The organism is Flavobacterium sp. U410 (genome assembly GCF_053570605.1).
Window position 1 is genome coordinate 1 of sequence record NZ_JBSEFI010000004.1, and the last position, 226,860, is coordinate 226,860.

Annotated in this window: 186 protein-coding genes, 7 tRNA genes, 1 other RNA gene and 3 pseudogenes; 95 read left to right on the forward strand and 102 right to left on the reverse strand. The window is 31.9% G+C overall.

Annotation, left to right across the window (positions count from 1 at the left end; translation table 11 throughout):
- From ACUSJC_RS03985 to ACUSJC_RS04100, 24 genes are all read right to left on the reverse strand, one after another.
- Nucleotides 1-460: hypothetical protein (locus ACUSJC_RS03985; protein WP_449268263.1), on the reverse strand; the 460-nt coding region annotated here is incomplete at its 3' end.
- Nucleotides 461-481: 21 nt separating this feature from the next.
- Nucleotides 482-883 (reverse strand): hypothetical protein, encoded by a 402-nt coding sequence (locus ACUSJC_RS03990; protein ID WP_449268264.1) that lies wholly within the window; start codon nucleotides 881-883, stop codon nucleotides 482-484.
- Nucleotides 884-1,185: 302 nt separating this feature from the next.
- Nucleotides 1,186-1,785: a CHAP domain-containing protein gene (locus ACUSJC_RS03995; RefSeq protein WP_449268265.1), complete on the reverse strand. Its 600-nt coding sequence runs from the start codon at nucleotides 1,783-1,785 to the stop codon at nucleotides 1,186-1,188.
- A gap of 4 nt (nucleotides 1,786-1,789) precedes the next feature.
- Nucleotides 1,790-2,290, reverse strand: coding sequence for a hypothetical protein (locus ACUSJC_RS04000; RefSeq protein WP_449268266.1), 501 nt, complete (start codon nucleotides 2,288-2,290; stop codon nucleotides 1,790-1,792).
- 18 nt (nucleotides 2,291-2,308) lie between these two features.
- Nucleotides 2,309-3,115: a hypothetical protein gene (locus ACUSJC_RS04005; RefSeq protein ID WP_449268267.1), complete on the reverse strand. Its 807-nt coding sequence runs from the start codon at nucleotides 3,113-3,115 to the stop codon at nucleotides 2,309-2,311.
- 2 nt (nucleotides 3,116-3,117) lie between these two features.
- Complete coding sequence (locus tag ACUSJC_RS04010; RefSeq protein ID WP_449268268.1) at nucleotides 3,118-3,501, reverse strand: hypothetical protein; 384 nt, start codon at nucleotides 3,499-3,501, stop codon at nucleotides 3,118-3,120.
- 15 nt (nucleotides 3,502-3,516) lie between these two features.
- Nucleotides 3,517-4,326: a hypothetical protein gene (locus ACUSJC_RS04015; RefSeq protein WP_449268269.1), complete on the reverse strand. Its 810-nt coding sequence runs from the start codon at nucleotides 4,324-4,326 to the stop codon at nucleotides 3,517-3,519.
- Complete coding sequence (locus ACUSJC_RS04020) at nucleotides 4,313-4,603, reverse strand: hypothetical protein (protein ID WP_449268270.1); 291 nt, start codon at nucleotides 4,601-4,603, stop codon at nucleotides 4,313-4,315. The genes ACUSJC_RS04015 and ACUSJC_RS04020 overlap by 14 nt, the downstream gene beginning before the upstream one ends.
- A 193-nt stretch (nucleotides 4,604-4,796) precedes the next feature.
- The gene (locus tag ACUSJC_RS04025) at nucleotides 4,797-5,141 is read right to left on the reverse strand and encodes a hypothetical protein (RefSeq protein ID WP_449268271.1); all 345 of its coding nucleotides are present in this window, start codon (nucleotides 5,139-5,141) and stop codon (nucleotides 4,797-4,799) included.
- A 68-nt stretch (nucleotides 5,142-5,209) separates the two neighbouring features.
- Entirely contained in the window at nucleotides 5,210-8,662 is a 3,453-nt protein-coding gene (locus ACUSJC_RS04030; protein ID WP_449268272.1) for a DEAD/DEAH box helicase family protein, read from the reverse strand.
- A gap of 33 nt (nucleotides 8,663-8,695) precedes the next feature.
- A complete protein-coding gene (locus tag ACUSJC_RS04035; protein WP_449268273.1) occupies nucleotides 8,696-10,357 on the reverse strand; it encodes a Fic family protein in 1,662 nt (553 codons plus the stop codon).
- 163 nt (nucleotides 10,358-10,520) lie between these two features.
- Entirely contained in the window at nucleotides 10,521-11,858 is a 1,338-nt protein-coding gene (locus ACUSJC_RS04040) for a hypothetical protein (protein WP_449268274.1), read from the reverse strand.
- Nucleotides 11,859-11,878: 20 nt separating this feature from the next.
- Complete coding sequence (locus ACUSJC_RS04045) at nucleotides 11,879-12,973, reverse strand: restriction endonuclease subunit S (RefSeq protein WP_449268275.1); 1,095 nt, start codon at nucleotides 12,971-12,973, stop codon at nucleotides 11,879-11,881.
- Entirely contained in the window at nucleotides 12,973-14,526 is a 1,554-nt protein-coding gene (locus tag ACUSJC_RS04050; protein WP_449268276.1) for a type I restriction-modification system subunit M, read from the reverse strand. The genes ACUSJC_RS04045 and ACUSJC_RS04050 overlap by 1 nt, the downstream gene beginning before the upstream one ends.
- 53 nt (nucleotides 14,527-14,579) lie before the next feature.
- Nucleotides 14,580-15,743, reverse strand: coding sequence for a hypothetical protein (locus ACUSJC_RS04055; RefSeq protein WP_449268277.1), 1,164 nt, complete (start codon nucleotides 15,741-15,743; stop codon nucleotides 14,580-14,582).
- Between the two features lie 6 nt (nucleotides 15,744-15,749).
- A complete protein-coding gene (locus ACUSJC_RS04060; protein ID WP_449268278.1) occupies nucleotides 15,750-18,167 on the reverse strand; it encodes an N-6 DNA methylase in 2,418 nt (805 codons plus the stop codon).
- A gap of 61 nt (nucleotides 18,168-18,228) precedes the next feature.
- Nucleotides 18,229-19,257 carry a helix-turn-helix transcriptional regulator gene (locus ACUSJC_RS04065; RefSeq protein WP_449268279.1) on the reverse strand — a complete coding sequence of 343 codons (1,029 nt, stop codon included), beginning with the start codon at nucleotides 19,255-19,257 and terminating at the stop codon, nucleotides 18,229-18,231.
- A gap of 341 nt (nucleotides 19,258-19,598) precedes the next feature.
- Nucleotides 19,599-20,264: a hypothetical protein gene (locus ACUSJC_RS04070; protein WP_449268280.1), complete on the reverse strand. Its 666-nt coding sequence runs from the start codon at nucleotides 20,262-20,264 to the stop codon at nucleotides 19,599-19,601.
- A gap of 22 nt (nucleotides 20,265-20,286) precedes the next feature.
- Nucleotides 20,287-20,913, reverse strand: coding sequence for an ATPase (locus ACUSJC_RS04075; protein ID WP_449268281.1), 627 nt, complete (start codon nucleotides 20,911-20,913; stop codon nucleotides 20,287-20,289).
- A gap of 39 nt (nucleotides 20,914-20,952) precedes the next feature.
- Nucleotides 20,953-21,828, reverse strand: coding sequence for a transcriptional regulator (locus ACUSJC_RS04080; protein ID WP_449268282.1), 876 nt, complete (start codon nucleotides 21,826-21,828; stop codon nucleotides 20,953-20,955).
- Between the two features lie 49 nt (nucleotides 21,829-21,877).
- Nucleotides 21,878-22,189, reverse strand: coding sequence for a helix-turn-helix domain-containing protein (locus tag ACUSJC_RS04085; protein WP_449268283.1), 312 nt, complete (start codon nucleotides 22,187-22,189; stop codon nucleotides 21,878-21,880).
- Between the two features lie 568 nt (nucleotides 22,190-22,757).
- On the reverse strand, nucleotides 22,758-24,236 hold the full coding sequence (locus tag ACUSJC_RS04090; protein ID WP_449268284.1) for a hypothetical protein: 1,479 nt from the start codon (nucleotides 24,234-24,236) through the stop codon (nucleotides 22,758-22,760).
- A 240-nt stretch (nucleotides 24,237-24,476) separates the two neighbouring features.
- Nucleotides 24,477-25,724, reverse strand: a complete 1,248-nt coding sequence (locus tag ACUSJC_RS04095; RefSeq protein WP_449268285.1) for a site-specific integrase — start codon at nucleotides 25,722-25,724, stop codon at nucleotides 24,477-24,479.
- 252 nt (nucleotides 25,725-25,976) lie between these two features.
- Nucleotides 25,977-26,061 (reverse strand) — tRNA-Ser (locus ACUSJC_RS04100).
- A gap of 211 nt (nucleotides 26,062-26,272) precedes the next feature.
- Here ACUSJC_RS04100 and ACUSJC_RS04105 point away from each other — a divergent pair.
- Entirely contained in the window at nucleotides 26,273-27,025 is a 753-nt protein-coding gene (locus ACUSJC_RS04105; RefSeq protein ID WP_449268286.1) for a sulfite exporter TauE/SafE family protein, read from the forward strand.
- Nucleotides 27,026-27,029: 4 nt separating this feature from the next.
- Here ACUSJC_RS04105 and ribB read toward each other — a convergent pair whose 3' ends face one another.
- From ribB to ACUSJC_RS04160, 11 genes are all read right to left on the reverse strand, one after another.
- The gene (gene ribB / locus ACUSJC_RS04110; protein WP_449268287.1) at nucleotides 27,030-28,163 is read right to left on the reverse strand and encodes a 3,4-dihydroxy-2-butanone-4-phosphate synthase; all 1,134 of its coding nucleotides are present in this window, start codon (nucleotides 28,161-28,163) and stop codon (nucleotides 27,030-27,032) included.
- Nucleotides 28,164-28,168: 5 nt separating this feature from the next.
- Nucleotides 28,169-29,605 carry an LptF/LptG family permease gene (locus tag ACUSJC_RS04115; RefSeq protein ID WP_449268288.1) on the reverse strand — a complete coding sequence of 479 codons (1,437 nt, stop codon included), beginning with the start codon at nucleotides 29,603-29,605 and terminating at the stop codon, nucleotides 28,169-28,171.
- 9 nt (nucleotides 29,606-29,614) lie between these two features.
- On the reverse strand, nucleotides 29,615-30,283 hold the full coding sequence (locus ACUSJC_RS04120) for a LolA family protein (protein WP_449268289.1): 669 nt from the start codon (nucleotides 30,281-30,283) through the stop codon (nucleotides 29,615-29,617).
- Nucleotides 30,264-32,744 (reverse strand): DNA translocase FtsK, encoded by a 2,481-nt coding sequence (locus tag ACUSJC_RS04125; protein WP_449268290.1) that lies wholly within the window; start codon nucleotides 32,742-32,744, stop codon nucleotides 30,264-30,266. The genes ACUSJC_RS04120 and ACUSJC_RS04125 overlap by 20 nt, the downstream gene beginning before the upstream one ends.
- Before the next feature lie 34 nt (nucleotides 32,745-32,778).
- Nucleotides 32,779-33,153, reverse strand: coding sequence for a diacylglycerol kinase family protein (locus ACUSJC_RS04130; RefSeq protein ID WP_449268291.1), 375 nt, complete (start codon nucleotides 33,151-33,153; stop codon nucleotides 32,779-32,781).
- A 1-nt stretch (nucleotide 33,154) separates the two neighbouring features.
- On the reverse strand, nucleotides 33,155-33,652 hold the full coding sequence (tpx, locus tag ACUSJC_RS04135; protein ID WP_449268292.1) for a thiol peroxidase: 498 nt from the start codon (nucleotides 33,650-33,652) through the stop codon (nucleotides 33,155-33,157).
- A gap of 92 nt (nucleotides 33,653-33,744) precedes the next feature.
- Nucleotides 33,745-34,392 (reverse strand): alpha/beta hydrolase, encoded by a 648-nt coding sequence (locus ACUSJC_RS04140; RefSeq protein ID WP_449268293.1) that lies wholly within the window; start codon nucleotides 34,390-34,392, stop codon nucleotides 33,745-33,747.
- Nucleotides 34,393-34,541: 149 nt separating this feature from the next.
- Nucleotides 34,542-35,123, reverse strand: a complete 582-nt coding sequence (locus ACUSJC_RS04145; protein WP_449268294.1) for a PAS domain-containing protein — start codon at nucleotides 35,121-35,123, stop codon at nucleotides 34,542-34,544.
- A 24-nt stretch (nucleotides 35,124-35,147) separates the two neighbouring features.
- Nucleotides 35,148-35,957: a formylglycine-generating enzyme family protein gene (locus ACUSJC_RS04150; protein WP_449268295.1), complete on the reverse strand. Its 810-nt coding sequence runs from the start codon at nucleotides 35,955-35,957 to the stop codon at nucleotides 35,148-35,150.
- A gap of 37 nt (nucleotides 35,958-35,994) precedes the next feature.
- Entirely contained in the window at nucleotides 35,995-36,369 is a 375-nt protein-coding gene (locus tag ACUSJC_RS04155; RefSeq protein ID WP_449268296.1) for a hypothetical protein, read from the reverse strand.
- Between the two features lie 35 nt (nucleotides 36,370-36,404).
- The gene (locus ACUSJC_RS04160; protein WP_449268297.1) at nucleotides 36,405-36,614 is read right to left on the reverse strand and encodes a hypothetical protein; all 210 of its coding nucleotides are present in this window, start codon (nucleotides 36,612-36,614) and stop codon (nucleotides 36,405-36,407) included.
- Nucleotides 36,615-36,727: 113 nt separating this feature from the next.
- Between ACUSJC_RS04160 and ACUSJC_RS04165 the strand changes: the two genes are divergently transcribed.
- Nucleotides 36,728-37,354 carry a hypothetical protein gene (locus tag ACUSJC_RS04165; protein ID WP_449268298.1) on the forward strand — a complete coding sequence of 209 codons (627 nt, stop codon included), beginning with the start codon at nucleotides 36,728-36,730 and terminating at the stop codon, nucleotides 37,352-37,354.
- Nucleotides 37,355-37,369: 15 nt separating this feature from the next.
- On the opposite strand, the gene ACUSJC_RS04170 is transcribed toward ACUSJC_RS04165, so the two are convergent.
- The 6 genes from ACUSJC_RS04170 to ACUSJC_RS04195 all read right to left on the reverse strand — a co-directional run bounded on the left by ACUSJC_RS04170 (nucleotide 37,370) and on the right by ACUSJC_RS04195 (nucleotide 43,291).
- The gene (locus ACUSJC_RS04170) at nucleotides 37,370-37,693 is read right to left on the reverse strand and encodes a DUF4870 domain-containing protein (RefSeq protein WP_449268299.1); all 324 of its coding nucleotides are present in this window, start codon (nucleotides 37,691-37,693) and stop codon (nucleotides 37,370-37,372) included.
- Nucleotides 37,694-37,704: 11 nt separating this feature from the next.
- The gene (locus ACUSJC_RS04175) at nucleotides 37,705-38,964 is read right to left on the reverse strand and encodes a dihydroorotase (protein WP_449268300.1); all 1,260 of its coding nucleotides are present in this window, start codon (nucleotides 38,962-38,964) and stop codon (nucleotides 37,705-37,707) included.
- Nucleotides 38,961-40,898: a BatA domain-containing protein gene (locus tag ACUSJC_RS04180; protein ID WP_449268301.1), complete on the reverse strand. Its 1,938-nt coding sequence runs from the start codon at nucleotides 40,896-40,898 to the stop codon at nucleotides 38,961-38,963. The genes ACUSJC_RS04175 and ACUSJC_RS04180 overlap by 4 nt, the downstream gene beginning before the upstream one ends.
- Before the next feature lie 105 nt (nucleotides 40,899-41,003).
- Nucleotides 41,004-41,213, reverse strand: a complete 210-nt coding sequence (locus tag ACUSJC_RS04185) for a YgaP family membrane protein (RefSeq protein WP_449268302.1) — start codon at nucleotides 41,211-41,213, stop codon at nucleotides 41,004-41,006.
- A 61-nt stretch (nucleotides 41,214-41,274) separates the two neighbouring features.
- Nucleotides 41,275-41,661, reverse strand: a complete 387-nt coding sequence (locus ACUSJC_RS04190; RefSeq protein WP_449268303.1) for a DUF1456 family protein — start codon at nucleotides 41,659-41,661, stop codon at nucleotides 41,275-41,277.
- 163 nt (nucleotides 41,662-41,824) lie between these two features.
- Entirely contained in the window at nucleotides 41,825-43,291 is a 1,467-nt protein-coding gene (locus ACUSJC_RS04195) for a hypothetical protein (protein WP_449268304.1), read from the reverse strand.
- Between the two features lie 157 nt (nucleotides 43,292-43,448).
- Between ACUSJC_RS04195 and ACUSJC_RS04200 the strand changes: the two genes are divergently transcribed.
- Nucleotides 43,449-43,853, forward strand: coding sequence for an excinuclease ABC subunit B (locus ACUSJC_RS04200; protein ID WP_449268305.1), 405 nt, complete (start codon nucleotides 43,449-43,451; stop codon nucleotides 43,851-43,853).
- Between the two features lie 18 nt (nucleotides 43,854-43,871).
- Here the strand turns inward: ACUSJC_RS04200 and uvrB are convergent, their stop codons facing one another.
- Nucleotides 43,872-45,860, reverse strand: a complete 1,989-nt coding sequence (gene uvrB / locus ACUSJC_RS04205; protein ID WP_449268306.1) for an excinuclease ABC subunit UvrB — start codon at nucleotides 45,858-45,860, stop codon at nucleotides 43,872-43,874.
- Nucleotides 45,861-45,969: 109 nt separating this feature from the next.
- Between uvrB and ACUSJC_RS04210 the strand changes: the two genes are divergently transcribed.
- Nucleotides 45,970-46,359 carry a hypothetical protein gene (locus tag ACUSJC_RS04210; RefSeq protein ID WP_449268307.1) on the forward strand — a complete coding sequence of 130 codons (390 nt, stop codon included), beginning with the start codon at nucleotides 45,970-45,972 and terminating at the stop codon, nucleotides 46,357-46,359.
- Nucleotides 46,360-46,436: 77 nt separating this feature from the next.
- Entirely contained in the window at nucleotides 46,437-47,606 is a 1,170-nt protein-coding gene (locus ACUSJC_RS04215) for a M28 family peptidase (RefSeq protein WP_449268308.1), read from the forward strand.
- Here ACUSJC_RS04215 and ACUSJC_RS04220 read toward each other — a convergent pair.
- Genes ACUSJC_RS04220 through ACUSJC_RS04230 form a run of 3 tightly spaced genes read right to left on the reverse strand, consistent with a single transcriptional unit; the run spans nucleotide 47,603 to nucleotide 51,533 of the window.
- Nucleotides 47,603-48,265 carry a thiamine diphosphokinase gene (locus ACUSJC_RS04220; protein WP_449268309.1) on the reverse strand — a complete coding sequence of 221 codons (663 nt, stop codon included), beginning with the start codon at nucleotides 48,263-48,265 and terminating at the stop codon, nucleotides 47,603-47,605. The genes ACUSJC_RS04215 and ACUSJC_RS04220 overlap by 4 nt on opposite strands.
- A 47-nt stretch (nucleotides 48,266-48,312) precedes the next feature.
- Complete coding sequence (locus tag ACUSJC_RS04225) at nucleotides 48,313-49,152, reverse strand: DUF4249 domain-containing protein (RefSeq protein WP_449268310.1); 840 nt, start codon at nucleotides 49,150-49,152, stop codon at nucleotides 48,313-48,315.
- Between the two features lie 2 nt (nucleotides 49,153-49,154).
- The gene (locus ACUSJC_RS04230; RefSeq protein WP_449268311.1) at nucleotides 49,155-51,533 is read right to left on the reverse strand and encodes a TonB-dependent receptor; all 2,379 of its coding nucleotides are present in this window, start codon (nucleotides 51,531-51,533) and stop codon (nucleotides 49,155-49,157) included.
- Between the two features lie 128 nt (nucleotides 51,534-51,661).
- Here ACUSJC_RS04230 and ACUSJC_RS04235 point away from each other — a divergent pair, with 128 nt between their 5' ends.
- Nucleotides 51,662-52,336: a hypothetical protein gene (locus ACUSJC_RS04235; protein WP_449268312.1), complete on the forward strand. Its 675-nt coding sequence runs from the start codon at nucleotides 51,662-51,664 to the stop codon at nucleotides 52,334-52,336.
- A gap of 146 nt (nucleotides 52,337-52,482) precedes the next feature.
- Here the strand turns inward: ACUSJC_RS04235 and ACUSJC_RS04240 are convergent, their stop codons facing one another.
- A complete protein-coding gene (locus ACUSJC_RS04240) occupies nucleotides 52,483-53,685 on the reverse strand; it encodes an aminotransferase class I/II-fold pyridoxal phosphate-dependent enzyme (protein WP_449268313.1) in 1,203 nt (400 codons plus the stop codon).
- A 157-nt stretch (nucleotides 53,686-53,842) separates the two neighbouring features.
- On the opposite strand from ACUSJC_RS04240, the gene ACUSJC_RS04245 reads away from it, so the two are divergent.
- From ACUSJC_RS04245 to ACUSJC_RS04265, 5 genes are all read left to right on the forward strand, one after another.
- On the forward strand, nucleotides 53,843-54,301 hold the full coding sequence (locus tag ACUSJC_RS04245; protein WP_449268314.1) for an Lrp/AsnC family transcriptional regulator: 459 nt from the start codon (nucleotides 53,843-53,845) through the stop codon (nucleotides 54,299-54,301).
- Between the two features lie 104 nt (nucleotides 54,302-54,405).
- Complete coding sequence (gene lpdA, locus ACUSJC_RS04250) at nucleotides 54,406-55,809, forward strand: dihydrolipoyl dehydrogenase (RefSeq protein ID WP_449268315.1); 1,404 nt, start codon at nucleotides 54,406-54,408, stop codon at nucleotides 55,807-55,809.
- Nucleotides 55,810-56,036: 227 nt separating this feature from the next.
- The gene (locus tag ACUSJC_RS04255) at nucleotides 56,037-57,380 is read left to right on the forward strand and encodes an anthranilate synthase component I family protein (protein ID WP_449268316.1); all 1,344 of its coding nucleotides are present in this window, start codon (nucleotides 56,037-56,039) and stop codon (nucleotides 57,378-57,380) included.
- A gap of 96 nt (nucleotides 57,381-57,476) precedes the next feature.
- Nucleotides 57,477-58,790: a tRNA lysidine(34) synthetase TilS gene (tilS, locus tag ACUSJC_RS04260; protein WP_449268317.1), complete on the forward strand. Its 1,314-nt coding sequence runs from the start codon at nucleotides 57,477-57,479 to the stop codon at nucleotides 58,788-58,790.
- 37 nt (nucleotides 58,791-58,827) lie between these two features.
- Nucleotides 58,828-60,867, forward strand: coding sequence for a protein-disulfide reductase DsbD family protein (locus tag ACUSJC_RS04265; RefSeq protein ID WP_449268318.1), 2,040 nt, complete (start codon nucleotides 58,828-58,830; stop codon nucleotides 60,865-60,867).
- Nucleotides 60,868-60,915: 48 nt separating this feature from the next.
- Here the strand turns inward: ACUSJC_RS04265 and ACUSJC_RS04270 are convergent, their stop codons facing one another.
- The 5 genes from ACUSJC_RS04270 to ACUSJC_RS04290 all read right to left on the reverse strand — a co-directional run bounded on the left by ACUSJC_RS04270 (nucleotide 60,916) and on the right by ACUSJC_RS04290 (nucleotide 64,815).
- Nucleotides 60,916-61,989: an alanine/ornithine racemase family PLP-dependent enzyme gene (locus ACUSJC_RS04270; protein ID WP_449268319.1), complete on the reverse strand. Its 1,074-nt coding sequence runs from the start codon at nucleotides 61,987-61,989 to the stop codon at nucleotides 60,916-60,918.
- Nucleotides 61,990-61,995: 6 nt separating this feature from the next.
- Nucleotides 61,996-62,430, reverse strand: coding sequence for a GNAT family N-acetyltransferase (locus ACUSJC_RS04275; protein WP_449268320.1), 435 nt, complete (start codon nucleotides 62,428-62,430; stop codon nucleotides 61,996-61,998).
- Nucleotides 62,411-63,877, reverse strand: a complete 1,467-nt coding sequence (locus ACUSJC_RS04280; protein ID WP_449268321.1) for a sodium:solute symporter family protein — start codon at nucleotides 63,875-63,877, stop codon at nucleotides 62,411-62,413. Before ACUSJC_RS04280 ends, ACUSJC_RS04275 begins: the two co-directional genes overlap by 20 nt.
- A 250-nt stretch (nucleotides 63,878-64,127) precedes the next feature.
- Complete coding sequence (locus ACUSJC_RS04285) at nucleotides 64,128-64,343, reverse strand: helix-turn-helix transcriptional regulator (protein WP_449268322.1); 216 nt, start codon at nucleotides 64,341-64,343, stop codon at nucleotides 64,128-64,130.
- Complete coding sequence (locus tag ACUSJC_RS04290) at nucleotides 64,333-64,815, reverse strand: hypothetical protein (protein ID WP_449268323.1); 483 nt, start codon at nucleotides 64,813-64,815, stop codon at nucleotides 64,333-64,335. Before ACUSJC_RS04290 ends, ACUSJC_RS04285 begins: the two co-directional genes overlap by 11 nt.
- 179 nt (nucleotides 64,816-64,994) lie before the next feature.
- Between ACUSJC_RS04290 and ACUSJC_RS04295 the strand changes: the two genes are divergently transcribed.
- The gene (locus tag ACUSJC_RS04295) at nucleotides 64,995-66,530 is read left to right on the forward strand and encodes a YifB family Mg chelatase-like AAA ATPase (protein ID WP_449268324.1); all 1,536 of its coding nucleotides are present in this window, start codon (nucleotides 64,995-64,997) and stop codon (nucleotides 66,528-66,530) included.
- 63 nt (nucleotides 66,531-66,593) lie between these two features.
- On the opposite strand, the gene ACUSJC_RS04300 is transcribed toward ACUSJC_RS04295, so the two are convergent.
- The 6 genes from ACUSJC_RS04300 to panB all read right to left on the reverse strand — a co-directional run bounded on the left by ACUSJC_RS04300 (nucleotide 66,594) and on the right by panB (nucleotide 72,696).
- A complete protein-coding gene (locus tag ACUSJC_RS04300) occupies nucleotides 66,594-67,946 on the reverse strand; it encodes a hydroxymethylglutaryl-CoA synthase family protein (RefSeq protein WP_449268325.1) in 1,353 nt (450 codons plus the stop codon).
- A 159-nt stretch (nucleotides 67,947-68,105) separates the two neighbouring features.
- The gene (ypfJ, locus tag ACUSJC_RS04305) at nucleotides 68,106-68,963 is read right to left on the reverse strand and encodes a KPN_02809 family neutral zinc metallopeptidase (protein ID WP_449268326.1); all 858 of its coding nucleotides are present in this window, start codon (nucleotides 68,961-68,963) and stop codon (nucleotides 68,106-68,108) included.
- A 29-nt stretch (nucleotides 68,964-68,992) separates the two neighbouring features.
- On the reverse strand, nucleotides 68,993-70,351 hold the full coding sequence (locus ACUSJC_RS04310) for a hypothetical protein (RefSeq protein WP_449268327.1): 1,359 nt from the start codon (nucleotides 70,349-70,351) through the stop codon (nucleotides 68,993-68,995).
- Between the two features lie 12 nt (nucleotides 70,352-70,363).
- Nucleotides 70,364-71,134, reverse strand: coding sequence for a hypothetical protein (locus ACUSJC_RS04315; RefSeq protein ID WP_449268328.1), 771 nt, complete (start codon nucleotides 71,132-71,134; stop codon nucleotides 70,364-70,366).
- A gap of 11 nt (nucleotides 71,135-71,145) precedes the next feature.
- Nucleotides 71,146-71,844 carry an RluA family pseudouridine synthase gene (locus ACUSJC_RS04320; RefSeq protein ID WP_449268329.1) on the reverse strand — a complete coding sequence of 233 codons (699 nt, stop codon included), beginning with the start codon at nucleotides 71,842-71,844 and terminating at the stop codon, nucleotides 71,146-71,148.
- Between the two features lie 33 nt (nucleotides 71,845-71,877).
- The gene (gene panB / locus ACUSJC_RS04325; RefSeq protein WP_449268330.1) at nucleotides 71,878-72,696 is read right to left on the reverse strand and encodes a 3-methyl-2-oxobutanoate hydroxymethyltransferase; all 819 of its coding nucleotides are present in this window, start codon (nucleotides 72,694-72,696) and stop codon (nucleotides 71,878-71,880) included.
- A gap of 99 nt (nucleotides 72,697-72,795) precedes the next feature.
- Here panB and ACUSJC_RS04330 point away from each other — a divergent pair, with 99 nt between their 5' ends.
- A complete protein-coding gene (locus ACUSJC_RS04330; protein ID WP_449268331.1) occupies nucleotides 72,796-73,233 on the forward strand; it encodes a nuclear transport factor 2 family protein in 438 nt (145 codons plus the stop codon).
- Between the two features lie 12 nt (nucleotides 73,234-73,245).
- Nucleotides 73,246-73,581, forward strand: a pseudogene (locus ACUSJC_RS04335) (zinc-binding dehydrogenase); the annotation flags it as partial.
- Between the two features lie 187 nt (nucleotides 73,582-73,768).
- Here the strand turns inward: ACUSJC_RS04335 and ACUSJC_RS04340 are convergent.
- Nucleotides 73,769-74,146, reverse strand: coding sequence for a winged helix-turn-helix transcriptional regulator (locus ACUSJC_RS04340; RefSeq protein ID WP_449268332.1), 378 nt, complete (start codon nucleotides 74,144-74,146; stop codon nucleotides 73,769-73,771).
- Between the two features lie 89 nt (nucleotides 74,147-74,235).
- Between ACUSJC_RS04340 and ACUSJC_RS04345 the strand changes: the two genes are divergently transcribed.
- From ACUSJC_RS04345 to ACUSJC_RS04455, 23 genes are all read left to right on the forward strand, one after another.
- Nucleotides 74,236-75,063 (forward strand): alpha/beta hydrolase, encoded by an 828-nt coding sequence (locus tag ACUSJC_RS04345; RefSeq protein ID WP_449268333.1) that lies wholly within the window; start codon nucleotides 74,236-74,238, stop codon nucleotides 75,061-75,063.
- A 463-nt stretch (nucleotides 75,064-75,526) separates the two neighbouring features.
- Entirely contained in the window at nucleotides 75,527-77,035 is a 1,509-nt protein-coding gene (locus ACUSJC_RS04350; RefSeq protein ID WP_449268334.1) for a serine hydrolase, read from the forward strand.
- A 349-nt stretch (nucleotides 77,036-77,384) separates the two neighbouring features.
- Complete coding sequence (locus ACUSJC_RS04355; RefSeq protein ID WP_449268335.1) at nucleotides 77,385-78,158, forward strand: class I SAM-dependent methyltransferase; 774 nt, start codon at nucleotides 77,385-77,387, stop codon at nucleotides 78,156-78,158.
- A gap of 103 nt (nucleotides 78,159-78,261) precedes the next feature.
- On the forward strand, nucleotides 78,262-78,630 hold the full coding sequence (locus ACUSJC_RS04360) for a hypothetical protein (protein ID WP_449268336.1): 369 nt from the start codon (nucleotides 78,262-78,264) through the stop codon (nucleotides 78,628-78,630).
- 172 nt (nucleotides 78,631-78,802) lie between these two features.
- The gene (gene bla / locus ACUSJC_RS04365; protein WP_449268337.1) at nucleotides 78,803-79,561 is read left to right on the forward strand and encodes a subclass B1 metallo-beta-lactamase; all 759 of its coding nucleotides are present in this window, start codon (nucleotides 78,803-78,805) and stop codon (nucleotides 79,559-79,561) included.
- Between the two features lie 2 nt (nucleotides 79,562-79,563).
- Nucleotides 79,564-79,896 (forward strand): cyclic-phosphate processing receiver domain-containing protein, encoded by a 333-nt coding sequence (locus ACUSJC_RS04370; protein ID WP_449268338.1) that lies wholly within the window; start codon nucleotides 79,564-79,566, stop codon nucleotides 79,894-79,896.
- Nucleotides 79,897-80,062: 166 nt separating this feature from the next.
- Complete coding sequence (locus ACUSJC_RS04375; RefSeq protein WP_449268339.1) at nucleotides 80,063-80,953, forward strand: NmrA family NAD(P)-binding protein; 891 nt, start codon at nucleotides 80,063-80,065, stop codon at nucleotides 80,951-80,953.
- Between the two features lie 16 nt (nucleotides 80,954-80,969).
- Nucleotides 80,970-81,734 (forward strand): SDR family oxidoreductase, encoded by a 765-nt coding sequence (locus ACUSJC_RS04380; RefSeq protein ID WP_449268340.1) that lies wholly within the window; start codon nucleotides 80,970-80,972, stop codon nucleotides 81,732-81,734.
- 18 nt (nucleotides 81,735-81,752) lie between these two features.
- Nucleotides 81,753-82,670, forward strand: coding sequence for a helix-turn-helix domain-containing protein (locus tag ACUSJC_RS04385; RefSeq protein WP_449268341.1), 918 nt, complete (start codon nucleotides 81,753-81,755; stop codon nucleotides 82,668-82,670).
- A gap of 430 nt (nucleotides 82,671-83,100) precedes the next feature.
- The gene (locus ACUSJC_RS04390) at nucleotides 83,101-83,382 is read left to right on the forward strand and encodes a helix-turn-helix domain-containing protein (RefSeq protein WP_449268342.1); all 282 of its coding nucleotides are present in this window, start codon (nucleotides 83,101-83,103) and stop codon (nucleotides 83,380-83,382) included.
- 236 nt (nucleotides 83,383-83,618) lie between these two features.
- Nucleotides 83,619-86,000, forward strand: a complete 2,382-nt coding sequence (locus tag ACUSJC_RS04395; protein ID WP_449268343.1) for a TonB-dependent receptor domain-containing protein — start codon at nucleotides 83,619-83,621, stop codon at nucleotides 85,998-86,000.
- Between the two features lie 143 nt (nucleotides 86,001-86,143).
- On the forward strand, nucleotides 86,144-86,335 hold the full coding sequence (locus ACUSJC_RS04400; RefSeq protein ID WP_449268344.1) for a hypothetical protein: 192 nt from the start codon (nucleotides 86,144-86,146) through the stop codon (nucleotides 86,333-86,335).
- A 191-nt stretch (nucleotides 86,336-86,526) separates the two neighbouring features.
- Nucleotides 86,527-86,745, forward strand: coding sequence for a hypothetical protein (locus tag ACUSJC_RS04405; RefSeq protein WP_449268345.1), 219 nt, complete (start codon nucleotides 86,527-86,529; stop codon nucleotides 86,743-86,745).
- A gap of 61 nt (nucleotides 86,746-86,806) precedes the next feature.
- Nucleotides 86,807-88,096 (forward strand): radical SAM protein, encoded by a 1,290-nt coding sequence (locus tag ACUSJC_RS04410; RefSeq protein ID WP_449268346.1) that lies wholly within the window; start codon nucleotides 86,807-86,809, stop codon nucleotides 88,094-88,096.
- Nucleotides 88,097-90,304 carry a peptidase domain-containing ABC transporter gene (locus ACUSJC_RS04415; RefSeq protein ID WP_449268347.1) on the forward strand — a complete coding sequence of 736 codons (2,208 nt, stop codon included), beginning with the start codon at nucleotides 88,097-88,099 and terminating at the stop codon, nucleotides 90,302-90,304.
- A 434-nt stretch (nucleotides 90,305-90,738) separates the two neighbouring features.
- Nucleotides 90,739-91,656: a hypothetical protein gene (locus ACUSJC_RS04420; RefSeq protein WP_449268348.1), complete on the forward strand. Its 918-nt coding sequence runs from the start codon at nucleotides 90,739-90,741 to the stop codon at nucleotides 91,654-91,656.
- A gap of 186 nt (nucleotides 91,657-91,842) precedes the next feature.
- Nucleotides 91,843-92,514, forward strand: a complete 672-nt coding sequence (locus ACUSJC_RS04425) for a hypothetical protein (protein WP_449268349.1) — start codon at nucleotides 91,843-91,845, stop codon at nucleotides 92,512-92,514.
- Nucleotides 92,515-92,847: 333 nt separating this feature from the next.
- The gene (locus ACUSJC_RS04430; protein ID WP_449268350.1) at nucleotides 92,848-92,985 is read left to right on the forward strand and encodes a hypothetical protein; all 138 of its coding nucleotides are present in this window, start codon (nucleotides 92,848-92,850) and stop codon (nucleotides 92,983-92,985) included.
- A gap of 18 nt (nucleotides 92,986-93,003) precedes the next feature.
- Nucleotides 93,004-93,810, forward strand: a complete 807-nt coding sequence (locus tag ACUSJC_RS04435) for a hypothetical protein (RefSeq protein WP_449268351.1) — start codon at nucleotides 93,004-93,006, stop codon at nucleotides 93,808-93,810.
- A gap of 239 nt (nucleotides 93,811-94,049) precedes the next feature.
- Nucleotides 94,050-94,928, forward strand: coding sequence for a helix-turn-helix domain-containing protein (locus ACUSJC_RS04440; protein ID WP_449268352.1), 879 nt, complete (start codon nucleotides 94,050-94,052; stop codon nucleotides 94,926-94,928).
- Between the two features lie 109 nt (nucleotides 94,929-95,037).
- Complete coding sequence (locus tag ACUSJC_RS04445; RefSeq protein WP_449268353.1) at nucleotides 95,038-95,712, forward strand: hypothetical protein; 675 nt, start codon at nucleotides 95,038-95,040, stop codon at nucleotides 95,710-95,712.
- Between the two features lie 817 nt (nucleotides 95,713-96,529).
- Complete coding sequence (locus ACUSJC_RS04450; RefSeq protein WP_449268354.1) at nucleotides 96,530-97,003, forward strand: hypothetical protein; 474 nt, start codon at nucleotides 96,530-96,532, stop codon at nucleotides 97,001-97,003.
- A gap of 357 nt (nucleotides 97,004-97,360) precedes the next feature.
- The gene (locus ACUSJC_RS04455) at nucleotides 97,361-100,348 is read left to right on the forward strand and encodes a DEAD/DEAH box helicase (protein WP_449268355.1); all 2,988 of its coding nucleotides are present in this window, start codon (nucleotides 97,361-97,363) and stop codon (nucleotides 100,346-100,348) included.
- A 116-nt stretch (nucleotides 100,349-100,464) separates the two neighbouring features.
- On the opposite strand, the gene ACUSJC_RS04460 is transcribed toward ACUSJC_RS04455, so the two are convergent.
- The 5 genes from ACUSJC_RS04460 to ACUSJC_RS04480 all read right to left on the reverse strand — a co-directional run bounded on the left by ACUSJC_RS04460 (nucleotide 100,465) and on the right by ACUSJC_RS04480 (nucleotide 103,371).
- Nucleotides 100,465-100,974 carry a hypothetical protein gene (locus ACUSJC_RS04460; protein WP_449268356.1) on the reverse strand — a complete coding sequence of 170 codons (510 nt, stop codon included), beginning with the start codon at nucleotides 100,972-100,974 and terminating at the stop codon, nucleotides 100,465-100,467.
- Nucleotides 100,974-101,654, reverse strand: a complete 681-nt coding sequence (locus ACUSJC_RS04465; RefSeq protein WP_449268357.1) for a hypothetical protein — start codon at nucleotides 101,652-101,654, stop codon at nucleotides 100,974-100,976. Before ACUSJC_RS04465 ends, ACUSJC_RS04460 begins: the two co-directional genes overlap by 1 nt.
- 21 nt (nucleotides 101,655-101,675) lie before the next feature.
- The gene (locus tag ACUSJC_RS04470; RefSeq protein ID WP_449268358.1) at nucleotides 101,676-101,918 is read right to left on the reverse strand and encodes a hypothetical protein; all 243 of its coding nucleotides are present in this window, start codon (nucleotides 101,916-101,918) and stop codon (nucleotides 101,676-101,678) included.
- Between the two features lie 5 nt (nucleotides 101,919-101,923).
- Nucleotides 101,924-102,196, reverse strand: a complete 273-nt coding sequence (locus tag ACUSJC_RS04475) for a hypothetical protein (protein ID WP_449268359.1) — start codon at nucleotides 102,194-102,196, stop codon at nucleotides 101,924-101,926.
- 122 nt (nucleotides 102,197-102,318) lie between these two features.
- Nucleotides 102,319-103,371: a putative phage abortive infection protein gene (locus tag ACUSJC_RS04480; RefSeq protein ID WP_449268360.1), complete on the reverse strand. Its 1,053-nt coding sequence runs from the start codon at nucleotides 103,369-103,371 to the stop codon at nucleotides 102,319-102,321.
- Between the two features lie 1,014 nt (nucleotides 103,372-104,385).
- Between ACUSJC_RS04480 and ACUSJC_RS04485 the strand changes: the two genes are divergently transcribed.
- Together ACUSJC_RS04485 and ACUSJC_RS04490 are read left to right on the forward strand one after the other, a co-directional pair.
- A complete protein-coding gene (locus tag ACUSJC_RS04485) occupies nucleotides 104,386-105,027 on the forward strand; it encodes a DUF6266 family protein (RefSeq protein ID WP_449268361.1) in 642 nt (213 codons plus the stop codon).
- 183 nt (nucleotides 105,028-105,210) lie between these two features.
- Nucleotides 105,211-105,456: a helix-turn-helix domain-containing protein gene (locus tag ACUSJC_RS04490; RefSeq protein ID WP_449268362.1), complete on the forward strand. Its 246-nt coding sequence runs from the start codon at nucleotides 105,211-105,213 to the stop codon at nucleotides 105,454-105,456.
- Nucleotides 105,457-105,511: 55 nt separating this feature from the next.
- Here the strand turns inward: ACUSJC_RS04490 and ACUSJC_RS04495 are convergent, their stop codons facing one another.
- The 21 genes and pseudogenes from ACUSJC_RS04495 to ACUSJC_RS04595 all read right to left on the reverse strand — a co-directional run bounded on the left by ACUSJC_RS04495 (nucleotide 105,512) and on the right by ACUSJC_RS04595 (nucleotide 126,859).
- The gene (locus ACUSJC_RS04495; RefSeq protein WP_449268363.1) at nucleotides 105,512-105,904 is read right to left on the reverse strand and encodes a hypothetical protein; all 393 of its coding nucleotides are present in this window, start codon (nucleotides 105,902-105,904) and stop codon (nucleotides 105,512-105,514) included.
- Between the two features lie 2 nt (nucleotides 105,905-105,906).
- The gene (locus ACUSJC_RS04500; protein ID WP_449268364.1) at nucleotides 105,907-106,950 is read right to left on the reverse strand and encodes a hypothetical protein; all 1,044 of its coding nucleotides are present in this window, start codon (nucleotides 106,948-106,950) and stop codon (nucleotides 105,907-105,909) included.
- 5 nt (nucleotides 106,951-106,955) lie between these two features.
- Entirely contained in the window at nucleotides 106,956-107,555 is a 600-nt protein-coding gene (locus ACUSJC_RS04505) for a hypothetical protein (RefSeq protein ID WP_449268365.1), read from the reverse strand.
- A gap of 784 nt (nucleotides 107,556-108,339) precedes the next feature.
- The gene (locus ACUSJC_RS04510; protein ID WP_449268366.1) at nucleotides 108,340-108,567 is read right to left on the reverse strand and encodes a hypothetical protein; all 228 of its coding nucleotides are present in this window, start codon (nucleotides 108,565-108,567) and stop codon (nucleotides 108,340-108,342) included.
- Between the two features lie 239 nt (nucleotides 108,568-108,806).
- Nucleotides 108,807-109,304, reverse strand: a complete 498-nt coding sequence (locus tag ACUSJC_RS04515) for a hypothetical protein (protein ID WP_449268367.1) — start codon at nucleotides 109,302-109,304, stop codon at nucleotides 108,807-108,809.
- A 121-nt stretch (nucleotides 109,305-109,425) separates the two neighbouring features.
- Entirely contained in the window at nucleotides 109,426-110,043 is a 618-nt protein-coding gene (locus ACUSJC_RS04520; protein ID WP_449268368.1) for a hypothetical protein, read from the reverse strand.
- On the reverse strand, nucleotides 110,006-110,416 hold the full coding sequence (locus ACUSJC_RS04525) for a hypothetical protein (RefSeq protein WP_449268369.1): 411 nt from the start codon (nucleotides 110,414-110,416) through the stop codon (nucleotides 110,006-110,008). The genes ACUSJC_RS04520 and ACUSJC_RS04525 overlap by 38 nt, the downstream gene beginning before the upstream one ends.
- A 2-nt stretch (nucleotides 110,417-110,418) precedes the next feature.
- Nucleotides 110,419-111,111 carry a hypothetical protein gene (locus ACUSJC_RS04530; protein WP_449268370.1) on the reverse strand — a complete coding sequence of 231 codons (693 nt, stop codon included), beginning with the start codon at nucleotides 111,109-111,111 and terminating at the stop codon, nucleotides 110,419-110,421.
- Between the two features lie 605 nt (nucleotides 111,112-111,716).
- Nucleotides 111,717-112,805 (reverse strand): hypothetical protein, encoded by a 1,089-nt coding sequence (locus ACUSJC_RS04535; RefSeq protein ID WP_449268371.1) that lies wholly within the window; start codon nucleotides 112,803-112,805, stop codon nucleotides 111,717-111,719.
- Entirely contained in the window at nucleotides 112,805-113,851 is a 1,047-nt protein-coding gene (locus tag ACUSJC_RS04540; protein ID WP_449268372.1) for a hypothetical protein, read from the reverse strand. The genes ACUSJC_RS04535 and ACUSJC_RS04540 overlap by 1 nt, the downstream gene beginning before the upstream one ends.
- The gene (locus ACUSJC_RS04545; protein ID WP_449268373.1) at nucleotides 113,852-115,156 is read right to left on the reverse strand and encodes a hypothetical protein; all 1,305 of its coding nucleotides are present in this window, start codon (nucleotides 115,154-115,156) and stop codon (nucleotides 113,852-113,854) included.
- A gap of 141 nt (nucleotides 115,157-115,297) precedes the next feature.
- Nucleotides 115,298-115,420: pseudogene (locus ACUSJC_RS04550) on the reverse strand (hypothetical protein); the annotation flags it as partial.
- Nucleotides 115,421-115,624: 204 nt separating this feature from the next.
- Entirely contained in the window at nucleotides 115,625-116,113 is a 489-nt protein-coding gene (locus tag ACUSJC_RS04555) for a helix-turn-helix transcriptional regulator (protein WP_449268374.1), read from the reverse strand.
- A gap of 272 nt (nucleotides 116,114-116,385) precedes the next feature.
- Nucleotides 116,386-117,336, reverse strand: coding sequence for a hypothetical protein (locus ACUSJC_RS04560; RefSeq protein ID WP_449268375.1), 951 nt, complete (start codon nucleotides 117,334-117,336; stop codon nucleotides 116,386-116,388).
- The gene (locus ACUSJC_RS04565; RefSeq protein WP_449268376.1) at nucleotides 117,320-119,461 is read right to left on the reverse strand and encodes a hypothetical protein; all 2,142 of its coding nucleotides are present in this window, start codon (nucleotides 119,459-119,461) and stop codon (nucleotides 117,320-117,322) included. The genes ACUSJC_RS04560 and ACUSJC_RS04565 overlap by 17 nt, the downstream gene beginning before the upstream one ends.
- 15 nt (nucleotides 119,462-119,476) lie before the next feature.
- The gene (locus tag ACUSJC_RS04570) at nucleotides 119,477-120,331 is read right to left on the reverse strand and encodes an abortive infection system antitoxin AbiGi family protein (RefSeq protein WP_449268377.1); all 855 of its coding nucleotides are present in this window, start codon (nucleotides 120,329-120,331) and stop codon (nucleotides 119,477-119,479) included.
- A 5-nt stretch (nucleotides 120,332-120,336) separates the two neighbouring features.
- Nucleotides 120,337-122,100 carry an ATP-binding protein gene (locus ACUSJC_RS04575; protein ID WP_449268378.1) on the reverse strand — a complete coding sequence of 588 codons (1,764 nt, stop codon included), beginning with the start codon at nucleotides 122,098-122,100 and terminating at the stop codon, nucleotides 120,337-120,339.
- Nucleotides 122,093-123,370: an SIR2 family protein gene (locus tag ACUSJC_RS04580; RefSeq protein WP_449268379.1), complete on the reverse strand. Its 1,278-nt coding sequence runs from the start codon at nucleotides 123,368-123,370 to the stop codon at nucleotides 122,093-122,095. Before ACUSJC_RS04580 ends, ACUSJC_RS04575 begins: the two co-directional genes overlap by 8 nt.
- A gap of 55 nt (nucleotides 123,371-123,425) precedes the next feature.
- Nucleotides 123,426-124,910 (reverse strand): hypothetical protein, encoded by a 1,485-nt coding sequence (locus ACUSJC_RS04585; protein ID WP_449268380.1) that lies wholly within the window; start codon nucleotides 124,908-124,910, stop codon nucleotides 123,426-123,428.
- A gap of 315 nt (nucleotides 124,911-125,225) precedes the next feature.
- Nucleotides 125,226-125,774, reverse strand: a complete 549-nt coding sequence (locus ACUSJC_RS04590) for a hypothetical protein (RefSeq protein WP_449268381.1) — start codon at nucleotides 125,772-125,774, stop codon at nucleotides 125,226-125,228.
- 5 nt (nucleotides 125,775-125,779) lie between these two features.
- Nucleotides 125,780-126,859: an FRG domain-containing protein gene (locus ACUSJC_RS04595; RefSeq protein ID WP_449268382.1), complete on the reverse strand. Its 1,080-nt coding sequence runs from the start codon at nucleotides 126,857-126,859 to the stop codon at nucleotides 125,780-125,782.
- Nucleotides 126,860-127,377: 518 nt separating this feature from the next.
- Here ACUSJC_RS04595 and ACUSJC_RS04600 point away from each other — a divergent pair.
- Nucleotides 127,378-127,884, forward strand: coding sequence for a hypothetical protein (locus ACUSJC_RS04600; RefSeq protein WP_449268383.1), 507 nt, complete (start codon nucleotides 127,378-127,380; stop codon nucleotides 127,882-127,884).
- On the opposite strand, the gene ACUSJC_RS04605 is transcribed toward ACUSJC_RS04600, so the two are convergent.
- The 12 genes from ACUSJC_RS04605 to ACUSJC_RS04660 all read right to left on the reverse strand — a co-directional run bounded on the left by ACUSJC_RS04605 (nucleotide 127,881) and on the right by ACUSJC_RS04660 (nucleotide 139,959).
- The gene (locus ACUSJC_RS04605; RefSeq protein ID WP_449268384.1) at nucleotides 127,881-128,492 is read right to left on the reverse strand and encodes a BfmA/BtgA family mobilization protein; all 612 of its coding nucleotides are present in this window, start codon (nucleotides 128,490-128,492) and stop codon (nucleotides 127,881-127,883) included. The two genes, ACUSJC_RS04600 and ACUSJC_RS04605, sit on opposite strands and share 4 nt — an antisense overlap.
- 134 nt (nucleotides 128,493-128,626) lie before the next feature.
- Nucleotides 128,627-129,493 carry a toprim domain-containing protein gene (locus ACUSJC_RS04610; RefSeq protein WP_449268385.1) on the reverse strand — a complete coding sequence of 289 codons (867 nt, stop codon included), beginning with the start codon at nucleotides 129,491-129,493 and terminating at the stop codon, nucleotides 128,627-128,629.
- Nucleotides 129,494-129,690: 197 nt separating this feature from the next.
- A complete protein-coding gene (locus ACUSJC_RS04615) occupies nucleotides 129,691-130,659 on the reverse strand; it encodes a replication initiation protein (protein ID WP_449268386.1) in 969 nt (322 codons plus the stop codon).
- A gap of 62 nt (nucleotides 130,660-130,721) precedes the next feature.
- The gene (locus ACUSJC_RS04620) at nucleotides 130,722-131,015 is read right to left on the reverse strand and encodes a helix-turn-helix transcriptional regulator (RefSeq protein WP_449268387.1); all 294 of its coding nucleotides are present in this window, start codon (nucleotides 131,013-131,015) and stop codon (nucleotides 130,722-130,724) included.
- Between the two features lie 103 nt (nucleotides 131,016-131,118).
- Nucleotides 131,119-131,685 (reverse strand): hypothetical protein, encoded by a 567-nt coding sequence (locus ACUSJC_RS04625; protein ID WP_449268388.1) that lies wholly within the window; start codon nucleotides 131,683-131,685, stop codon nucleotides 131,119-131,121.
- Nucleotides 131,686-131,837: 152 nt separating this feature from the next.
- Entirely contained in the window at nucleotides 131,838-132,968 is a 1,131-nt protein-coding gene (locus tag ACUSJC_RS04630; RefSeq protein ID WP_449268389.1) for a tyrosine-type recombinase/integrase, read from the reverse strand.
- A gap of 148 nt (nucleotides 132,969-133,116) precedes the next feature.
- On the reverse strand, nucleotides 133,117-134,508 hold the full coding sequence (gene mnmE, locus ACUSJC_RS04635) for a tRNA uridine-5-carboxymethylaminomethyl(34) synthesis GTPase MnmE (protein ID WP_449268390.1): 1,392 nt from the start codon (nucleotides 134,506-134,508) through the stop codon (nucleotides 133,117-133,119).
- Nucleotides 134,509-135,133: 625 nt separating this feature from the next.
- Nucleotides 135,134-136,252: a DNA polymerase III subunit beta gene (gene dnaN / locus ACUSJC_RS04640; RefSeq protein WP_449268447.1), complete on the reverse strand. Its 1,119-nt coding sequence runs from the start codon at nucleotides 136,250-136,252 to the stop codon at nucleotides 135,134-135,136.
- Nucleotides 136,253-136,340: 88 nt separating this feature from the next.
- Nucleotides 136,341-138,023, reverse strand: a complete 1,683-nt coding sequence (gene gldG / locus ACUSJC_RS04645) for a gliding motility-associated ABC transporter substrate-binding protein GldG (protein WP_449268391.1) — start codon at nucleotides 138,021-138,023, stop codon at nucleotides 136,341-136,343.
- Nucleotides 138,023-138,748 (reverse strand): gliding motility-associated ABC transporter permease subunit GldF, encoded by a 726-nt coding sequence (gene gldF, locus ACUSJC_RS04650; protein ID WP_449268392.1) that lies wholly within the window; start codon nucleotides 138,746-138,748, stop codon nucleotides 138,023-138,025. Before gldF ends, gldG begins: the two co-directional genes overlap by 1 nt.
- A 73-nt stretch (nucleotides 138,749-138,821) precedes the next feature.
- On the reverse strand, nucleotides 138,822-139,118 hold the full coding sequence (locus tag ACUSJC_RS04655) for a putative quinol monooxygenase (protein ID WP_449268393.1): 297 nt from the start codon (nucleotides 139,116-139,118) through the stop codon (nucleotides 138,822-138,824).
- 13 nt (nucleotides 139,119-139,131) lie between these two features.
- Nucleotides 139,132-139,959 carry an SAM hydrolase/SAM-dependent halogenase family protein gene (locus tag ACUSJC_RS04660; protein WP_449268394.1) on the reverse strand — a complete coding sequence of 276 codons (828 nt, stop codon included), beginning with the start codon at nucleotides 139,957-139,959 and terminating at the stop codon, nucleotides 139,132-139,134.
- A gap of 106 nt (nucleotides 139,960-140,065) precedes the next feature.
- Here ACUSJC_RS04660 and ACUSJC_RS04665 point away from each other — a divergent pair, with 106 nt between their 5' ends.
- The 3 genes from ACUSJC_RS04665 (at nucleotide 140,066) to ACUSJC_RS04675 (ending at nucleotide 143,759) form a co-directional block, all read left to right on the forward strand.
- Entirely contained in the window at nucleotides 140,066-141,016 is a 951-nt protein-coding gene (locus ACUSJC_RS04665) for a PhoH family protein (RefSeq protein ID WP_449268395.1), read from the forward strand.
- 183 nt (nucleotides 141,017-141,199) lie between these two features.
- A complete protein-coding gene (locus ACUSJC_RS04670) occupies nucleotides 141,200-142,654 on the forward strand; it encodes an alpha-amylase (protein WP_449268396.1) in 1,455 nt (484 codons plus the stop codon).
- Between the two features lie 148 nt (nucleotides 142,655-142,802).
- On the forward strand, nucleotides 142,803-143,759 hold the full coding sequence (locus ACUSJC_RS04675) for a phosphoribosylaminoimidazolesuccinocarboxamide synthase (protein WP_449268397.1): 957 nt from the start codon (nucleotides 142,803-142,805) through the stop codon (nucleotides 143,757-143,759).
- 282 nt (nucleotides 143,760-144,041) lie between these two features.
- On the opposite strand, the gene ACUSJC_RS04680 is transcribed toward ACUSJC_RS04675, so the two are convergent.
- A complete protein-coding gene (locus ACUSJC_RS04680; protein WP_449268398.1) occupies nucleotides 144,042-144,902 on the reverse strand; it encodes an AraC family transcriptional regulator in 861 nt (286 codons plus the stop codon).
- 109 nt (nucleotides 144,903-145,011) lie between these two features.
- On the opposite strand from ACUSJC_RS04680, the gene ACUSJC_RS04685 reads away from it, so the two are divergent.
- Nucleotides 145,012-146,142, forward strand: coding sequence for an acyltransferase family protein (locus tag ACUSJC_RS04685; protein WP_449268399.1), 1,131 nt, complete (start codon nucleotides 145,012-145,014; stop codon nucleotides 146,140-146,142).
- 592 nt (nucleotides 146,143-146,734) lie between these two features.
- Here ACUSJC_RS04685 and ACUSJC_RS04690 read toward each other — a convergent pair.
- Nucleotides 146,735-147,355, reverse strand: a complete 621-nt coding sequence (locus ACUSJC_RS04690) for an RNA polymerase sigma factor (RefSeq protein WP_449268400.1) — start codon at nucleotides 147,353-147,355, stop codon at nucleotides 146,735-146,737.
- A gap of 254 nt (nucleotides 147,356-147,609) precedes the next feature.
- Between ACUSJC_RS04690 and ACUSJC_RS04695 the strand changes: the two genes are divergently transcribed.
- The 8 genes and pseudogenes from ACUSJC_RS04695 to ACUSJC_RS04730 all read left to right on the forward strand — a co-directional run bounded on the left by ACUSJC_RS04695 (nucleotide 147,610) and on the right by ACUSJC_RS04730 (nucleotide 157,393).
- Nucleotides 147,610-148,767, forward strand: coding sequence for a FecR family protein (locus ACUSJC_RS04695; protein ID WP_449268401.1), 1,158 nt, complete (start codon nucleotides 147,610-147,612; stop codon nucleotides 148,765-148,767).
- 146 nt (nucleotides 148,768-148,913) lie between these two features.
- Nucleotides 148,914-149,558 (forward strand): annotated as a pseudogene (locus tag ACUSJC_RS04700) (carboxypeptidase regulatory-like domain-containing protein); the annotation flags it as partial.
- Nucleotides 149,556-152,141: a TonB-dependent receptor domain-containing protein gene (locus ACUSJC_RS04705; RefSeq protein ID WP_449268448.1), complete on the forward strand. Its 2,586-nt coding sequence runs from the start codon at nucleotides 149,556-149,558 to the stop codon at nucleotides 152,139-152,141. The pseudogene ACUSJC_RS04700 and the gene ACUSJC_RS04705, both read left to right, overlap by 3 nt.
- Before the next feature lie 198 nt (nucleotides 152,142-152,339).
- Nucleotides 152,340-153,665, forward strand: coding sequence for a hypothetical protein (locus ACUSJC_RS04710; protein ID WP_449268402.1), 1,326 nt, complete (start codon nucleotides 152,340-152,342; stop codon nucleotides 153,663-153,665).
- Between the two features lie 65 nt (nucleotides 153,666-153,730).
- Nucleotides 153,731-154,612, forward strand: a complete 882-nt coding sequence (locus ACUSJC_RS04715; protein ID WP_449268403.1) for a T9SS type A sorting domain-containing protein — start codon at nucleotides 153,731-153,733, stop codon at nucleotides 154,610-154,612.
- A 248-nt stretch (nucleotides 154,613-154,860) separates the two neighbouring features.
- On the forward strand, nucleotides 154,861-155,640 hold the full coding sequence (locus ACUSJC_RS04720) for a hypothetical protein (RefSeq protein WP_449268404.1): 780 nt from the start codon (nucleotides 154,861-154,863) through the stop codon (nucleotides 155,638-155,640).
- Nucleotides 155,641-155,752: 112 nt separating this feature from the next.
- Nucleotides 155,753-157,102, forward strand: a complete 1,350-nt coding sequence (locus ACUSJC_RS04725; RefSeq protein ID WP_449268405.1) for a S41 family peptidase — start codon at nucleotides 155,753-155,755, stop codon at nucleotides 157,100-157,102.
- Nucleotides 157,103-157,114: 12 nt separating this feature from the next.
- Nucleotides 157,115-157,393, forward strand: a complete 279-nt coding sequence (locus ACUSJC_RS04730) for a hypothetical protein (protein ID WP_449268406.1) — start codon at nucleotides 157,115-157,117, stop codon at nucleotides 157,391-157,393.
- 28 nt (nucleotides 157,394-157,421) lie between these two features.
- On the opposite strand, the gene ACUSJC_RS04735 is transcribed toward ACUSJC_RS04730, so the two are convergent.
- Both ACUSJC_RS04735 and ACUSJC_RS04740 read right to left on the reverse strand, forming a co-directional pair.
- Nucleotides 157,422-158,447, reverse strand: a complete 1,026-nt coding sequence (locus tag ACUSJC_RS04735) for a helix-turn-helix transcriptional regulator (protein WP_449268407.1) — start codon at nucleotides 158,445-158,447, stop codon at nucleotides 157,422-157,424.
- Between the two features lie 2 nt (nucleotides 158,448-158,449).
- Entirely contained in the window at nucleotides 158,450-159,061 is a 612-nt protein-coding gene (locus tag ACUSJC_RS04740; protein WP_449268408.1) for an HD domain-containing protein, read from the reverse strand.
- A gap of 185 nt (nucleotides 159,062-159,246) precedes the next feature.
- Between ACUSJC_RS04740 and ACUSJC_RS04745 the strand changes: the two genes are divergently transcribed.
- From ACUSJC_RS04745 to ACUSJC_RS04845, 21 genes are all read left to right on the forward strand, one after another.
- A tRNA-OTHER gene (locus ACUSJC_RS04745) sits at nucleotides 159,247-159,368 on the forward strand.
- A 171-nt stretch (nucleotides 159,369-159,539) separates the two neighbouring features.
- Entirely contained in the window at nucleotides 159,540-161,777 is a 2,238-nt protein-coding gene (locus ACUSJC_RS04750) for a hypothetical protein (RefSeq protein ID WP_449268409.1), read from the forward strand.
- Nucleotides 161,778-161,928: 151 nt separating this feature from the next.
- A complete protein-coding gene (locus ACUSJC_RS04755) occupies nucleotides 161,929-163,350 on the forward strand; it encodes an RtcB family protein (RefSeq protein ID WP_449268410.1) in 1,422 nt (473 codons plus the stop codon).
- Between the two features lie 72 nt (nucleotides 163,351-163,422).
- Nucleotides 163,423-164,169 (forward strand): nucleotidyltransferase domain-containing protein, encoded by a 747-nt coding sequence (locus tag ACUSJC_RS04760; protein ID WP_449268411.1) that lies wholly within the window; start codon nucleotides 163,423-163,425, stop codon nucleotides 164,167-164,169.
- Between the two features lie 12 nt (nucleotides 164,170-164,181).
- On the forward strand, nucleotides 164,182-165,120 hold the full coding sequence (locus ACUSJC_RS04765) for a HamA C-terminal domain-containing protein (protein WP_449268412.1): 939 nt from the start codon (nucleotides 164,182-164,184) through the stop codon (nucleotides 165,118-165,120).
- Entirely contained in the window at nucleotides 165,120-167,786 is a 2,667-nt protein-coding gene (locus ACUSJC_RS04770; RefSeq protein ID WP_449268413.1) for a DEAD/DEAH box helicase, read from the forward strand. Before ACUSJC_RS04765 ends, ACUSJC_RS04770 begins: the two co-directional genes overlap by 1 nt.
- 138 nt (nucleotides 167,787-167,924) lie before the next feature.
- A complete protein-coding gene (locus ACUSJC_RS04775) occupies nucleotides 167,925-168,230 on the forward strand; it encodes a hypothetical protein (RefSeq protein WP_449268414.1) in 306 nt (101 codons plus the stop codon).
- On the forward strand, nucleotides 168,227-169,285 hold the full coding sequence (locus tag ACUSJC_RS04780) for a DNA polymerase beta superfamily protein (protein ID WP_449268415.1): 1,059 nt from the start codon (nucleotides 168,227-168,229) through the stop codon (nucleotides 169,283-169,285). Before ACUSJC_RS04775 ends, ACUSJC_RS04780 begins: the two co-directional genes overlap by 4 nt.
- A gap of 11 nt (nucleotides 169,286-169,296) precedes the next feature.
- Nucleotides 169,297-170,184: a hypothetical protein gene (locus tag ACUSJC_RS04785; protein WP_449268416.1), complete on the forward strand. Its 888-nt coding sequence runs from the start codon at nucleotides 169,297-169,299 to the stop codon at nucleotides 170,182-170,184.
- Nucleotides 170,185-171,000: 816 nt separating this feature from the next.
- The gene (locus ACUSJC_RS04790) at nucleotides 171,001-171,342 is read left to right on the forward strand and encodes a hypothetical protein (RefSeq protein ID WP_449268417.1); all 342 of its coding nucleotides are present in this window, start codon (nucleotides 171,001-171,003) and stop codon (nucleotides 171,340-171,342) included.
- A gap of 34 nt (nucleotides 171,343-171,376) precedes the next feature.
- Complete coding sequence (locus ACUSJC_RS04795; protein WP_449268418.1) at nucleotides 171,377-172,042, forward strand: hypothetical protein; 666 nt, start codon at nucleotides 171,377-171,379, stop codon at nucleotides 172,040-172,042.
- A gap of 12 nt (nucleotides 172,043-172,054) precedes the next feature.
- Nucleotides 172,055-173,077, forward strand: a complete 1,023-nt coding sequence (locus ACUSJC_RS04800; protein WP_449268419.1) for a hypothetical protein — start codon at nucleotides 172,055-172,057, stop codon at nucleotides 173,075-173,077.
- Between the two features lie 127 nt (nucleotides 173,078-173,204).
- A complete protein-coding gene (locus ACUSJC_RS04805; protein WP_449268420.1) occupies nucleotides 173,205-173,510 on the forward strand; it encodes a hypothetical protein in 306 nt (101 codons plus the stop codon).
- 28 nt (nucleotides 173,511-173,538) lie between these two features.
- A complete protein-coding gene (locus tag ACUSJC_RS04810; protein WP_449268421.1) occupies nucleotides 173,539-174,393 on the forward strand; it encodes a phytanoyl-CoA dioxygenase family protein in 855 nt (284 codons plus the stop codon).
- A 2-nt stretch (nucleotides 174,394-174,395) separates the two neighbouring features.
- Nucleotides 174,396-175,274 (forward strand): phytanoyl-CoA dioxygenase family protein, encoded by an 879-nt coding sequence (locus ACUSJC_RS04815; RefSeq protein WP_449268422.1) that lies wholly within the window; start codon nucleotides 174,396-174,398, stop codon nucleotides 175,272-175,274.
- On the forward strand, nucleotides 175,258-176,376 hold the full coding sequence (locus ACUSJC_RS04820; RefSeq protein WP_449268423.1) for a prenyltransferase/squalene oxidase repeat-containing protein: 1,119 nt from the start codon (nucleotides 175,258-175,260) through the stop codon (nucleotides 176,374-176,376). The genes ACUSJC_RS04815 and ACUSJC_RS04820 overlap by 17 nt, the downstream gene beginning before the upstream one ends.
- Before the next feature lie 41 nt (nucleotides 176,377-176,417).
- The gene (locus ACUSJC_RS04825; RefSeq protein ID WP_449268424.1) at nucleotides 176,418-184,664 is read left to right on the forward strand and encodes an RHS repeat domain-containing protein; all 8,247 of its coding nucleotides are present in this window, start codon (nucleotides 176,418-176,420) and stop codon (nucleotides 184,662-184,664) included.
- Nucleotides 184,665-184,679: 15 nt separating this feature from the next.
- Entirely contained in the window at nucleotides 184,680-185,267 is a 588-nt protein-coding gene (locus tag ACUSJC_RS04830; protein ID WP_449268425.1) for a 2OG-Fe(II) oxygenase, read from the forward strand.
- A 105-nt stretch (nucleotides 185,268-185,372) separates the two neighbouring features.
- On the forward strand, nucleotides 185,373-185,651 hold the full coding sequence (locus ACUSJC_RS04835) for a hypothetical protein (protein ID WP_449268426.1): 279 nt from the start codon (nucleotides 185,373-185,375) through the stop codon (nucleotides 185,649-185,651).
- Nucleotides 185,652-186,360: 709 nt separating this feature from the next.
- Nucleotides 186,361-189,057, forward strand: coding sequence for a COR domain-containing protein (locus tag ACUSJC_RS04840; RefSeq protein ID WP_449268427.1), 2,697 nt, complete (start codon nucleotides 186,361-186,363; stop codon nucleotides 189,055-189,057).
- A 235-nt stretch (nucleotides 189,058-189,292) separates the two neighbouring features.
- Nucleotides 189,293-189,823, forward strand: coding sequence for a helix-turn-helix domain-containing protein (locus ACUSJC_RS04845; protein WP_449268428.1), 531 nt, complete (start codon nucleotides 189,293-189,295; stop codon nucleotides 189,821-189,823).
- A gap of 109 nt (nucleotides 189,824-189,932) precedes the next feature.
- Here the strand turns inward: ACUSJC_RS04845 and ACUSJC_RS04850 are convergent, their stop codons facing one another.
- Nucleotides 189,933-190,322, reverse strand: a complete 390-nt coding sequence (locus tag ACUSJC_RS04850) for a hypothetical protein (protein ID WP_449268429.1) — start codon at nucleotides 190,320-190,322, stop codon at nucleotides 189,933-189,935.
- Between the two features lie 384 nt (nucleotides 190,323-190,706).
- Here ACUSJC_RS04850 and ACUSJC_RS04855 point away from each other — a divergent pair, with 384 nt between their 5' ends.
- The 15 genes from ACUSJC_RS04855 (at nucleotide 190,707) to ACUSJC_RS04925 (ending at nucleotide 201,884) form a co-directional block, all read left to right on the forward strand.
- Nucleotides 190,707-193,220 (forward strand): LamG-like jellyroll fold domain-containing protein, encoded by a 2,514-nt coding sequence (locus ACUSJC_RS04855; RefSeq protein ID WP_449268430.1) that lies wholly within the window; start codon nucleotides 190,707-190,709, stop codon nucleotides 193,218-193,220.
- A 72-nt stretch (nucleotides 193,221-193,292) separates the two neighbouring features.
- A complete protein-coding gene (locus ACUSJC_RS04860) occupies nucleotides 193,293-193,721 on the forward strand; it encodes a hypothetical protein (protein WP_449268431.1) in 429 nt (142 codons plus the stop codon).
- A 310-nt stretch (nucleotides 193,722-194,031) separates the two neighbouring features.
- Nucleotides 194,032-194,454: a hypothetical protein gene (locus ACUSJC_RS04865; RefSeq protein ID WP_449268432.1), complete on the forward strand. Its 423-nt coding sequence runs from the start codon at nucleotides 194,032-194,034 to the stop codon at nucleotides 194,452-194,454.
- A 192-nt stretch (nucleotides 194,455-194,646) separates the two neighbouring features.
- A complete protein-coding gene (locus ACUSJC_RS04870; RefSeq protein ID WP_449268433.1) occupies nucleotides 194,647-194,769 on the forward strand; it encodes a hypothetical protein in 123 nt (40 codons plus the stop codon).
- Between the two features lie 16 nt (nucleotides 194,770-194,785).
- Nucleotides 194,786-196,525: a tetratricopeptide repeat-containing sensor histidine kinase gene (locus ACUSJC_RS04875; protein ID WP_449268434.1), complete on the forward strand. Its 1,740-nt coding sequence runs from the start codon at nucleotides 194,786-194,788 to the stop codon at nucleotides 196,523-196,525.
- Nucleotides 196,525-197,271, forward strand: coding sequence for a LytR/AlgR family response regulator transcription factor (locus ACUSJC_RS04880; protein ID WP_449268435.1), 747 nt, complete (start codon nucleotides 196,525-196,527; stop codon nucleotides 197,269-197,271). The genes ACUSJC_RS04875 and ACUSJC_RS04880 overlap by 1 nt, the downstream gene beginning before the upstream one ends.
- 868 nt (nucleotides 197,272-198,139) lie before the next feature.
- Nucleotides 198,140-198,213 (forward strand) — tRNA-Arg (locus ACUSJC_RS04885).
- Nucleotides 198,214-198,393: 180 nt separating this feature from the next.
- Nucleotides 198,394-198,466 (forward strand) — tRNA-Pro (locus tag ACUSJC_RS04890).
- A 5-nt stretch (nucleotides 198,467-198,471) separates the two neighbouring features.
- A tRNA-Tyr gene (locus ACUSJC_RS04895) sits at nucleotides 198,472-198,555 on the forward strand.
- Between the two features lie 7 nt (nucleotides 198,556-198,562).
- Nucleotides 198,563-198,638: transfer RNA gene (locus ACUSJC_RS04900), tRNA-Leu, on the forward strand.
- A gap of 213 nt (nucleotides 198,639-198,851) precedes the next feature.
- Complete coding sequence (locus ACUSJC_RS04905) at nucleotides 198,852-199,169, forward strand: hypothetical protein (RefSeq protein ID WP_449268436.1); 318 nt, start codon at nucleotides 198,852-198,854, stop codon at nucleotides 199,167-199,169.
- Nucleotides 199,170-199,493: 324 nt separating this feature from the next.
- A tRNA-Leu gene (locus tag ACUSJC_RS04910) sits at nucleotides 199,494-199,583 on the forward strand.
- A 352-nt stretch (nucleotides 199,584-199,935) separates the two neighbouring features.
- Nucleotides 199,936-201,033 carry a slipin family protein gene (locus tag ACUSJC_RS04915; protein ID WP_449268437.1) on the forward strand — a complete coding sequence of 366 codons (1,098 nt, stop codon included), beginning with the start codon at nucleotides 199,936-199,938 and terminating at the stop codon, nucleotides 201,031-201,033.
- 48 nt (nucleotides 201,034-201,081) lie between these two features.
- A complete protein-coding gene (locus ACUSJC_RS04920; protein ID WP_449268438.1) occupies nucleotides 201,082-201,336 on the forward strand; it encodes a hypothetical protein in 255 nt (84 codons plus the stop codon).
- Complete coding sequence (locus ACUSJC_RS04925; protein ID WP_449268439.1) at nucleotides 201,333-201,884, forward strand: exonuclease domain-containing protein; 552 nt, start codon at nucleotides 201,333-201,335, stop codon at nucleotides 201,882-201,884. Before ACUSJC_RS04920 ends, ACUSJC_RS04925 begins: the two co-directional genes overlap by 4 nt.
- 200 nt (nucleotides 201,885-202,084) lie before the next feature.
- Here ACUSJC_RS04925 and ssrA read toward each other — a convergent pair.
- Nucleotides 202,085-202,482, reverse strand: a transfer-messenger RNA (tmRNA) gene (ssrA, locus tag ACUSJC_RS04930).
- A gap of 157 nt (nucleotides 202,483-202,639) precedes the next feature.
- Between ssrA and ACUSJC_RS04935 the strand changes: the two genes are divergently transcribed.
- The 7 genes from ACUSJC_RS04935 to ACUSJC_RS04965 form a co-directional block, all read left to right on the forward strand.
- Nucleotides 202,640-203,842, forward strand: a complete 1,203-nt coding sequence (locus tag ACUSJC_RS04935) for an NAD(P)-dependent oxidoreductase (protein WP_449268440.1) — start codon at nucleotides 202,640-202,642, stop codon at nucleotides 203,840-203,842.
- A gap of 329 nt (nucleotides 203,843-204,171) precedes the next feature.
- Nucleotides 204,172-204,675, forward strand: a complete 504-nt coding sequence (locus ACUSJC_RS04940) for an OmpH family outer membrane protein (RefSeq protein ID WP_449268441.1) — start codon at nucleotides 204,172-204,174, stop codon at nucleotides 204,673-204,675.
- A 7-nt stretch (nucleotides 204,676-204,682) separates the two neighbouring features.
- Nucleotides 204,683-205,276 carry a hypothetical protein gene (locus tag ACUSJC_RS04945; RefSeq protein ID WP_449268442.1) on the forward strand — a complete coding sequence of 198 codons (594 nt, stop codon included), beginning with the start codon at nucleotides 204,683-204,685 and terminating at the stop codon, nucleotides 205,274-205,276.
- The gene (locus tag ACUSJC_RS04950; protein ID WP_449268443.1) at nucleotides 205,273-211,038 is read left to right on the forward strand and encodes a hypothetical protein; all 5,766 of its coding nucleotides are present in this window, start codon (nucleotides 205,273-205,275) and stop codon (nucleotides 211,036-211,038) included. Before ACUSJC_RS04945 ends, ACUSJC_RS04950 begins: the two co-directional genes overlap by 4 nt.
- A gap of 110 nt (nucleotides 211,039-211,148) precedes the next feature.
- The gene (locus tag ACUSJC_RS04955; protein ID WP_449268444.1) at nucleotides 211,149-215,492 is read left to right on the forward strand and encodes a hypothetical protein; all 4,344 of its coding nucleotides are present in this window, start codon (nucleotides 211,149-211,151) and stop codon (nucleotides 215,490-215,492) included.
- Nucleotides 215,485-216,189, forward strand: a complete 705-nt coding sequence (locus tag ACUSJC_RS04960; RefSeq protein ID WP_449268445.1) for a hypothetical protein — start codon at nucleotides 215,485-215,487, stop codon at nucleotides 216,187-216,189. Before ACUSJC_RS04955 ends, ACUSJC_RS04960 begins: the two co-directional genes overlap by 8 nt.
- 19 nt (nucleotides 216,190-216,208) lie before the next feature.
- Nucleotides 216,209-226,860: thrombospondin type 3 repeat-containing protein (locus ACUSJC_RS04965; protein WP_449268446.1), on the forward strand; the 10,652-nt coding region annotated here is incomplete at its 3' end.

The window sequence follows — 226,860 nt, forward strand, 5'->3', positions numbered from 1 at the left end:
TTAAAATATTAAATTTATGGATAAACTTATCATCATTAAAAATATTTTCTAATTTTAAAAAAAACACAAAACAAATATCTTCTATGTATAGGTTATTAAACCTTTTAAAAGCAATCAATTTATTGCTATAAAAATAAAAATCAGAATATCGAACACCACGATAAATTTTAAACCTATCATAAGCTTTAATATTTAATCCCTTATATTTATTTAAAAATATTGATTCAAAAATACTTCCAGCAAAATAATTAAAAATATTGTAGCAAAAATGATTTAGATTATTTAATGTCGATAATTCTTCATTTGATAAATTATATTTAACATCAACAGAACCTAGCCAAATTGAATCGTTTTCTCTATAAATTTTTAGATAATTAATTTCTAACTCTGCCAATAAACAAATTGAAATGTGACCAAATTCATGCCAAAACACTTTCTCTTTAAAATTATAATTTATCATCTTTTTATTTAAAATATGTTACTAATCATTTAAAATAAAGTCTAAATATTCACTAAACAACTTAATTTCGTTCTTATATTTTTCTGGAAGTTTTTTGACGTCATTATTTACAAGATATAATACTAAAAAAGAAATATGTTTTCTAAAAAACAAAAACTTATTGTTTGTTTCTTGAAAATCTGGATTGTAATAATCCTTTAAATTATTGCTTTTTAAAACTAAAATATCAAATAATTCATCTATTGTTTTATTTTCAGTTTCAATCCCAATTTTATTTAGTTCTTGGAAAATTGTTTTAGAATCTGTTTTTAAATTAATTATTTCTCCTTTGTCATTTTCAAAACAAATATCATTTAACTGTTTTTTTATATGGTATTCAAACTGCTCTCTTCTAGTAAGCTTATTATACTGTGCAATTGTCATTATTAATTATTTTTAAAATTAGAAATAAGTAAAATAAAAATTCATCTACTAACAGACTAACCATAACTTCAGTTATATCTTCAGTATTAAATAAATTAATTCCTTCTACCCTATCAAGATCTGTTTTGGTGTAAACGGATTGTGCATTCGAAGGAACCGATAAAACCAAAAAAAACGAATTGAAATACCATCCTAGATTTTCAAGAAACCATTGACATTAACAAATGGACTAATTACACTTTCTTGATAAATTGCAGCGCTAGTTAAAAAAACAATATGGGGTTTGTGTTAGTTCTTTTTTTTTAATTTTTTCGTAACCAACCTAAAATAGACGCCTTGTCTAATTCCCATTTGTTATTTACTTGTATCAAATCAATGGTTTCTCTTGAACTTCCAAAACGTCCTGGATTCTGTTGGATGATTTCGATTTCATCTTCCGATACTTTGGAAACAATGGCTACGTGACCGTAAGGATTAAAACTATTAGCGTCAAAAATGAGAATGTCATTGATTTTTGGTTTAGTAATACCTGGATTGGAAAACTGAACCAAATTCCTGTCGAGATTGGGTTCATTGTCCTTCAGATTTGGATTATAAAAATCTTTTGCGTGACCGAACGTATTTGGCATTTTGTGATTCAAGTGGTCGTAATAGTACCGTTTCACAAATTCTACGCATTGGTATTTAAGTCCGTAATTATAGCCATCTGCGCTACGATTTCTTCCTAAATTGGTAGCTGTACTGCCGTTGTAATAGACTGGAATGTTATTGAAACTGTCTATTTTTTTTCCAACTTTAGGTTGGTTTAAAATGTATTTTTTTGTAATACATTTTAACATTAATACTATAGCTAAACACATCACAGCAATGACTGCAGCACTTAAAATTCTATTTATTTTCATATTATTATTTTTGATTATCAATTGCCTTTTTAAAATTATAATGGAATATGAATTCATTTTTGTAATACACTAAATTTCCTTTGTACAAAGTGTTTAATCCCTTTGAGTCTGTAATAGCAACAACAGCTTGGTCATATTCTTCCACTCCTTTTTTTTTATGTATTTCAAATTTAACATTAGCCACTCCTTTTACTTCATTATAGCTATTAGAATAGTTCCAATCAAAATAATAAATCGTATAGAATTGGTTTACCATATCAACTTTAATATTCGTTACACTGCCCATACTGTGTGAGTTTTGAACTAAAATTACATTAGCAAAATCAATATTCCCATTGGACTCTTCCCAAAGTAAATACCTCTCATTCTCATAAGAATAATAACTATCTTCTTTGTTGTTATGACTGCTGTAGGTTACTTGAACCGCTCCAAAAATAGGATTGTCGTCTTGTGCAAAAGTTATTACATGAATTACTAGTGCTATTAAAATGTAAATAGTTTTCATTATAAAATGTTTGTTTTTTTATTTGATGAGTAGGTTTGTTTTATTATCAACGAAATATTGAATATTACCATTTTTATAAATTACTTTTCTGTTCCAATTCCCATCATCGTCATATTCATGTATGAAATTGATATTCTCAACTAATCTTTTTGAAGTACCGAACACCATTTGTTCTTTGATACAGTTGTTGTATTCGTCGAAAAAATACATCCAACAATGCTCTGGTTCTTTTTTATAATTAAAACGTTGCATCTCGATACAATTTCCATTACTATCGTATTTGTGTTCCCAAAATTGTTTAATTCGTTTAGATGGTAATTCAACCTCAACCAAAGTCATTAGTTTGTCATTATCATAATAGTATTCATATCTTTGGTAAGGGCGTTTGTCTTCTTTCCAATATTCCACTATTTTTTTGTCTTTTAGAAGCGTTGTTTTATCATAATATGAAGGTTTGTCAAATGCATAATGTAAACAAATGGTGCTGTTATTTTCATAGAAGTATTCTTCTTTTATGTGTTCTACTTCAAAATTGTCTGAATATGAAATGTAAGTTCGTCTTTTCAAAACACCTCCAACTTCATAATGATAGGATGTTTTTTCTACCAAATTACTGAACATGTTATGTTTGTACAATGCTATTGGCAATAAATCCATAAAGGTTGTTTTTTCTTCATAACCATTTTTAATTTCATAAAATAGTAACCCTTCTGGGTTGTATTTTTTTACAGAAGTGTATTTTGAATGATAATCAATACCATCTTCAGGTAACCAAATACCTGGTGTGACTTCTTTTGGTTTATATGCTAAATACTCGCAGTTCATACTTAAAATGTTACATGATACACATCAGATTCGTTTCTTGGCATGTTTCTGTACTCAAATGCTCCTTCTTCATCAATAATTTCTACAATATCAAAAGTGGTACAATCGGCAGGTAAGCCTTCAAACAATAAGGTAAAACTATGTTGGCCTGTTGGTCCAATAGGTTGCCATTTGGGATACATTACGATATTGAAGTGATGTAGTAATTTGCATTTATGCGAAGTCCCTTTCGGAATCAAGTAAATGGTTGGCCATACACGAATGGTATGAAAGTTTGGTATTCCTATTGCTGTTGCATGCACAATTACTTGTTTCTCCTCTTGGGTGTTGATTTGCTCCAGAAGTTCTGGAGCCATATCAATTTTTTCTTCTATTCCTGTTGCCATATGTTTATATGCTTTTTACAGTTGGTTGTAATGCTCAGTATTTTTTGCTATAATATTTCCTTCTACATCCAAGAGAACACCACCCGAAGGAATACTATTTAGTGTTGGTTCTTTATCTTGTTCAAAATAGTAGGCTTTGTTTGCATTAATGACTAAAGCCACTTTTACGTTTCTATTTTGTTTTTCACTTTCTTTTTGTTGTACCAAAGTGACATGCTCTACCATGATTTGTTCTATTTCCTCAGCTGTCATTTCTACTTCTGCATTTATAACAATCGAAATACCTGGTAATGCAATGGAAACGGGATTGATATGCACTGGAATTTGTGAAAAACAAGGTGAATTTTCCTGTTTGATAATCACATAAGGAAATCTACCATAATGGGTGGGAAAATTTTGACTAGTGAATTGGTGTTCGGCGGTTTCTTGCCATTCGAAATACGAGCAACGGAAATTGGCTAAATACTCACTTGTTTTGGTATTTAGTTCCGTATTCCATAGCAAAATATATTTTGCTTGTGTTTGGATGATAAAACTACCTGAAGCCTCTCCGATACTGAAAGCTTTTCCTGTAAATTCCAACTTTTCGTTGAAATACCAGATTTCGTATGGTTTACAATTGGTCCAATCTAAAAGTGTGGTGAGTTGGTCGTGTTGTATTTCTAAAAATACAGGATGTGTTTTGTCAAACGCAATATCGCTAAGACTTACGTTTGTTTTTTGGATGATGACGTGTTGCGCACCAAAGATTTTATATTCTTTGTACGTATTGTTATGAACTGGATTGTGATGTAAGCTGATGAAGTGGATATTAGTTGTTTTCATTTTGATGCGATTTTAAGATAACGGTTTGATTTACTAATTGAATTGGATTTTGTAATGATACGGATTTTAATGTGCCGTTTTGGTTGAATTCAACGAATGAATTGAGGTTCCATTTCCGTTCCAACATTTCCGAAATACACGATTTCAACAAATAAGTTCTAGCTGTTGTCCAGCCTTTTTTTTGGGTTTCCTGATTGAATACTTCGATGAGTTCTTCATCAGAAAGGGAATGGAAATTTGTTTTCCATTGGCTTTGTACTACTGCATAATTTAGCATAACATAACAAATTAAAAATTAAACAAAAGTTGTTATGTCGCATCAAAACGGTAAAAGAATTGTGGTTTCTCAACACATTTGAACGACTGTTCCGCATACTAAGCCACCGTGTCGTGAGTTGATCGGTTGGCTAGCCCGAAGGCTATCTGGATGCTGGGTACATAATTAAAGAAAAAAAATGAGATATGCAAATTTATTTAAGTACGTGTGTTAACTCTCCGAAAGCTGGAGGATACAAAGGTACTTTAGCTTCATCGTTAGTTGTAATGTAAATTTCTAATCTTTCGGCTAGGATTTTACATCCCTCATTGAAAATTTTAATATTTTCCTCTGTTGGTTCAAAAACTTTCACATAGTCACCTATGTATTTACCATCGACATGCCATGTTAATAGGTACTTGTAATAGCCTTGTTCCTTTATTAACTGAGCAAAACAAGTTCCTTCATCATTGGCAATCATACGTACTTTTAAAAGTTTAAAACTTACGTAATCGTTGACATCGTAAAGAAATGATTTTATTAGATTGAAGTTTGACATACTGATTAGTTTAAAATTCTTTTACAAATTTAAAACCGATGTGTGCAACAGAGCTGCATTAGTTTTCTTTAACCTATACCTGCATTATGATTTATCTCTTCAATTAATTGAATAACTTTAACTAGTTTATCTTCTTCTGGAAAAATACCAATAATACCATTGTCATCTTGGTCATTAAAAGGTGCTTGTGTCAACATGGTTTTATCAAGAACTCCGTTTTTGTTCAAATAATCGATGATTTTTTGAATGAAAGTAATTTGATTTGCGTTTAGATTTGCTTTTTGAATAAAGGTTGCAAAATGCTTTTGAGCTGCTTCAATGTCTAATCCAATTATCTTTCTAACAAACTTACCTAAAGGTTGTTCCTCATATTCCGTGAATAGACGGTCTTTACTTTCCGCTTCTTGCATAAGAAATTCTTCTAAAAGCTCAAGTTCTTTAGTTGTTACTGGAACATTTTTATACAGTTTGTCTATTACCAAATGGTTTTTATTTTTTCTAATGAAAGATTCTACACGGTCTTTATAGCTTTGTAAATTTGTGTATCCTATAAGAATATCTTTTTCTTGCACTTCGCCATGTGGCAGATCATCAGTGAAATCAGAATAAATCGGCTTCTCCTTGTTTTCGTCTTTTAGAAACTGAATTAAATTGCGAAGTTCCTCTCTTGTTTTTTCTAATTGATGTAATGAAATATTTTGCCAAAATTCATCTGCTATAACCGCATTAATCGTTGTCATTTTGCTGGCTACTGCGGGAATATTTCTTTTGGTAAACAACAAATTCGCAATATTATGAATATTCTCAATATAACGTACCTGTTTTTTACTTTGCTGTAAAATTGCCAATTCTAATTGATACACAATTAAATCAAAACGCTTGGCTAATTCATCAGTATCTTCTGTATAAGCAACTAAATGTGATAAATTTTGCTGTATGTCTAATACATCACTTTGGTTTATTGTATTCCAATTTTCTAAATTCTTATACTTATTTACATAGCGTAAATGTTTTTTTACTTCGAAACGATTCGTATCTAATTGATTGATTTTTTCAAATAGACTTTGTTTGTATCCTTCAGCTACCTCATCATCTTTTTCAGAAGCTTCTGGATTGTTCTGAATACTTACTATAATATCTAATTGCGCTTCAAACAATAATTGGTGTAATGGCTTTGCAACGGTAGGGTTATATCCATCAGGGAAATCTTCAAAAAACTCAAAGTTTCCACAAATGTCAAAGATTAAAAAGAATTCTTTGTCCTTACCTGGACCAAATATATTTGGACATAAACGTGTTCCTCTTCCAATCATTTGCCAATATTTAGCATATGATTTTACTTCTTTGAAGAATACCAAGTTTAATACTCTAGGCGCATCCACACCGGTATCCATCATATCTACTGAAACGGCAATTTGAGGATCTTTTTCATCACCTTTATCAAAACAAAAACGCTCTAGTAAATCTTGTGCTTTATCTTCGTAATTATCAATTACTCTAAGAAATTTGCCTCCGTATTCTGGATAATTTTTATTAAAACGTTCTTCTATAAAAATAGCATGTTGATGATTTTTTGCAAAAATGATGGTCTTTCCTAATTTATCACCGCTTTCAATTTTTTGACCATTTTGCATTAGGTAATCTAACACTTTATCAACAGTGTCTTCGTTAAACAAGAAGGAATTCACTTTACTTTTAGCAATTTCAGGAATACCTGTATCAGAATCATCTCCTTTTATTCCAAAGAGTTCTTCAAAGCGTACTTTATCACGCTCACTTAGTTCGGAATATTTTACACCTTTGCGTGGAAATTTTAGAGGAATTTTGAACGCTTTAGGTGGTACTAAAAATTTAGCTTCCACTGCTTGGTTTAGCTCATAAGCAAATGTTGGGTTATCGTCTTCAATTTGAAATAAATGATATGTATTTCGGTCTAAATCTTTTTTTGGTGTTGCCGTTAAGCCTATTAAAATGGCATCGAAATAATCGAAAATGGCTTGGTATTTTTGATATACTGAGCGGTGTGCTTCATCAATAATTATCACATCAAAATGACCTATGCCATAAAAACGTTCCTCTTTAGTTTTTAGGTTGTCAATTTTGTTCATTATGGTTGGATAAGTAGAAAAAACTAATCTAGTATTGTTATCTTCTTTTTCCCTGGTTAAATCGATTGCGCTAAGATGAGGTAAATGCTCTTTGAAGGCGTTTTTAGCTTGCGTTACTAATGCATTTCTATCTGCTAAAAATAAGACTCTCTTAGCCCAATTGCATTTGGTAAACATCTCCACCATAGCTGCAGCGGTTCTTGTTTTACCACTACCTGTTGCCATAACTAATAACGCTTTTCGATTTCTGCCTTTTAGTTTATTATCTTTTGTGATTACTAGAGTTTCTGCTACCCGTTTGATAGCTTCTAGTTGATACGCTCTACCTGCTATGTTTGTATTAACCGAAAAGTTTCTTACATCTAAACGTTCAAAACGTCTCTTCATTTGTACTTGTAATTCCTCTTTGGTGTAGAAACCTTGTACTTGACGTTCAGGATAAAAAGTATCATCCCATAAATACGTTTCATATCCATTTGTATAGAAAATAATAGGGCGTTGACCTGTTTTTTGTTCTAGACAATCGGCATATAAAGTAGCTTGATGCTTTCCTTTTTTGGCATCGTGTATGGTACTTTTTGCTTCAATGACCGCTAAAGGTTTACCATTATCATCCCATAAGACATAATCTACATAACCTATACCTGTTCGGTTAGTCGATACTGGCATACCTGAAACTTCGTATTCAATTTCAACACCTTGCCTAAGTTTTTTCCAACCTGCCTCTTTTAACAATAAATCTATTAGGACTATACGTGTTTCGTATTCAGATGTTAATTCTGGAACGACTTCTTGATTTTTATATGAAGTACTTCTTTCTTCTTTTCGGGAAGCTATAATTTGTAATTGGGCTTCGAGTTGTTGTTTTAACTTTTCATTTTCCTCTGCTAATACTGCTTGCTTTTTAGCTAACTTATTCGCCTGCTCGCGTTCTTTATCAAACTGTTCTGTTAGTACTTGTAATTCTTTTTTAGTCTTATCAGCCACATCACCGTAAGGTATATGGCGTTCATCAAAATCAGCAATTTCAGGATTTTCTTGGCTGTAGTATTTACTTAACCAAGATAGGAAGCGAAAGGAGTTTTTTAATGATTGAAGTGCTTCTAATGCTCTAATATTTTTTCCATGTGCTGCATTGTTACCATACAAACGAACAATATCCAACTCCATAAGCATACTTGGTTTGAGTATGGATTTGAAACTATCGTTATGCAATAAGGCCCCTAATTTGGTATCATAAGGCAATTCCAAATCTTCATCGTTTTGATACAACCAAAAAATGGCTTTTTCTAATGTACTTCTGCACAACAAAGCCGCATAACGCGGTGCTGTGAAGGTATGCTTTTCTGCTTCTACAATTTCTTTGTAGATATCAGAAAATTCTTTTTGAAGAAAATGAAAGTTACTATTCATAACAACTGAACTATTTGAATCAAAAATACTGTATTATTTTGTACCAGATAGCAATTTGTAAAGTATTTCTGCTTGGTTACTGCGTTTGTATTTTTGATCTTTATGTGTTGGTTTATCGGGAATCGTCATTTCTACCCATCCTAAATTAAGTAATGGGTCTAAGTATTTTTCTCTATTTTTGGTTTGGTTAGTTAAACCTAAACTTTCTAATATTTCTGCTCTCTTCTTTGGTTCACTTAGGATGTTAAAAATAACTATTACTTTGTCATGGAGCTCTTTCTCCATAATTTCTATAGCTTGGTTACTAGCTTGGTTACTCCATTGACTAAAAATATTAAAATCCTTATCATTATTGGACTGAGCTTGGTTACTAGCTTGGTTACTTAAGGTATTAAAAAAGGAACTAAGCTCCGCTAAATTGGAAAAAGGAACTGCACCTGTGTTGGTCGTTTTTTCTTCATTTGCAGATAAAAGCGTTAAGAAATACGTACTTTGGTCATCTGTTTCAAAAATGGGTTCAGGAGAATTGTTTTCCTTCATGGCGTTTCTAATAGTTGGAAAACCTGTACCGCGACCTTCTGTAAGATGTAACTCTTTGAGTAAATCGCCAATTCTACGGTTTCGGTAATCGCGAGCTACTATCCGTTTATTTTGTTTTAATATTTGTGCATCTACTGGAGGAACGGGACCTGGAAAACTAAGAATTTCGATTTTATTTGGCCAAATTTGAATTTCGATTGGCTTATCCATTTCATAACTTTTATGATACACTGCATTAGACAAAGCTTCTTCAATTGCCTCATATGGAAAATTGAAATAGCGATTTGCTTCGGCTTTGTATGTTACTTTTTCAATCTTTTCCTCTATTACATTGTTTTTAAAAAAATCTAAAACCGCTCTTAATTGGTGATGAATAGGTCCTTTGAAATATTTTTCGGAAAAATTTTTACCTGATTCGTCTTTATGAATTACCAATTCTATCCATGCACGGTCTATGAACATTTCAGGATTACGAGAAAAAAACAACACGCCAACATTTAAAGGGCGTAAAGCTTCTTTAGGGCCATTGACAATTTTCATATTGAGGCATAAATCTGTAAATGGAATCCTTTTGCTTTCTTCGTATAAGTCACTTTTTACTTCCTGAAGAAATGCTTGGATTAATCCTAAATCTAAATCTTCTATTTTCGCTTTTCCGTTTATTCTGTCATCAAAAGGAATTCGTGCTGTGAGTTCTTGTAAACGACGTAAGTTATCATCCTTTGCGATAATACTTCGAGAACCGAAACGGATGTATGGAAAGCGTTGTGCTCCTTTTCCTTGCGTACTAGGAGCAGTATATGGGCGATTATCACCAGCTGGACACCACAAGACTAAAATATGCTTTTCTTGTAATACATAAGGCTGCATTAGTGGAAAATAATTGGGTAACATTTGGTAAGCTAAACCTAAAACTTCACCTTGAATTTTATCTAAGTTTTCTGGAGCCAAACCAGTGGGCGGTAATACCGGTCTGCCCTCGTTTTCAGTAATACCCACAATAATATAACCACCACCCCAATTGTTAATATCATTAGCAAAAGCGCACATAGTATGAACGATTTCTTCAGGGTTCCAACCTTGTTTGAACTCTAATCTTTCCCATTCTATTGATTGACCGTTTACTAAATCGTTTATGTTTATTGGTAATGCCATTGTTATTTAAATTAATGAAAACCAAGTTTTATTCATTTTTCCTTTTTGAGTCATTATCTTGTTATCAGTGCTTTGATCTCTTACAAAGCTACATTAATTAACAAATCTAATATCTACATTTTTATAAACATTTTCAGCTTTATTTCACGAAAAAATGTTGTAATTATTCTTTACCTAATTTTACAATACGTTCTGCAACCTCGAGCACATCTTTGACTCCTAGATTTTCAATTTTGGAATTATTGGAATCTGTTTTAATTACTCTCTTTCTTAATGGGTCTTTATGGATTTCTTCTAATGCAACTTTAATGTAATGTATATATTCTCCTTTGTCCTCTGAAGGATCCTTTTTAAGTTGCTCAGAGAAACCTACTATAGACTTTGCTAAAACCATTTTATAGGCATAATCTTCAATAATATTTTTTTGTTTTACATATTGATTAGCGCAAAATACTGCTGCAACAATTGGTAAAGGTATTAATGCTATTCTTCCAATTATTAAATGAATTTTATCAGTTTCATCTGATGCTATCCAAATACCTAATCCAATTGCTATTAAAATAAACACAACGGCACCTGATATCCAAAAAATGCTTTTCCACCATTTACCAGCTTCTAAATGTTGAGTTTGGAAAGATTCACTTAGTCCTGAAGCTGTAGAATAGTTTAATGCTTTTTTTGCATCTTCAATAAGATTGTTAGCTTCTTCTAGAATTTTACTTCTTTCTTGTTCATATTCTAAAAGTTTCAGTTTATTTTCCTCTGTTAATTGTTCTAATTGACTTAAACGTTTATCTCTTTCCTGAACTTTAAGAGCGAAATTATCAATGACTTTTTCATTTGACATCACAGAATTATAACTTTCAACTATTGTTTCTAATTTATCATTCGCATCTTCTTTTATTTTTTCTAGAGAAGTATTTATTCCTTTTAGCTTTTCGGAATTTTCCTCAATATCGATTTTTACCTCATCTACTTCCTCTATTTTTTCTTCAAGCTCTTCGAATTTTTTATTTATGGCATCTAATTTTTCAGAAACTATGGTATTTGAATTTGTTGCCTTTTCTTTGATTTTGTTTATAAAGTCCAATGCTTCATTGAATTCATCACATTGTTCTAAGAGTTGTTTATTAACATCATGAAATAATTCCCACCTTTCGATGCTGTTACGAATATTAAATTTTCTCAGTTTAACTTTTAAATTATCAATATAATGTACCAAATTTGATGGTGTTTCCAAATAAGAAAATATATGATTTAAATCTTTTATAATCTCATTTCTTTCATCTAATGTTGAAACTTGTATAAAAATATTATGAGCTTTAATAAAATAGGAAATATCAACTAATAAAGCATCAAGACCTAAGTAAATACTTTTGCCAGTATATTCATTTTCGTTACCGTAATTTTTATTAGAAAATTGAGACGTGTTGATTGTTGCTAACTTCTCTTTAATCTTATCCCTGTATTCTTTAATGCTTTTGATAGATTGTGTTTCCATATTGATGCCTTAAATTACGATTAAACTAACTCCCCTTTAAACGCTCTTTGTAACAAACTAGCAAACAACTCCTCACTTTTTGCCAACTCCAACTGCGCTTGTTGTTTTTGGGCTTCTATAAGCGCTACGCGTTCTGCGAATTGGTTTTGGAGGGTAATATTTACATTAATAATATTTTCTTTATGAACAAGCTTTCTATCCAAAGTAGGAACACCGGCACCATGAGAAAATCTTTCTATTTTGAAATTTCTTAGCAAATATTCCAAATAAACTATATTATTATTGTTTGTTAAATATGAATATAAAGTTGTATTTAATGGCCAACATGGAACATCAACTTTATGAACAAATCCAATAGAACCTGAACGTCCTGTAATTAAACATGGTTCATTTCTTTTAGAAATATTATGAAAACCTAAAATACCATTCGAACCAAAAACTGGAATATTCCCATTTTCATTTCTTTCTTTAATTGGCAAATCATATCCTCTTTTTAAACTCAAAACTTGTTCAAAATTAACAACTTCCCACCCCTTCTCATTCTTCACCGGATCACCAAACATATCCAAAAACAAGCTTTGTGTTAGGGCATCGTATTTTTGTACAATGGCACGGTTGTTTTGTATGAGGGCATCGGCTTGGTCTAAAATAGTGGCTATTTTTTGTTGGGTGGCGAGGGGAGGGAGGGGGATTAAAGATTTTTTTAAATATTTATAATGTCTATTGTATCCAGTTTCAGGAATATTTAATGTTTTGAAAAAATAATAAATATACTTTTCAACTGCTTTCTTGTCTGATTTAGCTTTTAAAACTTTTGTTCCATCAGCACCCATCGCAAATTTAAAATCGATATATTTGATGATTCTTGTATGGTCACCAAAAACTATATAAGGATTGTTAGACTTTACAATTGTGTTTTCATTATTTGTATATCCAGCTATTAATTCTTTTCCTTGATCTACAACGGCAATTTTTCCAGAATTTAAGAAATCACTTTTTTGAGTTTTCATATTTCCAGCCGAAACATCAATAATAACATCATCATAATCTAAAACTTCCCAATCTTTTGGTAAATTTCTAAGATTATTAATATTTTGAATCAAACTATTTTCCATTACCCTAACATTTTTTCTAAGTCCAACAATTTTTTGGCATTATCCGCTTGTAAGGCTTTAATGTCTTGAATTAAAGTACTTGGTTTTTCGTATTGAACTTCTTCATATACCACTTCTTTGTAGCGGTTAATGCTGAGGTCGTAGTCGTTGGCTACGATGACGGCTTTAGGTACTAGGAAGGATTTTTTTGTTCTGTCTTTAAAGTGTTCAGTGTTCAGTTCTGAGTGTGCAGTTTTCCAATCGTTGAGTATAAACGGAATATCGCATTTGCCTGCTACTTCGTTGGCTACTTGTTCCGGATTGTGAAACATTTCTTCTAATTGTTCTTCTGAAATTAACGCGTTGCGTTTGTCGTCTAAGCTAAAACCATCGGCTTGCATGTCGTAGAACCAAACGTTATCGGTGCCTCCTGAGTTGGTTTTAGTGAATAATAAAATGGCCGTACTTACTCCAGCATACGGTTTAAATACGCCACTTGGTAACGAAATTACCCCTTGTAATTGTTGGTTTTCTACCAATTCTTTACGAATGTTTTTGTGTGCGCCTGAGCTTCCGAATAATACACCATCGGGTACAATTACAGCTGCTCTACCGCCTAATTTTAACATGCGTAAAATCAGTGATAAGAACAATAATTCTGTTTTTTTGGTTTTGGTAATTTGCAGTAAACTACTTTCTACCTCATCATAATCTAAAGCCCCTTTAAAAGGAGGATTAGCTAATACTAACGAATATTTTCCGTTAATGGTGTTGCTTTCCGCTAAGGCAGAACCGCCTACTAATTGCGGTGATTCGATACCGTGCAATTGCAAGTTCATGGAAGCAATACGCATCATGGAAGGGTCAATTTCCAGTCCGTTAAACATGTTTGTATTGTAATGCTCACGGAAGTCTTTATCCAGGAACAAATCGTTTTGTTTGTCGTGAAAGTATTGTCCAGCCGCTACTAGGAAACCTGCTGTACCTAATGATGGGTCGCAAATGGTATCGTCTGCTTTGGGTTGGGTTAGTTCCACCATCATGCGGATGATATGGCGCGGTGTACGGAATTGTCCGTTAGTACCTGCTTCCGCAATTTTACCCAACATGTATTCGTATAAATCCCCTTTCGTATCACGATTGTTCAAAGGTAATTTGTCAATTTGTTGCACGACTTTGTCTAACAACTTAGGGGTGTCAATCATAAAAGTTGCTCCTTTGATGTATTCGGTAAACTTACCTCCATCGGCACCTAATGTTTTCATAAAATCGAAAGCGGTTAAGTCGTTCAAATGACGTTGTGGTTTACGGAATAAATCAAACATTACTTCCGGATCTTTGTCTTTGAAGTAACTCCAACGTAGTTCTTTTTGGCTTTCGGTGTAAATAGGCTTTTTAATTGTGCCTCCAAGCATTGCAATTTCTTTCTCAATCAGGATTTGTTTATCGTCTAATTGTTTTAAGAAGATAAGGTATGTAAATTGTTCGATTACGGTTAATGGGTTTGAAATTCCACCAGTCCAGAAATCGTTCCAGATTTTGTCTATTTGAGATTTTAATTCGCCTGTTATCATGGGATGTAAATTTGTTTTGTAAAGTTATGGTTTATGTGTGCAGTGGAGGTGCGTTAATCTACCTTAATTATCGATTTGATGTGCGTTTTTGTTCCATCTGGACTTGGTTGAGTGATAATTTTAAGTTTACAACCAATAGGATATTTATTTTTTTCCATTTCAATTGGATGAATCCCTAAGGTTTTTGAGCCATCATTTGGTTGAAATGTTCCATAACCATTTGGTTGAATTTCTTTTAAGACACCCTCAATCCATTTTTCAGAATCTTCTGTAAAATTTCCAACTTTTTCCCAAAGATTCAAGTTTTCTTCAGGATTTTGATTTTTCTCTATAAAGTTTTTAAACCAAACAATGATATCAAAAAACGAGTAAATACAACTTTTGTATAAATAATCGTTTTTTAATCCTTTTAAATATTGAACGGTTTTTAATTTCAAGTTATCATCATCATGAGAGGCATCTTGAAGGACTTGTAGCAAATGATATAGATTAAATGCGACCAATGGATCGATAAAAATAGCGAGATGTTGAAAATCTTTATGCTTATTTGAAAGAAATAAACTACACCCATTTATCCAGCCTTTATTATCTTTTATTTCTTTCGGTATAATGTTTAGATCTGTCAATTTACTAAACATTCTCTCTAGCATTTGCCTGATTGAATTAATTCTATCTTCTGCATTATCTTCAGTTTTATTAGTATCCAAATAGGTTAATAAATTAATCATTCTTTCATAATTATCATTACCTAAAAAGCTATCATCAAAACAGGCTACAATATCTTTGTATTTATGTTTTAATGACTCAATATACTTGGTATCACATGCCTTTTTTAGAGCTTGAATTAATTTAGCTTCATCATTAGTTTTAATGAAAATTAATTCTTCACCTATCATACTTCTAACATTATTGTGTTCTTCATTACCTAAATAACCTGAAAGAACAAAAAATGGTAAAACTTCTTTTTCTCGATGATATGCTAGATATAAAATAGCATTGTAAAGTACATTCAACGAAGCTGCTTCGTTTTTTGATTCATTGACACCAAGAGCGTCCAAAATAACCGCATCATAATGGTATTTTGGTTTGCTTTCAATTTTATGTTTGAATTCTGTAAGAGTTTCTACATGATCCAATTCAATACCTTCTGCATAAGCAACATCAAAAAAAGCTTCAACTTTTTCAATTTCATCTTCTAACCAAAGTACTCTATACATCGAAAACTAATTATTTATGTTAAACTTAAAAATCCAACCTGCTGGAAATTCAGCATTTGGTTCATCAATTACAGAATATTCATGACCAAAATGCAATACAGTTTGAATAATTTTCCAAACCCCAATTCCTTTGTTACCTGTTTTACCAGCTTTAAATCCTTTAATCCCAAATGATTTTGAAACATCTTTTGGAAATGGAAGCCCATTATTCACCATTTGGAGTACAATTTTATCATCTTCCACTCGTAAGTATATCGATAACTTATATTGCTTTGCTTTATCAATAAATCCATGATTTACTGCATTTTCAATTACATTATTGATTAGCTCTTTGAAATCTCTTTTTGAGAATTCAATTTCATATTTAAAGTTTTTAATCTCTTGAAATATCAACTCATCTGGTTTAAAATCAATTTCGTAATTAGAAGTTACGTGTTCTTCAATAGTTTCATTAATGATTTGAATTAAATCAATCTTTTCTGTATTACTAAAATTACTTTCATTAGTTAGGTTATTAACCTCAAATATCACATTGCTTAAACTTGCTTGAAGACTTTCAATCCTTTTTAAAACAGTTATACCTCTCAAAGGATTAATAATATCATCTTTTTTAAGAACGCCATTATTCTTGTCCATGAAGGTAACTAATACATCCAAGGAATCTTTGACATTTTTTAAATGTTGTCTTATGTTATGCTGTTTAGAACCTAATTCCTCATTAAATTGTTTTCTAATTAAAGAGACTTTATCCTTTTCAAAATCTAATGATTTTAAAAACTTTTTATTTACCCAATCCTTTTGCTCTACCAGAGAAGGTAAACTAATTTCCAATTTAAGAATATCATCTACATTGATTAAAGGCATAACACTACCCATCGTAAATGCATTCAATTGTTTTTTCACATAATCTTCATTCAATTGTTGAATTAAATAAGTGATATCAATTTTATTTTGATCAACTTTAAAAGCCTTAATGTTGTGCTTTACAATGATAGGCTCACCAGTATATTCAAACCATGAAGCTTTTAAATAATTTGAGCTTGGCGCTATAAGTAAGCACGACATTTCAATCTTTCTGAAGAATGTTTTATTGTATTCTTTTTTAATTTCTAGTTCATCAATATTAACATTAATACCCTTAATGTCTTTTATATTAACTACTCTAGATTCAAAAACATCTGAAATTTTGATTCCATTATGAGAAATTAAAATCTCATTTAACTTTACACCGTTTTGAATCTGTTCTAAGAAATAACGATTAACATTCAATAAATTATCGTTTATAATAATTTCTGAATTGCTTATTGTTTTAACTGATGAAGATTCAAATTTGTTTAGTTCATTCACTAAACCTTCCCAATCTAAAATTTTAGTTCTGTTTTGAGATTTTATGAAATTATCAGATTTTACAAACCTTACAAATCCGTTATGAATTTTAGCTTTGTTAAGAACTAAAATAGAGGTTCTTATAGCCGTGTTTTTGAAGATACCACTAGGTAATGAAATAACCATTTCTAATAAATCATTTTGCACCAGCTCACTTCTTAAATTTGAAAAAGTATTAGATTTATTAGTTAAAAAACCTTCTGGAATAATCATAACAACTTTTCCGTTATTATTAATTGATTCTAAAGATTTTTCAATAAAGAAACTTTCAACTTTTACATGAGTTCCCCATTTACCTAGAATTTTTTCAGGTAAAGACATGTTAAAAGGTGGAGATGAAATAATTAAATCAAATTTTTCGTTAGTTGGATTCCATTTAAAAATGGAATCACCAACCATTAATGATTTTAAATTGTTGGAATTTGTTGCTAATAACCTAAGCATTCCAATAATTTGAATTTTAATATTTATTTCTTGTCCAATATATCGATTTTCTACACTAGATAAAATTCCAAAAGTAGCTGGTCCAGCAAATGGATTGTAAATAGTTGCATTATCATTTAATTTGGCAATATTTAACATTAGCTTTGAGATTTCATCCGGAAATAAAAACTCCCCTGAGTATTTGCCTATTGAATCAAAAAATTTATGTAAAATTGAATCAAATAACCCACTGAAATTATTAATTAGATCTTTTCTATCCAATTGAAAAAACAGGAAAGAAAAATAATTTAAGGGTTGACTAAATAGCATAGCCAGTGAAGAGCTAAGTGCTTCGACTATTTTAATATATCCTTCCTTAGTTTGTAAATTTAAACTTGAATTATGAATAAGTGATTTTAATTCTTGAACATCAAAATCATTAGTAAATGAACTTTCATTAATTACACCATCTTTGTATAATGATATTAAAAGAAGAACTATTTGAAATGAATCATCAATAGTGTTCAATTTGGAATTACTTCTAAAAGCATCAAAAATACCATAGACTTTTGATGATATTACATCCAATGGATTTGAATATATTATTTCTGGCATAAAAAATTTGTTTAACTAATTACTTTGCAAATGTATTTTTAATTAGTGCACTACATCTGCATTAATAATTATTGTTCATTTTTTCAATTCTACTTTTCATTTTTTCAACAAACGAAGCAGGTTCTAAAACCTGTAAACTTTCACCATAGGAAAGTAATAATGATTCTAATTCATAATTAGGTATTACTTTTATAATTACTCGATGTACATTATCTTCAAACTTATAAGCTTGAGATGGATGTAATGGTTTTGTTTTGATATAAGGTACTAAAGATTCTGCAATTTTAATTTTTATAGTTTCAACTTTAGCATCTGGAATTGTTACACCCACAATATCTTCAAAATACTCATTGAAATCTATATTACTGTTTTCGTAGTTTTTATCGGTTTCCATTATGGAAATAATTCTATCTAAAGCCAAGTTGGTAAGACTTTCAAAGTTGGGAGATTTACCAAATAAAAACCAACGCTTGTTGAATTGCTTCAAATGATAAGGGCTCAACTCATAGGTTATACTGTTTTCATTTTTAAAGGTTTTGTATTCAATTGCGACTACTTTTTTGTAAATGATAGCGTTGTATAACTCGGAGATAAAGGGTTTTCCTTCTAAGTACTCATTTTCTTCAAAACTCATTACTTTTTCTGAGTTTTTATTCAGTTTGAATTCAGCATCTAATCGTGTGCCTAATTCCTCAATCCAATCGTATTGTGGCATTCCTTTGAACCTACTTAAAGTAAGTAAAGCTTCTTTTAATTGAAAAGCTTCTGTTTCGTTTAAAGGTTTATTAGATATAGAAAAGTTTGGATCTTCATAGCGATAATATACTTTTCTGCCATCTTTTGTTTTCTCCAGTTCGATAGACCAGCCTTGTTCGCTTTCCATGAATCGAATATCGTCATACAATTGTCTTTTCTTAATGCCTTCTTCTTTTCCTGTAAACTCGTAAATAGCTTCATTACAAGCAGCTACTAAATCCTCAATAGCAAATCTTTTACCTGGATTCCTAAAACACTTATCAAGTGTGTTATATCGAATTTGTGCATGTTTGTTGGTTGCCAATGGAATAGTATTAGAGAGATTTACAAACATACAAAATTCCATTTTCTTGTAAATGTGGAAAACCGTACAAATCGAATTAATTATCAACAAAATATATTAAATATCTTATTTGTTCGTAGTATTTGGTGGTTTTTGTTTAAGGTTTAAGGTTGGAGTTTAAGCTGCGCTTAAAAGTAAGCCTACGATGTAGGAGATTCCTAATAGGCGGAATGACAAAAGTGGGGAGCCTACTGGGTAGGAGATTCCTAGCAAGCTGTGAATGACAAAGATGATAGTTAACTTCGCAGTAGATTTCTAAAAGCGGAAAGACAATTTGCATACGAAGTAATACGGAAAACCGTACAGAATTTCATGAATCTGTACGGTTTTCCTCATTCGAAGAAGATTTTTAGTTTTCTGCTGTAGTTGATTTTGGCTAGGTAGTCAATGAATTCTGGGAGTTCGTAGAGGGAAAGTAAGCCGTTTGTGTTTCTTGGTAGTGGTTTGAAGTGGACTTCTTTTATGTGTTTTTTGAAAATTATTTCGCCCAGAGTGAAACGCAATAATGATTTTACATATTTTTTTGAATATACTTTGTTTTCATCTGTTATGTTATCAGGTATATAAAGCGTTACTATGATTTTTTTACTTGCTGTATTGTAGTCTTCTAACTTGATTAAAATTGATTTTATCATTTCTATTAATTTATCCGAAAATTGGTTTTTGTTTTCGGCACATAACGGTTTTAGAAATGTGTGAGCTGTGAAGTAATCTAATCTTGGTGCATTTTCACCTAAGGCTATGATTTTAGGGAAAAGTTTACGGTAGCCGTGAGCTGAAAATAAGATGCAAAATTTGTTAGGTTGATTGTTTTGCATGTAAATGTAAATGACGATTCTTCTTGAAACATAGTTGAGGTTTCGATGTAGGTTTTCTATTACCTCATCGGAATTTATTCCTAGTTTGTAGGCGTGGTAAATGGCTTGTTCGTTTTGTTGAAACCATGTCCAGAAGTTTTGGATGGTTTTTATTTGGCGAGTGTTTAGTTGTTTGTTCATGCTCAGCTCTTTTAAATTTATGTTATTTTCTTTTATCAGGAGTTGCTTTATCAAATGCAATTAGATTACATAATTCTCTTAACCTACTTCTAATTCTGTTTCCATAATTTTTTTCTATTTCTGATGCTGAAAGGTTTGTTGTAATATGGGTTTTTAGTTTTTTGTTTATGAATAAATCGTAACGACAAAGTATAATTTCTGCAATAACATTACATTCGTTACCAAAATACTTGAGGTTGTTTTCTGTTCCTAAGTCGTCAAAACAATAGGTTCTTGTATCTGATTGGTATAATTTTCCTTTTGAATACCGATGAATTACTTCGTAGCCATCCTGAATAAATTCAAAGCTTATTTCTCTGCAAGGTTTAACAGAAAACTTATTATCTGGTTTTGCAATTAATTTCATTAAATTCATTAATGTTGTTTTGCCGCTACCAATAGGTCCAGAAAGTAGTAAGCCTTTGTTGAGGTCAATACCGTATTGATAACATGAAATTTCATCTTGAAGGAAATAAGCAATTAGCCTGCAAATAATGGGATAATCGGCTTCTAAAATTTTGAAATGATTGCCGTATAATTCTATCCCTTTTTTTTCTAAACTAGCAATTATTTGCTTGTAGTTATAGTGGTTGTTTGTATTTTCTGTCATGGTTTATATTTTTAAAAAATATTTTACACTAGGAATCGTTTACAGCGGTTCATCATAATTTTTATCTGTTACCGAGTTTAATTGTTTTGCCCTGTTGTTTAGGTTTTGATTTTGGTTAGATTTATCCTGGTTAAATACTGCTGCATTAAGCATCCAATTTTGAGCTGCAGCTTCCCAGTTTGTCATTGGAGATTTACCTCCAACTAACCACCCAATGCTAGAGAAGTAATTGAAAAATTTAAGCGCTTCTATTTCTGGAAAATTTTGAAGGACAAAATATTCTTTTACTGTTGGAAGGTCTGGCTCACTGAAACCTTTATTTTTTTCGCGCAACTTTTTTTGTTTGGAAGCATCTTCAATTTCGTTTGGTATGATACTTTTTTCAATTGAATATTTTTTTTCAATTTTATTTTCAAAATTTTGCTCGCTTGCGTTTATGTTTAAATCGTTTTTTATGTTTAAATTGTTTGTATTGTTTATATAGTTTATTGAAGGTACTAATGCTTGTTCAGTACTAGGTTCACTACTTGTCTCATTACTTGTTTGATACTTGTTTACTACTTGTTCATTAACATGGTAATTTTTTTTACTAGGTGTGTCTTTTTTTTTGCTTCTTTTTGGAACTTCTGAAAAATCAAATAACACCACCAAACTACCCCTATATGGATTATATGAAGGCTCGTATTTTATTAATTGTTTTTCATTTAAATCTCTCATGCATTTATGATATGTTGCTTTAGAGCTTATTTTGCTTATTCGCATCATTTCATCTCGAGTAATACTTATTGGATTTTTGAAACGATTTATGTTCCAAGCTTGAAAGAGTGCTATGTACAAACTTATATGAGTTGGGTTAAGATCCTGGTCTGGAATTATTTTATCAAAGAATGCAGTAAGGTGCTTTATATAGTTCATTGCTTTAATGTTTTGTATTTTTCGATATGTTTTATGCGTTTGTAGAAAATTATTGGTTTAACATTTTAGAAATTTCTTCCATGTTATAGTAAACTAGACGTCCAATCTTTTTTGGTTTAAGACTTCCATTTATTCTAAATTTATTAAGCGTATTGGGAGAAATTCCTAATAGTTTGCAAACTTCATTTGATTTTAACCATTGTTTAGATTGATTTAGGTTATTAGGATTAGAGTTGAGAAGATTTCTAATATCATTTAGTAATTGTGTTCTAAATTGATTCAAATCTTCAACTGTTAGTAATTGATCTCTGTAAATTCTATTGGGATTAGAATTAAACTGATTTTGATTTTGAATAGCCATTGTATGTATCTTTTAAATTTATACAAATAGAAATATTTACAAGTTATCAAACCAGTTACAAGGGTTGTATAACCCCGAAAAAACACCTATAAACAAAGGGATTGTAGTGATAAAAAAAGTTGTTGAAAATAATAAAATAGAATATATTCCATTTTTATTTCTAACTTTGTGAAGTTAAAATAATTGAGGTATAACCTCCTAAGATATATAAAGCGAAAGTTATTCAGAGTAACAGAAAACCGGCAAATTTTCAAAAAACAGCTCTAACGAATAAACTATTCGCCCTTGCAATGCGTGGGCTTGGTTTATTGTGTGCTGTGGGTGCTTGCCGGTTCCTCTGTTACCGATATTCTGATGACCCACGCAGTTGTTTTATAATGTTATGTTTTAATATAAATAGTATAGATGAAACAAGTTAATGCCAGTAAGGAATTAATTCACTTTATGATACTTAATTCGATATTAACATTCGAAGAATTATTACTTATTCCAAATGAGGGATTTTATAAAATGGAGGGATTTACCTATCATCTGTTGACCGAAATTCTAGAAATAAAAAAAACACAAACTACTTAGTTCTGTTTAATAAATCAATTAATTTTAATTTCATTGTTTCTTTAGTACTAGATTCTACATTGTAATATTTAGAATACAAACTTGTAGGTGAAATTTCTTTTTGGTTATCTGTCTGAAAATTATCAGCAACAAATCGAATAATGTCTTTTTGATTTTTAGTTTTGATTATATTAGATTGTACCAATAAATTGACAAACCAAGATAATTGGGCAACAGATAAACCTACATGGATTTTTTCTTTGTTATTGATAATATTGGGAATATTTTCGTTTGTTGAATTGTAAAGTACTTTTTTTGTACGGTATTCAATTTCTTCTTCAATCCATTGTGTAATTTGTTGCTTTATATCTGGAATCTTATTGTTATATCGGTTAGATATTAGAATTTGGTTTTGATTCACAAATTTTAAACATTTATACAGGGCGTTAATCTTTTTTGATTCTGTATCTTCGGCTTTAACTTCGGCTTTAATCTTTTTAGTTAGCCAATAGAAGAAATTTACATCATTGTAGTTTAATTTAAGCAGCCACCAGTGTAGTTTTTTTTCAATTTCATTAATTGAATTGTTATTACAAAATACTTCTAATTCATTGATATATTCACAACAATAATTAAACTCTTGGTATGTTATTTTATCTTGAATACTAAGAGTTGAAAATCTTAATATAGGGAGATACGCTGTTTTTAATAACTCCTGATCTATATTCAATTTCAGTAAAATAGACTTGACTTTTTCTAATTTCGGAGCCATTTTATTCTCATGAAACAAAATGGTTCTGTATGGTACTTTGATATTTACATTAAGGAATTCCTGATATTCAACCTCAATAAATTGAAGTAATTTTTCAACATAAATATAGGCAATCTTCAGACATTCAGTATTATTTAAATTGTTTGATAATTCTAAAAAGTCATTATTAGATGTTGGATTAACTTCATTAATTAATTTTGCTGATAAACTTTCTAGAGCATATTGCGATTTTTGGATAAAATGCTCTGATTGCTCTTTAGATTTAGAACTAAATACTTTCTGTTTTATGTAAAATTTAATGTTTTTATATTCTTTAAATAAGTTGTGACTGCAATATAAGTAGAAAGCCTCTTCTTTATTTAATTGATTATGTTCCTCGAAGAATAAATAATATTTTTTTTGTTTTTCATCTTTAAACAACTGAATATTTGAAACAGCCTCTTTTTTATTTTTATAAAAATGTTCTATAATCTCCTGTGCCTCATTTTCATTTATAGAATCTTTTAATTTCCTCGAATGAATAAACGGATGCAAAGCATGGTATATTTTTGGAGATTCGAAATATTTTCTTTTTGGATTAAAATCGTACTCATATACCCAAGTAAAACTTAGTTTATGATTTTTAAAGTATTTTTCAGTTTTATACTCATTTCGTCTTAATTGGTTTTCAATTTCAGAAATAATTAATTCTAGCTTTTTAAGAAAATATTTATGCTTCATAAATTGTAAAATGCTGATATTTAATTTTTTTAAATTAAAAATGCTCTCCCAAATATTAATCTAACTTCACACAATATTTAAACCCTACTTATCTTACAAAAATGAAAAAAAAATCAAACTTTTATAACTTTTTGTCCTAATTTTTTTAAATAATTTTTAATAAAAATGCTAAAAGGGTAATAATCATTAAATTACTTAATCATTATTACCCTTAAATAAATTTATTGTTTTGGTTACATATTAACCTGTTTTAGAATTAGAATGTTCGGTATCATTTAATGAAAATTTGTTTTTTAATATTTTCATATCCTCACTTACTTTTCTATCCAGGACTTTAGCATAATGTTGTGTTGTTCTTAGATTTTTATGTCCTAGCATTTTACTAACACTTTCAATAGGCACACCATTAGTTAAAGTTACTGTTGTTGCAAAGGTGTGTCGGGCAATATGAAAAGTTAGTTCTTTATTTATTTTGCAAATTGCAGCAATTTCTTTTAGATAGGCATTCATTTTTTGATTTGATAAAATAGGAAGAAGTCTACCTTGAATCAGACATTGATCATGATTCTCATATTTATCAATTATCATTTGTGTTACCGGAAGAATTGGAATTTTTGAAGCTGATTCTGTTTTTTGTCTGTGGGTAAAAATCCATTTTTCTCCATCAATACCAATGCTTATATGCTCTTTAGTAAGGTTTTTGACATCTATATAAGCTAAACCAGTAAAGCAGCTAAAAAGGAATATATCGCGAACTAATGAAAGTCGTTCTGATTTTAAATCTTTTTCAATAATAGATTGAATTTCTTTTTCTGTTAAAAAAACTCTTTCTACTTCTTTAACTTTCGATTTATAGTTAGCAAATGGGTTTTTATCAATCCAGTCATTGGCCAAACATATTTTAATTATCTTATTAAAATTTTTGATGTATTTAACGGCAGTATTGTTATTACAATTTCTTACACTTCTAAGCCAAAACTCATAATCAGATATAAAAGCATGGTCTATTTTGGTTATATCGATATCAGAAATTTTATACTTCCATTGCATGAATTCAATTGTATGACTTAAAGATGTTGTATATCTTTCTAATGTACCTGGAGCATATTCTTTCCCAATAAGCTCTTTAATTCTATTGTTGTGGTCCTTGAAAATAGGGACTAATGTTCTAACATTTCTATCAGTTCCTTGCAGTTTTGCTTTAATTACAGATGAGGTTGCCTGTTCTTTATCTTTTAAGACTTCATGATGAGCCTCATAAACTTGTTGTTCTAAAGTTTTTAAATAAGCATTTAGTGATTTAGTTTCAATACTATTCCCAGAAACTTTTTGAAGTTTGTTATCCCATTTATCAGGATGAATGCTTCTTTTAGCAGAAATTTCTTTGGGTACACCGTCAATTGTTATTCTTAAATAAATTGGAGCAGTTCCGTCGGATTTGATTTTGTTTTTCTTGATAAAGAAAAGCAAGTTGAATGTTCTGTTCATAATTGGTAACTTTTAAGGTTATAAAATTATCTTTAAAAATTACTTGAATCAAGATGTTCAAAAGTTGAACTCCTTATTAAACAAGTATTTCAGCTTGTTTTTAGTGACCCTTTTTAATAAAAAAAAGTAAGGTCACTAAATAGGTCACTGATAGAATACTTTTAAATGCATTTAAATGATATTGTTACCAAAGCAAAAACGCTGTAAAACATTAGTTTTACAGCGTTTTGATGTTTAATGGGACTTGCCCAGCGGAGAAAGAGGGATTCGAACCCCCGGACCTGTTACAGTCAACAGTTTTCAAGACTGCCGCATTCGACCACTCTGCCATTTCTCCAGTAAGTCGCTCTACTTCCGTATTGCGAGTGCAAATATAGTAAGCTTTTTTTAGTTTCAAAATGTTTTTAGATAAAAAAAGTAACTTTTTTTTAAACTTTTTTTTAACCTTTTGAAAATCAGAATTTATAGTGGTTGAAAAAAATATTTATTTTTTATGATTAGAAAATTATACTTGAATAAGTACCTTTGATATTCTTTAAAAAAATATCATGGATTTTGATTTTTCATATCTAATTCTAATTCCTATCGGTTTTATAGCCGGATTTTTAAATACTATTGCCGGAGGAGGAACACTCTTAACTTTACCCACTTTAATTTTTTTAGGGTTGCCCGCTTCAATTGCTAATGGAACGAATAGAATTGCGATATTGACACAGACTATAGCTGCTGTAAGTGGATTTAAGAGTAAAGGCGTTTCTATGTATCCTTTTAGTTTATATTTGGGGATATCGGCTTTTTTAGGAGCTTTTATAGGTGCTAAATTAGCTGTAGATATTGATGGAACTACATTTAATAAAATTTTAGCCGTGATTATGATTATGGTGTTGTTCACCACGATTTTTAATCCTGTGAAGTATAATCAAAATTATGAAGCTAAAGTAACGGGTAAGCCTTTGTGGATTACTATTGTGATTTTTTTCTTTTTGGGAATTTATGGAGGTTTTATTAATGCAGGTATTGGTTTTTTGATGCTTGTAATTTTACCTTATATTAATGGTTTAACTTTGCTTCAAGCTAATGTAACTAAAGTTTTTGTTGTTGCTTTTTATACAGTAAGTGCAGTATTAGTTTTTGCTCTTGAACATAAAATTAACTATCTGGTTGCTGGTGTTTTAGCTATAGGAAATACAACAGGAGCTTGGGTAGGAAGTCGGTGGTCTGTAAAAAAAGACGATAGAGTTATCAAAATATTTTTAGTGATAACCGTATCGTCTTTAGCTATTAAATTGTGGTTCTTTTAAAGAACTAATAATTTACATATTCTGTGATTTCTAAACCATAACCAATCATTCCAACACGTTTTTGATGACCTTCGCTATTCGTCATAAAGCGTAGTTTGGAAATGTCTAGATCGTGTAAAATCTGTGCTCCGATTCCAAAATCTTTAGCATCCATTTTTACTTGCGGAGCCTTCATTTGTCCTTTTTCCTGTAAAGCTTTTAGTTCTGTTAAACGAGGTAATAAATCGCTTGATTTTAGTTCTTGATTAATGAAAATGATAGCGCCTTTTCCTTCTTCATTAATTTTATTAAACATATTGTCTAATTTTTTATCAGCGTCACCGGTTAATGTTCCTAAAATATCATTATTAACCAGAGTAGAATTAATTCTCGTTAATACTTCTTCTCCTTTTGACCAATTTCCTTTAGTCAAAGCCAAATGAACTTGTTTGTTTGTAGTTTGTAGATAAGCTCTTAATCTGAAGCTGCCAAAACGGGTCTCAATTTCGAAATCTTCTTTCTTTTGGATCAAACTATCATGTTGCATGCGGTAGGCAACCAAAGCTTCTATAGAAACTAATTTTAAATCAAACTTTTTGGCCACTTCAACAAGTTGAGGTAAGCGAGCCATGCTACCATCTTCATTCAGGATTTCAACTAAAATTCCGGCAGGTTTTAGTCCTGCTAAACGAGCAAAATCAACTGCGGCTTCTGTGTGACCTGTTCTTCTAAGCACTCCGCCTTGTTTGGCTATTAAAGGAAAAATATGTCCGGGTCTTCCTAAGTCTTCAGGTTTGGTGTCTTCATTAACTAAAGCACTTATCGTTTTAGATCTGTCATGTACTGAAATTCCTGTTGTACATCCATGACCTATCAAGTCAATAGAAACAGTAAATGCTGTTTGGTGTAAAACTGTATTATTGGTTACCATTGGATGCAGATCAAGTTCTTTACATCTGCTTTCTGTTAAAGGTGCGCAAATTAACCCACGTCCGTTAGTTGCCATGAAATTAATCATTTCAGGAGTAACCATTTCTGCTGCTGCAATAAAATCGCCTTCATTTTCTCGGTCTTCATCATCAACTACGATAATTACTTTTCCTTTGCGAATGTCTTCAATCGCTTCTTCTATAGTGTTTAGTTGTATGTTGTGTGACATAATGTTTAGTTGTTGTCGTTATTAATTTTTTTAAATAATTTTTTGAAAGGATCTGTTAGCCAATCAAAGCTAATCATGATGCCAATATCGTTAGTAGCTCTGTAAGTTAAAACAATAGCCAGAGGAGTTAATACGATAGAAGCCATCCAAACGCCTAAAAATACAGGAATAGAGTCTTCCTGAGCCAATTTTCTTCCAAATGTATTGGTGAAGTGAAAAGTAATAAATATAGTTATGGCAAAAACTATTGGTAAACCAATGCCTCCCTTTCTAATGATAGCTCCTAAAGGTGCTCCTATGAAAAACATCAATAGACAAGAATAAGCAATCATAAATTTTTCATGAATAACAATCCAATGACTATTAATGTTTTTCTTTTTACCTTCTAAATCAGTTTTATTAGTTTGAATGCTGAAATCAGTACTTGATACATTACTTTTTGCCGTTTCCAATATTCTTTTTTTATCTTCTTTAACAAAAAGATTTAAAAGATTGGTTGTTGTGTCGTTTTTTTGAGTAACAGGACTTCTTTTCTTATTGAATAAAAACTCCTGTCTTTGCGTAATATTATCGGCCATAGAAACAACATCATTATCAAAATTCCTTTGAAGAGAATCAACGGTGTAGACTAATTCGCTTAAATTTAACATTTTTTCAGAGGTAATGTCTCCATCATCACTGTTTGTTTCGTTAAGCTTTGTTAAATCTATATTGATAATATATTTCTGGAAACTACTTTTCGCAAAAGGAAGTTTTTTGCGTTCTTCATATTTTTTAGGAAGAATGTTTTCATAATAATTCCCGTCAAAAAGCTGAAGCTGCAAATAATTAGAGCCTTCTTGGCTTAACAGTAGCCCGTTTTTAGCTCTAATAACAGTATTGGCTCCCAAACCTTGCTGCGAATTTTTAATGTGCATGATAACACCTTCTAATTGTTCGTTGTTATCTCCGGTCTTCTTATCTACTTTAATATTAATATTCCCGACAGCGTTAAACTGACCTTCGGCAATTGCCATAGCAGGACTTTGTTGTACAATATCTTTTCTAAGATTAATGAAACGATATTGAGCTTCAGGAATTACATTATTGGCAAACACAAAGGAAACAATGCTCAATAAGAATATGGTAATGGTTAACATTTTCATTGACCGTTGTAACGAAATACCGGAAGATTTCATGGCTGCAAACTCATAATTTTCGGCAAAGCTACCAAAAGTCATAATGGAAGCCAGCAAAACCGATAACGGTAAAACTAACGGAACGATAGTAGGAGCGTAAAAAGATAAGAACTTTACAATAGTAAAAGTATCCAAATCTTTACCGGCAAGTTCAGAAATGAAAAGCCAGATTCCTTGTAAAACGAATATAAAAAACAAGATTACAAACACTGAGGTGAATGTAATCATGAAAGATTTGATAATGTATTTGTCTAAAATTTTCACCGAAAGTAATTAATCCAATCTGTTAATATAGTAATTAGGGTATTTCGATTCGGTAAAGGTAAAATGATTTTTTGACAAAGGTTGGTTTGTTTTAAAAGAATTAACAGTTAAAGTCGTTCTTGTGCCATTTTTACCAGTTTCAATCAAATTATAAATGTTTTTAGTCTGGGTGTCAATACCAATTAAAATTTCTTTGCGTTGATCTTTAGAACTAATAGGCGTTAATTTGATGTATTGAATTTGTCTTCCTTTGATATTTTGAGTGATATCCCAAGCATATTTAAATCCTGAGTTAAAGAAAGTCAACATTTTGTTGGGCGTAACGGCATCTTTATCATTTTCATCGTACTTAGAAATAGTGATTTCTTCGTCTTCAGGAACAATAGTATACACTTTTTTACCATCAAAAATTTTAGTTACTCCCATAAAATTCAAAACATATAAATTTCCTTTTAAAGCAACATTTCCTTTGCTTTCCTGATTGATATTTTCTTTAGAGTTATTTAAAGAATATTTGAAGTCAATGGTGATGTTTTCGTATGTTTTAATTTTAGCAGAAACTTCGTCCAATAAAGCTTTTGCTTTTTGCGAATTTTGTGCTTGTAAGGTGCTTAAACTTAATAGAAAAAGTAAAGTTACTTTTAAAAACTTAGTCATTTTAGTTATTGTTTTGTTCATTATTAAAAAACTGTTCTAATGCTACTAAATCCGGAATCAAAACGGAACGCGCTTTACTACCTTCAAACGGACCTACAATTCCTGCAGCTTCCAATTGATCGATAATTCTTCCGGCTCTGTTGTAGCCTAATTTCAATTTTCTTTGAATTAAAGAAGCACTTCCTTGCTGAGCAGTTACAATCACTTCAGCTGCTTCTCTAAATAAAGAATCTCTGTCTGCAATATCTATATCAAGATTGATGCCACTTTCTTCACCAACGTATTCAGGAAGTAAATAAGCGTCCGGATATGCTTTTTGGTTGCCAATAAATTCACATATTTTTTCAACTTCTGGCGTATCAACAAAAGCACATTGCACACGAGTTAAGTCGTTTCCTTGTGTATACAATAAATCTCCGCGACCAATTAATTGATCAGCTCCTTGGTTGTCCAAAATAGTTCGTGAGTCAATTTTTGAAGTTACACGGAAGGCAATACGTGCCGGGAAATTGGCTTTAATAATACCTGTAATTACATTAACTGAGGGTCTTTGTGTAGCAATAATCAAGTGAATACCGATAGCACGTGCCAATTGAGCCAAACGAGCAATAGGTGTTTCTACTTCTTTACCGGCAGTCATAATTAAATCGGCAAACTCGTCGACCACTAAAACGATATAAGGTAAAAAGCGGTGACCGTTTTCCGGATTCAATTTACGTTGTTTAAACTTATCGTTGTATTCTTTAATGTTACGAACCATAGCATCTTTTAATAAAGAATAACGGTTGTCCATTTCAATACACAACGAGTTTAAAGTGTTGATTACTTTAGTGTTATCGGTTATGATAGCTTCTTCCGTATCAGGAAGTTTAGCTAAGTAATGACGTTCAATTTTATTGAAAAGCGTCAATTCTACTTTTTTCGGGTCAACCAAAACAAATTTCACTTCTGCCGGATGTTTTTTGTATAATAGCGAAGCTAAAATAGCATTTAGGCCAACTGATTTTCCTTGTCCGGTAGCACCTGCCATCAATAAGTGAGGCATTTTAGCCAAGTCAACAACAAAGGTTTCGTTTGATATATTTTTACCCAAAGCAATAGGAAGTTCCATTTCGGCTTGCTGGAATTTTGGCGAAGCAATAACCGATTTCATAGCAACCATTGTGGGTTTATTATTCGGAACTTCAATACCAATAGTTCCTTTTCCGGGAATAGGAGCAATGATACGAATTCCTAATGCGGCAAGCGAAAGTGCAATATCGTCTTCCAAGTTTTTAATTTTGGAAATACGAATTCCGGCATCGGGTACAATTTCATATAAAGTTACGGTTGGACCGACAGTTGCTTTAATTTGTGAAATACCGATGTTATAATTTTTAAGCGTATCAACGATACGGTTTTTATTTTCTTCTAATTCGTTTTGATCGATAGTAATTCCTCCGCTGGAATATTCCTTCAATAGATCAATAGGAGGGAATTGATAGTTTGAAAGCTCTAAAGTTGGGTCAAATTCTCCAAAATCCTGAACTAATTTAGCCGCTAGATTCTCAGTTATTGATTCTTCTTCTTCAAATTTTTCAATAACAAAGTCATCATTTTCATTTTTAACCGCTTCTATTTTAGGTTCTTCCTTAGGTTTTACATTTAAGGTTAATTCGGAAGCGTGAGAAATTGTCGGTTTTAAATCTTCTTTGTTGATTTCGAAAGTTGATGTTGGTTTTAATTCGATTTTTGATAACTCTTCATCATCTTCATGCAGTACAAAATCTTCTTCTTTTTGCGCTGCTTTTTCAACAGGAATAGAAGTATCTTCAATAGAGTATTCGTTCTCTAAATCCTCTTCTTTAATAGTGTTGTTGGATTGGCTTAATGTAACCTCTTCTTGGAATTCCCGTGTTGGTCTTTCAAAGAATGATTTTACATTTTCCACTGAAATTTTGATTCGGAATATCAGGAAAATAACAACAGCGAAGATTAAACTCAATAATGTACCGATTTTTCCAATGTAATCTTGAATGAATAAATTCATTTCAAAGCCTACAACACCTGCTAATTGAGGAAGAAAATCCCAGAAAAAACCGAACAATATAGAAAGGACAATGATGAGATATAAATCCCAAAAAAATATCTTTTTAAGTTTTGGAATTGATAGATCAAGAATAAGATAAATTCCCGTTAAGGCAAAAATCCTAACAAAAATAAAGGAAGCAACCCCAAAACCTTTGTACAAGAAGAAATCGGCTAAAAAGGCACCGAATTTACCTAACCAGTTTTCTACTTTGACATCTCTGTCTAAAACATTGTTAACCTGACTTTGATCATAATTTCCGGTGATGAAATAAGAAACAAATGACAGTAATAAGGCTACAGCTAATAAAATTAGCAACACACCAATAGCGAATTTTTGCTGCTTGGTGGGTTGCCAAGATAATTTTTCTTTTAACGAAACTGTAGGTTGTTTTTGCTTTTCTTTTTTTGCCATTTAGACTGTACTCTATTTTACAAAAGTAGAGAATTTATGCTAAATATGGAATATAAATTATCGCGGCTATTGCAATTGCAGTTATTGCAGCAAAAAACACAGCTCCGGCGGCAATATCTTTAATAAAACCTATGCGTTCATGATATTCAGGGTGAATGAAGTCAGCAATTTTTTCAACAGCTGTATTTAATCCTTCAATGCCAAGAACCAAGCCAATAGCTAATGTTTGTACAAGCCATTCGGTTTTATTAATACCAAAATAAAAACCGGCTAAAGTAATAAGTACGCCGATACTTGATTGTACCATTACGCTATGCTCGGTAGTGATTAATTTAAATGCTCCTTTTGCTGCAAACTTCATGCTTTTCAAGCGTCCTGTTAGGAGCGTTTCGTCTTTTTCAAACTTCATATTAAAGTGCTGCTAAAGCGTTTTCATAATTAGGTTCGTTAGCAACTTCACTTACTTGTTCTGTATATTTAACAATTCCGTTTTCATCAACAACAATCACTACGCGAGAATTTAAGCCGGCTAATGGACCATCAATGATTTCTAAACCATTTGTTTTGCCAAAAGAACCGTCTTTAAAATCAGAAAGAGTAATTACGTTATCTAATCCTTCAGCACCGCAAAAACGTTTTTGAGCAAAAGGTAAATCGCGAGAAATACATAGAACTTTAGTATTTTCTAAAGTACTTGCTTTAGCATTGAATTGTCTTACTGAAGTAGCACAAGTTCCTGTGTCAACACTAGGAAAAATGTTTAATACTAATTTACTTCCTGCAAAATCTGCTAAAGTAACAACAGATAAATCGCTTTTTATTAATGAAAAGTCTGCAAGTTTTGAACCTATTTTTGGTAGCTCACCGTTGGTATGTATAGGATTTCCTCCTAATGTAATTGTTGCCATAGTTTTGATTGTTTTAGAGGTGCAAAATTAGAAAATTAATCTCAATGTGAATTTAAGCACAGTGAGTAATTAATAAAATCTTAAGTTTTGTATTAGTTTTTGGTTGATTCTAACCAATTTTTGAAGTCATAAAAGTTTTGAGGAGCTACGCCATGACCTACAGGATATTCTTTGTAAGTTACGCTTAAATTCATGTTTTCGATAAAAGGTTTGGCTTTACGAGCCCAATCAACAGGGATTACTTGGTCAACAGTTCCGTGGGAAATGAAAAATTGTAAATGTTTGTGATCTTTAACTTTAAAGTTCTCAATTAAAATGTTTTCGTTTAAATAACCGCTTAATGCAACAACACGAGCAATCTTTTCAGGATAGGATAGAGCAGTAGCATAGCTTAAAATTGCTCCTTGACTGAAACCAATTAAAGTAATCTGTTTTTCGTCTATCGGGTATTTGTCTTTTATTTGCTCAACAAATGAAATGATGATATCGCGAGATTCTTTAGCTTGTTCATCATCGGAAAATTTATTTTCATCAGCATCAAAGTGAATAGCATACCAAGCATGACCAAAAGGCTGTAAGTCATAAGGTGCTCTTACGGAAAAGATATAGTATTCTTCGGGTAATTCGCCGGCAAAAGAGAATAGATCTTCTTCGTTACTGCCATAACCGTGTAATAAAATTAAGGCAGGGTTTTTATCTTTCTTTTCTTTTGGTTCACGAAGTAAGTAGTGTAGATTCATTGCTGTTGATTTTTGGAACAAAAATAAGAAATTTGATAAAAAACAGAAAGTCCAAACTATTAACGGCAGTATAAGCACCAAATCTCACTATGTTAATAGAATGGACTGTTTGTAGGTTATGTAATTAAGTATGTGGGGAAAAGGATAATTTACCCGAATAAACTATTCCAAAATGATTTTTTTTCTGTATTCTTTTTATCATCCTTAGCATTGGAAGATGATTTCAAGATTGAGGTTAAAAATTCATCATAAGTTTGTTTTTTGTCGTCTAAAATACCTGAAAAATAGGCTAGAGATGCATCTAATCCGTTAGTTTCTTCAATGTTTTTTACTTTTTTGTAAACTTCTTCAATTTTAGCAACTGCTTCGGGTGCAACTGCTTTTCTTCTGGCCATATATCCGTTGATATCACCTTCTGCATCTTTGAAGAAATCATATTGTGTAATAATCCAGTAATATTTTCCGTCTTTAGCTTTATTCTTGATAATGGCGTGAAAATCTTTACCTTGTTTCAGGTTTTCCCAAAGCATTCTAAAGATAGCTTTAGGCATGTCGGGGTGCCTGATGATGTTGTGTGGTTGACCTAATAACTCATTTTCATCAAAACCACTTACATTAACAAAAGCAGAATTTACATAATTGATAATACCTATTCTATTAGTTCTACTTACTAATTCTAAGGTTTTATCCCAATCTACTTCTGTATTTAAAGGTTCAACATTTGTTCTCATGGTTTTTGTTTTTTATTATTTTACTTAATCTACATTTCTTGCCAAACGAAATCCGAAAAAGTCATTTTGCATAAAAGGCTTTGCTGCCCAACGGTTCGCTACTCTTAAAGAGTAAGTTCTACTATCCCAAGAGCCGCCTCTCAAGCATCTTTCGGTTCCGTGTTCCGGACCAGTAGGGTTGTATTTGGTTTCGGTTAAATAGAAGTCTCTATTGTACCAATCCCAACACCATTCCCAGGCGTTTCCTGACATATCATAAAGACCTAATTCATTTGGGAGTTTTGTACCAATAGTATTGGGAGATTTAGAATTTTTATTATACCAGGCTACTCGGTCAAGGACATCACTTCCTGAAAATTTGTATCCTTTGGATGATTTTCCTCCTTTAGCAGCATATTCCCATTCTGCTTCAGTAGGTAGTCTGTATCCATTAGCTTTAAGGTCTCTTACCCAAATAGTTCCGGTTCTTTTGTAAACAGGTTTTAGTTTGTGTCGCTCACTAAGCCAGTTACAATAATTTACGGCGTCTGTCCAACTGATGTTGGTTATTGGGTGAAGATTAAGCGGATTCCAATTCTTGAAGTTAGGCATCTTAATTTTGTTCGCTAGAGTGTATATTTTCCATTCTGCTAGCGTAACTTCATATTTGCCAATGTAAAATGAATTTAATTCCACGTCGTGATCTAATTGTTCATCACCTTCTATGGAACTGTTTTTTTTTGTTCCCATTCTGAATTCACCACCTTCAACTAAAATCATATCGGGTGTGGATTGGGAAAAAGAAGTAATAGTAAATAAAAGTAAAGAACAAATAGCGGTAAGAATTATCTTCATTAGATTAAGGGTTAATTAGCAAGTATGTTTTAGTTGATTATAGTTTATCTTTTAAGTTTTTCTTGTACTTGTTTAACAAGGCCATTGTCATCCCTAAATTAGCTTTAGAGCTGTCAACCGCTAGATACACGAAATAACTTCCGTCTTCAGCTAAATCAATAATGTGAATTTGGTTGTTTAGGTTAATTAAAATGTTTTCTAATTTGCTATCTAAACCTAGAGCTTTAATAGCAGTCATTTTTGCTTTTGCTACTTCTAAGTTGTAAACTGAAGCAATTGCAGGATCAAAAGAAGGTACAGCGCTATCAGAACCGTATAAAACCCCTGTTTTAACGTCGGCTACAGCTGTTGCAACATAACCTGGTGTGTTTGTTTTTACTTCTTCAATGAAGTTTTTGATAAAATCTGACATAATGGTTGATTTGATTTAATTTAAGTTAATATTAATTATTTTATTCTAATACATTTTTCTTTATTTGCTTTAAACTTGTTTATTAATTTTTCTCTATATTTAACTATAAGTTTAATAGCAATAAGTGCCTCCTCATTCTCTCTTCTGATTTTCATTCTTGCATTTTCTGGTGTAATAGCAAGCATTTTGGATAATGTTATATAGTCTCCTTTTTGAATATTTTTTTTAATTTGTTCGGTTAACATAACAAAAGGTCTATATATTGGTTAAATTTGTCTGATATAACGTAGGCAAATATATAAACAAGTAGTTAATTATCAATATAAAATATAAAAAAAATTATAATAAATATTACATTATGGAGTTACCTGTAGAAAACAAAAGAGTTCGTCAAATAATAGAATATTTCTGTAGAGGTAATGAACTACAGTTTAGTAGAGAAATAGGAGTGAGTCAACCAAGAATTAATAGACTATTCGCAAAAGACTCAAGAAACAATAGATTTCCGTTAGTTTCTTTTGATATAGTTAAGGCAATTCTTAAAAAATTTGAAGAAGTTTCTCCTGATTGGTTAGTAATGGGATGTGGAGAAATGTTGAGGGAACCTAAAGAAACTGTGGTATCTCCAAGTTTATATCTTCCCTTAGATGATTATCAACATTTTTATAAAATGGAAGAAGGGCAAAACTTAGTTTCCGGTGACTATATCATATCTCGATTTAAAAGATTCGGTGTTGAGTTTCTAGTGGAGAGTAAAAAATCAATTTATGGTTGTAAAGAGGTGTCAATATATACTTTTATAATATATGGAAGACAGTATGTTTTGTATACAGAGCAGGGAATTTTAATAAAAAGATTATATCCTGTTGAAGGTCAGGATGACGTATTGAAGTGTGTAGGGGAATATGATGAAACACCTTTCAAAATTGATAAAAAATCAATAAATAAGCTTGCCATAGTTTTAGGCAAGCTTGAATTGTATTGACTTATAATATACTTTTTATAAATTCTTAAAAAGTTTTTGATAAAATTCACCAACAATAGGGACTATTCTTTTTTCGTTGCTTAAACAACCTAAAAAACCATATACCCAAAGTATAAAAATAAAAAGCCAAAAAGCAGATGAAACCATCCAGCTATTAAAATAACCAATAGGATAACCCAATAAAAAAAAGGTAAGGAAAATGCCTAAAGTCTGACGGATGTGAAAGCTGGCAAAATCACTCTTACTTTCTTCTTGATTCATAAAAATAGCAATGACAGTTCCGATAATAGTAAAATAACTGATAATTGCAGTATTCTTTCCTTTTTCAGTATCGTTCATAAGTAATTCGTTTAGTTAGATTTAATTTCAAGTTTTCCGTTATTGTAAATACCAATGGTTTTTCCCTTCATGGGTTGTCCTAAGAATGCTGAATTTTTAGATTTTGAAAGAATATTCCCTTTTTCAAAAGTATAGGTTTCATTAGGGATAAATAAACTTAATTCTGCGGAGTTACCGATTTTAATTGCATTTTTAGTGATTTGAAAGATATTTTTTCCGGCAGTTAATTTGGCAATAACTACTTCTAGTGGTAAAACATTTTGTAAAGCTCCAAAAGCACTTTCTAATCCAATAGTTCCGTCTTTAGCTAAATCAAATTCCAGTTTTTTATGTTCAATATCTAACGGATTATGATCGGAAGTAATGCAGTCAATGGTTCCGTCTAAAACAGCAGCAACTAATGCTTTTCTAGTTGCTTCGTCGCGCAATGGGGGTAAAACCTTATAACGTGAGTCAAAACCGTTTAAGACTTCGTCGTTTAACACTAGATTGTGAACTGCTACGCTACAAGTTACCTGTAGCCCTTTGGCTTTGGCTTCTTGGATTAATTTTACGGACTCTTGAGTGGAAATGGTTGGAATGTGCATTTTTCCTCCTGAATATTCCAATAAATATAAGTTGCGGGCAACATGTAAAGCCTCGGTTAAAGGAGGAATTCCTTTTAAACCCAATTTTGTAGAAGTATATCCTTCGTGAACAATTCCTTTTCCTTTTACCGAATTGTCTTGGCAAAAGCTGATCACTAAACCATCAAAATCCTGAACATATTGCAAGGCTATTTTTTGAACATTTGCATTTTGAATCGCTTTTTGGTAATCTCCAAAAGCGATAGCTCCTGCATTTTTCATGTCAAAAAGTTCTGCTAAATCCGACCCTTCACTGTTGGTTGTTAAAGCACCAATAGGATATAGTGTTGTAGCATTTCCTTTGGATTTGTCTAAAACAAATTTTACTAAAGCTTGGTTGTCAATAATTGGATGCGAATTAGGTTGCAAAGCAATTGTAGTAAAACCACTTAAAGCAGCTGTTTTTAATCCGTTTGTAATGGTTTCGCGGTCTTCATAACCAGGTTCGCCAAACGAAACAGAACTGTCAAACCAACCTTGTGAAACGTGTAAGTTTGGAATTTCGACAACAAAAGTATCGGTTGTGTTTAAATTGGGACCTATTTCGATAATTGTTCCGTCCTGAATTTTAATATCAACGGTTTGGTGGTGAAACTCACTTTCCGTATCAATTATAGTGGCGTTTTTTATGAGAACAGTGGTCATTTTACAAATTTTTGGATTAGTAGTTCAGTTAATAAAAGAAGTAGTGTTGCTATGATGAACCATTTCCATAAACCGGTATCGTTGCGCTCCAAGTGGAACTCGTTTAACGCCGTGTCAACCGATTGTATTTTGGTGAAATGAGTCGTGAAGTTTTCGTTTCTGTTGTTTAAATCGCTTTCTGTTCTTGGATAATTGAAACTTAAGCGAGCTAAAGTATCCTGATTGTGAACAATGTTGTAATTTCCGGCTTGTTGCGGATAATCTCCGAAAGTGATTTTTACTTTTGAATTTAAGATTTGTTGCAACGGAATAAAGCTTGTTTTTTCGTTTTGAACGGCAACCACTTGGTCTTTTCCGATCGAAGCGTCTAAAAATAAGGTTTCATTGTTCCCAATTGTGTAAGAAGAAGGCAAAGTTCCCGTATTGAATTTTGCCATGTTGTAAAAAGCAGGAACAATTAAAGGAGAATTTTGAAAATTGGAATTACTTTTATTAATTGAAGCTGAAAAAATAAAAGCATTTCCTTTCTTATTGGTCACCCAACTTAAAAATGGTGTTTGATCTTCAAAAGACAAAACTTGCGAAACATTTCCGTTAAACGGAAAATAGGATTTAACATTCGGATATTGAAAATTACTGATTTTCTTTTCGAAAACATCTTTAAACAAAGGATGTTGAAAATGAATTTCAGTAATTAATTTTTCGCCTTTTTGGATTTCTGAAACTTTATTGTTCCCCAATTTACTTAGTAACGAATTCAAGTTTTGAGTTGTGCTTTTTTCATTTGGAACAATAATTAAATTACCTCCTTTTTCATAAAAAACACCTAATGTGTTGTTTAACGAAGGTGTAATGTTTTCCAGTTCGTTTAAAATGATAGTATTTTGCTGCTCAACACTGCTAAAATCCAATTGTTCCAAAGTGGTTTCTGTAATATTGAATTCGTCTTTGGTAATAATTTTAGAGATAAAACTGTTTTTTTCAGGCAACCCCAATACTAAGACATTCAATTTTTCAGGTTGAACCAAAGTGAAATAAAACGTATTGTCATACGGAAGGCTATTATCTTCAATGATCGCTTTTCCGCTAAAGGCTTTTTTAGGTAAATTGATTTTTATTTCCTGTCTGTTTTTACCATCTTCAAAGGATAGTGTTGATTTAGCAACAGTTTCATCGGCATCACTAATGATGGAGAAAAGTAAATTATTTTCAATGGTTCCGAATTTGGAAAGACTAACAGTAATTTCGTAAAATGAATCAGAAATACTTGAAATTTCCACTTGATCGATGCTGCAATTACCTTTGTTTTCTGCTTCAGGAAAAATCCCGTAGAGTTTATTTTCTTTGGCTAAAATAGGAATTTTTTCTGAAGTAACATTTTGGGCATCTGTAATAAAAATATAATCTTTAGCCGTGTTTGGTTTTTTATTTTCTGCTTGAGCTAATAAATAGTCGGGTTGGAAAGTATAAAAAGTATACGATAAGTTTTGTAATTCCTTTAAAATGGTTTTTGGATTGACGTCCCAATAACTTTCGGAAGGTGTTACTATAGAAACTTGCTGATTTTCGGGAACATGCTCTAAAATATCCTGGATGCTTTTTTTGAAAAGTTCGCCTTCAGAACCTTTAGCTTGCATAGAAAAAGAGTTGTCTACAAAAAGAACCAATTCATTATTTTGAGATGCTTTGTCTTTAGCTTTTTTAAAAGGTTGCGCGAAGGCAAAAATTAAAGCGGTTAGCAACAAAAGGCGAGTAGCTAAAAGTAACCATTTTTTTATAGTACTGCTTTTTCGGGTTTGAAGTTGGAGTTCTCTAAGCAATTTAACATTGGTGAAATACTCTTTTTTGAACTTTCTCAGTTGGAATAAATGTACTAAAATTGGTATAACCAAGAGGAAAAGAAAGTATAGAATTTCCGGATGTTTGAATTGCATTTATTTAATGTTAACTTTTCGGGTTTCAAAAATACGAATAAGAACCAAAATAAAAGAAATGTTTGGTGTTAAACTTAAAAAATCCCATTTTGGGATTTTTTAAGTTTAATGTTTATGTGTTTTACAAGTGTTAAATCCTAATAAGGTATACAACGGACAATAACCAACTAATGTTGTGGTTACAAGAATAACGGCAAATAACGATAAAAGCCAAGAATAAGATCCTGTAACTACATTGAATAAGTTTAAAGAAACTAATATTATGGCAAGTAATATTCTAATTACTTTGTCCATTTTTCCAACATTTTTTTTCATAGTTTTGGTCTTGAATATTAATCAGACTAAAGGTACAAAAAAAGTTGCTCATATCTTTAAATTATGATTTTTTGTTTTTCCCGTTTTTAAATTTAATTTTTGAGTTTATTGGTTTGAAACCAGAAGTCGTAGTTTTTTTAATTTCCTTTTTTACTTGGGGTTTAACTTGTGGTGTTTTTGTTTTATTCTGTTTAATTTCAGCTAATACTTCTGTTGGATTTTTGGGTTCTTCCTTTGTGCCTCTTAAATAAAGAACTAAGCCGTTAAGAAAGTTACGAAGAATTTGGTCTCCACAATCCATATATTTAGGATGTTTTTCATCCCTAAAAAAATTACCTAGTTCACCTTTAGATATTCTAAAATCAACAAGATTTAAAATTTCTACAATTTGATCGTCGCGAAGTTGAAGTGCAACTCTTAGTTTTTTTAAAACATCATTATTGTTCATTGGATTTTTTTTGAATAGGCAAAAGCCAGAATTTGAACAAAGGTAGTGAATTTTGTATGCAATATTAAAAAACAACTGTTGGACTCTTGGGAATGTGTTGTTATGGCTATAACGTTTTTTGAGATGAGAGTCCAACAGTTATTGAATAAAGGAAATATGTTATTTAATTACTAATTACATACCAGTTTGCTCCATTACTTTGAATCATATAACGTTGCCCGGCAGAAAGTGAAGCGATGGAGCTATTAGAAACATCATCCAATACGCTACCACTGATACAACTAATAGCTTTAGAAGAAATACCGGGAGTACCAATCAAAACGTATATTTTTCCATTTAATGTGGCAGGATCAGGTAAAACAATTGAAGAAACAGAATTACTTATTCTTAAAGTATAATCGTAAGATGTTACATTATAGGTAGAAACAGATACATCACTGATGTTTTGTATGGAGTTCACACTACTTGGATTGGTCCAATTTACATTACCGCTTCCGTCTGTTACCATAATTTGCCCATCTGTGCCACGGGTTGAAGGTAAAATATAACTGTTAGCAGTTGTGATTCCTATAGAAACTCTACCTAAAAAGTAACCGGCATAACCATTAGATTTTAATACTTCTGAGTAAAGACCATAGTGGATTCCTCCTGCGGTACTATTAATGAGATTATACGTTCCATATTTATCGCCCGTTCCGGATCCTGAAATTAAATTTTGAGTTCCATATTTTAGATTATTACCGGTTCCTCCGATTTCAAATAAAGCCCCATGGAAAACTCCGCTTCCATTTTTTGCATTATCAATATAAATTCCGGTATTATTTCCATTACCAGTACCTCTAAATTCAATATTGATTCCATAATGAGCGGCGCTATTAGTTCCTGCAAAACGAGTAAAAAGCCCATTCTGTGTTCCTGTAGACGGAGCACTTATTAGATTATAAACTCCCGTTATGCCTCCGTTTCCTGCTAAAAATTCATTATACATTCCTCTTTTTTCGCCAGATCCGGAGTGATTGAAAATATTATGCACACCGCCAACGACACTTGCATTAGCTGTTCCTGTTAAATTATTTTCAATGGAATACACAGTATTACCGGCTACAGTAAAAGCTGTTTTAATAGCTGATGCAGCAGTAGATATCGTATTGGTTCTTGTAACCAATAAAGTAGCATTATTAGTGTTAGTGGTTTCTAAAATGTCTAATTTTGCAGTAGAAGTATTTTTACCAATAGCTGTATTGCCTATGTGATACATAGAGTCATTAGTGTCATCAGGAGCAGTTGTGGTTCCCTCTTCAAACCAGTCTGCGTCTTGATATCCAAAGATAGTAGCACTGGTTACGAAAGGAATCCAATCAGGGACCGTATTATCCCAATAATAGAAACCAGGTGTTTTAATGCCACTTGTGTTTAACAACTGAATCAACATACCATGTTGAGCAGCAGTAGGGTTCGTAGTAGGTAAGCTAGTTAATCGCGGAATGATCAAACCATCGCTATTTGTAGGTGTAGCTGAGTTTGAAGCAGCGATTTCTAATTGAGCATTTGGGGACGTTGTGCCAACACCCACCTGAGTATAGCTGTAACTAATACTCAATAAGGTTAATAGAGTAATTAAATGCTTCATAGAAAAAATATTTATTGTTACCGATTTCAGATTGTTAAAGAACTAAAATAAAGTTACGAATTTGCTTAAGAGAAGCTTTCTTTTATCGATAAAACGATGTAAATAATTGTTGAAATCGAAAAAAATATATATTTTTAATTTAAAATCTATACTAAAGATGAATAACGAATATCAAGAAAAAATTGGTTTGCTTCAAGAAATGATTATTTTCTCATTAGTTGATGGAGAATTACATGACAGGGAATATGATTTTATAATGATGGTAGCTAGTGAATTGGAAATTGATAAGGAAACCGTTTTTAAACTGTTTGATAAGAAACAAGAAAAAGTGGTTATAAAAGATGAGTTTAATAGAATTTGTCAGTTTTATCGCTTGGCACTTCTTATGCACTGTGATGGTGTTCTACATGAAAGAGAACAAATTAAAATCAATGAAATCGGGATTAACATGGGGTTAAATCCTTATGCTATGAAACGGGTTCTGCATTTGATGAAAGTATCTCCAGACGGAATGATTGATGGGGAAATATTATTGTCCGTTTTTACCGAACAACATAATTAAAAAAAGACAAGTTGTGCTTTACAACTTGTCTTGTAATGCTTTTATTTCATCTCTAAGCTTGGCGGCTTGCATAAAATCTAAGTCTTTTGCCGCTTTTTCCATTGCTTTTCGCTTGTCTTTGATTCGTTTTTCAATTTCCGATTTCGAAAGATAACCTGTTTCCGTTTCAGCAGCAATATTCGCTTTGATTACAAAATTAGATGCTACATAATTGTTTTTCGTTAAAGCATTTTCAATTGACTTTTTAAGTGCTTTAGGAACCAAATTATGTTGTTTGTTATAATTCATCTGTTTTTCTCTGCGATAATTGGTCTCATCTATAGTTCGTTGCATAGAATCCGTGATTTTATCCGCATACATAATCGCTTTTCCGTTTACGTTACGTGCTGCACGACCTACGGTTTGCGTTAACGAACGATGACTGCGTAGGAATCCTTCTTTATCGGCGTCTAAAATAGCGACCAAAGAAACTTCAGGTAAATCCAAACCTTCACGCAATAAGTTGACACCAATTAAGACATCGAATAAACCTTTACGCAGATCTTGCATGATTTCTACACGTTCCAAAGTGTCAATATCACTATGAACATAGCGACAACGAATGGCAACTTTGGTTAAATATTTGGCTAATTCTTCCGCCATACGTTTGGTTAAAGTCGTTACTAAAACACGTTCGTCCGCTTCACAACGCAATTGGATTTCTTCGATTAAATCATCAATTTGGTTAGCACTTGGACGCACTTCAATAATAGGGTCTAATAAACCGGTAGGACGAATGACTTGCTCTACATAAATTCCTTCCGATTTTTTTAATTCATAATCCGCCGGTGTTGCTGAAACATATACTACTTGATTCTGTAAGCTTTCAAATTCTTCAAACTTCAACGGACGGTTATCCATAGCGGCAGGCAAACGGAAACCATATTCCACTAGGTTTTCTTTTCGACTCCTATCACCGCCATACATCGCATGAACTTGGGAAATAGTAACGTGACTTTCATCAACAACCATTAAAAAATCATCGGGAAAATAATCTAATAAGCAGAACGGACGTGTTCCCGGAGCTCTTCCATCTAAATAACGAGAATAGTTTTCAATTCCGGAACAATAGCCTAATTCGCGAATCATTTCCAAATCAAAATTGGTACGTTCTTCCAATCGTTTGGCTTCTAAATGTTTGCCGATTTCTTTAAAATAATCGACTTGTTTCACCATGTCTTGTTGAATTTCCCAAATAGCTTTTTGTAAAACATCGGGAGAAGTAACGAACATGTTAGCCGGATAAATATTTAGTTTTTCGTAGCGTTCTAAAACCTGAGAAGTTTTGGCATCAAAAGCCTCAATTTCTTCAATTTCATCTCCAAAAAAGTGAATTCGGAACGGTTCGTCTGCGTAACTTGGAAAAATTTCTACCGTATCACCTTTAATCCTAAAAGTTCCGGGAGTGAATTCGGCTTCCGTTCTGGCATATAAACTTTGAACCAAACGATGTAATAATTTAGTACGCGAAATTTCCTGACCATTGTCTAGCGAAATCACATTTTTTTGAAATTCCACAGGATTTCCAATACCATACAAACACGAAACAGAAGCGACAACTAAAACATCTCTTCGCCCCGAAAGTAGAGCAGAAGTTGTACTCAGACGCATTTTTTCTAATTCGTCATTGATTGATAAATCCTTTTCAATGTACGTTCCTGTAACCGGGATATAAGCTTCGGGTTGGTAATAGTCGTAATAGGAAACGAAATATTCCACTGCATTATTGGGGAAAAATTGTTTGAATTCCGAATATAATTGAGCTGCCAATGTTTTATTGTGCGCCAAAACTAAAGTTGGACGTTGTACTTCTTGAACAACATTAGCAACAGTAAACGTTTTCCCGGAACCGGTGACCCCTAAAAGTGTTTGGTACTTTTCTCCGCTAATAATTCCTTCGGATAATTTTTTAATAGCTTGCGGTTGGTCTCCCGTTGGACTGTATTCAGATACGACTTGGAATTTCATTTAAAATAAGTGCAATTTTATAAAGCTATAAAGTTACGAAGTTTAAAAGATAAATTTATTCTATTGGCATATTTATTGTGATTTAAGTAGAAACTCAATTGAAGTGATTATGAATTTTTTTTACGCATTCGTATTTATATTTGTTTCTCATTTTATTTTGGCGCAGGATTTTCAGGGAAAGTATTATCGAAAAATTGAAGCTCAAGCAGGTGAATTATTGGAATATACTTTGGAATTAAAAGAGAGTAATATTTATAAAATTTTGATTCACAGAAATATAAATAGAGAAAATAGTCAAGACGAATATTTTAAAGGCAATGGAACTTGGACGCAGGAAAAGCACAAAATCATTTTTATTCCAAAGCTAACAGATGAAAAAAATGAAATTGATATGACGGCTGTTGTCGCTCGTTTTAATCCTAAAAGGCAAAATGAGTTGTTATTCTATACTAAACAAAAAATGGAATGGGGATTAAATGTGGGAATGAAGAAAGAATAATCATGTTTGGTTATAATTTTAAAAATTATTAGATAAAATTTTATATTTGTAACAACCAAAAGCTTAACCGAGTACCAATGAAAAGAATATTATTTTTTTGTTTATTGATTAGTTATTTTTCTTTTTCCCAAACATTCATTCAAGCTTATGCCGATGTTGTGAACCAAACTTCTCAAACCAATATTACAGATAATTTGACAGAATTTGAAGCTCTTGGAGTGAAAAGAAGAGGGACTCAACCTTTAGAAAATACTTACAATTGGCTAGTAAATAAATATTTAGATTATGGATATGCAGCAGGTCAAATGCAAGAAGATATTTTTACTAACGGAAGCTATACTTGTAAAAATTTGATTGTAACAAAGGTTGGTTCCGTTTATCCTAATACTTATGTTATTATTTGCGGGCATTATGATAGTATTGTAGGAACAGGAACAAATGATAATGGTAGCGGAACGGTTTCCATTTTAGAAGTAGCAAGATTGTTACAAAATATAAACACAGAGTATTCCATAAAATTCATTCATTTTAGCGGAGAAGAAGATGGTTTAATAGGCAGTCAGCATTATGTTAGCAACGTTGTTAATGCGACAAATCCTAAAATGAATATAAAACTGGTTTTTAATTTAGATGAAGTTGGCGGAGTTGCAGGAATGGTAAATAATACCATTACATGTGAAAGAGATACAAGTTCACCAACAACAAATAATGCGGCATCAACTGCGATTACAAATGAATTGATAACTTGTGTTGGACTATATTCTCCATTAAATACTAACTTATCGTATGCTTATGCTTCTGATTATATGCCTTTTGAAGACAATAATGAAGTAATCACCGGATTTTATGAAACAAACGAATCGTCTCGCCCTCACACTTCTTCCGATTTGTTAGTAAATATGGATCTGGTTTATAATTTTAATGTAGCAAAAGCAGCAGTTGGTGCTATGTTGCATTTTGCAGTGGCAGTAACTAGTCTAAAAACATCTGATTTTGATAATGAGTATAAAATCAGTTTCTTTCCCAATCCGACAAAAGATTATCTGAATATTAATTTTGGAACATTCATCGGAAAAAAAACTCAGGTGTCAATTTTTGATACCAATGGAAAATTAGTTGAAGCAGAGGAATTTCAATCGCCTAAAATTATAGAAACACTAGAACTTTGCCATTTTAAACAAGGAATGTATTTGTTGCGATTAGAATCGGAGGGAAAAACAGTTTCTGTAAAAATTGTAAAGGATTAATCCCAGCATTCCATAAGCAATAAATCACCTTCTTGATGTTCAATAACAACTATTCCATCTTCGGAAACATGATTGCTGCTTCCGGTTCTGTAACCAATGGTGAGTTCGTCATTCTGCAACGGATAAAATAAATTTGTAGAATGAATTCCACTTACTTTTCCAATTGGGATAAGCGAAAGCGGAGTGTTTTTAGGATACCACTTTTGGAATTTTTCAGGCAATAAAAATATTTTAGAATGATCGTCTAGAATTACAATTTTTAGAATATTTCTATAGCGAACAATATTGGTAATATTCGTAATGGTATGATCAGCTCTTCTTCCGGTAGCCCAAATCACATTAACAGCTTTATGACCGCGTTCAATCAAGAAGTCAAAAGCTTTTTCTAAATCGGTTTTATCTTGATCCGGAGTATGAATAATTTCAAGAGGAAATTGAGCATCTTTGTAAAAATTGGGATCAAAATCTCGGTCAAAATCTCCTAGCAAAACATCAACTTTAATTCCTAGCTCTAAAACTCTATCCATCGCCGAATCCAGAACCACGACAAATGGTGACCATTCTAAAAGTTGCCCCAAAAGCTCTTTGCTGCAAGTAGCTCCGTTAGCAATTATTAAAGCAGGTTCCTGATCGTCGCGAACAATGTGATGTGAAGACATTTTACAATTTAGAATTACAGATTTAGAATTACGAAATTAAACAATAATTATTCAATTACGTAATCCATAGTATCTGTTTCCGATAATCTAAAGAAACCTAAAGCATAATTATCAAAATTGGTTTGGTTTACAATGTTACCCCTAACTGTTGCTGGCGGTGTTTGAAAAGGACCACCACCGTTAGAACCTGCAATGCCTAATAAGATATTCATGTAATTGTAATACGTTTCAGAAATGCCCTGAAGTGTTAAAGTAACCGTGTTGCCTGAATTTAAATCTTCGTCGGTATATAAGCCAAACATTTGATTTCCTTGAAAGAATTCGTCGCTAATCACATCATATTCCGATAAAATAGTAATACTGGTGTTGAATTGTATCAAGTAGTAATTATCCACATTAGGAATATCGCTATAAAAGAATTTTACTTCAATCTGGTCACCCGTAAATCCGCCATTATTATCTTGTTCTACGTTAGTAATGGCAGGAACTTCTTTAAGTGTTTCTGTAGCGGTATAGGTTTCACCATTATAAATAACCGTTAAGGTATACGTTTGATCAATTTCGGGAACAAAATAGTCACAGAAATATTCGCCTGTATTTGTGATTTCAGTAAAGGTAAAAACGTCATTGTTTTCATTGGTTACAAAAACCGTTGCGCCGGTAACTGCCGGAACATTATCTTCATAAAAGCCGGCTGTTGTGGAAAGAAGGATGGTTTGTTCGTTTCCGGTAGTTCCTTTTTGCCATTTTAAAGAAGCATCGATAACTAATTTAGGTTCGGCAGTTTCTAAATCAACAGTAACAACGTCTTCACAGCTAATAAGTGTAAAAAGCGTTACTGCTAAAAGGATTAAAAAAGTGGTTATTTTCAAGATAATTTTTACCATAATTAAAATTTAAAATTATAGGTTACACTAGGAACAATTCCGAAAATAGATAAACGAACGGCTTCGTTATTTCCGGAATCTTGATTTTGTCTGAAACTCATAGAAGCTGCATTTTTTCGGCTGTAAATATTATAAATTCCGAAAACCCATTCGCCATACCAATTTCTGTTTTTATTTTTTTCGGGAACCAAAGTAACCGAAACGTCTAAGCGATGATACGTTGGCAATCGGTTTTCATTTCGTAAGCCATACGTCGGAACCATAATTCCTTGGTATTGGTATTGTCCGTTAGGGTAGGTAACCGGTTGTCCGCTTTGTAAGGTGAAAATACTGCTAAAACTCCATTTGTCATTAAGTTGATACATGGAAGTAACCGAAAGATTATGCAATTTGTCCCAACCTGTTTTATACCATTCGCCATTGTTAATTCCGGTTTCTTCGGCTGTTCTTCCGGGAGTTCTTTGCTCCGAACGCGATAAAGTGTACGAAAGCCATCCGGTTAATTTTCCGTTGTTTTTTCGAACTAAAAGTTCTAAACCATAAGCTCTGGCTTCTCCTTTTAAGACTACTTGTTCAATATCGTCATTAGCAATTAAATCAGCGCCATCAATATAATCCAATCGGTTTTTAACTTTTTTGAAGAAAGTTTCAGCTTCTAAGGAATACGCACCGTTTTTAAAATTTCTAAAATAGCCAAAGGCAACTTGATCCAAAATTTGAGGTTTCAAGTAATCATCACTTGGTGTCCAAACATCTAATGGAGTAGGAGATTGCGTATTAGAAATTAAATGTAAATATTGAACCATTCGGTTATAACTGGCTTTAATGGAACTTTTTTCGTTTAAAGTATAGGCTAAAGCCAATCGAGGTTCTAAATTGCCAAATTGCGAAATAATATCGTTTTTACCATATTTTTTGGTGCCAATTGGAGTCGCTTTTTCATAAATCTGAAAGTCTTCGTTGAAAACTACTGCCTGATTGTTTTCGTAAAGGTTAATTTCTTCATTTCCCAATCGGTAAAACAAACTATAGCGTAAGCCATAGTTCACACTCAATTTTTCAGAGATTTTTTGTTCGGAATCAATGTAAAAAGCAGGTTCAAAAGCATATTTTTTAGCCAATTTATCCGGATTTATACCGGAAGAATCATCGGTTGGATTAATTTCACCGGGATTGAAATCATAATAGATAGCATTAACACCGTAAAAGAGTTTGGTTTTATCGGAAAGATAGTGTTTGAAATCGTATTTTAAATTGTAATTTTTGATTCCGCTATCCCAATTAAATCCAACAAAATTTAAGGTCAAACCATAGTAATAATCACTATAAATAAGTGAAAGATTTGAGAATAATTTATCCGAAAACAAATGATTCCATCTCAGGTTTAAGATCGAATTTCCATAAGTATTCTTAAAACTATCGCTCAAGCTAAAAACATCTCGACCAAAATAACCCGACAAATATAAACTGTTATTGTCGTTTAACTGATAGTTTAATTTGGTATTCAAATCATAGAAATAAGCCGAATTATCATTGTTTGCTAATTTTAAAAATAAATGGGCATACGAACTTCTTCCGGCCACTAAGAACGAACCTTTGTCTTTCACAATAGGACCTTCTGCTAGCAAACGACTCGAGATTAAACCAATTCCACCATTCATGTGAAAACCGGAATTGTTTCCGTCTTTTTGATAAATTTCCAAAACGGAAGCTACTCTTCCGCCAAAACGAGAAGGAATTCCGCCTTTATACAATTTAATATCTTTGATAGCATCGGTGTTGAAAACAGAGAAGAAACCAAATAAGTGTGAAGAATTGTAAAGCGTAGCTTCATCTAATAAAACTAAGTTTTGATCGGCAGCACCGCCTCTAACATTAAATCCCGATTGCCCTTCACCGGCGTTGGTCACTCCGGGCAAGGTTAAGATAGATTTTAAAATATCGGTTTCTCCCATTACGGCAGGCATTTTTTTAATAGTAGCGGCCGTAATTTTATGCGTACTCATTTCGGGTTTGTCGATAATTACTCTGTTCGGATTATCGGTTACTACAATTTCCTGAAGATCTTGTAAAGACTCTTTTAAATTGATGTTTATTTTTTGGTTACTGTTTAAAGAAACCTTTTGATAATAATCACTGAAACCGATATAACTTACCCAAACGGTATGTTCTCCTTTAGGAAGTGTTAAGGAATAAAAACCATATTCATTTGTGGTCGTTCCGGTTTTCAGCTCCGGAATGGCAATGGTTACACCGATAAGTGTTTCGCCTGATAAACTGTCTTTTACAGTTCCGCTAATAGTAAATTTTTCTTGGGAATATCCAATGAAACTCAGTAAAAAAACTAAAAAAATGCTAACTTGCCTAAAGTTTGTGAACATGGTATATTTTTTGATATGCAAATTAGACGAAAATTTTTAATTTTTGTTTCATGATAATTGTTAATCATTGGTTAATTTGTAGTGAAATTATTTGCCATTCAATAGCTTTGTCTTAAAAACTGATAGTGATGAGGAATCATTTAGGAATTTTATTTTGTTTGATAACAGCTTCGGTTTTTGCCCAAATCGACACTAAAAAACAACCTTTAAAGTTTGAGTTGAAGTTGCCTAATTCTACAGGCACAAACTCCAACTCTTTTGATAGTTCTTTACCTAGTTTGGATTATAAAAGTCCGCTTGAAAATAATGATAGTAACATTTTAAAGCGCTATTCTATTTTGAATAAAAAAGAAGAAGCAAAAAGTGTTTTTGATACATCAAATGATTTCAAAAATCCGGGAGATGAGGTAAAAGATAAACTAAACGGAGAAATCAACAGAGATGGAAACTGGGAAGATGTATTCTTTGGGAAATTTGTTGTTCGTACACCATCTATTATTATTAAGATGAGAGATTATATGGATCCTGATGGTGACAGGGTAAAGATTTTGTTGAATGCCGAAACAATGTATTCTAACGAACTTTTAGAAGGGCATTACAACACTTATATAATTAACCTTAGAGAAGGTGATAATTTAGTTGCTATTATGGCACTCAATCAAGGTTTAGCAGGACCTAATACTGCAAATTTTGCTATTTATGATGCAAATAACAATTTAATCACTGCAAATGATTGGAACTTAAAAACAGGTGTTTCTGCCAAATTTACTATTGAGTATATTAAACCCATGACCGAGAAATAATCCAGTTTTTTTGCAAATTATTTGATTCAGTTTTAAATGTGAAATTATTTCATTTATCAGAAGAAAACAAATAAATGTATTCCATTATAAAAAAATCCAATTACGTTTTTGTAATTGGATTTAATTTTTATAGTGTTTTCAATATATTATAGAATATTCAACTCTGCCATACATTGCTTCATCATCTGGTAAGTACGTTCAATATCATTATCTAAACCTATTGAAAAACGAATTAAACCATCGGTTAATCCCATTTCTTGCTGTTCTTCCAAAGGAATTTCAGAAGAAGTTGAAGTTCCGGGAGCACTAAATAATGTTTTATAGAAACCTAAACTTACTGCTAAATACCCTAAATTTCTTTCTTGCATTAATTCCATCAATTCATTGGCTTTGTCTAAAGAACCTACATCAATAGTCATCATACCGCCAAAACCATATTCTGGGTTAATCATACTAGCATATAATTTATGACTAGAGTGACTTTCTAAACCGGGATAAACTACTTTTAATCCGTCTTTTTCAAATTTTTGAGCCAAATACATAGCATTATGACTATGTTGTTTCATACGAATATGCAATGTTCTTAAGTTTTTCAGAATACTAGCAGCTCGTAAACTATCCATTGTTGGTCCTAAAAGCATACTGGCACCATCATTTACATTACGCAAGTCGTCGATAAATTGTTGCGTTCCGCAAACTACGCCACCTATCGTATCGCTACTTCCGTTGATGAATTTAGTTAAACTATGAATAACAACATCAGCACCTAATTTTCCGGGTGCAACTGAAAGCGGAGAAAAAGTATTGTCAACTACTAATTTCAGGTTATGTTTTTTAGCAATTTTTGCTAAACCTTCAATGTCGGCAACTTCTAAAAGCGGATTACTAACCGTTTCACAATATAAAACTTTAGTGTTAGGCGTAATGGCAGCTTCAACTTTGTCCAGTTTCGTAATGTCGACAAAAGTGGTTTGAATATTGAATTTTGGAGCAAAATTTTTCAAAAAAGCATAGGTTCCGCCATAAATAGTTCGGCTCGAAACAATGTGGTCTCCGGCACCACATAATTGCATTAAAACCGGAGTAATAGCACCCATTCCTGATGCAGCAACATTAGCAGCTTCGGTTCCTTCCATAGCAGCAAGTGCTTGTCCTAAATACAAATTTGAAGGAGAAGAATGACGAGAATATAAATAACAACCTTCTGCATTGCCTTCAAAAGTATCAAACATGGTTTTAGCAGAAAGGAAAGTATAAGTTGAACTATCTGAAATGGAAGGATTAACACCTCCGAATTCGCCAAAATATTGTAAATCCTGAATATTATCAGCCGGATTAAAAGTACTCATAGTATTAGTTTGTTTAGTTTTTGTAGCTCAAAATTCACTATTTATAATTTATTTTTCAATATAAAATGTAAAATATGGTATTAAAAACTATAATTTTGTATGAAAATAGTTTTTAGTTCTTTTTAAAGTTTAGTTTTAACAAGAAAACCAAAGAAATATGAAGTTAGATAGTATTGATAGACGCTTATTGGAATTACTACAAGCCGATACCAAAAAAACAACCAAAGAGCTGTCCGTAAAATTAAATTTATCGGTTACGGCTGTTTATGAGCGTATTAAAAAATTAGAGCGCGAAGGTGTTATTAATAAATATGTCGCTCTATTAGATAAATCAAAGATAGAAAAAAACTTTGTAGTTTTTTGTCATATCAAATTAACCCAGCACAATATCGATATTATTTCTCAGTTTGAAAAAGAAGTAGTAAAGATCAATGAAGTATTAGAATGTTATCACGTAAGTGGAGATTATGATTATATTTTAAAGATTTTCGTTAAAGATATGGAAGCTTACCGGGAGTTTATGGTGACCAAATTAACAACCATTCAGCATATAGGAAGTACGCATAGTACTTTTATGATTGGCGAAGTAAAAAACAGTACCGCTTTTAAGTTTTAGGTATAATAAATTACCAATAAATTCACACCTATTAATGCAAAAAGCGTTACTTTTGTAATCAATAAATCATATAACTACTAATATTAATAAAATATTTCCAAAAAATGAGTCAATTTGATGTAACCATTATTGGTTCTGGTCCAGGCGGGTACGTATCGGCTATACGTTGCGCTCAATTAGGTTTTAAAACTGCAATCATTGAAAAATATTCAACATTAGGTGGTACTTGTTTAAATGTAGGCTGTATCCCTTCAAAAGCTTTATTAGCGTCTTCTCATCACTATGAAGAATTACAACATTTTGCTGATCACGGTATTGAAGTGGCAGGTGATATAAAAATTAATTTAGCAAAAATGATCGAACGCAAACAAGCAGTAGTAGATCAAACATCAGGTGGTGTAAAATATTTGATGGATAAAAACAAAGTAACTGTTTTTGAAGGTGTAGGTTCATTCGAAAGTGCTACTTCAGTTAAAATTACTAAAAACGACGGTAGTTCAGAAGTAATTGAATCAAAATATATCATAATTGCAACAGGTTCTAAACCATCAACTTTACCATTCATTTCAATTGATAAAGAAAGAATAATCACTTCTACAGAAGCTTTAAAATTACCGGAAGTTCCTAAACATTTAGTGATCATCGGAGGAGGAGTTATCGGAATTGAGTTAGGTCAAGTGTATTTGCGTTTGGGAGCTCAAGTTTCAGTAGTAGAATATTTAGACAGAATTATTCCGGGAATGGATGCTGCTTTGTCAAAAGAATTGACTAAAGTATTGAAAAAACAAGGAATGAAATTCTATACTTCTCACAAAGTAAAAGAAGTAACTCGCAACGGCGAAACCGTAACTGTTAAGGCAGATGATGCTAAAGGAAATGAAGTATCATTAGAAGGAGACTACTGTTTAGTAGCAGTAGGTCGTCGTCCGTATACTGACGGATTAAATGCTGACAAAGCCGGAGTAAAAATGACAGAAAGAGGTCAGGTTGAAGTAAACGATCATTTACAAACTTCTGTACCTAATATTTATGCTATCGGTGATGTAATTCGCGGAGCAATGTTGGCACACAAAGCAGAAGAAGAAGGTGTTTTAGTAGCCGAATATTTAGCAGGTCAAAAACCACACATCGATTATAACTTAATTCCCGGAGTAGTTTACACTTGGCCGGAAGTTGCCGCTGTTGGTAAAACAGAAGAGCAATTAAAAGCAGAAGGTGTAGCTTACAAAGCAGGAAGTTTCCCTTTCAAAGCTTTAGGTAGAGCCAGAGCAGGAGGAGATACTGACGGTTTCGTTAAAATTTTAGCAGATGCTAAGACTGACGAAGTTTTAGGGGTTCACATGATTGGTGCTCGTTGTGCCGACTTAATCGCAGAAGCCGTTACCGCTATGGAATTTAGAGCTAGTGCCGAAGATATTTCAAGAATGTCACACGCTCACCCTACATTTGCAGAAGCTGTAAAAGAAGCTGCTTTAGCTGCTACTGATAACAGAGCATTACACGTGTAACAAAAATGTCAATCTGAACTTGTTTCAGATTCTAATAAAAAACCTAACAGATTTTTAATTTGTTAGGTTTTCTTTTTTTTAAGAGCAAAAATGTAGCGCATCTTTGTGTTCCATGTTCCCGCTTTTCGCACTACAAGGTAGTTTGCTTCAATCGGGGCTAATAAGTTATTCATAAAACTTTGGTCGACTTTTAAAACTTTCTTTACTTTGTAATTCAAATTTTTACTTTGAGAACAACTGTTGTTAAAACCATAAACGAACCTTTACTTTTTAAGCAAAAGCTATTGTATTGGGCTAACCAATTTAGAGAAGTCGTTTACTTAGATTCTAATAATTACGAGCAAAAATATACCAGCTTTGATTGTATTTTGGCAGTTGAAGCTTTTACTTCTATTCAAACTGATTCTCATAATGCTTTTGATGATTTACATCAATATCAATCACAAACAAAAGATTGGTTATTCGGGTATTTGTCCTATGATTTAAAAAACGATGTGGAGCAATTGGAATCTCATAATTTTGATGGTTTACATTTTCCGGATTTATTTTTCTTTCAGCCCAAAAAAGTATTTCTTTTAAAAGGAAACCAATTGGAAATTCAATATTTACACTTTGTGGATGACGAAATGGAATATGATTTTAACGATATTTTGTCAGTTCGAGCAGCTTGTACCGAGCTTGACGAGGTAGAGTCGAGAACCAATGAACAAGCTTTGAATTTAGAGAATAGTCAACCTAAGCCAGTCGAAATCAACCAACAAATTTCTAAAGAAAAGTATTTGGAAAAAGTTCAAAAGATGTTAGATTACATTCATCGAGGCGATATTTATGAAGCCAATTTTTGTATGGAATTCTTTGCCGATGGTGTTCAAATAAATCCTTTAGAAATTTACCAAAAACTAAATGCTATTTCTCAGCCACCTTTTGCCACTTTTCTAAAAAACAATAAACAGTATGCACTTTCGGCATCACCCGAACGTTATTTGAGAAAGGAAGAAACCAAAATAATTTCGCAACCCATAAAAGGAACCACGAGGCGTGGAGCCAATTTTGAAGAAGATAGCGTGTTAAGAGCTGATTTGGAACAAAACGGAAAAGAACGTTCCGAAAATATCATGATTGTCGATTTGGTTCGCAACGATTTATCGCATACCTCTACAAAAGGAAGCGTAGCAGTGGAAGAATTATGTGGAATTTACACTTTTAAACAAGTGCACCAAATGATTTCTACGGTTGTTTCTCAAGTTGAACTCGCGACTAGTCCGGTAGAAATTATCAAATCTACTTTTCCGATGGGAAGCATGACCGGAGCACCCAAGATTTCGGCGATGAGAATCATTGAAGAATTAGAAGAAACAAAAAGAGGTTTGTATAGCGGAACTATTGGCTATTTTACACCAAATGGCGATTTTGATTTCAATGTGGTTATTCGAAGTATTTTATACAATGCCAAAAATAAGTATGTTTCTTTCTCTGTAGGAAGTGCCATAACAGCACAATCTGTTCCAGAACAAGAATATGAAGAATGTTTACTAAAGGCTAAAGCTATGTTTGAGGTTTTAGGTAAATAGGGTAAAATATCTAATTCTAATCAAGTCAATATCATTTTTTTGTCAGGTCGAGCGGAGTCGAGACCAATGTTTTAAAATAATAGTTACTTTTGAAAGATGTTAGTAAAATTCCAAAACCATATTCAAAATAAATTCCATTTCTTAAAAGAAAGCCGATTTTGCATTGCCGTAAGTGGAGGAGTAGACAGCATGGTTTTGGCTCATTTGTTTCAGCAATTACAGTATTCATTTTCCGTTTTGCATTGTAATTTTCAATTGCGAGGCGAAGAAAGTGACGACGACGAACAATTTGTAACCCAATATTTTCAAACCCATCAAATTCCGGTTAAAGTAAAACATTTTGCAACCGAGGAATATGCCAAACAACATAAACAAACTATTCAAGTTGCTGCCCGCGAATTGCGTTATCATTGGTTTCAAAAGGAAATGCAAGCTCAGAATATTCAATATTTGGTTACGGCACATCATGCCGATGACGATTTGGAAACGTTTATCATTAACCTGAGTCGGGGTTGTGGTTTAGACGGGTTAATTGCTATTCCGGAGGTGAATGATACTATTTTGAGACCATTGTTACCCTTTTCGCGTCAGGAAATTTTAGAGTATGCTAAAGAAAATAACATTGAATGGCGAGAAGACAGCAGTAATGCTTCCGATAAATATTTACGAAATAAAATCAGACATCATATTGTTCCGTTATTAAAAGAATTACATCCTACATTTTTGGATAATTTCATTAAAACGCAAGACTATTTAAAGCAAACACAAGCCGTAATTCAGGAAACAACGGCAAATACTATTGCTGAACTGATAGCAATTGATGAAAACGGAACGGTTTCTATAGCGGTAGAATATATCAAAAGATTACCCAATTATCAGTTGTATTTGTACCAATGGTTGAAAGATTTTGGTTTTACTGCTTGGCAAGATATTTACAATTTGGTAGATGCCGAAACCGGAAAGAGAATTGTTTCGCCAACGCATATTTTGCTTAAAAATAGAGAACATCTTATGCTTTCTGTGATTAGCGAAGCAAAAAAGGAAGCATATTCTGTTACAGAAGGTCAAAGTTCTCTTAAAGTTCCCTTAAAACTTACTTTGGAACCCATTGAACATATCGCAAATTTTAATAACAATACTATCTTTGTAGACGCAGATAAATTAAGTTTTCCGTTAATCATTCGAAAAAGAGAAGAAGCTGATGCATTTTTCCCAAGTGGAATGAAAGGAAAAAAGAAACTGAGTAAGTATTTTAAAGACGAAAAATATTCACTTTTTGATAAAGAAAACCAGTGGTTATTAGTTTCTGCAACAAACGAAATTATTTGGGTAATCGGAAAAAGAGCTGACGAACGGTTTGTAGTGCATTCAGATACCTTAAAGATATTGAAAATAGAATTAGAGCAATAATTGTTTACAACAAAACTCCAGACTATAAATAAAACCAATGAAAAAGAACTTATATTTTATTTTACTGCTAATCTCTTGGGTAAGTCAAGCCCAACTTTTAGATCCGGTTAAATGGAAAACCAACTTGACGAAAATTTCAAACAACGAATTTGAGTTGGTCATGAATGCAACAATTGAGCCCGAATGGCACATGTATTCACAATTTACGCCCGATGGAGGTGCTTTACCAACCGTTTTTGAATACAAAGAAGCTAAAGGAAATTATACTGTTGTAGGAAAAACAGTAGAGAGTAAATACACTAAAGCCTATAATGATATTTTTGAAGTTGACGAATATTTCTTTAGTAATTCCGCTCAGTTTAAACAAAAAATTAAAGTTACCAATACCCAACTAAAGGAAATAAAAGTCTATGTAGAATATCAGGTTTGTAAAGAACAATGTATTCAACAAGACAAAACCTTTACTTTTAAACTTCCTGAAATTAAGGAAGAAAGAACAGCCATAGTTGAAGAAGTAAAACAAACAGAAGCTCAGCCTTTAGAAATTGATAGTACTGAAGCTACAATTGTTGAGAAACAGGTTACTGATGAGGTTGTAGCTACTCCTTCAACAGAACATAAAGATTTAGCAAAAGCAGAAAAACGTGAAGAAAAAAGAAGTCTTTGGACAATATTTATTTTTGCTTTTTTAGGCGGATTTGCCGCTTTGTTAACACCATGTGTTTTCCCAATGATTCCACTAACAGTAAGTTTCTTTACTAAACAAAGTGGTTCACGCGAAAAGGGAATCATGAATGCCATTTTTTATGGGTTGTCAATTATTGTAATTTACGTTGCACTAGGCTCGTTAATCGTTGGGATTTTTGGTGCTGATTCATTGAATGCGTTATCAACAAGTGTTATTTTTAACATCATATTCTTCATTATTTTGGTATTTTTTGCGGCATCTTTTTTAGGTGCTTTCGAAATTGTTTTACCGCAATCTTGGGCTAATAAAGTAGATATGCAAGCCGGGAAATCAGGAATTTTAGCTATTTTCTTCATGGCATTGGCATTAGCAATTGTCTCTTTTTCTTGTACCGGACCTATAGTAGGAACATTATTAGTTGAAGCTTCGTCAAAAGGAGGAATTGCTCCGATTATAGGAATGTTAGGTTTTTCAAGTGCTATTGCATTACCTTTCATGTTATTTGCCTTATTTCCGGGTTGGTTAAATTCATTACCAAGATCAGGTGGATGGATGAATACGGTAAAAGCGTCATTAGGATTCTTGGAATTAGCGATGGCCTTTAAATTTTTATCGAATGCCGATTTGGTATTGCAATTGCATTGGTTAGAAAGAGAAGTTTTTATCGCTATTTGGATTGCTGTTTTTGGAGCTTGGGCTTTTTATTTATTCGGAAAAATTACATTACCACACGATAGTCCGCTTTCTCACATTTCAGTAGGGCGTTTGTTTATGGCTTTAATTGTATCTATATTCACGATGTATTTAATTCCGGGATTATGGGGTGCTCCGTTAAAAGTAATTTCAGGATTTCCGCCACCAATGACGTATAGTGAAAGTCCTTATGGAGTGGGGTATACCAATGGAGGAGAGACTACTACTGCCGAAGTTTTGCCGGAACATGCACACTTTGGACCACATAAAATCATCGCTTTTCATGATTATGACAAAGGAGTAGCTTATGCAAAACAAGTAGGTAAACCAATTTTATTAGATTTCACAGGTCACGCCTGCGTAAATTGTAGGAAAATGGAAGAACACGTTTGGTCTAAACCTGAAATTTTACCTTTGCTTAAGAATGATGTGGTTTTGATTTCGCTTTATGTAGATGACAAACGCGAGCTAGAAGAAAAAGATAAATACACTTCTACTGAAACCGGAAAAGAGATTCAAACCATTGGTAACAAATGGAGTGATTTCCAAATTACACGTTATCAAAATAATGCCCAACCATTTTATGTGATTTTAGATGCTGATGGAAAAGACATTAGCACACCGGTTGGTTACACACCGGATGCTGATGAATATAAAGCTTGGTTAGAAGACGGGATTAAAGCTTTTAAGAAATAAGAAACAAATTATGATATAAACGAAACGAAGCCTTTAGGCTTCGTTTTTTTATTCTACTAATTTTTCAATGTAATCTGAGTTAAGTAAATATAAAGCGCCCATATATTGCAATTTAAAAGATATGATATCTCCAATTTTATATTCTTTTTTGGAGTTAGAGATATCAACAACCATCATGTCTGAACTGGCATCTACAATTGTAATATCAGGATTTGTCGGAATTAAATATTGGGGTTGCATGTCTAAAAGTCCAACATCTAAAATAGCGCGTAAAGAAGTTTCACTCAAATCGGTGTTTTCATCGATTTCATAAGTATTTCCGGCTACATTTTCGCCTAATTCGCCAATAGGATTATTGGGTTTTTCAGTGATTTCAATGATTTCGGAATACAAGGTAAAGACATCGTTATGCATTCCTTCAATGGTTTCGCCCGTAAATAGATCCTTCCCAAAGAAAAGTGCTTCGCCAATTCTAAAATGATTGACCGCCATGGGTCTGGCATTTTTCAATAGCAAAGGAATAGCAACAGAAGTTCCGCCGGAAACCCAAGGAATTTCGACGTTAAATTTAGCTTCAATCAATTGTTTGTATAAACTCAACTGAATTAATTTATCTTGCGTAGGCATAACGCCACTCAGGCAATTTAAATTGGTACCAATACCACTAATTTTGATATTGGATAAACTAAAAACTTCTTGATAAAAATGAAGTAATTCTTCGCCCAAAACGCCTTCTCGTAAATCGCCCATTTCAATCATTATTACAATTTTATGAACTTTATTTTGGCGTTTAGCTTCTTCCGAAAGCATTTTTATGGTATAAATTTCAGTATTGAAACTTACATCGGCAAATTCCACAATCTTGGGAATATTTCGTTTGGAAGGCGGCTTAATGTACACGGTTTGAACCTCCGGATTCAGTTTCTTGATTTTCTTCAAGTTTCCTATTCTGGAATCGTGAATTTCTTGTGTTCCCAGTGCTAATAATTCTTTCAAATAAATGACATTTCCGCAGAGTAATTTGGATACAACTCCCCAAGTAATGTTCCGTTCTTTGAATAATTGGTCTAAGAAGGTATAGTTTTCTTTTAACTTTTGTTTGTTTAGTTTTAAAAATGCCATAACTAATTATTGGGTTAAACGCATTTCTAAATACTTATTGGTAAAACCGAGTTTCTCGTATAGTTTTTTCGCAGGATTATCAGGTTCCACGTGTAGTGCAATGCTTCCTTCAACACTTGCAATCGCTTTCTGCATTAGTTTTTTACCATAGCCTTTTCCGCGTTGACTGTTATCAACAGCTATGTAAACTAAGATATTTTCCGGAATGTAATCTTTCATTCCTGTATTGTTCAAAATGACAATACCTACGATTTTATTTTCGTCGGTGCCAATGATGATTTGTCCTCCTTTTGTAGGATTCATGACATAATCGATGCATTTTAAAATATCTGCTTTAGCATCGCCATATTGCTCTAAATGAGTGAATAAGAAATGAGTGATAACTTCCGGAGTATAATCAGGATTTTCACCTGTTATTGCATTAATAATTATAAATTCCATTTTTTTTCTTTTTATAGTGATAGTTTGATAATAGTATGAAAGTCAATAAAGAAATACTGATACCAAAGATATTAGCATCTAAATTTTTGGGCAGAGCATATCCGAAGGGCAATTGATTTTTAGACAGAATCAGGCTAATGGTAGTAACGCCACCAAGTAACATACTCCAAAAAGCAGCATTAGCATTGCTTTTTTTCCAGAATAAAGCGCCTAAAACCGGAACAAAAAGTCCGGAAACCATAAAAGCATAAGAATACAGCATTAATTCTAAAACATTTTGCATTTGGGAAGCTAACAGAATGGCAAAAACACCAACGGCTAGTGTAACTATTTGTGAAATTTGAAGCAGTTTCTTGTCAGAAAGAGGTTTTTGATAAAACTTTTCGATAATATCAGTAACAATATTTCCTGAAGCAGCCATCAAACAACTGTCGGCAGTAGAAAGAATAGCCGAAAAATAAGAGGAAAGCATTAATCCCATTAAACCAATGGGTAGAATAGTACTCAATAAAATAGGTAAGCCCATTTCGCTATCTAAAGAAGCTACGTTTGTAATGCTATCAAACATTCCTTGTGTAGCAGCAACTTTGGCTAGCATACCAAGAATAACTCCCATAAAGGCCATAATAGGCCATTCAAATAAACCGGCAATAAACCAAGCTTTTTTAGCTTCTTTTTCGTTTTTACAAGCATAAATTCTTTGGTATAAAGTCATGCCGATAAACCATATTGGTATTATAGTAACAGACCAATTTAATATTTGTAAGGCACTGACATTTTTGAGTGATAAATATTCGGGAGCCAGTGTACTTTTAATGGCATCAATTCCTCCTACAGCATGATAAGCCATAGGAATTCCGATAAAAACCAAACCGGAAATTAAAACTATCCATTGTATAGTATCGGTATAGATTACAGCTTTTAGTCCGCCAATAGAGGTATAAATAACTGCTATTGCTCCCATAATGAGTAAAGCCCATTGGATATCTAATCCTTGAATGGTAGCTGAAGCTAGTTTGGCTCCGGCTAAAACTTGCGAACTGGTAAACCCTACATAGCCTATTGCAGATATAATTCCGGCTAATAACCCCACTTTTGCATTGTAAAAATGACTAAAGATTTGAGGAAAAGTAAAAAACTTATGTTGGTGCCCTAATTGACTTACTTTTGGAATTAAGAGGACAGCACTTAACCAAGCGCCAATTAACCCCGTAAAGAGCATCCACGAACCGGAAAGTCCCATGGTAAAACCTAATCCGCCTAATCCTATGGAGAAACCGCCACCGACATCAGTTGCGACAACGGATAAACCAATGTGCCAACTACTCATACTACGACCACTTACATAAAAATCTTCTGAAGATGAGTTCTTTCTGTAGAAATAAAAACCAATGCCGAGCATAGCCAGCATGTAAATGACAAAGATTAAATAATCTATTGCATGCATTTTTAATATAATTTCAAATTTTGTCGGTCTGAATTGAGATTCTCCCAAGACCATGACGCAGTTAACTGCAAATCGAATGATTTAGATAGAAAGCAAACTAAAAAATAGTGCTTAAAAGACTTTTGTCTGTGACAAAACAAAACTACGAGTGGCAAATATACAAAATATATGAAAAAATTCAAAAAAAGACTCTTTTAAAGTAGATTCTTTGAAAAAAAATTAGTGTTTAGTGTATTTTATGTTTAAAAAATTAATTGTTTAATGGGTATTCATTTTCCTCTAACTGAAATATTTCTTCAACCGGTTTTTCAAAATAATGTGCAAGTTTTAAAGCTAATAGCGTAGAGGGAACATATTTTCCTTTTTCCATAGCATTAATAGTTTGCCGACTTACGCTAATTTGGTTAGCCAATTCTTCCTGAGAAATATTTTTTATGGCACGTAAGACTTTTAAATTATTCTTCATGATTCGTTTTATTAAGTTTGTAGATCATATAATGAAAACGAATAATAAAGAATAGTAGCAGGGTAAATGTATTGTAAAAAAGCACATTTAAAAATGAAATACCATACATAAAAACAGTAAAAAGTAAAATTAAACCATAGTTTAGATAAGTAGCCCAAACTAAACTTTCATAACGTATTTGTGCAATATATTCGTCTTCATTTTTCAGTTTTGAAAACCCAATCAACAATCCACCGACAATTAAACAAAAAGTCAAAATTTCATCGGTTATACTGTTTTTAATAAACTGGAAAAAAGGATTAGTATCTTGACCAAAGATTTCATCATTGTAAACAGCAAAAACAGTAACGTTTAGATAATCATCTATTTTCCATTCAAAAACAGAACTTAGAATAGCAAAAATAAAACTAGGTATAAATAAAATCCAGCCTAGTGTTTTCAATTGGTTCGGAAAAAGAAAATGTGTTTTCATACGGATTAAAGAATTAAAATGATATCTAAATGTAAAGTATATTTTACATATAGACAAATATAATTTACAAAAAGTTATTTTTACTTTACATTTTTCAATTGATTAAACTTTTAAATAGTATTTTTCTTAAATAATTATATATATTTGTATCATTATAAGCCATTTAAATAGTATTCGCCATGTTAGTAAAAGTATTTGGAAGCGCCGTTTTTGGCGTTGATGCTACAACTATTACCGTTGAGGTAAACATTGATAAAGGAATTGGCTACCACTTGGTAGGTTTACCCGATTCCGCTATAAAAGAAAGCAGTTATCGCATTGCCGCAGCTCTAAAAAATAACAACTATCATTTTCCGGGAAAAAAGATTATCATCAATATGGCGCCTGCCGATTTACGTAAGGAAGGTTCCGCTTATGATTTGACGATTGCTGTTGGTATTTTAGCGGCTTCCTCTCAAATAAATTCTGACGAAGTTGGGAATTATATCATTATGGGTGAATTGTCGCTTGACGGAAGTTTGCAGCCTATAAAAGGAGCATTATCTATTGCGATTAAGGCCAAAGAAGAAGGCTTTAAAGGAGTTTTGTTACCCATTCAAAATGTAAAAGAAGCTGCAATTGTAGAGGGAATTTCGGTTTATGGTATCGAAAATGTAACTGAGGTAATTGATTTTTTTGAAGGAAGCGGAAATGTACAGCCAACCGTTATCAATTCACAAGAAGAATTCTCAAAAACCTTAGATTTTCCGGAGTTTGATTTTGCTGACGTTAAAGGACAAGAATCTATTAAGCGATGCATGGAAATTGCCGCAGCAGGAGGACATAATATTATTTTAATTGGTCCGCCGGGAGCCGGAAAAACCATGTTAGCCAAAAGATTGCCAAGTATTTTGCCGCCAATGACAATGCAGGAAGCTTTGGAAACCACCAAAATTCATTCGGTTGCCGGAAAAATAAAAGAAGCAGGTTTGTTAACGCAAAGACCATTTCGTTCACCTCACCATTCTGCATCGGGAGTCAGTTTAGTCGGTGGCGGAAGTTATCCCCAACCCGGAGAAATTTCATTAGCGCACAATGGCGTTTTGTTCTTAGATGAATTGCCTGAATTTAAACGAGAAGTGTTGGAAGTGATGCGCCAACCTTTGGAAGACAGGGAAGTAACCATTTCGAGAGCAAAATTTACGATTACGTATCCATCGAGTTTTATGTTGGTTGCTAGTATGAATCCAAGTCCGGGCGGTTATTTTAACGATCCGAATGCACCAGTGAGCAATTCGCCTCAAGAAATGCAACGGTATATGAATAAAATTTCCGGCCCTTTATTAGACAGAATTGATATTCATATCGAAGTAACTCCCGTTCCTTTTGAAAAATTGTCCGATACTCGAAAAGCGGAAAGTAGTACAATTATTAGAGAAAGGGTAACCCGAGCGAGAACTATTCAGGCGAAACGTTTTGAGTTGATGAAAAATGTACATTACAATGCGCAAATGAGCAGCAAATTAATTCGGGAATATTGTGCTTTGGATGAAGTTTCTTTGGGTTTGATTAAAACGGCTATGGAACGTTTGAATTTATCAGCTCGAGCGTATGATCGTATCTTGAAAGTTTCCAGAACTATTGCTGATTTAGAAGATTCAACAACTATTCAATCCCATCATATTGCAGAAGCGATACAGTACAGAAGTTTGGATAGGGAAGGTTGGTTGCGTTAAAAAGAAAAAGCTGGTTACTTAACCAGCTTTAACTAAACCAAAAACTAAATAAAACTGTGAACATTACTTCCTTAAGTAATATCGTGCTCCTAATAAATTAGGATTTTCTTTTTCTATATAATCGATTGAATATTCGTTTGAAGCTTCAATCACTGAATTTTTCAATTCTTTTTTATGCAACTTTTCGTAAGTGTCAAAATCAATAGCGGTACGTTGTTCTAAAACTTCAAATAAGTTGGTTTTAGTAATTTCGCTTTGCCATTGCGGAGCAACTTCTGCTTCAAAAACTTTTGACTTAGAACCACTGCCGTAAGCAATAAATCCTACTTTATTTCCGCTAAGTGCTTTGTCTTCTTTCGCACTGAAATATAAAGCGGATAACAACCCTAAGAAAATAGAACCGGTATAAATGTTTCCTACTTTTCCTGAAGCAATTTCAGCCGGATATAATTTTTCGTTTACCAAAGCCAAATATTCAGGAGATTTGGTTAACGCTTTTGTTTTTTCTTTTATGGTTTCACCTTCTTGTTGGGTTAACAATTCCGGATTTTCATTTGCAAAAATATCGATGAACGTTCGTCTTCCTTGAAAACAGTAGGGTAGATGCATTAAAATCAAATCCCAATTTTCATATACTTTCCAACCTTCTTCGGCTTCAGTTTTGAAATTTTCATAAGCTTCAGCAATTCGGTTGATATAACATTCGTTAGAATATTGCCCGTCAAAAACCGGTTGTTCTTTAGCAATATTGACTTCTGTTTCTAAAACATCAAACCAATTTTCGTTAGAATCATCACCAAAAATGGCCTCTTTGGTTACGGTTCTTTTCGGTTTAAAGAAATCGAAAACACCTTCTGTTCCTACACCAACAGCATTTCTAAACGAAAGAATTCTCGGATTAGAAGTGATTAGCATAGCAATAGCTCCGGCACCTTGAGTATATTCGCCCGTTGAATCTAAGTCATATTTGGCATTATCGGTAGTAATGACAATTGCTTTTTTAGTTGGATTCAATCGCACAAAATCTAAACAATTGTGTAAAGCATCCACACCGCCAATGCAGGCAAAAGTCAGGTCTACCACATCACAGTTTTTCAAGGTTCTTTCTCCTAATTCTTTTTCGATCAATTGAACCAAATAAGAAGCTATGGGTTTAGAGTTGTCAACTGCACTTTCAGTACCAACGTAAATTCGGGAAATACTGTTCAAATCAATATTCTCCTGTTGAATCAATTTGTAAAGAGCGTTTGCGGCTAAGGTTACAGTATCTTGATGCACATCAAGGAAACTCATTTGCTGTAGTCCAAGCCCTTTTATCAATTTTGCCGGTTCAATGTTTCTTTTCTCGGCTAGTATTTCTATCGGTAAATATATTTTAGGAATATCAAACTGTATAGCGTCAATACCTACTCTCATTCTTGTTTGTTTTACACAAAAATAAAAAGCATACTCAACTTTTCATTGAATATGCCTTAAAATATTAAGCTTGACGATTCGATTTATGAATCTGCTAAATTTTTTAACTTATTTTTTTTGGATATTGATTTTTGAATGTAATTTTTATAAAAAAGATAACTACAATTCTTCGGCAAAAGTGTCGCCATTGTTAATATCGCCCGTTTTGTATCCTTTCATAAACCATTTCATACGTTGTTCAGAGGTTCCATGCGTAAAAGAATCAGGAACAACACGACCTTGCATGTTTTTTTGGATCTCATCATCACCTACGGCATGAGCCGCACTTAAAGCTTCTTCGATATCGCCTTCTTCCAAATATTTTTGGTTGTAATGTGACCAAAGTCCGGCATAAAAATCAGCTTGAAGTTCTAAACAAACACTCAGTTTATTGGCTTGCGCTTCACTTTTACCTTGTTGCAATTGACGAACTTTCCCTGATGTTCCTAATAAGGTTTGTACGTGATGACCCACTTCGTGAGCAATAACATAGGCGATAGCAAAATCACCGCCTTTAGCTCCAAAACGCGTACGAAGTTCTTCGAAAAAGGTTAAATCCATATACACTTTATGGTCGGCCGGACAATAAAACGGACCGGAAGCAGAACTAGCGCCTCCACAAGCGGTTTCAACACTTCCAGAGAATAACACCATTTTAGGTTTTTCATAAGTTCCTAAATTATTTTCAGCAAAAATTTTGGTCCAAATGTCTTCGGTATCTGCTAGAACGGTTGAGGCAAATTGACCCATCTCTTTTTCTTCGGCAGTAAGCTCTTTTTCCTGAACTTGTTCTGTTGCAGTTCCTTGGTTTAATTGTTCTAGAACAGGAGCAATTGATTGACCTGTTTGTCCGCCAAACATTTGGAGTAATAGTATAATTATTCCAATTACACCACCACCAACAATTGCTTTTCCTCCGCCGGACATTCCTCTGCGGTCTTCAACGTTGTCGCTTTGTCTTCTACCTTGCCATTTCATTTTTGTATTGTATTATTTGTTTATATGTATTAAAAACCAAATTGAACTCCTAAGTATAAATCGGCTTGTTTTCCATTATTGGTTAAAGCCGTAATAGCGCTGTTCGAACCTATAAAGAAAACAGAAAGCCTAAATCCTAATCCTGTTGCAAATCCTGAAATTTCATTGGAACTTACAGGTACATACGCTTCAAACCACTTGTAAGAATAACGAGGGATTAAGGTATATGAATTTTGTGTAGTAACAAAATCATTTTCGGAATCGTCGTTTACTTTTTGATTCATACTAGCCGTTACAAACCATCTTTCTGCCAGTCGATAATCAACATAAGCATTGATTGTCGTGGGCAATTTAATGGAATAATCGTCTTTTGAAGTCGTTGCCTGAAAGTAATTGGCATTTGCCGGATCAGAAATGATTTGATTTAATTCTTCTAAACTTTCAACATTTTCAAATTGATTTAAATTTAGACTTTCGAAGTTATCCACATTTAAAATATAATTTTGACTTAAATTGGAATCCGATTTGAAAGTCATACTCCCTAAATTACGAATAGAAAATCCGGCTTTTAATTTGTAGCTTTTAGGATCTGATTCGTCTTTCCAAATATAATTAGCACCTAAATCAAGAGCAAAACCGTTGATTCCTTGAGAAAAGAATTCGTTATAATTTCCTTGGTCGTTATAGGCGCCTGCAAGAGGTCCGGCATAGGCCAAATTTATTTCTGCAGAAGCATTAACTAATTCAACATCACCTAAGGTATTATTAATGGTTCCGTTTAAGTTTGTCGCTGAGAAATTTCCGTAAGCACCCGGAAAAAGGAAACGAAAAGAGGAACCTACATTTAAGGAATGTTTCGGCAGATCTATGATATTTCGTCCTACAGTCAAATCAATTTCGCCCCAAGTAATAGCATTAACTCTTTGGTTATCGCTTGAAGATAATGTAGTTTGAGAAATAAGATTGCTTAATTTCCCGTTTTGAATGGCATCTCCCAATTTTGAATCTACATTAATGACATTGGCTTTTACGTGAGCCATTGACGTTAATCCGAATCCCCATTTTTTCATTTTAAATGCAAAAGAAGGACCAATAATTAGAGCATCAAGGCGCAAATTGACATTATCATCTCCTTCAAAAATTTTATCCTCAAGATTACTTCCTTTGATTAAATCGTTAAAAGTAAGTTTGTTGTTAGACATTCCAACGGAGACATCAAAAACATTTACTTCATATTTAGTGCTTAGATTTACAATTTCTGAAGGATTGTAAACGGTATTTACAATACCAACCCGTCTGGAAGTTGATATTCCTGTAAAGTGCTCTTGAGCCACACTGTAAGAGAAGCAAAGAGCCATAAAACTTAGAGAGAGAATTTTTTTTGTCATATTGTTTATAGTTTACTCAAATCCGATTTCTTCGATTTCAGACTTATCGTCAAATCCGATAGCCTGATCATAAATGGCGTAGTAGGTACTATAAAGAAAGGGGAGCGTAAAAAATATTCCTAAACAAAAGGCTAAAAAGCCAAGCATAGAAAAGAAAAAAGCTACAATCATAGCAAGTAAGATATATAATGGCTGTTTACCGAATAATGATATACTTTTTGAAAGAGCATCAGAATAGTTGAAGTCTTCATAGATTATCAAAGGAATAGTAAAAACGGTGATCAAAGAGATTAGCCCTTGTGATATAAAACTCAGAAATTCTAAACCTGTAAACATCAGTAAAGTATTCACAATAGCCATGGTAAAACCTACAATGGCATAAGCCATCATTAATGTTCCGGTATATTTTCCTTTATAAAATTCAAAAATTGTACTTAAACTAAACTCTTTATTCCTTTTTGCTAAATAATTAGTATGAATGAATCCAGCTGTTATAGGTGCCATTATAGCACTTGCTAAGGTTGAAAACAATCCGGTAGAAATAATATAAACAGGGCTTTTTGAGATGATAGAAATTTGTAACATCATTTCAGAAAAATCACTAAATCCTACAAGAACTCCTAATAGCCCGGCATAGAGTATTACAAGAACAATACCTAGAAGTATTAATGTAGCACCGGCAACAAGAAATGTTTTTTTGTAAACGGCAAAACTACCTTCAATAATTGTACCTAAGTCAAAAGGATAACCATACGTTAGTTTTTCTTCAATTTTTTTATTCATAAGAGTAAGGTTTAAGAAATAGAATTCCAAATAACATCATTTGGAGTATCTGCTGTAAATGTAAGAATTTCTTTTGTAACAGGGTGCTGAAGTACTAATTTTCGAGCGTGTAAATGAATTCCTCCATCTGGATTACTTCTGTCAAAACCATATTTCAGATCACCTTTAATAGGGCAACCAATAGCAGCTAATTGGCAACGAATTTGATGATGCCTTCCGGTATGTAAGTCAATTTCTAAAGCGTAATAATTATTCAATTTTTGGAAAACCGAATACGTCAGACTTGCTTTTTTACTGTCATTCACTTCTTTTGAATGCGCTTTGGAAGTGTTGTTCTTCGGATTTCGGGTAAGAAAATGAATTAAGGTGTCCTTTTCTTTAGGCGGTTGGTTTTTAACGACAGCCCAATATGTTTTTTGGGTTTCCCTGTTTTTGAAGGTTTCGTTTAAACGCGTTAACGCTTTTGAAGTTCGAGCAAAAACAACAATTCCGGACGTTGGTCTGTCTAAACGATGTACTACCCCCAGAAAAACTTCACCGGGTTTGTTGTATTTATCTTTAATGTATTCTTTTACAACATCAGAAAGCGGCTTGTCTCCGGTTTTATCGCCTTGAACAATATCACCAACACGTTTATTAACCACAATAATGTGGTTGTCTTCATGAATTATTTGAAGATTATTTTTATCAGATACTATTTTTTCAGCCAAAATTACCAATACTATTTACGAATCACTAAAAAACTAATATTGCTCATTTTCGTTAGGGAAATCTACAGCTTTTACATCATCAACATATTGTCCGATGGCAGTTGTCATTTCTTCATATAAATTCAAATAACGGCGTAAGAAACGAGGATGGAATTCGTGTGTCATTCCCAGCATATCATGAACCACTAAAACTTGTCCGTCAACACCATTTCCGGCTCCAATTCCAATAACCGGAATACTAATGCTTTCAGCTACTTTTTTGGCTAATTTGGCTGGTATTTTTTCTAAAACGATACCAAAACAACCTAATTTTTCTAAAATAATTGCATCTTCAATCAATTTTTCAGCTTCTTCTTCTTCTTTAGCTCTTACAGTGTATGAACCAAATTTGTAAATTGATTGCGGTGTTAATCCCAAGTGTCCCATAACCGGAATTCCGGCTTGTAGAATTCGTTTGATAGATTCTTTAATCTCTTTTCCACCTTCTAATTTTAAAGCATGAGCTCCGCTTTCTTTCATGACTCTAATGGCTGAACGAAGTGCTTCCTTAGGATCAGATTGATACGTTCCGAATGGTAAATCTACAACTACTAAAGCTCTTTCGGCACCTCTTACGACAGAAGAAGCATGATAGATCATTTGGTCTAGTGTAATAGGTAAAGTAGTTTCGTGCCCCGCCATAACATTACTAGCAGAATCACCCACTAAAATGACATCAGTACCGGCTGCATCAACAATTTTAGCCATAGTGTAATCGTAAGCCGTTAGCATAGAGATTTTTTCTCCATTTTGCTTCATTTCTACTAAGGACTTGGTGGTTATTCTTTTATAATCTTTTTTTGCTACTGACATTTTTTATAATTTTAAGGAATGTAAAAGTAATAAAATCATTTTTTTTACTTGGATTTGTAACAATTTTTATTTCGAAGCACTAATACAAGAAAAGTCAAAATGAATAGAATCAGTTATGTAATAGGGTTTATATTTTTTAGTATTATGATTTCAGCACAAAGTCAACCCAAGCAAATAGTTGAAGAATTTTTTAAAGGTTTTCATGCCAAAGACACAGTAATTTTACAAAAACTATGTCATAGCAGTATTAGCATGCAAACAGTAAGTAATGCTACTGAAGGAAGTAGGTTAAAACTTGAAACGGCTGAGGATTTTTATAAATCAATAGCGTCTATTCCGGCAGATTTTTCTTTTGAAGAGCGAATTTTAGAATACAAAGTTCAAACCGACGGGAATATGGCTCATGTTTGGACACCTTATGAATTTTATGTCAATGGTAAATTAAGTCACATTGGTGTAAATTCCTTTACTATGATTAAAGAACCTGAAGGTTTTTGGAAAATAGTTCATATTATTGATACCAGAAGAAAGAAGTAAAAAGTTTAGATAAAATTTGATGTCATTATCGATACGGTTCCTTATGTACACGATGTAAATCCTTATGTAAGTACATTAAACATCAGTGGAACATTAGTATTGGTAGGTTATTTAGGCGGATTAGAACCTATTTTAAATACTGTGCCGATGATTTTAGGACGAAAATCAGTGGCGGGTTCTGTTATTGGAGGAATTGCTGAAACACAAGAATTATTAGATTTTTGCGGAGAAAAAGGCATTGTTTCAGAAATTGAATTGATTAAAATGCAGGAAATCAACGAAGCGTATGAACGCATGCTAAAAAGTGATGTTCGTTACCGATTTGTAATTGATATGCAATCCTTATAAAAACGATTTTTTACCCGAATTTATATAGACCAGAGAAATTAACGTCTCTGGTTTTTTATTTTTCAAATCACTGAAATTGAAAGCATAATAAAAAGATGTTTTTTTATTTTTAAAGAAAAGTTATATATGTTTGGAGGTGTTTATTAGTTACCTGCAAGCTGACCAAAACACTGTTAGCAAAAGAAAGCTACGGAATGGAACAAACCGAAATTTCTTTACCGTCTGCATACGTTTTGCCCCAATTGCAAAGACTTTCCAAAATCGGAACTAAATCCAACCCTTTATTCGTCAAAATATATTCAACACCAACAGGAACAGTTTCAGGGATTTCTTGCTTTACAAGTATGGCGTGCATTTCCAGTTCTTTGAGTTGCCTGCCTAAAACCTGTTCCGAAATATTTGGTAATTCCTTTTTCAACAAGTGAAAACGATTATTTCCCTGTGAAATTGAATACACAATCTGTGATTTCCAACGTCCGCTAATCATTGCAATCGCTAAATTTAACTCACAAACCTGAAACAAAAATTGTTCATTTATCGAATTGGTGGAATTTTCTTTTCTCATAATTTTCTTTTTAATCAAACTCACAATTTTGTTCGTTATTGCACACGACAAAATGCTTACGGAATTTTGCAATAACAAAAATACAAAATATGTTTAAGGCAATATTAATGATGGTTGGACTATTCACAACACACGCTATACAGGCACAGGAAAAATGGATTTTTCAATCCGAATATTTGGCACAACCCGATACAGTTTTAATTTTCAGACCAAAAACATACAGCGAAACTACAAAATATCCTTTGGTTTATTTACTCCACGGATATAGCGAAAACTATAACCAATGGTCGCAAACAACGGACTTGCAAAAGATGGCAGACCAATACAATTTTATCATTGTTACACCGGATGGTTTCACTTCTTATTACATCAACAGTCCGATAAACAAAGGTTCACAGTATGAGGATTTTTTCTTCAAAGAGTTGGTTCCCAAAGTGCATCAGTCTTTTAATATTGACGATAAAAATATTTTTATCAGCGGTTTGAGTATGGGCGGTTATGGCGCGTTGCGGTATTTTATTTTACATCCTGATTACTTTAATACGGCAGGTTCTACAAGCGGAGCTTTAGAAATTAACTACCCAAATTTTCAGAAAGTAAGCCAACTGTTTTGGCAGACAAACAGAATGACTGACGACCTGACCAAAAATATAGGCGATCCGAAAACAGAAAATTGGGACGCATACAGCCTATCCAGACTTCTCAAACAGAATCCCGATTTTAAAAAACCATTCCTGTTTGACTGCGGAACAGAAGATATTTTGTACTCCCATTCGGCAGCCTTAAAAGCACAAGCAGATCGGTTAAAAATCCCGATAACTTTCATTAGCCAACCAGGCAATCATAACACGGAATATTGGAACAAATCCATTGCACATCATTTTGTGTATTTCCAACAACATATTAAAATGGAATAGGCAAATCTATTCGAATTTGCCTTTTCCCTTCATCTTATTGGCAAAATCCTGTTCTTCGTAATCTTCGTCCTGGGCTTCGGGCAATGAATAAATAGCCCAATGCTTCAAGCAAACCCTCTTTGTGTTTATCCGTGGTCAAAAAGTCGAGCAAGTGATGTGGATAGTTTGGGTTGTAAAATGACAGGTTCTTTAATATCCGGTTTGATGTGTATTTTGTTAAGCCCATTTGTAAGTAGATGGTTGTAATAAACAAAATTAATCGTTTCGTTTATTATAAATCTATAATGTAAATTATTAGAAATACTATGGAGTTATACAAAAAACAAAAACTGTCTATAAAATTGAATTTCAGTATTTTATAAAGTATGTCGGGAAATTGGCGGTTTATTGTCAGGTATTATACCATTGATTATTCACGTAACATTTGGATTTTTGTGACTTCAAACATCAATCAATATTTAAAATGAAATCTTATCAATTACTCTTTACAATAATCGTACTTCTTATTGTAAAAAATAGCAGTGCTCAGAACAACTATAATTCGGATTTATTCATTGAGCTTAAAAAAGCGGATAGTTTGCTTTTTAATGAAGGTTTTAACAAATGTAACATTGAAGTTTTGCAGTCTTTAATGCATAAAGACCTGCAGTTTATGCACGATCAGAACGGACTTCAGAACAGAGAAGAGTTTTTCAAAGGCTTTGAAGAAAGTATTTGTTCAAACCAAAATTTTAAACCTATTCGAAAATTGGTGGAAGGCAGTCTTATCGTCTATCCTATGATGAATGAAGGGAAAATTTATGGCGCAGTGCAAATGGGACAACACGAATTCTATATCAAAGAACCGAACAAAGAGCTCCGCTTTACGGTGAATGGAAAATTCATTCATACTTGGCTGCTTGAGGATGGAAAATGGAAACTTTTTAAAGGGATAAGCTATGACCACCAGCAACCCAAAAAATATCCGGCAATGTTTGAAGATAATTATCCATTCCCACTATTTAATAATGATTCAAAAATAGAAACATTGATTAAAGAACTCAAAATTCCTTCAATTTCTATTGGGTATATTGAAAAGGGAAAACTACAACAAATTAGAGCTTTTGGCGAACAAAAACCAAATGTTCCGATAGCCAATAATAGCATTTATAAAGTTGCTTCTCTTACTAAACCCATTACTGCCTTAGTTGCACTAAAGTTAGTCGAAGCAGGAAAATGGAACTTAGATGAACCTATTGCAAAATACTATGTTGACCCTGAAGTAAAAGACAACGTCCTGTTAAATCAGTTAACAACAAGAACTATTTTAAGTCAAAAATCAGGGTTACCCAATTGGAGATATTTAAGAGAGGATAAAAAATTAACATTTGAATTTGAACCAGGAACTAGGTTTCAATATTCCGGTGAAGGTTTTGAGTGGTTAAGAAAAGCTTTAGAAAAAAAGTTCAAAAAATCATTGGAAGATATTGCCCGGGAAGTTTTACTTGAACCGCTAAATATGAAGGACACGCATTATTATTGGACAAAAGAGGTAGATGAAAGCAGATATGCTGTAGAGAGCGACATTGAAGGAAATCCTATTTCATTTCAAAAATATTACCAACCAAACGCTGCTGCCAATCTATTAACTACCGTTGAAGATTATGGAAAATTTTTAGTCGATATTTTAAATAATGCAGGGCTTTCTAAAAAACTTTATAATGATTTCATAAATCCGCAAACTGTGGTAAAAGACGGAATAAATTGGGGATTAGGAATGCAGGTTTTTCCTGATTTACCCAACGATGAATTTGCACTTGTCCATACAGGAGGTGATGACGGCACAAAGTGTATTGCCATATTGTTGCCAAAATCAGGAAGAGGATTAATTATATTCATTAATTCAGAAAACGGATTGATAATTTGGAAAAAAATTATCAGTGAATATTTGGGCGAAATTGGGGAGGAAATTGTAAGACGTAATTTGGAATAAATAACAGAAAAGTACAGCACACAACAACGTGTATAGCTCATTGTAATGAGCTATCTTTGATCCACGGCGGAAAATTATAGCTGATTTCCCGCAACGAGCCATGCACAAAACCGTTAGCGGCAATCCATAAAACTAATAGATCACAAAAAGTTTGAATTTTTTTGTAAATTTGTCTCATGATTAACAACAATTCGGATATTGTATTGTAAACAATTTACACTTCTAGTGTAGGTTGTCTCCTTTCGTTTTAATCTCGACTTTTCTGTTCGGGATTTATTGCTATGAACATCATTTAATGTATAATAAGCATACAATTAAACAGTAAAAGTATGCCCTAAAATGAATTACGATGAGTAATAACGAAAAACATACAATTCACGATTTTGATTTAAAAATTATCTACGAATATTTTTCCAGTACAGAAAGACAAGGACCGGGAAGTATAATTGAAACCATTAAAGCGTTAAGTTTTATAAAGGGATTAAGTGAAAATTCTAAAATTGCTGACATAGGTTGTGGAACAGGAGGTCAAACGTTGACTTTAGCCCAAAATACATCTTGTAACATTGTCGGAGTTGATACTTGGCCTGATTTTATTAACATATTAAATCGAAATTCCAAACTTAAAAATCTAGAAAATAGAGTCAAAGGAATCATTGGTTCGATGGACAATCTCCCCTTCGAAGAAAATGAATTTGATTTAATCTGGTCAGAAGGCGCTATTTATAATATCGGTTTTCAACGTGGTATTAATGAATGGAAGAAGTACCTAAAAAATGGTGGTTATATTGCCGTAACAGAAAACACTTGGTTTACAAATGAAAGACCAACTGAAATTCAAGAATTTTGGGATAGTATTTATCCCGAAATAGATACGATTTCGAACAAAGTAAATCAAATGCAAAAAGCAGGTTATATTCCAATATCAACTTACGTTTTACCAGAATCGATTTGGAATGATTATTATTCTGTAACTAAAAAACTTCAAGAGAAATTTCTAAAAAAATATAAAGGAAATAAAACAGTTGAAGATTTTGTAGCTTCTCAACGCTATGAAAGTGAATTATATGAGAAGTACAAAGAATACTATGGTTATGTTTTTTATATTGGAAAGAAAATATAGTAAATAAAATTTCAATATAATACTAATAATAGCTTTTATGTGTAATATATACGTAGAAGCTATTTTTGTTTGACATAAAAAATAGACTGCTACTAGTCCGGAAATGCTTCATTCGGAATGGAGTAAAATTGAGGAGAGATTTACCGACTTGATTAAAGGCGGATGGGCAAATGAAAAAGTTTTGGACTTAATTGAGTATATTAAAAGTTCAAAGTATTCGACTGAATTTTATCCCGATTCTTCTTTAGGGCGTTTATTGATAAGTAAACTAGAAAACGGAAAACTGAATTACCACAGAACTTTAACTGTTAAAACAAAAATGAATCAAAAAGAAATTATTCTTGAATATTCAGACTGGAATGTAATAAAAGACAAAAGTGAAAATCCCGTTTTGTGGAAAGCAGAATGTCAACCTAGAAATCTGATTGAAAAATTTAACGAATTTATAAAATGGAATAAAAACTGGCGATAACATCGGTTACAAACAATAACTCGATTCGTATAGCTTTTTGTTGTTTTACCAGTTCACTTCGTTAGCGTCTCCGAAAAATCAAAACTTTGCATTATCTTTGTTTTGGCTCAACACTACTATTTTGTAGCCGAGGAACTTTACTATCAATTCTATAAAAATGGCCGTTACAAAAATGAAAATCACAGTAAAAATAATAGTAATCCTTTTATTTTCATTGACAATTTTAAATTGTAATACTCAGAAAAAGAGTTCGTTCCAATCAAAAGTCGTTTATGAATCTGAAAATTTAATCATAACTCAAATCTCCGAAAATTCATTTCAGCATATTTCCTTTTTACAAACCCAGAGTTTTGGAAATGTATCTTGTAACGGCTTGATTGTTAGAAACAATAATGAAACCATAATTTTTGATACGCCTACAAATGATGCAAGTTCAGAAGAACTGATCGAATGGATAGAGAAAACGCTTCATGCAAAGATTAATGCCGTGATCCCGACTCATTTTCACGATGATTGTTTGGGAGGTTTACAAGCATTTCATCATCACCATATTCCTTCATATTCTTATTATAAGACAATCAAACTGGCGAAAGAAAACAATTTTGTAATTCCGCAACATAGCTTTAACGATTCACTCCTTTTAAAAGTTGGTCAAGAAACGACTATTACAAAATATTTTGGAGAAGGACACACAAAAGATAACGTTGTCGGATATTTTCCGAGCGAAAACGTAATGTTTGGAGGCTGTTTAATTAAAGAACTCGAAGCTTCCAAAGGATATTTAGGAGACGCAAATCTTTCAGACTGGTCAAAAACGGTTGAGCAAGTAAAAAAAGAATATCCCAACGTAGAAATTATTGTTCCCGGACACGGAAAACCCGGAAACAAAGAATTACTGAACTATACCATTGAATTGTTTAAGGTTAAATAGAAATGAAAAAACTCTTTCTGGATGATATTCGGACAGTTGATATGATTTATAATAAATCTTTGGAAACGGAATTTGACATAGTCAGAAGTTACAATGAATTTGTAGCATATATCACTAAAAACGGACTTCCAATTTTCATAAGCTTTGATAACGATTTAGGACTTGACGAAGAGGGAAATGTAGCACCCGATGGATTAGAATGTGCAAAATGGTTAGTATATCAGTCAAAACTGGATTTACGAAATCTAAATTTTAAGGTACATTCTGCCAATCCTGTTGCATCTGAACAAATTAAAGGACTTCTGAATAATTATATTAAACATTTGAATAAATAAACAAAGTCGAATTTCGTGTTACTCCATAATCCTTCTGAAAGGATAGCTTGAAGCCGTTAGTAAGCCTAAAAGAGCAATTTTTTGACTACAATAAAAGTAGATTCGGCTACACCGTATTTTTAATTGTTCCTGAACTTTGTATCAAAGTAAAATTAAAATCAGGAAGATGAAAATAATAGTAACAGGTTCAGTAGGACACATCAGTAAACCACTTGCCCAACAGTTGGTTCAAAAAGGACATTCGGTAACAATTATAAGTAGTCAAACCGAACGACAAAGTGAAATAGAAGCTATTGGAGCTCAAGCCGCAATAGGCTCCGTTTTAGATGCTGATTTTTTGACAGCTACATTTAAAGATGCTGAAATAGTGTATCTTATGGAGCCCCCTTTTAATTTTTTTGATCTCAAAACAGATCCTAAAAGCCATTGGTTAAATATTGCTAAAAGTTATGCACAAGCAGTTCTACAGTCGGGCGTAGCAAAGGTGATACATTTAAGCAGTATTGGCGCACATACAGATACAGGAGTAGGCATGTTAGCAACACATCATTTGGTAGAAAACATCTTAAAAGAAGTACCCGATACAGTTTCTATTAAAACCATGCGTCCCGTTGGATTCTATTACAATATGTTTGCGTTTATTCCGACCATTAAAAACGCAGGAACCATCATTCAAAATTATGGAGGAAATGAAAAAGAGCCTTGGGTTTCGCCTTTAGACATTGCCGATGTAATTGCTGAAGAAATAGAAAAACCTTTTGTTGGAAGAACAGTTCGGTATGTTGCAAGTGATGAAGTTTCACCAAATGAAGTAGCAAAAACTTTAGGAGAAGCAATAGGTAAACCGGATTTACAGTGGAATGTTATTTCTGACGAACAATTTCAAAACAATCTGGTACATATTGGTTTCAATCCGTTAATAGCCCAAGGTCTCACAGAAATGAATGCCGGCAGACGGAACAACCTCTATGATGATTACAAACAAAATAAACCGGTATTAGGAAAAGTAAAACTAAAAGATTTTGCAAAAGATTTTGCAACAATCTATAATTCATAAACAAAAAAGCATAAGAATGAGCACAAAAAGTAAAATAGCCTTGGTTACAGGAGGTAGTCGCGGTTTAGGAAAAAACATGGCAATAGCGTTAGCTAAAAAAGGAATAGATGTAGTCATTACATATCACTCCAATAAAGCAGCAGCAGATGAAGTTGTTGCAGAAATTCAGGCTATTGGAAGCAAAGCATTTGCATTACAATTAGACACGAGTAATACCAAGCAATTGGATACATTTATGGAAAAAGTAACTGCCCATTTAAAAGAAAAAACAGGGAGTTCAAATTTTGATTTTCTGATTAATAATGCAGGAACAGCTTTATATTCTTTGATTACTGAAGTAACGGAAGAACAAATGGATGCCGTTTACAACATTCATTATAAAGGAGTCTTCTTCTTGACTCAAAAAGCACTGCCATTTATCAATGAGGGCGGAGGAATTGTGAATATTTCATCGGGTTTAACACGTATTACAATGCCGGGATCATCAGTCTATGGTTCGTTAAAAACAGCAATTGAAACACACACCCGTTATTTAGCTAAGGAATTGGGAGGAAGAAAAATCCGTGCCAATGTAGTTGCACCGGGAGCCATTGAAACGGATTTTGGTGGCGGACGTGTAAGAGACAATAAAGACATCAATGAGTATATTGCCAATTTTACCGCTTTGGGGCGTGTAGGCTTACCTGACGATATCGGAGGTGTAGTTGCTTTTTTATGTACTGAAGAAGCCTATTGGATAAATGGCCAACGAATTGAAGTTTCAGGAGGTCAATCTTTATAATTGAATTATATTTGTAGTATGGTCAATCAAAAACCTCATAGAATAAAAACAATTAGCGAGTTTCACCAGTTTAACGGCTTGCCTAAACCCGAGCATCCGCTTATCAGTATTGTAAACTATGCCGAGCTTCATAGGAATACAACAGAAGAATTTACTACATTGTTTTTTGGTTACTATACTATTTCGTTAAAACGAGGCGTAAGTAAAATGTTTTATGGCCAGCAGAAATATGATTTTGATGAAGGCGTACTCTATTTTATGGCACCCAACCAGATATTGAGAACTAACAACAACCCGAATGAGAACCTAGAGCGTTCGGGTTGGCTGTTACTCATACATCCCGATTTTTTATGGAACACGCCGTTAGCCAATAAAATAAAACACTATGAATTCTTTGATTATTCGGTAAATGAAGCATTATTTCTATCCGAAAAAGAAGAAGATATTCTGAACAATATCATTCAAAACATCAAGCAAGAATATCATTCAAATATTGATAAATTCAGTCAAAATATTATTATTTCACAAATTGAAACACTATTAAATTATTCGGAACGATTTTACCAACGCCAATTCATCACTCGTAAAATAACCAATCATCAAATTCTGGATAGATTAGAAAAAGTACTTTCCGGTTATTTTGATGCGGAAAATATAGCAAGTAAAGGACTTCCAACCGTTCAATACGTTGCCGATACGTTGCATGTTTCACCAAGTTATTTAAGCGGTTTACTAAAAGTATTGACCGGACAAAGCACGCAACAACATATTCACGATAAACTGATAGAAAAAGCAAAAGAAAAGCTTTCTACAACAGCACTTTCTGTGAGTGAAATCGCCTATGAATTAGGGTTTGAACATCCGCAATCCTTTAATAAGTTATTCAAAAATAAAACCAAACTTTCCCCTTTGGAATTCCGTGAGAATTTTAATTGAATTTTCAAGAATTAATGACAGAACATAGTTGCAGAAGAAAATTTCGTTATTTTTCATCGGAGCTGTTTTCTCTAAAAACTTCCATATTCAACATTGAACATTCAATTTTTTTTATTTTATGTTCAATCTTACAGTCACGATTTAAAATGTACTATTTATTGTGTTTCCTTAGTATTCTTAGTGGTTGGAAATATTTTTGCTTGAGAGTGTGGTTAATGCAAAATCAATCATTTTTGACGATATGCTCCTGATTACTTGTTTTTGTGTTTGATAATGAATTTTATATATGAGGAGAGTATATTGTTTGACTAATAGAATTTTAAAATAAATAATAAAATTTAACATTTTTTACAGAAAAACTGTAAGGCAAAGCGAGGAATTAGTTTTAAGTTTGAAAATCAAAATAATATAATAAAAGCCGAAAGTATAAATGAATAATCAGTTAAAAGAACTTAGACTAAAGAAAGAATTGACTCAAGAGAATGTAGCCTTTGAGTTAGGGATAAGTCAAAAAGCCTATTCAAAAATAGAAAACGCTCAAGTATGCTTATCTCAAGAAAAGATGCTGAAACTTTCTAAATTATATAATGTGGCTCCTGATTTTTTTTGTGATATTTCTTGTGAGTGTAATTCAAATAAGCAGGTCAAATTGGATAGAATAATGCATTTTTTATCTCAAAAAGGTATAGAATTGCCAGATTTTTTAAAATAAGGCTGATTGTTTTTGATTTTAAGATTCTGTTAGGGATAAATATGCGAAAAATAAAACAATAAAAATATTAAATATCATTATAGTAAAATAATATTTGCAAAAATACAATTTAAATATGTTTTATTTTTTTACAAAAAAATGAGTTTTAGTACTAAAAGGTATAATTTAGAACCAGAAGTACTTGTTCGCATTTTAATAAACTAATAATATTGTTCTCATAAATATTCTTCTAAAATATGAGGACGTTTTTTTTCATTTTTACACTTCTAATTTCATTAAATTCATTTTCACAGAATTTAATATCAGGTATTTTTTATGAAAATGAAAAGCCTTCCGAATACATAGAAGTAGTTTTATATAATGAAACCAAAAAGCCTTTGCAAAGTACACTTACAAATAGTAACGGATACTTTGAATTTCAAGTTTCAGAAGGAGAATTTTTTATAGAAGCAAGACTATTGGGTAAGATTCTTTACACTAAAAATATTATTACGAATAATAATGTAGACTTAGGTATAATTAATATCCAAACAACGCATGAATTGGATGGAGTGATTTTAGAATTTAGGAAAAAAATAATTGAGCAGAAAGTAGACAGGCTTGTGTTTAATGTAGAAAATTCTGTTTCAGCGACAGGAAGTAATGGATTAGATGTATTAAAACTCACTCCGAGAATAAAAGTTCAAAATGAAAATATATCTATGATAGGCAAAAATAATATTGCGGTAATGATAAATGATAGAATACTTCAGATGTCTGGTGAAGATTTATCTAATTACCTCAGATCATTAAATGCTGAAGATATAAAAAAGATAGAGGTTCTTGCAAATCCACCGGCAAAATACAGTGCAGAAGGGAATAGTGGTTTGATAAATATAGTATTAAAGAAAACAAAAAAGGAGACTTGGAATACCTCTTTAAGAAGTGTCTATCAACAAGCAACTTATGCTAAAGGAAACATAGGAGGAACTTTTAATATGCAAAAAGGAAAGTTTCAATACAATACATCAGTTAGTTATACTAATGGTTCTAATGCCCCTCAAGAAACAAATAAAATATATTACCCCAATACTGTTTGGGATGAAGTAAATAATCGTAGAGATTTTACAGATGTTTTGTCTGTTAGATTGGGTATGGATTATGAAATCAATAATGCTATTTCCACAGGTTTTACATATAATTATATTAACAATAAGCCTTTGATTAAAGAGATAGATAAAACGAGCTTATTTAACGCTTCAAATAACACATTAGACTCTCTTATCACAACTTTAGGGAGAAATGAAAAGGAAAAAAAGATGAATAGTTTTAATTATCATTTTATTTATACTATAGATACTATAGGAAGAAAATTATCTTTAGACTTTGATTATTTCAACTATGAAAATAGAACAAGCAGATTTTTTAATACTCAAGCATTTTTACCTAATACTCAACCGATAGCAAGTAGTTTAGAAGAAGCTAAAAATTATGGGCAACAGGATATTCAGAATTACTCCTTAAATATTGATATGGAACATCCGATTGACTGGGGAACTTTTAATTATGGAGGTAGAATAGCTATAACGGAGACAGATAATTTATTTAACTATTTTGATATTTTAGATAAAGAAGAAATATTAAATTCAAATTTCAGTAACCAGTTTAATTATAAAGAGAATACACAAGCGCTTTACTTTAGTTTACAAAAAAGTTTTTCTGAAAAATGGGAGGCAAAAGTAGGGGTAAGATATGAGTTTACCCAAACAGAAGGCTTTTCAAAAACACTAAATCAAACCCATACTAATGATTACTCAAAATTATTTCCGACAGCTTATATTTCTTATCATCCGAATGATGAACATTCATTTGCAATAAATTATGGCAGAAGAATTGGCCGTCCAAGTTTTGGTTTTCTAAACCCTTTTAGATTCGTTAATAATCCTTATTCTTATTCAGAAGGGAATCCTTTTTTACAACCCGCATTTACAGATAATTTAGAATTAGAATATAGCTATAAGGATAAACTAATTACTAATGTTTATTATTCCTATACAGACGACAATTTTGAGTATGTTACTATACTTAACGAAGACAATAATGTAAAACAAAATATTCCTTTAAACTTCATTGTAAATAAAACGTATGGAATAAATCAGACATTTATTTTTAAACCTACAAAATGGTGGGATATTAACGCTTCTACTAATATTTATTATAGCGATACAAATTCAAAAATACCTTTGACATTACAATATTTAAGCGGATGGAATGGTGAGTTTAATCTTTCTAATGATATAATACTGAATCAAAATAAAACAATTTTCTTAAATACGAGTCTTTGGATTTTGACAAGTGGAGTGGATAATTTGGATTATAATTCAAGTGATTTACAGTTGAATACGTCTTTTAAATGTCTCCTTTTAAATAAAAATCTTATCATCAGTTTAAACGTGCAGGATATTATTAATCCTAAAGGAGTACGTTATACTTCATATTCAAATAATATTAAGAATACTTTCAAAAATTATTATGATGAACAATATTTTAGAATAGGAGTAATCTACAATTTTGGAAAAAGGTTTAAGATGAATAGCAGAGAGCGAAAAAACCAAGATGAACAAAATAGAACTAATTAATGAGAATTGAAATGCGAAGTATTTACAAAAGTGCACAAATGTAAAGAAAAGTAACTCAATAAATTGTTTGCAAGCACCTACCAATATGGAGTTTTATGTAGAAAAAAGATAACTCATAGTTTTAATCTTTTAATTTTTTTAAAATGAAAAAATCATTTAAAGAGTTAGCTAAGCAAGTAAATCAGCTAACAGAAACTCAAGAAGGTAAATTAAAAGGCGGTTTTGCTTCTGCTTTTCAATTAACTACAATTGAATCAGCTCCACTAGGTAATAACTGTCAATGCAAGAACAAGAACAGCTCTTGTGATGCAAAAGATCTTACTTTTGAAGGTTAAATTTTCAAAAAAGGGGGAAGTTCTCCCCCTTTTTATTTAAAAAAATCGAATTAGAAAATTCAAGGATTTAGTTGAATAATAATCTACTTATCAATAAATTAATGGAATTAAGAAGTTTAGTAAATTCTATATTTTGAGCTAAAGATTATTATATAGAAGAGTGTCAAGTAAAATTTTTAAACGTTTTTAAAATGAAAAAATCATTTAAAGAGCTAGCAAAGCAAATAAATCAGCTAACAGAAACACAGGAAGGAGAATTAAGAGGTGGTTTTGCCTCTGCTTTTCAATTAACCACAATTGAATCAGCTCCGCTAGGTAATAATTGTTCTTGTACCAATATTGATTCTAGCTGTGGAGCTACAGGAAATAATTGTAAATGTAAAAGTACAGATACAATTACTTCTTTATAAAAACGATTGCCTAACGTTTAGTTAGGTAATTGTTTTCTTAAAAGAACAAAAAAATAATACAATGAAAGCAAGTACATATAATAACTTCGTATACTATAACGATAAATTTGTCGGTTATAACGCCTTGAAAAACTCTTTTATACTTCTAGAACAAGAATTATATAGTTTGTATGAGGCTGCTAAAAACGAAAATAAGATAAATGAGTTTAAATTAATACATCCCAGTTTCTACAATTTTATGATCCAGAATGGTTTTTTTGTGGAAAATAATTGTAATGAATTAGAGGAAGTCAAGAAATTACAAAGAGAAATCGATAACAAAGATGATTTTTTCGACTTGTTTATTAATCCAACAATGAATTGTAATTTTAAATGTTGGTATTGTTATGAAACTCATATTGCGAGTTCAAAAATGAACAAAGAAACAATTCAAAGCGTTATAAAATTTTGTGAGAATACGATTTCAGAAAATAAAGATTTAAAAAGATTTTATCTTTCGTGGTTTGGTGGTGAGCCATTACTTCAATATCAAGATGTTGTTTTGCCATTATTAAAAGAGTTAAGCCAATTATTTGCACAACATAATATTAAGTTTAATTCCGGATTTACAACAAATGGATTATTGATTAATCAAGAGATGATTAACTCTTTTTTAAAATATGACGTTGATCAGCTTCAAATAACATTAGACGGGATTAAACCTGTACACGATAAAATCAGATATATATCTAAAAACAGAGGGTCATATGATGAAATCATATCAAACATCATTTTATTAGCTCAGAATAACTTACAGGTAATTGTACGAGTTAATTGTACTGAAGAAACCCTTAAAGGGTTAGATGAAATAATGAGTTCCTTTTCTAATTTAGATACCAATATTAAAAAAAATATAAGTTTTACATTTCATCGTGTTTGGCAAGCAGAACAAAAATTAGAAGAAGACGTTTCAGAATACATAAAAAAATATAACGGTCAAAATTTTAATGTTTCAGGAGTAGCATTAGATTCATTTAGAGATTCTTGTTATGCAGATAAAAGAAATCAAGCATTAATTAACTATAATGGAGAGGTTTTTAAATGTTCTGCTAGAGATTTTAAATCATCAAATAAAGAAGGTGTTCTAAAAGAAGATGGAAGAATAAGTTGGAACGATATTTTTGAAAAGAGAATGAGTGCAAAGTTAAAAAATAAACCATGTCAAACATGTAGTATATTGCCTTTGTGTGGAGGAGGTTGTTCGCAAGTAGCTATGGAAAGTGAAGGCAAAGATTATTGTGTTTATGATTTTGATGAGGATAAAAAAAAGCAAGTAGTTTTAGATACTTTTTTAACTAGAATTACGAATTAAATGAACTTTACACCTCAAAAAGACCAAATGGATTGTGGACCTGCATGTATATGCATGGTTGCCAGTAAATATGGTAAAAAATACACTTTGGATTTTTTTCGGAAAGAAGCTTTTATTACTCGCGAAGGAGTTTCTTTATTAGGCATTAGTTCAGCATCTGCAAAAGTTGGTTTCGAAACTTTATCTGCCAAACTTAGTACAAGAGAATTAATTGAAAACAAAAATTCGCTTCCATGTATTCTTCATTGGAATCAAAACCACTTTGTGGTTCTATACAAAATAAGTAGTGGTATTTTTAGTAAACAAAAAAAATTTCACATCGCAGACCCTTCTTATGGAAAAATAAAGCTTACTCAAGATAGGTTTGAGAAATCTTGGTTTTCATACAAAGATCAAGGAATTGCATTGTTTTTAAATCCAACCGAAGAGTTTTATAAAATAGAGCCACCTAAAGAAGATACACTAACTATAAAATATCTTTTAAATTATTTAAAGCCATACAAAAAGAAGCTTTTTATGATGTTTCTGCTATTATTGTGCGGAAGTGTATTAACCTTAATTTTCCCGTTTTTAACAGAAGCCTTAATAGACAAAGGGGTAAACGCCGGAGATCTTAATTTTATATTTCTAATTTTATTAGGTCAGCTAGCGCTGTTTCTAGGATCTATTATTTTTAGTATTTTTCGCAATTGGCTCATGCTCTATATAGGGACACATTTAAGTATTACTATAATCTCAGACTTTTTAAAAAAAATGCTTAAACTTCCCATTAATTTTTTTGATACAAAATTAATGGGAGATTTTCAACAACGTATACAAGATAATGACCGTATTGAAGATTTTTTAACTTCACAAAGTTTAACAACTTTTTTTTCCATTATAACCTTTTCTGTTTTCTTTGGGGTATTATGGTATTATGATTTCAAAATCCTTTTAGTATATCTGGTATTAACAGTTCTTTCTGTTGGTTGGTCTTTTTATTGGTTAAAAAAAAGACGAATATTGGATTATTATCGTTTTCAGCAAAGGAGTGAAAATCAAGAATCCATTTATGAAATGTTGAATGGTGTAACAGAAATGAAACTCAATCAGTTTGAGGATTTTAAAATTAAAGAATGGGAAACTATTCAACAAAAATTGTTTAAGCTGAATACAAGAATTCTTAAGCTTGATCAAATACAACTTTCGGGTTTCGAATTTTTAAATCAAATTAAAAACATAGTTGTAACTTTCCTCGCTGCTACTAATGTGGTACAAGGAAATATGACATTAGGAATGTTACTTTCCATTTCATATATCATTGGGCAAATGAATTCACCGGTTAATCAATTGGTAGGTTTTTTACGCTCTTTACAAGATGCAAAATTAAGTTTAGAACGTTTAAATGAAGTTCAAAACCATAATCCGGAAGAAAAGCAAGATCAAATAAAATTAGTTCCTCAAACTAGTTCTCAGGAAAAAAATCAGGAAAAAGGAATCTTCCTTAAAAATCTATCTTTTCAGTATGAAGGACCAAAATCACCTTATGTGCTTAAAAATGTCAACCTTCATATTCCTGAAGGTAAAGTAACAGCTATTGTAGGAGCAAGTGGAAGCGGTAAAACTACGTTAATAAAGTTGCTCTTAAAATTTTATGACCCGGTTGAAGGAGAAGTTTTTTTTGATCAAGAAAACATTTTAACTCTTTCCCCTAAAAGCATTCGAGAAAATACAGGAGTAGTAATGCAAGATGGGTATATTTTTTCTGATTCTATAGAAAGAAATATTGCAACTAAAGAAAGAGAAATTAATGAAAAGCAACTTAAAAAAGCAGTTCAAGTAGCTAATATTGAAAATTTTATAGAATCTTTGCCTTTAAAATATAATACAAAAATAGGAGCTTCAGGTAATGGTTTGTCAGGAGGGCAAAAACAAAGAATACTCATTGCCAGAGCAGTTTATAAAAATCCGCATTATCTTTTCTTTGATGAAGCAACCTCCGCTCTTGATGCTGAAAATGAAAAAATTATACATAATAATTTACAAGATTTTTTCAAGGGAAAAACAGTGGTAATTATAGCGCATCGTTTAAGTACAGTAAAAAATGCAGACAATATTGTTGTTCTAAAAGGTGGAATTGTAATAGAACAAGGATCTCATAAAGAGTTAGTGGAGGCACAAAATGAGTACTATAATTTGGTTAAAAATCAATTAGAACTTGGTAATTGATAGTTTTTTTCCAAAAAATGGCTTAAGTGGTTTTGCTTATATATTTTTGGCGATAATATTATTTTGAAGCGCAAACTAATTGTTTAGCAATACAAAGGATTTTAGTTAAAAAGAAATATTGTATTTATAACATCAGATCATAAACTTAAACCTTGGAATTGCAAACAAAAAAAAGACAAAATTATATGTATCATTAAGCCAAAGATAAGGACTTAGGATACATAGTTTTTTGTCAACACAAAGTTAGTAACTCCACCTTTTGAGGGATAAACGATGACTTTAAAATTTAATATTTAATCTTTCGTACATCAATTATAACTCTTTCACAAAATGAAAGTTTACTTATATTTGTAATCAATCTCTTTTATTTAAGGAAGCTATACTTAGCATAATAAAAAAGAGAAAAGTCTCAAAACAGTTAGTATTATAAACTTATGATTAGAATTATTTTAGCATTTTTATTGTTTACAAAAGTTATGTTGTCTCAAGAAGTAGAATCACTAGCCATTGATTTAAGCCAATATTCAAATGTTAGAGACTTCTGTATTAATCAAGATGGTGACGAAGCCTTTTTTACCATACAAAGTATCAATCAAGAGATTTCACAAATAGTACAAGTAAAAAAAGTAAACGGAACATGGAAGGAACCTGAATTGCTTCCTTTTTGTGATGAATACAACTATTTAGAACCTTTCTTGTCGTATGACCAAACAAAACTATTTTTCGTTTCAAATCGACCTACGGCAGCTGATGCTAAGACAGCAAAACAAAATTTTGATATTTGGTATGTGAAAAGAAAATCTAAGACTGATAAATGGTCAGAACCTTTTAATTTAGGAGAAAATGTCAATTCTGACGGAGATGAGTTTTACCCAACACTTGCAGAAAACAATAATCTTTATTTTACCATGGAATCTCCTAATGGCTTAGGTAAAGACGATATCTATTTTTGTGAATGGAACGGATCGGAGTATTCAACTCCCAAACTGTTAGATAATACAATTAATAGCGAGGGCTACGAATTTAATGCTTTTATTTCCAGAGATGAATCTTTTTTGATTTATACTAAATATAATGCAAAAGGCGGAGAAGGCAGTGGAGACCTATATATTGCCAGAAAAAATGAAAGCAATGATCAATGGCAACCTGCAATAAACATGGGGAAAATTATAAATACGCGATTTATGGAATATTGTCCGTTTTATGATAGCAAAAACCACATTCTTTATTTTACCAGTAAGCGTAGTAATTTGAAATCCGGAAAGTTTAATAATTTCAAAGCACTTAATCAATACATTTCAACAGGAGAAAACGGAAGCAGTAAAATTTACCAGATAAAAATAGAACTTTAGTAATTTGAATATAGATAGTTGTTGTTTTCTAGTCAAGAGTATTTTTGATTTAGTAAAAAAGAAGAAAAAGTATGCAAATCCCTTCAGTTAACAATTCATCCTCAAAATTCGACAATTCGGAAATTTAAAATATTGCAATACTAAAAATAGACTGATATTTGAACCGATAAAAAAATATAAAACACAATGGAAAGAATAATTACAATTTTAATTTACACACACGCTTTTTTCGGAGGAATCGGTTTGTTGACAGGAATAATAAATATTATAGCTAAAAAAGGAACTTTATTTCATAAAAAAGCAGGGAAAGTATTTTCGTATGCTATGGTTATCAGTTCATTAATTTCCCTTTTTATAGCTCGAATGCCCAATCACGAAAATTTATTTTTATTCTTAATCGGAATATTTACCATTTACATGGTTTTAGCCGGAAATAGAGCCTTAACTTTGAAAACTAAAAGCAAAACAAAAGCCGATTTTATAGATAAATTAATATCCGGAATCATGCTGTTAGCATCAATCATCATGTTGGTTATCGGTATTCTGGGTATGATGCAAAAAGTAGAAAACAGTATTTTGTATGTCTTTTTTGGAGCTTTTGGTACTTTTATGACACTAAAAGATTTTCAAACTTTTAGAACCTTTACTCAAAAGAAAAACGCTTGGTTAATCAGTCATTTAGGACGAATGGTTGGTGCTCTAATAGCTTCTATAACTGCTTTTATGGTGGCAGGACTTCACCTGCAAACACTTTTAGCTTGGATTTTACCTAGTGTTTTGGGAACAGCATATATAGTATATTGGAACAAAAAGTATACAATAAAAACAAATAAAAATATTAGTTCAACAGAGGTTTAAAAACATCTTTCTAAAGGACTTAAACAGTAAAAAAAACTTCCATAGCGGAAGTTTTTTTTAGTTGAGGTTTCTTCGTTGATCTTAGTGAGCCGTTTGTATAGCATTAATATAAATAGAATGTGCAAATTGTTCAGGAATTTGAGAGTATTATAATAATATGAATAGAATTGAATTAATGTATGACGTTGTAACAAAGTTGCAAAATAGTAAGTTGAAGTAGTTTTGAGAAGGTAAGAGAGCAATTAAAAATTAATGTAGTATCGGGGATAATTTTCTTTCTCATCATTTTTGTCTAACTTAACTTTGTTATTATTAATCTAAAAAAGAGAAGTTATGGCAAAGACACCTATGACAAAAACAGCAGCTGCAAGAATTCAAAGTGCTACCGCAAAAAGTAATGGAGGAACAGTTTCTAAAAGCAGTTTTGCGGCGAGAGCTACAAGTGCAGCATCAAAAAACGCTAAAAAGTAATCATTTATTTTATTTCAAATGATTGAAAAGTTAAACCGATTTCTTTTTTCAAAAGTTAACTCATCCTATTCACAGGATGAGTTAACTATTTTATATAATCAATTCTATAGCCGATATAAATTAAATAAAGACTGTAAGCAGTATTTGATTGGGGACAATTTTAAATCTTTTGCCAGTAACTTTGTTACTGATTTAACAGAAGAACAAAAAAATGATTTTGAAAAGATAAGTGCTCCAAGAAAAGGATTTTTTTCCACATTGTTTAATGCAACTTTTTTTTTTAAAAGGTTAGTTAATAAAAACAAAAAAACAAAAGAAGGTAAAGTATTTTTAATACGTTTTCATATTCTGAATGAAATTCAAAAGGAAGTATTCTGTACTGTAGCAAATGAGGAGAGCTTTAATAAATTAAATTTTTCTAAAACTGATATAGCTAATGAATTTGAAGTTGATAAAAAAACATTAAACAAATGGCTGGAATTATTAAAATTAAAGCATAAATATTCTGAAAGAAAGCAATTAAATTTTCTTGAATACAACGATATATTTAAAAAACTTTTTGTTGAGTCTGACGAAGATTTTGATTTGAAAAATAAATTTGAAGAATACAATATTAGGCTTGAAGAAAAGAAGAAACTTTCTAAAACTAATATCATTCGATTAGGATTCGGACTTACTGAACCGCCAAAAATTAAAGACTATGAAAAAGCTCAAGAAATAATTGAAGAGAATAAAGATTTTTATTTTTACCCTAATCATGATAAATACCCCTATAGTATTGCAATTAAATTGATTAACTATTTGAAAAAGAATAAATTTAATTAAGATTAGAGATTTAACTATTAAAAACAGTATTAAAGTAAATTGTTATGGAATATGAAGTAATACAAAAGTCTTGCCTTCCTGACTTGGAAAGAATTGTAAACCAACATTTAAAAGAAAATTAGAAATTACAAGGCGGAATTTTGGAGTTACTACCTTTTTAAACGAACTTGATTTATTTTTCCAAATAATTTCAAAGGATTATAATTTCTTAATTTTGTAAATACTAAACTTCTAAATAATTGAACACTTTAATAACTTCTGTAATGTTTAAAGGGAAATATTTAAAGGATATTCCACCTGATTTTCAATGGCAAAAAACCCCTTTACAAACATACCCATTAAGTTTCCTTCGCAACCATTTTATACTTCCTTTACCTCTGATACAAACAAGCTATAATTTTTTGTTCTACATAAAAGAAGGGAGTTTTGTGAACCTTATAAACAACAAACTATATTATTGCGGACCAGGATCGCTTGTTTTTGTTTCAGCAGGAACCATTAACGCACTTCAAAAAACATCAGATGATTTAAAAGGCTATTTTGTATTGATTGAAGAAAAAATAATGACTGTTTTATTTAATCAATCAGAGCTTCTTAATGTTTTCATGATTGATCCTGTTCTAAAACTAAAAGAAATAGAAAGCGAATGGATGTACACCATTTGTAAGTTACTTTTTACTGAACTAAGTTCTAAATATCCAAATATCCAAATTAGTAGTAGTTTGACTCAGGCTTTACTAAATAAGATAATGCAATTGTCTGAAAAACAGAGAACAATAACACGTTCACAACAGATAGCTATCAATTTTAAGAAGTTAGTACATCAACATTATATTAAAGAAAAAAAATTATCTTTTTATACTGACTCTTTAGCTGTTTCAGCAAATTATTTAAACAGATGTGTTAAAATGGTTTTTCATAAAAGTTGCAAGGAAATAATTGCCGAAGTATCTGTTTTAAATAGTCAAATTTTACTTTTAGATAAAACTAAAACAATTGCAGAAATTAGTTTTCAACTCAATTTTGAAGATCCATCGTATTTTACTAGAATTTTTAAAAATTTTACAGGAATTACACCAACTGAATACAGAATAAAAAATATGCACGATTTGTCCTAGTTAATGCACATTAATTACTCTTTTTTGAAAATTTGCTGATTGTAGCTTTGCAATAATTTCAAACATCACTTAAAGTGATTAATTATTATACAAAGTAAACAATTAAAAAATGAGCAAATTTTTAGTATCTGCTATTATAGCAACAGTTTTTTCAATATCTTCAATTCATGCACAAAATGAGAATAAAGATAAAAATTCTACTTTTCAAAACCCACCAATTGCAATAGAGGCGGTTGCAGGTACAAGAGGTGTAATGTATCAGTTACTTGTAAATAAAAAATTTATAAGTGTCCCAAGGTTAGGTTTTTTTAGTGTCACTAATGCAAACGCTGCATGGGAAAAAGAAGTAACTCCTGATATAATGACACAAGCGCATCTTACTTATAGTGTATTCAAAGGTTTAGATGTTACATCAGGAATGCAATATAGCCCGGTTTATGGTTTTCGCCCCGTAGCTGGCTTAATTTATTCGTATGCAACACAAGATTTGCTTGTAATTGTAAATCCTAAAGTAGATATAGCAGATGATCTTGCTTCAGAAGGATTGGCATTAATCGAATATAAACCTAAAATAAATCAGAAGTTTAATTTTTACAGTCGCATACAAGGTCTATACGGTTTTGTACCAAAATCAGGCGATCATAATAGAAGTTATATCATGTTGAGAGCTGGTTTAAGTTACAAAGAATTTTCATTTGGAGCAGCAGCAAATTTTGATTGGTATGGACCTATCAAGCACAATGAGAATAATTTTGGAGTTTTCGGTAGTGTATTGTTATTCTAATTGTTAAACGTTTATAGCGTATTAATATGTATTCAGTAGTAAAAAATTCACATTCATTTATTGCATTTTTATCGTTAATCTTTTTGACCATTTCAACGATATATGCTTTTTATGGTTATAAAGCTAAAATAAAATTTACAAGTAGTAGCAAGTTAATATTTACCATTGGGCTCATTGTAACACATATCCAGTTTCTTATTGGTATTCTATTATATGCATCATCTCCATTAGGAATTTCAAATTTTTCAAAAGAGATGATGAAAAATAATATCTCAAGATTCTATGCGTTAGAGCATCCGACTATTATGTTAATAGCCGTCATACTCATTACAATTGGCTTTTCTAAAACAAAAAGAAATGCTCATGATAATATAAAGTTTAAACTAATTGCAATTTTTTATAGTTTAGGATTAGTTTTAATTATATCAAGAATACCCTGGAATTCATGGTTATGACTATCTTAGGAATAAATAGTATCTAAACAAAGAGTTGAAATATAATTGTATTTCAGCTCTTTTTATTTAGTATAAAATAGGAATATCTCGGTTTAAGAAGCAGAGTAGTTAAGACCAAATCAATTATAATTTTTAAATTTGATAGGATAGGAGAACAAAAGGTATTGTAAACATGAGTAAAAAAGACTAAAAATCAGCATTTATAACCTCTTTAATAAATTCTTAGTGATTACCTTTGGAACAAATAGGCATCAAATCATCATCGGCTTAACCAAAAAGAATAAGAGTCTGAAGAATTAGATCTTTTTTATGATAGAGGACGTTCAATCATTGGATTAATTTTACCCTTTTAACAGTAAAAAATGAAAGACAAAATAAATAGTTTACCGATATATCAAAAAGCAGAATTCATTTTAAAATTGATCAACAGTCTGCTGGAAGCTATTCCGGAGGAAAATGAGTATTTAAATGCAACAAAATATATGATGCGCGATGATATGGCTATAATTTGTGCTAAAATTGCAGGAGCAGAAGCAGGTGATTTATACAGCATCCGAATGCAAAATGCGGCAATAATCAGAGACTATGCCATGCATTTATATACTCATGTAGGTAGTTTAAGGTTTGATAATAATTTTAAGGAAAAAGAATATGTAACCTTAATCAGAAAAGAAATAGAAGAATTCAGAGAACTCTTTATAGATTGGGTTTCTAATTTTGATAAGAGCAATTACCTTTGGGACGAATGGGAGCTATTCAATCCGCCCGGAGCAATACCGCCTGATTCAAACGATGATCAAGATCCGATAAATTGGGATAACTTTGAGGAAGATTAGGATAATTTCTATTTTTTAAACCCACATTTAGGACAAGCAACCCAATCTTCTTTCATGGGAGCGTGACAGCTTACACACTCATTTTGTCTATGATTCATTTTTCCCAATCGGTTACTCTTTGAAGTATATTCTTCAGGTATTTCATTTAAAAAACCAGATTCATTTCCGCTTTCACTAATTAAATACAATTTGTCTTTTGCATTATAATAGTCAGTAAAATAGTCTTTTCCTTTTTTTCAATAACACATAATTTCTTAAGCTAACTATTAAAAACTATAAGATAAAAAGCTAAACTTCATTATATTTGATATCACTTATTAGATTATCTATAAGTAACTATACGATAAACTCCATGTAATGATTGACAAAAAAATCACAGTTAAGATAGGAAAGGCAATAAGAGAAGGAAAATATCTTAGCATAACCTATAAAAACAAGCAAGGAGAGGTTAGACCTTTTTGGATTTCCATATTAGACATAACCAAGAATGATAAAATAATGGTCAACATGTTTAATGTGATGAAGGATGATCCTTTGTTAAATAGAGCGATTTCAATTTCAGGAATACAATCCGCAGAAATTCTTAAGTTCTCTCATTATGATGTTCCTGAACAGTTGATCAAAAAAATAGATGAAGACGAAAGTTTACTGGTCTATGAATTTGATAGATTCAACAACAATATATTAAACTATTATTTAGAGTGTAATAACGCCAATAATGACCCTTTTCTTCATAAAACGCATTTGATACCCGAAATTGATTTGAAAGAATTGCTGAATAAAAGTCCTTATCAACTGTCTAATGAACAACAAAAGCATATTATTAAGGAAATTTATAATAACGATTACAATACATTTTATGATTATAAATTAGCCCTTTGCGAATTTTCGATAGATTTAGAGGCTAAAGGCAAGTTTGTAGTCGCATACCGTGAGTTAACCTATGACCCCGTTGAGAAAACAATTCAGATGGGTAAAACAACCCAATTCAACCCTAACTTTTATATAAAAGATGTAAAATATTCGCTATCCTATTATACGGATTGTAGCCCTTCCGATTTTGAAGAACAGTACTTAAATAACAAATCAGAGATAATCAATAGTTTAACAGCTAATTTTAAAGCGGGCGAATTGCCAAATACAAGACCGGAAGTAGTTGTTTTAGGGTATTCTAAAATTGATATCGCTCCGATTTTTGATAGAATAAATTCGGAATATTACAATCAGGAAATGCAAATTCCGTTGAAAGCCTTTTTTAAAAATTCCTCTTTATTAGACCGAAAAAACAGGAGAGAACCGCACATTGTACTTTACGACAAAAATGTAAATATTGACCAACTACGTACTATTTATAATTCTTTAAAATATCCGGTAACTTACGTTCAAGGACCACCGGGAACAGGAAAAACACAAACCATTTTAAATATAGTCGTGAATTGTTTGACCAATAACAAAACCGTTCTCATTACCTCAAACAATAATGTGCCTATTGAAGGGATTAAAGATAAATTGTCTTTAGGAAAATACAGAGATAAGGATATTTTACTTCCATTTATTCGTTTAGGAAACAAAAAAAGTACGCTAGAAGCATTAGCAACCCTAAAAAAATTCTATGATTTTGAAACGGCAGATGTTCCTAAAGAAACACTATTGCATAACCTAAAAGAAAATTCTAAAGAAAAGAACCAGCGTCTATTAAACAAATTACAAAACTATGAAGAGCGAGCAGATTTAGAACAAAACTTAGAATTTATAGACGGATTACTTTCAAAAGGCAAATATTGGTTACTGGAACAAGAAAGAGAAAAATTAGTAAACAAAATAAATTCAATCCCTGTAACTACCGATGAAGATGTAAAAGGAATATTTGAAATCATTCAAGGCAATCATAAATTATTACAGTTTTTCTATTATGAATCGTTAAAATACATCAAGCGATTAAAAACAAAAGACTACATTGAATTAATCGAAATACTTCATATAGCTGATGAAAACAAGCAAGTAAAAGAATTTAATACGTGGTTGAGTAATGATGACAACCTGGAAAAGTTCACTAAAGTTTTTCCTATCATTTTAACAACCAATCTTTCAAGCAGAAGATTAGGGCAACATTTTAAATTTGATCTGTTAACCATTGACGAAGCAGGGCAATGCGATATCCCTACCAGTTTAATTCCCATTTCAAAATGTAAAAACATGGTATTAATAGGCGATACCAATCAGTTAAAGCCTATTATCGTTTTTGATGAAAATAAAAACGAAAAGCTAATGAATCAATTTGAAATTGAAAAAGAGTATGATTATTACAACAATTCTATATTGTCAACGTATAAAAAAATTGATACTATTTCCAGAGAAATTCTATTAAGTTACCACTACCGTTGCGGCGAAAAAATCATCAATTATTCTAACAAGCGTTTTTACGAAGAAAGATTAAATTTAAAAGCCGTAACAACAACCGGTACCATAAAATTACTGACTGTGGCAAATGTCAATCAAGTCAGTAAAAATGGACAAGTTGAAGAAGCCCTGGCCATTGTAAATTACATAAAAGACAATAAATTATCAGATGTTTTTATTCTAACACCATTTCGAAATCAGGAAGAAATCATCAATTACTATTTAAAAGAAGCAAAAGGTAAGGAAGTAATAGATGCCTCAGTAAGTTGCGGAACCATACATAAAGTGCAAGGGCAGGAAAACAAAACCATCGTGATATCCACAGCCCTTTCTGTAAAAACGGCTACCAAAACCTACGATTGGATTAAAAATAACAGTCAATTGATCAATGTAGGAGTAACCAGAGCTAAAGAAAATTTGGTTATAGTGACCGACCCTAAGGCAATTGATGTATTATCACGAAAAGACGACGACTTATATGCCTTGATTGAATATGCTTATAATAATGGCACTACTGAAATTGCACAAAGTACGATAAACAAGTTCACTATCGGGTTTTCAAACAATTCCAAGTTTGAAGATGAATTCTATAAAACCATGCAACATTATTGTTCCTTAAAAGAAACCCGTTTTAAGCGAAATGTAAAAATCATCGATATATTCCCCGAAGAAAGCAATAATTCTTTAGTAAATAAAAAAGAATTTGATGGTGTACTATTTCAAAACAAAACCCCCAAAGTAGTTTTTGAATTGAATGGGGCAGAGCATTACCGCAACAAAAAGACGATACAGTCTGACCAAATAAAAAAGGAATTACTCACTAGTAAAAATATACAACTGCTTTTTATTCCCAATCAATATGTAAAGCATTATGAATTTATCCGGGAATTGATTAATAAATTCAATGGGGACATGTATCAAAAAACGCTTTTTGATGGGTATTAAAAGAGAGTAAAGTCATACTTTGGATAAAAAATCTTTCACTGATTGGTTTTATAACCATGGGCTAAATCAAAGCCATTTCCAATAATTATTAATCTATTCATTTTAAAAACAATCTTTTATATTTTACTGGATTTGGACATTACACAAAGAAAATTCTCTATCTGATAAGGTTCTAAATTTTCTAAACCTCTAAAACTACTCTTGTCTATTTTTCTATTGTATTTAATGTTAGGGTAAAACATTTTTAAACCTCTTTTAACTCCTGATTGAATATAAACGTCATTTGGCAACAACCCTAATTTAAACCCAATATGCAAAGCAGTATCATAACTCCATAAATGTCCTACACCAATTCTCATTTTTCTAACTTCTTCTGTGTACTTAAAAATGTCTTCAAATGATTGAGCAGAAAGAACTTCAGCTTCAAATTGCAATAATTTTGTTGCAGCAAGTTCAGTTTTTGTTTTACCTACTCGATATTGGTGGGGAAACATTTTACTATCTTCATTTACCGATAAAGCAGCTTTTAGAACTATTTCATTACTAGATAAATTTACAAAGTACTCTCTAGTCCTTTTTAAATTACATGCATGCATATTTAGATATTGATCAATCAATTTATTCATTAACCTAATAAATTTTTTAAATCATTTATTGTCACTTCAATCAAAGATGGTAAACTACCTTTTTGGACTTCTTCATAACAAATTTCTTGGCCAGTCGCCAAATCGACAACAATGCAAAATTTAGGATTTACAAAGTAATCTTTTGAAAAATTAATATGTAAATATCGATACATGATTTCAGCAAACATACCTAATTCAGTTTTTTTGTAACCATTTAAAACAGCTACAAACCAAATTCCTCCAACTTCTTCACTTTTGTTTTCTGAGAATGAATAAATATGACATGGTTTTGCTTCAATAGGTAGATCATTAATTTGTAATATCGATTTTTCCTTAGGTTGTTTAAGAAATTTTAATTCACTTTTGGGTTTTAAAACTTCTTTATTTAAATCTTTGAAAGTATTTAGTAAGTCAATATTTCTAGCATATTGATCTTTTATCCTTTTTAGCTCTTTTAATTTAATTTTTTCATTAAGTTCTTCAATCTTCTCATCTAATAATCTTTCATCATTAAATTTGAATGTATTTCTAACTGCACTTAATGCACTAATCCAATAATCACCACCATCACCTTTTTCCGATTTCTTTTTCTCTTTTTTTAGATTATTGATAAAAGTAAGTTTTGACTTTTCCTTTTTTCCTCTAAATTCAATCAAGTTTTTAACGGTGATTTTTTTCATGGTGAAAATATTTTTTATGAATTAGTCTTTATTTGATTCAAATAATTTTTTCAGTAAAAACCCTAATAATAAAATACCCCCTATGGTCTTTGCAGCTTCCCAAGTATCATTATTACTTTTATCCTTTAAGTATTTATCATATTGGTTTTGTGTAATGGAACCATTTTGATAAAGCATTTGCATATACTCATCTTTTTCTTGTTGAGTAGCAGAATTTGCCTTAACCTTATCGCTTAATTGTTGAAGTCTAATATAATCAATCATAACATTTACCTTTTTTTATTGTTAGTTTGATTATTTATAATTTCATAAATTTTAGGTAGATGATCTAAAATTTGTGTTTGAAACTGATTGATAATTTGTTGTTGATTTTCATCTCGTCCTTTTAAACGTTCAATTTCTACTTCTTGTTTATGAAGTTTGTCTTTCAAATCTTCTAATTTATCTCTAACATATTCTTTTAGATTATGTTTTGTTGTTAAAAATGTTGCAATTGCAGTTCCAACAATTCCAACAATATATCCCACATCTTTTAATTCCATTTATATTATCTTTAGTTGTACTATTCACTTATTATGTTTCTTTTTTCACCCCATTCATTCTAAAATCTATTTCGACTATAAAACTTAATTGTGATAATTTTAATATTCTTTCACAAAGTATTTTAACCATTTAGTCTTTGTTTAATTTCTCCCCATTCAAACATTATTTTTCCTTTATCATTCTTTTCTCCTAATATTTCTAATGGATTTTTATAAAAATTAGCTAATGGTAATGGAGTACTTTTTATAACACAATATTTTTTTAGATAATTAGGACTATTTAACCATGGTTTGCCTAAAACTGAAACAGCATTATAAAACAGTAATAATTGTTCGTGTGCTGAGAGTTGTGAACGAATAGAAGCAATGTAGTTATACTTACTTTCATAATCAAAAATTTTCTCGTCCGCATCATCTACAAACTTTACCATTTGAAAAAGGTGTCTTACATAATGGCTTAATTTTGACATTTGACCATTAAAAGGAATGTAACTGATAGTTAGATAAAAATCACTATGATCATCTATTTTTACTGCTATTGGCATTTTTTTAGAAGACTCTTTTTTCCAAATATTTACAACTCCTTCTAGATAAATTTCAACACAATCAAAAAAAATCAAATATTTATCACCAATTAGATCTCTAACTATCAAAGAAGAATTATTACCAATACCAAAAAAGAAAATTAAATAAGAAATATTGTAAATAATATCATCATCTATTTTTTCAGTTAATCTATTTTTGTATTGAGTATCATAAAACCATTTAACTGAGTGATAAGTAAATTTTAATTCTTTGAACATTGAAATAAATGACTTTCTACCTGCTAAGGATTTCCCTATAGAAGTTTCATTAACATTATCTCTATGTATCTGAAGCATCTCATAAAATTTATTCTCAAATCGCTCAATCTTTAAATCTGTTTTTTGCTGTTCATTTGCTTTAAATTGAACCCAAAAAGCTAAAAAAGTTAAAATAGTAGCTGGAATTGCTATAATTGGGTTTAATAATCCTCCTACTAAATCACCAAAAGTTCCTAAATATTGTAAATTGCCTTTTTCATCGTGATAAGGCCTTTCAATATAAAAATTCAAAACTATTAATCCATAACAAGTAATTGCTATTACAATAATTGTTAGAATTATTATTCTCCAGTCATATAAGTATCTTTTCATATTAAATAGATATTTATTAACAATAAAATTTATCAAATGAAAGAATGTGTATATAAATAATATAACAAATAACAGAATTATCAGATGCATCTTCTTAACTATTCTCCACAATACTAATCTCCTCCTCACTCAACCCATACAACTCATAAACCATTTGGTCTATGGCTTTATCTGTTTCATTAATTTGAGGTATAAATTTTGATTTAATTTTTATTAATGATTACAAAAATGATATTATAATCTAATAAAATAAATAATTAACAAGCTTAAGTTATTAAACTTGTTTTGTTGGTAGGGGAACTCAAATTTAGTAAATAAATTCATCTAATAAAATAGAAATTGTAAATGAGTTATTAACAAAAAATCCTAAAAAATCATATTCCATAAACTTTTCAATACTATTCTAAATGTAGATAAACTACGCACTCAATTGTCCCACTTTATTTCGCAACTCATTCAAATACTTCACAGCGTGTTCAAGAGCTAGAGTAGGAGGGCTCCCTTACATAATCGGTAAAGGCTTCACGCATACTTGTGTAAGGTCATTAACATTCCAACCCGCTTCTTTAAGACGGATGTCAATGATTTCTTTATGTGTCTATCTCTGGTATTTCTTACAAAAATAGATCTTGTTTTTATACATTCCTTACGTAAAACCATAACCCGATACACTTTTTGTAAAAAGATCTTCTGAGGTTTGTTCGGGTTTTGTTCGGGTTTTGTTCGGAGTTGAGTGCTTATATCTTAGGTTTTATGCGGGCTGGTTAGGAAAAATACCGAACAAAGACCGAACAAAACCCCTAAAAAATCCCTTTTTATCGGTCAAAACCCGTCAAAAGCGGTCAAATTCAGTCAAATCCGGTCAAAACCCGTCACCGCAAGGCTAAAGCATACTATTTTTTGAAGTGCTGCAGTTATTACAATTAATGATACCGAACCGGTACAAAATGGCTTGCGTTCAGTAGTATCACAACCTATTGTTAAAAGGAGTATTAATTTTTAATTTTTGTAAGTATGGGAACTTATAACAAAGGCATTTTAGGTGCATTCTCAGGAAAAGTAGGACCAGTAGTAGGAGCTAGCTGGAGAGGAAAAGAAGTGTTGCGCAGTTTGCCCAAAAAAGCAAACCGAGAAGCAACACCGACACAAGCATTGCAACGCTTAAAGTTTAGTACGGTTGCGGCCTTTTTAAATCCGTTATATCCATTGCTAAGCCGCTATTATGGCAACAATACAGGAGAAAAAACCCGTTTAAACCAAGCCATGTCTTATCACATGAAAGAAGCCACGGTGTACAACGATCCTGTTTTTGACATGATATATGCCAAAGTGCAAATTTCTAAAGGAGATTTATTGGGTGTACAGGCAGGTTCGGTAGCCTCTACTGTGGCAAACACTGTAACCTTTACTTGGACAGACAATTCAGGGCAGGGGCAAGCGGTGGCTACTGACCAACTTATTGCAGCCATCTATGAGCCAACAACCAAAACAACCCTGTATGCTTTAGCGGTTGCCAACAGAAGTGCCGGAACCGGAGCCATGATAGTTCCTGCGGGACTAGTGGGCTTAACGGTTGAAGTATGGGCAGGTTTTGCCTCGGCCGACGAAAAGAAATATGCCACCAGTTCGTATTTAGGTAGTGTGGTTGTTGTGTAATGTTGGAGAGAGAAGGGCAATGCAAAAGAGGTTGTTGGAGTCGCAAAGCATGAGTTTTTAGCACGCCCAACAATCTCTTTTCTTTAGAAATGGGTTTTATCAGAAAAAAAACGTATTTCCTTTAGAATCCCTATAATAAATGTAAGATTTTTTCCGTTATGGTATATGTTTTTCCCCACGACTATGAATAAGCAGTTAAAACAAATGCAAGAGGAAATAGATGCCATAAAAAGGGCATTGGATTATTTTGTACAGTTGCAAAAAGAAGAAGATTGGTTAGACAATGCCGATATAAAAATGCGTTTTCATATCAGCGATAGCACGTTGTACAGAATGCGCAAAGAAGGGAAAATTCCGTTTGTAAAAATTAGAGGCAAGTATCATTACCCCAAATCGTTTTTGAATGATTATTTGTTAGGTAAGATTTGAGATTTGGGGGGATCATAGCTTTATTGGCTGGGCAATGGCATGTTTATTGAACTTTTCATGAACATTTTGAAAGTTGCTTCTCAAAATATATATATCTTTTCCCTGAAAAAACTACAATGTATCGGTATCCCATTATTGCATCTGGTTTTATTTCTACAATTACGCCACAATTGTTTCCAAAATCAACTGTTTTCACACTATCATTAACCTTGAATTTTGTTACTACTGATTTAAAAACATTTTTTTCAAGTAATTCTTTCAATTCTTTTTCATCAAATTGATATTCACCGATTATGTTTTCAAATTTTAATGAGACAACTGTTGGTTTACCATTATCAATTTCATTGAATTTTTCTGAAATAGAGACTAGTGTTCCTTTTTTAACGAGAAAATTTTCGTTTTTTAAATCTAGATTTTTATTTAACTTATAAACTGTATTTCTTTCCATAGCTATTTATTTAATTCTGTTTTTAAAGTGTTCCAAAATGTTTCAATGCGCTGAATAGCTGCTGTTAAATCAGCTCCTCTTTTTTCATCAATTTTTTCGGATAGGATTTTTTCAACTAACATTTTTTTATAATCCGCTAGTTTTCGTTTTTTATTTTCTAATGTGTTTTTGTCATTGGCTAAACTGGTAACCAATGCATTTTCAACAGGAGCCGGATAATTTGGGTCTTGTTTTTGACCAATATTTAAAGGAAGACCTTGAGTATTTGCCACAAAATTTAAGGTTTGTGTTAATCCTGTTAACAATGCGTTAGAAGCATCATTAGCATCAAGTCTAACACCTTTTATGGTAAAATTATTATTGTAGTCGCCACTTTTAATTTCATTTTCTGGAGGATTACCACGTAGTATAAAAGCTATATCAGCGTTACCGAAAAAATTACTGGAAACCGTTTTATTATAACAACTTTTCCAAATAGTATCATTTTCTTTTTTTGTTAAAAAAGAAACCATTGGGTCACCAAGAATCGGGAATTTAGTTCTTACTGTTCCGCTAATAGCTTTAGAAGTTTGTGTAATAGTTTCAAATACTAATTCTACTTTTTGATTTTTTATTTCATAATTTTTTAAAATATCTTGAATTTCAAATACAATTTTACCTGCAAAATTTACTTTTGATAGGGCTTCATAATTTTTATTAGTATCATATAAATTTTGAGCTTCTGTAGCAAGTTTTTTTATACTATCTAGTTTAGGTTGAAGTCTGTTTTCAAATTGGTTTTTAAATGCAACTTTGCTTTCTTCAGGGAAAGTTGCAGTGTCTTCTTTTGGGATATAATCATAAATTCGTTCCAAAATAGTATTATCATCCCAGTTATAATAAAAATTTTCTAGAGTAGCGATTCCTCTTTCAACATCTTCTTTTATATACTTTTCAGCTTCTTTTAATACCACTTCTCTGTCAGCTGATTTTACGGTAACTTTTAATTTAGTTACACAACTTGAGCAAAGTATAATTAGCAATACTATAGGTGTAATTTTTCTCATGATAATTAATCTTTAATTGAGGATAAATAATCTTTAATTACTTGTTGCTTTTCCTTATCTTTTCCTCTTGTTGACAATTCATTAAGATACAAATCAGTCTTGAGAATAAAATTTTGAGTTTCATTTGTGATAAAACTAATTTCTGATTTTACAGCATTAGCTTCTTCAATTTTTTCTTTTTGAGTTATTTGTGCTATAGAGTTAAGAATATTTTGATTTTTAGCAATGCTTCCAATATATTCAGTTACTGCTTTAGCATTACTCGAAAGAACAACTACTAATTCATTACCGGCTTCGTTTGTAACAAGACTATTATTGTTGTCGGCATCTGTTTTAGTATTAAATAATTTTGCGTTTTCAGGTTGCACAATTTCATTAAAATACAGATTTATTGCATTTTGGTCAAAATATCCTGAAACATATCTAGAACTGGATAGAAATGAATACCCACAAATTTTTACTTTATAATAATTAGGTACAATATTTACATCTCCATTGGTGCTTGAGGTAACCCTGTCTTTAAAATAATGCTCTTCACTAAATGAAGAACATGATACCAGTGTTGCTAGGGATAAAACAACTAAAATGACTTTTAAATTTTTCATATGTATAATCTTTTTATTTTGCTTACTTTAGTTCCTCTTTTCAGCTATCGAGTATTTAAAATTTAAATTATTCTTGAAATGTTCAAGCGTATTTTATCAATTGCTTTTGAGTATTTTCAGAATATTATTAAGGTTAATATAATTTCAACATCAATTTTTTTACGATTCGCATGGTGTTAAATGATTAGTTTATAATTGTTTATGTAAATAATATATTCAAATGTATGAAATTACTCCATAAAAAAAATAGGTATTTTTACCCTTTTTTATGATTTACGGTTAAGTTGTAGCATAAAGTAGTTTGAAGGAATATACAGAAGCTGTACGAAGCCCATAGTAAAGCTGTCAGGTTTACTATAGACTTCTGCTTGTAAATAAAATGAGATACGGAATCAAGTTTAGCATGATAAGAGAATTTCTCAATACTATTTTTAAAAATAAAAACTAGTGTTTCCCTTTCTAAAAATTACTTGGAGTACCGTTTGGGATGACTCTTATGGGCAAAAATTGTATGGAGAACTTTTGTAATGAAAACAAATGGTAGCACAAAGTTGTATTGTAAGCTTTTCAAAAGACTTTTTGTTTTTACATTAAAAAATCTGCTAATCTGTGAAGGTAAATAGTATGAAGAACTTCTGAAATAAAATGAATTGTAGTTTTGATTTTTAGGGACTATTTACCGGTACAAAATATGATTTTTCTTTAATAAGAAGTTTTTTTCGAGTATAAAGATACAAAATGGAGTGTTTTTAGTCGAGAATTAGAACCTTTGCCGCCTATCCCTCTAGTGGTATCTTTCTAATGGTGTAGCAAAAATAAAAGTGTCGTATTTAAATGATTTTAAAGTAGGGTGATTTGTATTTTTATTTTTTTCTAATTCAATCACTATATTATCATCGTTTACTTCAATTAGAAAACCTTGATAAAAAGTTTTATCATATTTGCCTCCTGTAATTATGATAGCTATAATTTCTTTTATTTCGTATTGGAGTAAAACATCACTTCGCTTCATAAGTACAATTATTTGATTTTTGTAAACTTTTAATATTTTTTTCCTTTTCAGAAAAAGAATAAGGTTGCTTCTGTTGTGATTTATAAAAGTAATTTTTTTAACATAATCACTTATTTTAGTTTAATCAATATTTTAGAATAACTTAATGCTAAAAACATATCATTTATGGTACTAAAAGACAAAATTTCCTTACGGGTTTGCTTTTTGTATAATATGCCAAAAATCGAAAAAAAAATAAACTAAAAAACCACAATTGGAAAGTTGACTGGTTCAAATTTTTTAAAAATTTCAATCACTTTACTTTTATCTTCTACCTCAGCCCATCCAATACTTTGGTTTTGAATACCAACGATTTCATCTGTTAACACGAAAGCTGTTGATAGCACTAGCTTACCATCAATATAAAATATTAATTTACTCTCGCATGTTGCCATATCCCCGCCAGTTTCTTTTAATTTAAAAGACTTCATCAAATTAATTAATAGCTTTCTGTCTTTACAACAAAAAAGTCTTTTTTGCTTCATACCTTTGGGTAATTCTTTCATGTCGTATTCTGAAAACAATAAATACATTTTACACTCTTGATTTGTCTCAGAAATTAATTTATTAAATGTTTCTATTTTTCCATCAACTATTTCAATTGACGTTTCTGATGGGACATTAATTATAAATGGATAATTAATGTATATAAAAACAGTCAGAATACTAAAAAAAAGTAATATTAAAATTTTCTTCATTTCTAATTATTATCTTTAACGTGAAACTCTAAATACTTCCCCTTACTCAATGTGGCTACTTTGTCTTTGTACCCAAATCAGGCAAACGGGTTACCAAAATGATTTTTAAAACTAGTATTAATCAATAATTAGGAGGAGAATTTAACGGAACTTTAGTTTCATAAATTGGACTTATCATTATAAGTATATCATTATTTTCAATTATTTCAATCTTTTGTTCTTCGGTTAAATTTTCAAATATATTTTTGTATTTATTAAGACTATTTTTATTAATATATTTTGCATATTTAATAAAGATATATTCTACTGTTTTTTCTATTTTTTCAATTTCTTTTTTTGAATAATAAAGATTAAACTTTATTACTTTTTTTTCATTAGTATCAAAAATTAAATCAATTTCCTTGTAAATCTTTTTTTCGTCATTTAATTCAATATTATTAGGATTGAATTCATTCAATAATGATAAATCTCTTTTAGCTTCATCAGATGAATCAAAATCCAAATAACACACTTCTGAATTTTGAATCTTTATTTTTTTTGAAAAAAAATTATCACAATTTTCTTGCTTTAAATAAGCATAAATTAAATCATTATTTGATTTTTTATTACAATTTGTAAAGCATAGACTAATTATTAAAATTAAAATATTTAAGCCCCAACCATCAAATTCTTTTATTGGATTGTTAATAAAATATTTTAGATTAATAACATTTTTTAAATTCAATAATATCATTTTCATTTAAAATTAATCTAATTATTAATCTATCACTTTCATTGTAAATTTTATAAATTTCATCATCATCATTATAACCTGACAAAGTAAAAAAAGGAGAGCTCAATTTCAGTTCATAATTTCCTTTTTCAATTTTTAATAAACTAAAAGCAGAACTTTTGAACATCCTTTTTTCGTCAAAATTTATTTCTACAACTTCTATTTCATCAGAAATATTATCTAAATCTTCATTTTCACTCATTAGTTGAAACGTTAACAAATCTGGTCCAGGACCATCTAACTCTCTTTCAAATTGCATATTTAAAATGCAGTTATTTAATGACTTACAACTTACAAATGGAAGAAAGACACTGAATAAAATAATCGTTATTACTTTCATAACTATTTCTTTAAAATATCTTTAAAATATCTATTGTAAATGCTCGGTGGTAGTAAACCTCCATATTGAAAGCTCAAGTATTTTTTAAATTCTATACTTGTTTTAGACCAACTTGAGGATTGAATTTGATGTGAGACAGCATTTACTTCAAAATTATTACCATCTTGTGCATAGGAATATTTTCTCTTCTCTGTGTTCCATAATTTTATATGATCATTACCGTGCTGAAAACCTTCATGTTCCCACATATTAATCATGTCATATCTATTTTTTATAAAATCTCCAAAAGCAGGTTTATGAAAATGATAAGTTATTTCTCCTGTTTCAGAGTTGAACGAAGTTACTTGCTTAAAATTACTATTAATAGATACTTTAAATGGTTCTGAAACTTTTTTATCAGTAAATTGGGCATAATGCATTACAACCTTTTCAGCTGCTTTATTACTTATATCTTTTCCGCTTGTAGTATAATTTTTAAGGTTTCCTTTGTCCCAATCTTTTTTATCTATAAACCTAATTTCATCTGTTCCACCTTTACCTAAATATTTACCTGTTTCTTTATCAAAATAATCTAAAGGAGCTCTTCCGTCTGGGTCGACAAATTTAATCGGATCATCAAATGACATTGTATAAGGAGACCATTCCGGAAATTCCTCACTCAAAGGGGTCAGGCGACATCCATCTACCAGTAACATCTCCTATAGGCTGCGCATCAGGGTTAAGAGTATCTTGAACAATATGACCAACAATTTGACTTTTGTACACATTAAATCGTACCGAACCAATAGTTACAATGCTGTCTAAATCGTGAAACTCTAAATACTTCCCCTTACTTAATGAAATACTAAACTTATTTTTTCAAAAACTTACTTTTATTAGAAAATCCATAAATAAAACAATATAATAGAAGCAATTAATGTTATCAAAGCTATTACATCTATTTTTTTTTGTTTATAATATTTCGACAATAGAATTGTTATAGATATTAAAATCGAAATTAAAATTAAAAACATTAAAACATTATACAGAGCTTTATTATCTCCAAATAGATTTAAAATTATTTTTTTTAAATAATTACTATTTTTCAAAGTATAATAAGATAGTATTATAATAAATGGTACTAAATTATATTTATCAACTTTAAATTTGACTTTCATTATTGTTTTTCTTTGCTTTCTCTATCTGCTCGTGCCATAATTTTTCTTTGAAATAAGAATCAAAGACATTATAGTATAAATACTCAATTATTTTTAATATTGCAAATATTACTATTAAAACTATAATAGCCTTTTTAATCCTTTTATTTAATAACTTTGTTTTCTTCATCATTTGTTAAAGGTAAATCTCCATAAGTTCCTCTTGTATTATTAAGGGTGGCTCCTCTTAAAATTGCGTTTAAATCAGCACTTGAATCATTTTTATTGTATTTTTTAGCATAATTTAAAGCTTCAGCTGAATTAAAACCAATCTCATTCATAAAATGCCCCCACATGAAATTTCCAGCATCTAAATGGTTATAAACTCTATATCCATCATTTTGGAAAATAAAAAGAGGTCCTTTATCATTTAGTATATCTTTTGTAGGGTCATAATAATTATTTTCATTGGCAGAATACAGCATTAAAGGTAACGAATAAAATGAAGCATCCATTTTTCCACCAACAGATTCAGTAGCTGCAAAGTATAATCTATTGAAGTAACTTTTGTAATTGATATTCGATTCATTTTTAAAAAAATGCATCCATCTTTCATCCACTGCAAAAACAAATTGGTGCGCCCTAAAGGCTTCTTCTCCAAATTCGTTTATTTTATTATTAATTGATGCTACATCAGTTTTTGGATCATTAAAAGTGTAATAAGTTCTATTAAGATTTTTTGAATTTTCAATAACTAATCTATCTTCTTCATTAGTTTTAATTGTTCTAACATAATGCCCCTTTTCATCAAAAACATAATCATCATCATAACCCATAGGAGCTCTTCCATCAGGATCTATAAATTTTAATGGATTGTCATAAACAAAATTATAAGGACTCCAAGCAGGAAACTCCTCGCTCAAAGGGTCAGGTGACATCCACCTACCTGTTACGTCTCCTATAGGTTGTGCATCAGGGTTAAGAGTATCTTGAACAATATGACCAACTATTTGATTTTTGTACACATTAAATCGTACGGAACCAATGGTTACAATGCTGTCTAAGTCGTGAAACTCTAAATATTTTCCTTTACTCAATGTAGCTACTTTGGCTTTGTATCCAAATCGGGCAAATGGGTTTCCTGCTTCAATATTCTTTTCTCTTCGTTCTTTTTCTTCTTTAGAGAGTTTGTCTTGTGAAAATCCTGTTCCGCAAACTAAGAGAAAAGCAAATAGTAAATAAACTTTTTTCATTATTCTTGTTTACTTATAGTGTTTAGTTTTTTGTTTTCGTATTTGTCTCGTTCTGTTTTTAAAGAAACTAACCAATTCAAATACATGCCTTCTGGCATGTTTCTATAGCCTATTTCGTGAATGTGAGCGTATTGTTGTTCTAATTGTTTTAGTTTCGTATTAAATGTTGCTTCGTCCGCTACAAACGCTAAAAGTCTTTTATCTGTCTCCGCTTTTAATAGTAAAGCATTGGCAAAATTAGAATAACTTTCAATAGCTAATGTACAACATTTTAACACAAATTGTCCGTCATTATTTGGATATTTTGTTTTGTAGTTTTCAGCTAAGTCAATTAACAGCAGAGCAATACTTTCTTTGTTGTTAAGTGCTTTCATATACACTCCGTTTGTAATAGCATCTATGTGAACATATCCCGAAGCCATTATCCAAGCATCAATGGGAAATATTCCACTTGTAAGCTCTGTGTTATACCAACCATCTTTAATGCTTCTATGCTTGATGTAAACATGGTTTGGAGCTAAAGCCAAATGGGCATCAGTTCCTAACTCTTCACAAAGTATTTTGTACAAGTATGGAAGTGAACGACAATTTCCTTTTCGAGTAGCTAATAACTTTGATACAAATAAGTTTTCTCTACTCTGATGACCGAATACATCGTTAAAGTCATAGCCAAAAGGTTGATACTGGTAAAGTTTGTCATTAATGTAAATTGGGATTGTATCATTCATTATCTGATAAACCGAAGCCCATTTATTGACTGTAGGTTTATCTTTTTCTAAATAGGCTAAAAATCTATCTTGAATCAATGATTTACTTAATCTTGTCAGCAGGTCAATTTCATCATTGATAAAAACAGTATCTAGCCGTCCATCGAAATAAGCGTTTTCAACTGAAAAGACCGCTTTCTTGAAACTGTATTTACTTTCATCCTGCAACATTTCATTTAAAAGTGAATAACTGCTCTCAAACAAGTTTTTTTGCTCTTGAGCTATACTTTTACCAATCAATGCTAAAAATAGCGTTATAGAAAGAATATAGTGTTTCATTTAGTCTTTTAGTTTTTGAATGGTTTTAACTTTAAATTGATTTTTAAATTGCTCACTTTGTTGCTTGTTCTTCAATTCATTTAATGAAGATAGCCAAGCCTCGTATGCTTCTGCCGGCATTTCTGCATAACCTAAATCATCAATTAACCTATTGTAATCATTGACTTCTTTTAGCATTTCTACTATTCTTGGGTAGTTTCTAATGTTTTGAAGTTGTTTACGGTCTCTTGGATTAATTTTTAGTTGAAAGCAAACATACTCAAATCGAGTAGCCAAGTAATTAGCCTTAATCATGTGAGCATTTATATTATTAGGATATAACTGTAACGCTTTTTCTATAACCTCTCCTACAAATTCATCGTATCCGAATTTATGAATGTAGCCATTTGCCAAGTCAACATAAAAGTTAGAAAGTAATTCCTTTTTGGTTAGGTTTTGTAGGTAAATTTTATTTTGAAGTGCTTCGGCTTTTATATACCCCGAATTTAAAATAAAAGATGGTGCTGTAAACATTCCGTTCGTTAGCTCGATAGTATACCATTTGTTGTTCTCATCTCTAAACTTGATAAAGGAATGATTTGGAGACATTGACAAAAAAGCTTCTGCATCTATTTGCTCGGCTAAAATCAAATACAATAGCGGTAAAGAGTGGCATTGACCTGTTCCTGTACTTGTCAATTTTGAAACAAACATTTTTGAAAAATCATTTGTTCCCATGTAGTCTTCAAAGTCGTATTTGAAAGGTAAATGCTTTTTACCATTAGTCAATTGTAAAGACTCTGAAAAGAACTGGAAAAGCATATAGTTTTTGGCTACATTATTGTTAGTATCATAACCAAGCTCTTTCATTTTAGCTAGTAGAAAGTCTCCGCCTTCTTTTATGATTTTATCAAACTCTGCTTTATCCAGTTGATTTTGTAAGTAAGTGTTCTCAATATTAAAATTGACATCTTTAACCGAATAATTCTCTACATTCAAATCAAGCATCTTGATGTAAGTATCTCTGTAAAGTTTAGCTTCCTTTAGTATTTCATAACTTGGTAAATCGTACTTAATACTTAAACTATAGTTTGAAAGCTCTTTTTTCAATTCATCCTGAAACGCTCTTTGTTGTTTCTGATGAATTGCTACTTCGTTAATGATTTGTTGGTTTTGTCTGTGAACATTATTTTGGTCATTCGTTCCTGAATATAAAGAGCCAATCGTTGAAGGATTATAATTGCTCGATGGATTAAAGTTTTGAGTACCGTAATTTTGAAATTGGAAAGGTTGCGGAGTCTGAGGGCTTGGGAGACTTTGTGCCATACAAAAATTGTAAAGCATTACAACTATTAAAGTCAATGTTTTACAATATTTATTTATGTATAAATGGTTTTCCAAAAACTGTAATGTAATTACTTGATTTTTGGTAGGGACTGAGCAAATATATAGATTTAAAATTAATATTTATTCCCAAAGTTCACATTTCTTAATAATTACTGATGTTATCGATAATCCGACACATTTACCAATAATTTGGACTCTGTCTCCTTTGCTTAATTTTGAAAGGTCTTTGTTATTCTTATCAGAAAAATAGCAATTAAATGATTTAAGTAATCTTTATTTTTGGGTTAAGCATTACAAAAAAGGTTGTTAAATCAATTTTATTTTCACTATTATTTAATGATTCTACTTCCCGATACAATATCTTTTTTCTCATTATTCATAAGGGTTAAAGAGGGTAGAGGTGTACAAAAGGTGTTAATTAAATTAGCTTTTTTTATAAAATCCAATCTACATTTTATTTTTATTAATTAGATTTAGGTCTCTTGATATTGTAGATAGAGCTACATTTATCTTTTCTTGTCCATAAAAATTAATAAGTTCTTGCTTTTCGGTTTCATTACCTCTTTCATAAACACGTTGAATAACTGCTTTACATTGTTTATCCCAATCAATTTTAGTAATATCAGTATCCCAAAAAAGTGATTTTCGTAAATTGGATAGGTTAGGAGTGTGAAGTGCTTTCTTTTTTTCTTGAGCAATTTCGTAATAGGTTTGAAGAAATGCCAATGACCCCTCTTCTAAACCTAAAGCAGCTTCTATTTTTAAAGTTAATGCAGTATTAAGGCTTCTTCTTCCTTTTGTGATAGCATTAACGGCTTGTGGATGTTCTCCTATAGAAAGGGCAAAAGGACGCTGAGAAATCTCTTTTTTAGCTAATAACCGCTCTAAAATGATTCCTGGATGAATACCTTTATATTTTTCTAATTGAAAACTCATAGTATAAATGTAAACAAATTTGTTTATATATTGTAAAAATGTTGTCAAGTAATTGTAAAATAGCTTTTTATAAAAAAAAGATTAAAATTATAGAATATCTAATTGTTAAATCAACTAATGGCTGTATTACCACATTGACTAATTGCTATATTGAACTTACTTTCCGATACATTATTTGCCGATACAAAATGTAATGCAATCTTTGTTTATGTGGGGTTTTGAGGTTGGCTCAATGAATGCTCAATGAAATTTATTTTTTCTTATATGTTTTTTTAAATCAGTCCTACTTCTTTACCTATATCTTGCATAAATTTTGCCATAGGTCTTTTATGAATTTCTTCTGGATTTGAATAATTACCTAAAATAAGTCTATTAATAAGATTATCATTAACTCTATGGCTTCTAAAAATCTTTTTTAGGTCTTCTCTATAAGTTTGATTGTAAGCCAACGCTTTTAAGATTATTTCCTCTGCTATATCTTTTTGTGTATGATAAATTTCATTTACATTAAATATGTCATCATAGGAGCTAGTTCCATTTTTTTTAAATTCAATCTTTAAATCATTAATATTTCTAGTGATTAAAAATTTTGCTTTACTAGCTTTGTTTAATTGAAAATGAAATAGATTAATATTTGTTTGATTATCATAAAGTTTAAAATCAATAAGATTATTTGATTTAGCAAGATTACAAGAGGCACATACAGGATATAAATTAAATAAAGCAATACTTAAATATGGGTATTTGTCTTTAGGATAATAGTGATCGACTTGAAATTTAGCATTATATTCATTTAAATTTTTATTTTTTTGAATTGTGATTGTCAATTGAGAATTACAATAAACACAAGATTTTATTCCTAAACTCTGAAAGTATTTGGGATAAAAAAAAGTTCTTTTTCCCGAATAGTCAAGTGTGTTTAATATTTCATCTTTTAAGTAAGTCTCCTTTGACTTTCCTGCAAATTTTATTTTACGTTTGGGAGGTATTTCGCCTATTTTTTTAATTAAATTTTCAATATCATTTAAAGGAAAAGAAACAAAATTACTCTTTTTGAACTCTCGAATTATTAATCTTAAAAAACTTGATTCCTTAGATTTTAGGTGCTTATTATTATTAAGTAGATTTTTTAAGTTTTGAAGAGCTTTATTATGATGTTCATCAATTTCAGACTTAAAATTCTTAATTTGGGTTTCTACTTGTAACTTATTTATTGTAATCATTTTCTTTTTTGATTTTTAAATTTGTAAGCCTTTGGATTTCTGCATCAATTTCATCATTATAAAGCTTAAAATACAGCTCTTTTAATGTACCTTTTAAAATAGGCTCTCCTATTAATTCAATAAAATCAAATGCCTTTTTTTCATCCCATTCATAATTAAATATAGATATGTGCTTGTTTTTATCTTCAGGGCTTAAAAAGTTAATCAAAGAAAAAATCTTATCCTTTATAAATTCTCCCATAAAACCCTTGATTAAATAAAAATCATTATCTAATAAATCATGAATATTTGCACCAAGTGTATTACGACTATTTGCATCAGAAATTATTTTTCCATTATCTAATTTTAATGTGTTTTCTTTTGGAATGTCTGACAAAATAAATGGTGAATGAGTACAAAATAGAATATTAATACTTTCAATGTGTGGTATTGATAATGTTTGTATTCTTTTTAGTAATTCATAAGCAAAACTTCTTTGAAATTCGGGATGGAAATACAATTCTATTTCATCTAAAATAATATTTACAAATTTATATTTAATTTTTGGACTTTCAGATTCAAAAACAGAGTTAATATTTATTAAATGATAAAGAATCGATTGTATTGAAAATATAAAATGTTGCTCTCCAGAACTTAATTCAACCATATTAGTTAAATCAGATGGATTTTGTTTGTTATTGATTATATATAAGGTAATATTATGACACCCCAAAGGAATTAATTCTTCATATTTTAAAGAATCATTTTCTTCTTTTGCTTTTTTGATAATTTTTATTAGCTCAGTTAGTGATATAGTGTAGTTAAATTCATCACTAAAATCTATATTAGAGTCAAAATTTGAATCAGTATTAAAATTTAATGAGTTTGCTTCTTCTTTTACATCAAACCAATTGAAACGTAAATTATTTAGTGTTTGACGTAGTTTTAAAGTTATATGACTTTTATCCTTACAAAGAACAGATAAAAAATTATTAAACTCATCAAGATTTATTTCATATTCTTTTAAAATTTCATATTTATTATATTCTTTATATTTTTTTGAAATCTTTAAAATTTTATAAAATATGTAATTAGATTGTTGTCTTAAACTTCCACTTGTAGGGGTATAGATTTCATCTTCGCTAAGATTTAAATCGTAAAACATGTTGTAGATTTTACAAATAAATCCTTTTTCGCTTAAACTAAACTTAGATTTATATGATGTGAAATGAGTGTTAATATTAATTTTTTCAACTGAATAAGATTCAATTAAATCAAGTTTAAATTTTACTGCTCCAACATTTTTATCGTTTACAGTACTATTTTCAATTGTATAAATACTATTAGTGAAAAATCTTGTTTGAGCAAGATGTAATTCTGAATTGACATCAATATTTCCATTTGTTCTAAATGGATTTATTACTAAGGGAGTTTGGTATCCATCATTTTTATGGAAAAGTTCTCTAATCCAACCACCTAAAATATTATCATTTAATCCGTAAAGTGAATAGTTTATTGAAATGTTATAAAAAAAAGCATCATTGAATATATACTTTAAATATTTTTCTATAGGTTCATTTGATAGCCATTTAGATAAACCATCATCTTTACCTTCTATCAATTTATGAATAATTCCTAGTTTTTTTGAAATATTGACACAATATATATTTTCATTTATTGAGTAAAATATTTCAACATTAATTGAAGATATTAATCTCTTAATTTCATTTAATTTTCTATTTGATTCTCGTTGCTTTACTGGGTCAAAAGGAATAAATTCTATAGGGATTAAACCGTGTTCGTCACCTTCTAATACTCTTTTTCTTGAAGCTATTCTATAACAACTAGCATATAAGAGCTCCAGTAAACTACTCTTTCCGGAACCATTTTTTCCAACTAAAGCACTTACATTAATATTGATTGCATTTCCATTGTTTTTTATTTGATAAAAATCAACAGGGACTTTAGAGGAATGGGTTATTGACGAGACATCTTCAAGACCTGTGTTAATTTCATTACCATTTGAATCTTTAAAAGTATATTCATTATAGAATTTATATATAGTTCCTTTTTCTAAATTTTTTAAAAATCGTCCATCACAATCTTTTAAAGGTCTAATTGCTAATAGCTTAAAATTATTTGACATATTATTATTTTATATTTATAAATCCTCTAAAATTTGTTCCATTGATATCAATCTAGTACTCAAAAGCTTTAGTTCATTTGAAGTTGCCTTATTCCCAAAAATCATATCCAATTGGTTAATCATTTCTGGAATTTCTATATCATTTTCTACAATGATAAATTTTATGTCTTTAGGCTCAAATTTTAATTTTATATGTTTAGCAAGTTTTATATTAAGAGCTCTTCTTCTTATAGGATCAATAAAGTATTCTCTTGAATAGCTGTCTTTAATTTTTTTATCTAAAAGAAAATCTCGAGAAGGAGTAAAGCGCCATTCTCTTTCATCATAAAACTTAACTTTGTTTTTTAAATAGTTTTCATCTCTAAAAAATTTACCTTCGTACGGTTTAATATATCTGATAAAATTTGAAAGATTATTATGAACTGAACTAATTTTTTTACCTAATTCTTTTTCTCTATTATCATAATGCTCAAAAATTTTTGCAGTGTTTTTTGATAATTTTATGTTTTTAAGTTCTTCTTTATTTATATCAAAGAAACTTTCAATGTTATCAAAAACGTAATTTAGAGTTTGAGTTGTTTCAGAATTTGGATAAGCATAAATAACAGGACTTACTTTATTCCTCATTCCCCAATCTTTTGTTAGTCCTATAGCATATCTACCATAAGTTTTTGTATGATTTTTCACATGAGATAATGGTATGTCGCAGAAACAAGTCATTGGAAATACTATTTCAGCTTTATTGTTAATGAGGTTTTGATAGTTTTCTAAACTATACCTAACATATAAACCATTTTTCAGAATACTTAATAAATAATTTTTTTTATTGGTAAAATGAAACAGTGTATTTGAACTAATATTTACTTCCATAAATGCTAAAATTGTGGTGTGTTGGAATTAGGAGTTATTTCAGGTTTTTCAACTTTTAACATTACTGGCATTGGAAAGTCAACACCCATTAAAATGGCTTCTCCTGAACCCAAAACAGGTAAGAAGGATAAAGTATCACGATTTGCAGATGAGCAGGCGTTTGCTATAGATTCTTTATCTTGATAATTTATTAATCTATGAGTAATAAATGTTCCAATTTGGCTTAATGTACCATTTGGAATATCTCTTGGCATTTGTGTTGCAATACATAAAAACAAACCATATTTTCTACATTCTTTGGCAATACTATCAAAAGAATTTAATTCTGTTGCCTCAAAATATTCATCTTTTACTTTTTTGTTTAAGTATTGATGAGCTTCATCAATAAATAGAACTAAAGGTCTTTCTTTAAAATTATTTTTTCTAGCTAATTCTAATAAAAACTTTCCAATTGCATTTGCTAAAATTTCTCTTGCTTGAAAATCAAAACTTACATTTTCAAAACCAATTCGTAATAAATTTTTATCGCTATTTAAAAAATTATTGATTCCATCTATTAGTTCTGAATTATCATTTTTTTGTTTGTCAAAACCAAATAGTCTTTTAAAATCAGGATTGTTAAGTAAATTATTTATTCTAAGAATTAGGCTGATACAGTTATTTAAGTGCGAATCATTATTACCTCCCCATTTTTTACTATCAGTCCTGTCAACATCAAAAACACACTCTTTTATTATTTGTAAACTCAAACATTTTATATCAAAATTTGAATTAATTCCTTCGATTTGTTCAATAAATTTATTGTAAACTCTGTTAAATGGTCGCATTAATTGCCCCATTTTGAGTATATTGTTATCTTTTATATAGATGTTTTCTCTTAAAGTTTCTGTTATTTTTATAGAATAAGTATTATTGTCAGGTTTGATAATAAAATCTCCATCAATATTATTTTCTAAAATTCGTAATATTTTAAGTGATTTTATAGCTTCTAATAGCTTTGGTGCTTGTACTTGACCAGAAGGTCTTAATAATACAAATAAATCTGAAATTGTTAGATTTGTGTAATGTAAAAAAGAATCACTTGAAAGAATTAGAGGAGCAGTTGATTTTACTGTATCATTATCGAAATTCGAATATTCCCCAGTAGGGTCAATAATAATAGCTTTATTTTTATTGTTAGTAATGCCTTCAATTAATTTACTTACTGTATAACTTTTACCACCACCAGTTGTCCCTACAACTGCACAATGTCTTCCAAATAATGCCTGTTGTGATAATTCTACAACTGTGGACTTGTCATAAGTTAGATGACCTAAATTTATAGTAGGAGGAGTGCCTTCGTAGTCGTTTTTAACACCAAATTTTTTAAAATAGTCTTTTATGAAATTTGAAGAACAAATAAAAACTTTAGCTCCAATCATTGGCAGAGAGTTAAGCCCTTTATCAATTTTAGAAGGATTAAATAACTCAAAAGAAAGCATTATTTCAATTTTTCCTGTTGGATGAAATTCTTTAGTACTAAATGATTTTTCACTTAATTCTAATCTCTCTTTTTCAGGTAAGCTTAATTCTAATATTTTACCTAAAAAACCAAATTTTTCACCTTCAATTACAACATAATTGCCTACTAAACCACCTTTTAATTCTTCTCCATAAAATGTAAAAGATTTCATTAAAATTGATGAAGGAAAATGAACCTTAACAAATTGAGGATTTACTTGATTTATATAACCAATGAAATGACTATGATTGAAAGGATTATTACTCATTAGTTATTTGATTTAAGTTGAGGATAATCTTTTTAGAGTCTTCTTGATTATATGATTTTAAGTCAGGATAATTAGTTGCAAAATCCATAAATAGTTCAGAAATTAATACAATGTTATTATGCTTTTTTGCAGCTTCAATAAAAGGTTTTAGGCTATTTGATTTTTCGTCAATTCCTTTATTCACAATAACTAATTGAAAACTTGGATTTTGTTCTAAAGCTTCAATTATTGCGGTTACTATATGTTTATCATTAAAGCTAAAACCAATACAGATAAGTATTATATTTTCAGTTCTTAAATTTTGTTGAAAACGAGACATCATTTCAAAATATGGTTGTTCATATGAACTTTCATATTTACTGTCTTTTGGAAATATCATTAAAGGATTTTCAACATTTTCCATTTGAAAAATTTTATTGTCTCCTTTTGACCAATCAACAGAACCATGTGGTTTGTATAAATGAAATACTTTTTGAATGAAATTATCTTCTTCTTTTACACGACTAAGATTCCTAGAAACAATGTCTAATTCGAAATTTCTACCACTAAATATTCTAGGGTGTGAAAAAGAAAAACCATCAATTATTGTAAAATTTTTTCTTTTGCCTGCTTGTTCAAATAAAGTATCATAATTAAGAGTAAATATTTTTACCCTTGGTAAAGTTACCTTTCGTTTTGTTATTTTCTCTAAAAAAAGTAAATGAGGTGCATCATCAGGTAATGTTAAAGTACAATTTTCTTTAATAATCCCTTCGATTTTTATTATGATTTTTTTTATGTCAATTTTTTTAATGTCATCGCTTTCTTCTATATTATCAGTTACAAAATCTTTTGCAATATTCGCTAATGATAATAATCGTTCAAGATTTTTTAAGTATACATTTTCTTCTTCACTTTTAAATTCCTTATAAGTAACTAATTTACAAAATCTATCTAAAATTGGTTTTGTCAATTCCTTCTCAACTTCGTCCCATAGTTCGGACATTATTTTCCCCTTTCGCTCAACCTCCTTATTATTTTCAAAGATATTTTTACCAACTCCAATGGAAGATCCTGCTCCAGATAATACAATTAGATTTTCGAATTGATTATTTAAAAAAGCTCTATATTTTTCGCGCTTTACAGCATTAGCATAGTCTAATTTGTTTGGATTTTTTTCTTCTTTAAAATCATGAATTTTACCATCAATATATACATTGTTTACAATATCATCATTATATTCAACCTCTACTGATTTTTGACCATTTAAGTATAAATATTCTTTTTTCATATTACAAAGATTTTTTTACTAGAATCTATTTACTCTCTCCATAAACCATTCTTCATCAATTCCATTCTTTCCAAGTTCCATTTTTAATGAGTTGTATTCCTTTTCTATATTTTTCGATTGCTGCTTGACCATTAGTATAGCTGTCGAATAATCCCCGTAATTCAAGTATGCTTTTAATTCTTTCGGACAACTCGTCTCCTCCTTGTACATCTCTTTTGTCAACTCGTTTAGCAATTTGTTTGTATCTCCTTTCAATGTCGCTTCGAAATTCGCTTTCAATGTCGGCTTTGAGTTTTCCAATATTTGCAATTTCTGATTCAAATCCTTTTCTAAGCTGTTCAAAGTTTTCTTGTTCTGATTTTTCAAGTTGTTCAAATTTGTCTCGAATAGACTCTTCTGTTCCTCCAAAATAATCTTCAATGGCTCTATTTTCTCTAATATCTCTGTCAATTGAGTTTTCTTCTCTTCGATAGACTTCTTGCATTGCGTCAAGGTCTGTTTCTTGATATTCAAGTTCTCTTCTTTTTCTTTCAAACTCTTCGTGTATTGTATCTTCAGATTCTCCAAAACTATATTTGAACTCGATTTCTGCGTCAACGTAACTTTCTTCTTCGATAAGTTGTTCTCTCTTCGTATTATATCTCTTTTCCAAACCTGAATAGTATTTTTGAAATTCTTCTTTTCTATTGTCAATTTCTTCTCTTCTGTTTCCAAGTTCTGAGTATATTTCTTTCTCAATTCCATCTTGTATATCATCCAGTCTTGATTGATGCTCTCTTGTAGCTTTCTCAATTCGCTGTATTTCTTGTTCAAAGAGTCGTTCAGCTCTTTTGTATAATTGCGATTCCAAACATCGAGTAATTGACCGTATAAGATTTCCAACTTGCGCTGCTCTACATTTGTAAGATTCTTCAAAAAGCTTTCTTTGGTCGTCATCAATTGATGGAATTCCTTCTGTATTTCCTTCGGAAATTGGTACATATTCGGTGTTGGATTCGATTTCATTATATGTCCATTTAACTTTTGATACTTTACTAATTTCTTTTTCTAATTCGACTTCAGGTAATTTTGGAATTACAATTTGAACAGTATTTATTCCTAACCTTTGAAGTTTATTGAGTTTATCAATATCAGGTTTATGTGTTACAACAAATTCAATGAATAAAATAGGTTTTCCTTCTTTGTCAAAGAAAACAGCATCAGGTCTTATCCATAAATAACGTTCTTCTACCTTGACATCTTTCCCCCAATGAATTACACCTTCTTCATCTTCAAAAAAAGTAACTTCTTTGTCTACTTTATGAGCAAATATGGTTTCTTTTTCTTTTAGAAGATTTGGAAATCCTTCAACTCCTTTTGGTGGAAATTTATAAACAGCTGGAACTGTAATTTGTTTTGTTCTCATGAAATAGAGAAATGCTAGTTTTTCTCTATATTCTTTACTAGCATGTACGCACTCTGTTTTAGAATTATCCACATCTTTGACATGATGTCTGAAATAAGATTTGTATTCTTTAATTTTTCTTTTAACAGCCTGCATTTCTTTGCCACAACCCATACAATAATAACCCTTTGCACCACTTTCGGCTTGGGTTATATGAATTGGGTTCCCTTCAATATTGTTTGCCCAATCATTCTCTTCTTCTATGTTTTTAATTAGTTTCAGAAATTATCTTTACAAGGTTGAAATTTTTTTTGTTACAAACTTCTCTAATTCATTAATTTTTAAATTAATCTATTTTTTATCCTTTGGTTTTGAGTTACTTGGCTTTAAAGAATTACTAGGTGCAATGTTGGGTCTTCCCAACGTTACTGATTGCCCAACTTTTGGTTTCGGTTTACTACTCATAGTTTATTAATTTGTTTTTGGTTTTATCGTTGGAGGTGGTGTAGGGTTTATCCTTCCTGTATTTGGTTCAGGTTGACTTTTGGGGTTGTCTTTTGGTTGTAAAGTTTGATTTTCGTCCATATTTGATAAATTTATTGTTACAAATGTTAGGGTTAAAATAGTTCCTAATATTAAGCTCCAAATTGAAATTTTATTAAGAGTGTTGATTGGTTTATTTCTTTTTTCAATATTCTTAAATATATCATCATATTTTTTTTCGTCAATTTCTTTTATAATTTCATCTGAATCGTTGATTGACTTATAATGAGAATATAAATTAGATAAAAGAGTTATTACAAATAATAGCAAACCAATAATGTAAAACCATAGAAAAGAGATTTGAGTTATTGTAACAATTTTTTCTAAAAAAGTTAATGATATAATTATACCACCTGATGCCAAAATATTAATATACTTTTCAAAATCATCTTGACTTTTATTTTTATTCTCAATTATAGAGTTTCTGTAGTTTTCCCAGCCCAACTCAAATTTCTTATTTGCTTTTTTATTGCCCATTTTGATTAAATTAAATTTGAATAAGGTTTACTTTTTTGTCTTTCAACTTCTTTTTGAACACCATCAAGGCTAGGCATTAATGTTACCCAGTTTATATTTAATTGGTTTAGTTTTTTAGCTATAGGTTCTAATTCATTATGAGGTAATGTGAAAAGCATTGGTTTTCCAATATGTTCAATAATTAATTTATCCAAAAATTCATTGTTATATTTATCTGATAGTAATTTGTCTAAAGTATATGTTATATCAAGAAAAGTTGATTTTTCTATATTTTTTACATTACCAATTAAATTATTTACCGGAGGAAAATAGTTTATAAAAACACCTTTTTGTGCTCTAATGTATTCATTTTGAAATTTTTTTACATCTATATACTCGATATATCTAATATGTTTTATAGCTTCAATTAATAATTTTGGAATAACCCATATTCCAATTCTCTTTGTATTTTCTTTATTTAATTTTTCAAAAGGAAAACAACTTTCAGAGGCAAAAAATATTGCTATCAACGGATTTTCTGTAAAATCAAGTAACCTAGTTTTTACACCATAATGCTGTGCTAATGCGAGTTCGCTTAATTGCTCTTTTTTAGGAAAACTTTGACTTTCATGAATTCTATAATTTGTTCCATTAAAGTTGCTGATTTTGTTATTTATATTTATTAAATCGAAAGACTCGTCTGTAATATCGAATCCTAGTGAATCCATTCCTTTAATAAAATCTACAAAAGCTGTTACTTCTTTACCATGTAAATTGCCATTACCTGATTTGTAAATATTAATTCTACCGCTATATTCTTGTTCTGTTTCATTAATTCCTTTTCTATAAATACTAGGGAGCAATTCCCAGGTCGAATCTTTATGACCTCTGTATATATAATCAGTAAAAATAGGATTGTTATTTTCTTGATAAAGCTCTGATATGTTTATATCGAATGCATCTAAAAATGTTAATGCATCTTCAAAATTATATTCATAATACGTTTCATATATAATAGGTTTAACTCCTCTGATTTTTTTTCCTTTCGGATTTATTCGATTAGGAAGAGTAATATTATAATGATATAAGAAATTTAATTTATCCATGACCTAACAATTCTCAACAACCTCTATTTCTTCTTGTGTTAACCCATACAACTCATAAACCATTTAGTCTATGACTTTATCGGTAGCATCAATTTGAGTTATAAATTTTGATTTAATTTTTATTAATGATTACAAAAATGATTTTTATAATCTAAATAAATAAATAATTCACAAGCTTAAGTTATTAAACTTGTTTTGTTGGTAGGGGGAATTCAAATTTAATAAATTAATCAGTTTATTGTAAGATAAGTTTTAAACTAGTTATTAACAAAAGAAACTAAAGGAAAGAAAAATTATTAGCTAATTGAATTAACTTTTAATAATTTTACAGTTCGAAAATATTTAATCGCGTAAGCTATTAATCTTGGAAATAGAAAACTAGGAATCTTCTAAACAAACCAATGAATTAATAGGCTTACGCCTGTGCATAATACTTGCGTGGGCGTAGTCTTCTGTTTGTTGGGTCTCCTAGTACCTCTATTTCGGTTGGCTAATGTCTCACGCATTTTTTTGTATCTATGAAAGGGAAAAGAGTATTTCAAAAAATCTTAAACTATTTGTTATTTGAAGATTTTAATAAGCCAGTTTTCAATGAAGATAGTGAAGCTTTATCTGTAAGTTTTATTCAAGACAACAAACCTGGAGCTTCAGTTGAAGAAAGTCTAAATATTAAAATGAACTCCATATTTAGTTCAATTTTAATAAAATTAGACAAAGACGATAGAGAACAAATCCTCAAAGATATTTTTGAGGATCATAAGAGTTATAATGGATTATTGTTTTTATTCACAATGGAAATAGAAAAGCTTTTTAAAAATAAGCAAATTGATATCCCGCTTGAATTTTTAAAAATGATGAATAATTATGTGTCCAACAACGAGTTAAATGCTTTTGTTTTAATTTATTTTAAACTCTATTTTGCTGATTTATACGAAGAAAAGTTCAAGCAAAAACAACAAATTTCAAAACAAGAATACATGAAAGTATTAGAAAAATTCACGATTAAAAAATCAACCGTAGTTTAATATTTTATTAATTCTAAAAATTCTTTTTCTGAAATTTCAAGAACAATTTTTGGTTTAGAAAATGTTCCTTTTTCTACAGAATATTTATTCTTTATTTCATTTAGATTTTTACAAATGGAACTCATTTTTTTCTGATTGTCTTCGTTACTTTTTTCTAAAAGCTTATACAAATTATCTTGGTATTTTAATTTTTCTTCATACTTTTTAATAACATTTTCTATTTCTTTTTCGTTAGTCTTTGGTTCTATATTTGTAACATTTTGTGAAGAGTTATTATATAATTTATCTTCATCATAAACACATTTTTTTATAACATTTAGTTTATGGTCTAGGTCTTGAGTTACTGCTCTAAAAATTGGATTTAATTTATCACTTTCTATTTTTCTAACAACTGCAATAACTCGATTATTATCTTTATTAAATTCATCCATTTTGTTTAAAACATCCTGCAACAAACCTCCAAATTTTTCTTTAGGATTAACTGGATTTGTTTCAAAAAAAGTTAATATATCATCTAACAAATCAGGATTCTTTCTATAACCAAACCTGCTCTTTAAATTGTCCCATCGTTCAGATAAAACACCTTTTATTCTAAAATGATTTTCCATGTATTAAATATTTGATAATAAATAAATTAAATTAAAAATTCCACTTTTAATCCATTTTTTATAAAAACTAATGTCGTATTTATTGGTAGAATGGAGTGTTAACTCCGTTCCGTCTTGCGTATTTGAGAATACACTTAAGAAGTAGTATTCAAAAGCCACTCATTTAAATCTTTAAAATCTTTATAAAATGCTCTACAATCTATTGCATTATTAAATTTTTCAAGTGTCAATTTTGTTTGTTCATTTCCTGCTGCATCATTATCAAAAAACAATTCAATTTCATCATATTTTGATAAAATTTCATCGCAACGATTAATTAAGGTTATTGAATTTAGAATTAAAAAATCGGAATCAGATTTGAATTTATTTAGGAACGATAAGTAATCAAAAAAGCCTTCAAAAATTCTTAATTTGTTTTTATAACCTTTTACCAATAGAGAGACATCTTTTTTACCTATACATATTTTGGCATATTTGGAACGAATTTCATAGCCTTCAATATTATTTTTGAAACCAATTCCAAAATATTTTTTTCCGCTTACTTCGTAATGAACTTCTTTTAAATTCGATTCATTTTCGTAGAAAAAAAATTTTCGGTTTTCTAAATATTTTTTTAAAGCATAGTGTTGAATTTCAGTTACTTTAATTATACTTATTTTAGTTTCAGCTTGAATAAAATCGGAAGTAATATTTTTTTGCTTTTGAAAAGAAAAAATAGATTCATTTGAATAACTTTCTAAAAAATTTAAAACATCAGAAATTGAGTAATTAAATTTAATTGCGACAAAATCAATTGTATTTCCACCTTTTTGAAGCCCGTGATCATACCATTTGTTGATTTTGGTGTTTATTTTAAATGAAGGTGTTTTTTCATCGTGTAGGGGACTTGAGTACCAAATGTCAAATCCAATTGTTTTTGATGGTGTATAATTCATTTTTTGAAGTACTAATTCAATCGAGATATTACGAGCTTTTTCCAAACTGATTTTTTCTTTTTTCATCAGGAAATTTTTTTTTTTCGTTTAACTTGTATAATTAATTATAGGTTAACCTATTGTACAGGGTTGTTAAGCGCTTATTTTATTGGGGTTAACAAAGGTAAATCACACAAATTGACGAAGTTTAAATGTTTAAATCACACAAATTGACGAACCAAATCACACAAAATGACGAAGTTTAGAACTTATTCACACTTAACTTACTTTGTGTGTGATTTTATTATTTCAAGTTCTGGTAATATTACGTTAATTAATAAACTGAAAATATCTTTTTTAGTCTTTCTACCACTTGAAAAATCATCATCCAAACGTATAAACCTATCGTAAGCTAATTGAATTTTATTATTCTTTACAAGAGCTTCTGTGTAATCAAGAGTTTTTGTGCTTTCATAATTAGGAAAGAATCTATTTAAGAATGTATAAACAAATACGTAATGTTCTTCCTTTACACCAGTATAGCCACTTTTGTTTTCATAATTATTATGTATCTTAATAGAGATATAGTCATAACTTCTTTTTGATTTTTTTAAAGAATAACTAAAATACAAATCTGCTTTCATTTTTAATTCTGATATAGAATCATCTAAAACTCTTTGTCTGAAATGTGCAATTTGCTTGTATTTGTTTTCTATTCCAAGATCGATTTTTAAATCTTCAATACGACAATTATACCCTCCTTTATCTTTCCATCTACAGCATAATTCATACAATGCTTTACTATAAATAGAGCTTAATCCAATAATTATAGTTTTTTGAATTGAAGTATATCCACCACCTAAATAGCAAAAAAATTTACAAGCTTGAGAAGGAATAAAAAATGATATACGTTCTGAGTTTTTGACATACTTGAGTCCACTAATTAAAGAGGTAACATTAATTTCAACTTGTTGTGAACTTTTATTTTTATTTGGGATGTTTAAAATATATTTAACTTGTTTTGATCCCAGTGTATTTATTGCTCTTTCTACTCGACTATAATTTCGGTTTTTCTCAATTTTTTTTAATTCAATTACTATTTCTTGTTCGGAATAAACCATGTTTACATCTGAACTTTGCGATTTCATAAGCTCGTCAATAATGAAATAAATGATGTTATATTCAATAGTTGACAAGGTAAATCGAGCAGTTAAAATGTGATTTGGTTTTCTTATGTATATAGTGTTCTTCAAAACTCTATCAAGTTTAATTTAATGTATAAAAGACAATGTGTAAAACAGATAATTATCTTGTTTTATCGATTATTTTTTGAGTTCGTATAATCAATTGCCTTTTGCTCTAATTGAGAAATAGAGTTTGATTTATTTTGTAATAACCATTCATCAATTTCATTTTTTTGAAAGAACAGTGTTTTACCATTTGGTTTTGAATAGGGGATTATGCTCTTATGTACTAATTTATAAATGTAGCTTCTAGAGAATCCAGTATAGTTGATTAAATCTTCAACCGTAAAGATTTGTTTAGCGGTACTAACAATTAAAACTTCTAATTGATTTAGCTTTTGTAAAATTACGTCGTTGCTTTCCATTGCTGTCTATTTTTAAGATTATGACAGCAAAAGAAGTAATGGAAAAAAATAAAAAAGTTATTAGGTTTATTAGTGTTAACCTTTTTTGTAGAATGTTAACCTTTTAGAATAAATTCTTTAAAATTTCAATATTTTTAGGTGTTTCATTTATAGATTTATTTGATGATGTAGTGATTGAATTTGGAGTAGCTTTAGGATTTTTATTTCCAAAAATCATTAAAAATTTTTCAAGTGTAAATAATTTACTATTTAGTTTAATTTTTTCATATATAAATTTTGTTTGGATATTATCCAATTCTAATTTAAATATTCTTTCTTCAGGTAATTTTCCAGAGATAAGAATATCAATGAATTTTTCTTTATCAGGAATTGAATCAAAATCGTATATATTTTTTATTATATCATTTTTTAGTAGAATATCGAAGGTTCTTGCTAAATCTTCTTTTGTTAGATTAATTTTAAAGTCATATTTGTTTTCAACTATTTCAAAATCAATTGTATTTTTCTTTTCTGTGTTAGTTTTATTTAAAATGAAGTAAATTAATAAAGAAAGTATTGGTAGAACTGTATTTACAATAATAATTCCATAAACAGGAGCTTCTTTTTTTATTATCGAATTGATTAAAAAAATGGAAAAGAGCATAAATAGTATTGAAGTTGCTAGCTTCATTCTATCAATATTTGGGTTCCAACTACTTTTTTCATTTGAAAGATATTCAAAAACAAATTTCTGATTATATCCAATATAAATTATAGTTTGAAAAATGATATTTAAGGTTATAAAACCTATAACTGTATATGTGATAAAATTTGTGTACATAATTATAATTGTATTTCAGGAATTAAACTTGCGGCTTCTTTCATTTTTTGATCGACAATCTTAGCGTAAATCGTTGTGGTACGAATCTCTCGATGTCCTAATCGCTTTGAAACAGTGTAAATGTCAGCTCCATTTTCAAGTAAAAGAACTGCGTTTGTATGTCTAGCACTATGAAAGGTAATGTGTTTTGAAATTCCGGCTCTGTTACACCAACGCACAATTTCATTATTATAGACTACGCCATATTTTAAACCTTTAAAAACCCTTTCTGAAGGATGCTGTCTTTCACCAAGTAAATCTCTTGATTGTTCTGAAATATAAAGATATTCAACACCATCTGTTTTTTCTTGACGGAAGTTAACTCTACTAATACCGTTATCTTCGTCTCGAACTTCACTCCAGGTCATTGTATTAATATCAGACCATCTTAGACCTGTAAGGCATGAAAAAATAAAAGCTCTTTTGAGAACGCTGTATTTACAATTTGTATTTGCAAGAGCTTGAAGCTCTTTGTAAGTTAAATATTCTCGTTGGCTTTCAGCTTGTTCAAAAGACTTTACTTTTGAAGCATAATTTATAGACAAATAGCCTTCATCGAATGCTGCTCTAAGACAAGCTTTAAACTTATTAAAATACGAATATTTGGAATTTAAGGATAGGAGAGTATCACTTTTTGTTTTAGCTTCAGTATCAAAATAGTTACGGACTTTTTTAATAAAGTTCTCGTCTATCTCTTCAAATTGTAAATTTGGACTTATACATTGTTTTAAATGTACAAGAGTAGCTGTCCAGTTTCCATAGTTTTTTGGAGAATTAATTTTTTCTTCTGTTTTCTCAACAAAAAAATCTAAAAAGCGTCTTTTTGATTTTGCAGTATTTTTTATGTCAAATCTTCCTTGAAAAAACTCAGCTTTTCTAATTGAAAGGATTTGTTCACTCAAAACTTCGATTTCTTTGTTTTCTTTTTTCTCTGAAGCTGTTTTCGGATTTTGATGTGGATATAATTTTAAATACTCAAAATCTCTATTATGGATGCGTTTTCCATCTTTGTCGAGTTGTGAGCCTTTATAATATTCAATATAAAGACTGTACTTATCATTTTTTAATTTCTTCCTTTTTAGTGATATTTGCATAGGTGTACATTTTTACATCTTTTTAATCAAAAGGTGTACATGAGATGAAACAAATGTATCAATAAAGGAACAGATAAACAAGTGAAAATTTTCTTAACTACTTATAAATCAACCAAAAGAAATAAAAGAAAAGTAAAGGAAACTAAAATTATTTCCCAATACAAAAATTAGCAAAAATATTACCCAACAACTCATCGTTAGTCACTTCGCCCGTAATCTCACCGAAATAATGTAATGCCGAACGGATGTCGATTGCCATCAAGTCCGAAGAAATGCCGCTGTCTAATCCCCATTTCACCTTTTGGATTTCTTCCAAAGCTTTCAAAAGCGAATCATAATGACGCGTATTCGTCACTATCGTCTCGTTGTTGCGTAGCGCACCCGTGTTCACAAACGATAGTAAAGCTTCCTGTAGTTCCTCGATACCTTCTTTATTCTTTGCCGAAATAAACAAACTGTTCGAAACTTCCGCTGTCAAACGCATTATTAAATCGGCAGCCAATAAGTCTTTTTTGTTAAACAACACCAAAAGAGCCTTTTGCGGATATTTATTTTTAATGCGTTCTATTTCATTTTTTAAAGCTTCCACACTGCCAACTGCCAACTGAGAACTATCCACTAAAAACAAAACCACCTGAGCCTGTTCAATCTTTTCAAAAGTCTTTTGAATACCGATGCTCTCCACGTGATCTTTCGTTTCGCGAATTCCGGCCGTGTCAATAAAACGGAAACCAATGCCTTTAATCACCAATTCGTCCTCAATCGTGTCACGTGTCGTTCCGGCAATGTCCGAAACTATGGCGCGTTCCTCGTTCAACAAAGCGTTCAATAACGTCGATTTTCCCACATTAGGTTCACCCACAATCGCCACCGGAATCCCGTTTTTAATCACATTCCCCACAGCAAACGAATCGATCAAACGTTTCAAAACAAACTCGATGCGCTCTAAAAGTTGGTGAAAAGCCGTTCTATCCGCAAATTCCACATCTTCCTCACTAAAATCCAATTCCAATTCAATAAGCGAAGCAAAATTCAGCAATTCTTCACGCAGTTTGGCAATCTCATTACTAAAACCACCACGCATTTGCTGCATCGCAATCTGGTGACTCGCTTCATTGTCACTCGCAATCAAATCAGCCACCGCTTCTGCCTGCGATAAATCCAATTTCCCGTTCAAAAAAGCACGCAAGGTAAATTCACCTGCCTGCGCCATTTTAGCTCCTTTACGAAGCAATAATTGAATAATTTGCTGTTGAATAAAAGTCGAACCGTGGCATGAAATCTCCACCACATGTTCCCCCGTGTACGAATTCGGTCCTTTAAACAAAGAAACCAAAACCTGGTCATACACTCTTCCTTCATCGACAATATGCCCTAAGTGAATCGTGTGCGTTTTTTGGTTACTTAAATCCTTCCCGGAAACCGATTGAAATACCTTTGACGCAATAGAAATCGCCTCTTTACCCGAAAGACGAATAACCGCAATAGCACCCGCACCCGATGGCGTCGCTAAGGCAACAATAGTTTCTTGTGGAATCATAACCAATTTTTTTGCAAAGATACTAATTTTTTGGGCGTGCCCTCCATTTCATTACGGTCGGGCTGTCCGCTATATTTTTTGTCACATCGAGCGGAGTCGAGATGTCAAAAAGATGCCGCTTCCATCCCTCACGCGGAAAATAAGTAAAAAGTAAAAAGTAAAAAGTAAAAAGTAAAAAGTAAAAAGTGAAGTTACTTATATACACTACACTTCAACATTCAAAAAAATCTGCGATTCTCAGCGCCTTCTTAGTGACTCTCTGTGTAATAAAACCTAGTGCTCTTAGTGTTCCTAGTGGTTAAAAAACTTTAACATTCGTTATTCCTCATTGAATATTCACCATTTTAAACTTTTGCGTTTCTCAGCACAATATTTGAATACATCTTCGTGAACTTAGCGACTTCTTAGTGAACCTTGTGGTTAAAAAAACTTCAATATTCAATATTAAAAAGTGTTTGCGATTCTCTGTGTAACAAACACAAAAAAACCGCATAACATTTTACTGCTATAACGGTTCTTAGGTTAAGGGTTGGTTATAAATTTTGAGTATACAGTTATCAGTTTTTAGTTTGCAGCATAGCTGAAAACTGTAAACTGCGACTGTTTACTGTGACTGTAAACTAAACTAGTTACTCAACATAACAGGCATTACCAACATAGTCACGGTTTCGCCTTCATCTAAGCCATCCACCGGAGTAAGAATACCGGCACGGTTTGGCATCGACATTTCCAATTGAATTTCGTCACTTGATAAATTGTTCAACATTTCAGTCAAGAAACGAGAGTTGAAACCAATCTGCAAATCATCACCTTGGTAATCACAAGTCAAACGTTCGTCAGCTTTGTTAGAGTAGTCAATATCTTCTGCTGAAATATTCAATTCAGTTCCGGCAATCTTCAAACGAATTTGGTGCGTTGTCTTGTTAGCAAAAATAGCCACACGACGCACAGAACTTAAGAATTGAACGCGGTTGATTAATAATTTATTCGGATTCTCTTTCGGAATTACCGCCTCATAGTTCGGATATTTTCCGTCAATCAAACGACACGTTAAAATGTAGTTGTCAAAAGAGAAAGTAGCATTAGCATCATTATATTCAATAGTCACTTCAGCATCAGAAGCCGCTAAAATTCCTTTTAAAATATTCAAAGGTTTCTTAGGCATAATGAAATCAGCCACCTGAGAAGCTTTCACATCAGTACGTGAATATTTAACCAATTTATGAGCATCTGTAGCAACAAAAATCAATCCTTCCGGAGAAAACTGGAAGAAAACGCCACTCATTACCGGACGCAAATCATCGTTACCCGCAGCAAAAATAGTTTTACTGATAGCTGTAGATAACACTTCTGCAGGAACTAGAGTAGAAGAAGGTTCTTCTAACACTACTGCTTTTGGAAATTCATCTCCCGGGGCATACGCAATAGCATATTTACCGGAATTAGAACTGATTTCTACAGTATTATTGTCTTCCACAGTAAACGTTAAAGGTTGTTCCGGGAACGTTTTTAAAATATCTAAAAGCAATTTTGCAGGAATCGCAACACTTCCTTGACTATTAGAATCAATTTCTAAAGTTGCTGACATTGTAGTCTCTAAATCGGAAGCCGAAACGGTTAATTGGGTATTGTCTAGCTCAAAAAGGAAATTATCTAAAATAGGTAAGGTGTTACTACTGTTAATAACACTTCCTAAAACTTGTAGCTGTTTTAACAAATACGAACTTGAAACAATAAACTTCATCATCTTTTGATTAAAAATCCAATATAGGGTTTTATTTTCACAAATATATTTTAATTATCAGCAATACGCAACATTATTTTATCAACAACTAGCGACTATACATTCTTTTTCGTAAGTAAGTAAAGACAAAACCGAAAAAGGCAAGGATAATTATTGGTAATCCGATAGTTAAGACTTGCGCCCAACTGTAGTTTTGGTACACACGTTCTTTATCCAATAAAGGCAAATTAACGTCTTTACTGCGAATGTTAATAAGTCCGGTGTCGTCTAAAAGGTAGTTCACACAGTTCATTAAGAACTCTTTGTTACCATATAGATTGTTGGTCCACTTGTCAAATCCTAATTCTAAAGGCACTCCGTTCTCCAATTGGTTCTTAATCACATCACCGTCAGAAATTACAATCATTTTATTAGCAACACCAGCTTCCTTATAATCCTTTTCTTTAAAAGGCAATACACGGTTTTTGTACATAGATGAGAAAGAACCTTCTAGTAAAACCGAAACCGGAATCAATCCTTTTCCAATATAGTCTTCTTGACTCGTTTGCTCGGTAACCATATCTAAGGAAATAGGAGCAGGCAGCCCAATGGGTCTGGAATTTTCAGAACTGCTTAATAAAACCGTTTTTTTAATGTCGTTTTTCAACAATTCAATAGGCGAGGCAAATTCAAATTTGATGCCTTCCATATTTTTCACAATCGGATGGTTGGAAACCGGATAAATGTAAGGCGAAAATCGCCATAAGTATTGTTCGTATTGGGTTTCGCTGCCTTGCTTTCCTGTAGCCAATTTGATTGGCGTAGCATATTCGTCTTTAATGATTTGTTGGTCCAATCTAAAACCGTATGAAAAGAACATATCCGTTAAGTTCAGATCGTTGTAAGCCGCAACCGCCATACCGTTTTCGTTGTTCAAATCGGTAAAGTTTAAAGGTGCGTTATCGACTAACCAAAGTGTTTTTCCGCCATTGACAATATATTGGTCTAAAACTTGTTTTTCTTCTTCTGAAAAAGCTTCAGTTGGCTTCGCAATAATGGCTAAATCATATTTTTTAAGTTCGGCTAAAGTTTCTGTAGGTTGTTGTTTGGCTACCGAATCTAGGGTAAACGGACCAATAAAATAACTTTCTCTAACCGTTTGTAAAAAGTCGGCAATATAAGCATCCGATAATTCACCATTCCCTTTGATGATGGCAACTTTCTTCTGTTTTTGAGTGGTGATTTTATTAAAAGCTTCAGCAAAAGCAAATTCTAAATGTTGCACCGAACTGATTACTTTTTCTTCGGTTGAAGCCCCCATCAGGTTTTTCAAAAGCGCCACTTTAGCACCTTTGTCTCCATAATTGGCAACAGCCCAAGGAAATACCACTTCTTGCGATTGTTTTCCTTTATCGGTTACAGTAATACTCAACGGTTGTAAACCTCTTTCGGTAAACTGTTTCATAACCGCATACGCTTCCTCTTCTTTCTCAATTGGGTTAGCAAATTGAAAAATAATATTAGGATTATAAGCGGTAAACTCTTCTAAAAGCTGACGGGTTTCGTCTTGTAATCGTCTGAATTCCGGAGGGAAATTACCTTCCAAAAAAACGTCCACATACAACGGACTGTCCACGTTTTTAATAATGTTCAACGTGGTTGGCGACAATGTATACCGTTTGTCCTGTGTTAAGTCAAAACGTTTAAAAATATACTGTCCGCCAAAGTTCAATACGATTAAAACAACTAAAGTTAACGCTAACTGTTGTAAGGCTTTTTTATTCTTTTTCATTATCCTCTAGTCGTTTTAAGTTTATAAACAGTAAAGGCCAAAAAAGTAGTGGTAACACTCACAAAATACAACACGTCTCGGGTGTCAATCACGCCACGTCCCATACTTTTAAAATGATAATCCATTCCCAATTGTGCAATGAAAGAATTGCTTTGTTTTAATAAATTAGCAACACCATCAAACCCAAAATAAAAGATAAAACAAATAAAAACCGAAAGAATAAAAGCAACAATTTGATTGTCGGAAAGGGTAGAGGTAAAAATACCAATGGCGGTATAAGAAGCTACTAAAAAAAGCAAACCGAAGTAAGATCCCATAGTACTTCCCATGTCAATATTTCCGGGAGGATACCCAAAATAAGAGATCATCCATACATAAATTAAAGTAGGCAATAAAGCTAAAACCGATAAGGTAAAAGCACCTAAGAATTTCCCGTTTACAATTTCCCAGATCGATAAAGGTTTGGTAAACAAAAGTTCCAAAGTCCCTTGTTTTTTTTCATCCGAAAAACTCTTCATGGTTATGGCCGGGATCAGGAAAATAAAGATCCAGGGCGATAATTTAAAAAACGGACTCATATCGGCAAATCCGGAATTTAAAATATTATAATCGCCATCAAATACCCAAAGGAATAATCCGTTCAGCAATAAAAAAATGGCTATGACTAAGTAGCCAATGGGTGAGCCAAAAAAGGATTTAATTTCTCGTAACAGTAACGCCTTCATGAACTGGTTTGTAAATTTTGGTTTAAAAGTATGGTATTTTTAGCATTCGAAAAAATGAAATGCAAATTGTTTATTAAGGCAAACTAGCCATTTTATCAACACTCCAAGCCTCGGGTTTATCGCTGAATAAGGTTTTGGTGAACGGCCAAACTTGTCCGAAAAGTTCCGATTTTCTATAGTTGTTCAAATGCTCTTCCGACTCCCAATAGCTGTAAGTAAAGAACGTTCGGGGATCATTTTTATCTCGGTACAATTCCAACAAATGATTGCCTTCAAAACCTCTGATCTGTTCTTTAAACTGATGGAAATTTTCTAAAAAAGCCTCAATTTTATCTTCGTGAAATCTCATTTTTACAATGCGTATAAACATAACAACGTGTTTTTTATGAAAAAGTTATAGTAACAACATCTCTGAATTTTAAACCCAATAAAGATTTAGCCGAACCTACCGTTTTAGGATTGCTTTTGTAAATCGCAATTTCCAACAAACCATTTTCGTTAAATAAAGCCAAACGCTCGCCCTCAAAGTCTTTTAAAGTAAACTTTTCTGAGGTATTAAAATCGGAATACGATTTTTTTATAGTGTTGATTCTTTTGTTGTGAAACGAAATCTCATACGAACGTCCGCGCGCCATTTCTTGAAACAATTTCTGCGGAATATTGGTTACACAATTTCCAAAATGGTCAATATAAACGACATTTCCTTGAATAGCATTCTGAGCATCATTTACTTTAGGAACCAATTCGTTAACGGTTTTAAGACTTTCGATTTCTTTACCGATAACGTTCAAATGACCACCACGGGCAATATGACACGCCACCGCAACAAAAACATCCATGTCGGTTGCGTTTTCCTGTAAGCGGTCGTGAATATTAATAGCTACAATTTTCTGCGGAATTTTTCGTTGGGTCAAAGTACTCAAAATACCATTATCGGCACAAATGAAAAAATGGTCATCCCATTGCATGGCAAGATGCTGTGTATCGCCGTGCCGTTCGCTATCCACACCAATAATATGTATGGTACCTTTAGGAAAACTGCTATAAGCTGCCGCAATACAATAGCCGGCTTCCGTAGTATTAAACAAATCAATGTCGTGCGAAATGTCAACAATAACCGCTTCTTTGTAACCGGAAATAATTTTACCTTTAGTAGCACCTACAAAATGATCCTTCAAGCCAAAATCGGTGATCAGCGTAATTATTGACATAAATTTGTTTATAACTTATTAGAAAACGAACAGTAGTTTTTCTTAAATTTGAATACAAAGCTAATATAATTTTAAGACACGAAAAACAATTTAAACTATAAAGCCTTTGAACGAAAGAATAATTGAATTAACAGATATAACCGCTAAAGATTTTTGGGGTCCGCAAGACATTCACTTAGAAGCGATTAAAAAATATTATCCCAAGCTTAAAATTGTAGCAAGAGGTGCCACTTTAAAGGTCTATGGTGAAGAAGAAATTTTAGACGAATTTGAAACGAAATTCCGAAGATTAATGCTTCACTTCACACGTTACAACAGCATTGATGAAAATGTTATTTTACGTGTGTTGGAAACCAGTAGCCAGGAAACACACCACATGCACGACCGCGATAAAATTTTAGTACACGGTATCGGAGGAAAATTGATTAAGGCCATGACACCAAACCAACAAAAATTGGTCGATATGGTCATCAAAAACGATATGGTTTTTGCTATCGGTCCTGCCGGAACAGGAAAAACCTATACCGGAGTTGCTATGGCGGTAAAAGCGTTAAAGGAAAAACAGGTCAAACGTATCATTTTAACGCGTCCTGCGGTAGAAGCAGGTGAAAACTTAGGTTTTTTGCCGGGAGATATGAAAGAAAAACTGGATCCGTACATGCAACCTTTATACGATGCGTTGCGTGATATGATCCCACCGGAAAAGCTGGAAGACTACATTCTAAAAGGAATCATTCAGATTGCGCCATTAGCCTTTATGCGCGGACGAACGTTAGACAATGCCTTTGTGATCTTGGATGAAGCTCAAAACACCACCCACAGCCAAATGAAAATGTTCCTGACACGTATGGGACGAAATGCTAAATTCATGATTACGGGCGATCCGGGTCAGGTAGATTTACCAAGACGTACGATTTCAGGGTTAAAAGAAGCTATTTTGATCTTAAAAGATGTAGAAGGAGTAGGCATAATTTATCTCGACGATAAGGATATTGTCCGACATAAATTGGTGAAAAAGATTATTGATGCTTATAAAAGTATCGAAAATCACGATTAATTTGAGAAGAAATAATGATAAAAATCCGATTGCTTTTGTAATCGGATTTTTATTTTGTGTTTAACAATGATTTCTAATAATTTATTAACACGAAAACGTTTTAGTTGTGATATGTATTTTTTTAAGTGTATTTTTTTGTTGATTTTGTATTAAATTTAGATTTAAATCACTAAAAACTAAATTATGAAATCAAAAAAGCAATTAGGAATTTTAGTATTCGGCTTGTTGTTTTCTTTTTTCTCCTGTGACAAAGAAGAAGAGCAATTAGACGCACCCAGTGCCTCTTCAAAAGAGTTTAAAGCCATTCAGGTAACAACTCATGACGGAAAACCCTTTAGTACCGGAACAGTAAGTCAAACAGGAATAACTAGTCAAACCGGAAAATTTGTAGCCGGTCCCGGAGGAGGAGTACTGATGCAGGCTTTTTATTGGGATCCTACCCCCGGAGGCGTTTGGTGGGATACCGTTAAAGGAAAAGTCGGAGCTTGGTCTGATGCCGGAATCAATGCAATCTGGTTACCGCCGGCATCAAAAGGGCAAGGCGGAGGCTATTCCATGGGATATGATCCTACAGATTATTTTGATCTGGGCGATTACAATCAAAACGGAACGGTAGAAACGCGTTTCGGTTCAAAAGCAGAATTGGTCTCTCTTATTAATGAAGCCCATTTGCAAGACATGCAGGTTTATGCCGATATCGTGATTAATCACAATAGTGGAGGGCAGCTAGAAGCCAATCCTTATACAGGAACCAATACTTGGACTGATTTTTCAGGTGTGGCTTCCGGTAAATTCTTAAGAAGTTATCATGATTTTTACAAAAACAGTTATGGCAATAATGACGAAGGTGCTTTTGGCGGATATCCCGATCTTTGTCATGCTAATCCTTATGTACAAGACTGGCTTTGGAACCGATCAGATGCCGTGGCTAAATATTATAAAAATACCATCGGTTTTGACGGATGGCGTTTTGATTATGTTAAAGGATTTGGTCCTTGGGTAGTCAATAACTGGAATGCAAGTGTCGGAGGATTTTCAGTAGGAGAATATTGGGATTCCAATGTAAATACTTTAGAATGGTGGGCTAATAATGCAAACAGTTCGGTATTTGATTTTGCCTGCTATTATAAAATGAATGATGCTTTTGACGGAAATAATCTGAATGTGTTAAACGACGACATGATGTGGAAAAGAAACCCATATAAAGCTGTAACGTTTGTAACCAATCATGATACCGATGAAATATGGAGTAAATATTTAGCGTATGCTTATATTTTAACACACGAAGGCTATCCGACTATTTTTTACAGAGATTATGAAGAATGGCTGGATAAAAGCAAATTAAACAACCTGATCTGGATACACAACAATAAAGCTACCGGAAATACAACCATTCTGTATACAGATAGTGACGAATACATAGCCAGACGAAACGGATATGGAGGAAATCCGGGATTAATTGTGTATCTTAATAATTCTGACTCTTGGCAGGAAAGATGGATACAAACCAACTGGAGTAATACTCAAATCAAAGATTTTACCGGAAATTCGGGTTGGTATCCAACGACCCAAAGCAATCAATGGGTAAAAATAGAATGTCCGCCTAAAGGATATTCGGTCTGGTCCATAAACATGTAAAAAAATAAAAGTCATTTCCCATAAGAGATGACTTTTTTTATCATAAAAGCAAAATTGTTTTTTGGTAATATAGGTAAACAAATTACATTTGCAGATAATTCGTTTAACTACAAATAAATTACGGAGTAAAACTCAGTTACAACAACAAATGAACAACAACACTATTATTTCAACTGATTTCAATTTCCCGGGACAACAGTCTGTTTACAAAGGAAAAGTAAGGGAAGTGTATAATATTAACGACGAACTTTTAGTCATGATCGCTACCGACAGGCTTTCGGCTTTTGATGTAGTGATGCCTAAAGGAATTCCTTACAAAGGACAAATTCTGAATCAAATTGCAACTCGTTTTATGGAGTTGACAAAAGATATTGTACCCAATTGGCTTATTGCAACGCCGGATCCGAATGTAGCTGTGGGGCATTTATGTACACCTTTTAAAGTAGAAATGGTAATTCGTGGCTATTTATCAGGACATGCTGCTCGCGAATATGCTGCCGGAAAAAGAACGTTATGCGGAGTAGCTCTTCCGGAGGGATTGAAAGAAAACGACCGTTTTCCGGAACCCATCATTACACCAACAACTAAAGCAGATTTCGGAGTACATGATGAAGACATTTCCAGAGAAGCGATCTTAGAAAACGGAATCGTATCTCAGGAGGATTATGAAGTATTAGAAAAATATACGCGTGCATTATTCCAAAGAGGAACGGAAATTGCAGCATCAAGAGGTTTGATTTTGGTGGATACCAAATATGAATTCGGGAAAACCAAAGACGGACAAATTGTTTTAATCGATGAAATTCATACGCCGGATTCTTCTCGTTATTTTTATGCAGAAGGATATCAGGAAAGACAAGATAAAGGAGAAGCGCAAAAACAATTGTCAAAAGAGTTTGTGCGCCAATGGTTAATTGCTAATGGCTTTCAAGGAAAAGAAGGACAGCAAATTCCGGAAATGACAGACGAATACATCGAATCGGTTTCGGATCGTTATATTGAGCTTTTCGAGAATATCATCGGAGAACAATTTGTTAAAGCTGATATTTCTGATATTGCAGACCGTATTGAAAAAAACGTATTGGAATACCTTAGTAAAAGATAAATTTCCCTTTTCTTAGAAAAGAAAATAATAAAAGCTGTTTCTAAAGCCGAATTTCTATAAATTCTTAAGCTTTTGAGGCAGCTTTTTTAATGAAATATGCAATATTTTAATAGAAGATATTGTGTTATGGGGCAACTCTAAAGGAATAAACAGGGAGTGTAAAGATATTTTACAAATGATTTCTTTGTAAATTTGATCGATATGGCTCCAATATTTAGTTTATGCTTTTTTTAATGAATAAAAGGTTTAGCCTTTAATCTTCTAGTTTCTCTTACCTTGAAATTATTTTTCACGATTCATCGTTCTGAATTGACTTGGGGTCACACTTTTTAGTTTTTTAAAAACTCTATTGAAGTAGGGGATATCTCTAAATCCACACGAATAAGCAATCTCTGCAAATGTCATAGATGTGTTTAACATAAGATTGCATGAAGCCGTTACTCTATATTCAGTTAAAAATTGAAAGAAAGTTTGCTGTTTCATTTTTTTGAAAAAAACGCAAAATGAAGATTTTTCCATTCCTAAAAAATCAGATACATCTTCTAATGAAATGGTATTGTGAAAATTATTCATTACATATAGTTCTAAAATTTGCATTTTTTTTACTCTTTTATCTTCAACGGTAGGGTGTCCCACAATATTTATATTTTGAGAATATGCAATTAAAGACAATATTGAAATAAGAGAAATAAACCTTTCTGAGTCATTCTGACCAAGCATTGTATTTAGAATGCTTTGTAACTTAATTAAGGTTTCGTTTTTGAATTCAATTCCATCCTTAATATTTGTTACATTGGAAATTATTTCTTGGAATTCAGGGAAATTTAGTTTTAACTTTTTTAAAAAATCATTAGAAAAAAAGATGCAGATATTTTCAATTTTCAATTGGTCATCATGAGCCGTTTCATTAAAAGACCAACAATGTGGAATATTGGGAGGCAATAATACGATTTCGCCTTCAGCAAATGATTCGACATTATCTCCTATAATTCGTGTTCCTCTTCCTGTAATTATAAAAGCAATTTCCCAATAGTCTTGTCGATGTAAGTGAATTTGATTATCCCATTTTATATGTACATGCTCAAACTTAAAGGACTGTTTGCTATCTAAATCAGTATGACAATATTTTATAATTTCAGGCATTTAAAAAAATAAATATTATAAAATGCAAATATAAGACAATCTTTATCAAAGATTAATCTATACATTTTAACCTGTCATTATTAATTTTGAAAATTATAAAATAACAATAATGAATGTAAAGAACGATTTTCTTAAAACTAAACCGCATTATGAAATTTTAGACGGATTGCGAGGTATTGCTGCCTTAATGGTTGTAGTTTTTCATGTCCTTGAAGTTCACTCAGGAGGAGACCATACCAAACAACTTATTAATCACGGGTATTTAGCCGTTGATTTTTTCTTTATATTATCAGGATTTGTAATCAGTTATGCCTATGACGACCGATGGGAATTTATGACTCTGGGGCATTTTTTTAAGAGAAGAATTATCAGATTACTCCCTATGTTAGTCTTCGGTTCAGTATTTGGAGCAGCCTTATTTTACTTTCAAGATTCGGCGTTATTAGGATGGGGGACTATTTCGGAAACGCCATTATGGAAAGTCATCATTGTTATGGTTTTAGGTTTTTTCCTTATACCAGTCGGAAAATCATTAGATATTAGAGGTTGGAATGAGATGTTTCCATTAAATGGTCCGTCTTGGACATTATTTTTTGAAGAAATTGCTAATATATCTTACGCGTTAATATTGAGAAAACTTTCGAACAAAATGCTAAGTCTTTTGGTAGTGTTGTCGGCTGGAGTTACCATCTATTATGCATTAACTAATACTCACGGAGATATAATTGGTGGATGGGCTATTGACGATACAACACAATTGAAAATCGGTTTCATTCGATTAACATTTCCTTTTTTAGCAGGAATTTTATTAGCCAGAACTGTAAAAATTCAAAATATTCAAAATTCATTTTTATATACGGCAATAATTTTAATTGCGTGTTTATCCGTTCCTCGACTAGGAGGTTATGATAATCATTGGCAAAATGGTTTATATGAATCAATATGTTTAATTTTTATTTTCCCTTTTATTGTTTGGCTCGGTGCAAGTGGTGAAGTAAAAGGAAAAGCGTTAAAAATAAGTACGTTTTTAGGAAACATTTCATATCCCATTTATATTACACATTTCCCGATTGTATATATTTATATGGCTTGGGTAACTAACAATAATTATACATTGGAACAAATATGGCCATATTCAGTTTTGACAATGGTAATTTCGACAATAGTCGGATATGCTTCAATGAAAATTTATGATATTCCATTAAGATTAAAACTAAAAAATAAATTCTTAAAAAAATAGAATATAATTATAAGAAAGGCTAAAGTAGTTGATATTGATGTCAAACTAAAGATGTCAAAATATGACAAGAGATTTTCTGATTTTTATAGTGATAAAAAATAGGAATCTTAATTTATTAATAATTAAAAACATTGATTAAATGGCTATTCAAATGACAATATTCAGTGACGACGAAGATAACCAAATCGAGTGCTTTATTAATGAAGAAAAGAGAATAATATTACTAATTACAGATAACTGTAGTGGTCGGCAAAATTATATTAAATTTCATAAGAAGGATGTTTTAGAAGTTATTGAAACATTAAACGGGCTGTGTGAAGAATTAGAGAATTCATTGGTTACATAAGATATTTTTACTGAATGAGATCTTGAAAATATGTAAATAGAGTATAGTATAGTCTAAGGGGAGCAAATGAACCGGTTGAATAATAAATAAGGACAGAACCTTTTCGTTTAATCACTTCCAAATTATCGAAAAACCTAATAAAACATGTTCCGGTTCGTAATTTTCGATTAGGAATAGGGGAATAATGATACAGTTATCTTGATTTTGCCGTGAATCTGAGAACACTTCAAAGTAAGAATAAAAAACTTATTGTAATAACCCAAGCAATACTATAATTTCTAACATAGTTCCCGTAGTTTTAGTTTCGCTTTCTGCCAAAGTTTTCACGCGATTTTGAATTACTTCCATAACTTTTTTATAGTGTGTTCTAACAACTTTTTCACTTACTCCAAGTTGTTGGGATATTTCTTTAACAGAAAGATCGTTTTCCCAGATTTTTTTAAATACCTCCCGTGTAATTTCAGGAAAATCTTGTAGCGTACGTTCAATTAAATCAAGTATTTCATCAGCCTGAATATCTTCAATGATATGGGAATATCCTTCCGATTGACTTATCGTTTCTAAAAGAAGACTATCACCTATTGATTTTGCGGCAGAAGAACGCAAATAATCAAACATGCGATATGAAAAATAATGAATCAGATATTTGCGAGCCACGCCTTTTTCATCAGTTCTTATAGCATAAGGTTTAGACCAGAAAATGACCCAAAAGTTCTGTACAATATCAGCTGCAACATCTCTGTTTCCAGTTCGTTTAGCTGTCCAATTAAGAAGTAATTTAGCATACCTATCATAAAAGGTTTTGAAAGCTTTTTCATCCTTTTTATCATAAATAGCAGTCAATAAGTCTTTATCGGAAAAGTACATTATAGTTAAAATTGGTCTTCACAAATTTAATCAGACTACCTTCCTGAATCCTTATCAAGAAGTTAATAAAATGTTACTAATATGATTTTTCTTTCAAATTTAAGCTTAACACATCTTTTTAAACAAATTTAAAATACTTTAAATCAATACTTTAAACAACATAATGTTTTCTTAACCAAAGTAAAGGAAAAAAAATAGCTCATGAAAACGATATATAAGAGAAGGGCTTATCAAACAGAGCTTTTATTGAACAAATGAGAAAGAATAAAAGAAATTTTTCAGAACTGTTTTGGGTTACCGAACTGTTTCATCGATATTACGAAGACCAAGCAACTGAGAAAGAAAAAAGAGTCATTGAAAAATGGGATCCTGAAGAAAAATACAGCAATGAAATTAAATATATGTCACCGGATCATGAAACGGAATTACTTTGGAAAAAGATTGCCAGAGAGCTTAATTTAGAAATGCATCGCAAACAGAAACAAAGGATTTCTGTATACCAGTATGCTGCCGCAGCCTCTTTGATATTTTTTATCTTTTTAGGATATCAGGTTATGCATACCTATAAGTCTGTATTTTCCACTGGTACTAGCATAGAGATAGGAACCGACAAAGCAATCTTAACTTTAGAAGATGGATCAGAAGTTTTTCTTAAACAAGGAATTGATTATCAAAATATAAACGCACAAAGTAACGGAACAGAGATTGTCTATAAACCTATTTCATTGTCTTCATCAGAGCATACAATTTCAAAAATGGCGTATAACTATTTGACCATTCCTCGCGGAGGTCAATTCTTTGTACAACTTACAGACGGTACCAAAGTATGGCTCAATTCAGAGTCTAAATTGAAATACCCTGTCAGTTTTGTTGATGGTGAAACTCGGCAGGTTGAACTGGTTTATGGAGAGGCTTATTTTGATGTGTCTTCCAGTACGCTACATAAAGGGGCTAAATTTAAGGTTGTGAATTCAAAGCAAAATATAGAAGTTTTAGGAACAGAATTCAATATTAAAGCCTATAAAGATGAAACTGATATTTATACTACACTAATAGAGGGTAAAGTAGAAGTAAACATCGGAAATACCCAAAAAATATTGCTGCCTAACGAACAATCAGTGCTGAACCTCAACGACGATAGTCTGATTGTTAAGCCAACCAACGTCCATGATGTTGTTTCCTGGAAAAAAGGAGTCTTCAGCTTTAAGGCAACATCTTTAAAAAATATTATGAAAGTATTATCCAGATGGTATGATGTAGAAGTACAATTTGAAAACTCAGAAATAGAAGAAGTAAAATTTAATGGAGTATTGAAAAAGAATCAATCACTGGAAGATATATTAACCACTTTACAAACTACAAAATCCATTAACGGTTATGAGATAAAAAATAAAAAAATCATTATAAAATAAAAAAAGGGAACAAAGTCTCCACCTTCCACAGCAGTACTTTATCCCCGAAAAATTAATTAATAATATTAAATAATTCGTTCAAATTTATGAAAATAAAGTTTATGAATCTGCTTTTCCCATTTGGAAAAGTCTTATTACTGTACATAATGAGATTATTTATCTTTTTGTTTTGCACAACCTTGTTCAGTTTTACTCCATCCACGGCTTTTTCGCAGGGAAATGTGGTCATAGATACCGATAAAAATATAACAGTAGATGAAGTATTTGACCTCATCAAACAACAAACGGATTACACATTTATTTATAGAGAGGATTTATTCAAAAACTTTCCGAATATTTCCTTAAAAAAAGGAACCGTTTCAGTCGAAAAACTTTTAAAAATAAGCCTAAAAGCAGAGGCTTTTAATTATCAGTTTGTCAATAATACTATTGTAATTACTAAAATACTCTCTAAACAACAAAAAAAACTACAACAGCCCGGAAAAATACGAGGAACTGTAGTCGATGAAAACGGAAATCCATTATCAGGAGCAACCATAACGATAACCGCTACCGGAAAAGGAACGATGAGTGATTTTGACGGAAATTATGAAATTGTGTTACCCACAGGAAGTTATACTGTAGAAGTAAGCTATATTTCTTTTCAAACGCAACGTATTACCGAAGTAGTGGTGAAACCCGGAGCAACAACTCAACTGAATGTAGTGCTTAAAGAAAATATAGAAGATCTAAAAGAAGTAGTGCTATCTACTACGGTAACTTACAGGGAAGCCACTTCTGCAGGACTGTTGGCTCAGCAAAAAAAGGCCGCACAATTATCAGACGGTATTTCTGCGGAACAGATCGCTAAAACTCCCGATAATGAGGTAGGGAGTACTTTAAAGAGAATCACCGGTGTCACCACTGTAGACAACAAATATGTTGTAGTGCGATCTATGGGAGAACGCTGGAATCAAGCGGCTATGGACGGTCTCAATTTACCTAGTACAGAAGCATACCAACAACACTTTTCTTTTGATATTATACCTACGGCTTTGGTAGAGAGTGTCGTTGTCAGTAAAACAGTTACTCCCGACATGAATGCTAATTTCGCAGGCGGATATGTAGAAATTAAGACTAAAGACATTCCAAGAGAGAATTTCAATTCCTTTACAATGTCGTCGTCTTATAATAGCCGTAGTACTTTTAAAGATCACATCACCAAGCAACGTGGCAAGTATGATTATTTTGGCTTTGATGACGGAACAAGGGATTATCCGAATATAGAATCAATGGATCCGCCTATAACGGAAGCAGAAGCAGGTCCTTATATTGAAAATTCTAAAAAATTTACACAAGATAATTTTACAAACTATAAAGAAAAAGCACCGCTTAATTCTGCTTATCAGTTTGCTTTGGGAAGAGCTTATCAATTACGCGAAACGGATAAATGGGGTTTCGTAGGCGCGGTTACTTTACGCAACACCCAAAGTGTCCAAGAAATTGAACATACAGAAAGAGGACAATGGATGACCAATACATTGTTTTATCCGGTGAGTGAAGACAGAGAATATTATACTTTAGAACAGTACGGTTATAAAAATCATGGGGCTTCCTATACATATAATGCTACACTGGCCGGGATGCTCAATGCGGGTATTCAGTTAGGCAAACACCGTTTCAGTATTCGTAATACCTATACCCACATATATGATAATCAACTAACGCAAATTACAGGATGGGATTATTATAGTAATAGTCAATCCGGAATTAGGAATGGTTCAGAACTACCTCTTACCGAAACGGTAGATTATCCGGTTTATCAAACTTTTATACAAAATAAGATAGGAGGAGAACATCGTTTGGGTAAAATAACAGTAGACTGGTTTGCAGCTCGTTCTCATACATCAAAAGACACCAAAGATGCCACTTTTATGGAAAATTTCCGCATAAAGCAAGGAGATGATGTATTAACACAGTATCTAGTTTCTAATAGTGGAACTCATATACATCGCGATTACTATTGGAATAAGGAGACTGATTACAATTGGGGAGCCAATCTAAAATGGGATTTTAATTTGGGAAGTACCCGTAATATGTTAAAGGTCGGTTATTTTGGTACAATCAAAAAAGCAGAAAATCAACAAATAAAAGCCAATTTGCGTTGGTTAGTAGAAGATCCCGCCGGTAAATTCATCTATATTTCTACTCCTTTTTCTGAATTGTTAGACGGTTCTTACTATACGTGGAACGGATTTGGATGGGATCGCTATAACTTCTATGGAGACAAATATGAAGGAAAAGTAGAAGTACATGCCCCTTTCTTAATGCTAGATAACAAATTTACCTCTTGGCTACGTCTGATATGGGGATTGCGTGCGGAAAGCTATGTGTATACACAGTTACAATCGCAGCGATCAGACGAAAGCTATACGACAGAACAGTTAGATGATAAAAAGTGGCAATATTTGCCTTCAATAGGACTGGTTATTAGCCCTACCGAAAAAACGAACATCCGTTTAGGATACAATAAATCCGTCATCCGTCCACAGTTTTCAGAAAGGTTACAGGTTCCGTATTATGACCCGATACGTTCTGCCTTGGTATTAGCAAACTGGTCCGGAGTAATTTCTACTGTAGCAGAAAATTATGATTTTAAACTGGAATGGTTCCCTCACGGAGGTGAAATTCTTTCAGCAGGAATATATTATAAAGACATACAAGATCCTATTGAAGCCGTAACACGATTAACCAATGAGGGAGCGAGAAGAATCCACACATTAAACTCTGTAAGTGCTAAATTATGGGGTGTAGAGCTAGAAATCCGCAAGAATCTTTCTTTTATGGGAGAAGGAAAAGCCCTAGACAACTTTTTTATCTCAGGTAATGCCACATTCAACAAAACAAAAGTAGTCTCTTACGTAAATCTGGATGGTAGCGGAGGAACTTATGAGGCCAATAGACCTATGTACGGACAAACGCCTTATTCTTATAACCTGGGACTCGATTATACAGGGGAACGTTTTGGCTTCAGTCTGCGACATAATGCTTCGGGAGAGCAGTATTTAACAGTAGGATTTGATTACTATGCAGAAGAGATCCGTATGCCTTATAGCACTACTGACGGTCAGATAAGCTGGAAATTTTTACCGGAAAAGAATATGGAGTTAAAACTGAGTGTTAGTAACCTATTTGATTCCGTATATGAAACCTATAACAATGTAAATAGTTATACGGGACCGGAAAGAGAAGGCTATGAATATGGAGATAACCCCAGAGAACGATACACATTGACCTCCGGAGCTTCAGACAAATACGATGAAGGAATAGACCGGAAACTCTTTAAATCCTATATAGGAAGAACCTTTAGCTTTTCGATCCATTATAATTTTTAAAATCAAAAAGACAAGAATTTCAAAAAAATACTTTGCGCAAAGATCCGACGGTAACCTTTTACCAATAAAAACCCTGTGGTAAAAGCGGAAGAAAGCAGGTAAATAAACAAAAAAGGCCAAAGGAAAGAAACGTCGCCCTCTCCAATAGCCTTGCGATAAATAAACGGCGGCAAATTTAATGAAAAAAAAATTAAAATCATGAGAAACTTTTTTCTTCTGGCAACTGTGGCTATAGGATTAGCCTCCTGTCAAAACGAATTTGATGCTACAGAAGCTTCTGCTTTTGAAATGAAAGCCGCAACAGCTGATTACACAGCGGCTTGCAGTTTACCGGTAACTACTGTTTCCGGAGACATTACAAGCAACACTACATGGGATAATGACCATGTATGGGAAATTAGCGGAGTAGTACGTGTTAAAAATAACGCAACACTTACTATCGAAGCCGGTACGTATATCAAAGCCAGTGCAACAGCAGGTGATCCTAACGGTGTATTGGTAATTACTAAAACAGGTAAAATCAACGCTGTAGGTACTTCTGCAAACCCAATTATATTTACAAGCTACAATTTATTGGATTGCGATAGTAGTACTTCTCCGTCTCCGGGAGACTTCGGAGGAATAGTTCTTTTAGGAGATGCTCCGGTGAATACAGGTTCTACAACTAATATTATTGAAGGTTTAGACGACCAACCTAATCCATCAGATTTCTATTTTGGCGGAACTAATAGCTCACATGACATAGGTTCTATGCAATATGTTCGTATTGAGTTTGCAGGTAGAGACCTAAACGGACCTAACTCCGGTAATGAAATTAACGGACTTACATTTGGAGCTGTGGGTAATGCAGGATTACCGGCGACACGTACCAAAATTCATCACATTCAGGTAACGTATGGCTTAGATGACTCTTTTGAATGGTTTGGCGGAACGGTTAATGCTCGTTATTTAATTGCTTTTGCACAAGATGATGACGGTTTTGATTTTGACTGGGGATATACCGGTAGAATTGATTATGCTTTAGCATTAGCGGATAAAAACAGTACTCATAGTACTAGTGGTGGTAACCCGGATTCTAATGGTATTGAATTAGATAATGACGCTTCAGGTTCTTCTAATACTCCGCAAACTCACCCGCAAATTTATAACATGTCTATTATTGGTGTACCATGTACGTATGCTTCTATGTATGAAAACGGAGCACATATTCGTAGAAACGGTAACATAAGCTTGAACAACTCAATAATAACAGGTTATGGAGCGGCTTCTAATACTTGGGGAATGTTTATAGACTCTGCTACCGGATCATTCTCTAATGTAGAAGTATATGCTTGCAAAACGTCACCGTTTACAAGTCCTTCATCAATTACAGGAGTAACAGAAGCTTCAGGAGCTGATTTTGGAATGACACAACCATTCTTTAACGGTAGTGGTTCTTTAAGTTTTAGTGGTGCAACTAATGGTGCTTTCGCTAGTGGAGATTGGGCTTCTTCTACTGGATGGACTAAATTTTCAGGCTTTTAATGAATTTATGATCTAAAATTTCCCGGGCACACTTAATGCCCGGGTTTTTAAAAAAAACTTATAAAATGAAAAAAATAATACTTCTTATTTTAACTGTTTTTACAGCAACGGTTACAAATGCACAAAGTTATGAGCTTCCTGTTTTTGAAACAGGTACAAATGAAGATGTTTCAGACTGGACATTTTATCTTGATCCGGCTTGTAATTATCCTAATAATAACAATTGGGAAGTACATCAGGCTCAGGGTAGAAACTATAATGTTTTAACAACTCGTACAGTTGAAGATCTTAATTTAGGAAATCCGGGGAACATAACCAAAATAGACTGGGCCGTTTTACCGGTACAAGACTTATCATATTATCAGAATGTTCGCTTAAAATTCACGTATATGAAAGGAGCAAATGCAGTTGAAGATCCTATAACAGTAAAGATCTATGCAATGAATATTCCTGATGATAACTTAAGTTATCTGTATAGTTCTACTCCTATACAAACAGTAACGATCGGAGAAGACGGAGGATGGGCAATTGATCCTCCTGTTGCAGTTGAAGAAAGTATAAATATTTCAGATGCAATTATAGGAACACATACTTATATCGGTATTGTGTATTATTCAGAAGGGTTGAACGAGTATGAGTTTTATAATTTAGACTTAACAAAAGTGGCTTTAGAGGTAGAAATCGCTACAATGAGTATTGAAGACCAAACAACAAACCAAGCCATATATGTCAAACAAAATCCGGTGGCGGAGACCTTACAATTGCAATTCCCAACTGATTTAGAGGAAGCCGATACTTATCTCCAGATATATACTATATATGGAACTTTAGTAACAAAAGCAGTATACAATAACGGTATAGACGTTAGTCATTTATCTTCCGGTATTTATATAGCAACAGTGTCAAACGGAACGCGTACGCAAACATTAAAATTTATTAAAGAATAAATAATGTATAAGAATATGGTAATCCGGAGAAGCCCCAATACTTCCTGTATAACCAAAAAAATACATTGTTTAATGGTTTTATAACGACTTCCGGTTGAACTAAACACCGGAAGTCTTTTAAAAATTTAGGTAGTAGACCATTGAGGAATCCTTATACCTATTATGTTTTTTCTCAAAAAAGCCTTTACTACTTTAAAAGTAAGAGAATAAAGCTCTTAAAGAAAAAGAAAATATAAAGATTATTACTTATGAACAGAAGCTTACAAACAATCATCTATAAGTTAAGTATGGTGTTGTTTTTATCCCCGTTGTTATTTTCCTGTGAAGAAACGCTTATACCACAAGATCAGCCGCAAGCACCGGGAAGTGTTTTTATCAGCGCATATGTACAAACCGATTCCATCCGGATTATGGCTAATGGAGATAACCTGATAATTGATGACCAAGAAACCTTTAGTAATAGGATTACTAAAGATTATAAGTATGTGTATTATAATCACCAATCAGAAACTATTGAAATAATCAATAATGAAACTCAGGATATAATGAGAAAATATGAGTTTACAGAAGAAAATTCAGCGGATACCCTTTCCTTTTTTTACAAACCGGGAATCTGGATTGAAGATGTACTTTCTTCTAAGCCCGGAACTCTGAACCAGAGTGGCTATACCGGATACCGTTTCATTTTTCCCAATATGAACCGATATTCCAACAGCGGATACGAAGGCCCGTTGGATGGAATTATCAGTAAAATTACCGGACAACAACTAGGCATAGTAGAAAACATTGACAAAGAAACATTCAGTACTTTTCTTGAATTTCCTTATACTATGCCACCAATAATAAAAATGCGGTTAGTAAAACACGGTACTACAGAATCTTATATTTCCGGACAAACAATAGAAGTACAAATGGTCATGCAAAACAATAAGTCATGTTTAATAGTATTAGAAGAAACAGCCGATAGTAACGGAAATTTTTCCGGGGTAAACGGTACTATTGACTTAACCAATTATTTTGATTATTAAAGACAAAAACAACATTTTTACTCTGTAGAAAATATCTGTAAATAACGGATAAAATAAAATTACATATACTGTAGTATAACACAATTATCATCATTAAAAAGGAATTATAACAATGAAAAAAACGGTTTGGATAGTATGGTTTTTGCTTTTAGGAGTAGCTTGTCAAAAAGATGATGAAAATGTAGTGCAGTATGAAAAAGGATCTAACGAATCTATAAATCAATGGATCTACGAGCAAATGAAAAGATATTATTATTGGAATGATAATTTACCGGATCATAACATTAACCTGTCATTGTTCCCGAAAGATTACTTTAATACCTTAGTTTATTCAGATGATCCCTATTCTTATGCCTACCATCCCTCATTACCTGAAACATTTCCGCAAAGTTTAAGAAAAACCTATGGCTTTGATATGGGATTTATAGAATATCAAGGAAACGTTTATGGAATAGTACTATACACCCTTGCCGATTCACCTGCTGAGAATGCAGGGTTGCACAGAGGAGTATTTATTACATCTGTAAACGGAACATCGTTCAGTTTGACCAACTATAACACGCTATATTCCGATTTGATCAATTCCGACCAAGCTGAATTAGAAATAGTCTCTTATACGGTAGCAAACGGCTTTTCAACGCCACAGCAAATTACAATATACCAAAGCTTCACTTTCGGACAATCGGTGGATTATAGCATTGTTGAAGAAAACAATAAAAAAGTAGGATATGTGTATTTCTCTCATTTTGATGCAGGAATGGCTCCGCTCTTTGTTCAGGTTTTCGGAAACTTAAAAAATCAACAGGTAGAGGAAATAGTACTGGATCTAAGGTATAACGGAGGCGGAGATGTATCTTCGGCAGCAGCCTTGTGCAGCATTCTGGCCTCAGGAATTCATCGAGATGATCTGTTTATTAAATATGCAGGAAATGAAAACGGAGGTCTTGTTGACCAAACATTTGAAGAAGCCCTCCGGATGAATGAATCTCAAATTAGTTTTGAAGCCCTCCGCAATGTACACCCTCAAATAAACAGAGTATATGTCTTATGTGGAAATCATACAGCATCTGCTTCTGAAATTGTTATCAACAACCTAAAACCTTATATGGGAGTCATAACCATCGGAGCAACAACAGTAGGAAAAGACGTAGCCGGGTTTACCATTGAAGACGAAAGAGACCCGGAAGTACAAGGTTGGGTATTGTATCCTTCCATATACAAACTTTATAATGCAGACAATCAGGGAAACTATCATGCAGGAATCACACCCGTATATGAACTGAATGAATTAGAAAATCTTGAAATTATGGCTTTAGGAACTCCTGACGAGACATTATTTAGAAAAGCACTTGACTTAATAGAAACCGGAAACGGAGGGAGAAGTGCTGATCCGAATATCATTCCTCTAAAAATAGAATATCAACCAACAGCAGAACCCGTTATATTTTACAGACAAAATTAAACTATTTTAAAAATGAAGGGAATTAGTTTAACCGAACATAATCGTACCATAAAATTTACGGAAAGATATAAACAACTATACGAACGGTATGGAAACAATATCGTTTCAGAAGAAAAAGACAATACAATAAGAGAAAATACTGCTGAACTGGAAGGATTTTACGATTATTATTTAATTTTATTTGAAGAACTGGAAAAATGTATCAAGCATTATCATCTGAAACGTAAAGTATTAAAAACAAATCTTTATTCCTCAATCAGAAAAATGGAAACCCTTAAAAATAAAGGGTAAGACAAGCAACATGATAAATACTTGTAATTTATTGATCCTCATTTTCCCGGTAACGTTCCAAAGCACTTTCCAGTTTCTGAGAGATGATCCTCCGCAACCGTTCCGGTTTCAGTACTTCAATACCATCTCCAAAACCTAATAAAACACGTTCCAGTTCGTAGTTTTCGATTAAAAATAAATTGATAACAATACTGCCATCATCATTGGTATTTAACAATCTTTGACTTGAGTGTAACGGTTTCGTAATCACATAAGGAGCATTTTTGGCATCAATCCAAAGCTGTATGGCTTTCGGTTTCAAGCCCGTATTTACCGTTACGCCGATTACGTTTTTATAATAGGCTTCAGGATCAAAATCTATGGCTATAAAATCTCTATTGAAATCAAAATCGAGCGACACTATTCTGTCTAATGCTAAATTGACAATAGGCTGATTAGCATTTCGTTTGCCAATTAAGAACCAACGGTTATTGAATTCTTTCAACAGTAAAGGATAAAACTGAAACGTACTTTCTTCGGTCGACTTAAAGGATTTATACGTAATCATCAAAACGACTTTTTTAACGATAGCCTGATAAATGCTGTCCAGAAAATGCAAGCCTTTTAGCTTTTCGTTTTTATCCAAATGAATAATCGGTTGGTTATTGGTTTTTTCCGCATAGATTTTATCTTCCAAGCGTTGCAAAATATCCGAAACATCTGCAAAAAGCGAAAAATCCTTAAACTGTTTCAACATCGAAACGGTTTCCGTCAGCACATTAATATCCGTTTCCGTTAGCGGAATATCCGTAATCGAAAAATCTTCATCCGCATAGCGGTAAAACTTTTTATCATACACCTCAATAGGAGCATTATAGCCCAGTTTTTCACTGCGCATCATCTGGATGTCCAATTGCACCGTGCGTTTGCTCACCGGATTTTGCTTGCCTTCATATTCGTATAAAGCCTCATTACAAGCTTCAATTAAATCCTCCAATGTCCATTGGCGGTATTGGTTCTGCAAACATTTGTCAATGGTTTTATAGCGAATCAATGCATTTTTATTTTGAGCCATATTTACAATAGATTAATTTCTTTTTGAATGTTTGTTCTCGCTTGTTGTTCGTATCGATTTCGGAAAGTTTCCGTTTGGTAAATGAATTCATGCTCCAGAAAATGCTCCAAAGCTTTTTTGCGACCGGGTTTATACAAAATATCAGGATATATTTTATATTCTTTTCGAATTTGACCGCAATATACTTGATAGTCTTCCCAACTTTTCGACAGTATTTTCAGATCGAAATCAATCAGCCAGTTAATATCCTCTTCTTCGTGGTGTTGGTGATGTTGCGTAGCAACAATCATATCAAAAACTAATGCTTTGTTGATATGATGCTGCGGTTGCAATAGAGAAACGGCATACTCCGCACTTTGTAACTCATTGTCCTTACGAGTGGTTTTATAGATGAAATCATGATAAAAAATAGCAAACAACACTTCGTCAGGATGTTGTAAATACGATTGGTATTCTTGGTAAGCTGTAATCATTTCCTGCAAATGCGTCAAATTATGATAGTATCTTGACTTTCCCGTGTACGCTTTCTCTAAAGCTAACCATAAAGCGTTGATTTCTTGTTGGGTAAAGCCGATTTTTAAAGTTAATTCTGCGAATAGTTCCTGAAGATTCATAATTATTCTTTTCCCAAAAATACAATTATTTTAGAACTGCGTAAAATAATTGCGTAGTACAATACAAATATTTGCAATGTCAATTAGATAACGTTCTTATATATAAAATAAAAATGTCGGTCAAGTAAAAGTTACTTCAAAACTATTACCAAGGAAAATACTTATACCATTACCGACATATCAATGGGGTAGTAGCTCAGCGGTTAGAGCAGGTTAGTTTTGAAATTACTTGGATAGGTCAATCAAATCTTACTTCTGTGCAATTAATATGTCCGGGTCGTGGGTTCGAATCCCGCCTGCTCCACCATTTTGGACAATATAAACTTACTACTAGAAATTGGTATTTGCGGTTCGAATCCGCCTTTGAAGTTTATAGATTATCAAAAGTAATTTTCAGGTCAAGTGTTTCTTACTTCAAAACTCTTTTAGGATAGAATTCAGAAACACCGTTATCTATAATTAATAAAAAATACGAAAGATGAGAAATGAGTTATTAAAAATTAGTTTACGCCAAAGTGCTGTTTACATTCCTTCAGGAATAGTTAACAATGAATTAAAGACACTTTCAGAAACAACAATGGTATTGATAGCTAACGTGTCAAAATTAGGTTTTACATTTTCAGAACCTTTACTGAGATTATTGAATAATAGTCCGGTAAACTTTAAAATGGAAGTTTTTGAGACTTTAAAAAGCATATTAGGAACAGATAAAAACTGGGCTCCATTAGTTAAAGGGTGGAATATACCGACAAATGAGACCCATAAGGATCATATCATAACATTATTTGCCAATATCTTTAAATCAAAGAATGGAACAGTACTGCCATGTAGTCATCTTATCCCAATGAATACTTTTCCGCTAGACCGTTATAATGGTTGCCCATTTTGCGGAACACCTTTTGAATTCGGAAAAATTGAAAAGTTAGGACAAGGAAGTAAATTAAAAGTATTAGAAGTTTGGACAGAAGTAGAAATGACAGCATTCTTTACCTCACTTTTAGCCTCTAAGACAGCATTAGATGCTACTCAGATAGCTAGTTTAAAAGTTTTAATTAAACAGTTTAGTTTGCCACAAGTACCAATTGTGATGAAAGAAACTTTAATGGTAGTTGTTGATGAATTAATTGAACAAGATAAAGCTGAAAAAGCCAGCGTGTTTTTTTCTACACCAACCGATATTCTACGATATTTATGGTATAAGAAAACAACATTATTACAATTGATTGAACCGAAAACAATTCTCAATCGAATTGAAAATAATAATAAGCACATTTTTCTCCCCGCTGAGAATAGTGCAAACGCTAAATTAATTACAAAAAATGATTTAAAGCTCAAGTATTCCCGAAAAGAATGCTTAATGGTAGCTACTTGGTTAAACAATTTAGAATTATCAGCTGAAACAGCTTGTGAAATGATGCATCCGAAAAGAGCGATGTGGGTTCGATTTATTCGTGCGTTGCGCTTGCCAGAGTATGCTAAACGTAAAGGATTTGAAAACTTGGCCACTTTGTTAGATGTATTTTACAATCAAAATTACCAAGTTTGGCAAGGTAGCGTAAATTATTACCGATTGAAATCAGATGCAGAAAATACCTTTATGTTATTAAAGCAGAGACCAGGATTGTTTGCTCGTTCATTGTTCTCAAATATGCTTTGGTTTGGAGAAAAAGATACCATTAAAGCTTTTAAAGAGATTATCGATAAAGTGCCTACTCGATTAGTCTTTACATTAAACATGTATGCTCAAAATTATTTTGATCCTAATGTAAAACGAAGTGTAAAACCATTGGGGGGAGTCAACAAGCGAATTCCTGCTAATCCGATCTTGAAATTATATGATGAAGATCATCTGAAAAAGATGAAAAAGATGATTGAAGATTTATGCATATTCGCCATTAAGAAACGATTTGCATCTATTGAAAACACAAACAGAAGTATCTATATTGATCCGCAATTGTTTAACCTTCCTGTTGCTATAGGAGATCGAAGTGATACTGTTCAAGATTTACCGATAGCCTTGATGGGAACTAAATTTCCTATAGAAGGAGATGAAGTACGCCTGTTTATGCAATGGGGGAAAGATTTACCGGCGCAACATTTAGATATGGATTTAAGCTGTCATATAGCGTATGCTTCTCATTCTGAGATTTGTTCATTTAGTAATTTAGTTGCCACCGGATGCAAACATAGCGGAGATATTAGAAGTATACCGAATAAAATCGGTACGGCTGAGTATATCAATATTAATCTTAATGAATTGAGAAAAGCAAATGCAAAATATGTTGCCTTTACTTGTAATGCCTACAGTAATGGAGGTATTTCACCTAATCTGGTAGTGGGGTGGATGGATAGTGAATATCCGATGAAAATCTCGGAGAAAACAGGTGTAGCTTATGACCCTTCTTGTGTGCAACATCAAGTTAGAATAACACAAAATACAACCAAAGGTTTAGTTTTTGGAGTACTGAACGTTGACCGTAGAGAAATTGTATGGCTGGAAATGACTTTTAACGGACAAATAGTGAAAGGATTAGACTTTAATGGGGTTGAAGCTATGCTTTCTAAATTGAATTCAAAACTAAACGTCGGACAGCTATTAACTATCAAAGCTTATGCACAAGGTTTAGAAATAATGCCTAATGAAGATGCTGATGAAGTATATGATATGAAATGGGCAATGAATCCTGCCCTAGTGACACAGTTACTGATAGATTAAAAAGAATCAGTAGCTGATATTTAAAAAAAGATTTGTAAATCCTTATAACTACGCGAAATAATTGCGTACATAAAAACAAATCTTTGTTTAATAAAATTAATTATCCCGACAGGCAAAATAATAGATGGTCGGGTTTATAAAAAATATAAAAATGAACACAGCAATCAACGGAAACGATTTATTAGCATTAGGATATGCAGAAGGAAGTTTAATAGGAATCGCTTTAAAATGCAACCGTAAGAGAACCGGGTTTACCAAAGAACAAATGTTAGAGAACTATGCAAAGGTTCTGGCGCAACCGGAAGATTTTTTAGATCATGCATTATTTGGAGCTTTAGCACAAGCCATTATTGAAAAAACTAATGAAAAACCGGAAGATTATATTGCCTTAAATGAAAATCCGTCATCTTTTGCGATGTATGGTGAAGATCATATTGAAGAAGGTGCTAGAAAACAAATGGAAGTTGCGATGCAATTACCGGTTACCGTTGCCGGAGCTTTAATGCCCGATGCGCATCAAGGGTATGGGTTGCCGATAGGCGGTGTTTTAGCCACTAAAAATGCAGTTATTCCTTATGGAGTGGGAGTGGATATCGGGTGTAGAATGGCGTTGTCGGTGTATGATATTCCGGAGTTCTTTTATTTCGAGAACGAAGCCAAATTCAAAAGGGAATTGGTCGCACATACTAAATTCGGTGCCGGACAAGGTTTCAACGGACAATACAAAGCCGATCATGAGGTATTGGAACGTAAAGACTTTGCGAACAGCAAATTCATACAAGAGTTAAAAGACAAAGCGTGGTCGCAATTGGGAACTTCCGGTGGCGGAAATCACTTTGTAGAGTTTGGTATCATTGAATTTGAAAAAGAAGATACCGTTTTAAACATCCCGAAAGGAAAATATGTCGCCTTGTTGACACATTCGGGTTCCAGAGGTTTTGGTGCTACGATTGCCGGACATTATACCAAATTAGCCAAAGCAAACTGTAAACTTCCGGAAAAGGCAAAAAACTTAGCGTATTTAAGTTTGGATACCGAATTAGGTCAGGAATATTGGATGGCTATGAACTTAGCAGGCGATTATGCCTCGGCTTGTCATGAAGTGATTCATAACAAAATAGCCAAAGCGTTAGGAGCAACCGTTTTAGCCAAAGTAGAGAATCATCACAACTTTGCGTGGAAAGAGATCCATAACGGAGAAGAAGTGATCGTACACCGAAAAGGAGCAACACCAGCCGCAGAAGGTGTGATGGGAATTATTCCGGGAAGTATGACCGCTCCGGGATTTTTAGTGCGTGGAAAAGGAGCAACCGAAGCCTTACATTCGGCATCACATGGCGCGGGGCGACAAATGAGCAGAACACAAGCCGTTAAGAACATTACCCGAAATGAGATGAAAGCCATTTTAAAAGATCATGGCGTAACTTTAATTGGTGCCGGTTTAGACGAAGCGCCTATGGCGTATAAAGACATCAACCAAGTGATGGCAAACCAAGAAGATTTGGTAGAGGTAGTCGCTACATTTACGCCTAAAATGGTGCGAATGGCAGATGACGGTAGTAGAGAGGATTAATTATAACCGCAAAACCAGGTATTTCTACGGGGTTTTGTGGTTACTTTTTTGTTAAATTTGAAATGAAAAATCATGAGAAAAACCATATTAAAGCAATTACAAGAGATCGCAAAAGCTAAAAATGTTGAAATACTATACGCTGTAGAATCGGGGAGTAGAGCGTGGGGATTTGCCTCACCGGATAGCGATTATGACATCCGTTTTATCTACAAGCATGATTTGGATTATTATTTGTCGTTATGGGTACAAACCGATGTCATTGAATTTATGACCGAAGACGATTTAGACGGTAGCGGTTGGGATTTACGGAAAACCCTAAAATTATTAGCGAAATCCAATGCACCTTTGTTGGAATGGATCTATTCGCCTGTGGTGTATTATGAAAATGAAGTGTTTATGAACCAAATGCGAACACTAGCCAAAGATTGTTTTTCGCCTGTAGCGTGTTTGCACCATTATTTAGGTACGACTAAGAATTTTATGGAGGTTTGTGCTCAAGAAGAAGTAAAATTGAAAAGCTATTTTTATGCCTTGCGTACTGCTTTAGCCGGAAAATGGATCATAGAACGCAACACCTTTCCGCCGGTAGATTTTATGGAATTGTTGCCAATTGCTCCAATAAACATACAAGAAAAAATAAAAGAGTTACTAAATATAAAAGCTAACCAAGACGAAAGCTATTTGCACCCGAAAGAAGCATTAATCACGACTTTTTTACAGGAAACGGTACAGTTTAATAAAGAGAATGCTGCCGGGTTGCGAAGTGGGAAGAAGGTGGCTGTGGAGTTGGATGGGGTTTTTAGAAGAATTATTCAATAAAAGTTAAGTAGAATGACAAAAAAAATTAGCGATATTAATTGGGAGAAGCTACTTAAAGTTAATAGAGATATCTTTTTTAATTTGTTTAGTTTAAATGAAGAAGTAGCAATTTCTGATGAAGTAAAAATAAAATTCTACAGTTTAAAATATAATGATAATGGTCTTGATGATTTAGATTTTATAAATCATCTCTATGAGGCTGCTGTACATTATGTCTTTGATGAAAAAGATATTAAAGAACTTATTGAGGATGGATATGAACCTACTGATAAAGCATTAAGTTACTTTGGAGATATTGATCCTTTAACAGATGGAAGATATGGAGAACTAATTTTATATTTATTTATTGAAGCGGTTTTGCAAACACCTATGATAGTTCATAAAATTTCACAAACATATAATAATAATGACCAAGTAAAAGGTTCTGACGGACTTTTTATTGGTAATATAAATGGTCAAGCGACTTTATTGTTAGGTGAATCAAAAATGAAGAATAATTTCAATGCATGCGCGGGAGAAGCTTTAGACTCACTTAAAAGATATATAAATAACCCACAATCAATTGATAGAGAATTAGAAGTTGCAAAAAAACATTTAAGTCGAGATCTAAATAATCTTGATGAAAATGATTTGGATCTTATTTACCAAAGTCTTAGAACAAAGCAAATTGAATTTCAAGAATATAATATTTGTTACCCAGCTTTCTTAATGTATAAAGAAGGTAAAATTAAAGAAATAATTTCACGAAATATTCTAGAAATAGAAAAGCAAGTATTAATTTTTTTAAATTCAATAATAGAGCGAAGGTCAAATTATATTAAAGCATCCTTACCTGAAATTAATAATATAACATTTGAATTTTTTATGATGCCTGTTGATGATGTAAGCTCTTTTAGAGAAAAGTGTTACTCAGTTTTTCATAATGGAAAAAAATTTGAAAGAAAAGAATAATGAGCAATTTAACTATTGAATCTGCCAAAAATCATCCTGTTTTCAATCAAGTTTTGAACGCATTGATAACTAATAGATTTTATTCTGAGTTACAGATTGAAAAAGAAAAAGTTATAATTGAAAAAGATATACTTGACAAATCGATATGGTTAGCAAGTATTATTTCTACAAGTAGTGAAGAAGAAGATAAATATTTAAGTTCTGTATTTGGAATTGCTCTTTTTCTTGAATACGATTCTCAAGAATACAGAAAAACGGCTTATATAATTTTATCTAGATCAGGTAATTTAATTGCATCGAGATTTTTTAAGGAATTAATGACAATTAATTCAATTACAGGAAATCTTTTGTTTAATAGAAGTTTCGGGACAATAATGGATTTTGAATTAGGTTCAAAAATTGCATTAAACGAAATAGATAGTGGAAATAGTAAAATTTTAGGTTCTGATTATCAAAAACATCTGTGGAATGTTTTAACAAAAACAAATTATAACATTGCAATATCAGCACCTACATCAGCAGGAAAATCATTCATCATTCAAAACTATATTAGACAAACTTTTTTAAACAAGGATTCGTTTTATGTGGTTTATATTGTGCCAACTAGAGCTTTAATTTCTCAAGTATCTGAAGATTTTAAGAAAATATTAGGTAATGATGTTAGCATAAATACGGCTTTTATTGAAAAAGAAAATGAAGATAAAGGACAATTTACAAATAAAGAGATATTTATCTTAACACCAGAAAGAACTTTAAAATTAATGCAGTATTCTTATGAGAATGAATTCACACCTGATTTAATTTTTATTGATGAAGTACAAAATATTGAAGATGATGGAAATAGAGGTTTTCTTTTTGAATATTTAATAAATGAGATTGAAACTTATTGGTTTAGATCAAGGAAGGTAATTGCAGGACCATTTTTAAATAATCCAGATGTATTGTTAAAATTAATGTTTAAAGAAGTTAGTGAAAATTTAAAAACAATGTTTTCGCCTGTCTTTCAGTTAAAAATATCATTTAAACCTAGCAAAAACAATAATTCAATAACTTCTAAGATATTTTTTCAAGAGAAATTGATAAATACTATTGAAGTTCCAATTGATTTTGATTATAGAAAAGATGTTGTGCAAAATAAACTTAAAACAACAGTTAAAATATTATTACGATTTGGAGATAAAAGCAAAAATATCATTTATCTACCTAAGGCTAATTATGTAGAAGATTTTGCAATCTATTTAGCAAAAGCAAAAAACAATGATGATAAAAAATTTATTTTAAGTAATGAAATACATGAATTAATTGATTTAATTAAAGAAGAGATACATTCAGATTATTATTTAATTGATACATTAAAGGTTAAGACCGCATTTCATCATGGTAAGTTACCTGAGATTATTAGAGGTGAATTAGAATATCTTTTTGCAAATGGTTATCTTGATAATATTATATGTACTTCTACATTAGTAGAAGGAGTTAATTTACCTGCAGAAAAAGTTTTTATACCATACCCAAAAAAGGATGGAAACGATCTAAGTAAATTTGAATTTGGGAATATTGTTGGAAGAGCAGGAAGAATCAGAGACGCTCTTACAGGCACAATAATATGTTTAGAGAAAAGTGATGAAGATTGGGCTGAAGAGTTTTTTGAAAACGAACCTGATAAAGAGATTACTCCGGCTATTAATAAAATTTTAAAGTATCCTATTAATGAATTAATTGCTGCTTTAAATCAACCATTAGATGCCAACAACAAAAAAAATGAATTTGGAGTTATTTTTTTAAAATTAAAATACCTCAAAGGAGAACAAAACCTTATTGATTATCTTAATAATAAAAATGTAGATGAAGATTCAATTAATTTGATAGTTGAAAATATCTCTGAAAGGTTAAAAGGCATTAAAATCCCAAATGAATTGGTAAAACTTAACCCGAGTATTGATCCAGAACTACAAAATGAACTTTATTTAAAAATAAAAAATGAAGGAATTGAAAAATGGGTTTTTCACGATCATAAAAATTTTTACGCAAGATGGAAAAAAGAAATATTAATAACGAAGAGTCATGAGGAAAGCAATTTTTATGGTCAGTTGAAAAATATTTTATTTAAACTTGATGAAGTTTTCGATTTTAATAATGAAGCTTATTTTAAGCATGACATATCTAGATCATTATCTCAAATGGTTTTTTATGCGACATTATGGTTAGATAATAGAGGTTTTAAAGAGCTTATAATTAGAGAGATAAATTTTAATGCAGACACAAAAGGTATAATAGATAAAGAAAACAAAAATGATATAAATAAAACAATAAAAGAAGTTATTAAAGTTTACTCTTCAATTATAAGTTATGTTTTAGTAAAGTACACAAAGCTACTATCAGATATATTGAAATTTATTCTTAACGAAGAAGAATTAGAAAAACATAAACATAGTATTTCTTTACCAACTATGTTAGAATTAGGAACAAGTAATACTTTAGTATTACTATTAATATCTAAAGGTATTTCAAGATCAATCGCAATTAAAATATATAAATTAATTCCAGAAGAGGAAGCAGAAAATCCAATAGAATGGCTATCAAAACAAAAGGAATTAAATATTAAAAATATTTACAACAAGTACTTGAAAAGGAAAGGTTTTCTGTTACAAGATAAAGAAATATGATTTTTTAAATACAACTTATGACCATCCAAGACCTTAAATCCCATAAAACTAATCCTTTTCAAAGCTATTCCAAGCAGTAAATACTAGGTACAATTCAAACATAAAAATTACTATCTTATTTTTGCTAATTTTAGAAACATGAACTACAACATATCTTTTGAAGAAAGAGCCAAGTTAGGCATGGAAATACTATCCAAACAAGCCCCCGTTACTTTAGAAAAAGCCAAAGCACAAGCCCAATGGCTGAGTCAGGCAAGTCAATCAAAAAACAAATTACAAGCGATGAAAAAAGAAGATTTAAAGTATACAACCAAATTAGAAGTACTTTTATTAATAAAACAAAATAATATTCCTGAAGCAGTTGCAATAGTAATGACTGCATTAAAATGTGGTTTAAAGGAAGCTAAAGTAATTGTAGACGACCTTAGAAATGAAATGAAATGACCATCCAAGACCTTAAATCCCAAAACCTAATTCTCTTCGAAGTTATTTCGGGCAGTAAGTCGTTTGGTTTAAATACCCCAACTTCTGATACCGATATCAAAGGCGTGTATTATTTACCCAAAGAGCAGTTTTATGGGTTACAGCATATTCCGCAAATCAGTAATGAAACCAATGATGAGGTCTACTATGAGTTGGGGCGTTTTGTAGAATTGTTACTTAAAAACAATCCTAATATATTGGAAATATTAGCCTCTCCGGAAGATTGTATTTTGTACAAACATCCTATTATGGAGCAGTTGCACATCAAAGATTTTCTATCCAAACTGTGTAAAGACAGTTTTGCCAGTTACGCCATGACGCAAATCAAAAAAGCAAGAGGACTCAAAAAAAAGATAGTCAATCCTGTGGCAAAAGAACGTAAAAGCTTATTGGACTTTTGTCATCTTTTACAAGGCTATCAATCCATCGCTTTACGGGATTGGTTAGAAAAAAATAATTTAAATCAGGAACAATGCGGTTTGATCGATATTCCACATGCCAAAGGAATGTATGCCCTGTTTTATGATGAAACTAAAACTTTGGGCTATCGGGGCATCATCAAAAGCGAATTGTCTAATGACGTTTCGGTGTCTTCTATACCCAAAGGAGCAAAAGAAATCGCTTACTTATCCTGTAATTTAGAAGGCTATTCCAAATATTGTAAAGAATATGCTGAATATTGGGATTGGATAGAAAAACGCAATGAAGACCGCTATTTAACCAATCAAAAGCACGGAAAACAATACGACAGTAAAAACATGATGCACACCATTCGCCTGCTGCAAACTGCGGAACAGATTCTTTCTAAAGGAACCTTGAATATCAGAGTGACCAACAGAGAAGAATTACTTTCTATTAAAGCAGGAGAAATGGAGTATGATGATTTGTTGCAAAAAGCTGATGATTTAATTGCTTCGATAGAAGATTTGTATGTATCTTCGACATTGCCTGAAACACCTAATATTGAGAAATTAATAACTGTTTTAGTAGAAATGCGAAAAGAATTATATAATTAACCAATTTAAAAATGAAAAGAAAATTAATACTATTTCTAATGTTTATGATTTCACAACTATACTCACAAGTTGATAAAGATTCATTGAAAGTCAATGAAAAGAAAGTAATTCACGTAATATCTGAAGATAGTGTTAGAAAGATCGAATCATTACCAGTTTTACCATATCCGTATCATAAAGACTTGAGAGATTTTGATAATATTAATCAAATTCTAGGTAATCTGTATGCTTCAATTTTTATTTCAAATAACAAAATTAGAATGTATTATGCAGATCAAGGTAGAGAAACAATTGTTATTACAGAAGAGGGGAGGCTTGAGTTAAAGGACTTGTATTCAAGAAGAAGAGCATTTAAAGATTATATAAATGAAACTTCATCGATTTATAAAAAGCATTTTGATTACTTAGATAGTATTGGGAAAAAAATTATTCCAGCCAAAAATTTAAAATTAAATAAAAACTTAGATGTAAAACTTGGTTTACCTATCGGATATAGAATGGAGTGTTATGAAGATAAATATAGACGTAATAAACTCATATTGAGGGGACCATTAGTAAGTGATTCTAATGAAATATTTGTAGAAGATTTTGTTATTAAGTATATATCTTTTAAAGATAAAATTTATGAAATGTTAGATTTAGATAAAATTTTCGATACAAAACGGCAAATAAAATTGTTGGTAAAAGTATCTCGTGATGGAAATATAACTATAGAAGATGCGCAGTCTAATGATAAAAATATTGCTAAGGATTTTGAAAAAAAAGTAAGCATACTCAATGAATGGTTAAATAATGAAAAAAGAATGGGTAAAATATTTTTTCCAGCGATTAATATTTATGATGAAGAAGTAGATTACTTTTTTGATTTTTCGAATTTTACTCTTGTTGCAGATGAATAGTTTATATATTTTCCCTCGAAATGAAAACACAACACACATAGCACTCGTAAAGTCAATCTATCGCTTAGGAGAAGAATTTCCTCGTAGTCGAAAAGCGTGTTTTGTATCATTAGGTATGCATTAAAACAAACAAGTATACCATATTCAAAGCGTCCTTTTATCCAAAGGGGCGCTTTTCTATTTCTAAATGGAAGCTTAACTATATAAATTAGATTGACAAACTGAAAATTAAAGAAACCATTTCATCATTCTGTTTTAACGAATCTCAAGAACAAGAAGAAAAGCTTGTAAAGTCTTTATAGTTTCTTTTCAAACAACTTGTGATCTGTTTTTATTATACAATAAAACAATCACAATAACGTGATTAAAAAATTATTTTACAAATAAAGATCACAATGGATTCCTTTATCAGATTATGGAAGAAGCACGCCGATTTCGGGAAGTGCTCGAGCTCACACAAGAAGAAGCCGCACATGCAAAAACGCCCTCCTGTTAAGGGCGTTTTTTTATTTTGGTATAGATTGTTTTTTTACCACGGTGTATTGAGCTGTGTTTTAAGTTAAAAAAAAGGATTGCTTTTTAAAACAGGTATTTATACGTATAATCTTACTATTGTTTCTAAATACATTTGGTATGTAGTTCTACAAAAAGAAAGATTTATTAAGATAAGCTTTAATTAATAGAATCTTTTTTCAAAGCTATTTTGATAGTTGTAAAAGGCGTCATTTACAAATGAATCATTGGCTTTATTCTATGTAATGGGTGCTTTAAAGCGGAGCATCAAAAAAATAAATTAATAACAAATACCAAAAAATCATGAGCACAAAAGAGATTTCAACTGCTGACGGAAAATTATTTTTCTCAAACCCTCCACATCCTGACAGTGCATTTCAACCGGAAATGAAAAATTTAAATGACTTAACGGATTTTAAAATTGATACTTCAGCTGCAAAAGCAAGTAAATCTGCAGCAGCTTTACCAAAAGTTGCAGTATATACAGTAGCTGCTGACGTGGTGGTAACACCTACTAATCCTTTGATTATTTCGGGAAGCGGCCCGGTACAGGTGAGTTATAATAAAGTAACTATCCAACCCGGAGGACAAATCAAAGTATTAACTACTGCTGATATTCGAATTGTAGAGTTAGTAAAAATGTAATTAAAAATAGACACAACATTAAAAATTAAAAGACATGAGTAATTTAAACGGAGATATAATAATTTCAGGTGCTGATGGCACTAACGGAACTGCCGGACAAGGTTTTTCAACCGCTGCACCTAGCGGAAACAATGGTACAAATGCTAACTGTGATTGGGACTCAGTATGTAGACCAAGTTCTTCAAAAGGAACAGCAGGTGCTAACGGAGCCGAAGCGGGTTCAGGATCATCCGGAGGTAATGGATCAGATTGTCCTTCAGTAAATATTGTAATCGGACAATTAACAGGTTCTCTACTTGTTGCTGCTGCAGCTGGTGACGGTGGTAATGGTGGTAATGGTGGTAATGGACAAACCGGTGGTAATGGTGGCGATGGTGGAAAAGCATCTAGTTGTCCTGCTGGTTCAGATTGTGGTGCCAGTGATGGTGGAGCTGCCGGTAATGGTGGTAATGGTGGTAGTGGTGGAAACGGTGGAAACGGTGGAAGCGGTAATACGGTTGTTGTACAATATCACGGCGGAAGCGTTATGTCTTCTTCACCAGTGCCAAAAGGTGGTCAAGGTGGCGTAGGTGGTCAAGGTGGTAGTGCCGGTAAAGCAGGTTCACCGGGAGGAGCACAAGGCTCCGGAGGAAAAGCCGGAACTGCGGGAACTGCGGGTAATGCAGGAACACAATCTAATGTTATTTTGCAACAAGTTTAAAAAAGTAACGCTATGAATGCGACTAAAGATTCAATTTTGTCAAACGTAGCACTACTTTCATCTTATGCATCCACACTTAGTTTGGCTTCGGCCAAACAAGTGCTGGATTTAAGAGATGAACTACTGGCTTTACCGGAAGAAACTAATCTTCAACTAGGCGGTAGATCGGGCTTAAATATAGATGGCAGTCCATTGCAATATTGCATCAGCTCTTCAAGCGAAGGTTTGCATGGGCGTTTTATAAGTGATCCTTCATGCATTGTAGGTTCACCGGAAGAACGATTTCGGTATAGTTATCAAGCTTTGCAAAAATTATATACTATCACACAAACGGAAGAAATAAAGGAAATGTGTGAGGAAATGTTAGCGTTTCATTTACCTGTTTCTAAAGACAATATGGAAGAATATCCTGATGGGGTGTTTTGGTTAGGAGCTTCTCCGGATAGTAAAGGTATGGCTATTTATATTGATGGTAGAAGAGGCGGTAAAGAAGCTTCCTGGAAAAGATTTAGCGATTGGTTAAAGCATTTAATGCCTAATGCTACAGAAGTTGATGAATTTGTCAAAACGTTGAGTCCGTATGCTAATATTATGAGTATCGGTTTAGAAGGAAGTTCTTTAAAAAATGTAAGAGCTAAAATTTATTTTAGATTAACCCATAAACTTACCATTGAAGATTTAAAAATACCTGTTTTGCTCGATGAATCGGTTACCGATTTTTTTAACGATGTAATAGGAGATAAAGAGGTGAATTTAGCAGGTGTAGTATTTAATGTAGGTTTCCATATTGCAAGTTCAAAATTGTTTGATGCCAAAATTGATATTTGTGCTTGTCCTTCTTATGTTGAACTCAACCCTAATGAATGGGTTACTTTATTAGAAGAAACCACAACAAAAAATAAGGTTACCCCATTTCCAATACAAAAAGAAGTGTTAGAAAACGAATGTGCTGTTTCTTATTACGGATTAGGGATAGACATTATGGGAAATAAAAGACTAAATCTTTATTTAAAGAATAAAATAGGATCTAATTAAAACACACGTATTAAGGTTTTAATTATTCAACTCTGCTTTTACTCTTTAAGCAAAATATTGAAGTATTCAAATTTACTATTGCAGCATACACATTGTAATCTGCACTAGATTTTTATTATCTATACACATGAAGCAAAGCATCATTATTCCCAAAAATAAAATTGCTATTTACTATCAAGGATATTGCACCAAATGTAAATTTTTATCTAAAATGGTAGTTGTTTTATCCTTATATATTATCGAAAGGATACCATTAGAAGTTGACGAAAGTATTCAGCTTTTTTTTGAAGATTATCCTAAAGCTAAAGGATATCCGATACTCTTTTTAGGGAGAACACCTATTTATAATTATTGGGTTTTTCCGGCAGTACCTTTTGCTATTGTCTTGTCTTGGTTTTACAAACTGCAAATGTTGTTTATTCAAGACAATTGATCAAAGTCTAATTTTTTTATAAAGAGATATGAGAAATGTTTTTAAAAACCCCATTCAACAAAAAGAATTTGAAGAAAAGGGATATGTGGTAATTGATTTTTTGAACCCTTCAGAAGTTGATACACTACAACAATTATATAACCAATTAAATGCTCAGCCTAAAGAGAGAGGTTTTTCTACGTCTAATATGAGTATGGACGCTAATTACAGAAAGAAAGTATCTGATGGCATAACAGACACCTTTAAGAAAGCTGTTGCCTTGCATTTAGACGATTTTAAACTTTTTTTCGGAATATTCACCTCTAAGCAAGCAAATCAATCAGAAAGTATTTGTTCTATACATCAAGATCCTACTTATGTAGACGAATCAAAATATCAAGGAATTACGTTGTGGGTGCCTCTTATAGATACTAATGCAACAAATGGCGCCCTTGAAGTTATAGATGGCAGCCACAAATTAAATGACGGGCCAAGAAGCACACTTCCTAAATTTCCATACAACGAATTGAGCTCTTATTTGATAAAAAATTACTTTAAACGCCTGGATGTTAAAGCCGGACAAGCTTATATAGGAAGTTCTAAAGTTTTCCATTGGTCACCTTCTAATTTTAGCGATACTGAAAGAGTAGCTGCGCTGGCTTGGTTAGCAGAAGAAGAAAGCCAAATGCGTTGTTATTATCAAGATTTTAGAAATCCGGGAGAAAAGATGGAGGTGTTTGAATTAGAACCGGATTATTACATAGAAACGCCTTTGTTTAGCAGACCGGATGAAGCCAGAGCCAAAAAAATAGGAGAAGTTCCTTATTATTTTAATCCTCAGAATGAAGAAAGTGTTTCCGCAATATTAGGAAAAGCACATCAGAAAATGAAATTATCGGTTTAAAAATGAAAACAAATACAGAAAATAGAATTCTTTTTAAAAATCCGGAGCATCAAGCTTTTTTTGACGCAAATGGATATGTAGTTGTTGATTTTTTAAATAATAAAGAAATAGCATCACTTAAAAAATTGTATGATTCTTTAGAAGGAGATTTAGGAGAAGCTGCTTTTGCTTCAACGATTATGAGTAAAAGCGCTATCTATAGACATGCAGTTTCTAAGGGAATAGAGAACCATTTTGAAAGAGCAATGGCTACTATCTTTGAAGAGGTTACTTTCTTTTGGGGAAATTTCAATATTAAATACCCTCATCAAAACATAGGTATTGTTCCCCTGCATCAAGATCCTTCATTTTTAGATGAGAGACGTTTTCAACCGCTTGGTTTATGGGTACCTTTAATGGATACTACTTTAGAAAACGGAGCTTTAGAAGTAATCCCCGGAAGTCATCATTTTTTACATTTTCCCAGATGTGGCGGAGCTCCTTTTCCTTTTTCTATGTATCAAGAGGCACTTTTAAAAGAATTTGGTGTTTCATTGCCTATGAAAGCAGGACAAATTTATATAGGAAGCCCGGCACTGTTTCATGCTTCACCAACCAATAAAAGTCAGCATCCAAGGATCGTAGCAGCAGGTTTGGCAGGTCCTTCAGAAAGTAGGTTAAGATACCATTTCTATAATGAATCTGAAGCCGGTAACAGAGCCGATATATTTGATGTAGATCAAAATTACTATCTCTCAGCCTCTTTATTTAGCAGACCCGATGAAAAAGAATATGAATTAGTGGAAAGTTTAGTTTTAGAAAAACAAAAAGTGACAAAAGAAGAGCTGTTTGATTATTTAAGTCAATTTAAAATAAAAAAAGACCATGTTACATGCGAATAGAGAATATTTAAAGAATAGTGAAGAACTTACCACAAAAAAAGCCTCTTGGAACTTCCTTTTTGAGCAAGGGATAAAGCACTTGGTTGCAGAAAAAGAAGCCGGTTTTGTGAATACAAAACATGCTATGCCTTTTACAAAGGAAGCCTTTCAAGTGGAACAAGAGTTACAAATAGCGGATATTTTTCAAAGGGCTTTACTGGTTGATACTTTCCTAGATGCGCAAGAGAAATATCCTATTTGTTTACAAGAACATATAGCATCGGAGTTAACCTATTTAAAAAGAGCTAAAAGAGAAGGAGGAATAGGAGGATGGGGATATTTTCCTGATTTAAAAGAATTGCCTCCTGATGTGGACGATTTAGCACAAATTCTTCAGGTATTTTGTAAATTTTATCCAAAAGACGGTTTTAAAGATCTATTTGACGTACCTATTGAAACCATATTAAACGATCAGGCAAACGAAGATCTCGGATGGGAAACATGGATACTTCCAAAAGAGAATTTAACAAAAGAACAGCAGTTGCAGTATGAATGGATTCATAAAGCATGGGGAACAGGTTCTGACGTTGATGTTGTGGCTAATTTTTTATATGCGTTGCAAGGATATGATAAAAAACGTTTTGATACTGACATTCAAAGAGGACTCCGGTTTTTATATAACAAACAACATCAAGGTGGGTGGGAAAGCACTTGGTACTACGGACTTTATTACGGTACGTTTGTTAGCTTAAGAGCTATTTGCTCTGGCAAAGGAGATAAACAAGTGGTTGCAAAAGCTTTAGCTTTTTTACTTGATTCTCAGCATGATGATGGTGGATGGTCTTTACCGGAACAATCTTCCGATGCTTTACAAACCGCACTTGCTTTGCTTGGCATTGAAATAGCATCTCGTTATTTAGAAAAGCCCATAGACTTAAAATGGCTAGATAAAAGTTTACACTTTTTGGCTACTCAATACGACGAAAATATAGGATGGGAATCTTGTCCGTTCATTAAAATGCCTATGGGTAGACCCAGTGGCTTTGTTCATACGATACTTACTTATGGAAGTTCGCCCATAACAAACAATTTTGTTACTAAAGCGTGCTTACAATTTTTATAAACAAACTATTAGAACTAAATAAACAACAGAACAACAAAAAGATGAGTTTCAATAATACAAAAGCAAATACTGAGCAGAGTAAACCTCAAGTTACTACATTTCAGTTTGATAATAAAGCAGTTGGTCAGGTAAAAGATAGTGTTAATCTATTTACAGGGACCGTTAATATACCTATTAATATTGCCACTTTTCAAGGAAGAAAAGGTTTAGACGTAGATATTAATATGATGTATAACAGTAATGTTCAAAATTCAGTTAAAAACTGGAATATTTCAAATCCGACCGGAATTTTAGGATTGGGTTGGGATATGTCGTTTGATAAAATTATGGTCAATAAAAATGGCAGCGGTACCAGCTCGTCTGATGAATATTTTTTAGCGAGTAACGGTAGTGCAAACCAATTGATACAAGATGGATTTTTACCTGCAAATCCGGTAGATATCTTATTATTTCAACTTAGAAATTATGAGTTTTGGGATGTTCAATATGATGCTTATAATGAGAAATGGACCATAATTAAGGAAGATGGAACTGCTTTTATCTACGGAGATAAAAATAGCGGTAGAAATACGGTTCAATATGGAGTGCAATGGGGCAACTGGATGGGAACTTCTAATGTAACTATAGGACAAGAACATTTTGCAAGTGCTTGGAATTTATCAGAAGTTAGAAATACTTGGGGAGAATCAGTATTTTATACGTATGACAATGTAGATGTTCCTGTAGGAAATGCTAATGGTCTTGTTTATACACAAGCATCTTATCTTAAAAAAATAGAGGATAGTTTTAAAAGAACCATTGTATTTTTTTACGGAGAGAAATATGGCGCTAAAAATCCGGGGACTAAAAATATTGTAGAATATCAATCCGCTCATACGGATCAGCCTACCCCTAATGCTTACCAAGACAGCTATGAAACACGTTATTTAGATTATATTGAAGTAAGAAATAAACGGAACATTCTTCAATTTACCATCTTATTTGAATATGATTTCATTAATTTAGGAATTAATAGCCAGGTTGAGGTATATCCTTTACTATGGAAAAGGGTTTTAAAAAGCTTTTGGCAAGTGCAACCCAGTGGCAATACATTACCTGGTATTGAGTTTGAGTATTATGATACAATTCAAGATATTAATTCGGGGGCTTTAAAAAGTATTCTTTATCCGCAAGGAGCAAAAGCGATTTATAGTTATAAAGAAGAACCTTTAAATAGTGCTCGTAATATAAAAATTAATGCCCCATTGGTTAATGCAACGCCAAGGGTTTGGTTTGGGTCTGATTATACCGTAATTACCTGGTATGATAAGACAAACAAAAAACTAGTGGCTAAAGTACATTCCTGGTCGGGTAATTGGTCTGAATATCAATTAAATTCAGATATATCAACTCAAAATTATTTTAATAATGTTGATTTTGATATCGATAGCTTAGGCGTAATCACCAAACAAGATTATATAGCGCTTTATTTTACCGACAAAACAAAGAAACAATTCCAATTATTTTTATACCGAAGAAATCCGGAACAATTCGGAACGTTTAATTTAACGAATGGAGCGCAATATTTTCCGTTACAATCAGAAACGTCAAAAGTAAGCGTCGAATCGGGTAAAGATTTTGTTATTGTTTCCGGTAAAGATATTACTACAACTCCTATTACCGTATTTCAGTGGAATTGGAAACAAAAAGCATGGAATAACTCGGCTAACGTACAACAAGGAGGAATAGCAATTGCAATACCTTCTCCTTCCGATGTTTCTAAAGCTTCTAATATAGCAATCAAGGCAATAGATAATTATTATATTGCAACCTTCTATAATTTCACTTCAAAACTATTACAATTTCAATTGTTTTATCACAATGGGAACAATGTTTGGTCTAAAAGTACAGTATACAATACTTCAAATGTTACTATTTATAAAAATGACTCTGAAGGATTAGATTTTCCATTGAATATGACTTTGAGTAATTCCTTTGGAGTAGCTACTTATATTACAGATCAAACGGATACAAAAATAAGTTATAGCCTTAGAATTCTGCAATGGGATAAGAATTTCAATTTGCTTAATGCAGGAACGCCTTTAGTGAAAACCTATGAGTCTCCTATTGTAGAAGGAAAATCGCAATACCAATTGTTTTCTACGATATTGACCGATTCTTTGATAGCGAATAATCCCTTCTTGAATAGATATACTGGCGGAATGGGAAATAGCAATAATCCGCTAAATTGGAAATCCGCTGCTTTTAGTACTAAGCCCGAAGATAGTGTACATTTTGCAGCCGGCTTAGACATTGCAACGATGTCTAAAGAGCAAGGACAAAATAACAGCAATCAATATTTGCAATTTAACCCGAATTTTGGCTCATGGGGAACCCCTCAAAATTTAGCTTCAACAGGTAAAAATAGTACCGTGAGCGGTAATTATATGACGGTTGGCAAAGATGTTTTTTATCAGAATACAAATGGTAACTGGATGAAGCTAACACAGCAATTAAATAATTTAAATGCTCCTGAAACGGTTCAGAACAGAGCTTCTATGTACATTGCGTATCAAGACACTACAGATGATAATGCCCAAACGTATTTTGTAAACCCTATTAACGGTAGCTTAAGCGCGCCTGTAAAATTACCTATTACTTCTGAAGGCTTCGGACAGAAAATAATGGTGGATCAAGAAACGGTAAAAGCAGGTACTTTATTAGCCGGAGCAGATGTTTTTGTAACCTATCCTTCTAATCAGGAATTTGATACTTGTAGTTCTCTGGCTCTATATAAAGTAGTAGATGGTAAAGCTACTGATTCGGTTCAGGTAACTCCGGTATCTTATATCGCTATTACAAATGATGTAAATAGGGAAGACGTTTTTTATCAATCGTATAATTATGCTCGTTCGGCACAATCTATTATTACGTATGATGCCCGTTCCGGTTTAGCACAATTTCCGAAAGTAACTACTTTTATGGGTACAAAAATACCGGATGTTACTTTAACAACAAGTGGCATTTTAATTAGTTATTTTTCTAACGGAGTGTCTTTGCAAAATGAAATTCCTTACAATACAAATTGGGTGTATAACTACAGCCAGTTGCTAAATGGCGCATTATTACAAAAATTGCAATATGATAAAGAAGGTACTTTAGTAAGTAAGGATATTAATTATTGGCAAATATTTACTGCTAATGTAAATCAGAAAAATTATTTATTTGGCGCTTTTTTTAGAATAAGTAAAACAGTATCAGAACAAGATGGTGTTACTCAATTATCAACCATAGAATATTATCAGGATATTGGATTGCCCATGCGTTCTTTTAGTTCTTATTATGACTCAAATGGCGATGAGAAAACAATCACCGGTGAAAAAAAATACGCTATTCAGATTCCGGAGTATCAAGCTGCAATGCAACAAAAACACTTGTTGAATGCTATAGCACAGGAATCGGTATTTATAAGTGATAAAAACACAGAAAAAAAGTGCGTCAACTCTAAAATTGTTACATGGAAAAACTGGTCAGCTAATGCGGAATGGAAATGGTCTCCTTTTCAAAATTTTGAATGGTTAGGCAATGATGAGAATACACCTGATTTTGATTTCTCTACGATTCAAAATAATAATGATTGGTTAAAAAAACAAGAAGTTGTTACCAGAGGGGTTTATGATACGGTAAATGAAATGATGAATGTGGAAGGTGTACAATCATCGTATATCTATAGCACAGATGCTCAATTTCAAATAGCCGAATTTTTAACTGCTAGTAAAACAGGAGAAGAAGCTTCATTTTTAAGTTTTGAATCGTATGAAGATAATGACGGATGGATCATTTTACCCAATGCAAGTATTATTCCTAATGATAAAGACGCAACCATAGATGCCAAAATAGGACAAGCATCCTTAAAAATAGAAAAAGGAATAGGTTTAGAAAATAGTTTTACTCCTCAAAATCAATTACAGGATTATGTTTTTTCAAGTTATGTGAAACTTCCGGATGGTTTTGATGCTACCAAAGGCGATGCAAAATGGATCGTATCTTTTAGCCAAAACGGAACAACCGTAGGAAATGAAATAGAGTTGTCTTTTGGTAATGAAGTAGGCAAATGGTTATATGTGTATCAAATTTTAAATTTAAAAGCAATACAAGCAAATGGAAATAGTGCTATAACCATTAGTATTAAGGCACAAAATAATAATACTGCAACTGCGGTTTTAGTAGATTGTGTTCGTTTTTCTCCTTTGCAAAGTCTATTTTCTGCAACTTCGGTTAATACTCAGATTGATGCTATTCAAGCTAGTTTAGGTTCAAACGGAGAAGTAAAAAGAAAGTTTTTTGATAATTACCAAAGAATAGTGGCCAATACAAGTTTTGCAGAAAAGACAACATCAATAGCAACAAATTATTTTTCACGAACCGGAAATGACAATGCTTTTTCTATAGAAAACCCTAATAGTAAACTAAAAATAATGGCTGTTAACGGAGGAGATGCTCTTTCTTTTACTCAGGGTAATGAATGGAAAAACTATTGGACACCTTCTAATGAGCAAGACTGGCAAACAGAAAATGGTGTATTGAATTATACAAAATCTTCCGGCGAAGGCATTTTAAATTACAAAGGAAACGAATGGAACGATTATGGATTATTAGTTCAATTAATGCCCAAAGAAATCATTTCGAACGCATTAGGCTTACAAATAGGAGATCAATATACCATTCAGTGGAATCCTTCTACGAGTCAATGGGAATTATTAGGAAGCGATCATCAAATTCTTCAGTTTAAAAAACCAAGTATAAAAATAAGCCATCCTAAATCGAAAGAGGACGCACAATCTGTATTGTTAAGAACAGGTTGCTATTCTAAAGTTATTCCAAATGCGGTCAATGCAAAAGAAGAGGCCGTATATGAATCAGAATTTAATAAGTTCTACAAAATAAATCAGACTTCTAATGCAACAGAAATAACCTCGTTAGCATCGCAATGGCTTGTTATGGTTACTAAAAATACGTTGTTGTTTTTTGCCGATGGAATACTTGTGTTTAATTATAAATCGAATAGTGTTATTTCCGGAAAACTGAGCTTATTTACAAACAATAAGATCAGTATCAGTAGCTTATTGACAATGATTAGCCCTATGGCTACGCAAACCTTTGTGAATGCAGTAGGAAATGATATACAGTCTCAATTGTTAGATAATACCAGAATGACTGTCATCCAAAATATTTATAACAACCAAGGAAATATAATTGCCAATACCAAGCCTGCTTTTGTTGAAGCCGCTACAAATACACCTGTTTTTCAGTATATCTCAGAGTTTGCTTTGTATGATTTTGAGACACAAAAAATGCAAGGTTTAATAGCAGACACGTATCAAGAGGACGAAGGGTATCCTTATTTTGGATATCGCTACGAAACTTCTCCGCTGGGAAGAATACTTGAGCAATCCATGCCCGGTGTAGCCTATAAGTTAGGAGCCAATACTCAAAAGTACGAATATGGCAGTAATGACGGAACTCATGGTTTGCCCAAAGGAGAATATTATCAAGCAAGTGTTACAGATCAAAATGGAAATAAAACGTATACTATTACCGATAAGAGAAATCAAGAAGTTAGAAAAGTAAGTCAAAAATCGGCAACAGAAGAAATTGTTTCAGCAGTTTATTATAATGATTTAGGATATCCGATACGTGCATTATCACCCAATTATCAAGAAGGTGCACAAAATAATGAAGATTGGATCAGTTATCAAACGTATAATTTTATAGGTCAATTAATGAGTACTTCAAATGCAAACGGAGGAACTACAGAAATGATCTATGACAGAGCCAATCGTTTGCGTTTCCGTCAAGACGCAGAAGGAAAATCACAAGGAAATTATCAATATTATAAATATGACCTTTCAGGAAGAATAAGCGAAACGGGATATGTTACAGGAGTTTGGGATAGAAATATTTTACAAGAACAAGCCAATTACCATCCGGAATATCCCGAAAACGGTTCAACCTGGCGAATGAAAACCTATTATGACTATGATGGAACTAATGCTCCTTATCAAATAGGACAAGTAGTAAAAACAGAGAATAATCATTCGGAAGAAGATACTGCAGATGTAATAGAAAATTTCTTATATGATATCTATGGCAATGTAATTAGCAGAACTCAAAAAGTAGTTGATTTTGATACTGAAAATTATGAAACGCGTTTTTATTACAATAATTTAGGCGGGATTACTCAAATTGATTATCCGGTTGAAAAAGGAAGTACTCCTTATTCGGTTTATTATACCTATAATAGTATCGGACAAATTGAGCGTATAGGAACTACTGCTTCTTCAGGTAATATTGCTTCTTATACTTATAATCCTACCGGAAAACCTTTAGAAGAAACGTTAAATCCTACCGGAAATAGTTTTATTCGTAATTATGGCTATAATTCTCCTGTATGGCTTGATAATGTAAAGGATACTAAAACACAAGACAGTTCTTTTATTTTTCAAGAAACCTTACAAACCTCATTGCCGGAAGGGCCTGCTTATTACAACGGACAATCGGCAGCTATTCGTTTTCAATATCCTTCAGCTATGAGTGCCGGTTCTACTTTTACCAATACTTATAATTCACTGAATGCATTAGAAAATGTGACAGAGAGTAGAGGACAGAATGCGTTGAATAAGCAATATAAGTTTGATAATAACGGAAATTTTGACACGATAACGATTGATTCTAAAACCTATCAATTTGAACCGGAAATAGGAAAAGGAGATCGTCTTCAAAAAGTAACAGCTATAGAAGATCAAAGTACTTTATTTGATTTTCAATACAATTTAAACGGTTCAATCGCACATTATCAAACCTCTGATGCTGACGGTTACGAAGCGCAACAACTACAATTTACCTACGATGCCGGTTCGCGTATGACCGCTGTTATACATGATTTAAATCTTGAAAAACAATATAAATTATTTTATAACAATTCAAGCGATAGAGTATTAAAACAACAATACTCCGGAGGCTCTGTTCAAGAAAGTACGTTGTATGTAAAAAGTTTATCAGGTAATCCGTTAGTACAAATAAAGAAAAGCAATAGTGTAAAAGATACTTTATATATGGTATACGGACCAATAGGTATAGTATCCTTTGTAAAAAATAATAATACCTATTTTACTTTAAAGGACCATTTGGGCTCTGTGCGAGTAATCATGGACGATAATGCTAATGCTATTGCAGCTTATGAATATGATGTCTATGGAAACGTAACTGTGGTTGCTCAGCCTGAAACCGATTTTTTTCCTTATCTATTTACCAGTCAGGAATATGATTATGAATTAGGAATATACAATTACAAAGCTCGTTTTTATTTTAGTAGAATAGGACGATTTGGAGTAATTGATAATTATAATCAATTCTTTAGCCCTTATATCTATGCCGGAAATAGTCCGTTAGTTTACATTGACCCATCGGGTAATTTTTCTATAGGTAATTTCTTTTCCGCAATAGGAGGTGCTATTATCGGAGCATTTGAAATTTTAATAGGTGTAGCTATAGATGTTGTAGCAGGAGTTTTAGAAGTAGTTACAGGAGGTCTTTCTACACCGGCAAGTATAGGATTAGCTTCTCTGGCAGGAGCATTTATAGGCGCAGGAGTAAGCTCTGTAACGTATTCTTCCGTTAGTTTAATAACAAACGATTTCAGTTGGAAAGAATATGGTATCAATACAGCGATCGGATTTGTTGCAGGGGCTATAACAGGCGGTTTCGGAGCGGCAGGTTCAATTGCAGCAGAAGCCGCTACAGGAGTAAAAGCCGCGGCAGAAGCAGGCGAAACAGTAAGTACTTTAGCTAAGGTAGCCAATGCCGGAATAGAAGGAGCTTTTGCCGTTGCCGGTGCCGAATTAGCGGTTACATCGGCTACATTAATAGATAATGCAGCACATGGAAACAATTTAAGTGCCGGTTTGGGCGAAGCCTTAATCCAAGGAGTATTGAGCTCTACATTATCATGGGCAATACCGGGTATCGATTATAAATCCGGATGGGGAAATCTATTTTCAAGAATGGCAGCAGGCATAGCAAAATCTGAAGCCATTGGTGTATCCCTTCAATTAGGATCAAATGCCATTCATGGAAATAGTTTTGATACAGGACTTATGAATACCGTTGTAGGAGGATTTGTGGGAGGAAGTATCGGGTCTTTAGAAACAAAAGCGTATGCAAAAGAAAGAGCTCAAAAAGAACTTAATTTTATGAATATCGGAGCCCCTAAATATCAAGTTCCGGCTGATGGAATCATTAGATTGTAAAAAATAGTACGGATTATGAATATACTATTAGATAATTATAACCAATGCCAATTAGACAATTGGTATTGGTTTCAAGAAGCATTTACAGAAGATGAATTACTCCAAATTGAACAAATTCAGGAGTCTATTCCTTTTAATATGGCAAAAATAGCACAGGATACGGATGATTTAGAAACAAAACGGAAAAGCGAAGTTAAATGGCTTGGAAAAGAAGTTCCGGATTTTAAATGGTTGTATGAAAGATTTATTACTATGGGTACAGAAGCAAATACATCTCTTTGGAAATTTGATCTTACAGAAATAGTGGATGATTTACAATATACAGTCTATCATCACGATGGCGGACATTTTGATTGGCACATGGACTTAGGAAGTGAAAAATATGCCCGAAGAAAAGTAAGTATTACGATGCAATTATCCGATCCGGAAGACTATGAAGGTGGCGATTTTGAGTTTATGATAGGAAATGAAGTGGTAAAACTACCAAGGAAAAAAGGATGCGTAATACTATTTCCTTCTTATTTCTTACATAGAGTTACTCCTGTAACAAAAGGAACAAGAAAATCATTGGTATTATGGATTTATGGACCGCCTTTTCGATAGAATAAAATAATTAATTTTTTTAGAAATAAGGATGAGGTTTCCATTACAGACGTATAGGAAAGATAGTTAAGAGGCTAAAACGAAACAACTTTAAAAACAAGCATCATGTCAAAATCAAAAACTTTTAATGGAGTAACACCATCCATTTGGGAATGTGTAAAAGCAACAAGCTTAAAAGAACACGGAACGGTTTATGCTCCACCCGAAGCTAATGCCGGAACGGCAAAAACAAGTACAATTGTAGGTGAAGTACTTTTAGAGTTTAATTTTAATCCCACCAGTAACAGCGTAGCTTATACAATAATTAAAAAACCCGGATTAGCTTCTGAAAGTCAAATATGGAACGGCATTGAAGCTACAATAAAGGGATGTTCTAAAAAATAAAGAGAGTGTTCCCGGTTTGGTTTCCGTTTTAAAATCGGATTTTGTGGTTAAGCAGTACGAGTTAACATAATCTTATAATTTCAGCATTTTTAGATGTAATTTTTATGTAAAAAATGAAACGTATATTTTCCTTCGAAATGAGAACAGAACACACAGAGCACTTGTAAAGTCGATCTATCGCTTAGGAGGAGAATTTCCTCGTAGTCGAAAAGCGTGTTTTGTATCATTAGGTATGCATCAAAACAAACAAGTATACCATATTCAAAGCGTCCTTTTATCCAAAGGGGCGCTTTTCTATTTCTAATCGGCAAACCAAGAAGATTTGGTAGAGGTAGTCGCTACATTTACACCTAAAATGGTACGAATGCAGATGATGGTAGTAGAGAGGATTACATTAAAAAGCTTTAAATAGTAACTATGGCTATTTATTAGGGTTTTGTTCGGTACTTGTTCGGTAATTAGTAGGTTTTTCGCATGCTTTTCCGAACAAACCCCGAACAAACCCCGAACAAAGGCAAAACAAAAAACGTATTTAAAAAGGGTGTTTTTTACCTGTTTTTGGTAAGTGTTTTTTGTTAAATTTGAAAAAGATTTATTAAGAAAATAAAACTACTTAAAATATTTAAAAGACAATTAGTATATAGTTTTAAAAGAGAAAAATGTTTAAATTATATGAGATTGTTATTAGAGTATTTAAACACTAAATTTTATGAGTTTAGAATTGGAAATATTAGATAAAATAGAAAAAGTAAAAAGAGAAAAATTATTATATTTAGATTTGAGTGGAATGGGAATGTCTAAACTTCCTGAATCAATATTAGAGTTGAATGATTGTATTGAAATTAACTTAAGTTATAACCAATTAATAAGTGTTCCAAACGAGTTATTTTCTTTAAAATCGATACAGTTCTTAGATTTATCAAATAATTACTTATCTAGTTTTGAAATCATTCTTAATTTTAAATATTCTATAAAAAAAATCAACATCTGTAATAATTTAATGTATCAGATTCCGGTAATTAAAGAATATTATTATGATGTTGAAATTTTGTTTGATAACAATCCTTTTTTAAATTTTTTACCAGATTGTATTGCGGATAAAGATTTAGATACTATTGAATATTACATTGAAAGTCTTAAATTAAGAAAATATAATAAGCAATTATTTGAATTTAAATTAGTTTTAGTGGGGGCTGGTGATGTTGGTAAAACTAGTTTAGTAAAAGTTCTAATAAATAACGAATATAAACTTGAAATTGGGAAAGAAAATAAAACAAATGGAATAGAGATTAATAAAATAGGATTTGATGTATTTTTTCCAGCAACAAATAAATATTTGGATAATGAACCTGATAATTCTAATCTTTATTTTACTTCTTATCCTGATAATTTAGAATTTGATGATGAATTTGATGATGAATTTGATGATGAATTTGATGATAGTGAAGTTATTTATCAAAGTCAGAGAACTCTTGTTTCATCAGTTTGGGATCAATTAAGTGATGACCTTAAATTTGATATTGAAATGAGAGATTTTCACCCAGATATATTTGAGGTAAAAAAAGAAGTAATTGCTAATGTATGGGATTTTGGAGGGCAAGAAATATATTTAAATACACATCAATTTTTTTTAACAGACAATTCCATCTATTTAATTTTATGGGATAGTAGAAAAGATACTGAATCAATTTCTTTTGATTATTGGTTGAGTTTATTGAATAATTTGACTTTGGATAGTCATGTTATTATTGTAATGAATAAATCTGAAAATGGAATAAAAACAATTGATGAAGAATATTTTAAGAACAAACATAGTAATATTGTTAATTTTTTAAATATATCATGTTTTACTAAAGAAGGTATTGACGAGTTAAAATCTTTAATTGCAGATACAATAAAGAAATTAAAAAAAATGGGAGATTATCTGCCTTTTTATTGGGAAAAAATCAGGTCTGAGATAAAAAATATTGATAGAGATTACATATCTTACACAGAATATCTAAAAATTTGTAAAGAAATTGGTAAAATTGATAGTGCTGATAAATCAAAAATAATAAGTCAATATTTACACGACATAGGGGATGTTATTCATTTTCAAAATGATAATTTTTTAAAAACTTTAATTATAATTAATCCAGAATGGGCGACTAAAGCAGTTTATTTATTATATGATACAATTGAAATACAAAAAAACAAAGGAAAATTTACGGTCAATGATCTTGAAAAGTATTGGGATTTAAGTATTTATCCAATTGAAAAGCATCAGGAATTAATACATTTGATGGAAAAGTTTGAAATCTGTTTTAGACAAAGCGGTTCGGACTACTATATAATCCCTGATTTTTTAGATTTCGAAAAGAAATCTGAAATTTCTTTAATTTATGAAGAAGATGCACTTAAATTTAGAATTCAATATCAGTCGTTACCTAGCAATCTTTTTGCCAGATTAATTTGTAAATTAAGTTATATGCTTAAAAAGGACATGTTTTGGAAATCCAGTGCTTATTTGTTAAAAGAGAATTCCTCAGCCTATATAAAATACAATAAAGTTGATAGAAATATTAATATTAATGTATATGGGGTAGAGAAAGGTAAAATGCTTAGTATAATTTTAAATGAAATTGATAATGTTCACTTAAAATTGAAATTAAAAGAGAAAGAAGATTTTAAACAAGAATATGCTTGTAACTGTAATGAATGTTTAAAAAAAGTAACTCCTTTCTATTATGAAAAAGAATATTTATATCGATTTTTAAAAAAAAATAAAGAAAAAATTACATGTAATGAAAGCATTGAGGAAATAGTAATAAAAGATTTAATTAATGGTTATAAAACTTCAAATATTCAATTCGAGTTAATTTATCCTATTTTTAGTGCTTTATATAATTTACAAAGTATTAAGAAAAGTATTGGAAAAGATGAAAATCATAGAAACACTTTCATAACTAATCAACTATCTTCAGTTGGACTTACTGCTAAAGATCAATCATTACATGGACAATCAAAAACTAAAATAAATTTTGGCGAACTTGATATTAAATTTACAGATAATAAAAATATGACATATAGTTTATTTGAAGGAGTAAATTTAAAATCATTAAATATAAAAATAATTAATGAACATATTGAAAAAACAATCAATAATTATAATCCAACAGGATTGAATGTGGTTCATTTTGGCTTGTATTATGATGGTAAGACATTTTCAAGTTTTGCTAAAAAATATTTTAAATATTTAAATAATGAAGAAACTATTAAAACTCACAACTTTATTGAAACAAAAGATGTGACTGAACTATATAATCAATATGGCAGTGCTATCGCTATATTTAAAACTAAATACTTTGGATTGAATATGAAAAAAGAGCTTGTTTTATATCATTTTTTAATTCATTTAAGTGATTAATCATTATTACTATTTATTTTCTTCCTCGTTATTTTATAAAAAGCTAGAACACAAGCCTAATGGCTGAATCTGGTAAGTCAATCAAAAAACAAAAAGGAACACCTGTAAAAAGACTTTTCAGGTTCTCATTCAAACAACTTGTGATTTATTTTTATTACACCACAAAACAATCACAATAACGTGATTAAAAAATCGTTTTAGAAATAAAGATCACAATTGATTCCTTTATCAAACCATGAAAGAAGCACGCCAATTTCGGGAAGCACTCGGACTCACACAAGAAGAAGCCGCACAGCTGCTAAAGATTCCCAAAAGCAGAATAGGAATGTTTGAAATAGGACAGCGGGAACTTCCTGTAAAGGCCAAACTTCGGTTGGTTACGCTCTACCATGACCTCCAAAAACAGGAAGCGCTTTTGCAATCGGCAAACAACGAAACTTTTGAAAAAGAGGACTATGTTGCTTTCTTGGAGCGAGAATTATTGGAAAACCAATTCAACCGACAAGTACTGGAACGCAAACTGGAACAGTCCAAGGAAAAATATCAAAAAAGTCTGAAACTGTCCCGTTTAACAGCACTTCTGGAACAAGATACAGAGGAAACCGAGAAACCTTCTCCCGCTTTTATAGCATTCTTAAAACGAAAAGCCCGAAACGGAATGCAAAAATACGGCTTGCCGGAACAGGCCAAACTGGCATTAAAACTAAAAAACCATCACAGCTTTCAACAAGAGTTGGAAAAGGAATTGAAACAATATCGGAGTTAAGTCATGCTTGCATTTCCATAGAAAAAAACCTGCCCGATGAAGTTAACCAATATTCTGGACAGGTTTCGCGAATTAAATTACTTAACAAGGGCTGTACATTATACTGAAACTATTCACAAGATGAAGCCGCGACTGTACTACTTACTTCACGATTCGTAGTTACCTTAACCTGATAAGGTGCCGTGATCTTTGTACCGTCCGGAACTAATCCGATGTAGCTGAACTGCCCGCCGGTTGACTGAACCGTATCGATCCGAACTGTTTCGTTCTTCGGTCCATAGATCAGGTAAACCGAATAAGCCGTTATCGGCACTCCTTTTCGACCGCTTAATGATCCGCTGACATAAACAGCATTGACTGCATTACAAGTAACCACATTAGCGCCGGAAAGTGTTACCGTCTGTGCTTTTAAAGTAGTGTTGAAACAACTGAACAACGAACAGGCTGCAAGAGCTAAAAAATATTTTTTCATAATTGATGTTTTTTGGTTCCTACTCATTTGGCTTTTCGGTTACGCCCCGTTTTTAAAATGGTTTCCGGTCTCCATTCGAAAAATTTTGTTTGACTTCAAAATTCATATCCCAAAACTACTACACTGCTCAATTGCAATCCTTTAAAAAGGAATGAATACTCGTTTTTTGTCCATCAATACGGTAATAAATAGTATTTGTAAGTTTTTATATGCGCAATTCCTCCTGATTTAAACAGCCTTAGATTTCCGTTCAGAAAAAACAGGGTTTCATGCCTCAAAAAAACTGCTTTCATTCCATTTTTTCAAAATTTCCCTCAGTGTTCTTCTACATTTGTAGACGTGATTTTCTTTAGAAATCACCCGATTAAGAAATATTTATAAACCATTTACCATTTTAAAATCAGTACACTTATGAAGCAAAAAAATTACTTTTTACTATTAATCCTAACCTTTTTTCAACTGGTTAGTAATGCACAGACTTTAGATCAGAGTAACACCTCTTATGATGCAGGACAATTAATATTAAACCCTAATTATCCACACTTAGCCCAGTCCTTTACCAATGGTTTAACAGGGATGTTATCCCGTATTTCGGTTGATATACAGCAGAGCCCTGTATATCCTACTATAGCTGGTGATTTTGATTTGACCATTTATGCAGGAGAAGGGGTAAACGGTACAGTATTGCTAACACATACGTTTAGTGTTGCAGATAATTTCTTTGGGGAACTGGTTGTCAACTTTACTCCGGTTTCGGTTACATCGGGAACTGTGAATACTTTTAAAATATCTCCTTCTGCTTCTAGCACAGGAAGGTTATTGGTTTCGATGAAGGGTGGAAATAATTATTCAGGAGGAATATTATACAATGGAAACTTCGGTGCTTCAACAGATTACGATTTATGGTTTAAAACCTATGTTAGTGTGCCAATGCCAGCCACTCACTTAAATTTTGACGGAGTTAATGATTATGTAAATTTAGGGACTTCAATTTCTTCGGCTATTAATAATACAAGTACATTAACACTCGAGGCTTGGATTAATCCTTCCGCTTTAAACGGGTGGAATAACATTATTACAGATTACAATGGTAGTTATCATAAAATCTTATTGCGTGTAAGAAATAATAACAATATTCAATTTTGGTTGAATTCCACTGTTTTAAACGCTGCTTTCACAGTTCCGTTAAATACCTGGACTCATATTGCGGCTGTATATGATGGCTCAAACATGTATGTATATGCAAACGGGAATTTAGTCGGTTCTCAAGCAGCTCCGGTTAGCTTACCTACAACTACGGATCAATTTAATATTGGTTCTAGAATTGGTTCAAATACTGAAAATTTCACAGGAAATATAGATGAAGTTCGTGTTTGGACTACTGCAAGAACAGCTGAACAAATTGCAGGTTCAATGAATTGTGAGTTGCAAGGAACAGAAAATGGTTTAGTTGCTTATTACCCATTTAACCAAGGAACAGACCAAGCGGATAATTCAACTGTTACGACTTTGACTGATGCAACAGCCAATGCAAATAATGGAACCTTAACAAACTTTGCATTAACAGGTGCAACGTCTAACTGGTTAGCAGGTTCTCCAATAACAACAGGTTCAACGGTGCCAAGCACACCCGCAGCTCCCGGTAATATAACGATTTGTGGAGGAGAAGATACTAATGCAATAGTAGTAAATAGAGTTTGCGGAACGGTAGCAGAAGGAAATACATTGACTTTGACTGCACCAACAGGCTTCACATTCACTTCAGTTCCTTTTGCAAGTTACGGTAATCCTAATGGTTCTTGCGGAAGTTATACATTGGGATCTTGTCACGCTGCAACTAGTCAATCAATTGTTGAAACAGCATTAGTCGGACAAAACTCAGCAAGTATCAATGCCACTAATGCGGTTTTTGGAGATCCTTGTAATGGTACTTCTAAAAGATTGTATGTAGAAGCATTATATGGTTCTGTAACTTGGACAAATGATACACCATCTATCGGCTTAGCAGCAAATGGAACAGGGGCAATACCTGCTTTTACAGCAGTAAACAATACAGAAAGCCCTATCGTAGCAACCATTACTATTTCATATAACAACGGTTCATGTAGTGCTATTAATTCTTTTACAATTACGGTTAATCCTCAGCCAGTTACTCCGGTAGTAAGTGACCAATCTTTTTGTTCTGCTGCAACAGCAAATGATCTTGTTCCGGCAATAAGTTCTACTACTAATTGGTATGCTTCGGCATCATCAACAACACCTTTAGTATCAACGGATGTTTTGAGTACAGCAACGTATTATGTATCTGAAACAAATGCAAACGGATGCGAAAGTACTCGCGCAGCTGTTAGTATTACGATTTCTTCTCCGGTAGTAATTACAACTCAACCACAAGATCAAACTATTATAGAAACAGAAGATTTAGTGTTTACTGTTGCAGCTGCTAATGCTACATCTTACCAATGGGAAGTAAGTATGGATGGTGGTTCAAATTGGTTAGCTTTAGATGACTCCTTTGCCAATCCTGACGTTTCGGGTTCTACAACAAACACCTTAACGGTTTCCGGAAATAATATGATGATGGTTAACGGCTATTTATTCCGAGTAATTTTAGGTTCTTCACCTTGTGAAGATGTAATCTCAGACGAAGCTTTAGCCACAGTTACTCTTTCAGCTCATGATTTTTCGGTAGATAACGGAATTAAAATTTATCCTAACCCGTTCCTGAATGAAGTAATAATAACATTTCAAGACAGTGCAGCTGCCGAATTAAAAGTACTGGACATTAACGGAAGGCTATTGAAAAACCAAAAATTAACTGCTGCTCAAAACACTATAGACATGAACGATCTGCCATCAGGCTTGTATTTGTTCCAAATCACTTCTGATACTAAAACAACGACTCAAAAAGTAATCAAGAAATAACATTCTTTTCTTTTGAATCTTAGTTTATGTTTATTACTTTTAAAATTACGTAATTAACCAAAATAACAAAACATGGAAAACAATCAAATTAAAGATCCGTCTACATCAGTACCATCAGAAGCAAAACAAGCCATTGTTCCTAACAAAGGGGTACAGTCTGCCATTGTCTTTACAAACAAAAGACCGGCAAATCCGCTACCTCCTCTGGTTCAGGCCTATTATACAGCCGGAACAGGAATTCTGGAAGTAAGCACCGTAATATTCTTGGCACAAGAGAATATTGAACCCAATTCAATTACAGTTACTTATACAAGCGGTTCAAAAGGACAACCTCAATTCTATATTAATTATACCGCACCTGACGTGGAAACGGATACATTTTATGGATTTCAGGTTAACTTTTCTGCAAAAATGGAAAGTCAGCCCACTGAAATAGAAACTTTTGTATGTGATAAAGATCCGTTAACTTCAAGAGGCACACTTACAACAGTGCAACCCTAACAATTATAATAGTAATGTAGCGAACAGGCAACCCATCAGGTTGCCTGTTTTTTTTTCAAACAATATCATTCTCAACCTTTAAAAAAAAACGAATTGTACCGTCTCAAAAATTCAGTATTACACAATTTTTAACTCCTTTTATTACAATAAAAACAAAACCGTAAAACATTTTCTATTAAAATTATTTTTTCTAAAAAAAACAAAAAAAATCTTTTCTTACTATTGTACAAAATAGCTACATTTAGCACATGAACCTGAAGAATTAAAAGATACACTTAGGTTTAAAAATTTGCTAGACCGATTCAATCAAATGTCCATAAAATTTGATACCGTTCATAATGATATAATTTTTGCAGGAGCTTTTGATATAGAAGATGGGGATTTAGAAAAAACACCTTTAATAAATGATGATGAAATTTTAAAATTCGATTTCAATACATCTCAAATCTTTATGACAGGATCGGTTGTTAATAAAATTAAGAATTTGGATTGGAAGATGAAAAATAATTTTGGAAGACAGTTTGTGTTATGTATTAACAAGAAACCTATTTTAAATGGTTATTTTTACAACTCATCATCTTCATATTTATCTAATACGTATCAAATTTTTATTGATGATTATAAGATGAATAAATCTGAAGTAGCTTATAAAATCTATCTTGGTAAAAATTTAAGCACACCTAATTTGAAAGAAAACAAGGAGTTCTATAAATCATTGTCTGAAAGAAAATAAAAAAGATAATTTTTGGAGCATACAGATAATGAGAGCATTCAGCAATATATTATGGAACTGATAAAAATGGTGAGCATTATTTTTATTCTAAAGATGGAGCTGGAAAACCAGAATTTACAACTTTGAGTAAAATGCAAAGTAGCTCTAAGGACTCAGATACATATAGACTATATAACATTAAAAAGTGATAAAATGAAGTTTCTAATTAAGATATTATGTTTAATCTCTTTAGTTTCTTGTAACTTAAAAGAAGATAAGATTGAAAAATGGTATTCTAAAAAAATAACTAACTTGCCGATTAGTATTGCTACCTAACCTAATCCGGCTACCTATGAGATTTTATCTTTATATAGTAATTATTTTTTATACCTGTTTTTTTTCTAAAAGCAGTGCTCAATCTTATGATGTTGTTGAAACGATATTTGAAAAAGAAATTAAAAAACAAAGTCAGGAACTTTCTAAAAACCCCGATTTTATAAAAGCGTATTCTTTTTTTGTTGCTAAAAACTGGGATTCCACATTGGTGTATTCCATGAAACAGCTTAGCTTTCCAGAGGTAAAAAAAGAAGTGAAAGACTATTGTCATTTTTTTAGAGGATATAGTTTTAAAGAAAAAAAACTATTTAAAGAAAGTCAAAAAGAATTTTCTTTTATTCCTGAAAATTTTCCGTTTTACAAAAGAGTAACGATGCTTTTAGGAGAAGTGGCCTTGGAACAACACGATTTTGAAAGAGCATTGAACTATTTTAAAACGATAGAAAATATCAAAAATCCTTTATTTTATGGGATAACAAACAGTAGCATACAACACAATATAGGAATTTGTTATCTGCATTTGGGAAATTTTAATAAAGCAGAAGATTATCTTTTGGCAAGCACAACAATGCAGGAACAAGAGAAAGATACTATTATGCTGGTAGGATCTTATGGCGATCTGGCTAATTTATATTATGAACAGTTTAAAGACCATCAAGCGATACCTTATTTTCAAAAAGCATACGATTTAGCACAAAAAACAAAAGATTTCAAATTGAAATATACCACAGCCTATAACATGGCTGTAGTGGAAGAGAACCGAAATGATTTTAAACGCGCTATCGCTTACCGAAAGGAGTTCGAAAAATGGAAAGATTCTGTAAACGATCAAAATAAGATTTGGGAAGTCGCGCAATTAGAAAAACAGTTCGCCGTTAAACAAAAACAAAAAGAAGTAAGTCTTCTACAAGCAGAAAACAAAATAAAAATTGCCGAAAGAAACGGTTTTTTATATTCAGCTATAGTTCTTCTGCTATTGCTAATAACAGGAATCTATTTTTACTTCGAAAAAAGTAAAACCAATAAAATCATTCTGGCACAAAAACAGGAATTGGACGTTTTAAATGCAACTAAAGACAAATTATTTTCTATCGTCAGCCACGATCTGCGTTCGTCAGTAAATGCACTAAAGAACAGTAATACCAAACTGCATCAAAATTTACAAACTAAAAATTTAGAAGAATTAGATACGTTACTACATCAAAATAGCGCGATAGCCAATTCAACATATAATTTACTGGACAATTTACTGCATTGGGCTTTACTGCAAAGTCAACAAGCCTATTTTGAGATCACATCCATGCGATTGTTCTTTATTGTGGAACAAATGAGCTATAATTATCAGTCACTTGTAATTGAAAAAAATATACATTTTGAAAATAAAGTAACCAAGAATGTTATTGTTTTTGCCGATCAGGAATCTTTGAAAATAATTCTTCGGAATTTGCTTGATAATGCCATCAAATTTTCGAATCCGAATGGTCAGATTAACATCTATACGGAAGATAATAATACAGAATATATAGATTTAATTATTGAAGACAATGGGCAGGGAATGAGCGAGGAAACCCGAGCTACACTTTTGAAAGAGGAAATTTCATTGGCACAAAAGAAAAATGAAAACACAATAGGAAGCGGGTTAGGATTACAGCTTTGTAAATCAATGATCTATAAAAACAATGGAAAATTCAACATTAGTAGTGAATTGGGAAAAGGAACCAAAATGATTGTATCTTTGCGTAAAACAATGAGCTGATGGATAACATAAATGTTTTGGTGATTGAAGATACACCGTCAGAGAGAGAAGCTTTGCAAAAAGTTTTAGAAGCTAACGGATATAATGTAGTAGGAGTAGCCTCCAGCCACAAAGAAGCTTTAGCTATATTTTATACAGAAAAAATAGACCTACTCATTATAGATATTTATCTTAACGGATCTCCGGAAGGAATTACTTTTGCAGAAACCATCAGTGTTTTGCCCAATGCCGCTAAACCTTTCGTCTTTTTGACAAGTTCTACTGACCGTCATTTATTTGAACGTGCCAAATTAACGAATCCTTTTAGCTATTTGCTAAAGCCATTTAATGAACTGGAACTTTTATATGCTTTAGAATTGGCTATCGAAAAGTTTTACGCCCAGAATGATGTTTTTTTAGGAGAAGAAGAAGATACCGTTATCAGTTCCGAACATTTATTTATTAAAAAAGGAAAGTCTCTGAAGAAAGTTCAGATAACAGATATTATATATATTGAAGTAGAAGAAAAATATTGTAATATTGTTACAAATAATGAAAAATTCGTCATTTTAATTTCACTTACCAAAATTTCTGAGATGCTGGACCGTACCGTTTTTTGCCGAACGCATCGCAATTATATGGTCAATGTAGATAAAATTGTTGAAATTATTCCAACAGATAATTTAGTTATTTTAACAGGAAATCATAAAGTAACCTTAGGCGAAAAATATAAAGATCTGATCAAGAAGATACGTACGTTAAAATAAGTAAAACTATATATTTAAAAATTCCTGTTTATAAAATATAATTTCCATGTTGCAAATAAGATAAAAGATAGACTGCTAGTAGAATCTATTAAAAAATAATGAGTAAAGATTATTTTTTAGTTTTTTATTTACAATAAAACAGTACTTTTGCCCTCGAAATGAGAACACAAAACACACATAGTATAGCACTTGTAAAGTCAATCTATCGCTTAGGAGGAGATTTTCCTCGTAAACGAAAAGGGTGTTTTGTATCATTATGTATGCGTTAAAGTAAACGATTATATCATATTTCAAAGCGTCCTTTTATCCAAAAGGGCGCTTTTTTTATGTTCGAAATGGAAGTAAAAACAATTAAAATTAAAAAATGGGACACTTACAGTGTGACAAAAACGAAAAAAAATGAAAATAAATAAAAAAATATTGGATGCATAGTAAATCGCAGCTGAAATAATTGAAAATGAGTAACCAGATGAGAGACAGTCATTTGTAAAATTCAAAGTATCTGTTGAAAAACGGACAAGAATTCTATTGCTTAATTTGAAGGTTAACTTATTGGAAATCAATAAAATATATTTAAAAAATATTTGGAAGTTAGTTTTTTTTGACTTTATCTTTGCACCAGAAATCAGTTGACAGTGGTCAGTTGACAGAAATAAAAATATTCTATAAGAGAAAATATAATGAAACGAGATTTTAATCAACATATAACACTAGTAGAAATGAAAGCAATAGCTTCATTAGGATGTAATTGTCCGAGTTTTTATAGTGATTATCAATTGGTGCCTCCATTTAGGGAATAGTATGTATGTACTATTGTATAAATATGGAGCACCTTAAAAAGAGGTGCTTTTTTTATGCACAAAATTTAGATTCTGTAGCTCAGCCGGATAGAGCATTCGCCTACGAAGCGAAAGATTTTAGGTTCAAATCCTAACAGAATCACACGAGTCTTTAGAAAGGGACTGGCTTATTGGGGTTACTGGCTAACCTTCCCGACTGTCTCTCGGGAGAAACGAGTTCGATCCTCGTATAAGCCGCAAAAGGTGTTTTCAGCTTATTTGGTAAAGCATTGAACTGTGAATTCAAAGAGCAGGGTTCTATTACCGAAAACACCCTAAATAACTGGGAAGATAACGATTGGTTGTTTGTCTGCTTTGGATGCAGGAGGTTGCAGGTTCGAGTCCTGTTTCCCAGACAATTGGAAGTACGTCAGAGTAGGAGAGCTGAAGCGGTCTGTAACACCGTTGTCTTTTGACTGAGTAGGTTCGAATCCTACTACTTCCACTATTAGCAGGAATGGCGAAATGGGTAAACGCGTCAGACTTAGAATCTGAATTTTGAGAGTTCGAAATGCTTTGCATTCGTGAATACCTTTTGAGATGGAATTAAAAAAAGGTGAACAATCTCTCTTCCTGTATAATATGGAACAGTGGTGTACTTGGTGTTGCACGTTAGTCTGAAATGAATTTATTCATTCAGCTAGACAAAAAAATAAAATAAAAACATTGAGCTAAAACTAAAGGTATTCGTTCGATTCGAATCTGTTCCACTAAATGAAGTTTAATTTAAATCAAAAGAAGATGAGACAAGACATTTTAAAACGATTTTTGACCAACACAGATGAAACGGGTAGATTTTTGATGAAGTCGAGAATAACTGGAATCATCTATTTTGTTGAACCCATATATAATGGAAAAACACCCGAATGGGGTGATGTGGATCCGGCGACGAAAAAAATTACAGGACACTATGGTTCTAAATATACCGGAGCTGTGACTAAAAAAGAATCTCTAATTACAGAAGAAAACGGATTTGTAAATATTGGGTATTTCAAAGGAAGTCCATTCGGAGCCATAGATGTACGCGATAAAGAACATCAAAAACGCATGGGATTATAAGTATTTTTATCTACGCAAAATAATTGCGCAGTATGTTTTGAATATTTGTATGTCTTTAAGACAAGTTCATTGAAAAGATTTTTCGTATAAGACCGAAACTTTCGTTTCTCCTCTTAATATCAAATGCTCGAAATGACAAGAACGGTTAGAGGATAAAAATATCAAGCAAGTCCTGTTGGGTGTTTCTGTATGGCACTAATGTGATACTCTTTACGTAAAAACGTATGAAGTAGTATTATGCAACTTGGCTTGGAGGTTTGAGGTTGTTTTCCAAAAAACGATCTACCATTAGTTTCGCAGGTTCGAATCCTGTTGCAACCCAGTTGGTTGTATGGCGGAGTGGTCAAACGCGCAAGATTAAGGCTCTTGTAACTATTAATTTGGATGTCATCGGTTCGATTCCGATATACCCAAAAGAGGGTATTAGCTCAGTTGGTTAGAGTGCCAAAAGCAGACTCAAAATCTGTTTTGACAAGAGAGAAGCATAACTCTTTAAAAAGTGCACAAAATTGAAAACATTTTGGTTTTTGTCAGTTTCAATATTTTTAGGAATAGCGAAACACTTACGAAGAAACCTGAACAAGGCTTCGTTCTCAAAACCGTTCTTTTGCTTTGCTGTGTGATTATTGGTTTTATATGAACTAATAAAACAAAACAACTAACCATTGGAATGCTTCTGTTAACTAACCTTTTTCCGTTTTGGACCAAGGATAAAAACCGAAAGTTTTCTTTTAAAAGAAATATTAAAATTTAAAAATATAAAGACATGATTACATTAATTACTATTAATGCTTACCAAGTAGGTTTGGTATTAGAACGAGGTAAGTTGGTAAAAGTATTGACAGAAGGAAAATACTGGATTTGGGGGAAGAAAGAAGTGAAAATCTTTGAAATGAAACAATCTTTTGTGGCACCAATTGAGTTGAACATTTTGTTAAAGAATGAAGAATTAGCTTCAATGTTAGAAGTAGTAGAAGTAGGTGATAACGAAATTGCTTTGTACTTCACTAACGGAATGTTTAAAGAAGTGTTACAAACCGGACGCTATGCGTTTTGGAAAGGCTATTTGAAAAATGAATTCGTGAAAGTAGATTTAACCAAAGTGGAAATTACGGAAGACATTTCAAAAGGTTTGTTGGAAAACATCAAATTACGAATGTACACGCGTAAATTTCAAGTTACAAACTACGAAAAAGGCTTGTTATTCGTAAATGGTAAATTCATTAAAGAATTGACTGCGGGAACTTATTATTTCTGGAATAATGCGATTCCAATTGATGTGATCAACGTTGATATGCGTCAAAAACAAATGGAAGTTTCAGGTCAAGAATTATTGACTAGGGACAAAGCGGCTTTGCGTATCAATTTCTTTGTGAATTATAAGGTTACCAACATTATTAAAGCGATTGTAGATAACAAAGACTATGAGAAGCAATTGTATGTCTTGATGCAGTTGGCTTTGCGTGCATTTGTTGGCGGATTCACATTGGATGAATTGTTGAGCAAAAAAGAAAGCATTGCCGAGATTATTTTAGAAGATACACGTTTAAAAGCTGCGGCTTTAGGTGTTGAAATTACTGAAGCCGGTATTCGCGATGTGATTTTGCCAGGCGATATGAAAGAAATCATGAACCAAGTTTTGGTAGCCGAGAAAAAAGCACAAGCCAATAGCATTATGCGTCGTGAAGAAACTGCTGCTATGCGTAGCATGTTGAACACCGCTAAGTTGATGGAAGAAAACGAAATGTTGTGGAAATTGAAAGAAATGGAATATGTAGAAAAGATTGCAGATCGCATTGGAGAAATTACCATTTCCGGAAGTGGAAACGTCATTGGACAGTTAAAAGAAATTTTTGTAAAATAAAGAAAACCTCGAATTCATTTTCGGGGTTTTTATTAAAAACTAAAGAAAATGAATAAAAAATACACCTATACAGATAGTAAATTTGATTTTAGAGAAGTGATACCTAAGCTTGGCTTGTTGTATAGCTTTTTGACTTTGGTCATCACTATGGTAACTCAAAATGAAAAAGAACATTCTCTAGACAAGAATCCGGTTCGGAAGGAAATTTATAAAAGTAGTGCTGATGCGCCATTAAAGAAAGAAACTTTTGATTATATCAGCAGAAAGTTTCCGATTAAAAGACCTAAAAAAAGAGAAAAATGAAAACAACAGATACTATTTTAATTATTGATTTGGAAGCCACGTGTTGGAAAGGCGAAATCCCAGAAGGGGAGAAGCATGAGATTATCGAAATTGGGATATGCGAATTAAACAAACACACCGGTGAAATTACTAAAAATAAAGGAATTTTAGTGAAGCCTACACAATCTAAAGTCAGTTCTTTTTGTACTGAATTGACAACAATTACTCAAGAACTTTTAGATACCGAAGGAGTTTCTTTTGAAGAAGCAATAGCTATTTTAAAAGAAGATTATCAGTCCGATCAGTTTATGTGGGCCAGCTATGGACAATACGATTTAAACATGCTGAAGCGTCAGTGTAAAGCACGAAAAGTAGCGTATCCTTTGAGTAATCAGCATATTAATGTTAAGGAGTTTTTTGCTGAAACAAAGGGATTATCTCATAAAGTAGGAATGAACGGAGCCTTAGAAATTTTAGATATTCCTTTAGAAGGTACTCACCATAGAGGAGTAGATGATGTAAAAAACATTGCTAAAATATTGCATTGGTGTTTTTTGAATGACAATTAGATAAGACATCAAAGGAGTAATAAATTGTATATTGTTTTTACCATCACTAGCTTTTATATAAAATTTGACTACCTTAATTTCACTTTTTTTGTGGGTAACCGATTTTATCACTAATGATTGGATATTTAACGGATAATTTAAAAATTAAAATCCTGTAAATCATACGATTTACAGGATTTTAATTTGAATTGATTTTGTTTCTGTGGAGTCGGAGAGAATCGAACTCTCGTCCAAACGAGCAATCAAAGAGCTTTCTACATGCTTAGTTTTCACTTGGATTTTCGACTAAAAGCTAGACTGAAAACGGTCACTTTTAGCTTAGCTTTACAAGTGTCAAAGTGGATTTAAAGCTTTACCACTTCTAGGTTTACTTTTACGGTTCCCCTGAGCCAAACGCCATAAACCAAGGCTTTTGAGGAGAATCTAGCTTTCCGCCCTCGGCGGAACTAGGCAAATCTTACTATAATTCAGATTAAGCAGCTAAAGCGTAATTATTTTCGCCGTTTAATGTTCGTATAACAGATATTTACGAGCCTACCATACTTGGCTCGGCATGCTTACTAATCAATTCCACCCGCTGTCAAAACCAGTCGACCCCCTTTTAATGATAGGCTGTTAAAAAAGATTAGTTAACAGAGTAACAAAATTTGAGCCAAAAATAAAACTATTTTATCAAAATAAAAAATATTGGAAAAGATAATGTGGAATGTTATATTTGTAACATAACCAAACAATAACAAGCAAACTATAACATTATGAAATTTGGAATTATAAGAGAACGAAAGTCACCGCCCGATAGACGTGTCGTTTTTTCACCTGATCGATTGGTACAATTTAAGAACCTTTTTCCTCAGGTAGAATTAGTAGTGGAATCTTCACCAATTCGTGTTTTTACCGATAATGAATACCAAGAAAAAGGAATTACTGTTACTGACGACTTGTCTGATTGTGATGTTTTGATTGGTGTAAAGGAAGTTCCCATAGAGGAACTGATTGCCGGGAAAAAATATTTTTTCTTTTCCCATACCATAAAAAAACAACCCTATAATCGAAAATTGCTTAAAGCTATATTGGATAAGAACATTACACTTTATGATCATGAAACAATAGTAGACAAAAATAATGCGCGATTGATAGGTTTTGGACGCTATGCAGGTATTGTAGGGACTTACAATGGTTTACGAGCCTTTGGAATGAAATATGAATTATTTGATATTCCCAAGGCAGAAACTCTGCCAGATCAAGCTGCTTTGCTACAACGTTTACGCAAAAACAGATTACCTAATATTAAAATTGTTTTGACAGGTAGAGGGAAAGTAGCTTTTGGTGCCAAAGAAATGCTCGATGGTATGAAAATCAAAGAAGTTTCGGTGAATGATTTTTTGAATAAAAGATACGATCAGCCGGTATATACTTTCATCGATGTATTGGATTATAACAAGCGAAAAGATGGTCAAGTATTAGAACGAGAGGATTTTATAGCGCACCCGGAAGACTATGTTTCCGATTTTGAGCGTTTTGCTGAGGTTTCTGATATTTTTATAGCGGGACATTTTTACGGGAATAATTCGCCAATTATTTTATCAAAAGAAATGTTGCGATCGCCTAAATGCAATTTAAAAGTCGTAGCTGATATTTCTTGTGATGTTGACGGTCCTGTAGCATGCACTCTCAGAGCCAGTACTATAGCTGAGCCAGTGTATGGTTATCATCCTAACGAAGAGAAAGAAGTGGCGTTTAATCATCCGGCAGCTATAACGGTAATGGCAGTAGATAATTTGCCGTGTGAATTGCCTAAAGATGCTAGTGAAGGTTTTGGAGAAGTGTTTTTAGAACGTGTTATTCCTGCTTTTTTCGATGAAGATGTCAATGGAATTTTGGAGCGTGCTAAAGTTACAGAAAATGGTCAATTAACGCCTCGCTTTAAGTATTTACAAGATTATGTTGATGGTGTATAAGGTGTAAAAAACAAATAAATCTAAAGAATAAGTCATTGTTTTAGTATTTAAAAGAGATGGGGTTTATAAATTAAACTCCATCTTTTTTTTATTCATTTTTCTTTTTAAGAAGCTTTTTAGAGTTTATAAAATGACAATATTAAATTAATCTATCAGGATATTTCTGATAAAATAGTAAAATAAGAGTTTGATTTATAAATATAAGATAAAATATTATAGTTTTTTTTAGAGTTGTATTATTAATGTGTTTTGTCTGATGAAATAAAATATTTTTAATTTTTTTTATGATGTTATTGCTTATATTTGGACACAAAATACATAATTTAAAAATGAATTTTCTTAAAAAAAACTTAGTATTTGTTAATTTATTATTAATGTTATTTTTATTTGCTTTTCTTCTATTTAAGCAATATAAAAGTGCCAATAAAGTTGCTTTTGTTTACAAACAAGAACTTTTTGATGATTTTCAAATGACAAAAGAGTCTAAAAAAGCAGGCGAACTTGAGTATTCTAATAAAAAGAAAATATTAGATAGTCTGTATGTAAAGTTACAAGGAGATATCGATACTTCTACTAAAGAAATTCTAATGAAAGAATTTATAGCTCAACGAGAAGAATTTGACGAATTTAACAGAAGTTTTGCATTGCAAGAATCAGATAGAATTTGGGAACGCTTAAGGGAGTATACAAAAAAATTTGCAGAAGAAAAAGGTTATGAAATAATTCTGGACTCAGAAAAAGGATATGAAGGAAGTGTAATCTTTGCAGATGATAAAATTGATGTTACTAAAGAGTTATTAGAATTTGTAAATAAGAAATATAGTGGGCTTTAATAGAATATTGATTAACAGTCTGATTTTATTCTCTTTTTTTATTTCTTGCAAAAAAGAAGAGAAATCAGAGAAAGTAGAAAATGATAGTTTAATCCGGCAACAATTATATCGTTTAGAGAATGTCGGTTGGAAATCAAAAATTCATACAGAATTTATAGGAGGAATTAACTTTTCAGCAGTAGAAGTTCCTGTGCAATACTATTTATTAAAAGATAAAGGGAATCAGGACTTGTTTTTGATAGATTCTATCTATCAAGAAAATAAGAAAGAACGAATTATTGAATTTACGTTTACTCAAGAAGATGAAGAAGATTTACTAAAAGAAAAATTTACCACACTTAATTATGAAGATGGTATAAAATATTTAGCATTCTCTATAGATAAAGATTTTTATGCCGTTACTTCTAAAAATGATACTATTCTTTGTTCAGGAGCTCAATACGAGCGCAATTTCAAAATAGCACCTTTTCAAAAACTGATATTGTTTTTTTCAGGAATTGAACCTGAAGAAGAAATACAGTTAATCTATAAAGATAAATTATTTGGAAAAGGGATAATAAAATTTCAATTTAAAGATACTTATACAGAAATACCATTATGAAGCAGATTAGAACCAGTAAGTTTTCTAAACTAGTAGCTTATTATTTGGCTATTATGATGTTTTTACAAGTTACCCAACCCATACAGATGTATGCATTGACTAGTGGTCCTTCTCAGCCCGAGTTTAGCGCTTTTACTCCAATAGGGACATCAGATATGGTTGATCTAGCCAGTGGCGACTTTAATTATAATATCCCTATAATGGATGTAGGAGGATACCCGATTAACTTAGCTTATGATTCTGGAGTAACGATGGATCAGGAAGCTTCGTGGGTAGGATTAGGATGGAACCTTAATATAGGACAAATCAATAGACAAGTGAGAGGTTTACCCGATGATTTTGATGGTGATTTGATGGGGTATGAAAATAACATGAAAGATAATATTACCGTTGGAGCTAATTTTGGAACTAATATAGCTGCTTTTGGAATTGGAGAGAGTGGAGAAAGTGGTGGAAGTAGCGGAAGTGGAGAAAGTAGTGGAAGTAGTGAAGGCAGTGGAAGTTTATCAAATGGAGATATCATAAAACTTCAAGCGGGTTTAGGTGTAAGGTATAATAATTATGATGGAATTAATTTTTCTGTTTCGGGAGGGCTTAGTTTTGAGATGGCTAATTCTTTAGATGTAGGAATGCAAATGGAGTCTTCTGTTCAAGACGGAGTCTCTGCTTCTCCATCATTATCATATAGTCATAAATTAGGAAATAAAAAATTGAGCGATTACAACTTAGGAGGTTCTCTAGGGGTTTCTTATAATAGTAGAAAGGGAGTAGAATCAATGACTTTTTCGCCTAGTGTTAAAAAAATAACAGGAAAAATATTTAAGCAAGATTCTAAAAGGAGAGAGGGGCATAATGTTATTGGGATGGGAGCGACTCTTTCTTATAATCCGGATGTGTCTTATACTCCAACGAAGCGTGTAGGCATGCAGTCATCAAATTATATGTTTAATATGGATATTGATGTCAGTATATGGGGATTAGAACCGGGATTAAAGTTTTCGGGTTTTAGAACTAAACAGGGAATTGATGATTCAGAAAAGATAAAACAAGAAAAAGCTTATGGTTATCAATCTACATACAAAGCAAGTGTAAGAGATATTTTGGATTTTAATAGAGAGAAGGATAGAACGGTTAACAGAAATACATCTGTGTTGCCAATGACTAATTATACTTTTGATATATATAGTGTACAAGGGCAGGGAGTTTCAGGTATGTTTCGTCCTTATAGAAGTCAGGTAGGTTATGTATTTGATAACTATATAGAAGATAAAAGTAATGGAGGAAGTTTAGGACTTGAGTTTGGTCCAGGTGGAAGTCAGGAGTGGGGATTCAATTTAACTGTAACATCAGCGAATAGTAATACTTCATTATGGAGTAGCGGTAATCAAGCTTTAAGTCGTTTTAAAAAGAAGACAGATACCTCTTTTGACTATGAAGAGATTTATTTCAAAAATGTAGGGGGTGACCATGTAGATACAGACTGGGATTTATTTAAGAATAAACTTGGAGAATATAGAGCGATTAAATTCCCAATTACGGGTTCAAAATTTGGAAGAAATACTAATCCTAAGTATTTTAAAACAAGCGGAGATGGTAGTATAACGGAAATAGACGCTACAAATAAAGTAGCGAGAGAAAATAGAGTTGCCAGAAATCAGGCTATTCAAGTTTTAACATTATCTGAAGCAAAGAAATTTGGTTATACCAGACAGTTTAGTAAATATGCTAAAAATCATCATACGGCAGAGATTCGAATATTGAAAGAAGGAGGTGATCAATATGTTTTTGGAAAGGCACTATACAATACAATAAAGAAGGAAGTGACTTTTGATGTTAGCGGTAGAAGTACAGATTGCGCTAGTGGTTTGGTGAATTATAACGGAGATGATAATTCTATTAATAATAGTAGAAGCGGAGACCAATATTTTAATAGGGTAACGACTCCTCCTTATGCTCATACTTTTCTGTTAACGGAAATATTATCTTCTGATTATCAGGATATAGATGATAAAAAAGGACCTTCTGACGGTGATTTAGGTTCCTACACAAAATTTGTGTATGAATATCCGGAATCAGAAGATCAAGAAAGTAGTAATGGTGAAATTTATAAGTGGCGTGTTCCTTTCGAAGAACGACAAGCGAATTATGATGAAGGATTAAAGTCAAGTCAGAAAGATGACAAAGGAAATTATCTTTATGGAGAGAGAGAGCAGTCTTATATAAAGAGAATTGAAACAAAAACGCATATTGCAATTTTTGAATTGTCCAAGAGAAAAGATGGTTTCGGAGTAAAAGGAGAAAACGGAGGATTAAATACAGATTCACCATCTTTTAAATTAGATAAGATCTATTTGTATTCTAAACCAGAATATGATAGTTATGGAGAAGAAGCTAAACCTATAAAAGTAGCACACTTTGTTTATGATTATGAATTATGTCAAGGAATTAATAATAATAATAATAATAGAGAAAATGCGGAAGGCAATGAATTAGATAATCAAGGAGGAAAATTAACTTTAAAAAAGGTGTATTTTACGTATAGAGATTCTAATATGGGAAAATATACACCTTATGTTTTTAATTATCAGAATAATTACTCTTATAACATGAAAGCTTATGATATATGGGGAAATTATAAGCCGGTCTCAGCTAATGTAAGTTGTAAACCTTTTGATTCATCAAAAGATATGTCTAATTCAGAATTCCCTTATGTAGATCAGAATGATTCTTCAATAGATGATTACACAAGTGCCTGGATTTTAAATAGTGTAAAATTGCCTTCAGGAGGAATCATAGAAATTAATTATGAATCAGATGATTATGCCTATGTTCAGGATAAAGAAGCCATGCAAATGTTTAAAGTACTTGGAGCCGGAACAGGAGGAAATACATATAGTAATAATTTATATAGTTTGAGCGTACAAGACTATTTGTATATAAAAATAAATGAAGAGATCTCAGACAGTAATAAAGAGCTATTCAAACAAAAATATATTAGAAGTTTAACTAGTGATCCTGTATATTTTAGGTTTTTATTGAATATGGCAGACCCTAATTTGCTTTTTGGAGGTGATGCAGATAAATATGATTATGTTACGGGCTATCTTCAGTTAGATAATCAATTTACATTATACCCTAATTCACAAGAAGGGACTACTATAGCAGCTATTAAGATAAAGAAAGTAGATAAAGGGGATGGAGTTAACAGTAATAAACAAGTAAATCCTATTTCTAAAGCAGGTTGGAATTTTGGTAGATCTTATCTTAATAATCTAGTCTATGGTATAACGAATGAGGAAGATACTGATGATTTGAAAAGCATAGTTTTTAATTTGATAGGAGCACTACCTTCAGTACTTCAAATTTTTCAAAGCCCTAACGGTAGATTAGAAGACAAAAGAATAGCAAGCAAATTTGTGGCAGATAAATCTTGGATCAGGTTAATGAATCCTGATGGTAAAAAGAAAGGTGGCGGTAGCAGAGTTAAAGAAGTTAAACTTCACGATCAATGGGATGTTATGACAGGTAATGATGAGGATCCTGTTTATGCACAATTTTATGGACAGCAATATTCTTATGTAAATAAGGATAATAAATCAACAGGAGTGGCTACGTATGAGCCTATTGGGAGTAAAGAAAATCCTTTAGTGAAGCCTTTTTATGATAAAGATAATCCTGGGTTATTATTAGGACCAGACGAGCAAAATTATGTAGAAGAACCTTTAGGAGAGTCATTTTATCCTACTCCCAAAGTGACTTATAGTAGAGTTGAAGTTAGAAATCTGCCTAGAGAAAAGACTATAAATCAAGGAGCAACCACTTTAAAAGTAAACAAACATGCTACAGGTAGTGTGGTAACTGAATTTTTTACTTCAAAGGATTATCCAACGGTTGTTGATTATACTCCGGTTTCTTCTTATTACGATAAATCACCTTTGGCAAGTTTAATAGAAATAAATGATAAACAACATCTAACAATGTCACAAGGTTTTTCTATTCATACAAACGATATGGACGGAAAAATGAAAAGTCAAAGGGTTTTTGCTGAAAATCAGACTAGTCATATATCAGGAGTAGATTATAAGTATTATGATAAAACTTCTAATGTTAATAATGAAGGACTTTTAAATAATGAAGTTACTACAATAGACAGAAATGGTCAAGTATCGAATGCTATAGTAGGTGTGGATTATGACGTTATAAATGATTTTAGGAAAAATGAATCAATTTCAGAAACAGTAGGTGTGCGATTTAATAATGAAGGTTTACCACTAGCTCTTATTTATTTAATAGTTCCGATACCTTTACCGAGTTATTCAAGACATGAAAATATACTTAAAACAGCAGTAACAACCAAAGTATTACACTCAACAGGTATTTTAAGAGAAACAATAGCTTATGATGCAGGTTCAGTAGTTTCCACTAAAAATTTGGCTTGGGATGCCGAGACCGGACAAGTATTGCTGGCAGAAACAATTAATGAATATAATGACAAATATTATAGCTTTAATTATCCTGCTTATTGGGCTAATGCTTATAAAGCAATGGGGCAAGCTGTTCATAATTTAGGATTGCAAGGTGTCATTAAACCATCAGCAAATGAAGAAGGATATTATCAATTGGTAGATAATACAAATAACTCTGTTGATGTTGGTAAATATTTAATGTCTGGAGATGAATTGTGGATAACACAAAATAAGACAAATGGGTATACCACACCAATTTATGGTGATATTCCAAGAGCTTTCAAAGCTTGGGTTTATGAAGTGAACGCTAATGGAGATCTACTTTTGATAGATGAAGACGGGCTTAGAGTAGATCAATATAAAGTAACCAATGGAACAGTAAAAGTAGTTCGTTCCGGTTATAGAAATTTACAAACAGCCAGTATGGCTTCAGTAACCTCTATGCACAATCCTTTATTGAACTTATTTGTAAATCAAGAAGATGGAAAAAGTTATTTAGATTCCAATCTTTTTGAAACAACAGATTGGAATGATTATAGAATAATTAATACTTCTGCTATTGAGTATTCTAATTTCTGGCCTGGTCAGTGCGAATGTAATTTACCGCAAATTGCTGTTGATTCTGAAGGAGGACTACTTATTGATTTTAAACTTATAAGATATGATGATGTAAGATTTGATATTGACGAGGTATATAAAAATGCATATAATCCTTATGTATATAATGTTTTAGGGAACTGGAGAGCTAAGAAATCTTATGCTTATCTAACGGGAAGACACCAATCTACAAATGTTACGCCGCGAATATCCGGATTTTATAAAAGTTTCTATCCATATTATGTAAGAGATGATGAAGGAGGCTGGAACAAAAATACGGTGAGTAATTTAAGCAAATGGACATTTGCATCAGAAGTTACACAATATAATCCTTATGGTCAAGAAGTAGAAAATAGAGACGCATTGAATAGATACTCTTCTGCTTTATATGGGTATAATTATAGATTTCCTTTAGCTGTAGCTTCTAATACTAAATATTCCGAATTAGGATATGACGGATTTGAAGATTATAATTTTTCAACTTGTGATTCTCTTTCTCATTTTAGTTTTGAAGGAAGTTTAGACTCACATAATATTAAAATTGCAAACAATCAGTCACATACCGGAAGAAGAAGTCTTCGTGTAGCTCCTGCAGAAGATGAAACAGGTAGAAAAGCATTGTTGAAGAAGAAAGTTGTGACTTGTAATACAGCTTCAAATACAGCAAAACAACTTAAAGTAAAACGAACTATTAAATAAAGAGAGAAATGAAAAACATTAAAATAAATATTTTAGTAAGTTTTATTTGTTTACTATTTACGAATAGTTTGTTTGCGCAAGTTAATTCTCATGAAAGAATGATAAAAAAAATGAGAGAAAGAGGCTTGTCTGAAAAGGAAATAGAAAATGAGATTTCTGAGATGAATACTTTTTATCAGAAGACATTGTATCAAGAGTATAAAAGAAGTCAGGATGAAATAAATAAAAAAGTATCAACACAGACTGCTACTCAAAGCATAGTATGTAGCGATGTCTCAGCCTCTGAAAAAGCAGTTTTACAAGCTATATATGATAATTTAAATGGAGTAGCTTGGGCAACAAATTGGGATTTTAATACTCCGGTAACATCTTGGGATTCAGCTACTCAGACTGGGTGGTATGGAATCACGCTAAATGAATCTTGTGGTATTGAAAAAATATCATTAATAAATGTTAATGTACAAGGAATATTTCCGGATTTAAGTAATTTAAGTAGTTTAAAATTTCTACAGATACAGCCTAATCGAGCAGGTTATAGTCCTGTACCATATTTTATAGGAGGAGATTTTTCGAGTATAGCTACTTTACAAAACATTGAAAGTATTTTTCTTGAAGATTGTGATTTCGGAGGTAATTTTCCCTCTAATTTTATAAATATCGCTAGTACTATAAGAGTTTTATCATTAAGGAGATGTAACCTCAATGATATGAATGAATTATGTTCTATAGTTAGTATGTATTCGCTTTTAGAAACCTTGCATTTAGATGAGAATAATTTTTCAGGAGTACTTCCAAGTTGTTTTAACCCTAATAATTTTAGTGATTTGACTCAAATTACGATGTCTTGGAATGATATTACAAATATTGATGTTTTAGAGAGTTTTTATAATTTATATACAGTTGATTTTAGATTTAACCAAATTTCTGGAGATATACCTGATTTCTCAAACAATGTAAACTTAACATACTTATCTTTAAGGTCTAATAGTATAACAGGGGTAATACCAATTAATTATCCTGGCAATATATACGTATTGGACTTAAGCCGGAATTATTTAGAAGGAGATATTCCTATGCTTAATATCAATTCTAGTTGGCAAACACATTCTTTTATAATAGAAAACAATAAATTTAAATTTAAAAATTTAGAAAATAATTTTAGCTATTACCAAAACTATTTTTCAACTTTATCATATAATCCTCAAGCTAAAACTGATGCTGTAATAGATGATACTATTGGATCTGGATCTTCTTATACAATGACCATGCATGAAGATGGAAATTATTCTTCTGTAGAAGAATACCAATGGTATAAAGGAACCTACCCTAATGGCGTTGCTATATCGGGTGCGACTTCAAGACAATATACCATAGGTTCTGTTTCTACTTCAGATACAGGGAGTTATTATTGTCTATCAACTCATCCTGATATAACAATTTCTTCAAATAATAATAAAAATTTAGTTTTACAAAGAGAATCAATTAATTTAGTTGTAGCTGCTTGTGAGCCTTTAGAAGGAACAATAAAATTTTTGAAAGGGACTAATTTATACTGTAAAGATGAAAAAATATCTGTGAGTTTTTCTTCATCAAGTACATTAGGAACAAATTTTGAATATTTATGGACATTTAATGATAGTGGTAATTTAATTACATCAAATGATGTTGATTTTGCTTTTATCCCCACATCTTCAGTTGGAATTTCAAGTACAATAACTCTTCAATTGACCGACATCGATACAGGATGTATTTATAATTATACTTCTGAAGAAATTAATATTATAAATTGTGCAGCATGCGATTTTGGTCGTGGTAATTTTGGAATAATAGCATCTAAATTCGTTTCACTATTAAATTATTTAACTACATTAACTAATGTTCCTGATGGTTTTACTTGTCCTGAGTTAGTTGATTTGACGCCTTTTATAATGGTATCTAACCCAACCATTAACAATTTTACTAATTCTTCAGGTGTAATGACCTTTTCATTTAGTAGTAGTACAACTGATGATGTAGAATATTATTATGACAATAACTCAGTATTAAGCTCTATTTCTCTTATTGACTATCATGGGTATAATGACAGTTCATTCTTTTTGAATCAGTATCAAGGTGATGATTTCTATTATAATAGGGGAAGTAATGTAAAAAATATTGATTTCTGCAATGAAGATCCTTGTACACTGCATAATCCTTATAGCCAAACTATAAAACAATATTATATAAGTTTAATTAATCGTCTTTTAACAGATGCATTAGCTAATGGAAATACTCTTCCTAATGGGTATTACCCGTACCCGGAACTTAGTAATTTAGCTCCATATATAACAGATTCTAATATAGGTATTTATAATGCTCATTTTACAATCTCATATGATAATAATGATTATAGGGAAGATTTTCGATTTTCTTTTACTGATCATGCCGTGGAGGATTATGATGTTAGTGTAAGATATTTAGGTTATTTGCTTGACGATATTGATATTTCTATGTATTTTGATGATCCAAATACTTTAAACTTCATAGACATGACTTATAAAAATGGCTATGTAGAAGCAAAGCAACTTGTTAAGCATATAGATTTTTGTCCGGATGAATTAATACCTTGTACAACAACGAATCCTTATTCACCAGTAGTTCGAGGCTTATTTCTGGATCTATTAGAACATTTAATACAACGAAAATTAAACGGTGATACAGATTCGGCAATTGAAGGATCTACACCTGTAGAACTAATTGCTTTAGCTCCTTATATCACTGATCCTAACCCTGTGGGAATTTATAATTTTGTTTCTACTTATGCTAGTAACGGGTTAATAGGAATTTCATTTTCATTCATATCAGGTCATTCTGCAGATGTATATATTGAAGGAACAAATCTTTATAATCTCAATAGTAATAATTTCCAGTTTGATTTATCAAATTATTCTGATTCAGAACAAGGTATTACAATTATTAATTACAGTAGTGAAGAATTTACTTTAAAAGTAGGAAAAATTAAACACATAGAATTCTGTCCGGATGAGTTACTATGTAAAGCGCATGTCGCTATTGTAGTAGATGAGTCTGGTTCAATAGATGATCGAGAAGCTTTTAGAATTAGAACGCAGTTGAGTAGTTTTATAGAAAAACAGGCTTCAGATAATGAAACGTTAGGAGCGAACATGCATATTTCTTTGATTGGATTATCCGATTCAGATGATCCTACATCGAGAGACTCCGGAATTTCTTCTTCTGGAAATAACGTTATAGGTACTGAAAAAATTACAAGCCAAAATAAGAATCAGTACTTAGATTGGATTAAAGATTATAGAAGAGGAAGAGTAAGTCCTAGTTCTGATTATTGGAGAGGAGGTCTTGAAAAAGCCTTGAGTTTAGGAGATGTAGATTTGGTTATATTAATAACAGATGGATGTCAGACCAATGATGCCGGGCTACTTAAAGAAACAGTTAGAAAATTCAATAATAATGGAGGAGGTACAGATAATGAAAATACTACTATTCCTCCTCATCTTTTCGTTATAGGAGTGGAAGATGGTTTTTATGTAGATACAGATGAATCACCTATTAAAGGAAAAGTATTAAGTACTAATCAAGATCCTAATTATAATACGGAATTATCTAGACAATCAACAACAGGAAGAGTAGCTTCTTTTTTGAGAACATCTTTAAAGTATTTAATGGAGTACACAGATCAAGGTTCATTTCCTGTTGAAGAAAAATATTATTTCCAATATAACAATGAAAGCCCAGCCTTAATGGTAGATTATTATGGAACGGATGATTTCGGTTTTTTTACAGATGAAGTAAATTACCTTTCTAATGGTTTAACAGGTTCAGATGTGGATTTAAGTTGTGGAGGTTATATTCCACTTGAAACATGTAATAATTGTATCAATTTTAAATTAGATGAAGGCAGAGAATATGTTGTAAGTACTTGGGTAAAAGAAGAACAAAAGACACAAGTGTATAATTATGACAATTCTAAGATCTATATCAATTTTTCAGATGATGCCGGAAAAAGAATTTTACATCCTAGTGATCCGGCAAATACTATTGACCCCGGAGATCCTCAATATTCACCATGGCCATATTATGTAAAAGGTGAAACTTCCGGAGAGATAATAGACGGTTGGCAACGCATTTTTACAAAGTTTACCGTGCCTTCTAATGCTATTTACCTAGAAGTAGAACTTGTAAATCTAAGTCAGATTGTTCCCGTTTATTTTGACGATATACGCATACATCCTAAGAATGGAAGTATGAAGTCCTTTGTTTATGACCCGGAAACATTTCGTTTAATGTCAGAATTGGATGAGAACAATTATTCCACTTTTTATGAATATGATAAAGAAGGAGGGTTAATAAGAGTAAAAAAAGAAACTTCACGAGGAGTTAAAACAATTCAGGAAACACGTTCAGGTAATGTTATTAAAGAAGATAATGATGAGTAGATTTTTTTTAGTATTAATTTTTGTCTCTCATTTTTTAGGAGCACAAACAGTACAGGAAGTTTTGAATAACGTCAATAAAGAATATTCAAAAAAAATGCCATTGAGTTATAAAGTAAAGTATAACTTATACAAGAGTAAAGAACAAGATAAAATATACGAAAGCTATAATGGTTTTTTCAAAAAAAATGAAAAAAATGAAATTTACCAGAAAATAGACCAAACAGAGTTATTATGGAATAATAATTTTTGCTTAAAAGTCATTCATCCGGATAAATTGATGACACTATCTTTCTCTCAGCCAATTAGTACGGGAGAAATCAATATGAATGATTTGTACCAGTTTTGTTCCGTTAAATCTTTTAATAAGAAAAAAGATTTGTGGGAACTTACGTTAGAGCCTAAAGCATTTTCAGGTCTTCCTTACTCCAAAATCGTAGTTTTGATAGACAAGAAATATTTTATAAAAAAACAATTGTTTTATTACAACACGGGAATCAATTTCTCAGGAGACTACAAGAAACAGGATGTTAATTTACCGGTTTTAGAAATTCTTTATTCTGATTATAACCGTAACGCTATAGAAAATAGTTTTTTTAATGTTAGTCAATATCTTACCATAAGTAAGGATAAAATAACAGTATCTGATCGATATAAAGGATACATTTTAGATGATCAAAGAGAAATTACGATAAAATAAAGATATAATTTTTGACAGAATGAAAAGAATACTTCTAATTTTGAGACTGTTCACAATATTAATTACTGCTATTACTTATGGACAGGATAAAATTTATATTGAATCAGGAACTTTAAATAGCTCAACTCTATTACAAGGAGCAACTATTTCGGTTACTGATGATAAGTATAGTGAAATACAAGGGCATTTATTGAACTCTAATCCTCAACAATTAGATTTCTATTCAGAATCGCCAGCTATTTATATTCATTTCGGCTTTCAAGAAGATTTATCTAATACTTCAAAATATGCTTATGTTTATTCTTGTGATCTTGTTTTAGATATTACCCGATACAATTTAGATGGAACGAGTTTCATTGAAAATGATAAAGAATTGTTGGTAGTACACAACAATGTGTCAGATAATTTTGAACATAATGATTATGCAGTTTTAAGGCTGCCTAATACACATAAAGCAGAGGTTACTATTCAGAGTGTTGTTTATAAAGATGTTAATGGAAATGTTATTACAGGATTTAGTGGATCCACTTTAAATTCAACCTACCTAAAACTTACTTTTGAAGCAGAACGTTATTACAATATAGGTTCAACAACATTACAAGTTTCTCATAATTTGATTGATTATGGAACTTCAGGAGAAACTAATTTAGGATATAATGCGGTTTCAGGTAGTGCAAAAGAAGTAGAGATAATTTGGCAGATACAAAATAACGGAAATAAACCGGTAGAATATGAGCTGGAATGGGCATGGATTGATAATTATGGAGAAACACTATCTACCAGTTTTGCTGCTAATGAAGTTTCCTTAACAGAAGTCGATTTTTTACGAAATAGTACCCGCGTTCAGACTAAAGATACTAAATATAGGATACCTCTGATTTTTAATAAAGGATTTTTAGTTTATAGAGTTAGAGCGGTAGGACGATTTTTGAATAACATAAAAAAAATATACTATGGTAGTTGGACTACATTTCAGCCCGAAACTTATGCAACCGTTCAAGATTGGGGAAGTTTTTTAGAAATCAATCAAGAGCATGAATCAGGAGAAAAAAATTGGCAGTATCAGGCTTCCTATGCAGAGGATGGTAAGAAAAAAGATGTAGTAAGTTATTTTGATGGAAGTTTAAGAAATAGACAAACTGTTACAAAGACAAATACAAATAATCAAACTATTGTTGGTGAAGTAATTTACGATAATCAGGGAAGACCGGCTGTAGAAGTTTTGCCAACCCCGGTGGGTGTTACAGGAATACAACATTTTGATATGTTGAATAGAAATTCGGATAACTCCACTATATTTTCTCACCATGATTTTGATTGGGATCAAGAAGATGAAGAAGAACAATTATCTTGTGATCCGCAAGTAATAGACGGTATGGGAACAGCTTCCGGTGCAAGTAAATACTATTCGCCAAATGCAAATAATAATACACCGGAAAATACATATCAGGATTTTGTTCCTGATGCAGAGAATTACCCTTTTTCTCAAATAGAATATACACCTGATAATACAGGAAGAATTAGACGAAAAGGAGGAGTAGGAGAAACACATCAGATAGGAAACGGACATGAAATGCAATATTTTTATTCTGTTCCCGGACAAGAAGAATTAAATAGATTATTCGGATATAAAGTAGGCGATTTTAAGCACTATAAGAAGAATATGGTAATTGATCCTAACGGGCAAGTTAGTATCAGTTATTTAGATCCACAAGGAAGAACCGTAGCAACAGCATTAGCAGGAGAGAGTATCGGAAATTTAATACAGTTAGATGGTGTTTTAGAAGGAGATCTTAAAACAAATTTATTAGGAAATAATGCATTATATGCTTCCGGAGAAAATGGTATTTTAAGTGATGGAATTAACCTAAATTCTCAAGTAGCAGTAACTAAAGACGGTAGCCTTGTTCTTGAATATAAATTGCAGAGTGAAAACTCAGGATTATTCATCTCCGATTGTGACAATAAATCATATCCATTTGTGTATGATTGGAATGTTAGTTTGAAAGATGATTGCGGAAATGAAAGAATAAGCGGTACAATTACAGATCAGATAGGTACTATAGATACATCGGGAAGTAGTTCGGGATTACAACAGGCTTTTGAACAGACTTTAAATACGAATGTTTTATCCAAAGGTACTTATACCTTAGGAAAAGATGTAAGAATTAATCAAGAGGCATTAGATACGTATACAGAAGATTATATAAATAGAATAAGTAATACACAGGGAGCTTGTTATCCTCAAATTAACTTTGATACAGGTGGAAATATAAATGATTGTAATATTTCGTGCCATTCATGTGAGTTATCGCTTGGGGAAAGATACTTAAGTGAAGCACAGTATACTTCTTTCAGTACTTTTTTTAATACAAAAGAGTATGATCCGACAGATCCAAGTGATGTCGCACAATGGCCTACTTATGATGACTTCTTAAAATCAACAACATTTGCGTCACAATTTGAGTTAGGAAATACACAAGTAAGAGAAAGTTATGTTTTAATCATGAAACAGAACTATACACTTGAAAATTTAGAAATTCTTTTTCCTAGTTTTAATTTTTCATACAACGGAAATAATCTTATTATAGATTCTTCTCTGGGATCAGATGATGAAATTCAAATAGAGGCCGCAGAGTCTCAGTTACAAAGTGAGTTTTTGTTATTGCTTCAAACATGTAGAGATTTATGTAAAACCCCGATAGATGCTTGTAGTGTTAACTATGATATGCTTTTAGCCGATGTAAGCCCGAAAGGTCAGTATGGAAGTTTAGAAAAGATTAACGGAGAAGATGATGGAAGTTTAGAAGAAGATGAAGAAGCAAGTAACGAAACAGAAAATCTAACGGATTATGAGTCTTTGAGTGTTTTTGACGAATATAATGGTTTAGTTTATGGTGGTATAAATACTGGAACAGGCTATACAAATTTTAGTTGGAGAAATCCTAACATAGAGTATACAGATGAGTATGGAATAGAGTCCTTAATAGATGTTGAAGAAGTAGCAACAGGAGTTTATGATCCTGAAGTTTTAGATGGAGTGACAGTTGGTGAGAGTAGTAAAATTAGACCTCAAGACCTTAAAAATATAGAAGATTTCCTAAAATATTGGCAACCATCATGGGCTAATGCTTTAGTTAAATTTCACCCTGAATACCAATATTATAAATATTTTCAAAAAATATGTGATGAAAAAGTCGCTACTCTAAGCTTAAACAATGAAACATTTGAAGACGTAAATTCAGATTCTTTTGATCAAATTTTACGAGATAATGAAGAGTTTAGCAGTTCATTAATACAAGAGATATTAGCTCTTAATAAAGATCCTTATTATACCTTGTCTTATGGAACTAATGATTTTTCTCAAAGTGGTGTCAGCATAACAGTAGGAACAGTAACTTCTACATATACTTTATCGACAAGTGTATTACGAAAGAACATAATGGATGAAGCATTGAACCATAATTATGATGGTTTTGAATTAGAATATAATGGCAGTAACTATAAATTACCGATGCTATTTATAGCCTATTATACTGTAGTATTAAGTAATGGATTAGCACCTCAATCGGCTTATTCTGTGTTATTCAATTCAGGAACTTCTAACTTAATTAGCAACAGTAATCTATTAACTGTTATAAATGGTTTATCTCAATATCAAAAAAAGAGAATTTGGGAGACTTTCAGAAATTATTATATTTCCACTAAAGAAAAAACAAAAACAGTATTCTCTCATTTATACGCTTTACAGCGTTTGGGATATAATGATTGTATCGGAAATCCGGAGAATATGGATACATTCCAAACGCTTTTTAAAAAATATACTTTTGATAACGATGCCAATCCTTCAACGCCAAATAACTTCCAAAAAATATTTGCTTTCACAGAATATGCTCTTACAAATTATAATGGATCGGGTTATTCAGCACCACATGAAGATCAATACTTTGATTTTGTAGAAAGTGTTTGTAATAATAATAGTTTACAATATTATTCAGAAAAAGAAAAACGATTTATTTCTGCCGATTACGGTTATGATTCAGGACTTACTGATAGTGAAGTAGCAGCTAATTCAGCAGCCGATGCAGATTCTTCTTATTTTTTAGAAACAGGAAAATGTCCTTTATTGGCAGATATAGAAACTTTATTAAACGGATTAATCAGTACTGATTTAAGCCCTACAGGGCTTAATATACCTTCTGTATCTTCTATGCATTTATACGATATGCCATATTTAGCAGAAGATTTATATGTTGCTTTGGGAGGAGATACTTCACCTGCTAACTTGACAGGAAGCGAGTTAATAATAGGAGAACAGAGTTCTGGAAATTCTGAGTTCTGGAATTTGACTATAGGAACAGGAGAATCAATAACACTTAATATTATAGAGCCTCAAACCTATTATAATCCTTGCGGAGATATTCCTCAACCTTCATGGGCTATTTATGGAACTGAATTTTATATTACAAAGTTTAAGGATATATATTATGTTCCTAATTCTAATTCAAAGTTTAGAATAGTTGCAGAAATAGAAAGATATTCATCTTCTGTAGCCAATTGTCCTAAAGAAGAAATCATAATAGAAGGAACAACAGTTGCTTCTATAGGAAATTGTCAGTTTGATGAAGAGGGAGCCGATTTAACAACAAGTTCTGAAACTGATGCAGGAAGTGGTTGTTTTAATAAAACGCGTTTTGAAAGAGGTTTGGTACGATTAATGAACAAGTTAAGAGGAAATGTTACTAATTATACCCAGTTAGGCTTATTAGACAATACACAAAGCTTGATTGTTTCGGATGTTGACTCTTATGGTTATGGTCAAGGGATTCTTCCTCAAATACTTGATGATACAAATTTAGAAGCACAATGGAGCAATTCGGGGAACATATATAATATTACTATTAATGGAGTTGATGCTTTAGAATTAAATATAAGTTTACCTTCTTCTTTTTTAAAATTGACCAGTATTCAAATTGGTAATCAAATAACAAATGGCACGTTACCGGTTATTTTATTTTATTTAACAACAACAGGAGATATTTCTTCAGTACAAGGAACTATCAATAATTTAGATTTTGGATGCCAATGTACAGAAAGAGTATATGTTAATGAGCAGAATGCAGAGATTAAGATGCTAGAGTTAATTAATCATTTATGGGAATATCAACAAAACAATAATGGTATTATAGCCGATGGTTATCTAGAAGGAACTATATTAATGTCTGAAATTCAGAATTTTATTCCTCAAGCTCAAGGGATATATGGATTTTCAATATATTCTATTGGTTCTGGCTCTGAGTTAGGTATGTTTTTCTATTTTAATGAAGAAAAAGATTGTGAGATAAGATTACCATTTGTCACTTTTCCAGATAGATGTGCTTATACAAATTCGACTATTTTAGAAAATGTAACATATTTTTCAGATTTGGATATTATATCAAATACAGTTGATAATGTTTATACTATCTGTCTAAAAATACATTACGATAATTATTATCAATGCGTATCATGTAATGGACGTGAATGTAAAGATTTTCCATTAGAAAAAGATTTAGTTCCTAGAGGATCCTCTATAGTTTGTTCTGTTTTGCCATCTTGTTTCAATTTAGACTGTGATCAGCTTATTCAAGTAGAGAGTGGTTTAGCAGGCTTATTACAAGAATTAGCAACAAGTACAACTGTAGAAGAAGGCTATGTGTCTGCCAACTTTAATGATTTAGCACAATTTATAACCAATTCTCCTGATGGGATTTATAATTATTATGAGGTAGAAAATGGAGAAGATTCACAAATAGGATTTACTTTTGCTGAAGATTCTTCTTGCGAAGTTATTTTTAATATTCCAGGTGTAGCTTTAGATAATATAAGTTCTGTTTCAAACATAGAATTTGATAAATATTTAACGTCTTTCACAGCAACAGTTACTACTTCATCTAATGAACAAGTAAATGCAACTGGAACAATCTCTTGTCTTGAGATTAATGAGTGTTATCAGGATGTTGTAGTACCATGTGAAACTTGTGTTCCTGAGGTAGTGGCACCTGTTGCATGTTATGAAAAATGGAATGAATTTTTAGAAACATTGACTTTAAATGATGTGTTACTTGAAGAAATTGTGGCAAAAAATTTCTCAGGACAAATCAATTATGATGATTCAGAAATTAGTTCACAAGAAGAGTTATTGGCAGCAAAATTCTTCTGTGAAGCCAATTATGGTTATTTATCATCAGATTATTTACATTATTTAAAAGTATTCGGGTTAGATGACGGACAGGTTAATCTATCAGGTCAATATGGAAATGGAACTTGGACGGACATTGAAAATCCTTTGTTTATAACCTTAGGAGAGTTTGGAGCATCTAAATTAAATTATGGATATTCCGGAACATATGCAGCAGTAAATGAATATAGAAATTATTTGAATGAACAACAAAACAGCTCATCAGGAAACTTTTTAACTTGGGTTCAATTTATTGACCAGATTTATACCATTGAAAATAAAATATGTCCTCCGGCACCATTAGTTCCTAGTTTTGAAAGTTTAAGTTATGATATTCTAACACCTTGTGAAATATTTAATGCTAACGTTCAAGGAACTTATAATTCACAGTTATTAGAGAATTATTTTGAAGAAAAAAGAGAACAATTTAGAGCTGATTACATTAATGCAGCGATAAGCAGTGTTAAAGAAACGTTCACTAAAGAAGGATTTGATGGAGAATATCAATATACTTTATATTATTATGATCAAGCAGGTAATTTAATACAAACAGTTCCTCCACAAGGAGTTAATAGAATTGATGATGAACAATATAATGATGCTATTGATGCAATCAGGGAATCTGAAGAATCAGTAAACCAATTGGCTGACGGACAAGGTAATGGTGAAACAGTCCCTAGTCATTCTATGCAGACAAAGTATAGGTATAATTCTTTAAATCAGTTAGTATGGCAATCCACTCCTGACGGAGGAGAGACTCGTTTTGCGTATGATGCTTTAGGAAGAATAATTGCTTCTCAAAATGAAAAGCAAAAACAGCAAGAAAATGTCATTGATACTCAGTTTACACATATTGGAAATCAGCTAGCTCAACAAGGGAATAATATAGTTAGGGTTTCTAGTTCAAGTGGTTGGAATACAGGAACATATGCGAATACGGATAATGTTTTATTTAATGATGGATACGTAGAAAGAACGATTTCAGGAAACTTATCAGATAATAATTTTGTTATTTTGGGAGTTGGTTTTGATAACGCAGTTGTTACGAGTATTTTTAATAATATAAAATATGGACTTTATGTAGCAGGTTCTTCAAGACTACATATAGTATATTGTAATAGCGATCAACAAACAACAACAACTACTTCTACATCTTATTATGTTAATTTAGGAGATAGGTTAAGATTAGAGCGCAGAGAAGGTAATTTTTATTATTATATAAACGACACTTTAATTGTAATAGGGTCTAGTAGTACTAATGATCACAAAATAGATTATTTTCCTAATACTCCTGCTTTTGTAAATGTTGCTTTTAATTATCCACCTCCCACAGGAGCATTTAATATTAAAATTGTACCATATACTACTACTACTCAGAATTATAGTTATACTCGTTATGATGAATTAGGACGTATTTTTGAAGCAGGAGAATTCTCGACTACTGAAGATATTTCAATAGATGAAGATGGGAAATTAGTTTATAATACAAATAATAGCTGGGTTCCGGTGGATGCAGTTGGAAATAATTACCCGCAAAATATTTCTAACTCATTTAAACAAGTCACTAAAACTAAATATGATGAACCATCTGTAGCTTCAAGTAGTTATTTTAGTGATTACGATAGTAATAACGCTCAAAAAAGAGTAACAGAAGTACTTTATTTTGACACAATGACAGCTTCAACAAGTGAAGAAAATTATAATAACGCTATTTTTTATAATTATGATGTACACGGTAATGTTAAAGAGTTGGTAAACAGAATAAATGATGCTTCATTATCAGAAAATCAAAAAATTAAAAAAGTACAATATGATTATGATTTAATTAGCGGAAATGTTAATAAAGTAACATATCAGCCTGATAATCAAAAAGAGCAGTTCATTCATAAATATGATTATGATGCCGATAATAGAATTACACAAGTTTCTACTAGTAAAGACAATGTAGTTTGGGAAAAAGAAGCAGACTACTCATATTATGATCATGGACCTTTAGCAAGAACTGTTATTGGAGACAAAGAAATACAAGGAGTAGATTACATCTATACCTTACAAGGTTGGTTAAAATCTGTTAATGGAGAAAAAGCAGGACAAACCAATGACATAGGACAAGACGGTTTAAGTGTCGCACAAGACGCTTTTGGCTTTGCCTTAAATTATTATAGCGGAGATTACAAATCAAGATATAATGATAATACTCCGTTCTTGTATTCCAGAACTAATGGACAGGAACAAGCAAATGATCTGTATAATGGTAATATTAAAGAAATGGTAACTTCTTTAATAGATCTTGATCAAAATTTATTGTCCACTCAATATAATTATTATCGTTATGACCAGTTGAACCGCATTAAGTCAATGAATTCAACTCCTATGGAAGGTTCTACTTCCTATAACAGTACATATTCGTATGATAAAAATGGTAACTTAACCTATCTTACTCGTAAAGTAAATGATAATTTTATAGATGATTTTACATATAAATATCCAAATCAAAATAATAACCAATTAGGCTATATTGACGATACAGTAGCATCAGGAGTTGATAGCAAGGATATTGATGATCAAAAATATGGTAATTACATATATGATGAAATAGGACAGTTAACCCGAGACAATGCGGAAGGATTAACCATAAAATGGAGAGTAGATGGTAAAGTAGACAAGATCATAAAAGATACAGGAGTAATCATAGCATTCGAATATGATGGTTTAGGAAACCGATTAGCAAAACGGGTTACTAGCGGTCAAACCACAACTACAACATATTACGAAAGAGATGCACAAGGAAACGTATTAGCAGTATATGAAAAAGATGCCGATAATCTTTTCTTGAGTGAACACCATATTTATGGTAGTAGCCGATTAGGAATAGAGCAAAAGAATATCCCTTTAGTAAATACTCAGGAACTAAAAATAGCTCAAAAAGAGATGCCAAGTATAGTTGAAAGACAGTTGGCAACACCGGAAATTGCAACAGCATCTCCTGTTTCACTTGATCTTCATGGACTTGAACTTAATGGAAGTAATGCTACTTCTTGGAGTGATGCAACCTCTTTTAATGATTTGAATTTTTATAGTGAAGCGGGTAGTATCGCACAAGAAATAAAAATAAAAACAAACTTTAAGATTAATGAAGAAGGTTCTTGGAATTCAGGAGAAAGAGTTTTGTCCTTATTACAAGGAGATAGAGAAGTGTTGATCCCAGGAGAACCCGATATTTACAAAGCTTTAAGATATTATAATTCTGTAATATTACTTACTGTAGAAAAAACATCAGGAGGTTATAGACCAGTAATTTATTTGGAAAAGTATTTTAGAAGATATGAGCAAGAACGCAGAAATTGCGATGGAAAACATAAAAGTAGAAAGTATAATAGATACTATAGCTATTTATATTCTACTAAATATACTTTAAAATCAAGTATACCTTCTTTTAGTGAGACGGAATGGAGTTATGACTTAAAATTAGTTTATGATACTGGTAGAAGTAATTACATCCCTACATTATACATCAATGGAAATTTATACTCAATAAAAGATTTTAAAACTGACCAAGGAGAACTTGTTTCCGGAGAAAAAAGTAATACGATTCGTCGAAGTCATGATTCTAGTAGCCTTTTACCTGTTGATATAAAAAATAAGTTAGGTGACGTTTCAGATAAAATTTATGGACAGACATGTGATGGAACTCTATTTACTTTACCTGTACAACTAGGAATTGAAGCACAAATATGTAACTTCACTTATGCAATTGATCAATATTTAAAAGATCCGGATGATTCTTCTTATGAAAATGAGTTTACATTTGATGACCAATTAAATCCAACACGTGCTGAAAATGGATTGCGTATGACAACCACAGGTGTTCCATTCATAGAATCTTATTGTGGTTCGGGAGCACTTGATACGGATGGCGATGGTTGGGTAGATTCAGGTGATAATTGTCCGTATACTTATAATCCGGATCAAAAAGATGATGATCATGATGGAGTAGGAAATGTTTGTGATAACTGTAAGTTAATAGCAAATGGAGTTAATCAAGCAAATATTGCAGGTATAGGGAATCAATTAGATACCGATGGAGATGGAGTAGGAGATGCTTGTGACAACTGTATTACAACGCCAAACTACGACCAAACAGATAGCGATTTAGATGGTATAGGTGATGTTTGTGATAACTGTCCTACAATGCCAAATGCAAATCAAACGGATAATAACCAAAACGGAATAGGTGATATTTGTGAAGGATATGACCAAGGTTCCGGAGAAATTACCATAGTAGGAACAACATTAGAAGATTATTACCGTTATGTAGGTGATAAACGTTATGAATTATCGAATCATTTAGGAAATGTATTATCGGTGGTTACCGATAGAAAACTGATAAAAGTTGACGGTAATGGAGCTCCATTATCAACAGCGCTTTTCCCGGACGTTCTTAGTTATAG

Excerpts from the sequence above, each read along its gene's own strand:
- ACUSJC_RS04340 (WP_449268332.1), bottom strand. The coding sequence starts at position 74,146 with ATGAGAAAAGAAAATTCCACCAATTCGATAAATGAACAATTTTTGTTT.
- ACUSJC_RS04825 (WP_449268424.1), top strand. The coding sequence starts at position 176,418 with ATGAGTTTCAATAATACAAAAGCAAATACTGAGCAGAGTAAACCTCAA.
- ACUSJC_RS04455 (WP_449268355.1), top strand. The coding sequence starts at position 97,361 with ATGATTGACAAAAAAATCACAGTTAAGATAGGAAAGGCAATAAGAGAA.
- ACUSJC_RS04740 (WP_449268408.1), bottom strand. The coding sequence starts at position 159,061 with ATGAATCTTCAGGAACTATTCGCAGAATTAACTTTAAAAATCGGCTTT.
- ACUSJC_RS04905 (WP_449268436.1), top strand. The coding sequence starts at position 198,852 with ATGAGACAAGACATTTTAAAACGATTTTTGACCAACACAGATGAAACG.
- ACUSJC_RS04315 (WP_449268328.1), bottom strand. The coding sequence starts at position 71,134 with ATGAATAAAAAAATTGAAGAAAAACTAACGTATGGTTATCCTTTTGAC.
- ACUSJC_RS04855 (WP_449268430.1), top strand. The coding sequence starts at position 190,707 with ATGAAGCAAAAAAATTACTTTTTACTATTAATCCTAACCTTTTTTCAA.
- tpx (WP_449268292.1), bottom strand. The coding sequence starts at position 33,652 with ATGGCAACAATTACATTAGGAGGAAATCCTATACATACCAACGGTGAG.
- ACUSJC_RS04395 (WP_449268343.1), top strand. The coding sequence starts at position 83,619 with ATGAGGACGTTTTTTTTCATTTTTACACTTCTAATTTCATTAAATTCA.
- ACUSJC_RS04030 (WP_449268272.1), bottom strand. The coding sequence starts at position 8,662 with ATGAATAGTAACTTTCATTTTCTTCAAAAAGAATTTTCTGATATCTAC.
- ACUSJC_RS04210 (WP_449268307.1), top strand. The coding sequence starts at position 45,970 with ATGAATTTTTTTTACGCATTCGTATTTATATTTGTTTCTCATTTTATT.
- ACUSJC_RS04185 (WP_449268302.1), bottom strand. The coding sequence starts at position 41,213 with ATGAAAAAAAATGTTGGAAAAATGGACAAAGTAATTAGAATATTACTT.
- ACUSJC_RS04005 (WP_449268267.1), bottom strand. The coding sequence starts at position 3,115 with ATGAACTGCGAGTATTTAGCATATAAACCAAAAGAAGTCACACCAGGT.
- ACUSJC_RS04750 (WP_449268409.1), top strand. The coding sequence starts at position 159,540 with ATGAGAAATGAGTTATTAAAAATTAGTTTACGCCAAAGTGCTGTTTAC.
- mnmE (WP_449268390.1), bottom strand. The coding sequence starts at position 134,508 with ATGATTCCACAAGAAACTATTGTTGCCTTAGCGACGCCATCGGGTGCG.
- ACUSJC_RS04790 (WP_449268417.1), top strand. The coding sequence starts at position 171,001 with ATGAGCACAAAAGAGATTTCAACTGCTGACGGAAAATTATTTTTCTCA.
- ACUSJC_RS04190 (WP_449268303.1), bottom strand. The coding sequence starts at position 41,661 with ATGAACAATAATGATGTTTTAAAAAAACTAAGAGTTGCACTTCAACTT.
- ACUSJC_RS04460 (WP_449268356.1), bottom strand. The coding sequence starts at position 100,974 with ATGAATAAATTGATTGATCAATATCTAAATATGCATGCATGTAATTTA.
- ACUSJC_RS04085 (WP_449268283.1), bottom strand. The coding sequence starts at position 22,189 with ATGGCTATTCAAAATCAAAATCAGTTTAATTCTAATCCCAATAGAATT.
- ACUSJC_RS04535 (WP_449268371.1), bottom strand. The coding sequence starts at position 112,805 with ATGAAAAAAGTTTATTTACTATTTGCTTTTCTCTTAGTTTGCGGAACA.
- uvrB (WP_449268306.1), bottom strand. The coding sequence starts at position 45,860 with ATGAAATTCCAAGTCGTATCTGAATACAGTCCAACGGGAGACCAACCG.
- ACUSJC_RS04290 (WP_449268323.1), bottom strand. The coding sequence starts at position 64,815 with ATGAAAACACATTTTCTTTTTCCGAACCAATTGAAAACACTAGGCTGG.
- ACUSJC_RS04865 (WP_449268432.1), top strand. The coding sequence starts at position 194,032 with ATGTCCATAAAATTTGATACCGTTCATAATGATATAATTTTTGCAGGA.
- bla (WP_449268337.1), top strand. The coding sequence starts at position 78,803 with ATGAAAATCACAGTAAAAATAATAGTAATCCTTTTATTTTCATTGACA.
- ACUSJC_RS04095 (WP_449268285.1), bottom strand. The coding sequence starts at position 25,724 with ATGAACAGAACATTCAACTTGCTTTTCTTTATCAAGAAAAACAAAATC.
- ACUSJC_RS04780 (WP_449268415.1), top strand. The coding sequence starts at position 168,227 with ATGACCATCCAAGACCTTAAATCCCAAAACCTAATTCTCTTCGAAGTT.
- ACUSJC_RS04580 (WP_449268379.1), bottom strand. The coding sequence starts at position 123,370 with ATGAAAAAAGAATATTTATACTTAAATGGTCAAAAATCAGTAGAGGTT.
- ACUSJC_RS04600 (WP_449268383.1), top strand. The coding sequence starts at position 127,378 with ATGAAAGGGAAAAGAGTATTTCAAAAAATCTTAAACTATTTGTTATTT.
- ACUSJC_RS04360 (WP_449268336.1), top strand. The coding sequence starts at position 78,262 with ATGCTTCATTCGGAATGGAGTAAAATTGAGGAGAGATTTACCGACTTG.
- ACUSJC_RS04355 (WP_449268335.1), top strand. The coding sequence starts at position 77,385 with ATGAGTAATAACGAAAAACATACAATTCACGATTTTGATTTAAAAATT.
- ACUSJC_RS04080 (WP_449268282.1), bottom strand. The coding sequence starts at position 21,828 with ATGAACTATATAAAGCACCTTACTGCATTCTTTGATAAAATAATTCCA.
- ACUSJC_RS04560 (WP_449268375.1), bottom strand. The coding sequence starts at position 117,336 with ATGATTACAATAAATAAGTTACAAGTAGAAACCCAAATTAAGAATTTT.
- ACUSJC_RS04795 (WP_449268418.1), top strand. The coding sequence starts at position 171,377 with ATGAGTAATTTAAACGGAGATATAATAATTTCAGGTGCTGATGGCACT.
- ACUSJC_RS04775 (WP_449268414.1), top strand. The coding sequence starts at position 167,925 with ATGAACTACAACATATCTTTTGAAGAAAGAGCCAAGTTAGGCATGGAA.
- ACUSJC_RS04105 (WP_449268286.1), top strand. The coding sequence starts at position 26,273 with ATGGATTTTGATTTTTCATATCTAATTCTAATTCCTATCGGTTTTATA.
- ACUSJC_RS04690 (WP_449268400.1), bottom strand. The coding sequence starts at position 147,355 with ATGTACTTTTCCGATAAAGACTTATTGACTGCTATTTATGATAAAAAG.
- ACUSJC_RS04840 (WP_449268427.1), top strand. The coding sequence starts at position 186,361 with ATGAGTTTAGAATTGGAAATATTAGATAAAATAGAAAAAGTAAAAAGA.
- ACUSJC_RS04055 (WP_449268277.1), bottom strand. The coding sequence starts at position 15,743 with ATGTATAGAGTACTTTGGTTAGAAGATGAAATTGAAAAAGTTGAAGCT.
- ACUSJC_RS04270 (WP_449268319.1), bottom strand. The coding sequence starts at position 61,989 with ATGGCATTTTTAAAACTAAACAAACAAAAGTTAAAAGAAAACTATACC.
- ACUSJC_RS04420 (WP_449268348.1), top strand. The coding sequence starts at position 90,739 with ATGATTAGAATTATTTTAGCATTTTTATTGTTTACAAAAGTTATGTTG.
- ACUSJC_RS04520 (WP_449268368.1), bottom strand. The coding sequence starts at position 110,043 with ATGAAAATGATATTATTGAATTTAAAAAATGTTATTAATCTAAAATAT.
- ACUSJC_RS04545 (WP_449268373.1), bottom strand. The coding sequence starts at position 115,156 with ATGGCACAAAGTCTCCCAAGCCCTCAGACTCCGCAACCTTTCCAATTT.
- ACUSJC_RS04605 (WP_449268384.1), bottom strand. The coding sequence starts at position 128,492 with ATGGAAAATCATTTTAGAATAAAAGGTGTTTTATCTGAACGATGGGAC.
- ACUSJC_RS04500 (WP_449268364.1), bottom strand. The coding sequence starts at position 106,950 with ATGAGAAAAATTACACCTATAGTATTGCTAATTATACTTTGCTCAAGT.
- ACUSJC_RS04415 (WP_449268347.1), top strand. The coding sequence starts at position 88,097 with ATGAACTTTACACCTCAAAAAGACCAAATGGATTGTGGACCTGCATGT.
- ACUSJC_RS04710 (WP_449268402.1), top strand. The coding sequence starts at position 152,340 with ATGAGAAACTTTTTTCTTCTGGCAACTGTGGCTATAGGATTAGCCTCC.
- ACUSJC_RS04830 (WP_449268425.1), top strand. The coding sequence starts at position 184,680 with ATGAATATACTATTAGATAATTATAACCAATGCCAATTAGACAATTGG.
- ACUSJC_RS04385 (WP_449268341.1), top strand. The coding sequence starts at position 81,753 with ATGGTCAATCAAAAACCTCATAGAATAAAAACAATTAGCGAGTTTCAC.
- ACUSJC_RS04845 (WP_449268428.1), top strand. The coding sequence starts at position 189,293 with ATGAAAGAAGCACGCCAATTTCGGGAAGCACTCGGACTCACACAAGAA.
- lpdA (WP_449268315.1), top strand. The coding sequence starts at position 54,406 with ATGAGTCAATTTGATGTAACCATTATTGGTTCTGGTCCAGGCGGGTAC.
- ACUSJC_RS04180 (WP_449268301.1), bottom strand. The coding sequence starts at position 40,898 with ATGCAATTCAAACATCCGGAAATTCTATACTTTCTTTTCCTCTTGGTT.
- ACUSJC_RS04035 (WP_449268273.1), bottom strand. The coding sequence starts at position 10,357 with ATGGCATTACCAATAAACATAAACGATTTAGTAAACGGTCAATCAATA.
- ACUSJC_RS04370 (WP_449268338.1), top strand. The coding sequence starts at position 79,564 with ATGAAAAAACTCTTTCTGGATGATATTCGGACAGTTGATATGATTTAT.
- ACUSJC_RS04820 (WP_449268423.1), top strand. The coding sequence starts at position 175,258 with ATGTTACATGCGAATAGAGAATATTTAAAGAATAGTGAAGAACTTACC.
- ACUSJC_RS04570 (WP_449268377.1), bottom strand. The coding sequence starts at position 120,331 with ATGGAAGTAAATATTAGTTCAAATACACTGTTTCATTTTACCAATAAA.
- ACUSJC_RS04000 (WP_449268266.1), bottom strand. The coding sequence starts at position 2,290 with ATGAAAACTATTTACATTTTAATAGCACTAGTAATTCATGTAATAACT.
- ACUSJC_RS04805 (WP_449268420.1), top strand. The coding sequence starts at position 173,205 with ATGAAGCAAAGCATCATTATTCCCAAAAATAAAATTGCTATTTACTAT.
- ACUSJC_RS04955 (WP_449268444.1), top strand. The coding sequence starts at position 211,149 with ATGAGAGAAAGAGGCTTGTCTGAAAAGGAAATAGAAAATGAGATTTCT.
- ACUSJC_RS03995 (WP_449268265.1), bottom strand. The coding sequence starts at position 1,785 with ATGAAAATAAATAGAATTTTAAGTGCTGCAGTCATTGCTGTGATGTGT.
- ACUSJC_RS04310 (WP_449268327.1), bottom strand. The coding sequence starts at position 70,351 with ATGACAAAAAAAATTCTCTCTCTAAGTTTTATGGCTCTTTGCTTCTCT.
- ACUSJC_RS03990 (WP_449268264.1), bottom strand. The coding sequence starts at position 883 with ATGACAATTGCACAGTATAATAAGCTTACTAGAAGAGAGCAGTTTGAA.
- ACUSJC_RS04025 (WP_449268271.1), bottom strand. The coding sequence starts at position 5,141 with ATGTCAAACTTCAATCTAATAAAATCATTTCTTTACGATGTCAACGAT.
- ACUSJC_RS04530 (WP_449268370.1), bottom strand. The coding sequence starts at position 111,111 with ATGTTACTGGTAGATGGATGTCGCCTGACCCCTTTGAGTGAGGAATTT.
- ACUSJC_RS04265 (WP_449268318.1), top strand. The coding sequence starts at position 58,828 with ATGAAAAAGAACTTATATTTTATTTTACTGCTAATCTCTTGGGTAAGT.
- ACUSJC_RS04015 (WP_449268269.1), bottom strand. The coding sequence starts at position 4,326 with ATGAAAACAACTAATATCCACTTCATCAGCTTACATCACAATCCAGTT.
- ACUSJC_RS04730 (WP_449268406.1), top strand. The coding sequence starts at position 157,115 with ATGAAGGGAATTAGTTTAACCGAACATAATCGTACCATAAAATTTACG.
- ACUSJC_RS04565 (WP_449268376.1), bottom strand. The coding sequence starts at position 119,461 with ATGTCAAATAATTTTAAGCTATTAGCAATTAGACCTTTAAAAGATTGT.
- ACUSJC_RS04175 (WP_449268300.1), bottom strand. The coding sequence starts at position 38,964 with ATGACCACTGTTCTCATAAAAAACGCCACTATAATTGATACGGAAAGT.
- ACUSJC_RS04425 (WP_449268349.1), top strand. The coding sequence starts at position 91,843 with ATGGAAAGAATAATTACAATTTTAATTTACACACACGCTTTTTTCGGA.
- ACUSJC_RS04920 (WP_449268438.1), top strand. The coding sequence starts at position 201,082 with ATGAATAAAAAATACACCTATACAGATAGTAAATTTGATTTTAGAGAA.
- ACUSJC_RS04540 (WP_449268372.1), bottom strand. The coding sequence starts at position 113,851 with ATGAAACACTATATTCTTTCTATAACGCTATTTTTAGCATTGATTGGT.
- gldF (WP_449268392.1), bottom strand. The coding sequence starts at position 138,748 with ATGAAGGCGTTACTGTTACGAGAAATTAAATCCTTTTTTGGCTCACCC.
- panB (WP_449268330.1), bottom strand. The coding sequence starts at position 72,696 with ATGTCAGTAGCAAAAAAAGATTATAAAAGAATAACCACCAAGTCCTTA.
- ACUSJC_RS04655 (WP_449268393.1), bottom strand. The coding sequence starts at position 139,118 with ATGTTTATACGCATTGTAAAAATGAGATTTCACGAAGATAAAATTGAG.
- ACUSJC_RS04875 (WP_449268434.1), top strand. The coding sequence starts at position 194,786 with ATGAGATTTTATCTTTATATAGTAATTATTTTTTATACCTGTTTTTTT.
- ACUSJC_RS04225 (WP_449268310.1), bottom strand. The coding sequence starts at position 49,152 with ATGGTAAAAATTATCTTGAAAATAACCACTTTTTTAATCCTTTTAGCA.
- ACUSJC_RS04275 (WP_449268320.1), bottom strand. The coding sequence starts at position 62,430 with ATGGAATTTATAATTATTAATGCAATAACAGGTGAAAATCCTGATTAT.
- ACUSJC_RS04515 (WP_449268367.1), bottom strand. The coding sequence starts at position 109,304 with ATGAAGAAAATTTTAATATTACTTTTTTTTAGTATTCTGACTGTTTTT.
- ACUSJC_RS04170 (WP_449268299.1), bottom strand. The coding sequence starts at position 37,693 with ATGAACGATACTGAAAAAGGAAAGAATACTGCAATTATCAGTTATTTT.
- ACUSJC_RS04230 (WP_449268311.1), bottom strand. The coding sequence starts at position 51,533 with ATGTTCACAAACTTTAGGCAAGTTAGCATTTTTTTAGTTTTTTTACTG.
- ACUSJC_RS04880 (WP_449268435.1), top strand. The coding sequence starts at position 196,525 with ATGGATAACATAAATGTTTTGGTGATTGAAGATACACCGTCAGAGAGA.
- ACUSJC_RS04145 (WP_449268294.1), bottom strand. The coding sequence starts at position 35,123 with ATGAGAACAAATGTTGAACCTTTAAATACAGAAGTAGATTGGGATAAA.
- ACUSJC_RS04720 (WP_449268404.1), top strand. The coding sequence starts at position 154,861 with ATGAACAGAAGCTTACAAACAATCATCTATAAGTTAAGTATGGTGTTG.
- ACUSJC_RS04685 (WP_449268399.1), top strand. The coding sequence starts at position 145,012 with ATGAATGTAAAGAACGATTTTCTTAAAACTAAACCGCATTATGAAATT.
- ACUSJC_RS04240 (WP_449268313.1), bottom strand. The coding sequence starts at position 53,685 with ATGAGTACTTTTAATCCGGCTGATAATATTCAGGATTTACAATATTTT.
- ACUSJC_RS04410 (WP_449268346.1), top strand. The coding sequence starts at position 86,807 with ATGAAAGCAAGTACATATAATAACTTCGTATACTATAACGATAAATTT.
- ACUSJC_RS04220 (WP_449268309.1), bottom strand. The coding sequence starts at position 48,265 with ATGTCTTCACATCACATTGTTCGCGACGATCAGGAACCTGCTTTAATA.
- ACUSJC_RS04280 (WP_449268321.1), bottom strand. The coding sequence starts at position 63,877 with ATGCATGCAATAGATTATTTAATCTTTGTCATTTACATGCTGGCTATG.
- ACUSJC_RS04040 (WP_449268274.1), bottom strand. The coding sequence starts at position 11,858 with ATGGAAACACAATCTATCAAAAGCATTAAAGAATACAGGGATAAGATT.
- ACUSJC_RS04925 (WP_449268439.1), top strand. The coding sequence starts at position 201,333 with ATGAAAACAACAGATACTATTTTAATTATTGATTTGGAAGCCACGTGT.
- ACUSJC_RS04380 (WP_449268340.1), top strand. The coding sequence starts at position 80,970 with ATGAGCACAAAAAGTAAAATAGCCTTGGTTACAGGAGGTAGTCGCGGT.
- ACUSJC_RS04595 (WP_449268382.1), bottom strand. The coding sequence starts at position 126,859 with ATGGATAAATTAAATTTCTTATATCATTATAATATTACTCTTCCTAAT.
- ACUSJC_RS04445 (WP_449268353.1), top strand. The coding sequence starts at position 95,038 with ATGAGCAAATTTTTAGTATCTGCTATTATAGCAACAGTTTTTTCAATA.
- ACUSJC_RS04075 (WP_449268281.1), bottom strand. The coding sequence starts at position 20,913 with ATGACAGAAAATACAAACAACCACTATAACTACAAGCAAATAATTGCT.
- ACUSJC_RS04200 (WP_449268305.1), top strand. The coding sequence starts at position 43,449 with ATGAATAACGAATATCAAGAAAAAATTGGTTTGCTTCAAGAAATGATT.
- ACUSJC_RS04715 (WP_449268403.1), top strand. The coding sequence starts at position 153,731 with ATGAAAAAAATAATACTTCTTATTTTAACTGTTTTTACAGCAACGGTT.
- ACUSJC_RS04475 (WP_449268359.1), bottom strand. The coding sequence starts at position 102,196 with ATGGAATTAAAAGATGTGGGATATATTGTTGGAATTGTTGGAACTGCA.
- ACUSJC_RS04140 (WP_449268293.1), bottom strand. The coding sequence starts at position 34,392 with ATGAATCTACACTACTTACTTCGTGAACCAAAAGAAAAGAAAGATAAA.
- ACUSJC_RS04300 (WP_449268325.1), bottom strand. The coding sequence starts at position 67,946 with ATGAGAGTAGGTATTGACGCTATACAGTTTGATATTCCTAAAATATAT.
- ACUSJC_RS04120 (WP_449268289.1), bottom strand. The coding sequence starts at position 30,283 with ATGAACAAAACAATAACTAAAATGACTAAGTTTTTAAAAGTAACTTTA.
- ACUSJC_RS04660 (WP_449268394.1), bottom strand. The coding sequence starts at position 139,959 with ATGTCAATAATTACGCTGATCACCGATTTTGGCTTGAAGGATCATTTT.
- ACUSJC_RS04870 (WP_449268433.1), top strand. The coding sequence starts at position 194,647 with ATGAAGTTTCTAATTAAGATATTATGTTTAATCTCTTTAGTTTCTTGT.
- ACUSJC_RS04755 (WP_449268410.1), top strand. The coding sequence starts at position 161,929 with ATGAACACAGCAATCAACGGAAACGATTTATTAGCATTAGGATATGCA.
- ACUSJC_RS04295 (WP_449268324.1), top strand. The coding sequence starts at position 64,995 with ATGTTAGTAAAAGTATTTGGAAGCGCCGTTTTTGGCGTTGATGCTACA.
- ACUSJC_RS04155 (WP_449268296.1), bottom strand. The coding sequence starts at position 36,369 with ATGTCAGATTTTATCAAAAACTTCATTGAAGAAGTAAAAACAAACACA.
- ACUSJC_RS04060 (WP_449268278.1), bottom strand. The coding sequence starts at position 18,167 with ATGCCAGAAATAATATATTCAAATCCATTGGATGTAATATCATCAAAA.
- ACUSJC_RS04585 (WP_449268380.1), bottom strand. The coding sequence starts at position 124,910 with ATGCAGGCTGTTAAAAGAAAAATTAAAGAATACAAATCTTATTTCAGA.
- ACUSJC_RS04430 (WP_449268350.1), top strand. The coding sequence starts at position 92,848 with ATGGCAAAGACACCTATGACAAAAACAGCAGCTGCAAGAATTCAAAGT.
- ACUSJC_RS04390 (WP_449268342.1), top strand. The coding sequence starts at position 83,101 with ATGAATAATCAGTTAAAAGAACTTAGACTAAAGAAAGAATTGACTCAA.
- ACUSJC_RS04480 (WP_449268360.1), bottom strand. The coding sequence starts at position 103,371 with ATGAAAAGATACTTATATGACTGGAGAATAATAATTCTAACAATTATT.
- ACUSJC_RS04470 (WP_449268358.1), bottom strand. The coding sequence starts at position 101,918 with ATGATTGATTATATTAGACTTCAACAATTAAGCGATAAGGTTAAGGCA.
- ACUSJC_RS04045 (WP_449268275.1), bottom strand. The coding sequence starts at position 12,973 with ATGGAAAATAGTTTGATTCAAAATATTAATAATCTTAGAAATTTACCA.
- ACUSJC_RS04090 (WP_449268284.1), bottom strand. The coding sequence starts at position 24,236 with ATGAAGCATAAATATTTTCTTAAAAAGCTAGAATTAATTATTTCTGAA.
- ACUSJC_RS04235 (WP_449268312.1), top strand. The coding sequence starts at position 51,662 with ATGAGGAATCATTTAGGAATTTTATTTTGTTTGATAACAGCTTCGGTT.
- ACUSJC_RS04215 (WP_449268308.1), top strand. The coding sequence starts at position 46,437 with ATGAAAAGAATATTATTTTTTTGTTTATTGATTAGTTATTTTTCTTTT.
- ACUSJC_RS04575 (WP_449268378.1), bottom strand. The coding sequence starts at position 122,100 with ATGAGTAATAATCCTTTCAATCATAGTCATTTCATTGGTTATATAAAT.
- ribB (WP_449268287.1), bottom strand. The coding sequence starts at position 28,163 with ATGTCACACAACATACAACTAAACACTATAGAAGAAGCGATTGAAGAC.
- ACUSJC_RS04405 (WP_449268345.1), top strand. The coding sequence starts at position 86,527 with ATGAAAAAATCATTTAAAGAGCTAGCAAAGCAAATAAATCAGCTAACA.
- ACUSJC_RS04510 (WP_449268366.1), bottom strand. The coding sequence starts at position 108,567 with ATGAAGCGAAGTGATGTTTTACTCCAATACGAAATAAAAGAAATTATA.
- ACUSJC_RS04525 (WP_449268369.1), bottom strand. The coding sequence starts at position 110,416 with ATGAAAGTAATAACGATTATTTTATTCAGTGTCTTTCTTCCATTTGTA.
- ACUSJC_RS04630 (WP_449268389.1), bottom strand. The coding sequence starts at position 132,968 with ATGCAAATATCACTAAAAAGGAAGAAATTAAAAAATGATAAGTACAGT.
- ACUSJC_RS04130 (WP_449268291.1), bottom strand. The coding sequence starts at position 33,153 with ATGAAGTTTGAAAAAGACGAAACGCTCCTAACAGGACGCTTGAAAAGC.
- ACUSJC_RS04670 (WP_449268396.1), top strand. The coding sequence starts at position 141,200 with ATGAAATCAAAAAAGCAATTAGGAATTTTAGTATTCGGCTTGTTGTTT.
- ACUSJC_RS04150 (WP_449268295.1), bottom strand. The coding sequence starts at position 35,957 with ATGAAGATAATTCTTACCGCTATTTGTTCTTTACTTTTATTTACTATT.
- ACUSJC_RS04490 (WP_449268362.1), top strand. The coding sequence starts at position 105,211 with ATGAATAAGCAGTTAAAACAAATGCAAGAGGAAATAGATGCCATAAAA.
- ACUSJC_RS04285 (WP_449268322.1), bottom strand. The coding sequence starts at position 64,343 with ATGAAGAATAATTTAAAAGTCTTACGTGCCATAAAAAATATTTCTCAG.
- ACUSJC_RS04330 (WP_449268331.1), top strand. The coding sequence starts at position 72,796 with ATGAATAGAATCAGTTATGTAATAGGGTTTATATTTTTTAGTATTATG.
- ACUSJC_RS04735 (WP_449268407.1), bottom strand. The coding sequence starts at position 158,447 with ATGGCTCAAAATAAAAATGCATTGATTCGCTATAAAACCATTGACAAA.
- ACUSJC_RS04375 (WP_449268339.1), top strand. The coding sequence starts at position 80,063 with ATGAAAATAATAGTAACAGGTTCAGTAGGACACATCAGTAAACCACTT.
- ACUSJC_RS04810 (WP_449268421.1), top strand. The coding sequence starts at position 173,539 with ATGAGAAATGTTTTTAAAAACCCCATTCAACAAAAAGAATTTGAAGAA.
- ACUSJC_RS04860 (WP_449268431.1), top strand. The coding sequence starts at position 193,293 with ATGGAAAACAATCAAATTAAAGATCCGTCTACATCAGTACCATCAGAA.
- ACUSJC_RS04620 (WP_449268387.1), bottom strand. The coding sequence starts at position 131,015 with ATGGAAAGCAACGACGTAATTTTACAAAAGCTAAATCAATTAGAAGTT.
- ACUSJC_RS04070 (WP_449268280.1), bottom strand. The coding sequence starts at position 20,264 with ATGAACAAACAACTAAACACTCGCCAAATAAAAACCATCCAAAACTTC.
- ACUSJC_RS04935 (WP_449268440.1), top strand. The coding sequence starts at position 202,640 with ATGAAATTTGGAATTATAAGAGAACGAAAGTCACCGCCCGATAGACGT.
- ACUSJC_RS04610 (WP_449268385.1), bottom strand. The coding sequence starts at position 129,493 with ATGAAAAAAGAAAAAATCAGTTTGGAAAAAGCTCGTAATATCTCGATT.
- ACUSJC_RS04765 (WP_449268412.1), top strand. The coding sequence starts at position 164,182 with ATGACAAAAAAAATTAGCGATATTAATTGGGAGAAGCTACTTAAAGTT.
- ACUSJC_RS04760 (WP_449268411.1), top strand. The coding sequence starts at position 163,423 with ATGAGAAAAACCATATTAAAGCAATTACAAGAGATCGCAAAAGCTAAA.
- ACUSJC_RS04675 (WP_449268397.1), top strand. The coding sequence starts at position 142,803 with ATGAACAACAACACTATTATTTCAACTGATTTCAATTTCCCGGGACAA.
- ACUSJC_RS04065 (WP_449268279.1), bottom strand. The coding sequence starts at position 19,257 with ATGTTTGTAAATCTCTCTAATACTATTCCATTGGCAACCAACAAACAT.
- ACUSJC_RS04020 (WP_449268270.1), bottom strand. The coding sequence starts at position 4,603 with ATGCTAAATTATGCAGTAGTACAAAGCCAATGGAAAACAAATTTCCAT.
- ACUSJC_RS04915 (WP_449268437.1), top strand. The coding sequence starts at position 199,936 with ATGATTACATTAATTACTATTAATGCTTACCAAGTAGGTTTGGTATTA.
- ACUSJC_RS04505 (WP_449268365.1), bottom strand. The coding sequence starts at position 107,555 with ATGAAAAATTTAAAAGTCATTTTAGTTGTTTTATCCCTAGCAACACTG.
- ACUSJC_RS04960 (WP_449268445.1), top strand. The coding sequence starts at position 215,485 with ATGAGTAGATTTTTTTTAGTATTAATTTTTGTCTCTCATTTTTTAGGA.
- ACUSJC_RS04590 (WP_449268381.1), bottom strand. The coding sequence starts at position 125,774 with ATGGGCAATAAAAAAGCAAATAAGAAATTTGAGTTGGGCTGGGAAAAC.
- ACUSJC_RS04050 (WP_449268276.1), bottom strand. The coding sequence starts at position 14,526 with ATGATAACAGGCGAATTAAAATCTCAAATAGACAAAATCTGGAACGAT.
- ACUSJC_RS04680 (WP_449268398.1), bottom strand. The coding sequence starts at position 144,902 with ATGCCTGAAATTATAAAATATTGTCATACTGATTTAGATAGCAAACAG.
- ACUSJC_RS04785 (WP_449268416.1), top strand. The coding sequence starts at position 169,297 with ATGAAAAGAAAATTAATACTATTTCTAATGTTTATGATTTCACAACTA.
- ACUSJC_RS04495 (WP_449268363.1), bottom strand. The coding sequence starts at position 105,904 with ATGGAAAGAAATACAGTTTATAAGTTAAATAAAAATCTAGATTTAAAA.
- ACUSJC_RS04450 (WP_449268354.1), top strand. The coding sequence starts at position 96,530 with ATGAAAGACAAAATAAATAGTTTACCGATATATCAAAAAGCAGAATTC.
- ACUSJC_RS04345 (WP_449268333.1), top strand. The coding sequence starts at position 74,236 with ATGTTTAAGGCAATATTAATGATGGTTGGACTATTCACAACACACGCT.
- ACUSJC_RS04485 (WP_449268361.1), top strand. The coding sequence starts at position 104,386 with ATGGGAACTTATAACAAAGGCATTTTAGGTGCATTCTCAGGAAAAGTA.
- ACUSJC_RS04465 (WP_449268357.1), bottom strand. The coding sequence starts at position 101,654 with ATGAAAAAAATCACCGTTAAAAACTTGATTGAATTTAGAGGAAAAAAG.
- ACUSJC_RS04800 (WP_449268419.1), top strand. The coding sequence starts at position 172,055 with ATGAATGCGACTAAAGATTCAATTTTGTCAAACGTAGCACTACTTTCA.
- ACUSJC_RS04125 (WP_449268290.1), bottom strand. The coding sequence starts at position 32,744 with ATGGCAAAAAAAGAAAAGCAAAAACAACCTACAGTTTCGTTAAAAGAA.
- ACUSJC_RS04245 (WP_449268314.1), top strand. The coding sequence starts at position 53,843 with ATGAAGTTAGATAGTATTGATAGACGCTTATTGGAATTACTACAAGCC.
- dnaN (WP_449268447.1), bottom strand. The coding sequence starts at position 136,252 with ATGAAGTTTATTGTTTCAAGTTCGTATTTGTTAAAACAGCTACAAGTT.
- ACUSJC_RS04950 (WP_449268443.1), top strand. The coding sequence starts at position 205,273 with ATGAAGCAGATTAGAACCAGTAAGTTTTCTAAACTAGTAGCTTATTAT.
- ACUSJC_RS04940 (WP_449268441.1), top strand. The coding sequence starts at position 204,172 with ATGAATTTTCTTAAAAAAAACTTAGTATTTGTTAATTTATTATTAATG.
- tilS (WP_449268317.1), top strand. The coding sequence starts at position 57,477 with ATGTTAGTAAAATTCCAAAACCATATTCAAAATAAATTCCATTTCTTA.
- ACUSJC_RS04160 (WP_449268297.1), bottom strand. The coding sequence starts at position 36,614 with ATGTTAACCGAACAAATTAAAAAAAATATTCAAAAAGGAGACTATATA.
- gldG (WP_449268391.1), bottom strand. The coding sequence starts at position 138,023 with ATGAAAAAGAATAAAAAAGCCTTACAACAGTTAGCGTTAACTTTAGTT.
- ACUSJC_RS04350 (WP_449268334.1), top strand. The coding sequence starts at position 75,527 with ATGAAATCTTATCAATTACTCTTTACAATAATCGTACTTCTTATTGTA.
- ACUSJC_RS04400 (WP_449268344.1), top strand. The coding sequence starts at position 86,144 with ATGAAAAAATCATTTAAAGAGTTAGCTAAGCAAGTAAATCAGCTAACA.
- ACUSJC_RS04195 (WP_449268304.1), bottom strand. The coding sequence starts at position 43,291 with ATGAAGCATTTAATTACTCTATTAACCTTATTGAGTATTAGTTACAGC.
- ACUSJC_RS04555 (WP_449268374.1), bottom strand. The coding sequence starts at position 116,113 with ATGAGTTTTCAATTAGAAAAATATAAAGGTATTCATCCAGGAATCATT.
- ACUSJC_RS04165 (WP_449268298.1), top strand. The coding sequence starts at position 36,728 with ATGGAGTTACCTGTAGAAAACAAAAGAGTTCGTCAAATAATAGAATAT.
- ACUSJC_RS04625 (WP_449268388.1), bottom strand. The coding sequence starts at position 131,685 with ATGAAGCTAGCAACTTCAATACTATTTATGCTCTTTTCCATTTTTTTA.
- ACUSJC_RS04770 (WP_449268413.1), top strand. The coding sequence starts at position 165,120 with ATGAGCAATTTAACTATTGAATCTGCCAAAAATCATCCTGTTTTCAAT.
- ACUSJC_RS04435 (WP_449268351.1), top strand. The coding sequence starts at position 93,004 with ATGATTGAAAAGTTAAACCGATTTCTTTTTTCAAAAGTTAACTCATCC.
- ACUSJC_RS04695 (WP_449268401.1), top strand. The coding sequence starts at position 147,610 with ATGAGAAAGAATAAAAGAAATTTTTCAGAACTGTTTTGGGTTACCGAA.
- ACUSJC_RS04725 (WP_449268405.1), top strand. The coding sequence starts at position 155,753 with ATGAAAAAAACGGTTTGGATAGTATGGTTTTTGCTTTTAGGAGTAGCT.
- ypfJ (WP_449268326.1), bottom strand. The coding sequence starts at position 68,963 with ATGAAATGGCAAGGTAGAAGACAAAGCGACAACGTTGAAGACCGCAGA.
- ACUSJC_RS04815 (WP_449268422.1), top strand. The coding sequence starts at position 174,396 with ATGAAAACAAATACAGAAAATAGAATTCTTTTTAAAAATCCGGAGCAT.
- ACUSJC_RS04010 (WP_449268268.1), bottom strand. The coding sequence starts at position 3,501 with ATGGCAACAGGAATAGAAGAAAAAATTGATATGGCTCCAGAACTTCTG.
- ACUSJC_RS04850 (WP_449268429.1), bottom strand. The coding sequence starts at position 190,322 with ATGAGTAGGAACCAAAAAACATCAATTATGAAAAAATATTTTTTAGCT.
- ACUSJC_RS04835 (WP_449268426.1), top strand. The coding sequence starts at position 185,373 with ATGTCAAAATCAAAAACTTTTAATGGAGTAACACCATCCATTTGGGAA.